At 66.3% G+C, this 219439-nt stretch carries 243 protein-coding genes, 3 tRNA genes and 5 pseudogenes (2 of these 251 running past the window's edge); 137 read left to right on the plus strand and 114 right to left on the minus strand.

Annotated elements, in window-relative coordinates; translation table 11 throughout:
* Both NBT82_RS03830 and NBT82_RS03835 read left to right on the plus strand, forming a co-directional pair.
* Positions 1-193, plus strand: partial view of a CopG family ribbon-helix-helix protein gene (locus NBT82_RS03830; protein WP_251330262.1) — the final stretch only. Its footprint begins 197 nt before the window's first position; 193 of the gene's 390 nt are visible here — the last part of the coding sequence; the start codon falls outside the window, past its left edge; it ends in the stop codon at positions 191-193.
* A gap of 178 nt (positions 194-371) precedes the next feature.
* Positions 372-599, plus strand: a complete 228-nt coding sequence (locus tag NBT82_RS03835) for a YgaP family membrane protein (protein WP_144263519.1) — start codon at positions 372-374, stop codon at positions 597-599.
* A 159-nt stretch (positions 600-758) separates the two neighbouring features.
* On the opposite strand, the gene NBT82_RS03840 is transcribed toward NBT82_RS03835, so the two are convergent.
* Complete coding sequence (locus NBT82_RS03840) at positions 759-1190, minus strand: CopG family ribbon-helix-helix protein (RefSeq protein WP_257628996.1); 432 nt, start codon at positions 1188-1190, stop codon at positions 759-761.
* A 98-nt stretch (positions 1191-1288) separates the two neighbouring features.
* On the opposite strand from NBT82_RS03840, the gene NBT82_RS03845 reads away from it, so the two are divergent.
* The 5 genes from NBT82_RS03845 (at position 1289) to NBT82_RS03870 (ending at position 5327) form a co-directional block, all read left to right on the plus strand.
* Entirely contained in the window at positions 1289-2506 is a 1218-nt protein-coding gene (locus tag NBT82_RS03845) for a GTP-binding protein (RefSeq protein ID WP_251330264.1), read from the plus strand.
* A complete protein-coding gene (locus NBT82_RS03850; RefSeq protein WP_251330265.1) occupies positions 2506-3825 on the plus strand; it encodes a GTP-binding protein in 1320 nt (439 codons plus the stop codon). The genes NBT82_RS03845 and NBT82_RS03850 overlap by 1 nt, the downstream gene beginning before the upstream one ends.
* Positions 3822-4394, plus strand: a complete 573-nt coding sequence (locus tag NBT82_RS03855) for a MogA/MoaB family molybdenum cofactor biosynthesis protein (RefSeq protein ID WP_251330266.1) — start codon at positions 3822-3824, stop codon at positions 4392-4394. Before NBT82_RS03850 ends, NBT82_RS03855 begins: the two co-directional genes overlap by 4 nt.
* Positions 4395-4781 carry an iron-sulfur cluster assembly scaffold protein gene (locus NBT82_RS03860; protein WP_251330267.1) on the plus strand — a complete coding sequence of 129 codons (387 nt, stop codon included), beginning with the start codon at positions 4395-4397 and terminating at the stop codon, positions 4779-4781.
* A 225-nt stretch (positions 4782-5006) separates the two neighbouring features.
* The gene (locus tag NBT82_RS03870) at positions 5007-5327 is read left to right on the plus strand and encodes an ASCH domain-containing protein (protein WP_251330268.1); all 321 of its coding nucleotides are present in this window, start codon (positions 5007-5009) and stop codon (positions 5325-5327) included.
* Between the two features lie 514 nt (positions 5328-5841).
* Here NBT82_RS03870 and NBT82_RS03875 read toward each other — a convergent pair.
* Entirely contained in the window at positions 5842-6072 is a 231-nt protein-coding gene (locus NBT82_RS03875) for a hypothetical protein (protein WP_092695449.1), read from the minus strand.
* A gap of 354 nt (positions 6073-6426) precedes the next feature.
* Here NBT82_RS03875 and NBT82_RS03880 point away from each other — a divergent pair, with 354 nt between their 5' ends.
* From NBT82_RS03880 to NBT82_RS03905, 6 genes are read left to right on the plus strand one after another with little or no spacing between them, the layout of a single operon-like run.
* Entirely contained in the window at positions 6427-8004 is a 1578-nt protein-coding gene (locus tag NBT82_RS03880) for a metal ABC transporter substrate-binding protein (protein WP_251330269.1), read from the plus strand.
* On the plus strand, positions 8001-8222 hold the full coding sequence (locus NBT82_RS03885) for a DUF7511 domain-containing protein (protein WP_251330270.1): 222 nt from the start codon (positions 8001-8003) through the stop codon (positions 8220-8222). The genes NBT82_RS03880 and NBT82_RS03885 overlap by 4 nt, the downstream gene beginning before the upstream one ends.
* Positions 8219-8995 carry a metal ABC transporter ATP-binding protein gene (locus NBT82_RS03890; protein WP_251330271.1) on the plus strand — a complete coding sequence of 259 codons (777 nt, stop codon included), beginning with the start codon at positions 8219-8221 and terminating at the stop codon, positions 8993-8995. The genes NBT82_RS03885 and NBT82_RS03890 overlap by 4 nt, the downstream gene beginning before the upstream one ends.
* Positions 8992-10047, plus strand: a complete 1056-nt coding sequence (locus NBT82_RS03895; protein WP_251330272.1) for a metal ABC transporter permease — start codon at positions 8992-8994, stop codon at positions 10045-10047. Before NBT82_RS03890 ends, NBT82_RS03895 begins: the two co-directional genes overlap by 4 nt.
* On the plus strand, positions 10044-11336 hold the full coding sequence (locus tag NBT82_RS03900; protein WP_251330273.1) for an FAD/NAD(P)-binding protein: 1293 nt from the start codon (positions 10044-10046) through the stop codon (positions 11334-11336). Before NBT82_RS03895 ends, NBT82_RS03900 begins: the two co-directional genes overlap by 4 nt.
* Before the next feature lies 1 nt (position 11337).
* Positions 11338-11721: a DUF7124 domain-containing protein gene (locus tag NBT82_RS03905; protein ID WP_251330274.1), complete on the plus strand. Its 384-nt coding sequence runs from the start codon at positions 11338-11340 to the stop codon at positions 11719-11721.
* A gap of 60 nt (positions 11722-11781) precedes the next feature.
* Here NBT82_RS03905 and tsaA read toward each other — a convergent pair whose 3' ends face one another.
* Positions 11782-12273: a tRNA (N6-threonylcarbamoyladenosine(37)-N6)-methyltransferase TrmO gene (tsaA, locus tag NBT82_RS03910; protein WP_251330275.1), complete on the minus strand. Its 492-nt coding sequence runs from the start codon at positions 12271-12273 to the stop codon at positions 11782-11784.
* A gap of 256 nt (positions 12274-12529) precedes the next feature.
* Between tsaA and NBT82_RS03915 the strand changes: the two genes are divergently transcribed.
* The gene (locus tag NBT82_RS03915; RefSeq protein ID WP_251330276.1) at positions 12530-12760 is read left to right on the plus strand and encodes a hypothetical protein; all 231 of its coding nucleotides are present in this window, start codon (positions 12530-12532) and stop codon (positions 12758-12760) included.
* A 242-nt stretch (positions 12761-13002) separates the two neighbouring features.
* Here the strand turns inward: NBT82_RS03915 and NBT82_RS03920 are convergent, their stop codons facing one another.
* From NBT82_RS03920 to NBT82_RS03950, 7 genes and pseudogenes are all read right to left on the minus strand, one after another.
* Positions 13003-13155 carry a C2H2-type zinc finger protein gene (locus NBT82_RS03920; RefSeq protein WP_251330277.1) on the minus strand — a complete coding sequence of 51 codons (153 nt, stop codon included), beginning with the start codon at positions 13153-13155 and terminating at the stop codon, positions 13003-13005.
* Between the two features lie 141 nt (positions 13156-13296).
* A complete protein-coding gene (locus NBT82_RS03925; protein WP_251330278.1) occupies positions 13297-13563 on the minus strand; it encodes a hypothetical protein in 267 nt (88 codons plus the stop codon).
* Between the two features lie 2 nt (positions 13564-13565).
* A pseudogene (locus NBT82_RS03930) lies at positions 13566-14432 on the minus strand (CobW family GTP-binding protein); the annotation flags it as partial.
* 272 nt (positions 14433-14704) lie between these two features.
* Entirely contained in the window at positions 14705-15700 is a 996-nt protein-coding gene (locus NBT82_RS03935; protein ID WP_251330280.1) for a cytochrome d ubiquinol oxidase subunit II, read from the minus strand.
* Positions 15693-17141 carry a cytochrome ubiquinol oxidase subunit I gene (locus NBT82_RS03940; RefSeq protein ID WP_251330281.1) on the minus strand — a complete coding sequence of 483 codons (1449 nt, stop codon included), beginning with the start codon at positions 17139-17141 and terminating at the stop codon, positions 15693-15695. Before NBT82_RS03940 ends, NBT82_RS03935 begins: the two co-directional genes overlap by 8 nt.
* 68 nt (positions 17142-17209) lie before the next feature.
* Entirely contained in the window at positions 17210-17848 is a 639-nt protein-coding gene (locus NBT82_RS03945) for an IS6 family transposase (protein ID WP_251330282.1), read from the minus strand.
* Positions 17849-18231: 383 nt separating this feature from the next.
* A complete protein-coding gene (locus tag NBT82_RS03950; protein WP_251330283.1) occupies positions 18232-18684 on the minus strand; it encodes a hypothetical protein in 453 nt (150 codons plus the stop codon).
* 167 nt (positions 18685-18851) lie between these two features.
* Between NBT82_RS03950 and NBT82_RS03955 the strand changes: the two are divergent.
* From NBT82_RS03955 to NBT82_RS03960, 3 genes and pseudogenes are all read left to right on the plus strand, one after another.
* Positions 18852-19052: pseudogene (locus NBT82_RS03955) on the plus strand (ArsR/SmtB family transcription factor); the annotation flags it as partial.
* Between the two features lie 153 nt (positions 19053-19205).
* Positions 19206-19493 carry a DUF7521 family protein gene (locus tag NBT82_RS20140; RefSeq protein ID WP_345780711.1) on the plus strand — a complete coding sequence of 96 codons (288 nt, stop codon included), beginning with the start codon at positions 19206-19208 and terminating at the stop codon, positions 19491-19493.
* A 15-nt stretch (positions 19494-19508) separates the two neighbouring features.
* Positions 19509-20714, plus strand: a pseudogene (locus tag NBT82_RS03960) (transposase); the annotation flags it as partial.
* Between the two features lie 299 nt (positions 20715-21013).
* On the opposite strand, the pseudogene NBT82_RS03965 reads toward NBT82_RS03960, so the two are convergent.
* Positions 21014-21308, minus strand: a pseudogene (locus tag NBT82_RS03965) (transposase); the annotation flags it as partial.
* 470 nt (positions 21309-21778) lie between these two features.
* Between NBT82_RS03965 and NBT82_RS03970 the strand changes: the two are divergent.
* Complete coding sequence (locus tag NBT82_RS03970) at positions 21779-22159, plus strand: ArsR/SmtB family transcription factor (RefSeq protein ID WP_251330284.1); 381 nt, start codon at positions 21779-21781, stop codon at positions 22157-22159.
* Positions 22156-23106: a permease gene (locus NBT82_RS03975; RefSeq protein ID WP_251330285.1), complete on the plus strand. Its 951-nt coding sequence runs from the start codon at positions 22156-22158 to the stop codon at positions 23104-23106. The genes NBT82_RS03970 and NBT82_RS03975 overlap by 4 nt, the downstream gene beginning before the upstream one ends.
* A 134-nt stretch (positions 23107-23240) precedes the next feature.
* On the opposite strand, the gene NBT82_RS03980 is transcribed toward NBT82_RS03975, so the two are convergent.
* The 4 genes from NBT82_RS03980 to NBT82_RS03995 are packed head-to-tail and all read right to left on the minus strand — an operon-like array spanning position 23241 to position 25718.
* Positions 23241-23684: an arsenate-mycothiol transferase ArsC gene (locus NBT82_RS03980; RefSeq protein ID WP_251330286.1), complete on the minus strand. Its 444-nt coding sequence runs from the start codon at positions 23682-23684 to the stop codon at positions 23241-23243.
* On the minus strand, positions 23681-24145 hold the full coding sequence (locus NBT82_RS03985) for an arsenate-mycothiol transferase ArsC (RefSeq protein WP_251330287.1): 465 nt from the start codon (positions 24143-24145) through the stop codon (positions 23681-23683). The genes NBT82_RS03980 and NBT82_RS03985 overlap by 4 nt, the downstream gene beginning before the upstream one ends.
* Positions 24146-24160: 15 nt before the next feature.
* Positions 24161-25327, minus strand: coding sequence for an ACR3 family arsenite efflux transporter (gene arsB, locus NBT82_RS03990; RefSeq protein WP_305882161.1), 1167 nt, complete (start codon positions 25325-25327; stop codon positions 24161-24163).
* The gene (locus tag NBT82_RS03995) at positions 25320-25718 is read right to left on the minus strand and encodes an ArsR/SmtB family transcription factor (protein WP_251330288.1); all 399 of its coding nucleotides are present in this window, start codon (positions 25716-25718) and stop codon (positions 25320-25322) included. Before NBT82_RS03995 ends, arsB begins: the two co-directional genes overlap by 8 nt.
* Before the next feature lie 589 nt (positions 25719-26307).
* On the opposite strand from NBT82_RS03995, the gene NBT82_RS04000 reads away from it, so the two are divergent.
* From NBT82_RS04000 to NBT82_RS04020, 5 genes are all read left to right on the plus strand, one after another.
* A complete protein-coding gene (locus NBT82_RS04000; protein ID WP_251330289.1) occupies positions 26308-27402 on the plus strand; it encodes an SPFH domain-containing protein in 1095 nt (364 codons plus the stop codon).
* Positions 27399-27674: a hypothetical protein gene (locus NBT82_RS04005; RefSeq protein WP_251330290.1), complete on the plus strand. Its 276-nt coding sequence runs from the start codon at positions 27399-27401 to the stop codon at positions 27672-27674. The genes NBT82_RS04000 and NBT82_RS04005 overlap by 4 nt, the downstream gene beginning before the upstream one ends.
* A gap of 340 nt (positions 27675-28014) precedes the next feature.
* Positions 28015-29277: a multicopper oxidase domain-containing protein gene (locus NBT82_RS04010; RefSeq protein ID WP_251330291.1), complete on the plus strand. Its 1263-nt coding sequence runs from the start codon at positions 28015-28017 to the stop codon at positions 29275-29277.
* Positions 29278-30510: a ZIP family metal transporter gene (locus NBT82_RS04015; RefSeq protein WP_251330292.1), complete on the plus strand. Its 1233-nt coding sequence runs from the start codon at positions 29278-29280 to the stop codon at positions 30508-30510.
* Positions 30507-30926: a plastocyanin/azurin family copper-binding protein gene (locus NBT82_RS04020; protein WP_251330293.1), complete on the plus strand. Its 420-nt coding sequence runs from the start codon at positions 30507-30509 to the stop codon at positions 30924-30926. Before NBT82_RS04015 ends, NBT82_RS04020 begins: the two co-directional genes overlap by 4 nt.
* Positions 30927-30937: 11 nt before the next feature.
* On the opposite strand, the gene NBT82_RS04025 is transcribed toward NBT82_RS04020, so the two are convergent.
* The 4 genes from NBT82_RS04025 to NBT82_RS04040 all read right to left on the minus strand — a co-directional run bounded on the left by NBT82_RS04025 (position 30938) and on the right by NBT82_RS04040 (position 34476).
* Positions 30938-31462, minus strand: a complete 525-nt coding sequence (locus tag NBT82_RS04025) for a DUF7122 family protein (RefSeq protein ID WP_251330294.1) — start codon at positions 31460-31462, stop codon at positions 30938-30940.
* The gene (locus NBT82_RS04030; protein WP_251330295.1) at positions 31459-32394 is read right to left on the minus strand and encodes an RsmB/NOP family class I SAM-dependent RNA methyltransferase; all 936 of its coding nucleotides are present in this window, start codon (positions 32392-32394) and stop codon (positions 31459-31461) included. The genes NBT82_RS04025 and NBT82_RS04030 overlap by 4 nt, the downstream gene beginning before the upstream one ends.
* Positions 32395-32544: 150 nt before the next feature.
* A complete protein-coding gene (locus tag NBT82_RS04035) occupies positions 32545-33222 on the minus strand; it encodes a 6-hydroxymethylpterin diphosphokinase MptE-like protein (RefSeq protein WP_251330296.1) in 678 nt (225 codons plus the stop codon).
* A 105-nt stretch (positions 33223-33327) separates the two neighbouring features.
* On the minus strand, positions 33328-34476 hold the full coding sequence (locus NBT82_RS04040) for a dihydropteroate synthase (protein WP_251330297.1): 1149 nt from the start codon (positions 34474-34476) through the stop codon (positions 33328-33330).
* Positions 34477-34566: 90 nt separating this feature from the next.
* Between NBT82_RS04040 and NBT82_RS04045 the strand changes: the two genes are divergently transcribed.
* Positions 34567-35154: a DUF8114 family protein gene (locus tag NBT82_RS04045; protein ID WP_251330298.1), complete on the plus strand. Its 588-nt coding sequence runs from the start codon at positions 34567-34569 to the stop codon at positions 35152-35154.
* Entirely contained in the window at positions 35151-35918 is a 768-nt protein-coding gene (locus NBT82_RS04050) for an RNA methyltransferase (RefSeq protein WP_251330299.1), read from the plus strand. The genes NBT82_RS04045 and NBT82_RS04050 overlap by 4 nt, the downstream gene beginning before the upstream one ends.
* An 84-nt stretch (positions 35919-36002) precedes the next feature.
* Here the strand turns inward: NBT82_RS04050 and NBT82_RS04055 are convergent, their stop codons facing one another.
* Positions 36003-36440 (minus strand): MaoC/PaaZ C-terminal domain-containing protein, encoded by a 438-nt coding sequence (locus NBT82_RS04055; protein ID WP_251330300.1) that lies wholly within the window; start codon positions 36438-36440, stop codon positions 36003-36005.
* Positions 36441-36552: 112 nt separating this feature from the next.
* Between NBT82_RS04055 and NBT82_RS04060 the strand changes: the two genes are divergently transcribed.
* From NBT82_RS04060 to NBT82_RS04070, 3 genes are all read left to right on the plus strand, one after another.
* Positions 36553-37437 carry a GAF domain-containing protein gene (locus NBT82_RS04060; RefSeq protein ID WP_251330301.1) on the plus strand — a complete coding sequence of 295 codons (885 nt, stop codon included), beginning with the start codon at positions 36553-36555 and terminating at the stop codon, positions 37435-37437.
* The gene (locus NBT82_RS04065) at positions 37430-38086 is read left to right on the plus strand and encodes a DUF7504 family protein (protein WP_251330302.1); all 657 of its coding nucleotides are present in this window, start codon (positions 37430-37432) and stop codon (positions 38084-38086) included. Before NBT82_RS04060 ends, NBT82_RS04065 begins: the two co-directional genes overlap by 8 nt.
* Positions 38087-38157: 71 nt before the next feature.
* Entirely contained in the window at positions 38158-39423 is a 1266-nt protein-coding gene (locus NBT82_RS04070; protein ID WP_251330303.1) for a PAS domain S-box protein, read from the plus strand.
* A gap of 35 nt (positions 39424-39458) precedes the next feature.
* On the opposite strand, the gene gatE is transcribed toward NBT82_RS04070, so the two are convergent.
* Positions 39459-41327: a Glu-tRNA(Gln) amidotransferase subunit GatE gene (gatE, locus tag NBT82_RS04075; protein ID WP_251330304.1), complete on the minus strand. Its 1869-nt coding sequence runs from the start codon at positions 41325-41327 to the stop codon at positions 39459-39461.
* Between the two features lie 264 nt (positions 41328-41591).
* Here gatE and NBT82_RS04080 point away from each other — a divergent pair, with 264 nt between their 5' ends.
* The 10 genes from NBT82_RS04080 to NBT82_RS04125 all read left to right on the plus strand — a co-directional run bounded on the left by NBT82_RS04080 (position 41592) and on the right by NBT82_RS04125 (position 46965).
* On the plus strand, positions 41592-41774 hold the full coding sequence (locus NBT82_RS04080) for a DUF8099 family protein (RefSeq protein WP_251330305.1): 183 nt from the start codon (positions 41592-41594) through the stop codon (positions 41772-41774).
* A 6-nt stretch (positions 41775-41780) separates the two neighbouring features.
* Positions 41781-42680, plus strand: coding sequence for a DUF5794 domain-containing protein (locus tag NBT82_RS04085; protein ID WP_251330306.1), 900 nt, complete (start codon positions 41781-41783; stop codon positions 42678-42680).
* Between the two features lie 145 nt (positions 42681-42825).
* The gene (locus NBT82_RS04090) at positions 42826-43104 is read left to right on the plus strand and encodes an acylphosphatase (RefSeq protein WP_251330307.1); all 279 of its coding nucleotides are present in this window, start codon (positions 42826-42828) and stop codon (positions 43102-43104) included.
* 43 nt (positions 43105-43147) lie between these two features.
* The gene (locus tag NBT82_RS04095; RefSeq protein ID WP_251330308.1) at positions 43148-43351 is read left to right on the plus strand and encodes a DUF8132 family protein; all 204 of its coding nucleotides are present in this window, start codon (positions 43148-43150) and stop codon (positions 43349-43351) included.
* 56 nt (positions 43352-43407) lie between these two features.
* Entirely contained in the window at positions 43408-43695 is a 288-nt protein-coding gene (locus NBT82_RS04100) for a DUF4242 domain-containing protein (protein WP_251330309.1), read from the plus strand.
* 53 nt (positions 43696-43748) lie between these two features.
* The gene (gene lysW / locus NBT82_RS04105; RefSeq protein WP_157690977.1) at positions 43749-43913 is read left to right on the plus strand and encodes a lysine biosynthesis protein LysW; all 165 of its coding nucleotides are present in this window, start codon (positions 43749-43751) and stop codon (positions 43911-43913) included.
* Between the two features lie 424 nt (positions 43914-44337).
* On the plus strand, positions 44338-44661 hold the full coding sequence (locus NBT82_RS04110; protein ID WP_251330310.1) for a 2Fe-2S iron-sulfur cluster-binding protein: 324 nt from the start codon (positions 44338-44340) through the stop codon (positions 44659-44661).
* An 8-nt stretch (positions 44662-44669) separates the two neighbouring features.
* Positions 44670-45272, plus strand: a complete 603-nt coding sequence (locus NBT82_RS04115) for a rubrerythrin family protein (protein ID WP_251330311.1) — start codon at positions 44670-44672, stop codon at positions 45270-45272.
* Between the two features lie 63 nt (positions 45273-45335).
* A complete protein-coding gene (locus tag NBT82_RS04120; protein ID WP_251330312.1) occupies positions 45336-46409 on the plus strand; it encodes a DUF3179 domain-containing protein in 1074 nt (357 codons plus the stop codon).
* A complete protein-coding gene (locus NBT82_RS04125; protein ID WP_251330313.1) occupies positions 46402-46965 on the plus strand; it encodes a hypothetical protein in 564 nt (187 codons plus the stop codon). Before NBT82_RS04120 ends, NBT82_RS04125 begins: the two co-directional genes overlap by 8 nt.
* Here the strand turns inward: NBT82_RS04125 and NBT82_RS04130 are convergent.
* Positions 46956-47567: a DUF7344 domain-containing protein gene (locus NBT82_RS04130; protein ID WP_251330314.1), complete on the minus strand. Its 612-nt coding sequence runs from the start codon at positions 47565-47567 to the stop codon at positions 46956-46958. The two genes, NBT82_RS04125 and NBT82_RS04130, sit on opposite strands and share 10 nt — an antisense overlap.
* A 139-nt stretch (positions 47568-47706) precedes the next feature.
* On the opposite strand from NBT82_RS04130, the gene NBT82_RS04135 reads away from it, so the two are divergent.
* Positions 47707-48063, plus strand: a complete 357-nt coding sequence (locus NBT82_RS04135; RefSeq protein ID WP_251330315.1) for a DUF555 domain-containing protein — start codon at positions 47707-47709, stop codon at positions 48061-48063.
* Between the two features lie 112 nt (positions 48064-48175).
* On the opposite strand, the gene NBT82_RS04140 is transcribed toward NBT82_RS04135, so the two are convergent.
* Both NBT82_RS04140 and NBT82_RS04145 read right to left on the minus strand, forming a co-directional pair.
* Positions 48176-48340, minus strand: coding sequence for a ribbon-helix-helix protein, CopG family (locus tag NBT82_RS04140; RefSeq protein WP_251330316.1), 165 nt, complete (start codon positions 48338-48340; stop codon positions 48176-48178).
* Positions 48341-48378: 38 nt separating this feature from the next.
* Positions 48379-48765: a hypothetical protein gene (locus tag NBT82_RS04145; protein ID WP_251330317.1), complete on the minus strand. Its 387-nt coding sequence runs from the start codon at positions 48763-48765 to the stop codon at positions 48379-48381.
* A gap of 90 nt (positions 48766-48855) precedes the next feature.
* Between NBT82_RS04145 and NBT82_RS04150 the strand changes: the two genes are divergently transcribed.
* Together NBT82_RS04150 and NBT82_RS04155 are read left to right on the plus strand one after the other, a co-directional pair.
* Positions 48856-49275: a VOC family protein gene (locus tag NBT82_RS04150; RefSeq protein WP_251330318.1), complete on the plus strand. Its 420-nt coding sequence runs from the start codon at positions 48856-48858 to the stop codon at positions 49273-49275.
* 190 nt (positions 49276-49465) lie between these two features.
* A complete protein-coding gene (locus NBT82_RS04155) occupies positions 49466-49744 on the plus strand; it encodes a HalOD1 output domain-containing protein (protein WP_251330319.1) in 279 nt (92 codons plus the stop codon).
* Positions 49745-49773: 29 nt separating this feature from the next.
* Here the strand turns inward: NBT82_RS04155 and NBT82_RS04160 are convergent, their stop codons facing one another.
* The gene (locus tag NBT82_RS04160; protein ID WP_251330320.1) at positions 49774-50124 is read right to left on the minus strand and encodes a nuclear transport factor 2 family protein; all 351 of its coding nucleotides are present in this window, start codon (positions 50122-50124) and stop codon (positions 49774-49776) included.
* Positions 50125-50417: 293 nt separating this feature from the next.
* Here NBT82_RS04160 and NBT82_RS04165 point away from each other — a divergent pair, with 293 nt between their 5' ends.
* Positions 50418-51728 carry a hypothetical protein gene (locus tag NBT82_RS04165; protein ID WP_251330321.1) on the plus strand — a complete coding sequence of 437 codons (1311 nt, stop codon included), beginning with the start codon at positions 50418-50420 and terminating at the stop codon, positions 51726-51728.
* Between the two features lie 69 nt (positions 51729-51797).
* Here NBT82_RS04165 and NBT82_RS04170 read toward each other — a convergent pair whose 3' ends face one another.
* Positions 51798-52235, minus strand: coding sequence for a universal stress protein (locus NBT82_RS04170; RefSeq protein ID WP_251330322.1), 438 nt, complete (start codon positions 52233-52235; stop codon positions 51798-51800).
* Between the two features lie 106 nt (positions 52236-52341).
* Here NBT82_RS04170 and NBT82_RS04175 point away from each other — a divergent pair, with 106 nt between their 5' ends.
* Positions 52342-52497 carry a DUF7563 family protein gene (locus NBT82_RS04175; protein ID WP_187347710.1) on the plus strand — a complete coding sequence of 52 codons (156 nt, stop codon included), beginning with the start codon at positions 52342-52344 and terminating at the stop codon, positions 52495-52497.
* Positions 52498-52529: 32 nt separating this feature from the next.
* Positions 52530-53324, plus strand: coding sequence for a diphthine synthase (gene dph5, locus NBT82_RS04180; RefSeq protein ID WP_251330323.1), 795 nt, complete (start codon positions 52530-52532; stop codon positions 53322-53324).
* Positions 53325-53623: 299 nt separating this feature from the next.
* Here dph5 and artA read toward each other — a convergent pair whose 3' ends face one another.
* The 5 genes from artA to NBT82_RS04205 form a co-directional block, all read right to left on the minus strand.
* The gene (artA, locus tag NBT82_RS04185) at positions 53624-54568 is read right to left on the minus strand and encodes an archaeosortase A (protein WP_251330324.1); all 945 of its coding nucleotides are present in this window, start codon (positions 54566-54568) and stop codon (positions 53624-53626) included.
* A 39-nt stretch (positions 54569-54607) separates the two neighbouring features.
* Complete coding sequence (locus NBT82_RS04190; protein WP_251330325.1) at positions 54608-55690, minus strand: iron transporter; 1083 nt, start codon at positions 55688-55690, stop codon at positions 54608-54610.
* A gap of 55 nt (positions 55691-55745) precedes the next feature.
* Positions 55746-57041 (minus strand): DUF7405 family protein, encoded by a 1296-nt coding sequence (locus NBT82_RS04195; protein WP_251330326.1) that lies wholly within the window; start codon positions 57039-57041, stop codon positions 55746-55748.
* A gap of 58 nt (positions 57042-57099) precedes the next feature.
* Positions 57100-57615: a winged helix-turn-helix transcriptional regulator gene (locus NBT82_RS04200; RefSeq protein WP_251330327.1), complete on the minus strand. Its 516-nt coding sequence runs from the start codon at positions 57613-57615 to the stop codon at positions 57100-57102.
* A gap of 330 nt (positions 57616-57945) precedes the next feature.
* Positions 57946-58030: transfer RNA gene (locus tag NBT82_RS04205), tRNA-Leu, on the minus strand.
* Positions 58031-58196: 166 nt separating this feature from the next.
* Here NBT82_RS04205 and NBT82_RS04210 point away from each other — a divergent pair.
* Both NBT82_RS04210 and NBT82_RS04215 read left to right on the plus strand, forming a co-directional pair.
* Positions 58197-58757: a DUF420 domain-containing protein gene (locus NBT82_RS04210; protein WP_251330328.1), complete on the plus strand. Its 561-nt coding sequence runs from the start codon at positions 58197-58199 to the stop codon at positions 58755-58757.
* 42 nt (positions 58758-58799) lie between these two features.
* A complete protein-coding gene (locus NBT82_RS04215; RefSeq protein ID WP_251330329.1) occupies positions 58800-60302 on the plus strand; it encodes an outer membrane protein assembly factor BamB family protein in 1503 nt (500 codons plus the stop codon).
* Positions 60303-60312: 10 nt separating this feature from the next.
* On the opposite strand, the gene NBT82_RS04220 is transcribed toward NBT82_RS04215, so the two are convergent.
* Positions 60313-60588, minus strand: a complete 276-nt coding sequence (locus NBT82_RS04220; protein WP_251330330.1) for a DUF7521 family protein — start codon at positions 60586-60588, stop codon at positions 60313-60315.
* Complete coding sequence (locus tag NBT82_RS04225; RefSeq protein WP_251330331.1) at positions 60585-60962, minus strand: winged helix-turn-helix domain-containing protein; 378 nt, start codon at positions 60960-60962, stop codon at positions 60585-60587. Before NBT82_RS04225 ends, NBT82_RS04220 begins: the two co-directional genes overlap by 4 nt.
* 136 nt (positions 60963-61098) lie before the next feature.
* Here NBT82_RS04225 and NBT82_RS04230 point away from each other — a divergent pair, with 136 nt between their 5' ends.
* The 3 genes from NBT82_RS04230 (at position 61099) to NBT82_RS04240 (ending at position 63545) form a co-directional block, all read left to right on the plus strand.
* On the plus strand, positions 61099-61503 hold the full coding sequence (locus tag NBT82_RS04230) for a ubiquitin family protein (RefSeq protein ID WP_251330332.1): 405 nt from the start codon (positions 61099-61101) through the stop codon (positions 61501-61503).
* A gap of 176 nt (positions 61504-61679) precedes the next feature.
* Positions 61680-62795, plus strand: coding sequence for a copper-containing nitrite reductase (gene nirK, locus NBT82_RS04235; protein ID WP_251330333.1), 1116 nt, complete (start codon positions 61680-61682; stop codon positions 62793-62795).
* A gap of 102 nt (positions 62796-62897) precedes the next feature.
* Positions 62898-63545, plus strand: a complete 648-nt coding sequence (locus NBT82_RS04240) for a helix-turn-helix domain-containing protein (RefSeq protein ID WP_251330334.1) — start codon at positions 62898-62900, stop codon at positions 63543-63545.
* Here NBT82_RS04240 and NBT82_RS20250 read toward each other — a convergent pair whose 3' ends face one another.
* The 8 genes from NBT82_RS20250 to NBT82_RS04280 all read right to left on the minus strand — a co-directional run bounded on the left by NBT82_RS20250 (position 63546) and on the right by NBT82_RS04280 (position 69882).
* Positions 63546-64343 (minus strand): halocyanin domain-containing protein, encoded by a 798-nt coding sequence (locus NBT82_RS20250; RefSeq protein ID WP_305882164.1) that lies wholly within the window; start codon positions 64341-64343, stop codon positions 63546-63548. It lies immediately after the preceding gene.
* Between the two features lie 89 nt (positions 64344-64432).
* Positions 64433-65911: an amidophosphoribosyltransferase gene (gene purF, locus NBT82_RS04250; protein WP_251330335.1), complete on the minus strand. Its 1479-nt coding sequence runs from the start codon at positions 65909-65911 to the stop codon at positions 64433-64435.
* Positions 65912-66068: 157 nt separating this feature from the next.
* Positions 66069-66242 (minus strand): 50S ribosomal protein L37e, encoded by a 174-nt coding sequence (locus tag NBT82_RS04255; protein WP_251330336.1) that lies wholly within the window; start codon positions 66240-66242, stop codon positions 66069-66071.
* Positions 66239-66472, minus strand: a complete 234-nt coding sequence (locus tag NBT82_RS04260; RefSeq protein WP_251330337.1) for an LSM domain-containing protein — start codon at positions 66470-66472, stop codon at positions 66239-66241. Before NBT82_RS04260 ends, NBT82_RS04255 begins: the two co-directional genes overlap by 4 nt.
* 150 nt (positions 66473-66622) lie before the next feature.
* Entirely contained in the window at positions 66623-67192 is a 570-nt protein-coding gene (locus NBT82_RS04265; protein ID WP_251330338.1) for a thermonuclease family protein, read from the minus strand.
* A gap of 38 nt (positions 67193-67230) precedes the next feature.
* Positions 67231-69129: an arginine--tRNA ligase gene (locus tag NBT82_RS04270; RefSeq protein WP_251330339.1), complete on the minus strand. Its 1899-nt coding sequence runs from the start codon at positions 69127-69129 to the stop codon at positions 67231-67233.
* 106 nt (positions 69130-69235) lie between these two features.
* Complete coding sequence (locus NBT82_RS04275) at positions 69236-69715, minus strand: DUF7553 family protein (RefSeq protein WP_251330340.1); 480 nt, start codon at positions 69713-69715, stop codon at positions 69236-69238.
* A gap of 94 nt (positions 69716-69809) precedes the next feature.
* A tRNA-Arg gene (locus NBT82_RS04280) sits at positions 69810-69882 on the minus strand.
* Between the two features lie 170 nt (positions 69883-70052).
* Here NBT82_RS04280 and NBT82_RS04285 point away from each other — a divergent pair.
* Both NBT82_RS04285 and NBT82_RS04290 read left to right on the plus strand, forming a co-directional pair.
* Positions 70053-71477 (plus strand): erythromycin esterase family protein, encoded by a 1425-nt coding sequence (locus NBT82_RS04285; RefSeq protein WP_251330341.1) that lies wholly within the window; start codon positions 70053-70055, stop codon positions 71475-71477.
* A gap of 97 nt (positions 71478-71574) precedes the next feature.
* Complete coding sequence (locus NBT82_RS04290; protein ID WP_251330342.1) at positions 71575-72849, plus strand: MFS transporter; 1275 nt, start codon at positions 71575-71577, stop codon at positions 72847-72849.
* A gap of 10 nt (positions 72850-72859) precedes the next feature.
* Here the strand turns inward: NBT82_RS04290 and NBT82_RS04295 are convergent, their stop codons facing one another.
* Together NBT82_RS04295 and NBT82_RS04300 are read right to left on the minus strand one after the other, a co-directional pair.
* Positions 72860-73633: an enoyl-CoA hydratase/isomerase family protein gene (locus NBT82_RS04295; RefSeq protein WP_251330343.1), complete on the minus strand. Its 774-nt coding sequence runs from the start codon at positions 73631-73633 to the stop codon at positions 72860-72862.
* A gap of 226 nt (positions 73634-73859) precedes the next feature.
* Positions 73860-74231: a 30S ribosomal protein S8e gene (locus NBT82_RS04300; RefSeq protein ID WP_251330344.1), complete on the minus strand. Its 372-nt coding sequence runs from the start codon at positions 74229-74231 to the stop codon at positions 73860-73862.
* Positions 74232-74323: 92 nt separating this feature from the next.
* On the opposite strand from NBT82_RS04300, the gene NBT82_RS04305 reads away from it, so the two are divergent.
* Positions 74324-74791 (plus strand): DUF2240 family protein, encoded by a 468-nt coding sequence (locus tag NBT82_RS04305; RefSeq protein WP_251330345.1) that lies wholly within the window; start codon positions 74324-74326, stop codon positions 74789-74791.
* 83 nt (positions 74792-74874) lie between these two features.
* On the opposite strand, the gene NBT82_RS04310 is transcribed toward NBT82_RS04305, so the two are convergent.
* A complete protein-coding gene (locus tag NBT82_RS04310; protein WP_251330346.1) occupies positions 74875-75975 on the minus strand; it encodes a guanosine monophosphate reductase in 1101 nt (366 codons plus the stop codon).
* A gap of 179 nt (positions 75976-76154) precedes the next feature.
* Positions 76155-77327 (minus strand): bifunctional phosphopantothenoylcysteine decarboxylase/phosphopantothenate--cysteine ligase CoaBC, encoded by a 1173-nt coding sequence (gene coaBC / locus NBT82_RS04315; RefSeq protein WP_251330347.1) that lies wholly within the window; start codon positions 77325-77327, stop codon positions 76155-76157.
* 151 nt (positions 77328-77478) lie between these two features.
* On the opposite strand from coaBC, the gene NBT82_RS04320 reads away from it, so the two are divergent.
* The 4 genes from NBT82_RS04320 (at position 77479) to NBT82_RS04335 (ending at position 82999) form a co-directional block, all read left to right on the plus strand.
* Positions 77479-77730 (plus strand): hypothetical protein, encoded by a 252-nt coding sequence (locus NBT82_RS04320; RefSeq protein WP_251330348.1) that lies wholly within the window; start codon positions 77479-77481, stop codon positions 77728-77730.
* 102 nt (positions 77731-77832) lie between these two features.
* On the plus strand, positions 77833-78390 hold the full coding sequence (locus NBT82_RS04325; RefSeq protein WP_251330349.1) for an SRPBCC family protein: 558 nt from the start codon (positions 77833-77835) through the stop codon (positions 78388-78390).
* A 49-nt stretch (positions 78391-78439) separates the two neighbouring features.
* The gene (gene trkA, locus NBT82_RS04330; protein ID WP_251330350.1) at positions 78440-79777 is read left to right on the plus strand and encodes a Trk system potassium transporter TrkA; all 1338 of its coding nucleotides are present in this window, start codon (positions 78440-78442) and stop codon (positions 79775-79777) included.
* Between the two features lie 537 nt (positions 79778-80314).
* Positions 80315-82999: an alkaline phosphatase PhoX gene (locus NBT82_RS04335; RefSeq protein WP_345780674.1), complete on the plus strand. Its 2685-nt coding sequence runs from the start codon at positions 80315-80317 to the stop codon at positions 82997-82999.
* On the opposite strand, the gene NBT82_RS20000 is transcribed toward NBT82_RS04335, so the two are convergent.
* Positions 82992-83123: a hypothetical protein gene (locus NBT82_RS20000; RefSeq protein ID WP_256476675.1), complete on the minus strand. Its 132-nt coding sequence runs from the start codon at positions 83121-83123 to the stop codon at positions 82992-82994. The genes NBT82_RS04335 and NBT82_RS20000 overlap by 8 nt on opposite strands.
* A gap of 16 nt (positions 83124-83139) precedes the next feature.
* On the opposite strand from NBT82_RS20000, the gene NBT82_RS04340 reads away from it, so the two are divergent.
* Both NBT82_RS04340 and NBT82_RS04345 read left to right on the plus strand, forming a co-directional pair.
* On the plus strand, positions 83140-83877 hold the full coding sequence (locus tag NBT82_RS04340) for a hypothetical protein (RefSeq protein ID WP_251330351.1): 738 nt from the start codon (positions 83140-83142) through the stop codon (positions 83875-83877).
* 35 nt (positions 83878-83912) lie between these two features.
* Positions 83913-84329 carry a hypothetical protein gene (locus NBT82_RS04345; RefSeq protein ID WP_251330352.1) on the plus strand — a complete coding sequence of 139 codons (417 nt, stop codon included), beginning with the start codon at positions 83913-83915 and terminating at the stop codon, positions 84327-84329.
* 436 nt (positions 84330-84765) lie between these two features.
* Here the strand turns inward: NBT82_RS04345 and gatA are convergent, their stop codons facing one another.
* Positions 84766-86037, minus strand: a complete 1272-nt coding sequence (gene gatA / locus NBT82_RS04350; protein WP_251330353.1) for an Asp-tRNA(Asn)/Glu-tRNA(Gln) amidotransferase subunit GatA — start codon at positions 86035-86037, stop codon at positions 84766-84768.
* Positions 86034-86312: an Asp-tRNA(Asn)/Glu-tRNA(Gln) amidotransferase subunit GatC gene (gene gatC, locus NBT82_RS04355; protein ID WP_251330354.1), complete on the minus strand. Its 279-nt coding sequence runs from the start codon at positions 86310-86312 to the stop codon at positions 86034-86036. The genes gatA and gatC overlap by 4 nt, the downstream gene beginning before the upstream one ends.
* A 135-nt stretch (positions 86313-86447) precedes the next feature.
* Between gatC and trpB the strand changes: the two genes are divergently transcribed.
* The 4 genes from trpB to NBT82_RS04375 all read left to right on the plus strand — a co-directional run bounded on the left by trpB (position 86448) and on the right by NBT82_RS04375 (position 89780).
* Positions 86448-87599, plus strand: a complete 1152-nt coding sequence (gene trpB, locus NBT82_RS04360; protein WP_251330355.1) for a tryptophan synthase subunit beta — start codon at positions 86448-86450, stop codon at positions 87597-87599.
* Positions 87600-87968: 369 nt separating this feature from the next.
* Positions 87969-88394, plus strand: coding sequence for a GlcG/HbpS family heme-binding protein (locus tag NBT82_RS04365; RefSeq protein ID WP_251330356.1), 426 nt, complete (start codon positions 87969-87971; stop codon positions 88392-88394).
* Between the two features lie 9 nt (positions 88395-88403).
* Positions 88404-89561, plus strand: coding sequence for a glutathione-independent formaldehyde dehydrogenase (locus tag NBT82_RS04370; RefSeq protein WP_251331345.1), 1158 nt, complete (start codon positions 88404-88406; stop codon positions 89559-89561).
* A gap of 66 nt (positions 89562-89627) precedes the next feature.
* On the plus strand, positions 89628-89780 hold the full coding sequence (locus NBT82_RS04375; protein WP_251330357.1) for a hypothetical protein: 153 nt from the start codon (positions 89628-89630) through the stop codon (positions 89778-89780).
* Here the strand turns inward: NBT82_RS04375 and NBT82_RS04380 are convergent.
* A complete protein-coding gene (locus tag NBT82_RS04380; protein WP_251330358.1) occupies positions 89777-90874 on the minus strand; it encodes a CobW family GTP-binding protein in 1098 nt (365 codons plus the stop codon). The two genes, NBT82_RS04375 and NBT82_RS04380, sit on opposite strands and share 4 nt — an antisense overlap.
* A 175-nt stretch (positions 90875-91049) precedes the next feature.
* Here NBT82_RS04380 and NBT82_RS04385 point away from each other — a divergent pair, with 175 nt between their 5' ends.
* The gene (locus NBT82_RS04385; RefSeq protein ID WP_251330359.1) at positions 91050-92039 is read left to right on the plus strand and encodes a transcription initiation factor IIB; all 990 of its coding nucleotides are present in this window, start codon (positions 91050-91052) and stop codon (positions 92037-92039) included.
* Between the two features lie 24 nt (positions 92040-92063).
* On the opposite strand, the gene NBT82_RS04390 is transcribed toward NBT82_RS04385, so the two are convergent.
* Positions 92064-92210, minus strand: coding sequence for a hypothetical protein (locus tag NBT82_RS04390; RefSeq protein ID WP_251330360.1), 147 nt, complete (start codon positions 92208-92210; stop codon positions 92064-92066).
* 88 nt (positions 92211-92298) lie between these two features.
* On the opposite strand from NBT82_RS04390, the gene NBT82_RS04395 reads away from it, so the two are divergent.
* The gene (locus NBT82_RS04395) at positions 92299-92772 is read left to right on the plus strand and encodes an NUDIX hydrolase (RefSeq protein ID WP_251330361.1); all 474 of its coding nucleotides are present in this window, start codon (positions 92299-92301) and stop codon (positions 92770-92772) included.
* Here the strand turns inward: NBT82_RS04395 and NBT82_RS04400 are convergent.
* Complete coding sequence (locus NBT82_RS04400) at positions 92769-93851, minus strand: asparagine synthase C-terminal domain-containing protein (protein ID WP_251331346.1); 1083 nt, start codon at positions 93849-93851, stop codon at positions 92769-92771. The genes NBT82_RS04395 and NBT82_RS04400 overlap by 4 nt on opposite strands.
* Positions 93851-94534, minus strand: a complete 684-nt coding sequence (locus NBT82_RS04405) for a PHP domain-containing protein (protein WP_251331347.1) — start codon at positions 94532-94534, stop codon at positions 93851-93853. The genes NBT82_RS04400 and NBT82_RS04405 overlap by 1 nt, the downstream gene beginning before the upstream one ends.
* A 138-nt stretch (positions 94535-94672) precedes the next feature.
* On the opposite strand from NBT82_RS04405, the gene purL reads away from it, so the two are divergent.
* A complete protein-coding gene (gene purL, locus NBT82_RS04410) occupies positions 94673-96814 on the plus strand; it encodes a phosphoribosylformylglycinamidine synthase subunit PurL (RefSeq protein ID WP_251330362.1) in 2142 nt (713 codons plus the stop codon).
* Here purL and NBT82_RS04415 read toward each other — a convergent pair.
* Positions 96811-96969 (minus strand): DUF7550 family protein, encoded by a 159-nt coding sequence (locus NBT82_RS04415; RefSeq protein ID WP_251330363.1) that lies wholly within the window; start codon positions 96967-96969, stop codon positions 96811-96813. The genes purL and NBT82_RS04415 overlap by 4 nt on opposite strands.
* A gap of 139 nt (positions 96970-97108) precedes the next feature.
* Here NBT82_RS04415 and hisF point away from each other — a divergent pair, with 139 nt between their 5' ends.
* On the plus strand, positions 97109-97924 hold the full coding sequence (gene hisF / locus NBT82_RS04420) for an imidazole glycerol phosphate synthase subunit HisF (protein ID WP_251330364.1): 816 nt from the start codon (positions 97109-97111) through the stop codon (positions 97922-97924).
* Here the strand turns inward: hisF and NBT82_RS04425 are convergent.
* From NBT82_RS04425 to NBT82_RS04435, 3 genes are all read right to left on the minus strand, one after another.
* A complete protein-coding gene (locus NBT82_RS04425) occupies positions 97921-98205 on the minus strand; it encodes a DNA-directed RNA polymerase subunit L (protein WP_251330365.1) in 285 nt (94 codons plus the stop codon). The two genes, hisF and NBT82_RS04425, sit on opposite strands and share 4 nt — an antisense overlap.
* A gap of 378 nt (positions 98206-98583) precedes the next feature.
* Entirely contained in the window at positions 98584-99210 is a 627-nt protein-coding gene (locus NBT82_RS04430; RefSeq protein ID WP_251330366.1) for a uracil-DNA glycosylase family protein, read from the minus strand.
* Between the two features lie 30 nt (positions 99211-99240).
* Positions 99241-99714 carry a DUF5793 family protein gene (locus tag NBT82_RS04435; RefSeq protein ID WP_251330367.1) on the minus strand — a complete coding sequence of 158 codons (474 nt, stop codon included), beginning with the start codon at positions 99712-99714 and terminating at the stop codon, positions 99241-99243.
* A gap of 115 nt (positions 99715-99829) precedes the next feature.
* Here NBT82_RS04435 and NBT82_RS04440 point away from each other — a divergent pair, with 115 nt between their 5' ends.
* The 11 genes and pseudogenes from NBT82_RS04440 to psmA all read left to right on the plus strand — a co-directional run bounded on the left by NBT82_RS04440 (position 99830) and on the right by psmA (position 109026).
* Positions 99830-100333: a DUF7549 family protein gene (locus tag NBT82_RS04440; protein WP_251330368.1), complete on the plus strand. Its 504-nt coding sequence runs from the start codon at positions 99830-99832 to the stop codon at positions 100331-100333.
* Between the two features lie 240 nt (positions 100334-100573).
* The gene (gene dapA, locus NBT82_RS04445) at positions 100574-101476 is read left to right on the plus strand and encodes a 4-hydroxy-tetrahydrodipicolinate synthase (RefSeq protein WP_251330369.1); all 903 of its coding nucleotides are present in this window, start codon (positions 100574-100576) and stop codon (positions 101474-101476) included.
* Positions 101473-102231, plus strand: a complete 759-nt coding sequence (gene dapB / locus NBT82_RS04450; RefSeq protein WP_256476676.1) for a 4-hydroxy-tetrahydrodipicolinate reductase — start codon at positions 101473-101475, stop codon at positions 102229-102231. The genes dapA and dapB overlap by 4 nt, the downstream gene beginning before the upstream one ends.
* On the plus strand, positions 102228-103106 hold the full coding sequence (locus tag NBT82_RS04455; protein WP_251330370.1) for a 2,3,4,5-tetrahydropyridine-2,6-dicarboxylate N-succinyltransferase: 879 nt from the start codon (positions 102228-102230) through the stop codon (positions 103104-103106). Before dapB ends, NBT82_RS04455 begins: the two co-directional genes overlap by 4 nt.
* Complete coding sequence (lysA, locus tag NBT82_RS04460) at positions 103103-104365, plus strand: diaminopimelate decarboxylase (RefSeq protein WP_251330371.1); 1263 nt, start codon at positions 103103-103105, stop codon at positions 104363-104365. The genes NBT82_RS04455 and lysA overlap by 4 nt, the downstream gene beginning before the upstream one ends.
* Positions 104362-105246 (plus strand): diaminopimelate epimerase, encoded by an 885-nt coding sequence (gene dapF, locus NBT82_RS04465; RefSeq protein ID WP_251330372.1) that lies wholly within the window; start codon positions 104362-104364, stop codon positions 105244-105246. Before lysA ends, dapF begins: the two co-directional genes overlap by 4 nt.
* On the plus strand, positions 105243-106358 hold the full coding sequence (locus NBT82_RS04470) for a M20 family metallopeptidase (RefSeq protein WP_251330373.1): 1116 nt from the start codon (positions 105243-105245) through the stop codon (positions 106356-106358). Before dapF ends, NBT82_RS04470 begins: the two co-directional genes overlap by 4 nt.
* 39 nt (positions 106359-106397) lie before the next feature.
* Positions 106398-107093: an RNase P subunit p30 family protein gene (locus NBT82_RS04475; RefSeq protein WP_251330374.1), complete on the plus strand. Its 696-nt coding sequence runs from the start codon at positions 106398-106400 to the stop codon at positions 107091-107093.
* Positions 107077-107679, plus strand: coding sequence for a class I SAM-dependent methyltransferase (locus NBT82_RS04480; protein WP_251330375.1), 603 nt, complete (start codon positions 107077-107079; stop codon positions 107677-107679). The genes NBT82_RS04475 and NBT82_RS04480 overlap by 17 nt, the downstream gene beginning before the upstream one ends.
* Positions 107676-108017, plus strand: a pseudogene (locus tag NBT82_RS04485) (Rpp14/Pop5 family protein); the annotation flags it as partial. The gene NBT82_RS04480 and the pseudogene NBT82_RS04485, both read left to right, overlap by 4 nt.
* 229 nt (positions 108018-108246) lie before the next feature.
* Positions 108247-109026 carry an archaeal proteasome endopeptidase complex subunit alpha gene (gene psmA, locus NBT82_RS04490; RefSeq protein ID WP_251330376.1) on the plus strand — a complete coding sequence of 260 codons (780 nt, stop codon included), beginning with the start codon at positions 108247-108249 and terminating at the stop codon, positions 109024-109026.
* A gap of 137 nt (positions 109027-109163) precedes the next feature.
* On the opposite strand, the gene NBT82_RS04495 is transcribed toward psmA, so the two are convergent.
* The 4 genes from NBT82_RS04495 to NBT82_RS04510 form a co-directional block, all read right to left on the minus strand.
* Positions 109164-109520 (minus strand): helix-turn-helix transcriptional regulator, encoded by a 357-nt coding sequence (locus tag NBT82_RS04495; protein ID WP_251330377.1) that lies wholly within the window; start codon positions 109518-109520, stop codon positions 109164-109166.
* Between the two features lie 57 nt (positions 109521-109577).
* Positions 109578-110357 carry an NRDE family protein gene (locus NBT82_RS04500; RefSeq protein WP_251330378.1) on the minus strand — a complete coding sequence of 260 codons (780 nt, stop codon included), beginning with the start codon at positions 110355-110357 and terminating at the stop codon, positions 109578-109580.
* Between the two features lie 33 nt (positions 110358-110390).
* Positions 110391-112829: a dihydropteroate synthase gene (gene folP, locus NBT82_RS04505; RefSeq protein WP_251330379.1), complete on the minus strand. Its 2439-nt coding sequence runs from the start codon at positions 112827-112829 to the stop codon at positions 110391-110393.
* 84 nt (positions 112830-112913) lie between these two features.
* Positions 112914-114713, minus strand: a complete 1800-nt coding sequence (locus tag NBT82_RS04510) for a flippase activity-associated protein Agl23 (RefSeq protein ID WP_251330380.1) — start codon at positions 114711-114713, stop codon at positions 112914-112916.
* Positions 114714-114814: 101 nt separating this feature from the next.
* Between NBT82_RS04510 and ribH the strand changes: the two genes are divergently transcribed.
* The 3 genes from ribH to NBT82_RS04525 are packed head-to-tail and all read left to right on the plus strand — an operon-like array spanning position 114815 to position 118321.
* On the plus strand, positions 114815-115219 hold the full coding sequence (gene ribH, locus NBT82_RS04515) for a 6,7-dimethyl-8-ribityllumazine synthase (RefSeq protein WP_251330381.1): 405 nt from the start codon (positions 114815-114817) through the stop codon (positions 115217-115219).
* Positions 115216-116364, plus strand: coding sequence for a pyridoxal phosphate-dependent aminotransferase (locus NBT82_RS04520; RefSeq protein WP_251330382.1), 1149 nt, complete (start codon positions 115216-115218; stop codon positions 116362-116364). The genes ribH and NBT82_RS04520 overlap by 4 nt, the downstream gene beginning before the upstream one ends.
* A 58-nt stretch (positions 116365-116422) precedes the next feature.
* On the plus strand, positions 116423-118321 hold the full coding sequence (locus NBT82_RS04525) for a DEAD/DEAH box helicase (RefSeq protein WP_251330383.1): 1899 nt from the start codon (positions 116423-116425) through the stop codon (positions 118319-118321).
* Between the two features lie 131 nt (positions 118322-118452).
* On the opposite strand, the gene NBT82_RS04530 is transcribed toward NBT82_RS04525, so the two are convergent.
* A complete protein-coding gene (locus tag NBT82_RS04530; RefSeq protein WP_251330384.1) occupies positions 118453-119361 on the minus strand; it encodes a DUF4349 domain-containing protein in 909 nt (302 codons plus the stop codon).
* Positions 119362-119647: 286 nt separating this feature from the next.
* Here NBT82_RS04530 and NBT82_RS04535 point away from each other — a divergent pair, with 286 nt between their 5' ends.
* From NBT82_RS04535 to NBT82_RS04550, 4 genes are all read left to right on the plus strand, one after another.
* Positions 119648-120391: a DUF7260 family protein gene (locus tag NBT82_RS04535; protein ID WP_251330385.1), complete on the plus strand. Its 744-nt coding sequence runs from the start codon at positions 119648-119650 to the stop codon at positions 120389-120391.
* A 62-nt stretch (positions 120392-120453) separates the two neighbouring features.
* Positions 120454-121554: an aminotransferase class V-fold PLP-dependent enzyme gene (locus NBT82_RS04540; RefSeq protein WP_251330386.1), complete on the plus strand. Its 1101-nt coding sequence runs from the start codon at positions 120454-120456 to the stop codon at positions 121552-121554.
* A gap of 184 nt (positions 121555-121738) precedes the next feature.
* A complete protein-coding gene (locus NBT82_RS04545) occupies positions 121739-122137 on the plus strand; it encodes a PH domain-containing protein (protein WP_425601777.1) in 399 nt (132 codons plus the stop codon).
* Positions 122134-123660: a PH domain-containing protein gene (locus NBT82_RS04550; protein WP_251330388.1), complete on the plus strand. Its 1527-nt coding sequence runs from the start codon at positions 122134-122136 to the stop codon at positions 123658-123660. The genes NBT82_RS04545 and NBT82_RS04550 overlap by 4 nt, the downstream gene beginning before the upstream one ends.
* Positions 123661-123663: 3 nt before the next feature.
* Here NBT82_RS04550 and NBT82_RS04555 read toward each other — a convergent pair whose 3' ends face one another.
* The 5 genes from NBT82_RS04555 to NBT82_RS04575 form a co-directional block, all read right to left on the minus strand.
* On the minus strand, positions 123664-124416 hold the full coding sequence (locus tag NBT82_RS04555) for an ABC transporter permease (RefSeq protein ID WP_251330389.1): 753 nt from the start codon (positions 124414-124416) through the stop codon (positions 123664-123666).
* Positions 124413-125366: an ABC transporter ATP-binding protein gene (locus tag NBT82_RS04560; RefSeq protein WP_251330390.1), complete on the minus strand. Its 954-nt coding sequence runs from the start codon at positions 125364-125366 to the stop codon at positions 124413-124415. The genes NBT82_RS04555 and NBT82_RS04560 overlap by 4 nt, the downstream gene beginning before the upstream one ends.
* 72 nt (positions 125367-125438) lie before the next feature.
* Entirely contained in the window at positions 125439-125672 is a 234-nt protein-coding gene (locus NBT82_RS04565) for an Rdx family protein (RefSeq protein WP_251330391.1), read from the minus strand.
* Positions 125673-125727: 55 nt separating this feature from the next.
* Complete coding sequence (locus NBT82_RS04570) at positions 125728-126879, minus strand: enolase C-terminal domain-like protein (protein ID WP_251330392.1); 1152 nt, start codon at positions 126877-126879, stop codon at positions 125728-125730.
* Positions 126880-126970: 91 nt separating this feature from the next.
* Positions 126971-127126 carry a rubrerythrin-like domain-containing protein gene (locus tag NBT82_RS04575; protein WP_251330393.1) on the minus strand — a complete coding sequence of 52 codons (156 nt, stop codon included), beginning with the start codon at positions 127124-127126 and terminating at the stop codon, positions 126971-126973.
* 207 nt (positions 127127-127333) lie between these two features.
* On the opposite strand from NBT82_RS04575, the gene NBT82_RS04580 reads away from it, so the two are divergent.
* The 5 genes from NBT82_RS04580 to NBT82_RS04600 all read left to right on the plus strand — a co-directional run bounded on the left by NBT82_RS04580 (position 127334) and on the right by NBT82_RS04600 (position 131553).
* Positions 127334-128215, plus strand: coding sequence for a universal stress protein (locus NBT82_RS04580; RefSeq protein WP_251330394.1), 882 nt, complete (start codon positions 127334-127336; stop codon positions 128213-128215).
* 81 nt (positions 128216-128296) lie between these two features.
* Entirely contained in the window at positions 128297-129817 is a 1521-nt protein-coding gene (locus tag NBT82_RS04585) for a globin-coupled sensor protein (protein ID WP_251330395.1), read from the plus strand.
* Between the two features lie 90 nt (positions 129818-129907).
* The gene (locus tag NBT82_RS04590; RefSeq protein ID WP_251330396.1) at positions 129908-130732 is read left to right on the plus strand and encodes a ZIP family metal transporter; all 825 of its coding nucleotides are present in this window, start codon (positions 129908-129910) and stop codon (positions 130730-130732) included.
* A 111-nt stretch (positions 130733-130843) separates the two neighbouring features.
* A complete protein-coding gene (locus NBT82_RS04595) occupies positions 130844-131023 on the plus strand; it encodes a DUF7560 family zinc ribbon protein (protein ID WP_251330397.1) in 180 nt (59 codons plus the stop codon).
* Between the two features lie 83 nt (positions 131024-131106).
* Entirely contained in the window at positions 131107-131553 is a 447-nt protein-coding gene (locus NBT82_RS04600; protein ID WP_251330398.1) for a pyridoxamine 5'-phosphate oxidase family protein, read from the plus strand.
* A 7-nt stretch (positions 131554-131560) separates the two neighbouring features.
* Here the strand turns inward: NBT82_RS04600 and NBT82_RS04605 are convergent, their stop codons facing one another.
* On the minus strand, positions 131561-132211 hold the full coding sequence (locus tag NBT82_RS04605; protein ID WP_251330399.1) for a helix-turn-helix domain-containing protein: 651 nt from the start codon (positions 132209-132211) through the stop codon (positions 131561-131563).
* Positions 132212-132359: 148 nt separating this feature from the next.
* Here NBT82_RS04605 and NBT82_RS04610 point away from each other — a divergent pair, with 148 nt between their 5' ends.
* A complete protein-coding gene (locus NBT82_RS04610) occupies positions 132360-132746 on the plus strand; it encodes a winged helix-turn-helix domain-containing protein (protein WP_251330400.1) in 387 nt (128 codons plus the stop codon).
* A gap of 205 nt (positions 132747-132951) precedes the next feature.
* Here the strand turns inward: NBT82_RS04610 and NBT82_RS04615 are convergent, their stop codons facing one another.
* Positions 132952-133143 carry a hypothetical protein gene (locus tag NBT82_RS04615; RefSeq protein WP_251330401.1) on the minus strand — a complete coding sequence of 64 codons (192 nt, stop codon included), beginning with the start codon at positions 133141-133143 and terminating at the stop codon, positions 132952-132954.
* A 174-nt stretch (positions 133144-133317) separates the two neighbouring features.
* Between NBT82_RS04615 and NBT82_RS04620 the strand changes: the two genes are divergently transcribed.
* From NBT82_RS04620 to NBT82_RS04635, 4 genes are all read left to right on the plus strand, one after another.
* Positions 133318-133971, plus strand: a complete 654-nt coding sequence (locus tag NBT82_RS04620) for a potassium channel family protein (RefSeq protein WP_251330402.1) — start codon at positions 133318-133320, stop codon at positions 133969-133971.
* Between the two features lie 65 nt (positions 133972-134036).
* On the plus strand, positions 134037-134699 hold the full coding sequence (locus NBT82_RS04625; RefSeq protein ID WP_251330403.1) for a phosphoribosyltransferase: 663 nt from the start codon (positions 134037-134039) through the stop codon (positions 134697-134699).
* A gap of 76 nt (positions 134700-134775) precedes the next feature.
* On the plus strand, positions 134776-135225 hold the full coding sequence (locus NBT82_RS04630) for an Hsp20/alpha crystallin family protein (RefSeq protein ID WP_251330404.1): 450 nt from the start codon (positions 134776-134778) through the stop codon (positions 135223-135225).
* Between the two features lie 9 nt (positions 135226-135234).
* Positions 135235-136284: a GNAT family N-acetyltransferase gene (locus NBT82_RS04635; RefSeq protein WP_251330405.1), complete on the plus strand. Its 1050-nt coding sequence runs from the start codon at positions 135235-135237 to the stop codon at positions 136282-136284.
* Positions 136285-136304: 20 nt separating this feature from the next.
* Here the strand turns inward: NBT82_RS04635 and NBT82_RS04640 are convergent, their stop codons facing one another.
* The 3 genes from NBT82_RS04640 to NBT82_RS04650 all read right to left on the minus strand — a co-directional run bounded on the left by NBT82_RS04640 (position 136305) and on the right by NBT82_RS04650 (position 138851).
* Positions 136305-136646 carry a hypothetical protein gene (locus tag NBT82_RS04640; RefSeq protein WP_251330406.1) on the minus strand — a complete coding sequence of 114 codons (342 nt, stop codon included), beginning with the start codon at positions 136644-136646 and terminating at the stop codon, positions 136305-136307.
* Positions 136647-136737: 91 nt separating this feature from the next.
* On the minus strand, positions 136738-137862 hold the full coding sequence (locus NBT82_RS04645) for a M20 family metallopeptidase (protein ID WP_251330407.1): 1125 nt from the start codon (positions 137860-137862) through the stop codon (positions 136738-136740).
* A gap of 44 nt (positions 137863-137906) precedes the next feature.
* Positions 137907-138851: a ribokinase gene (locus NBT82_RS04650; RefSeq protein WP_251330408.1), complete on the minus strand. Its 945-nt coding sequence runs from the start codon at positions 138849-138851 to the stop codon at positions 137907-137909.
* 213 nt (positions 138852-139064) lie between these two features.
* Here NBT82_RS04650 and NBT82_RS04655 point away from each other — a divergent pair, with 213 nt between their 5' ends.
* From NBT82_RS04655 to NBT82_RS04670, 4 genes are all read left to right on the plus strand, one after another.
* Positions 139065-139439 carry a universal stress protein gene (locus NBT82_RS04655; protein ID WP_251330409.1) on the plus strand — a complete coding sequence of 125 codons (375 nt, stop codon included), beginning with the start codon at positions 139065-139067 and terminating at the stop codon, positions 139437-139439.
* Positions 139440-139525: 86 nt separating this feature from the next.
* A complete protein-coding gene (locus tag NBT82_RS04660) occupies positions 139526-139849 on the plus strand; it encodes a DUF7471 family protein (RefSeq protein ID WP_251330410.1) in 324 nt (107 codons plus the stop codon).
* A gap of 58 nt (positions 139850-139907) precedes the next feature.
* Positions 139908-140471, plus strand: a complete 564-nt coding sequence (locus tag NBT82_RS04665) for a nitrous oxide reductase accessory protein NosL (RefSeq protein WP_251330411.1) — start codon at positions 139908-139910, stop codon at positions 140469-140471.
* A 65-nt stretch (positions 140472-140536) separates the two neighbouring features.
* The gene (locus NBT82_RS04670) at positions 140537-141064 is read left to right on the plus strand and encodes a winged helix-turn-helix transcriptional regulator (protein WP_251330412.1); all 528 of its coding nucleotides are present in this window, start codon (positions 140537-140539) and stop codon (positions 141062-141064) included.
* Positions 141065-141150: 86 nt separating this feature from the next.
* On the opposite strand, the gene NBT82_RS04675 is transcribed toward NBT82_RS04670, so the two are convergent.
* The 4 genes from NBT82_RS04675 to NBT82_RS04690 form a co-directional block, all read right to left on the minus strand.
* Positions 141151-141969: an ABC transporter permease subunit gene (locus NBT82_RS04675; protein WP_251330413.1), complete on the minus strand. Its 819-nt coding sequence runs from the start codon at positions 141967-141969 to the stop codon at positions 141151-141153.
* Positions 141966-142694, minus strand: coding sequence for an ABC transporter ATP-binding protein (locus NBT82_RS04680; protein WP_251330414.1), 729 nt, complete (start codon positions 142692-142694; stop codon positions 141966-141968). Before NBT82_RS04680 ends, NBT82_RS04675 begins: the two co-directional genes overlap by 4 nt.
* Positions 142691-144610, minus strand: coding sequence for a NosD domain-containing protein (locus NBT82_RS04685; protein ID WP_251330415.1), 1920 nt, complete (start codon positions 144608-144610; stop codon positions 142691-142693). The genes NBT82_RS04680 and NBT82_RS04685 overlap by 4 nt, the downstream gene beginning before the upstream one ends.
* 143 nt (positions 144611-144753) lie before the next feature.
* A complete protein-coding gene (locus NBT82_RS04690) occupies positions 144754-145149 on the minus strand; it encodes a high-potential iron-sulfur protein (protein ID WP_251330416.1) in 396 nt (131 codons plus the stop codon).
* A 110-nt stretch (positions 145150-145259) separates the two neighbouring features.
* On the opposite strand from NBT82_RS04690, the gene NBT82_RS04695 reads away from it, so the two are divergent.
* Positions 145260-145332 (plus strand) — tRNA-Arg (locus NBT82_RS04695).
* A 378-nt stretch (positions 145333-145710) separates the two neighbouring features.
* On the opposite strand, the gene NBT82_RS04700 is transcribed toward NBT82_RS04695, so the two are convergent.
* Positions 145711-147051 (minus strand): M48 family metalloprotease, encoded by a 1341-nt coding sequence (locus tag NBT82_RS04700; protein WP_251330417.1) that lies wholly within the window; start codon positions 147049-147051, stop codon positions 145711-145713.
* A gap of 463 nt (positions 147052-147514) precedes the next feature.
* Positions 147515-147865: a hypothetical protein gene (locus NBT82_RS04705; RefSeq protein WP_251330418.1), complete on the minus strand. Its 351-nt coding sequence runs from the start codon at positions 147863-147865 to the stop codon at positions 147515-147517.
* A gap of 202 nt (positions 147866-148067) precedes the next feature.
* Here NBT82_RS04705 and NBT82_RS04710 point away from each other — a divergent pair, with 202 nt between their 5' ends.
* On the plus strand, positions 148068-148304 hold the full coding sequence (locus NBT82_RS04710) for a PadR family transcriptional regulator (RefSeq protein WP_251330419.1): 237 nt from the start codon (positions 148068-148070) through the stop codon (positions 148302-148304).
* 284 nt (positions 148305-148588) lie between these two features.
* On the opposite strand, the gene NBT82_RS04715 is transcribed toward NBT82_RS04710, so the two are convergent.
* Both NBT82_RS04715 and NBT82_RS04720 read right to left on the minus strand, forming a co-directional pair.
* Positions 148589-150562, minus strand: coding sequence for a hypothetical protein (locus NBT82_RS04715; protein ID WP_251330420.1), 1974 nt, complete (start codon positions 150560-150562; stop codon positions 148589-148591).
* Between the two features lie 75 nt (positions 150563-150637).
* On the minus strand, positions 150638-150784 hold the full coding sequence (locus tag NBT82_RS04720; protein WP_251330421.1) for a hypothetical protein: 147 nt from the start codon (positions 150782-150784) through the stop codon (positions 150638-150640).
* Positions 150785-150994: 210 nt separating this feature from the next.
* Here NBT82_RS04720 and NBT82_RS04725 point away from each other — a divergent pair, with 210 nt between their 5' ends.
* The 5 genes from NBT82_RS04725 (at position 150995) to NBT82_RS04745 (ending at position 158259) form a co-directional block, all read left to right on the plus strand.
* Positions 150995-153493 carry a DUF499 domain-containing protein gene (locus NBT82_RS04725; RefSeq protein WP_251330422.1) on the plus strand — a complete coding sequence of 833 codons (2499 nt, stop codon included), beginning with the start codon at positions 150995-150997 and terminating at the stop codon, positions 153491-153493.
* A complete protein-coding gene (locus NBT82_RS04730; RefSeq protein ID WP_251330423.1) occupies positions 153477-154376 on the plus strand; it encodes a PglZ domain-containing protein in 900 nt (299 codons plus the stop codon). Before NBT82_RS04725 ends, NBT82_RS04730 begins: the two co-directional genes overlap by 17 nt.
* Entirely contained in the window at positions 154373-157039 is a 2667-nt protein-coding gene (locus tag NBT82_RS04735) for a DUF1156 domain-containing protein (protein WP_251330424.1), read from the plus strand. Before NBT82_RS04730 ends, NBT82_RS04735 begins: the two co-directional genes overlap by 4 nt.
* A gap of 49 nt (positions 157040-157088) precedes the next feature.
* Entirely contained in the window at positions 157089-157487 is a 399-nt protein-coding gene (locus NBT82_RS04740) for a DUF8076 family protein (protein WP_251330425.1), read from the plus strand.
* A gap of 262 nt (positions 157488-157749) precedes the next feature.
* Complete coding sequence (locus NBT82_RS04745) at positions 157750-158259, plus strand: PDDEXK-like family protein (protein ID WP_251330426.1); 510 nt, start codon at positions 157750-157752, stop codon at positions 158257-158259.
* A gap of 199 nt (positions 158260-158458) precedes the next feature.
* Here NBT82_RS04745 and NBT82_RS04750 read toward each other — a convergent pair whose 3' ends face one another.
* From NBT82_RS04750 to pglX, 3 genes are all read right to left on the minus strand, one after another.
* Entirely contained in the window at positions 158459-159211 is a 753-nt protein-coding gene (locus NBT82_RS04750) for a hypothetical protein (RefSeq protein WP_251330427.1), read from the minus strand.
* 125 nt (positions 159212-159336) lie between these two features.
* Positions 159337-160347, minus strand: coding sequence for a tyrosine-type recombinase/integrase (locus tag NBT82_RS04755; protein ID WP_251330428.1), 1011 nt, complete (start codon positions 160345-160347; stop codon positions 159337-159339).
* A 259-nt stretch (positions 160348-160606) separates the two neighbouring features.
* Entirely contained in the window at positions 160607-164803 is a 4197-nt protein-coding gene (gene pglX, locus NBT82_RS04760) for a BREX-5 system adenine-specific DNA-methyltransferase PglX (protein WP_251330429.1), read from the minus strand.
* A 354-nt stretch (positions 164804-165157) separates the two neighbouring features.
* Between pglX and NBT82_RS04765 the strand changes: the two genes are divergently transcribed.
* The 3 genes from NBT82_RS04765 to NBT82_RS04775 all read left to right on the plus strand — a co-directional run bounded on the left by NBT82_RS04765 (position 165158) and on the right by NBT82_RS04775 (position 166546).
* A complete protein-coding gene (locus NBT82_RS04765) occupies positions 165158-165415 on the plus strand; it encodes a DUF5789 family protein (RefSeq protein WP_251330430.1) in 258 nt (85 codons plus the stop codon).
* A 135-nt stretch (positions 165416-165550) separates the two neighbouring features.
* Positions 165551-165868: a transcription factor S gene (locus tag NBT82_RS04770; protein ID WP_251330431.1), complete on the plus strand. Its 318-nt coding sequence runs from the start codon at positions 165551-165553 to the stop codon at positions 165866-165868.
* Between the two features lie 87 nt (positions 165869-165955).
* Positions 165956-166546 carry a DUF6517 family protein gene (locus NBT82_RS04775; protein ID WP_251330432.1) on the plus strand — a complete coding sequence of 197 codons (591 nt, stop codon included), beginning with the start codon at positions 165956-165958 and terminating at the stop codon, positions 166544-166546.
* Here NBT82_RS04775 and NBT82_RS04780 read toward each other — a convergent pair.
* The 8 genes from NBT82_RS04780 to NBT82_RS04815 form a co-directional block, all read right to left on the minus strand.
* The gene (locus NBT82_RS04780; protein ID WP_251330433.1) at positions 166543-166869 is read right to left on the minus strand and encodes an aminopeptidase; all 327 of its coding nucleotides are present in this window, start codon (positions 166867-166869) and stop codon (positions 166543-166545) included. The two genes, NBT82_RS04775 and NBT82_RS04780, sit on opposite strands and share 4 nt — an antisense overlap.
* On the minus strand, positions 166866-167087 hold the full coding sequence (locus NBT82_RS04785) for a hypothetical protein (RefSeq protein WP_251330434.1): 222 nt from the start codon (positions 167085-167087) through the stop codon (positions 166866-166868). The genes NBT82_RS04780 and NBT82_RS04785 overlap by 4 nt, the downstream gene beginning before the upstream one ends.
* Positions 167088-167156: 69 nt before the next feature.
* Positions 167157-167885: a methyltransferase domain-containing protein gene (locus NBT82_RS04790; RefSeq protein WP_251330435.1), complete on the minus strand. Its 729-nt coding sequence runs from the start codon at positions 167883-167885 to the stop codon at positions 167157-167159.
* Positions 167882-168280, minus strand: coding sequence for a nascent polypeptide-associated complex protein (locus NBT82_RS04795; protein ID WP_251330436.1), 399 nt, complete (start codon positions 168278-168280; stop codon positions 167882-167884). Before NBT82_RS04795 ends, NBT82_RS04790 begins: the two co-directional genes overlap by 4 nt.
* 52 nt (positions 168281-168332) lie before the next feature.
* Positions 168333-168854, minus strand: a complete 522-nt coding sequence (locus NBT82_RS04800; protein ID WP_251330437.1) for a TspO/MBR family protein — start codon at positions 168852-168854, stop codon at positions 168333-168335.
* A gap of 43 nt (positions 168855-168897) precedes the next feature.
* Positions 168898-169668, minus strand: coding sequence for a creatininase family protein (locus tag NBT82_RS04805; protein ID WP_251330438.1), 771 nt, complete (start codon positions 169666-169668; stop codon positions 168898-168900).
* A gap of 48 nt (positions 169669-169716) precedes the next feature.
* Positions 169717-172098, minus strand: a complete 2382-nt coding sequence (locus NBT82_RS04810) for a methyl-accepting chemotaxis protein (RefSeq protein ID WP_251330439.1) — start codon at positions 172096-172098, stop codon at positions 169717-169719.
* 169 nt (positions 172099-172267) lie between these two features.
* Complete coding sequence (locus NBT82_RS04815) at positions 172268-172594, minus strand: SHOCT domain-containing protein (protein WP_251330440.1); 327 nt, start codon at positions 172592-172594, stop codon at positions 172268-172270.
* A 199-nt stretch (positions 172595-172793) separates the two neighbouring features.
* Here NBT82_RS04815 and NBT82_RS04820 point away from each other — a divergent pair, with 199 nt between their 5' ends.
* On the plus strand, positions 172794-174470 hold the full coding sequence (locus NBT82_RS04820) for an acyl-CoA mutase large subunit family protein (RefSeq protein ID WP_251330441.1): 1677 nt from the start codon (positions 172794-172796) through the stop codon (positions 174468-174470).
* On the opposite strand, the gene NBT82_RS04825 is transcribed toward NBT82_RS04820, so the two are convergent.
* A complete protein-coding gene (locus NBT82_RS04825; protein WP_251330442.1) occupies positions 174467-174619 on the minus strand; it encodes a hypothetical protein in 153 nt (50 codons plus the stop codon). The two genes, NBT82_RS04820 and NBT82_RS04825, sit on opposite strands and share 4 nt — an antisense overlap.
* A gap of 114 nt (positions 174620-174733) precedes the next feature.
* Here NBT82_RS04825 and NBT82_RS04830 point away from each other — a divergent pair, with 114 nt between their 5' ends.
* The 5 genes from NBT82_RS04830 to NBT82_RS04850 all read left to right on the plus strand — a co-directional run bounded on the left by NBT82_RS04830 (position 174734) and on the right by NBT82_RS04850 (position 179327).
* Positions 174734-175561: a universal stress protein gene (locus NBT82_RS04830; protein WP_251331349.1), complete on the plus strand. Its 828-nt coding sequence runs from the start codon at positions 174734-174736 to the stop codon at positions 175559-175561.
* A 155-nt stretch (positions 175562-175716) separates the two neighbouring features.
* Positions 175717-176022, plus strand: coding sequence for a hypothetical protein (locus NBT82_RS04835; RefSeq protein ID WP_251330443.1), 306 nt, complete (start codon positions 175717-175719; stop codon positions 176020-176022).
* A gap of 43 nt (positions 176023-176065) precedes the next feature.
* On the plus strand, positions 176066-176455 hold the full coding sequence (gene mce, locus NBT82_RS04840) for a methylmalonyl-CoA epimerase (protein WP_251330444.1): 390 nt from the start codon (positions 176066-176068) through the stop codon (positions 176453-176455).
* Positions 176452-177945 carry an o-succinylbenzoate--CoA ligase gene (menE, locus tag NBT82_RS04845; RefSeq protein ID WP_251330445.1) on the plus strand — a complete coding sequence of 498 codons (1494 nt, stop codon included), beginning with the start codon at positions 176452-176454 and terminating at the stop codon, positions 177943-177945. Before mce ends, menE begins: the two co-directional genes overlap by 4 nt.
* 272 nt (positions 177946-178217) lie before the next feature.
* Complete coding sequence (locus NBT82_RS04850; protein WP_251330446.1) at positions 178218-179327, plus strand: bactofilin family protein; 1110 nt, start codon at positions 178218-178220, stop codon at positions 179325-179327.
* A 76-nt stretch (positions 179328-179403) separates the two neighbouring features.
* Here NBT82_RS04850 and NBT82_RS04855 read toward each other — a convergent pair whose 3' ends face one another.
* Together NBT82_RS04855 and NBT82_RS04860 are read right to left on the minus strand one after the other, a co-directional pair.
* Positions 179404-179622, minus strand: coding sequence for a hypothetical protein (locus tag NBT82_RS04855; RefSeq protein WP_251330447.1), 219 nt, complete (start codon positions 179620-179622; stop codon positions 179404-179406).
* A gap of 13 nt (positions 179623-179635) precedes the next feature.
* On the minus strand, positions 179636-179920 hold the full coding sequence (locus tag NBT82_RS04860; RefSeq protein ID WP_251330448.1) for a hypothetical protein: 285 nt from the start codon (positions 179918-179920) through the stop codon (positions 179636-179638).
* A gap of 161 nt (positions 179921-180081) precedes the next feature.
* Between NBT82_RS04860 and NBT82_RS04865 the strand changes: the two genes are divergently transcribed.
* A complete protein-coding gene (locus NBT82_RS04865; protein WP_251330449.1) occupies positions 180082-180750 on the plus strand; it encodes a helix-turn-helix domain-containing protein in 669 nt (222 codons plus the stop codon).
* A gap of 25 nt (positions 180751-180775) precedes the next feature.
* Here NBT82_RS04865 and NBT82_RS04870 read toward each other — a convergent pair whose 3' ends face one another.
* Complete coding sequence (locus NBT82_RS04870; protein ID WP_251330450.1) at positions 180776-181102, minus strand: DUF2795 domain-containing protein; 327 nt, start codon at positions 181100-181102, stop codon at positions 180776-180778.
* Between the two features lie 117 nt (positions 181103-181219).
* Between NBT82_RS04870 and NBT82_RS04875 the strand changes: the two genes are divergently transcribed.
* Entirely contained in the window at positions 181220-181429 is a 210-nt protein-coding gene (locus NBT82_RS04875) for a ribbon-helix-helix domain-containing protein (RefSeq protein ID WP_251330451.1), read from the plus strand.
* Between the two features lie 178 nt (positions 181430-181607).
* Here NBT82_RS04875 and NBT82_RS04880 read toward each other — a convergent pair whose 3' ends face one another.
* The gene (locus NBT82_RS04880; RefSeq protein ID WP_486617150.1) at positions 181608-182045 is read right to left on the minus strand and encodes a JAB/MPN domain protein-containing protein; all 438 of its coding nucleotides are present in this window, start codon (positions 182043-182045) and stop codon (positions 181608-181610) included.
* The gene (locus NBT82_RS04885; protein WP_251330452.1) at positions 182042-182713 is read right to left on the minus strand and encodes a hypothetical protein; all 672 of its coding nucleotides are present in this window, start codon (positions 182711-182713) and stop codon (positions 182042-182044) included. The genes NBT82_RS04880 and NBT82_RS04885 overlap by 4 nt, the downstream gene beginning before the upstream one ends.
* 91 nt (positions 182714-182804) lie before the next feature.
* Between NBT82_RS04885 and NBT82_RS04890 the strand changes: the two genes are divergently transcribed.
* Entirely contained in the window at positions 182805-183518 is a 714-nt protein-coding gene (locus tag NBT82_RS04890; protein ID WP_251330453.1) for a VOC family protein, read from the plus strand.
* Between the two features lie 54 nt (positions 183519-183572).
* Here NBT82_RS04890 and NBT82_RS04895 read toward each other — a convergent pair whose 3' ends face one another.
* Both NBT82_RS04895 and NBT82_RS04900 read right to left on the minus strand, forming a co-directional pair.
* Positions 183573-183878: a DUF5779 family protein gene (locus NBT82_RS04895; protein WP_251330454.1), complete on the minus strand. Its 306-nt coding sequence runs from the start codon at positions 183876-183878 to the stop codon at positions 183573-183575.
* 48 nt (positions 183879-183926) lie between these two features.
* Positions 183927-184301 (minus strand): cupin domain-containing protein, encoded by a 375-nt coding sequence (locus tag NBT82_RS04900; protein WP_251330455.1) that lies wholly within the window; start codon positions 184299-184301, stop codon positions 183927-183929.
* Positions 184302-184489: 188 nt separating this feature from the next.
* On the opposite strand from NBT82_RS04900, the gene NBT82_RS04905 reads away from it, so the two are divergent.
* The 9 genes from NBT82_RS04905 (at position 184490) to NBT82_RS04945 (ending at position 192943) form a co-directional block, all read left to right on the plus strand.
* Positions 184490-185737, plus strand: a complete 1248-nt coding sequence (locus NBT82_RS04905) for a LeuA family protein (RefSeq protein ID WP_425601762.1) — start codon at positions 184490-184492, stop codon at positions 185735-185737.
* 337 nt (positions 185738-186074) lie between these two features.
* A complete protein-coding gene (gene ilvB, locus NBT82_RS04910) occupies positions 186075-187844 on the plus strand; it encodes a biosynthetic-type acetolactate synthase large subunit (RefSeq protein ID WP_251330457.1) in 1770 nt (589 codons plus the stop codon).
* The gene (gene ilvN / locus NBT82_RS04915; protein ID WP_251330458.1) at positions 187841-188431 is read left to right on the plus strand and encodes an acetolactate synthase small subunit; all 591 of its coding nucleotides are present in this window, start codon (positions 187841-187843) and stop codon (positions 188429-188431) included. Before ilvB ends, ilvN begins: the two co-directional genes overlap by 4 nt.
* Positions 188432-188433: 2 nt before the next feature.
* Complete coding sequence (gene ilvC / locus NBT82_RS04920) at positions 188434-189477, plus strand: ketol-acid reductoisomerase (protein ID WP_251330459.1); 1044 nt, start codon at positions 188434-188436, stop codon at positions 189475-189477.
* Entirely contained in the window at positions 189470-189730 is a 261-nt protein-coding gene (locus NBT82_RS04925) for a DUF7989 family protein (protein WP_251330460.1), read from the plus strand. Before ilvC ends, NBT82_RS04925 begins: the two co-directional genes overlap by 8 nt.
* On the plus strand, positions 189723-191141 hold the full coding sequence (gene leuC, locus NBT82_RS04930; protein ID WP_251330461.1) for a 3-isopropylmalate dehydratase large subunit: 1419 nt from the start codon (positions 189723-189725) through the stop codon (positions 191139-191141). The genes NBT82_RS04925 and leuC overlap by 8 nt, the downstream gene beginning before the upstream one ends.
* Before the next feature lie 53 nt (positions 191142-191194).
* Entirely contained in the window at positions 191195-191785 is a 591-nt protein-coding gene (locus tag NBT82_RS04935) for a 3-isopropylmalate dehydratase small subunit (protein WP_251331351.1), read from the plus strand.
* A complete protein-coding gene (locus NBT82_RS04940; RefSeq protein WP_251330462.1) occupies positions 191782-192768 on the plus strand; it encodes an isocitrate/isopropylmalate family dehydrogenase in 987 nt (328 codons plus the stop codon). Before NBT82_RS04935 ends, NBT82_RS04940 begins: the two co-directional genes overlap by 4 nt.
* A 25-nt stretch (positions 192769-192793) precedes the next feature.
* A complete protein-coding gene (locus NBT82_RS04945) occupies positions 192794-192943 on the plus strand; it encodes a DUF7557 family protein (RefSeq protein WP_251330463.1) in 150 nt (49 codons plus the stop codon).
* On the opposite strand, the gene NBT82_RS04950 is transcribed toward NBT82_RS04945, so the two are convergent.
* The gene (locus NBT82_RS04950) at positions 192940-193374 is read right to left on the minus strand and encodes a DUF5799 family protein (protein ID WP_251330464.1); all 435 of its coding nucleotides are present in this window, start codon (positions 193372-193374) and stop codon (positions 192940-192942) included. The genes NBT82_RS04945 and NBT82_RS04950 overlap by 4 nt on opposite strands.
* 250 nt (positions 193375-193624) lie before the next feature.
* On the opposite strand from NBT82_RS04950, the gene NBT82_RS04955 reads away from it, so the two are divergent.
* Positions 193625-193792, plus strand: coding sequence for a hypothetical protein (locus tag NBT82_RS04955; protein WP_251330465.1), 168 nt, complete (start codon positions 193625-193627; stop codon positions 193790-193792).
* 48 nt (positions 193793-193840) lie between these two features.
* Positions 193841-194578, plus strand: a complete 738-nt coding sequence (psmB, locus tag NBT82_RS04960) for an archaeal proteasome endopeptidase complex subunit beta (RefSeq protein ID WP_251330466.1) — start codon at positions 193841-193843, stop codon at positions 194576-194578.
* 42 nt (positions 194579-194620) lie between these two features.
* Here psmB and NBT82_RS04965 read toward each other — a convergent pair whose 3' ends face one another.
* Complete coding sequence (locus tag NBT82_RS04965; RefSeq protein WP_251330467.1) at positions 194621-196183, minus strand: glutamate-cysteine ligase family protein; 1563 nt, start codon at positions 196181-196183, stop codon at positions 194621-194623.
* Between the two features lie 92 nt (positions 196184-196275).
* Here NBT82_RS04965 and ligA point away from each other — a divergent pair, with 92 nt between their 5' ends.
* Complete coding sequence (gene ligA / locus NBT82_RS04970) at positions 196276-197937, plus strand: ATP-dependent DNA ligase LigA (RefSeq protein ID WP_251330468.1); 1662 nt, start codon at positions 196276-196278, stop codon at positions 197935-197937.
* 39 nt (positions 197938-197976) lie between these two features.
* Entirely contained in the window at positions 197977-198741 is a 765-nt protein-coding gene (locus NBT82_RS04975) for an MBL fold metallo-hydrolase (RefSeq protein ID WP_251330469.1), read from the plus strand.
* On the opposite strand, the gene NBT82_RS04980 is transcribed toward NBT82_RS04975, so the two are convergent.
* From NBT82_RS04980 to NBT82_RS04990, 3 genes are read right to left on the minus strand one after another with little or no spacing between them, the layout of a single operon-like run.
* Positions 198738-199223 carry a hypothetical protein gene (locus tag NBT82_RS04980; protein ID WP_251330470.1) on the minus strand — a complete coding sequence of 162 codons (486 nt, stop codon included), beginning with the start codon at positions 199221-199223 and terminating at the stop codon, positions 198738-198740. The two genes, NBT82_RS04975 and NBT82_RS04980, sit on opposite strands and share 4 nt — an antisense overlap.
* A 40-nt stretch (positions 199224-199263) precedes the next feature.
* Entirely contained in the window at positions 199264-200352 is a 1089-nt protein-coding gene (locus NBT82_RS04985; protein WP_251330471.1) for a DNA topoisomerase IV subunit A, read from the minus strand.
* Position 200353: 1 nt separating this feature from the next.
* A complete protein-coding gene (locus NBT82_RS04990) occupies positions 200354-202756 on the minus strand; it encodes a DNA topoisomerase VI subunit B (RefSeq protein WP_251330472.1) in 2403 nt (800 codons plus the stop codon).
* 256 nt (positions 202757-203012) lie between these two features.
* Between NBT82_RS04990 and gyrB the strand changes: the two genes are divergently transcribed.
* Positions 203013-204929, plus strand: coding sequence for a DNA topoisomerase (ATP-hydrolyzing) subunit B (gene gyrB, locus NBT82_RS04995; protein WP_251330473.1), 1917 nt, complete (start codon positions 203013-203015; stop codon positions 204927-204929).
* Positions 204926-207373 (plus strand): DNA gyrase subunit A, encoded by a 2448-nt coding sequence (gene gyrA, locus NBT82_RS05000; protein ID WP_251330474.1) that lies wholly within the window; start codon positions 204926-204928, stop codon positions 207371-207373. The genes gyrB and gyrA overlap by 4 nt, the downstream gene beginning before the upstream one ends.
* Here gyrA and NBT82_RS05005 read toward each other — a convergent pair.
* The gene (locus NBT82_RS05005) at positions 207370-207651 is read right to left on the minus strand and encodes a hypothetical protein (RefSeq protein WP_251330475.1); all 282 of its coding nucleotides are present in this window, start codon (positions 207649-207651) and stop codon (positions 207370-207372) included. The two genes, gyrA and NBT82_RS05005, sit on opposite strands and share 4 nt — an antisense overlap.
* Before the next feature lie 121 nt (positions 207652-207772).
* Positions 207773-208720 carry an NAD-dependent epimerase/dehydratase family protein gene (locus NBT82_RS05010; protein WP_251330476.1) on the minus strand — a complete coding sequence of 316 codons (948 nt, stop codon included), beginning with the start codon at positions 208718-208720 and terminating at the stop codon, positions 207773-207775.
* A 120-nt stretch (positions 208721-208840) separates the two neighbouring features.
* Here NBT82_RS05010 and NBT82_RS05015 point away from each other — a divergent pair, with 120 nt between their 5' ends.
* Positions 208841-209374 (plus strand): Rrf2 family transcriptional regulator, encoded by a 534-nt coding sequence (locus tag NBT82_RS05015; protein WP_251330477.1) that lies wholly within the window; start codon positions 208841-208843, stop codon positions 209372-209374.
* 92 nt (positions 209375-209466) lie between these two features.
* On the opposite strand, the gene NBT82_RS05020 is transcribed toward NBT82_RS05015, so the two are convergent.
* The 4 genes from NBT82_RS05020 to cdd all read right to left on the minus strand — a co-directional run bounded on the left by NBT82_RS05020 (position 209467) and on the right by cdd (position 212299).
* Positions 209467-210645 (minus strand): NAD(P)/FAD-dependent oxidoreductase, encoded by a 1179-nt coding sequence (locus NBT82_RS05020; protein WP_251330478.1) that lies wholly within the window; start codon positions 210643-210645, stop codon positions 209467-209469.
* 90 nt (positions 210646-210735) lie between these two features.
* Positions 210736-211539: a nucleoside phosphorylase gene (locus tag NBT82_RS05025; protein ID WP_251330479.1), complete on the minus strand. Its 804-nt coding sequence runs from the start codon at positions 211537-211539 to the stop codon at positions 210736-210738.
* Between the two features lie 92 nt (positions 211540-211631).
* A complete protein-coding gene (locus NBT82_RS20005) occupies positions 211632-211763 on the minus strand; it encodes a hypothetical protein (protein ID WP_256476677.1) in 132 nt (43 codons plus the stop codon).
* 122 nt (positions 211764-211885) lie between these two features.
* Positions 211886-212299, minus strand: coding sequence for a cytidine deaminase (cdd, locus tag NBT82_RS05030; protein ID WP_251330480.1), 414 nt, complete (start codon positions 212297-212299; stop codon positions 211886-211888).
* Positions 212300-212494: 195 nt separating this feature from the next.
* On the opposite strand from cdd, the gene NBT82_RS05035 reads away from it, so the two are divergent.
* Complete coding sequence (locus NBT82_RS05035; RefSeq protein ID WP_251330481.1) at positions 212495-212710, plus strand: DUF8142 family protein; 216 nt, start codon at positions 212495-212497, stop codon at positions 212708-212710.
* Here NBT82_RS05035 and NBT82_RS05040 read toward each other — a convergent pair.
* Positions 212707-213291 carry a GNAT family N-acetyltransferase gene (locus NBT82_RS05040; RefSeq protein ID WP_251330482.1) on the minus strand — a complete coding sequence of 195 codons (585 nt, stop codon included), beginning with the start codon at positions 213289-213291 and terminating at the stop codon, positions 212707-212709. The two genes, NBT82_RS05035 and NBT82_RS05040, sit on opposite strands and share 4 nt — an antisense overlap.
* Before the next feature lie 382 nt (positions 213292-213673).
* On the opposite strand from NBT82_RS05040, the gene NBT82_RS05045 reads away from it, so the two are divergent.
* Positions 213674-214297 (plus strand): metal-dependent hydrolase, encoded by a 624-nt coding sequence (locus tag NBT82_RS05045; protein ID WP_251330483.1) that lies wholly within the window; start codon positions 213674-213676, stop codon positions 214295-214297.
* A gap of 9 nt (positions 214298-214306) precedes the next feature.
* Positions 214307-214987, plus strand: coding sequence for a DUF2238 domain-containing protein (locus NBT82_RS05050; RefSeq protein ID WP_251330484.1), 681 nt, complete (start codon positions 214307-214309; stop codon positions 214985-214987).
* A 3-nt stretch (positions 214988-214990) separates the two neighbouring features.
* Here NBT82_RS05050 and NBT82_RS05055 read toward each other — a convergent pair whose 3' ends face one another.
* From NBT82_RS05055 to NBT82_RS05070, 4 genes are all read right to left on the minus strand, one after another.
* Positions 214991-215704, minus strand: a complete 714-nt coding sequence (locus NBT82_RS05055; RefSeq protein WP_251330485.1) for a long-chain fatty acid--CoA ligase — start codon at positions 215702-215704, stop codon at positions 214991-214993.
* Positions 215705-216865 carry a molecular chaperone DnaJ gene (gene dnaJ / locus NBT82_RS05060; protein WP_251330486.1) on the minus strand — a complete coding sequence of 387 codons (1161 nt, stop codon included), beginning with the start codon at positions 216863-216865 and terminating at the stop codon, positions 215705-215707.
* 51 nt (positions 216866-216916) lie between these two features.
* On the minus strand, positions 216917-218821 hold the full coding sequence (dnaK, locus tag NBT82_RS05065) for a molecular chaperone DnaK (protein WP_251330487.1): 1905 nt from the start codon (positions 218819-218821) through the stop codon (positions 216917-216919).
* 160 nt (positions 218822-218981) lie between these two features.
* Positions 218982-219439, minus strand: the 3' portion of a protein-coding gene (locus NBT82_RS05070) for a nucleotide exchange factor GrpE (RefSeq protein ID WP_345780675.1). Its footprint extends 145 nt past the window's final position; 458 of the gene's 603 nt are visible here — the last part of the coding sequence; its start codon lies beyond the right edge, outside the window; its stop codon occupies positions 218982-218984.

Raw genomic sequence — 219439 nt, forward strand, 5'->3', positions numbered from 1 at the left:
CGAAGAGATTCACGACGTACAACATCAGTTTCAGGACGTCATCACGACCACGAATCATATCCATGAAGGAGAGTGGTGTCTCGAGACGCTCTTCTGCAGCGGACCGGCACCGCGTGTCCGGGACCTCACGTATCGCTTGCGCGATTTCGATGCGGTGAGTCGGGTCAAACTGATGCTCCTCGCTGAGCACTGAACTGTGCTCACGGCTGACCCTGTTGAGATCCTGGATTGAGGACATTTTACAACGAGGGTGCTGAGTGCATAGCGCGTATCGGTCACGTAGGCCGGCGGTGGTTACGCACCCGAACGGATCTTGCGAGTATGACACACAACCGAGGTATTATTAATATACAGTAGCGCGACTGCACAGTATGGATATCAATGTCGGAGCCACTGATAAATCAGTGCGGACAACAGTCGGTGCAGTCGCCGGAGTGCTTTCCCTGGCGGTCCTCGCCGGGCAGCTCGCCGCGCCAGCTCTTGCCTCACCGGTGCTCGGTGTCGTCGCGCTCATCATGCTTGGAACGGCCGCGACTCGCTCCTGTCCAGTCTACTCCGTCCTGGGCATGAGTACGTGCCCGCGAAACGCTGGGCCGTAGGGCGTCGAATCGAGAACGCTGTTGTCCTTCCGACCACGTAGCGAGGGAAACGACGAACCCGACTGGCCTAAGCAGAGATAGCGTCAACGGGACGTGCTGCATACATACTCCGTATTCAGCAGACGGGTTCTTTCAATTTCTGAGAATTTCAACACCGAATCACGACTCGATGCGCTGTTCAATGGAATCTTCGCCGAGTGAGGTGAGCGAGTAATCTACTGCCCGGACATCCGGCACTGCCCGGACGGTGTTGACGAAGTCGGATAGGGCCTCCGTGGTCCCCTCCAGGACGTACAACTCCATACAGTACTGGTCCTGGACGTGTGCATGAGTAGTCGCGGAGACGATAGCATCGTACTCGTGGCGTACTCCCGTGAGACGCTGCTGGACGGCAGGTTGACAGTACTCGAAGACCACTGATACTGTACACATATGCTTCTGTCCGTCGATAGTTCGCCCCTGAAACTCTTCGAGTAGCGTCCGTGTGCCTTCGCGGACGACCTCGCTTCGGCCACTGTACCCGTGTTCGTCGGCGAACTCGTCGATGCGTTCCAGTAACGCCTCGGGCATCGAAATGCTAACGACGCTCATATACTAAATTTCTATTCTAAGATATTAGTATATATTATTACTGTCGGTACTATATCGTAATAATTAGTATTTTAGTATAGTAGATTCATAATTCGCGTATGCCGTTCAACAACGACCCGATCCCGGTGACAATTCTCAGCGGAAGCCTCGGTGCCGGCAAGACGACGACGCTCAACCACATTCTCAGTAGCGAGCAGGAACTGAACGCTGCCATCTTAGTCAACGATATGGGCGAAGTGAACGTCGACGCCGACCTCGTCGAACGCGAGTCGGATCTCACCCAGAACGACGACGAGATCATCGAGATGTCGAACGGGTGTATCTGCTGTCGGCTCCGTGGCGACATGCTCAACGAAGTGGGACGATTGGCCGAAAAGCGAGACTTCGAATACCTCCTCGTGGAATCGTCTGGAATCAGCGAACCGATTCCCGTCGCCCAGACGTTCGCCCGCGGATTCGAGGACGCGGAGTTCGACCCTACGGGCGTCTACGAACTCGACACGATGGTCAGTGTCGTCGACGCACACAGCTTCTGGCAGGGTTTCGACTCCGGGCAGGTACTCACTGACGATGAAATGGAGCCGCAGGGCAATCGTGTCCCCGAGGAAGCCCTCATGGACCAGATCGAGTTCTGTGACGTCCTCCTGTTGAACAAGTGTGACCTCGTCCCGAACGACGAACTCGAGGAGATGGAGGCCGTCCTGAAGACGCTCCAGCCGCGAGCGAAGATCATCCGGACCGAACACGGCGCCGTCGATCCCGAGGAGATCCTGAACACGGGTCGATTCGACTTCGAGGCGGCAAGCCAGTCCGCCGGGTGGAAGCATGAATTGCAGGAAGGACACCACCACGAGTCAGCCGCCGATGAACACGGCGTCACCTCGTTCGTCTTCGACGCCGACCGACCGTTCCATCCCGAGCGGATCGCTCGTCTCTTTGCCGATCTTCCCGACGGTATCGTTCGCGCGAAGGGCTTTTTCTGGTCCGCCGGTCGCGAAGACATCGCGATGGGGCTCGACAAAGCAGGCCAGTCGGTCCGGGCCGGTCCGAAAGGGACGTGGATCGCCACGCTCCCAAAGGCCCAACAGGAGCGCTACTTCGCCGCCCGCCCCGGCATCAAAGAGGACTGGGACGACCAGTGGGGCGACCGCGGATCAGAACTCGTGTTCATCGGCCGCGAATTCGATCAGGAGACACTACTCGAGCGACTGGAAGACTGTGTCCTCTCAGACGCAGAAATGGAGGAGGACTGGAACGAGTATCCGGATCCGTTCACCGCCGACGAACAGCGCGAACTCGCACTGGCTGACGACTGATGGCCGTCGACGAGCAACCCCCGGTCACGATCCTCAGTGGCGGACTCGGCGCCGGAAAGACGACCCTGCTCAATCACCTCCTCACGGTTGGCGGCGAGGAGTACGATATCGCCGTTCTCGTCAACGACGTCGGCGAGGTGAACGTCGACGCCGACCTCATCGAGAATGGCTCCGAACTCTCGATCGAAGACGGCGGTGTCACGGAGCTGTCGAACGGCTGTATCTGCTGTGGGCTGCAGAACGAACTCGATCAGGAACTGAGACGTCTCGCGTTCGACGAGGAGTTCGACTATCTGGTCATCGAAGCCTCGGGTATCAGCGATCCAGTCCCCATCGCCCAGCGGTTCGTCTCGCCCGCACGTGCGTCGGCACTGTACGATCTCGATACGACCGTCACGGTGGTCGACGCCGCACAGTTCCATCAGGCGTTCGTCGATGGCCGCCCACTCAAGTCGACAGACGACGCCCGACCGCTGTCGGACCTCCTCGCCGAGCAAGTCGAGTTCTGCGACGTACTCATCCTCAACAAGTGCGATCTCGTTTCCGAGACAGAGCACGAAGCGGTCGAACGCGTCGTCCGAACACTCCATCCCGGAGTAGAGGTCGTCCGAACGACCGAAAGCACCGTCGACCCGGAACGAGTTCTCGGAACGGGTCGATTCGATCGAGACGAGGCAAGTAACTCCGCCCGGTGGAAACAGGCACTCTCGCCCGATCACGGCGACAGCACAGACGTCGATTCGGACGAGCACCACGAGAGCCAGACGGAGGCGGACGACCACAGTCACGAACATGGCGACGACCACGACCACAGCCACGACGAAGCGCACGACCATCGTCACCCACCAGAGGAGTTCGGTGTCGACTCGTTCGTCTACGAGCGCCACCGACCGTTCCATCCCGAACGCTTCAGCGAGTGGCTCCGTTCGTTCCCCGAGTCCGTCGTCAGAGCCAAGGGCCACCTGTGGGTCGCTGGCCGCGAGCGCTACGCCCTCGACCTGAGCCAAGCGGGAACACAGACCCACGTCGAGGTCAACGGGCGGTGGGCGGTCACACTCCCCGAGTTCCGGTGTGAGTCCTATCGCGAATCGCGGTCGGACCTCTACTGGGACGATCAGTGGGGTGACCGCGAAGTGAAACTCGTCTTCATCGGGGCAGGGATGGACGAATCCAACATCGTGGATACGCTCGACGACTGCCTCGTTTCGGAGACAGGGATGGACGAGAACTGGGAAGCGTTCGAGAATCCGTTCCCGGGGACGATGGAGTGGTCGCAGTCCCCGATGGAACAACGCCTCGTGGTAGGTGACCGATCGTGATCCAGAATGACCGCGAACTTCCTCCAGTAGCGGACCGACGGACGACGGATGCCGACGGCCACGACTGTATCGACCCGCTGGGCGTGGCCATCGTAACCGTGTCCTCGTCCCGCGGAGACGGCGTCGAAACGACGCCACCCGATCCCAGTGGTGACGCCATTGCGAGTATCCTCGTCGAAGCGGGTCACGTCATCACGTCACGCCGGATGGTTCCGGACGACTACGTCGGAATCAAGACCACAGTGAGCGAGTGCCTGGATCGGCCGGACGTCGACCTCGTCGTCACGACGGGCGGAACGGGCGTCACCGTCGACGACGTCACTCCGGACGCGGTGAGCGAGCTCTTCGACCGCGAACTGCCGGGCTTCGGCGAGGCGTTCAGATGGCTCTCGTGGGAGGAGGTACGGACGCGTATCGTCTCCACCCGTGCGACAGCGGGCATCGCCCGCGACGTTCCGGTGTTCGTGCTACCGGGAAGTGAGAACGCCGTCGAGCTCGCCACGGCGGAAATTATCGCCGAGGAAGGTCCGCATCTCGCTGGACTCGCAACCAGGCACGAGGTGGAGTAGATGCAGGGTTCCGAAGTGTATCAGGAGGTAATCCTGGATCACTACCGCAATCCTCGAAGGTGGGGCCGCCTCTCGCCGGTTACCTTCTCGCACACTGGCGAGAACACTTCGTGTGGCGACGAACTCACGTTCGACCTCAGACTCGCCGAGGACGGTGAAACGATCGAAGAGGTCGCGTTTACTGGAGAGGGCTGTGCGATCAGCATTGCCAGCGCGAGCCTGCTTGCGGAGGAACTCCCGGGAATGACGCTCTCGAAAGTTCGTGACCTCGACCGTGATGATGCCCTCGACCTTCTGGGAATCGAGCTGACGCCGATGCGCGTCCCGTGTGCTGTGCTCGCGGAGAAAGTGGTTCAGGACGGCGTTGAAAGCTATGAGGATGGCTAATCAACCCGTGCAACAGCGGGTATCGCCCGCGACGTACCAGTGTTCGTGCTACCGGGAAGTGTGGACACAGTCGATTTCGCCACGGTGGAAATCATCGCCGAGGAAGGTCCGCATCTCGCTGGACTCGCAACTCGACACGCGAACGAGAACGACGACAGTGAACAGCACTGATGACCACCGAACGACAAGAAGTCAGCATCCGATGAAACTGGAGAGACGAACCCGATGACCTTGATCGAAGCGAACGAACTGCTTCCGGCTGCACGGATTCGACGAGCGGCCGTCGCCGGAGACGTTACCCAACTGCATCGTGGCGACAAACACGCCTCCGAAGGTGACCGCTTCGAGATCGATGATGTCGTCTTCGAAGTGACCACCGTACGAGAGGAGCGACTGGGTGACCTGACAGACGAGGACGCCCGAGCCGAAGGGTCACCGGATCTCGACGCATACAAAAAGCGGATCGAGCGGACCCACGACGTGACGTGGGACGACGACGATACTGCCGTGCTCCACCGATTCGAGAGAGTGGATCAAGACAGGTGATCAGGATTATCTGCCGGCTGACGAGCTCCGCCCCCGCGCTGACGACGTAAATCGGGTTACTCAGGCGGTAACGCCGAGGGTTTCTAGTTCTTCGGTGGTGTATTCCGCGCGGAGTTCTTCCGTCGAGTGGTCTTCGAGAACCTCCGCTCGCTCTTCGTCACTCATGTCGGTCAACTCGCTGAAGCAGTGGCACATTGCAACCGTATCTGGGTGCCACAGCTACTAAATGCCTGTTAGCACGCTTCTCGGGCTTATGTAATACGGAATCTGAGGTAGCAAGGATTAGCAATTCCGGGGACCACGTTAGTTATTTTCAGGGTGTCATAGAACGGTTGGCACACCCATCTTCTGACCTCCCGAATCGCTCAATGCAGAGGATGGAGCCAGCGCGCTCAGGTCGGTTCCTCATCTGCCAGTCGTCAATAGACCGGCGCACCACATCTGGATGGGTAGTGTGCCGATTATCTTGGCTTTATACTGAATCTGCCGGACTGTAACTCACCGGCCGCCGAACTCAGTCTTCCAGTCCGAGATCTGCGAACGAGTGTGTGTGGTGCCAGAAGGCCACCACTTCATCGACATCGAACGTGAGGACACCATCGGTCAATTCGATCGTGATGACACCATCTTCAATCTCCGTATCATGGAGATGCATCTCCAGTGGTTCGTCGAATTCTGAGACTGCGAGCATCAGTTCTCCCTTTGCTTCGAGTTCCGATTGTAGCTCTGCTGTTTCTACTACCATTACATCCACAAATATGAGTTGTGAGAAAATAAAGATATATTATCGTTTTCAAAAGTCTATTTTCGCCGCAACGTTTTATTATCTGGAGTTTCGAGAGTATTCGCCCACTAGTATCTATTGTCTCGGCCGGATCAGGCGATCTTGGCTTTGATGTGCGACGTACTGCATTCGCAGGCCCACTGAGCAGTCTATTCAACTAGTTCTACAGTGAAAAACAAGCCCTTGTGAATAGTTCTATGACACCCTCTATCCCGACAAAAGTTAGTAAGGTCCCATCTCACTTAGGGAGATATTATTAACTCTATCGTATAATATCATAGCTTTTATTACTTAGTCTACTAGTGTTAACAACAGATGCCTCAATACACCCGACGACGACTCGTCGCAACTGGAATCGGATTCACCACCATCGGCTCCCTCGCTGGCTGTCTCTCGAACGACGCCAGCTCCAATGATTCAGGTGGAGCCGGGCCGGAAGCCCAGTCTTCGTTCTTCGTATTCGGGGACTTGGCCAGCCAGGTTGCAGGCGACACTGCGACCGCAGAGACGCTCGTCCCGATCGGTCAACACGGCCACGGGTGGGAACCAGGCTCCAAAATACAGGGAACGATCCTCGAATCGGATCTCTTCCTCTACGGGATGGAGGGGTTCCAGCCGTGGGCTGACGACCTCGTGACGAGTCTCCGTGACGACGACGCCGACGTCGACATCGTCGCTGCCGGTGCTGGTATCGACCTCATCGAAGGCGGACACGACCACGGTCACGAAGAGGACCACGAGGGGGAACACGAGGAAGGCCACGACGGCGAAGGAGAACACGGCCACGACGAACACGAAGAGGGAGACCACGAGGAGCACCACGGCGAATCGGCCCCGTGGGAGTGGGCTGGTCTCTACCACCTCGAAGCTGGCACCGACACGTACACGTTCCACGAGGGCCCCGATCCGAAGATGCAGCTCGCCGTTATCGCAACCGAAGAGGGCGGCGACCACGGCATTCACCACGTCGAGGAGACCGCAACCACCCTCTACGACGACCACGACACGCACACGCCAGTAGAAGACGGCGGGACACTCACGCCGTCCAGCGAGGCGCTCTATCACCTCCAGTTCGCGGACTCCGGCGAGACGACGTTCACCCTCGACACCGAAACGGAGGGTCACTACGTCCTCTTCGCCCAGCACGCTCCCGCGGAGTTCGACGCGACGCTCACCGACGGCAGTGGGTCGGCCATCGACCCCGAAGTGACCGAGACTGCCGGCGGACACGGACACGATGGCGAAGGCGAGCACGAAGGTGAACACGACCACGAGAGTGGGGAGGAACACGAAGACGAACACGAGGAAGAAAGCGATCACGAAGGCGAGGAGGGACACAACCACGACCACGCCGGCGGAACGGACCCGCACTTCTGGCTAGACCCGGAGCGAGCGAAGCAGGCGGTCGACAACATCCGGAGCGGGTTCGTCGATGTCGACAGCGACAATGCCAGTGCCTACGCCGAGAACGCCGAGTCGTACCGTAATCGTCTGGACGAACTTGACGAGTCGTTCCAGTCCGCGCTTGAGGGCGCCTCGAAAGACGTCGTGTTCGTCGCTGGTCACAACGCCTTCCAGTATCTCGGCCAGCGCTACGGCTTCGAAGTACAGACACTGACGGGACTGTCACCGGACGACCAGCCGACGCCGAAGGACATCGAGCGGGCCCAGGAGATCATTGCCGAGCACGACCTCCAGTACGTCTGTGCGGATCCGCTCGAATCCCAGACCGCGGCGAACCAGCTCGTCGAAGAAACCGACGCCACCGAAGTCCTGCCGCTGACGCCGATTCCCGGACAGACCCAGGAGTGGGCCGACGAGGACTGGGGCTACGTCGAGATCATGGAAAACATCAATCTCGAGACGCTGAAGCAGGCCCTCGACGCAGCATGAGCGACACCGCGTCTGGCGACACGGAACCGGCGTGGGACGGGAACGCCGAGCCCGGTCCGTCCGATACACCTCGCTCGGGATTGATGGCACTGGTCGTCGGTCCGGCCGAACGACCAGCGTGTACGATCTATCCGCCGGACGTGGCCGTTCCGTATCGGACGACGACCTGGATTACGGCGTACGGGAACTCGTTCGTCGACCTCGACGACTGCCGATGACGACAGCAACGACGGAGAGGGAACGGTCGGGGGACCCTCTCATCAGCGTCGACGACGTCACGTTCGGCTACGGAGAGGTCCCGGTTCTCGAGTCGGTATCGATCGACGTCGAACCTGGATCCTTCCTCGGACTGGTCGGGCCGAACGGCAGCGGCAAGAGCACGCTGCTCGACCTGATGCTCGGACTTCGTCGGCCCGACAGTGGAACGGTTTCGCTGTTCGGCGAACCCGCCCACGAGTTCGACGCCGGGGAGCGAATCGGATACGTCGCACAGGACGCGACGAAGGCAGCGCGCGATATGCCGATCACGGTTCGAGAGGTTGTCGAAATGGGGCGGTACCCGCGGCGGCTCGTCGGCCGATTCTCGACAGCGGACCGGCGAGCGGTCGAGGAGGCACTGGAACAGGTCGGAATCACAGATCTCGCGTCTCGGCGGGTCGGCCGACTGTCCGGTGGCCAACGCCAACGGGTCTTCATCGCCCGTGCGCTCGCCTCGGAGGCCGACCTGCTCGCACTCGACGAACCGACGGTCGGCGTCGATGCCGAATCCAGAGAGGAGTTCTACAGCCTTATCCACGAATTGAACGCGACTGGACTGACCGTCATCCTGATCGAACATGACATCGGCGTCGTCACCACGCACGCGACGGACATCGCCTGTCTCAACCGCCAGTTGTACTTCGACGGTAACCCGGAGGAGTTCGTCGAGACTGATGCACTCTCGCAGGCATACGGAAAGGACCAGCACGTCCTCCAGCACGACCACAGATGATGCACACACTACACCGCCTCGGAGAGAGTATCCCATTCGAGGATGCGATCGCATCCCTCCGCACAGTCAACATCTTCGCCCCCATCGAGTGGTTCCTCGACCACATCTTCGGTGCCGGAATGGACGTGTTGGCCGACCTGCTCGGCACGCCGATGCTCGGGTATCCCTACATGCAGCGGGCCTACCTCGCTGCGGTGTGCATCGCCCTCATCGGCCCGGTCGTCGGAACGTTTCTCGTCCATCGAGAGATGGCGATGATCAGCGACACCCTCGCACACACTGCCTTCGCCGGCGTCGCCGTCGGATTGTTCCTCAATTCGGCCCTCTCGCTCACGCTGTCCCCGCTGTTCACCGCGTTCGTGGTCGCAGTCGTCACGGCGCTACTCGTGGAGTTACTCGTCGAACACGCCGGGGCGTACAGCGACACCTCGCTGGCGATCGTCCTGACGGGCGGGTTCGCCGTCGGCAGTATTCTCATCACTGCAACCGACGGTGGCATTGCGGTCGGCATCGACGCCTACCTCTTCGGCAGTCTGGCGACCGTCTCGACGGAGAACGTCGGGATCCTCGTGTTGATGAGCGTCCTCGTCGGCAGCCTCGTCACGCTGACGTATCGGCCACTCCTGTACGTCACGTTCGACGCGACGGCCGCCCGCGCGGCGCGACTGAACGTCCGCCTGTACAAACGCCTCATGGTCGTGCTCACGGCGCTGGTCGTCGTCAGCGCGATGCAGATCATGGGCGTCATTCTGGTCGCTGCGATGCTTGTCGTTCCGGTCGCTGCCGCGGCGCAGGTCGCCGGGAGTTTCAAGCAGTCCATCTTGTTGGCGGTCCTCGCTGCTGAGTTCGCGGCGATAGCCGGTGTAACACTATCGTACGTCTATGGAATTGCGGCCGGTGGCTCGATTGTCGTCGCGGCGATTGCTGTGTACGCCGTCGCCCTCGGCTTCCAGGGGTTGGCGCATCGTCTCCCAACCGTTCGACGGCACCGAAGCCAACGGCCCGGACAGACCCGAGACGGACTCGAAGCCGACGGAGGCGAGCGAGAGTGACCGTCGACGGACTGGACACCGATACCACGTTGAGCGGGCCACAGTCCTACGAGTACGTGATCATCGGTGGCGGTATTCACGGAACCTGCCTGGCGAACTATCTCCTCGCCGAGGGAGCGTACAGACACCAGGACCTCCGTCTCGTCGACCCTCGCGACCAGTTACTCGCGTCGTTCGAGACGAAGGCTCGTCAGTGCGGGATGCGAACGCTCCGGTCGACGTTCGTCCACCACATCGGCACGGAGCCGTTCTCGCTTGAATCGTTCGCGGAGGGGGCAGGTCGGGAGGCCGAACTCGTCTCGACGGAGAACTATCCGAATCGACCGACGCTGGAACTCTTTCTCGACCACGCTCGAGACGTCATTGACCGGCGTGGTATCGACGAGTGTCACCTGCAGTCGAGGGTGACGGGAGTTACCAGGACTGGGGCAGGTGACCGACTCGAGGTACAGACGGATGCTGGGTCACTCGAAGCTCGCCACGTCGTGTTAGCCATCGGACTCGGTGGCTCGCGAACGCTCCCCACGTGGGGGACGTCACTCCCCGATGACGCCCCGCTCGTTCACGTCTGGGACGACGAGTTCGACCCGACGACAGCAGCGGAATTTTCGGGTCCGACGTACGTCGTTGGGGGCGGTATCACCGCTGGGCAACTTGCCTGCTGCCTCTCGGAACACACGGACGTGACACTCTGTTCGCGTCACGACCTCGATATCGAACTGACCGAAGCCGACCCGTACTGGATCAACTGGCGACACATCGAACAGGAGATCCACACACTCCCGTCGGGGTCGAAGGCCCGCCTTGACCGGATTCGGGCCGCCCGCAACGACGCGACGATCCCACCGTACGTCGAGCGTCGACTGGACGAGGCGCGTGACTGTGACGACCTCGAAATCCGACGCGGCGAGATCGCGTCCGCAGACGCGACAGACGAGGGATTACTGGTGCGGTTCGACGACGGTACGACCGCAACGAATGCGCAGGTCGTCCTCGCGACCGGACTCGATCCGGTCCCAGAGCACCCACTAGTCGGATCCGTCGCCGAGTCGTTGTCACTCGAACGCGGGGCCGGCGGCTTTCCCGTCCTCGACGACCGGACGCTCGCGTGGCGAGGGACCGATGGCAGCCGTTCTGCGGTGTACGTTTCGGGAGCGCTCGCAGAACCCAGCGTCGGTCCCTTCGCCCGGAACATCGTCGGCGCTCGTCGAGTCGCAGAACGGCTCCTCGCGTCACGACACAGGGCCGGTTCAGAAAGAGCACCGTCGGCTCCCAGAGGGAGGTCTTGAGATGCCGTCGGACGACGTAACGCTCGCCTTCTCGTTGCAGGCACTCGAAGAACTAACCCGACCGACACGAGTGTTCGACGACGCCCCGACGTGGGCGAGTCATGTCGGAATCGTCTCCTCGGAATCGTCCTTCGTCGAACGATGGCGAGTCCGTGAGGCGGGATACCCGCAGGACTTCTTGTCGGATCCGCGTTCGATCGGAGAGGCACTCTCGAGTCTTCGAAATCACTTCGAGACGGAAAGGCACGTGTTCGTCGGGACGGACGAGACCGGTGGGGTCGCAGAGACGGTGCCTGACTGGATCTTCCAATCGGTGACCGATGCTGCAACGGCTGCGGACTGGCGGCTTGGGACTACGTCCTCAACTGGCGACGACTGGCCTTAGCGAGTCACGTCTGGGACCGAATGTCCGGTCCAAGTTATCCACGAGTAGCGGCCGGCCGCCTCAGAGAAATCGCTTGTCGGCCTGTTCTGACCGGATCGTCGATTCCGACGCATCGAGCCAGCCCGTCTCCACCTCGGACGGGATATCGAACTCGGGAACGAACGGTTTGATATCAAGCAGCGGCGTCCCGTCGACGACATCGATACCGCTCACGGTCAGTTCCCGTTCTGTGACGGACTCGATTGCCACAACAGAGAGGCCGATCGAATTCGGACGTTGTGGCGCCCGTGTCGAGAAGACTCCTCGTCGTTCGTCATCGAGAAACGGTTCGACCCGTAGGGGAGCGTCGTCGCCAGATGCGTGAAAATGGTACAATAGGATACAGTGCGAGAACTCGGCAAGATCAGCTAATCCATCCGCATACGACACCTCAATCTCGACAGTTCCCGTGACTGAATCTGCTCCGACCGGTTGAACTGGCATTCCTTCTGGTGATTCGAACGGCGTCCGTATCACCCCAATCGATTCGTAGCTGAACGTGTCCTTGGGCACGTTCGTGGCTTCGTCTTGTAGAGAAAATAGCTTTATTGAACCCATTCGCTGGCAATAATTTTCAAAGTCTGGCATATACATAGCGCGCGTTCAGCGCGTCAGCCACGTGGGAGCAGGAGGTGTCCAATCCAGTCAATTTACCGAGTCTGTCCGTCGAGGTTCGGGCGCATCCCACGGGCTAAAATGTTTTGATGAAAATTAGTTTTCAAGAAAAAAGGAATATTTTTCTTCTATACAACTCTAATTTGCTAACGCAATGGTAGTAGAAACAGCGGACCTACGATCGGAACTCGAAGCGAAGGGAGAATTGATGCTCGCAGTCTCAGAATTCGACGAACCACTGGAGATGCACCTCCATGATACGGAGATTGAGGACGGTGTCATAACAATCCAATTGACTGATGGTGTCCTCACGTTCGATGTCGATGAAGTAGTGGCTGTCTGGCATCATACGCATTCGCTCGCAGATTTCGGACTGGAAGACTGATATCAACGGGCGGTGGGTCGTAGGTCGCCGGATCTCGGCACAGAGTCAAAGCGATCGGCATCTTACGAACGCATATTTATTTGCTCGTTTGATGACGAATAGCGGAAAAACCGAACTGGGTGTGCTGGCCACGTCCCCTGTCTCTCACACGCCAATTACACCGGTCACTGACGGTTTCAACGGATCTCGAAAAATTAATTTCGTGAGTAATACGGGTGTTTTCTCCGTGTCACCGTGACCAGTCAGTGATTCTCGTGGATGTGGTCGCGCAGCGCGTCGGTCTCCTCGAACTGCTCGTCGCACTCGGCACACGTGTTGTGGTGAAGCGCGACGTGCTGGGTCACGCCGGCAGCGCTCTGGAACTGTGCATCGCAGCTGGAGCAGGTGTACGACATTACATTAACAACTGAGGCGCTTATTCACTAAAATCGTTATTAAAAATAGTGGCAGAGCGATTGATACGGACTAGTAAATCGACTCTCCAGCTAACTAAGATTGACCGGCTGGGACGTCGAAAAAGTCCGCCCCAAATAGAGCTAAATCAACTCTCCTGCCTGTTCACGGAGGGGCTGTGCGAGACTTCTGTCGTCGACCAGTTTCTTGAGTTCGTTCGTCGCTCGGCACTGACCGAGAGCGTTCAGTGCCTGGCGACGATACCCCCCGTCAAGACCACTCGTGACGACGATCAGACGAAGTTGCGTGGTTGCCCCAGCCTCCGCGAGTCCGTTGATGGCGTCTTCCCGAGCGTGCCGCGGTGCGTTCTTGTCGACGACCGTCTGGAAGAGTGAACGTGGTGAAGACATCGTCAGTCGGCGAGGCCGACCTCTTCGGCACCGTTCTCGCCCGCTTCGGTGTCGTCGCTCTCCGCCGCTCCATCCTCGGATTCGAAGGTCGGGAAACGGTCCTCGAAGGCGTCCCAGTCGGCGGCCATCTCCTCGTCGGTCAGTATAGCTGCATCGAGATCCGTTCGGAGCGCGTCGTGGTCCATGTCGGTACCGATAAGAACGAGTCGGGTTCCTCTGTCACCCCACTCCTCGTCCCACATCTCCTCAAGCTGGGGATTTGCCTTGAAGTAGACCTCGCACTCTTCAGTCGGAAGGGCTGCAATCCATCCGCCTGCAGGTGCGATTCGGATAGAGTGGCCAGCAGCATCGATCCCGAGTGCCATATCCTCACGCCCCGCGAGCCAGAAGTGGCCCTTCGACCGGACCACATTCGTCGGAAATTCGTCCAGCAACTCGGCGAATCGTTCGGGCTGGAACGGCCGCCTCGATTCAAAAACGAACGAGGTGACGCCGTGCTCCTCCTCGGCAGACTCGTGCGGTTCCTGCAGTTCCTGCATCCACCCGGCGGACTGACTCGCTGCTTCGAAATCGAACCGACCAGTATCGACGATTGCCTCCGGATCGACGGCGCCGTGTTCGGTTCGGATGATCTCCGCGCGCGGTTGCAGCACCTTAATAATCTCTTCGATCTCGTCGAGCGTCTCCTCGCCGACGAGGTCACACTTGTTCAACAGGAGGACGTCACAGAACTCGATCTGATCGACCAAGAGACTTCCAAGGTCCTTCTCGGTGTCGCCGTCCATCAGCGATTCCTTCGAATCGAACGTCGTCCAGAACTGGTGGGCATCGACCACAGTGACGGTCGTGTCGAGTTCGTAGTAGTCCATCCAGAAGTTGAGACTGGCGTTCTCAATGCATATGGAACTACCTTCCTTCGATGCCCCAGATAGAGTGTCTGCTCGACAAACTGCGACACAATGCGGTCCTCGGCAGTCCGAAGCCGATACGCTCTGTCGCGTTCCAGTTGCCGGCACTGGTGATGTGTGACACCGAGAGTGATACACTATCGCAAGGATGTGATTCCATCATATCGTATACATCCCCGATCGGAGAGTCACCAGTACTGAGCGGAGGATGGAACGACGAGAGGTCGGTGGGGTTACCCCCCGTAGCTCTCACCCTCGATTGGGCCGCTAAACACGCCGTAGAGGAACTTGAAGTACCACAGCACCAGCAGCAACACCGGGAACCCGAGGACGGTCACGAGGTTCAGCGCCAGCGGCGACACGACCGCTTCCCTAACCAGCAGCCCGGTCGGCGGATAGATCGTCGGGTACAGCAGGATTGCGACCAAAATCGTCAAAAGTGTTGGGAGCGCCAGCGCGCTCGCCAGCCAGGCCCGGTACTGACCGCGTCTGGCCAGTACGCTCCCGCTCAGCCCGACGGCGACCGAGAGAGCGACGACTGCAGCGACGGGCAGCGAGAGCACCGCGTTGGCAGCGCCGCCCGCATCGGTCAAGACGACGGTTCCCAGCAGCACGACCACACCGGCAAAGTACGCCAGTGTCGCACCGATGCCGTACGCTCGCAGTTCCGATGCCAGACCGGGCTCGGTCTTGGCTGCAAGGAACGCCGCCCCCGTGACTATCGAGACGGCGACCAGGCCGACGCCAGTCAACGCCACTGGTAGCGTCGCCCCGCCGAACAGCCAGCGACCCGCGAGCATCCCCAACAGGAGCGGCGCGAACACGCTGCCCCCGACGAAGGCGTAGTCCGCGGAGCGCTTCCAGCGCTCGTCGTCGCGCTGCTCGCGGAGTTCCGGACCGAGGCCGCGGAACACCAACGCGACGACGAACCCGAGCGCGAGCAGATAGTTGTCCGCCAGCAGGCGCGAGTACACGCGCGGGAACGCCGCTAGCAGCATCGTCCCGAAGGCGACGACCCACACCTCGTTCGCGTCCCAGACCGGTCCGAACGCCGCTAGGAACGTCTCCCGCTCGCGTTCGTCCGTCCGGGTCGCGTAAAGCATCCCGATACCGAAGTCGAACCCGTCGAGGACGACGTACATCCCCAACGCGAACAGCACGGCGCCGAACCAGATCTCCGGTAGCGATTCGACGAGGTACGCGTCGACGGGCAACAGCGGGTCAGTCATCGCTACTCACCCACGGAATCGGGCCGTGCCAGCGACCGCCACTCGACTCTCGGACGCCGAGTGACTGGAGTTCCTCCCGGATCAACCACTTCAGGATGTACAGCGCAGTCAGCATCAGCCCGACGTAGAGCACGACGAACCCGACCAGGGTCAGTGTCGCCTCGCCCCCGGTGAGCATCGATGACACCGCCTCGCTCGTCTTGAGCTCGTCCTGAATGACCCACGGCTGCCGGCCGATCTCGGTGACGTACCAGCCGGTGAGCAACGCAGCGTAGCCGAACGGCGATGCAGCGATCATCGCCTTCAGGTAGCGTGTGCTGTCGGACAGCCGCCCGCGGTACATGAGGTAACCGCCCCACAGTGCCAACCCGATGAACAGAAATCCGAGCCCGACCATGAAACGGAACGACCAGAACACGAGTGCTACCGGGGGGTTCTCCTCGTACTCGTTCAGTCCGATGACCTCGGCGTCGAAGTCCCCGCCACTGGCGAGAAACGACCCAACTGCGGGGAGGCTCACAGTGACGAGGTTCTCGGCTCGCGGGTCGGTAAGTGCCTCAGGTGACTTCGGAAACGCGAGCAGGTGTAGGTCGGCCTGCCCCGTCTCGTAGTGAGCCTCCATCGCGGCAAACTTCTGAGGCTGGGTGTCCTCAACGTGGCGGCCGTAGGCATCGCCGTGGACCGCTTGGAACGGTGCGGAGATGATCAGGAGTACGACAGCCAGCTTGAGTGCGGTGTTCCAGGCTTCAGTGTCGGGCTTTTTCCAGACGATGTACGCCGAGACGCCCGCGACCAGCAGTGCGACCGCGATCACCGACGCGTTCATCATATGGACGTACATCCAGGGCATTCGTGGGGTGAGGAACGCAGCGAACGGATCGGTTAGTTTGGCGACTTCCATCCCGTTGCGAGTGACCATCTCGTAGCCCTGGGGGGTCTGCATCCAAGCGTTGACGATCAGGATCCAGAACCCCGACAGCCAGGCGCCAAAGCCGACGAGCACCGACGAGATGACGTATGTTCGGTCCTCAACACGGTCGCGGCCGTACAGCAACACGCCGAGGAAGACGGCCTCTAAGAAGAACGCCATCTTCGCTTCGAAGGCCAGCGGGCCGCCGATCAATTCACCGGCTACCTCGGCGAACTGTGGGAAGTTCGTACCGAACTGAAAGCTCATCGGAATCCCGATGACTGTACCCATCACGAAGCCGGCGGCGAAAACCTTCACCCAGAACGAGCGCAATCGCGCATACCGCTGCTCGTTCGTCCGCACGTCTTTCCAGGTAAAATAGATAATAAACGGTGCGAGCCCGATCGAAAGGGACGCGAAGATGATGTGAACGGAGATTGTCCATCCGAACTGCATCCGGCTCGCAAGTTCCGGAGAGAGTAACGTCGCCCATACTGGGTCGACGGCACTCAGTAGTGTGATTGGACCCATTCACCCTACGCTACGACACAATAGCTTATGAGCAGCCCCACGGTTCCCACGTTGGAGCATTGGTCGCGTTAACTTTGGCATCGATTCCACCAGACAGCGAGGGCTTGGAGCCACGATTCTGCTGTCGTCGGCTCCACGTGGCTGAACGTATTTGAAAACGAAGAGGTTCGTCGTTTTACCTCATGAAAGAGACGTTCGACGGCATTCCGATTGCCATGGAGCTCATATCTGCAATCGAGGCCGTGGCGATCGAGGGCAGTTTTGAGCCACTGAGCATCGTCGACGAGAAACACGGCGGATTCGACATCGTGTTTCTCACGCAATTCACTCAGGAAGATTTCGGTTAGACCGGTCGTATACGTGCTAAAGAGCCGAATATGAAGGAATGTGTTCGTTTCAGGATCGATGGCGGCGTACAGCCAGTACTGCTGATCGTCGATTCGAATCACGGTTTCGTCGAGCGCAACGTGATTCGGGCTCGCACCGCCGTCGGGCTGTAAATCGGCCTTGTGCACCCAGTTGTGGACAGCCGTTCGAGAGCGTTCGACACCCAACCTCTCAAGAATCGAGATGGTATTCGAAAGTGATAGTCCAGCCACGTGCATCTGAATACCGAGCCGCATCGCGAACGCGGGTGTCCGCTGACGCTCCACAAAATCTAATTCGATCCAGTTGCTACCACTGCTGAGGCGGCTGATTTCGGGCATGATCACTCAGAAATCAGCACGCCTCACTCTTTACGCTTAACTTGACACGACCATCTATGTCGAAGAAGATAATAAGTGGACAGCGGGCGAAACGATTTCGTTTCGAATTGCTGTCGGAGGGTGTGACTTCAGAAAGCCTGAGAACTCTGAGTTAGACGTTCTAGTAATACATACACCATCGAATAAAATATTGATTGAAGAACACTTTTCTGTTTGATTAACCGAGTTTCTGTATAGGTTCTTTATACTGAGCGACCCGGAGGGAGCGAAGAATGGGTATGTGAACCCTTCTATGACACCCTATGTATGTTTGCTATAGTAGCGATTGAAACTGGTTGCTCAACCGATCGGATGCCGTACTGCGATCCGCTGTGTAATGATGTTCAATCGCTACTATAGTGAGTTTGATTTCCCTGTTCTTCCATGCTACAGGCGTCACATGAACTCCCTGAACGGCTGTAGAGAAGTCCTGCAAAGAACACGACACTTACGATACCGAAGAGGGGTCGTAACGGGTCGAAATACGTCATCAGTGCGGAGCTGCTGAACAAGGCGAGCAGAAACGCATTACAGATTGGACAGCCGAATGCCAGAAATCCCACCACTGTTCCTGCAGTAGCTGTCTTCTCGTCATTGCGCTGGTTGTTGGTTCGTTGGAAGGTGTAGACTCCCAAGAAGGCCGCAGTAGTGGTGAGAAAGAGATAATCCAGCGGCGTTCGTGGTACCTGCCGAATGTAGAGAGAATTCGGAATCAAGCCCGTGACAATCCCAAAGAGCACGAACGCACCGGCACTGATGGTTACTGCTTTCAGGTAACGTCTTGATGACGATCGCATTCCTCTCCCTGTTTCGATCTCCGGTCAATAAAGCAGACCGGCTCTTTGCTCGTTCGTAGAAAAGCTGATTCGGTTTCGTGGGAGCTCCGCGTTGTTGTTCATGGCAACGACACGTTTGGTGTGACCAAATCGTCGCTTCTTTGCAGACGAACTCGTAATATGGGCATATGACGACGGGGGAAAATAGCCAGTCTGCAGCCCTCTTGGAGTTTTTCGCAGACGACTACTCTCGGGAAATCTTGCTCGCTGCTGATGAAACCCCCAAGACGGCGAAAGAGCTCAGTCAGCGATGTGATGCGTCGTTGGCGACAATCTACCGTCGTATCTCCACCCTACAGGAACACGGTCTCGTCAGGGTCCATTCGACGATCGGTTCTGGTGGCGAACACAAACAACGGTTCGAGACGACAATCGAAACGCTCCACGTCGCCATTTCCGACGGTGAGCTCGAACTGTCCGTCGAAACACGGGACGAACTCGCCGACAACTTCACCAGACTCTGGAAGAATTTCCGCGAGAATATGATTAGCATCCCGATTATAGTAATAAAGCTGATCGCGCTCTCGCTGAGTCTCTCTGTTGCGTATCTTGCGTTCTATGCGTATCGCCGGAGTGAAAGCAGTCCGATGTTCTATGTTTCGATCGGGTTCGTCTTTATCGGAATTGGCGCGGTTTGTGAAGGACTCATTCTCAATACGTTCAACACCTCGCTATTTTCAGCCGCGCTCGTTCAAGCGGTACTCGTCTCTGTTGGGATGTTGCTGATTCTGCGATCTATTATGCTTGATCCAGAACAACAGAACATCTAGCAGAACGCCTACAGTATCATCAAAGCCCGGGACGCGGATGTCGCAGTCCCGCGGAACCCAGAACGCCATCTTCCATCTCACGGTGACGAAGAGGACGAATCGGACCCAGACGATCAAGCTGTCCTCAACGAAGCAGCAACAATTACGGAGCACGTCAGTCGCGTTGTCTTCCCGGCATTCTCACTGGATCGAGGTGAGGGCTGTGAGATTCACGAGAACGCTTACTGGGACTTACAGACGTATCTCGGACTTCGTGAGCGCCTCGCGGCCAACGAGGGCGCTCGGAGCTTCACCTACGAGTCGACTCGTGAGCGGACACCGTTAGGTCACTCCCATCGAGAACACATTCGTGACCTCTCAATCGCGAAGATCCGCGAGATGTACCGACAGGCCGTCAACAGGCTCCTGGGCGAAGTCGCGGAGACTGAGGAGTTCTTCCGAGCCGGAATCATCGCCATCGATATCACCGAAGCAGACCCTTTCACTGGTGATAGAACGGGCCACGAAGACGAAATCATCGGCACGAAGGAGAAAACTGACGAGTACGCCTACCAGTGGGCCACCGTCCAGTTAGTAGGGAATGCCGTGCCGATTGTGCTAGACGCACGGCCAGTTCGGAAGGGAGAGTCCCGCTTAGAAATCGTTGAGGACCTCTTGAATTCAGCCGAGGAGCTGGTTCACGTCGATAACGTACTGATGGACCGGGAGTTCGACAGCCAGCACGTCTTAGAGATGCTCAGCCAGCGTGGCCTGTCGTACGTCGTTCCCAAGCGGATGCAGACCAGCGAGAAAGCGCAGGCCAACCGGTTGCTCCAACGAGATCGGGATCGATACGAGACCGACCGGAAGCTCCACCTCGGGAAGAACGAATGGCACGAGACGACGCTGATCTACCGCCGGAAAGAGAACACTGAGCACGAGGATCACCGGCAGTACTCGGTGTTTATGACGAATCGCAGTAGTGGGTTCCTTACCGAGTACGGCTATCGCTGGGAGATCGAAAGTGGCTACAAATCGATCAAGCGGTTCATGGCCGCAACGACGTCGAAAGACTTCGGTCTCCGGTTCTTTTACTTCGCGTTCGCGTGTCTGCTGTACTCGATCTGGCGAGCGGTGGACCTGCTTGTGCAGGTCGAATTGACTGGTGAATACGAACACTCGCCAATTGTGACGGCCGACAACACGCTGACGCTGTTGAAGAAGGAAACCGGAATCGGATAGTGACGGGACTCTCCCCGTGGTAGCGCGGCGTCTGAGTGGCAACGCTACCGGAAGTCGCCGAAATTCGCGTATACGGTTGTCAGTTCAACAAGCATGGCCGTTTGGAGAGCAATCTGAGTTAGTTTCGGTTCACTGAATCGGCCGATACTACGCATCACAGCCCCGCTAAACCCGCTGTGGTCTCAACTTCCACGGCACCCGTGGAAGAGACTACGCGAGTGGGGCTGTAATGCGTGGGTCCAGCTGAATCGACGAGTGGACACTGCCCACTGGGAGGCGTATCCGTCGGTCTGCTCTTACGTCTCGATGCTTTCGGCGTCGTGGCCCGTTCTATCACCGGTGGGCGAATCTACTTCGGTGATATCGATGGCGATGATTCCGGCTCGGACGAACTCTCTATCTCCGTGACTTCGCTCAGGAGTCTGATGGCCCGTCGGTACATCTCGTGAATCTCTGATACCGAGGGATCGCGAATATACTCGCGGTGGGCGTGACCCAACGGCGTCCGGTTTCGAGTCGATTCGTAGGTGAAGCTACGAGCACCCTGATTAGTGGCTAGGTTCTCACGGATCCCCTCTGCAAGCCCCAGTAGGCCACTCCGAGACCGTGCGAACGTCCGATTCTATTCCTCCTGTTGATGTCCGATCGTAGAACGGCGTTGAAGCGAACGCTGGCCACTCGATATGCGAGTGTCGGGCGATCCGTCGAAAGACGGTTCGGCGCGATCTATGGCTTGAAAACACGTCTGTAACCGAGTGATCAGGACGGCACAAACGATTCGACATTTACCAATACGAATGTGCCGGGATGGAACGGGACTACAAGACCACCAGAAGACCCCTATGGCACTTTCCCGCAGAATCTACGGCTGAAATGCTATGGCGAGAACAGCAGCGATCCCCCACGATCAAAGGCTTTTAGTGACAAACCGAGTATTATCGATTTGTATGACGAGCTCGCTACTCGGGAAGATCACGGATACGCTGTTCGGAACTCAGTCGGATCCAGACGGCGACTGCTGTGGCGTCGAGATCGAAGAAGTCGACGACGGGGAATAACGAAACATGGCTGATTCGGTTCCAGAATCAACACGACAGACCCTTGATCGCCTCTACGATGATCCGGAAGACCGTCTCACGTCGCTGTTCGAACTGACACCCGACGACACGGAGATCGAAGCGACGCAAGCGGTCTTCAAAGCCCTCTCGAACGAGCACCGGATCCGAATCCTCGAAGCGCTCAGAGACGGGGAACTGTGTGCCTGTGAAATCCAGGTCGTTCTCGATGCACCCCAGTCGACCGTCGCGAGCCACCTCCGTGAACTCAAAGACGCCGGACTCGTCAACACGCGTCGACAGGGAAAGTGGACGTATTACCGCATCGGTGATACGGCAGTCCTCCAGTTGCTCGATATCGCGACCGCACTTGCGGAGGAGACAGCGTGATTCCGTCGGGTATCGAGACGGCGTTGCTCGATTCCTGGAACTACTTCCTCCATCTGGTGACGATTCTCGCTCCGCTGTTCATCGGGGCCTCGTTCCTCGTTGGGCTCGTCGAGGAGTATCTGCCGCCCGAGAAGGTCGAGGCGATGCTCCGGAAGCGAAATCGCGGGAGCGGGAACGTCGCAGCGGCGGGGCTGGGTGCCGTGACGCCGTTTTGCTCGTGTTCGACCGTTCCAGTCCTTGCCGGGTTGCTCGGTGCTGGTGCCCCGCTCGGACTGTCGTTTTCGTTCCTGCTGGCGTCTCCCATCGTCAACGAGATCGCGGCGTTCCTGTTGTTGGGACTGTTCGGTGTGGAAATCACGGCGATCTATCTCGTCTCCGCACTGGTCGCCGCGATCGTCGGCGGGGTCGTTATCGACACGTTCGATCTCGGTCACTTGGTCAAGGACGTGCGGATCACGACGAACGATCGAACAGTCGCGACGGACGGGGGAATCGCATCGTGTTCGTGCTCAAGTAGTGTCCAGACGACGAAGAGCCACCGCGAACACGTTGAAACCGCTGCCGGGGGTGCGTGGTCGTTCTTCAAGGATACGTTCCCGTATCTACTGCTCGGGATGACGCTCGGTGCGCTGATTCACGGAGCAGTTCCTGCTTCGTGGCTCCAGCAAGTCGCCGGAAACCCGCTGGCGGTCCCGTTGGCCGCACTCGCAGGCGCACCGCTGTACGTCAGTATGGCAGGAATGCTCGGCATCGCTGCCCCACTCGTCGACCAAGGCGTTCCGATTGGGACCGTCATCGCGTTCGTCGTCGGTGGTGCAGGAGTCAGTATTCCGAACCTGATTCTTCTCAACAAACTCTTCGAGCGGAAACTCCTCGTTGTCTATGCCGTGACTGTCGTCACGATCGGGACGGTCCTCGGTTACGGGGTGAACTTCCTCTTCGTCTGATCGAATGACGCGACGGTCGAATTTTCCAACGACTTCAGCAGATAGAACCGTTTGGGGCTTCGTAACGCAACCGACAAAGGAGAGTGTGTGTGTGTCGATGCGAAATCCTCCAACCCGCGCGACGGCCCACGTACTCAGATCTGGGGTTCAACTCCGTCGAAGAGGTCGGTCACGCGTCGTTCGATCTCGTCGCGGATGCGACCGACCTCAGCAGCCGACTTCCCGTCCGGGTCGTCAAGGTTCCAGTCGCGGTTCTCGCCCGCCCATCCCGCGGGACAGACGCCGTCGGTCGAACAGCCCATCGTGATGACGTAATCGCTTTCCTGTGTCTCCTCGAACGTGATCTCCCGTGGGGTCCGCCCCGAGAGATCGATTCCCACTGCGTGCATCGCCCGGACGACCTGGTCGTGGACGTGGTCGGCAGGTCGCGTTCCGCCAGTGATGAGTTCGATTGCGTCCTTAAGTCCTCGCTGTTCGACTTCTCGCTGTGCGAACGCGTAGGCCATCTGCGAGCGGCCTGCGTTCTGCACGCAGACGAAGGCGATTCTCAACGGATCGGATTCTGTGTTCTCAGTCATATGTTGTGTAGTGTGCGACGCTCCGCCCGTGTCGGCAGATCGTCGAAGAGTTCGATCACCTGCTGTTCGATTTCGGTACTGATCGCCCAGACCGACTCCCGATCGGAGCCTACTGGGTCGACGAGCCCCCAGTCTCGAACGACGACCCCGGGTGGAATGCCCTCAATCGACAGTTCACAGCCCATCAATACGACAAACTCGCACGCCTCAAGCGCATCACGGGTGATCTTCGTCGGTGACCGGTCGGATAAGTCGTAGCCTTTCTCAGCCATCACCTCTATGACGCTCGGATGGATCGCGTCAGCGGGATCGGTCCCACCAGAAACGACCTCGATGTCACTTCGATTCTGAACCTGAACTTGGGTTTCGGCGAGCGCGGCGGCGATCTGACTCCGGCCTGCGTTTTCGACGCAGACGAACCCGAGGCGAATCGGATCGGGGATGTCTGTGTGTGGTGCCATCGGTGTGTCCTCTCGTCAGTCGTCTTCGGCGGGCGGTGTGGAAGAAGACGTGCCGAGCTGTCCGGTCGTGGCACCACTCCAGTCGAACTTGTGCTGGAAGTACAGGGCGAGGTTGACCAGCGCCAACAGGACAGGCACCTCGATGAGCGGGCCGACGACGGTCGTGAACGCGACACCGGAGCCGACACCGAACACCGCGACGGCGACCGCGATCGCGAGCTCGAAGTTGTTCGAGGCGGCGGTGAACCCGATGGCCGTCGTGGTCGAGTAGTCCGCGCCGATGCCCTTGCCCATCCCGAAGCTCACGAGGAACATCACCACGAAGTAGATCGTCAGCGGGACGGCGATCAGGAGCACGTCACCGGGCGAGGCGACGATGTTCTCGCCTTGCGTGGCGAACATCACGATAACCGTAAAGAGGAGCGCGACGAGTGTGAGTGGGTCGATCTTCGGGACCAAGGTCTCGTCGTACCACTCCTGGCCTTTGGTACGTGTGCCGACGTACCGCGTCAGGAATCCGCCGACGAAGGGGATGCCGAGGAAGATAACGATCGCCTGGAACACCTGGATCGGCGTCACGTTGAACGCCTCGATGCCCGCGACGAGCGTCTCCGTCCCGAGCAGTGGCGGGAGGAACAGCCCGAAGAACCAGACGTAGACACCATACGTGATGATCTGGAAGAGGCTGTTGAACGCCACCAGCCCGGTAACGTACTCGGTCGAGCCCTCTGCGAGTTCGTTCCAAACGAGCACCATCGCGATGCAGCGGGCCATCCCGATGAACACGAGCCCGAGGAAGAACTCCGGGCGAGCAGGCAGGCCGGGAACCAGTCCGCTGAAGAAGATCACGGCGAGTCCGAACATGAGCGTCGGGCCGATCAGCCAGTTCTGGACGAGGCTCAACCCGAGGACGCGCCAGTTGCTGAACACTGCGCGAAGTTGCGAGTAATCGGCCTTCGCCAGCGGCGGATACATCATAGCGATGAGCCCGATTTCGACGAGGTGGAAGTCCTGTATCGGCTGGGTTACCGACGGGGCGACGAATCCGAGTCCCACGCCGACGGCCATCGCACCGAGGATCCAGACGGTGAGGTACTTATCGAGGAAGTCCATCGACCGCGGGTCGCCACAGCTCTCACAGTCGCAGTTCGAGCCGTGGTCGTGGGCCTCGACGTTACTCATCGCTCACACTCCCCTCGAGGACGGTGACGAGCGCGACAGCCCGGTTAGTAGCACGGTACTTCTTCCACCGGCCATCCTTGCGGCCCTCGACTAGTCCTGCCTCGACGAGTTTCGAGAGCGCGTGGCTGAGCCCGCTCTCGGTCACGTCGACGACCGCATTCAGTTCACAGACACAGAGTTCTTCTTGTGCGGCAACGAGCACACGGACCAGGGTGTATCGTGTCTCGTTGGAGAGTGCAGAGAGCACATCGAGTTCAGTGTTCACCTGTGGTGTCCCGAGTGCTGCTTCGAGGGTGCTGAGTTCGTCGAGGCGGCGCTCGACATCCTCGTTGCGACACTCCCCGAGTTCGTCATCGAGATAGCGTCGAAGTCGTTCTGTAGTTTGCCCCATCGATATTGAATTGAGTAGATCTTCAATTAATAGTTGCGGTATGGCAAGATATCACTCACACACGTAGGCCAATATGCGAAAAACGACAGTCGAAAATATGCGGAACGAATTCCAGTTGAACAGTATTTAAATCTGAATATGGGGGAGAACTCAGTGACCGAATCACAGCGAAGTCGTGCCAGTGAGAGGCCGCAAGTAGCGTAACGGAACGGAATTCCTCGGTGGCTACGGCAACAAACGGGAGACGCAGACTCCCTCTTTATCCAGGGACAACCATGAGCTGAATCGAATAACGGGAGATATCTACCAACGAATTCATCCCGATCAGTCTCCCGCTACACCAATCGAGTCGATCGGAGCCGTATGCATTGAGACAGCCAGTCTCACCAACTGCATCACCCGTGCGTGAGACTGCTCGTACGGACACTGACCCGTCGACCGTCCCGGATTCGTTGCGTGTCCGCTCGTCGTGCGTGATGGGTCCTGACGCGACCGACCGCGCTCCCCCGCGGATGACTCGAATAATCACAACTCCGAGGAGTGTGAAAATCTCGTCCCTTGATGCAGTCACGGAGCGCATCTGCAACACATGTACGACTCGGTCCCGCTGCAGGTTTCCGCCCTCGGGTTCACGATAGTCGGCCTGTTCGTCTTGGTGTTGGCGATAGTGACCGTCTCGCAGATGGTTCGGTTCGTCGACGCCTACGACAAGCAGGCGCTCACCGTGTTCGGCGAGTATCGGGGGTTGCTCGAACCGGGCATCAACTTCGTTCCGCCGTTCGTGTCACGCACGTACACGTTCGACATGCGCACACAGACGATGGACGTGCCCCGACAGGAGGCGATCACGCGGGACAACTCCCCCGTGACGGCGGACGCCGTCGTCTATCTCCGTGTGATGGATGCGAAGAAGGCGTTTTTGGAGGTCGACGACTACAAGACGGCGGTTTCGAACCTCGCCCAGACCACGCTCCGGGCGGTCATCGGCGACATGGAACTCGACGACACGCTGAACAAGCGCCAGGAGATCAACGCGCGCATCCGCAAGGAACTGGACGAACCCACCGACGATTGGGGGATTCGCGTCGAGTCGGTCGAAGTCCGAGAGGTCAATCCCAGCCCCGAGGTGCAGAACGCGATGGAACAGCAGACCGGTGCAGAGCGGAGACGTCGGGCGACGATCCTCGAGGCACAGGGCGACCGCCGGAGTGCCGTCGAGAAAGCCGAGGGTGACAAGCAGTCGAACATCATCAGAGCACAGGGCGAAAAGCAAAGCCAGATCCTCGAGGCACAGGGCGACGCGATCTCGACGGTCTTGCGCGCGAAATCCGCGGAGTCGATGGGTGAGCGTGCGATCATCGACAAGGGGATGGAGACGCTCGAAGCGATCGGTCAGGGGGAGTCGACGACGTTCGTCCTCCCGCAGGAACTCACCTCGCTGGTGGGTCGCTACGGCAAGCACCTCACCGGGAGCGACGTATCGGGCGACGAACAGCAGCTAGAGAGTCTCCAGTTCGACGCCGAGACGCGCGAACTCGTCGGACTCGACGACATCAAGGAGATACTCGGCGAAATCGACCGAGCGTCGGAGATGGATATCGAAGAGTTAGAACAACAGGCCAAGGCAGTCAAGGACGGGGCTCCGAGCGCCGAGAGCGCCGCCTCCACCGGTGATGGAGCATGACTGCCGAACGAAACCCTCCGAGGGGATGGGAGTTGGAAACGGAGCGGACGACGTACGACGAACTCATGGGCCGGGACTACACCACGGTGCTCTATCGACAGGAAGACACCAGAAACGCGGTGTACATCCACGAGGTGATCAACGGAGACAACGTCTGGGCGTACGCCGTCCACCGGTCGGGACGGGACGGTAACCTCGGTACCGCCGCCGACCTAGAGGCGGCAAAACGGATCGCGTTCGCGTTCATGAACGACCCCGTCGCCAGCGCCTGACGGCCGCCACACCGTCGACGGCGCTGGATCACACGCACCGGGATCCCGATCGGACGACCACCGCCGCGGGATGGCCCCGAGAACCCGGTATTCGGTTCGTTTCGCGGTCGGGTGTCCACGGCCCCGCGTAGCGGGCGGACGACCCGTCCGCTCGGCGGCAACACCGGCCGTAGTCTCGGAGAGGCGCCGGATCGGTTGGTCCGGTGCCACGAACGGGGCCCTGTGGAACGAGGGCAAATATTTTAATTAGCCGCATCTAATTCATAAGAATGTGTAATACTAATTCACGTTCGGTAACCGCGTACGACGGTTGGTCGGCCGGGGCCGTGAGGTGGCGTCGATGCCGTCGCTGACCTACCCGGACGCCGCAGCGCTCACGAAGCGCCTGGAGGCCCGACTGGTCGAGGGCCTCCGCTCGGAACTCACGGCTACGCGGCGGTCGGTCCTCGGCGGCCTCGGCTTGGCGGGCGGGGCGACCCTCGCGGGCGTGGGCCGGGCGGACGACGGCGGTCACGCCGGCGGTCAGGACGGCTCGCACGGCAACTTCGGCGCCGTGGGCGAGTACCGCGACCTGGAGTTCGACCCACACGAGTACCTGCGGCGGTTCAACACGGGCCGCGGCGAGAGCGAGAACGTCCCACAGGACGTCTACGAGGAGGACGGTCGGACCGTCCGCGAGTTCACCCTCACCGCCGTCGACACGACGGTCACCATCGCGCCGGGCGTCGAGTTCTCGGCGTGGGCCTACAACGGGCAGGTGCCCGGGCCGACGCTCCGGGCCGTCGAGGGCGACCTGATTCGCGTTCACTTCGAGAACCTGGGCCGACACGCCCACACCATCCACCCCCACCTCCGCAACCTCGATCCGTCGATGGACGGGGTGCCGACGAACGGTCCCGGCGTCCTCGACACCGGCGAGTCCTACACCTACGAGTGGATCGCACAGCCGGCCGGCTGTCACTTCTATCACTGCCACTCGCTCCCGCTGAAAGAGCACATCCACCGGGGCCTGTACGGCGCCATCGTCGTCGATCCCGATCCGGAGCGGGTGTCCGAGCGGCCCGCGGAGTACTGTGACGCGCATCCCTCGCAGATCACCCCGGCGCTCAGTGCGGACCTCGTCGCCGAAGCGGAGACCCGCAACCACGCTCACGACGCCAACGACGCCGTCGACGAACTGGTGATGGTGATGAACGGCTTCGACACGAACTTCGACGGCGACAACGAGGTGTACGCCGTCAACACCCGCGCGTTCGCCTACGGCGTCGGCGACACCGACGGCGAGGGCCACTGGGAGCCCGGCGAGACGAAACACCCGATCCAGGTGGACCGGACGCGCCGCCAGCGGGTGTACCTGATCAACGCCATCGAGTTCGACCCCATCAACTCCTTTCACACCCACTCGCAGTTCTTCGACTACTACGATCACGGGACGGGACTGCGCCCCACCCACGCGACGGTGGATACGGTCATGCAGTGTCAGGCCCAGCGCGGGATCATCGAACTCGACTACGCGTCACACGATCCGGGACTGTACATGTTCCACGCTCACCAGTCCGAGTTCGCCGAACTCGGCTGGATGAGCTTCTTCGAGGTGATCTGAATGACCGACTCGACCGACGGTGGGACGGCCGCCCCACGGATCGACCGACCGCTGGGACTGCCACGCTGGGCCGCGGCCGTCCTCCCACTGCTCCTGCTAGCGCTGCTCGCCGGCGGCTTCTTCGCCGCGACGCCGTTCGCGTCGCTCGACGCCGGCGGCGAACCTCTCCCCGACGTGACGGTGAGCCACACCACCCTGCCCGACGACGAGACGGTGATCCTTCACGTCACGAACAACGGCCCGGACGCGGTGACCATCTCGCAGGTGCTCGTCGACGACGCCTACTGGCACTTCGAGGTGCGCGGCGCTGGCGGGGACGCCACGCTCGCGCCACGGGAGCGCGCCCGTGTCGTCGTCCCCTACCACTGGACTCCGGGGTGGGATCTCGGGTTCGCCCTCGTGCTCTCGGACGGAGCCACGGTCCACCACACGCTCGTCGCCCCGAGCGAGTCGCCCGGATTGACCGCGGACCTCCTGCTCACGATGGCCGCCATCGGTCTGTTCGTCGGCGTCGTTCCCGTCGCCCTCGGAATGCTCTGGTTCCCCTTCCTCCGGACGATGAGCGACCGGTGGCTGCACGCCGTCCTCGCGTTCTCCGCGGGCATCCTCGTCTTCCTCGCGATCGACGCCGGGATCGAGGCCGTCGAACTCGCCGAACGGGTTCCCGGGGCCTTCGAGGGACAGGCCCTCGTCGCGCTGGGCGTCCTCGGGGCGTTCCTGGCGGTGCAGTCCGTGAGTGCGTGGCGCGAGGCCCGGGCGGAAGACGGCGACGCCCGTGCGGCGAGCGGTCTCCGGGTCGCCTATCTCGTCGCGCTCGGCATCGGCCTCCACAACCTCGCGGAGGGGCTCGCCATCGGCAGTTCGTTCGCGCTCGGGCGCGTCTCGCTCGGCGCCTTCCTCGTGGTGGGCTTCATGCTCCACAACGTGACCGAGGGACCCGCGGTCGTTGCCCCGGTGGCCCGCGGCGAGCGCCCGCTGATTCGACATTTCGCCGGGATGGGCGTCCTCGCGGGCGCGCCGGTGATCCTCGGGGGATGGCTCGGCAGCCTCGCGTACTCGCCGACGCTCGGCGCCCTCTTTCTCGCCGTCGGCGTCGGCGCCATCCTCCAGGTCGTCGGAGAGCTTCGGGCCATGATCGGTCGAGGCGGGGCGTCCTCGACGGCGCTCAACCTCCTCACGTTCCTCGTCGGACTGGTCGTGATGTACGCCACCGACCTCTTCGTCGCCCTATGAACCGTCGCACCCTCCTTCGACTCGGCGGCGCCGCACTGCTCGGGAGTCTCGCCGGCTGTTCGGCCGGGAGACGGAACGGCCCCCAGGGCGTGTCGATGACCGACGGCTTCGCGTACGATCCAGCACGGATCACCGTCCCCGCCGGATCGACGGTCCGGTGGGTGAACGACGACGACGTACGGCATTCCGTGACGGCCTATGCCAGGGGCGTCCCGGCGGACGCCTCCTACTTCGCAAGCGGCGGGTTCGAGAGCGAACGCGCCGCGCGCGACGACATCGGGGGCGGGCTGATCGCGGCCGGTGACGCCTACGAACACACCTTCGGGACGCCGGGCACCTACGACTACTTCTGTGTCCCTCACGAGGGGTCCGGGATGACCGGCCGCGTCGCCGTCCGGGCCGACCGACGCGGCTGACCCGTCCGCCCTCACTCCCGCGCCGGCAGCGACGCCCGCCGGCCCTTGGGGATCACGGACCGCAACTCGTCGTGGACGTAGAGGCCGACGCCGATCGGTTCGCGCTCGCCAGCGATCTCGTGGGCGACGATCAGGTAGCCCCAGTCGCCGTCCCACGCCGGGTCGAGGTCCTCACCGGCGAGAAAGCGTGCGGCCTCGTCGGGCCCGAGTCCGATCACGTTTCGCGTCGCCGCGCCGCCGAACCGCTGGACGGCGTTCGTTGTCGGTTTCCAGTGTTCCTGTCGGGTCCGCAGGAACGTCATGCCGACGCCCTCGACGTCGACGGGCGTCGGCAGGTCCGCGCCGAAGATCCAGATCTTCCCGGCGCCTTTCTCCCAGAAGGTGTCCCCGTCGAACGTTTCGGCCGACAGGCCGAAGCGGTCGACCCACCACTCGATCACTTCGGCTCGGGTCGCCCGGCCGGGCACCTCGCGTTCGGCGGCCGTCGCGGGCAGGCGGTCGAACACCTGGCCGTCGTTCGCGGGGTCGTCGCTCACGCGCCCACCTCCAGTTTCGCACAGAAAAAGCCGCCCGTGTCGTTGTGGTGTGGGTAGATGCGGAGCGCCTTCTCGACGCTCGGATCGTACGCCTCACCATCCCACTCGGTGACGCCGGACACGCCGTCGAGGGGGGCGTCGACGTCGACGAGGCGACAGTCCTCCGCGTCGAGGACGTGATCCAGCACTGCCTCGTTCTCCTCCGGCGCGAACGTACAGGTGGAGTAGACGACAGTCCCGCCGGGACGGGTGGCCTGGACCGCCCGCCGGAGGATCCCCTTCTGGACGCCCGCGACGCTGTGGACGTGATCCAGCGACCAGGTGTCGAAGGCGTCGGGGTTCTTGCGGATGGTGCCCTCGCAGGAACAGGGCGCGTCGACGAGGACGCGGTCGAAGGCGTCGACGCCGTCGTCGGCGTCCCGGCCGCCACCCCCCAGCGGCTTCAGCGAGAAGTTGCGCGCGTCCCGGTTGGTGACCACGAGGTTCGTCACGCCGAGGCGCTCGGCGTTGTGGCGGAGCGCCGAGAGCCGACCGAGGTTGTTGTCGTTGCCGACCAGCAGCCCCGAGTCGTCCATCAGCGCCGCCAGTTGCGTCGTCTTGCTCCCGGGGGCGGCGCAGGCGTCCCACACCCGGTCGTCGGGGTCGGGGTCGAGGATCACCGCCGGCAGGTTCGACACCTCCTCCTGGCCGTGGATCCAGCCGTGGGCGTGGGGCCAGTTCCGACCGGGCGAGTCCGCGGGCAGGCGGAGCACGCCGGGATGCCAGTCGGTCTGCTCGTGGGCGACGCCCGCGGCGTCGAGGGCCGTCCGCACCCGGTCGACGGTCGCCTTGATCGTGTTGACGCGGACGACCGACGGGAGCGGCCGGTCACAGGCCGCCCGGAACGCCTCGACGTCGTCGACGAGCGATTCGTACCGCTCCAGCGGAGTCATCGGCCGACCTTCGCGGGGGTGGGGTTAGTGGGTTTCGACCCGCTCTCGGCGCGGGGCCGGCTGCCGACTCCCTCAGACGGCGGCGCTGGCGGCTCCCGGTGAGGCTGTCGGTGACCGGGCACGACGGACGCGACACGACCCCCTGACCGTTCAGAACGGTTTCACGTCGTCGCGCCGTCCGTCGAGTACGTCGAACCGCTCGTCACGCCGGCGTTCGAGCCAGGCGAGTAGCCGCTCGGCCCAGGCGAGTTTCTTCCGCTTCGTCGCGTCGACGGTCCGGTCGTCGAAGTCCCACCCCGGGAACGACAGTGTCGCGGCGCCGACGGCGTCGGCGAGGAAGGCGGCCCGATCACCGTCGGTGAAGCCACCGTAGTTCACGACCGGTCCCCGCGGCTCGGCCTGCGTCGTCGGGAGGACGTACTCGCCGTCGAACCGCGGGACCCACTCCTCGACCGCGGGGACGTTGTCGCCGTGGGCGTGGACGGCAACGGGGACGCCCTCGCGGGTCAGATCCCGGGCCGTGGCCGGCGTCTTGTCGAGGTCGGTGACCATCAGGTCGACGGCGACGCCGGCCTCGCGGAGCGTCTTCGCGGCGGTGGAGGCGGCGACGACGCGGTCCGCCGCCGCCGCGACGTCGAACTCCTCGGTCAGGGAGGGACCGGCGCCGGCGACGGCGACGGTGGCGCCGGCGATGGGGTCGAGTCGCGACTCGTCGAAGGTGTCGACGAGGGCCGCGAGCGCGTCGCGTGCCCGTTCGTCGGCGGCGCGGCTGTAGCCGAAGTCGTCGAGGATCCGGTCGTAGACGGGACTCCAGGTGCGGTAGTTCATCGCGCAATAAGGACACAGTAGCCGGCACGACACCAAGTACCCCTACCCGAGTGTCGCCCCGGCTTCCACGGCCCCATTTTCGAAGCGTCTGGCATAAGCTTTCTCTTAGTCGTCAATCTCGTCGACCGCCGCGAGCGCCCGGTCTAGGGCGTCGGAACGGCCCGTCGCGGCCTCGACGACGGTCGACAGATCGGCGGGCGTCCCCGCGAGCAAGCGCCGGTCGTCGTCCGCCGCGCCGGCGACGGTCGCGGGCGTGCCGCGCGTGGCGGCCGCCAGGGCGTCTCGCTCGCTCGGGGAGAGCCCGCCGAGTTCGAAGACGCGGATCGTCCCCCGACGGTCGGCGGCGTCGTCGCCCCCGAGGCGGTCGAGGTGTCGGCCCATCTCGCGGACGGTCGTCACGTCGAGTTGTTCGACGGTCACCTCGGCGTCGGTCGCCCGCAGTCGGTCCCGGGCGAAGGCGTCGCCGACGAGGGCGGCGTCCCGCGTCTCGGCGACGTCGTGAGTGCGGATCACGTGGGCGCCGCGTTCGACGGCCATCGCGGTGGCGGCGAGGCTCACGGGCAGGGCCGCCTCGGTGGAGCGCCCGGCCAGATCACGGAGGAAGTTCTTGCGGTTGATTGAGACGAGGATCGGCCGGTCGAGGCCGCGAAACTCCCGGAGTCGGCGAAAGGTCTCGCGGTCGTCGTCGAGGGTCTTCGCCTCGCTCCAACCGCCGAACGCGGGGTCGACGATGGTCTTGTCGGTGAGTCCCTCCCGCTGTAGTGCCTCGTAGATATCGTCGACCGACTCGACGGCGCCGGGACGGGTGAGGTCGGGCGGACTGGCCATCTTTGCGACCGCCACGTCGCGCTCGGCACAGACCCGTGGCATCTCGGGGTCGGCGAACCCGCAGATGTCGTTTACCATGTCGAAGCCGGCGTCGAGGGCCGCCTCGGCCACCTCGTGATAGCGCGTCTCGATCGAGAAGACGGCGTCGCCGGAGACGCTCTCCATCGCCGCGACGGCGGTGTCGAGACGGTCGAGTTCCTCCTCCGCGGAGAGCACCTCGAAGCGCTTGTTCGCGGATTCGAGGCCCACGTCGACGATGTCGGCACCCTCGCCGATGAGTTCCTCGTCGACGTAGGCGGCGGCCTCTCCGGGGTCGTCGAAGACGCTCGGCTCGTACGGAGACTCCTGGCTCACGTTCAACACGCCCATGAGCCGTGGCGGGTAGTCGTCGCCGATGCCGAGGCCCGCGGCGTCCACGTTTCGCATGGGGACCCCTCGGGACCCGATCACCATATGCGGACCGGTGGACCGCCCAAGACACGCTCTTTTTGTTCACCCGAGCACTACCACCGGATAATGGCTAAGGTCAGTATCGGGCTTCGCGGCTGGCGCTTCGAGGAATCCGACGTGTTCACCGACGACGGGGAGTTCAAACCTCTCGACGAGATTCCGCCGGACCCGCGGGATCGGCTCGTTCGACTCACCCGGCTGGTCGACAAACCCTGTGACGCCTGCTATCTGGTTCACGGCGAGGCGGACGTCGATCGGTGTACGCCCGCGGCGATCGTCTACGGCGAACCCGGCGGGGAGATCCTGTTGTGTGAGTCCCACGAGGCGGATTTCCTCTACTGGTATCGCGAGGCGGGCGGGGCAGCCCACCGCGGCGAGGAGACCTTCGCCGACGAGTTCCACGAGTGGTTCGACGCCGGCGGACGTGCACCGGAGGAGTACGGCGGCCTCGACCACGTCGAGACCGACCGGTCGGAACTCCCCTCGCCGCCCGACCCCCAGGAGATCCACCGCCGCCTCAACGAGGACTTCGAGGGCCGGCGGATCGATCTGCGCGACGTCGACGACGCGGACGATACGGACGGCGACGGCGCGGCCGACGCGGACCTCGACCTCGACGAGGTCGACCTCGGCACCGACTATCCGTCCCGATGAGCGGGCAGCGACCGGTCGTCGTCGTCGTCGACGCGGAGACGCCGGGCAACGTCGGCACCATCGCCCGAGCGATGAAGAATTTCGGGCTGACGGAACTGAAGTTGGTGAATCCGCCACCCCTCGATCCCGACGGGGAGGCCTACGGCTTCGCCGGCCACGCCCGGGAGGACGTGCTCCCGAACGCCGAGGAGGTGACCTTCGACGAGGTGGTGGCCGACTACCACACCGTCGGCTGTACGGCGATCACCGGCGAGGACAGCCGCCGCCACGTGCGCTTCCCGTTCAAGACGCCGCGGGAGTTGGCCGAGAGCCTGTCGACCGTCGACGCGCCGACCGCGCTGGTGTTCGGCCGGGAGGGTCGCGGCCTCGACAACGAGGAACTCGGCCGACTGGACGAGGTGTGTTCGATCCCGGCGAGCGCGGACTACCCCGTCCTCAACCTCGGCCAGGCCGCGACGATCCTGCTCTACGAACTCCGCGACCAGACCGTCGAGGAGACACAACTGCCGGACGTGGAGCGCGAACGGGCCGACGAGGCCGACGTCGAACGCTTCCACGACTTCGTGGCGGAGTTTCTGGACGCCAGCGGATACCGGGAGGTCAAACGCGACAAGACCCGGCGACTGGTGCGCCGGCTGATCGGCCGTGCCCACCCGACGGATCGGGAGATCCACACCCTGCTCGGAGTGTTGCGGCGAGCGACTGGACAGTTGGACCACCGACGCGAACTGCTGGCGGAGTACGACGAACCCGACCGGTGGTGATACTGCCAACAGTACGCCTCGAACCAGTTACGATCGGCCGCCCGAACCGACGTGGCGACCCCGCCCGGACGGCGACTCCCGCCGTCACTCCCGTGCGACCAGTACGAGCGCCTCGATGGCGAGGACCGTCTTCTCGCCGGCAGTCGTCTCGACCCCCCAGCGCACCACGCCGTAGTCGTCGGTGCCGTCCGACTCGTCGACGCCGTGGATGGTCGAGTGGATCGTCAGTTCGTCGCCGGGAACGACCGGCTTCGGCCAGCGGAGGCGGTCCAGTCCCTTCGCGCCGAGCGTCGCCGTCTCCGAGAGGAAGCCGTCGACGAACAGCCGCATCGACATTGAGGCGGTGTGCCACCCGCTCGCGATCAGGTCGCCGTAGATGGAGTCGGCCGCGCGGTCGGGGTCGGTGTGGAACCACTGTGGATCGTACCGCTCGGCGAACGACACGATCTCGTCCTCGGTGACCGCGTAGGTTCCGTACGACTCGTCGTCCCACCGCTCGACCTCGTCGAGAAAGACCGTCATCGGACCGGTCGACGGCGGCCGGGATCAAGTACGTTCTCCCTCGGGGCCGTCTCCCGACCTGTCGACGACTCGATGTCGGGAACTTATGATGGGTGCCGGCCAGATGTAGGCCATGAGGGTTCTCTGTGTCGATCCAGCCTCGGACGAGGGGCACGCCACGCAGTCAGCACTCAGTCGTGTCGGTATCGACGCGACGGTCTGTGGCTCCCTGCACGAGGCTCGCGAGACACTCGACGAGTCGGTCGTGGGCGTGGTCACCGAGTACGACCTCCCCGACGGGACCGGACTCGAACTCGTCGACGAGGTCCGGACGGTCGTCCCGGACGCGACCTGCGTGCTCTTTACCGACGCGGGGTTCGACGAACTGGAGACGGCCGCCCTCGGGACGACGGTCGCCGAGTACGTCGACAAGGGCCTACCGGACGCTCGCGAGGAACTCGTCGACCTGCTGTCGTTCGGCATCGACAACCGGAGCCAGACCGCCTATCCCCTCCCGCGGGACGAGGTGGCCCGCCTCGACGCCGTCGAGGAGTACGTCGACGACCCGAGCGCCCTCGACACGTCGCTCGACCGTCTCACGACCGTCGCCGCGGCGCTTTTCGACGTCGACTCGGCTACGGTCGGCTTCCTCGAAGCTCACGAGGAGCGGTTCGTCGCCTGCCACGGCACCGACGTCGACAGCCTGGCGCGTGAGGATACGATCTGTACGTACACGGTCCTCGACGACGGGGTGACCGTCGTCCCCGACACCCGAGAGGACCCGCGGTTCGAGACGAACGACGAACTCGTCGCGGCCGACATTCGTTTCTACGCCGGGGCGCCGATCCGGACCGACGAGGGGGACGCCATCGGCGTGTTCTGTCTGTTCGACGCCGAACCGCGCGCCTTCGGCGACGAGGACCGAACCCTGTTGTCGACGCTCGCCGACGACGTGATGGATCGACTCGATCTTCGGAGACGACTCCGGGAGGCGACGGCGGGTGATCGCGATGAGTAATCGAACCTACTCCTTCGAGAGTCTCCCGCTCGATCCCGTCACGGGCGGGACGAGCGTTCTCGTCGCCGGGCCGTCACACATCGGCACCAAGGAACTCGCCTATCGGATGCTCGCCGGCGGCGACGAGGAAGGCGTCATCATCCTGACGACGAACGCGACGGCGGCCGACATCGCGATCGAGTGTGAGACGGTCGGCATCGAGGCGACGCCGGATCGAATGGGTATCGTCGACTGTCTGGATAGCGACGACAGCGGCGTTCCGGCCCGCGTGTTGACCGTCTCGAGCGCGCAGGATCTGACGGGGATCGGGATGCGGTACTCCAAACTCTATCGGGAGTTCCACCGCGAGGGTGTCGAGGCAGTCCGGACCGGCCTGTTCTCGATCTCGACCGTCCTCTCGCTGACGGAACTACGAACCGTCTCCCGGTTCGTCCACACCCTCGTCGGGCGAGTGAGCAAGGTCGAGGGACTCGGCGTCTTCCTCGTCGATCCGGCGATGCACGACGAGCGCGAACTCCGCACTCTCTCGCAGTTCTGTGACGGTCGGATCGACGTGCGTGAGGGTCCGGAACTCCGCTCACAGGGCTTTCTCGGCGGGGACTCGGGGTGGATCCCCTTCGATCCGCTCCCGACGGACACCCGCGAGTGACTCGCCGCACGCGTCCGGAGGAACGGAACGCGTACGAAAGTGATTAGTTTCGTCAGTATGAGGTCCCCCCGATGCCGGACTCGGACAGCGGCGACATCCGGGTGCTGTACGTCGACGACGCGGAGACGGTCGATCCGACGGCGAGACGTCTCGAACGCGAGGACGGACGGTTCGCCGTCGAGACGGCGACCGACCTTTCCGACGGACTCGCCCGTCTCGACGGCGGCGTCGACTGTGTGGTCTCGGAGTACGAGATGCCGGGTGGAACCGGGATCGGATTCCTGCGGGCGGTTCGCGAGCGTTTCCCGGAGGTGCCCTTGCTCCTGTATACGGACACGGGAAGCGAAGCGGTCGCCAGCGAGGCGATCTCGGCGGGCGTCACCGACTACCTCCGGAAGGGGACCCACGCCGACGACCACGCGACCCTGGCGAACCGCGTCCGGGACGCGACCGACTGCCACGAGCGCGAACGCCGGTTCGAAGCCGCCTTCGAGAACACGTACACCTTCAGCGGCCTCCTCGACCCGGACGGGACGGTGGTGGAGGTCAACGAGACGGCCCTCGATTTTGCCGGGGTCGACCGGGAGTCGGTCGTCGGGACGCCGCTCTGGGAGGCACCGTGGTTCCAGTCGAGAGTCGCGGCTCGGCAGACGGCACGCGAGGCGGTGTCCCGGGCCCGTACCGGCGAACTCTACCGGGACGAGGTCCGCGTGCAAGGGGCGGACCGCGAGGCCGTGGTCGACTTCTCGGTTCGGTCGGTCACCGACGAACGGGGGACGGTGACCGCGCTGGTGCCCGAGGGACGGGATATCACCGAGCGCAAGCGGTGGGAACGTGACCTCCGGCGGAGCGAACGCCGACTCGACGACGTCTTCGAGGATCCGGAGATGCTCGTGGGCGTGCTCTCCCCGGACGGTCGGCTGCGCGACGCCAACCGGACGGCGATGCAGTTCGTCGACGCGGACCTCGAGGACCTGGTCGGCGAACCCTTCTGGGCGACGCCCTGGTGGACCGACGAGAACCGGACGCGTGTCCGGCAGTGGGTCGAGCGCGCCGCCGAGGGCGAGTACGTCGAGTACGAGGCCGACCACGCCACGGCGGACGGCAGTATGCGGACCGTGAGCGGGACCGTCCGGCCGGTCACCGACGACTCGGGAACCGTCGTCTCGCTCATCGCGTCGGCGAGGGACATCACCGAACGCCGCGAGCACGAACGGGAACTCCAGCGGCGGAACGAGCGACTCGACGAGTTCACGAGCGTCGTCTCCCACGACCTCCGGAACCCGCTGAACGTGGCGACCGTTCACGCCGCTTTCCGTTTCGAATCCTATGTGTGATCGAACGGCTGTATTGGAATCGAAACCGATGCGACTCAGGTTCGCTCGCCGATCTCCTCGCGGAGCGCGTCGCTGACGACTTCGCCGTCGGCCTTGCCGCGGAGGGCGCCCATGCACTCGCCCATGAGCGCGGAGAACGCGCCCATCCCCTCGCGTTCGACCTGTTCGGCGTTGCGGTCGACGGCCTCGGCGACGGCATCGCGCACCTCGCGCTCGGAGACACCGGAGAGGCCGGCCTCCTCGACGGCCGCCTCGGGGTCGAGGGACGGATCCTCGGCGAGCGTCGTCAGGACCTCCTCGACGCCCTCCTTCGCCAGGTCGCCGTCCTCGACCAGGCGGAGGACGCCGAGTAGGTGATCGTCGCTGAGTCGGTCGATCGACACGTCGTCGCGACGGAGTTCGGTCAGCGTCCCTTCGAGCACTCCGGCGGCGAACGTGGCGTCGACGCCCGCGTCGACCGCCGCCTCGAACAGGGGCATCCGTCGTCCGTAGGCCACCTGTTCGGCCAGCCCGGCGTCGAGGCCCAGATCCGTCCGGTACCGCTCGACTTTCTCCGTCAGCAGTTCCGGCCGTTCCACGTCGCTCGGGTCGAGTTCGACTGGCGGCACGTCCGTCTCGGGATACATCCGCGCCGCGCCGGGGAGGGGACGGAGATAGCGTGTCGTCCCCTCCTGGGTGGCGTCGCGTGTCTCCTCGGGGACGCCCTCGATGCCCGTCCGGGCGCGGTCGGCGACGGCCTCGATGGCCAGTTCGGCCGTCTCGGGGGCGTCGGCGACGATGGCGACGGCGTCCTCGGGGCCGGCGTCCACGGCGTCGCGAAGCGCAGCCACCTCGCGCTCGGTGACGCCGTATGCCGGAAGTTCGTCCGTGTGGAAGATGCCGCCGGCGCCGTGGCGCTTGGCGTGATCGGAGAGTTCGGTTCCGAAGCGACGGTCGGGCTGGATCTCGCGGCCGACGAGGGCGTCGAACCCGTAGAGCGGGACGGCCTGGACCGCTCCGCCGGCCTCCAGGGCCCCCCGGATCACGCCGCTGTCGGTGTCGGCGAACACGTCGGTCACGTCGCGAGGGTCGCCGACGGCGGCGTCGCGGTCGGCGAGTTCCTCGGCGATCCCGAGGAGTTCGACCTGTCGCTGCACTTCGAGCTTGACGATCTCGTCGATCTGGTCGAGCGCTTGGACGCCCTTGATCTCGACGCGGGCGCCCTCGGCGATGGAGACGTTGACGTCCTGTCGGATGGTGCCGAGGCCGCGCTTGACCGCGCCGGTCGACCGGAGGAGCATGCCGATGCGCTCGGCCGCCTCGCGGGCCTGTGCCGGCGTTCCGATGTCCGGACGAGTGCCGATCTCGACCAGCGGGATGCCGAGTCGGTCGAGGCTGTAGCGGACGCCGTCGTCCGTCTCCTCGACGCGGCCGGCGCTCTCCTCTTCGAGCAGGAGGTCCTCGACGCCGACGGGGCCCTCGCTCGTCTCGATCCGCCCGTCCTGCCCGACGAGCGCGCTACGCTGGAACCCGGAGGTGTTCGACCCGTCGACGACGATCTTTCGCATCACGTGGGCCTGGTCGACGGCGGTCATATCGAGGAGGTCCGCGATCTGGAGGGCCACGTCCAGGGCCTCGTCGTCGATTCGGCCCGGCGGTTCGTCGTCCTCCTCGACGAGACAGGTGGTGTCGAAGGCCAGATACTCGAACTCGCGGTCGACGCGACTCTCCTCGACTGCGGCCTCGTCAAGTTCGCCGAGTTCGCTCTTCGTCGGGTGGAGATACCGGGAGAACGCCCGACTCGCCTCCTCGGGGTCCCGACGCTCGGTCGGGCACGCACAGAACAGTTTCGTCGCGGTGTCGAGTTGCTGGTGGATCTCCAGCCCCGCGACCAGCCCGAGCGTCTCGTAATCGTACTCGCTCATCGTCGGTATCTCGATCCGGCGAGCCTAAAAGCGTTCAGTCTCCCCCGCGTCGACTGACCCCCCGTCTTCGAAACACGACGGTCTCATCGGATATGCGGCCGACATCCACACAGGGTGGCGACGTGCGGTCCTCCTCGTCGTGCTGACGGTGCCGTCGTCGACGAGTCGGCGTTGGTCACGCCCGTCTCCGGACGTGTGCCGGTCGGTTGCCGTGGGGTCCCGTCCCACGAAACGCTTAATAACACCGTCGCCCACTTTTCGTTCATGGCCTCGAAGCGTTCCATCGCCACGCGCACTGCCGCTCGGACGAGTTCCAGCGAGGACTCCGGCATCTCCTTTACAGCGCGGGCAAACTTCAAACGCTTCGGGACCGACGGAAACGTCACCGGCCACGTGGATCGGTCGAGGGCGTTACACCACCGGTCGGCCGATGGCCACGGCCGCTAGCGTGGCATGAGCGTCTCCCAACATCCGGTCGCACTCCGCCTCGAGCGACAGGTCGGCAGTGCGACCAAGCTTCTGGCCACGGTGATGATGCTCCCGCTGATCGACGGGATCTTCCCCGCGCTGATCCTGGCGGGCGCGCTCACCTACCCCTTCGGCATCCTCGAGACGGGGCTGCTGATCTTCGGCGGGTCGGCCACCGTGGCCGTCGTCCTCGCCGAGATGGACGGCTCGCCCCGCGAGCGGATGCGCGCAATCGCGCTGCTGGGGGCCGTCCTCCTCCCCGCGGCGGCCGTCGAGGCGGCTCTGGCGCCGACCGTTCAGAGCCTCCTCGATATGGCCGTCTTCCAGCGCTTCGCCGGCCTGGTCATCCTGACCGTCGCGGCCAAGACGGCGAGCGCCCGGGTCGGCGAGTACCTCCCCCGTCCGGCGGTCATCATCGGTCTGGGACTGATCGCCAGCCTCCAGCCCGCAGGCGCGGCCGTCACCTTCGTGGCCGACCCCGGCCTCGTCGCCCGGGGCGTCGCCGCCGCTGGCGTCGGCGTCGGCTTCGCCATGCTGGTCGCGGCCCTCGGACCCGTCCTGCAGGAGTCGGTCGACCTCGACCTGTTCCGCTTCGGGAGCGCCGTCGCCCTCGGGATGCTCGCACTCTCGGTGCTGGGCCTGATGCCGACCGAGGCACCCGTGGCCCTCGGCGTCCTCTGTGTGACTGCCGTGTTCTCGTTCGACCCCGACGGTTCCCCCCTCGACGACGAGGCGGACACCGACCCGGACGCGGACGTGGATGCGGCCGACGACGAGGCGGACGCCGACTCGGACGCGGCCGACGCGCCGACCGCGCCGGCCGACGACGAGGGCCGGTCCTCGCCGTTCCCAGTCGAAGAGGAGTCCCGCGCGCCGTGGCTGTGAGCCCGGTGCGGTCGCCCTCCGCCGTCGGCACGGGGAGGCCGGGCGAGCCCCGGTGATGTCCTCGTGGCGGTCGGTTCCCGGAGGACCGGAGTGACGTCGTCGTCGACGCTCCGGATTTTTATCGGTGGATCACCAACTGGCTCCCATGAGCGAGCGAGTGCGGGCCCGCGTCTTCGTCTCCGGGCGGGTCCAGGGGGTCTACTACCGGGCGAACACCCGGGACGCGGCGCGGGCAAGGGACGTGGACGGCTGGGTGCGCAACCTGCCGGACGGTCGTGTCGAAGCCGTCTTCGAGGGCACCGAGGACGCCGTCGAGTCGATGGTCGAGTGGTGTCGGACGGGAAGTCCGGCCGCCGACGTCCGCGACGTCGACGTGACCACCGAGCAACCGGAGGGCGAGTCGGGGTTCGTCGTCCGCCGATGAACCGGTACCCTCGTCCCCCCGGCGTCAGATCGGAGCGAGTACGGTGACGTCGGTCGTTGGACGCGCCGCCGCCGTCGTCGGCGTCGTGGGCCTCGTCGTGGCGCTCGGCACGGGCTATCTCGTCGTTCGCGGCCCCTTCCTCGGCGGCGCGACGCTCTCGCCGCGACCCCTACTCGCGACGCTCGGCGCGTTCGTCGTCGGCGTTACTGTCGCAGCGTGGGGGATGACGCGCTACGCCCGCCTGTAGCGTGCGCCCCGCCTCGGGGGTAGTTTTATGATGGCCCCGAACCCCCATCGTCGTACATGAAGGACTATCTCATCCTCCGTGATCTCGACGACCCGATCGGCCGTGACGACCTCGACGCCGCCGCGGAGAAGTCGGGCGAAACGCTCGAAGAACTACGGTCGGAGGGGGTCGACATCCGGTGGGTCGAGTCGGAGGTGCTGACGAACGACGACGGAGACGTGACGGGAACGTTCTGTCACTATCAGGCCGAAAGCGAGGACGCGGTGCGGGAACACGCCGACCGTGCGGGCCTCCCGGCGACACGAATCGACCGCCAGGGCGAACCCCTCGGGGGCGAGGACTAGCGGCGTCGAAAGGCATCCTTCAAGTCCCCCCGCGACCTACCAACGGTCGAACTATGCCCGAGTGCGTCGAATGCGGGGCCGACGTGACCCTGCACGAGGATCTGGAAGTCGGAGAGATCGTCGACTGTGGAACCTGCGGTGCCGAACTCGAAGTCGTCGGCCTCGATCCCGTCGAACTGGACGCCGCCCCGGAACTCGAAGAGGACTGGGGCGAGTAACGACCGTCGGTCTCCGTCCGCGTTCCGCGTCGCAACCGAGACGTAGCCTCTCCTCTCCGTCGAGGGCGGATCCCGTCGGCATCGGTGGTCACGTCGGGTCCCGTCTGCCGCCCACCCGCCACGGCGGACGGTCCGGCGTCTGTCGACGTAGTGTCGATAAAAGACCACCCGCAGGATCCGGGGACCGAAAGTACCCCTACCAACTGTCCCCGTCTTCCTGCGTCTCGTTAGGTAGCGGGGACCGAACCGATATATATCTTGTGTCAGACGAGAGTCGGACACGACCGTTCAGCGGCATGAGAGTCCGCCACACGGCCGAACTGTCGTCGCGGTCGTGTACCAGTCGCTCGGCTCCGTTGCCGGGACTCCCCGGGCCCGACGGCGTGGGAGAAGAGTTTTGCCGCGGTCCGGCGTACGGCGGCCCATGACCGAGTACACCGTCGAGTTCGTCGGTACGGGCGAGACGATTCAGGTGTCGGAGAAACGGACCATCCTGCAGGCGTGCCTCGACGCCGGCATCGCACAGGAATATTCCTGTCGCGTCGGCATGTGCCTGGCCTGCTCCGCGGAGATAATCGAGGGGGAGGTGACCCAGCCGGCGGCCCGGGCACTGACCGACGCGGAGGCGGAGACGTACGCGCTGACCTGTATGGCACGCCCGCAGAGCGACCTGGTGCTCGATCGCGGGCAGTACCCACCGAGCATCGATGACGCCGCGACCGACGCGGCGGCCGCCGCCGACGACTGACGCCACCCATGGACGCCGACGCCCTCCGCGCCCGGGTCGAAGCCGACGCCGCCGCGGATCTCGACTTGCTCGGCTCGCGGGAGTTGCTGGTTGCACTCTCGGGTGGCGACCCACGGCCCGCGGCGCTCATCGCCGCCGCCGCCCAAAGCGAACGCGCCGCCCGCCGGACGTTCCGCGAGTGGGCCGAGACGGCCGCCGACACCGCCCTCCGGGAGACGTACGCGGCCGTCGCGGACCAGGAGGACGACCACTTCCGTCGGGTACGGTCCCTCGACGACGCGCCCGCGGCGTCCGCTCCCGACGGAGCGGGACCGATGCACGCCTACCTCCGCGGTCGCGACGACCCCATCCACCGGGTCGCGGGCGGGATGGTCGGGCGGACGCTCGTCAGTCTCCGGACCCACGGCGCCCTGATCGATTTCTTCGAGGGACGTGACGCCGCGGCCGAGGGACTGTTCCGGGAGCTACGGGCCGAGACCGCCGACTGCCTCGACGACGGACTCGAGGTGCTCGACGCACGCACTGACGACGACTGGGATGCCGCCGTGGCGGTCGCGGAGTACACCGTCCGTCTGGCGGCCGACGACCTCCGGGACGCCCCCCGGTCGTAGCTCCTGTGTGACCCCCGTGCACTGCCGTGGTACGCTTTTCGGCGCCCGGATCCTTCTCGTGGTATGAGTCACCACGTCACACGACGGAGGACGATGGCGCTCGCCGCCGGCACGGCCCTGGCGGGCTGTCTCGGTGAGACGTCGGATGCGCCCCCGGCCGCATCCGCCACCGAGACGTCCGTCCGCGGTCCGCCGCCGGCCGATCGAGGCCTTCCACTCGCCTACGACCGCGACCGACTCCGAGAGGCCGTCGTCTCCGGTGGGGTTGCCGTGGACGGCATCCCCTCGATCGACGACCCCTCGTTCGTCGACGCGTCGGCTGCCGCGCTTCCGGCCGATGGGGACGTCGTCTTCGGCGTCGTCCGCGGCGGGACGCCGACGGCGTACCCCCGGCAGATCCTCGTCCACCACGAGATCGTCAACGATCGACTGGACGGCGTCCCAGTGAGCGTCACCTACTGCCCGCTCACCGGGACGACGATGGGTTTCGAACGCGGCGCCACCACTTTCGGCGTCTCCGGAGACCTAGTCAACAGCAACCTCGTCATGTACGACCGTGGGACCGACAGCCGGTGGCCACAGATGCTCGCGACCGCCATCGCGGGGCCGCTCTCGGGGCAGTCGCTCCGTGAGTTCGACCTGCACTGGACCACCTGGGGGCGGTGGCGCGCCCGCTACCCCGACACCCGCGTGTTGTCCCGTGACACCGGGTACGTCCGGAACTACGGCGTCGACCCGTACGGCTCGTACGGGCCGAAACGGGGCTACTACGCACAGGAGTACACCGTGTTCCAACCGCTCACGGACGACGGTCGTCTCCCGACCAAGGCAGTGGTCGTCGGCGTCCGAACCCCACAGGGTGCCGCGGCGGTCTCCCGGTCGCGGCTCCGGCGGCGTGGAGTCGCCGACCTTTCGATCGCCGACGACCGCGTCCTGATCGTCGCGGACGACGCCCTCGACGCGGCGTATGGCTACCGGGTACCCGGCGAGACGGCGGTGACGGCCGACTCCGACGGGGTACTCGTCGACGGGACTCGCCACGCCCCGGCCGCGCTCCCGTTCGAGCGGCGGCCGGCGGTCGAAGCGATGTGGTTCGCGTGGTCGGGCTTCTATCCCGGGACGGCGCTCCATGCGTGATCGCGTATGCGGGACCCCGCGCGGCGTCGCCGCTGCCCTCCGCCGGTCCGACGGCCGAGCGGCGTTCCTCCTCGCGGTGGTCGGCTACCCACCGCTGTATCTCGCGTCGATCGGCCACCTCGTCCTCGGCGCTCGGGGGTACTCGATCCGCGTGGTATCGGCGCCGCTCGCGCGGGCCCTGCAGTCGACTCGGTCCTTCTCGTTCGAGCCGATCGCACGGATCACGGTCGATCCCGTGGCGCTGCTAGTGTCGCCGCTCGACGTCGGTATCGCTCTCCTTCTGGCCATCCTCGTCGGCTGCAACCTCGCCGTCGGCGTCGTCGCGTGGCGTGCGCCGGCGGTGTGTGGCGTCGGCGTCGGGAAGTCGGCCGGCGTCCTCGCCGGTCTGCCGGCGTTGCTGACCGGGGCGACCTGCTGTGGCCCTGCCGTCCTCTTCGTCGTCGGCGTCGGCACCACCGGCACACTCGTTTCGGCGGTGCAGTACGCGACGCCGGTGGCGGGACTCCTCCTCGTGGGAAGTCTCCTCGTCGTCGCCGGACGCCGCACTCAGGACTGACGCGACACCTCGGGCGGCTCGACGGTTCCGGTGTCGTCGGTGGCGGTCGACCGGTAGCTGTGGACGGCCGCCGAGACGCCGAACACGACGACGACGACGGCCATCCAGACGAGCGGTGGGAGTGCACCGAACGGTGGAACCCCGAGCCAGACGGCGACGGCGACGACGGCGGACACCGCCGAGAGGGCGAGATAATACCGGTCCCACGAGAGCCGTTCGTCGCCGATCTCCTCGAGGTAGATGTCCAGTTCCTCGATAGCCTCGGTGAGTTCGACGTGGCCGCTGTCGTCGTCGAAACGAACGAGTCCCGTCCGCACAAGTTTCGGCAGGTGGGACTGCTGGAGGGCGGTGTAGACGCGCTTGCGCTCCGCCGCCGTCACCTCGCTGATCGAGCAGTCGTTCTCCCAGGCGGCGACCTGGTCGGCCAGCGAGCCGATAGTCACCGTGTCTTCCTGCAGGAGCGCGTACAGCGCGTACCGGCGGCGGCGGTTCGACAGCACGTCGAACACCTCCTGTTCCGTCGGCGTCTCCCCTCCGTGTGTGACCGCCGTCGCCACGTCCTCGGATGTCTCCGGTCTGACTGCCCCCCCCTGTTCACTCATCCGTGGTCCGGTTGGTGGATGGTGGCTACCTCTGTATTAAAGTTCGTACTGCGATCTCAGGTTCGATAACACGGGGAGGGCCGAACTCGCACTGGGCGCAAACCACAAGACACGAGGTACTCCACGGCGTGTCGAACGTATGAGCAACTATCTCGTCGCGATGGAGGCTGCCTGGCTGGTCAGGGACGTCGAAGACGTCGACGACGCCATCGGCGTCGCGGTCAGTGAAGCGGGAAAACGCCTGAACGAACAGGACAAGGAGTACGTCGAGGTCGAAGTGGGTGTCACGCCCTGTCCCGCCTGTGGGGAGCCGTTCGACTCGGCGTTCATCGCCGCCGACACCGCGCTGGTCGGCCTCCTCCTCGAAATCGAGGTGTTCAATGCCGACGGCGAGAACCACGCCACTCGCATCGCGAAAAGCGAAGTCGGGGGCGCCCTCCGCGACGTACCGCTGTCGGTGATCGAAGTCATGAAAACCGAAGACGACGAGGACTGACTCCGGAGTTCGGACGAAGCCGCCCTCGACCGCTCGACACACGCGTGGCTCGGCATCGGCGCGCCCGAAGAGCGGCGCCGACGTCCCCCGACTTACGGTCCGTCCACGGTCCTCACTCGTCGCGTGTCTTCAGCCACTCGTCGAGGAGGGTCCGGATCGCCGCCGGCCGGTTGTCCCGGTGGTCGCTGAAGGCGATCTCGTCCACGGCATCGAGTGTCTCCTCCTCCAGTTCGACGGTGACCGTCTCCATCTCCGCGAGTCCGTCTCCCTCGGTCATGTGCTAATCGCCACGCGGCAAGCCCACAAATAGCTCCGTCAGACGGCCGTCCGGCGTCCGTGTGACTTTCCGCCCGGGGCGGCGTTCAACGGTAGAAGTCGGACTTCTCTGTCCGGTGTGGAGAGGCCTCGGCGACGCGCCGGACCTTCGAGGGTTCCCGACGCCGCGTGCCGCCCGACGGTTTCGTAGCGAAACTCCGTGTCCGGGGCGAGGCTCGTCACCGCCTCGTGGAGTCGGCCGACGAGGGTCCCGCGGTCGTACGGTTCGCCGGCATCGAGCCAGTCTCGCTCCCGTGCGTAGCCGTCGTTCCCCGACGGAATGACGCTCACCACCACCCGCTCGTCGAGGACGCCTCCGAACGCCACGGCACGGACCATCGCCGCCTCGGCGAGATCCGATCCGTCGAACGGCACGACGAACGACATGGGCTGTACGGGCCAGGGGGTGTGAGTGATTCGGGTCGCTGACTCCCCCGGACCGAAGCCGCTTTGTCGCCGGCTGCCCGCTCCGATGACGTGACCCGACCCGTTGCCCACCACTTCGGCGTGACCGTGGCCGACCTCGATCGGGCGGTCGAGTTCTACCGTGACACCCTCGGTCTCGGCCCCTGCGAGCGATTCAGTGTCTCCGGCGAAGCCTTCGCCGACGTCGTCGGCGTCGACGGCGCCACCGGCCGTTTCGCCCACTTCGACGCCGACGGCGCCCGGATCGAACTCGTCGAGTACGATCCCGAGGGGGCGGCGACCACCGGAGACGCGATCAACCAGCCGGGCGTGAAACACCTCGGCCTCACCGTCGAGGACCTCGACGCCTTCTACGCCGACCTCGATCCCACCGTTCCCACCACGAGTCCACCCCGGACGACCGAGACCGGGACGCGGATCTGCTTCGTTCAGGATCCGGAGGGAAACCTCATCGAGATTCTGGAGGCGTGAGACGGAACCCAAAAGACGTATTCCGTGGTACGGGCTACCCTCGTTTTGAAGAGTCGACTCAGTCACACAGCATGCCCAACTCCAGTCGCAGTCCGTCACGTCGGATCGCCGCTCTTCCCGCACCGCCCGTACCGCTCGACACCGATCGGAACGATCACCCCTCGTCAACGGGGGTGACCTCGGGCGCCGCATGACCGAGAGCGATCCCTCGGGCACCCGCTGGGACGAGGATCACGGCGCTTACGTGAGCCGGTTCGACGAGGCGCGCCGGTCGCCGAGCGTCGCCGTCGCCGAGGCGCTGGCGGCGACGGTCGACGTGGCCGACCGACCACTGTTCGATTACGTCGACCCCGACGCCTTGGACGCCCTCGTCGTCGGGTCGCCCGCCTCGACCGCCGTCACGTTCGACGTCGAGGGTGCGGCCGTCACCGTCCGTGGCGACGGCCGGATCCTCGTCCGGCCGCCGTGACCGGATCGACGACGCGTCGCCACGCTCGTCTACGCCTTCGGTTCGATCCGTCCCGCGAACGTCTGTCGGTGGATCGTTCCGTCCCGAACGACGAACGTGTCGGTACAGAACTCGTAGTCGTTGTCCGGGGTCTCCCCGTTCCAGACGATGTAGGCGTACTCCCCCTCGACGGTCTTCTGATCGAGTTCGATCCGCGAGCCCTCCTGGGCGAACTCCTCGAACAGGCCCGCGAAGAGGTCCTCGATCTCGTCGAGGCCCCGGAACGTCCCCATGTTCGTGATGATCACGGAGTCGTCGGTGTAGTCGTCGAGCGTCGCGTCGAGATCCTGTGTCGTGAACGCGTCCAGGTGATGGTCAAGCACGTCTTCGGTCGTCGTCATGAGTGTGTCACCGATCGTCCGTTTCGGGCACACTGTGATGAACGTTACCCGCACAGACGCCGGTGGCGCTCGGCCGCGTCGGGTCCGGTCGAACTCACCCGAAATAGAGGATGGCGAACCCGAGCGCCGCCGCGAGGAGCAGAAAGACCATCAGATAGTCGAATATCCCTTCGGGTGTCGTCGGCGATGGGACGTTCATACACCCCGCTACGACACCCCGGTTCAAGACGCTAACGCTCGGTCGCGGCGTCGGCCACCAGAGCTAATTGCTCACCGCGCGTTCCACCCACCGAATGTCCCTTACGCGACGGAGGGTCCTCGCGGCGGTTGCCCTCACACAGTCGAGTCTCCTCGGTGGCTGCTTCGGCGACGACGGCGAGTCGACACCCGACGGCGGCGGGACCGGTGACGGTGGAGCGGCGGCGACGGCCACGGACACGGCGACGCCGGCGCCGACCACCGCCGAGCCGACGGCGACGGCCACGGCGACGCCCGTCGCTCACGCCGACCTCGCGGCCGCGACGACGAACGTCCTCTCGGAGTTCGAGTGGTTTCGCACCGAGTACGACGCGGCGATTCGGGGCCTCGTGACGCGCGCCAACCGCGTCCTGGGGGTCGTCGACGACCTCGAATCCGCCGAGCAGTTGACGGAGAGCGACGTGACTGCGCTGCGGTCGGCGACCACGAACGTGGCCGACTACGTGACGTCGACCCTGACCGATCACTTCGCGGTCGTCGACGCCCTCCGGATCGGCGACAACGTCTACGTCCGCGACTTCGAGCGCGGCGTCGTCCGCGGCGACGAGGGACTACAGACCGCCGCGCTCTCCCGCACGCGGGGATTCTATCGGTCGGTCGTCTCCCGCTCGTATCTCGAGAATGCGTTCTCGCGCCGCCCGGTCTACGGGCCGCTGTACGACATGCTGATTCCCGGCGGATCGGCGGATCGGATCGTCGCGCTCGCGAGCGCCGAGGACGACTTCGTCACCTGGGCCCACCCCGACCGCACCGAGTCGACGGCCACCGACGGCATCGACCGACACACCCACGAGTTTCCTAGCGGCCACCGGACGTACACGCACGCCCACAGCCACGGCACAACCCACCCGCTCAACGACCACACGAACGAACCGCAGTACAACGAGCTGTACGCCCACGGCGACGACGGAGTGGCCCTCCTCGAGGACACCACGTCCTATCGGGAGCGCCTCGACGACTACGAACCGGTCCTCACCGACCTCTTCGGACCGGTCCGGTCCGCCGACCGCGAGTACGGCGTCACTCTCATGATCGGGACCGTCGACGCGGGGTTCACCGCGGAACCGGTCTACCTCGAACGGTTCGCCGATCCCGAGACGGCACGGGCGGCCGTCGCTCCCTCGGACGACGATCCGGTGACCGCCTCGAAGACCGCCGTCTTCGCCGACCGCCGGTGGGATCGCGTGTTCTACGAGCGGGACGGCACCACCGTCTACGCCTACCGGTTCCGCGCCGGCTCGGCGGTCGTCACCGCACTCCCCTCGGACATCCCGTGGGAGCGACGTCCGCAGTGGTCCTCGGGCCTGGAGCCGACCTGGCTGGCCTCGCCCCCGGGGGACGGATAGCCGCCGCAACCGCCTCGTATCGCGCAACGACCACCGGTCACGACGCCCGGGAGTCCGACGGCGGGGTGGTCAGTCGTCCGCGCCGATGTCGACGACGAGCACCGGCACCGTCGCGTTCTCGACGACGCGGTCGGTGACGCTACCCAAGTGAGCGAGGCGATCCCGTCCCGTCCGGCCGTGGGTGCCCATCACGACGGCGTCGACGTCCGTCTCCTCGGCGTAGCCCAGAATGGCCTTGTAGGGGATGCCCTCGCGGATCTCGGTCACGGCGTCGAGGTCGGCGTCCGCCGCGCGCTCGGCGACGGCGGCGACGGCGTTCTCGCCGCGGTCGGTCAGCCGGTCGATCAGGGCCTCGCGGTCCTCGTCGGCCGCGAGTTCGAACCGCCGGTCGACGACGTAGAGGGCGTGGACCGTCGCGTCGTGGTTCCGTGCCATCTCGAGGGCGTGGTCGAGCGTCCGGTCGACGCCGTCGCTCCCGTCCGTGGGGACGAGTATCGCGTCGTACATGACGGCTCGTTCGACCCCGGAGCACTTGAATGGGGGCGCCGGCACCGTTTCTGCGACTGTGAGTGGCCGTAACGTACATGATGGTCCCCGCCACTCATGCGAACGTATGCCGAGCTGTCAGAACTGTGGTTCCTTCGTCACCGACGACTACGTCCGGGTGTTCGCCCCGTCCGGCATGACCGAACCGCGCGTCTGTCCGAACTGTGAGGATCTGGTCCGCGACGGCGCGGACGTACGACAGGCACGAGCGAGACGTACCTAACCGTTTAACCCTCCCGGCGTCCCACGGCCCGTATGCTCACCTTCGTCGGCCTCGGCCTCTACGACGAGCGGTCGATAACGGTCGAGGGACGCGACGCCCTCCGTGCGGCCGACCGTGCGTTTGCCGAGTTCTACACCAGTCGCCTCGTCGGCACCAGCGTCGAGGCCCTCGAAGCCCACCACGGTGTCGACATCGAGGTGCGCGACCGGGCGGGTGTCGAGCAGGAGCCGGGTCCCATCCTCGACGCCGCCGAGGCGGGCGACGCCGTCTTCCTGACCGCCGGCGACGCCATGATCTCGACGACCCACGTCGACCTCCGACTGCGCGCCGTCGACCGGGGAATCGACACGCGGGTCGTCCACGGCGTCACGGCTCAATCGGCCGCCAGCGGGCTCACTGGCCTTCAGAACTACCGCTTCGGCAAGGCCGTCACTCTCCCCTTTCCCCGGGCTCACGGCGGGGGAGACGTGCCGGCGTCGGTCGTCGACTCCGTCGCGGCCAACCGGGAGCGGGGCCTCCACACCCTCGTCTATCTCGACATCAAGGTCGACGACGGCCGAGGGCCCGACGCGGGCGAGCGGTTCATGACCGCCGACGTGGCCGCCGGACTGCTGGCGACGGAGTGGCCCGACCGTCTCGGCGTCGTCGTAGCACGGGCGGGGAGTCCCGACCCCGTCGTCGCCGCGGATCGCCTCGAAAGGCTCGCCGGCCGCGACTTCGGCGCCCCCCTTCACCTGCTGGTGTTGCCGGACGACGTCCACCACCTCGAGGCGGACGCGCTCCGGACGCTCGCGGGCGCGCCGGACGACTCGCTCCCCGACGAATAGTCGACGCATGGCACACCATGCCTTTTTGAGGACCGTGGGGCTAAGCCCCCGCCGAGGAGAGAAATTTCAATATATTGTCGAATCTACTCCGGAACGTAGGTTTCGTCCAAAAATTTAACCGACCCTCTCACCATCTACCGGTGGGAGGCGGACGGGGTCGGCAGGCTCTGTGGTCGGGTGATGCCCGCCAGTGCGACATGCCAACTCGCGATCAGGAACAACACACCCTGCCCACGAAAGCATTGTGGCCGTCTCCCGCCGTTTCGACGGGTCGGGCGTCGACGAACCGTGACGTCGGCTCAGTCCGCACCCGGACCCAGTTCGCCGGAGTCCGGTAGATCCAGTGCTTCCCGGAGGTCGTACTCCTCCCGGGTGACGACATAGAGGACGTCCTCGACGACCGTCAGCAGTTCGGGGAGTTCACGCACGACGAGGTAGGTGACGCCGACGAGAGCGACCACCGCGAGCACCTGGCTGATGACGCGATCCGAGAGGTAAAACGAGACCTTGTAGGGGTCGGTCCCGCCGAACAGGAAGAGCACTTCTTCGACGAACCACTGCATGTACTGTTTGCCGAACATCAGGCCGATGAAGGTCGTTCGGGCGATGTTGAGGACGTAGATGATCGGCACCGCGATCGCGAGCGCACGGAGTTTCCGTGCCAGCGGCGCGTCGACGGCGGCGATCAGGCCGACGAAGATGGCGATGCTTCCCAGTCCCGTACAGGCGAGAATGATCGAGAACAGGATGACGTGCCCACCGTCGGTGACGAACTTGAACGTGTTGAGATATCCCTGATCGCCCTCGACGAGGGTCGGATCGTAGCCGAGCAGTTGCATCGCCCACTCGGTCTGTGCCGTGGTGTGCGAGATGAGGACGTGACGGGGCGAGGGGAGCGCGAGACCGCCCATCGTGAGCGCCGGAATCGTCTCGAAGGGGAGATAGGCCACGCCCATGACGGCGATGGCCTTCGAGAGGACGAACAGCGAGTCCCGGCCGTCGTAGAGGAGCCACCCGACGTACAGCGACGCGGGGACCGCGATCAGGGAGAGTACGCCCTCGACGAAACTCTTCTGTTCGAACGCGAAGTGGGGGACGAGCGCGGCCCAGAAGGCCGCGAAGACTGCCCACGCGGCGACCGTCACGGCTCGAGCGCTCGCCCGCTCCCGGCCCCGGAGGACGGCACCGGCCAGAAAGAGGCCGATGACGACCCACGCCAGGACGTCGGTGAACGGGCCTGCCATGGCTGGGACAACGACGTCGACAGATAAATCCCTTGTCGTTCAGGGAACGCGCACGGTCACGTCCGGCATGTCGCCCATGAGGCCACCGAAGGCCGTCTCGTACCCCTCGTGGCGCGCCGTCTGAGGCTGGACGGTGACCGACAGGGTGAGGTCGTCGCCGGACGCCACGCCGTCGACGACCGCGCCGTAGTGATAGCCGAGTTCCGGATCGAGCGTCCGCTCGAACGCACCCTCGTAGATGGTTCGACCGTCGCGTTCGAGACGGCCGGACAGCCCCATCGCCGGGATCACCATCCGGTTGTAGCGGGTTCGCGCCGAGACGACGAGATAGGTCCCGTCGGCGCTCCCGTCGATTCCCTCCGGCAAGGCGTCGAGTGCGGTCACGACCAGGCGGGCGTCGTTGCTCGTCCCCGACCCGAGGACTCGGCCGGGTAGCTCCGATTCGAGCGGCGCGAACGAGGCGGGGAGTCCGTCCATCCGCATCGGCTCGACCGCCCCCGGCGTGGCGACCTTCTCCTCCAAGGTGCGAAACTCGATCCCCTCTTTGGCCGACTGGCTGTACTCGAACGGGATCGTCACGGTCGCCGGGTCGGTAAAGCGCCCCGCGAACGCCCCCGTCCGCCGGGTGGCCATCGCTCCGATGCTCAACCGGACCTCGTAGGTTCCGTCGCCCTCAAGTCCGAAGTTCGCCCCGTAATGGAAGCCCATGGGCTGGGAGAGCATGGGGTAGATGGCCTCTTGGGACACCAGCGAGCCGTCGCGATAGATCTCCGCGGACAGGCCGGTGTCGGGCAGTATTGTCCTCGTCTTGGGGTCCCAGATGCTCGCCATAAGGTGGACGGCGTCGTCGCTCTCGATGTCGGTGAGCGAGACGCTCTCACCGGTGACGTTCCAGAATCGGTGTGGGTAGCTGTACATGAGTCCCGCCGCGTAGTCGCCGCTCGTCGCCCTGCCTGCCATCGACATACCTTCGACGTGGCTCGGGTAGTAGACGCCGTCGGGGCGGTCCTCGGGGACCGGCGGCACCCCGACGGCCCGCGTCTCGACCAGGCTGGAACAGCCCGCGAGCGCCAGCGCTCCCGACAGGGCGACTCCCGTCCGGAGCAGTTCGCGGCGCTTCATACGCCCCCTGGGGACTCGTCGGGAAAACCGGTTCTGGTCCGGTCGTCGAACGCCGTCACGATCCGGTGGGGCTGGGCGTCGGCAACGCCCGATGGTGGCGCGGCGGGACGAGGAAGTAGCCCCGTCGGCGGACGAAGATGTATTCGAGGATGCCGTTGTTGACCCGCTGGCGGACCGCCGGCGTCAGTTCGGTCAGGTCCGTCCCGTTCATCGCCCGTCGCACCTCCTCGAACGCCGCGACGTGCCGCTGGAGCGACGGGAAATGCAGGCTCGCGACCGGTTGGTCCGAGCCGATGTCGTCGGTCGACTCGAAGTGTCGGCGGAGGAGACGGACGTTTCCCGCCGCGTCGCGGTTTGCCCCCGCCGCCTTCTGGGCGTGACCCACCCGGCCGTACTCGTCGGCATCGGCGGCGACGTCGTCGACGAACCGATCGATCCCGCTCGACGAACCCAGGTTGCTTCCGATCCCCTCGACGAGATTCTCCTCGGCGTGGCCCGGGCTGAACATCTCCATCACGCGTTCCTCGTATGACTGCTCCTCGTACCAGTCGTCGAGGCGCTGTCGGAGGTTGGCGATCACCTTCGTCGTCCCGCCGGCGAAGGGTCCCGAGTCGATGGCGACGTAGTCCTCGGTCGCCTGGTTTCCGCGGAAGCCCGCCTCGAACCCCATGAACAGTGGCGACGCCTCGGGGACGGGCTGCGAGTCCGGAATCCCCGCCGCGTCCTGGTGGTTCGCGGGCAGGCCGGCGCCGACGAATCCGGTCCGCCGGGAGACCACCGTGGCTACGTCGGTCAGCGGGGGCACCTCCTCCCCGTTGGCCGTCGTCCGCTCGCCCCGAAGGGCGCGGTCGGCCGCCAGCACGGCGTCGGCACGGTCGCTCGTGAGGTGGAGCACCGCGTCCTGCAGGTCGAAGGTCGGCGACTCGAACGGCGACAGCGCCCGCGGTTCGGGGAGGGACACGCCCTCCGGAAGCGACTCGTCGAACCGGTCGAAGTAAGCCGGCGAGTAGGCAATGGAGTGGAGCAGTCCCTCGTGGCTCCACGCGTAGGCCCGGTCGAGTGCGTCGAGCGCGTCGGCGAGGGCCCGCCGGTCGGCGTCGGTGGGTCGACCGTCTACCCGGAAATCGAGATAGAGGAGGATCTGGTGGGCCGGGAGCTGCGTGTTGCCGTGCTCGTCGTGGCGGACGTACGCCCGCCAAGCGTGCTGGCGCGGCGGCTTGGCCGCGGGGTCGCCGGTCGGCACGGGGTCGTCGTCGACGCGGTCGAGACAGGCGCTCAGCGCGCTCGCGCCGCCGAGTGCGACGGCCGTCTTCAGGACGGCACGCCGCGAGCGGTTTCCTTCGGGGGACATCCGTCGTCGGCCCCTTCGGTCCTCGGGGGCAAGCGGATTGTGGTTCGGCTCTCGAACGCTACGTCTCCGGGACCACCCCGTCGACCGGTCGGGTGAACCGGTCGACGAGTCGCTCCGGGAGGGAAGAGTCGACCACCCGGAGCGCCCGAGCGGTCGCCGCCGGTCGCGACGGGGCGAGGGTCACGCGACCACGGTCGTCGCGTCGTTTCTCGACGAGGTCCTGTTCGAGCAAGTGCTCCAGGTGCCACTCCAGCGTGCTGCGGGCGATTCCGAGTTGCTCGGCGACCGTTTCCGGTGGACTCGGTCCCCCGTCGATCAGGGAGAGCACCACGTCCCGTGCCGTCTCGCGGCGCAGGACGGCGATGGCGCCGCGCTCCGCGGCGTCGTACTCCGGCGTGTAGTAGTGTGTGCGGCCGTACAGCGATTCCGCGATCACGTCGTTCGACTCCTGGAGTTTCTTGAGGTGGTACTGTGCCTGCCCGGTCGCCAGGTCAAGGTCGCGGGCGAGTTCGCTGAAGTGGACCCCCGGATTGGCGGCGACGTGGCGTCGGATGCGGTCACGTGGCTGCGTCACGAGGTCGACACCCCTCGGCGACGGAGCGGGCGTCGTCGACAGCCACCACAAGCCCCACCAGCACTACGTCGAAGCCGTGGTGGTTCGCCGGCGAGAGGGCTCCGGACACGCTCGCACCCACTACGGCCGACCGGCGCGACGGCGTGCAGTGGGAGCGCCGTTTCCATACGGCCCGTTCGGGTCGTGCGTACCTGAACGCTTCGGCGCCGTCGCTCGCGACCGTGCGTCGGGAGAAGTTGTGCGTGGGTGATGTCCCGGATGGGAATCACCTGCATCGCCACGTCGGCGTGGGCCTCCGTGGGCGGCGGGTCGAGCGACCCACCTGTGCGATGCGTGGGACCGGATTCGAACCGGCGGACCCCTATGGGACAGCGCCCTCAACGCTGCGCCGTTGGCCTGGCTTGGCTACCCACGCTCGCATGAGTTCTGCGCTTCGTCGGTACGCATACCACCGTTGTCGGGGGTATTTGAAATGGCTTTCCTTTTCCCCGCCGCCGATCCGCTTCGTCCCCGTCGTGGTCGGCCGCCGTACTCGGCCGGAACCCGCCGTCGTTTTGTGGATCGCCGGCCCAGTATCGGCCATGGCGCTTCGAGCACGGAACCGCGTGCCGGAACTGACCGCACTCCTCACTCTCGCGTCGCTCGCTCTCGTGTTCGGCGCGGTCCTCGGCGCGATCCCGCGGGGTGCGATCCCGCGCGCCCCCGAGACGGTCGTCGCCCTCATCCCCCACGCCAACGCGGTCGTCAGCACGGTCGCCGTGCTGACGATCCTCGCTGGCGTCGTCTTCGCCCGTCGGCGCGAGTTCGCGAAACACCGGGCCACGATGCTGCTCTCGGCCGGCCTCTTTGCGCTCTTTCTCGTCCTCTATCTCTACAAGGTGGCCCTCGACGGGCCGACGGAGTTTCCCGGCCCCGAGGCCGTCTACACGTGGCTGTACCTCCCCTTGCTGGCCGTCCACATCCTCCTCGCCATCGTCTGCATCCCGCTCCTGTACTACGTCCTCCTCCTCGCGACGACCCGCCCCGTCTCGGCGCTCGCCGACACCGCCCACGCCCGCGTCGGGCGGGTGGCTGCGACCCTCTGGCTCGTCTCGTTCGTCCTCGGAAACGCCGTCTACGCCCTCCTGTACGTGGTCTACTGAGCGGCGTGGCAACTAAGACGGCGGTGGCGCAATCGGCCGACGATGCCACCCGAGGACAGCGACCCCGACCCCGACCCCGACCCGAGTCGGGCGCCCGCACTCGTCGAGCGACTCGCCGCCCCGGAGCCCTCGGTCCGGCGCGACGCGATCGAGCGCCTCGCGTCGCTGGCCGAGACGCATCCGGCCCGCGTCGCCCGGGGGGCGTCGGCGATCCGCGACCGCCTCGACGACCCCGACCCTGCCGTCCGCGCGATTGCGTGTCGACTCGTCGGCACGCTCGGCCTCGTCGACGCCGAGTCACGGCTTCGGGAGCGGCGCCTCGACGACGACCCGGCGGTGAGCGAGGCCGCACGCGACGCACTCGACCGCCTCGACGGCGCCGAACCGGTCGTTCCCGCCGACGGAACGGAACCGATCACTCCCGAGGACGGGGGCCGGAGCGCGCGCGACGATCCGGCGGCGACGCGGACGGCCGGGACCGCCTCACCTGCCGCCGACGCGTGGCCGGCGGTCCGGTTCGACGCGTCCAACACCGGACACGCCCCGTCCGGAACGGGACCGACCGCGAGCGTCGCCGGTCGGTGGCTCGTCTCGCTGTCGGATCGGAACCCGAAGGGACACACACCCCCGACGGTGGCCGACGGGCGCGTCTACGTCGGCGACGACGGGGAACTCGTCGCCCTCTCGGCGGCCGACGGCTCCGTTCGGTGGACCACCGACGCCGGTGGCCACGACGACCCGGCGCCGCCAGTCACCGACGGGACCGTCTACGTCCCGGACGCCGAGAGCCTGCGGGCACTGGACGCCGCCGACGGCGACGAACGGTGGGTCGGTCGGACGCCCGGCGACGTGCGTGGGCCGCCGGCGGTGGCGGACGGCGTCGTCTACGCCGGCACCGACGAGGGGACCGTCGTCGCCCTCTCGGCGGCCGACGGGACCGAGTACTGGCGCGCCGATGCCGGCACCGCGGTGTACGGGCCGCCGGCGGTGACCGAGCGGCGCGTCCTGGTCGTGGCCGAGCAGGGGACGGTCGTGGCGCTGGACACCGCCGACGGGAGCGAACGGTGGCGGTTCGAGACCGACCACCGGTCGTCGTTCTCGCCGACGGTCCACGACGGAACTGTCTACGCGTCGAGTATGGGCGCCGTCCACGCGCTCTCGGCGACCGACGGGCGCGAGTCGTGGACGGTCACCACGGAGCGGGGCGTGACCGGCGAGCCGGCGGTGGCCGACGGCCGCGTCTACGTCGGGATGCGGGAACGGCTGTGTGCGCTGGATGCCACCGACGGGAGCGAGCGCTGGGTCTTCGGTATCGAACACCTCGCGCACGCAGCGCCCGCTGTCGTCGGCGGGACCGTCTACGTCGGCGCCGCCGGCGCGATGCACCCGACGTTCGGAAGCGTCCACGCGCTCGACGCTGCCGACGGGACGGAGCGGTGGCGGTTCGAGAGCGAGGAGACGGGGTTCGGCGCTCCGGCGGTGGCCGGCGGGTGTGTCTACGTGATCGGCGGCGACGGCCTCTACGCGCTGGCCGCTTCCGGGTGATCCGAACGGCTCACTCGGCGTACAGCGAGTAGACGATGACCGCGAACCCGACGAGCGTGAGGCTGCTCTCGATGACGACCGACTGGGAGAGCGAGAGCGCGGTGAACTGATGGCCGACGCCCGCCAGGAGAGCCCCGGTGGTGATCAGCCCGAAGCCGATACCGAGCGCACGGAGCGCCGGCGTCCCGGTTCGTCGGTAGGCCTTGAGCGAGAGGAACGTGATGAGACTGCCGAGCAGGAGCGTGCCGGTCTTGACCGCGATGAGTACGATGCCGAGGTGACTCATGTCTCCTTTCGCACCTCTCCCCACAGCGACGCCAGTCGTTCGTCGGCGGTACGGGACGGGCGGTCGATGGTCACATCGAGGGTCCGGTCCTCTGTCAGTCCGATGGCGACGGCGTCGAAGTCGACTTCGTAGCGGGTTGCGTGGTGGCCGTCGGGCCTGATCTCCGTCCCCTCGGCGAGCAACGACGCCTCCGTCAGAAGGTCGAGCTTTCTGTAAGTCGTAGACATGGGAATATCACACTCCTCGGACACCTCGGTTGCCGTCATCGGCTCGTCGAGGTGCTCGATGATGGTCCGGCAGTCGGCGTCGTCGAGCGCGTCCAGCACCGACTGCAGGTCGAGCGGATCGTCGCCCGACAACGGGTCGCGCACCATGTCCACTCCTCGCCGGGGAGGTCACTTAGGCCCGCCGCTTCGGCCACCAGCCCGACGGGTTCCGTGCCGTTCGTCTCCGAGAACGAACATGTTCGGGCATATCTTTTCACCGGATACTCGCGTACTAGAAGTCACTATGAGCGCGACCACTGACGCCGAGGGCGGGGCGGAACCGACGGGAACGACGGTGGCACTCCACGCGACGGGCCACGTCCGCGACGCGATGACGAAACCCCACCAAAAGTTCACGTTCGAGGGGGACACTCTCCGCGATCTGCTGGAGACGCTGTTCGACGAGCAACCGGATCTCGCGGAGATGCTGATCGCCGAGACGGAGGCCGAAGCGACGACCGAGGGGTGGGCGAAACCCCCGGAGAACCTCCCGGGAACGTGGCACAAGAATCCCGAGGGCGAACAGACGAAACCCTACGCCCGGGTGCTGGTCAACGGGAAGTTCAACGAAGTCCTCGATGGCTTCGACACGAAAATCGAGGATCAGGACCGCGTGAGTCTGGTCTATCCGTTCATCTTCTGCTGTTGAGTCCGCCGCGGGGTTCTCGTCGGCTCGACACGGGGACAGATCGGTCCGCCCGCGCTTCCCGGCTGCGGCCCTTTTATGTGCGACCCGAACCGGTTCGCCCCGTCGCCCACCCGACAGGAATCGACTCGCCGGTTGATAGGTCTCCCCCGCAAGGATCCAGGTAGAGGTGACACCCAATGTTCGAAACTACTCGGCGGCGGGCGCTACAGGCGCTCGGTATCGGCGGTGCAGCCACGGTGGCAGGGTGCAGCGCGGAGGCACCGACGGCTGCTGAGACGGAAACACAGCGCCAACAGGTCGAGGGGACGCCGACGACGACGACGGATCAGGTGGCGGCCGATCCGACCGACATCCCCGGCCCGATCGATCGGGACCAGCCGGAAACCCACGAAATAACGCTGGCGATGGAGGAGGTGACCGCCGAGATCGAGCCCGGCGTCACCTTCGATTACATGACTTTCGACGGCCAGGTACCCGGCCCGATGATCCGCGTCCGACAGGGTGATACGGTCGACCTGACCGTCGAGAACCCGTCCGAGAACGCGCTTCCACACAACGTCGACCTCCACGCCGTCTACGGGACTGGGGGTGGCTCGGTGGCGACGACCGCCGCACCGGGACAGGAAAACGCCATGAGGTTCAAGGCGACTTACCCCGGCGCGTTCATCTACCACTGTGCCGTGCCGAACCTCGATATGCACATCAGCGCCGGCATGTTCGGCATGATCCTCGTCGAGCCGGCGGGTGGCCTGCCCGAGGTGGATCGGGAACTCTACTTCGGCCAGCACGAGGTCTACACCGATGGCGAGGTCGGCCAGCAGGGCAAACATAGCTTCGACATCGAGTCGATGAAAAACGAGAATCCGACGTACGTCCTGCTGAACGGCGAGAAGTACGCGTGGGCGGCCGCAAACCGCGGCCCGATCGAAGTCAACCAGGGCGAGCGCGTCCGGGTGTTCATGGTCGACGGCGGCCCCAACTACTCCAGTAACTTCCACCCCATCGGGAACGTCTGGAAGCGGGCCTACCGGGACGGCGGCGTCCCCGAAAACGGGGATTTCGAGGCCTACGCCGACAAGAACATCCAGACGATGAAGGTGCCGCCGGGAAGTTGTATGATCGGCGAGATGGACACGCCGGTCCCCGAGCGGATCAAACTCGTCGACCACGCCCTCAGCCGGGTCGCGCGCCGCGGCATGCTGGCCGAAGTCGACGTCCTTGGCGACGAGCGCGAGGAGCTATACGATCCCGACGCCCACGGAACCAGCCAGGAAGGCCCCCAGTACGCCTGATCGGTTCCTCCGCCCGCGGACGGCTGGATAGTCTTCCCGTGCACGCCACTCCCTTCTCGCAGTCCTGAGCCACTTATGTACGCGGCGGACTACGGTGGAGATATGCCAACGGCTCGACTCGCGGTGACCCTCCCCGCGGATACCTGGATCGCCGACCTCTCCTTGCGATATCCCGACGCGACCTTCCGGGTGCTCGCGGCGCTTCCCGACGACGAGACGGGCGTCGGCCTGGTCGAGATCACGGCACCGGACCTCGAGACCGTCCTCTCGCGACTCGACGAGACGCCGGACGTCCGGGTGTTCGAGGTGCTCCACCGAGGTGACGACCGAGCGCTGGTCCAGTTCGAGACGGACGAACCGCTCTTGCTCCTCTCGATCCGCAACTCGCGGGCGCCGTTCGAACCCCCCGTCACCATCGTCGACGGCGTCGCTGACCTTGAAATCACGGCCTCCCGGGATCGACTGTCGTCGCTTGCCGACCAGTTCCGCACTTTCGGACTCGAGTTCGACGTCCGGTCGGTCCGCACCTCGGTGGACCCCGAATCGGTCGTGAGCGACCGACAGCACGAACTGATCGAGACGGCGATCGATCTGGGATATTACGATACGCCCAGGACGTGTACGCTGACGGCGATCGCGGACCATCTCGACATCGCGAAGTCGACGGCCAGCGAACGCCTTCACCGGGCCGAGAGCGCGATCATCCGGGCGTTCGTCGCCGACGCGGGCGTCGTCGACGAACGGTCCTGATCAGTCCTCGTGGCTCGGCTCGCCGTGTTCGACGCTCGGTTCGCCGGACGGGGAACGGCTCCCGTCTCCGCCACGCAACAGCAACAGGACCCCGAAGACGATGGGTGAGAGGAAGGCGGCGACGAGGGCCCCGCCGACCGTCAGGGACATTAGGGTTCCGCCCTGATCGAGGCCGAGGCCACCGGAGTCGCCCTCACCGGACCCACCGCCGCCGGTACCACCGTCGCCTCCGGACCCACCGGCGCCGTCACCGGTACCGCCGTCACCGGACCCACCGCCACCGCCGGATCCACCGGGGCTCCCGCTGATGACTTCGGCCCCCTCGGGGACGGCGTCGCCGACGACGACGACCGCTTTCATGCCCAGTGCCTTGTGTGGTTGGCAGAAGTACTCGACGACGCCCTCGGATTCGAAGGTGTGTTCGAAGGTGAAGCCGGCCTCCTGTGTCAACTCGCTGGAGAAACTCGCACCGCTCTCGGCGACGACGTTGTGCATGCCGCCCTCGCCCGTCCACTCCCAGACGACGGTCGTTCCGGGGTCGACCTGGACGGCGGCCGGCCCGAAGCCGTACGCGGCGTTGTTCGCCTCGACACCGACGTCGACGGCCACCTCGCTCGATCCCGTCATGTCGACGACGCCGTCGTAGTTGCTCACGTCGCTCATCCACCCGCCGAACGGCCCGGACTGAGCCGCCGCGGTTCCGGTCGCTCCCGCACCGACCAGCCCGGCTCCGACGGCTCCGGCGCCCGCCCGCAACAGCCGTCGCCGTCCCAGCCGAGCGTCGCGTTCCTCGCTCATGGTCGGCTGAACCTACACACGACCCATTGAAAAATATTGCCGGTTCGGCGTCCGAATTCGGGGTTTTCGGTCAGTTCGGTGATCGGAACTCAGTCGTCGGCCGGCGCGGACTCGCTCCCGACGGCGGGTCGGGACACGTCGCGGTCGGTCCGTTCACCCTCGATGTCGTAGGGGTACTCGCCGGTCACGCAGCCGAGACAGAGATCAGTCTTCGTCCGGCCGAGGACGTCCGCGATGGCGTCGATGGAGAGATACGAGAGGCTGTCGGCGCCGATGGTCTCCCGGATGTCCTCGACGCTCCGGTCGGCGGCGATGAGTTCGTCCCGGCTGGCCATGTCGATGCCCATGTAACAGGGAGCGACGATGGGCGGGGCGCCGATCCGGACGTGGACCTCCTCGGCGCCGGCGTCGCGGATCAGATCGACCAGTTGAGTCGACGTGGTGCCCCGGACGATGCTGTCGTCGATGATCGTGACGGTTTTTCCCTCGACCGTGCTCCGAATCGGGTTGAGCTTCAGCCTGACCGCGCGTTCGCGTTCGTCTTGGGTCGGCATGATGAACGTGCGGCCGACATAGCGGTTCTTCATGAGTCCCTCGGCGAACTCGACGTCGGCGCCGTCGTCGTTCGCGGCCTCGGCGTAGCCGGAGGCAAAGGAGCGTCCGGAGTCGGGCACGGGCATCACCACGTCCGTCTCGATGCCACTCTCGGCCCAGAGTTGACGCCCGAGGTTCCGGCGCGCGTCGTAGACGAGTTCGTCGTCGATGATCGAGTCCGGGCGAGCGAAGTAGACGTGTTCGAAAAAGCAGTGGGCCGTGGCGTCGCGGTCGACGAGCTGATAGGAGTCGAAGCCGGACCCGTCGGGTTCGAGGACGATCAACTCGCCCGGCGCCACGTCGCGGACGAGTTCGCCGTCGAGCGTGTCGATGGCCGCCGATTCGGAGGCGAGGACGTAGCCATCGTCGAGTTTCCCGATGCAGAGCGGCCGGTTTCCCTCGGGGTCGCGCACCCCGAGGACGGCCTCGTCGTGCATGATCGTCAGCGCGTAGGAGCCGTGGATCCGGCCCATGGTTCGTTTCACCGCCCGTACGAGATCCTCCTCCAGCAGGTTTCGCGCGAGGTCGTGGGCGATCACCTCCGTATCGCCGTTGGAGGTGAAGGCGTGGCCGAGCGACTCCAGTTCCGAGCGGATCTCCGCGGCGTTGACGAGGTTGCCGTTGTGTGCGAGGCCGAGCGACCCGGATTTGAACGAGACCGAGAACGGCTGGGCACAGCACGCGTTGACGCCCCCGGAGGTGGGATAGCGGACGTGCCCGATCCCCGCTGCCCCGTTCAGCTGGCCGAGGTCGTCGGCGTCGAACACGTCCCCAACCAGTCCCATCTCCACGTGGCTGTGCTGCTGGAACCCATCGTGGGTTACGATGCCGGCCGACTCCTGTCCCCGGTGCTGGAGCGCGTACAACGAATAGTAGAGGGGACGAGCGGCGTCGCGATCGGCTAGCGACACGCCGACGACGCCACACTTCTCGGTCATCCCGTTCGGGGTACGGTGATCCCGCCCGTGTGCCATGGGGGTCTCTACTGTGTCGCGGGGTAAAAAGCCACGCTATTGCACCCGGTCGACACCGATTCGTCGGAGCCGTAACCCGCCGTTAGTCGGCGTCTGACGGCCACTGGCGGAGAGTACAGCCGAGAGGACGGTAGAAAGAATCCGGTCGGAGTCGGAGTTACTCGCCGGCCTTGTTCTGCCACTCGTAGTCGCGGCGCTTGGCGGACTTGCCGAAGCCACACGACGAGCAGACCTTCTTCCGGACGTGGTAGGATTTCTCACCGCAGCGTCGACATTTGACGTGGGTCGTCTTGTTCTTCTTGCCCTGACTCGGCGTTCCTGCTCCGGTCATGTACTTATCGTCACGACGTTATCGCCGCGTATAATGGTTGTGTTGTCGACCTGCTCGACGTCCAGATCGCCGAGGGCGTCCTCGGCGATTTCGTCGCCAGGTTCCAGCACGACGTTCATATGCTGGTCGTAGCCGCCAAGGACTCCGTGGAACGCACGGCCGTCCTTGAGATACACCGTCACGTCCTCGTCAAGCGAGGCCTCCAGCACGTCGAGGGGTCGTCCGCCCATGCCAACAAAGGCTGGGAGTCGGAATAATAAACGTACCGAAGGTCACCCTGCCGGCGACATCCCGACGCCCGAAGACGCTGAACACGTAGCGTAAACGGGAATCACACGCTCAATCGCTCTCACTCCACGCTTCCGAACGTCGGCGTGCTTTCAGGCCGCACACGACCAGACGCCCCGCCGCTCCTCGCGGGCCGACCGTTCGAGTGCGGCGTACCGGTCCCGTTCCCCGAACGCCGAGTCGTAGAGTCTGGCGTGGCCGCGTTCCAGCAGTGCGGCGTTGAACGACTCCCCGTCGACCAGCACGTAGGCGAGCAGCCGGTCGTATCCGCCGCGTCGTCCCGCGGCCGGGTCGAAGCGGAGGGTCACCCGCCGGTCCGCGAGGCGGCCGGCCGCGAAGGCACTCGCGGCCTCGCCGCCCCGTCGGAGGCAAGCCCGCCCCGCCTCGGTGTCGGGGACGCCCTCGAACTCCGCGGGATCGGTCTCGACGTGGACTTCCGGGGTGTCGACGCCGAGGAGCCGAACGGTGTCGGTCCGCCCGTCCGGGAACCGAACGTCGACCGTGTCGCCGTCGACCACGTCGACCACGCGGACGGTCGTACCGCTCGCGGGCGTCGCCGTCGCCGCCCCCGCCTCGGGCGTCGGCTCCGGCGTCAGGCCGACACAGCCGGCACTCACGAGAAGGAGCGCGGCGGCGACGGCGACGAGTGAGCGTCTGTACACGGTTCGGGGTCGGCGTCGGGAGGCAAAAACGCCGCGGCCTACATCTCGGCGAGCGTGTCGATGCCGAGCAGTCCGAGTCCGTTCTCGAACACCTGCGCGGTGGCGTCGGTCAGGACGAGGCGTTCCTCGGCCGCCGACTCCGCGTCGAGCACCCGGTTCTTGTGATAGAACGAGTTGAAGACGTGCGCCAGATCGAGCAGATAGCGAGCGAGCGGCGCGGCGTCGTATCGCTCCTCGCACCGTTCGAGGACGAGTGGGTAGCGCCCGAGGTGATAGAGCAGGTTGTAGTCGGTGTCGTTGAACGCCGCGGGATCGATTCCGTCGACGGCGGGGACCGCCGGCGCCGAATCGAGGATGCTGTACGCACGAGTGGTGGCGTACTGGACGTAGGGGCCGGTGTCGCCCTCCAGGGACACCGCTTCGTCGATGTCGAAGGTGACGTCCTTGCCGCGATTCGAGGCGACCATCCCGTATTTCACCGTCGCGAGCGCGATCTTGCGGGCGATGGCGTCCACCTCGTCGCCCTCGACGTTGCGACCCTTCTCCGCGACGATGTCGCGGGCGCGCTCTCGGGCCGCATCGAGCACCTCGCGAACCGTGACGATCTGGCCGCCCCGCGTCGACATGCTCCCCTCGGGCAGGCTGATCATCCCGTAGTCGATATGTTCGAGGTGGATATCGGAGTAGCCCATCTTCCGGGCGGCCACGAACAACTGCTGGAAGTAGCGGTTCTGCTCGCTGGCGACCACGTACACGGACTGGTCGGCGTCGAACTCGCTGACGCGGTACTCGATGGTCGCCAGGTCCCGGGTACCGTAGACCGTCGAGCCATCCGACTTGACGATGTAGAAGGCGTCGAAGGCGGCATCCTCGACGCTGCCGGCCTCGTCGAGCGCCTCGCGGGCGCGGTCGAGCGACGGGTCGACCCCGTCGGAGTCGGGGGCACCGCCGTCGTCGTAGTCGTCCGGATAGATGGGGATGAACGCCGACCCGTCCGGGCCCCGCATCGCCACGTCGTCTTCGAGAGCCCGGTCGACGACCCGGTCGTTCCACCCCTCGCGGGCGTAGAAGCTCTCGCCGAGCCAGCAGTCGAACTCGACGCCCAGTTCCGCGTAGATGGCCTCGAAGCGCTCGATGCTCGACTCCCGGAACTGCTCCCAGCGCTCGACGGCCGCCTCGTCGCCGCGTTCGAGGCGGGCGAACCACTCCTTGCCGTCGTCGACGTGGTACGCTCGCTCCTCGGCGACGGCCGTCTCGAACCCGTCGGTCAGCGCGCCGAACTCCGCGACGTCCTCCAACAGCCCGTCGCGCCGTTCGAACTGCTGGTACAGTTCGAGCAGGTGGGCGATCGGGTCCGCCTCGAATGCCTCGGCGTCGCCGAACTCGACGTACTCGTGGAGGAGATTACCGAACTGGGTCCCCCAGTCCCCGAGGTGGTTGTCGCGGGTCACGTCGTGCCCCCGCTCCTCGAGGACGTTCATGAGCGCGTCGCTCAGGATGGTGTTTCGCAGGTGCCCCACGTGGAGGGGTTTGGCGATGTTCGGGGAGGAGACGTCGGCGACGATCCGGTCTGGGTCCTCCCGCTCCCGGGCGCCGTACGCGGAGCCCTCGGCGTCGATGGTCGAGAGGGTGCGGCGGGCCATCCGCTCCACGTCGAGGTGGTAGTTGATGTGGCCGTTCACGACGGTGACGGAGGCCACGCCGCTCGGCAGTCCGCGCTCGCGGTGGCTCGCCGCGAGTTCGTCGGCGACGGCCATCGGGTTCTTGCCGGCGTCGGCAGCGATGGCGAACGAGATCGCAGACGAAAACTCCCCCTTCTCCTCGTCGTCGAACGCCTCCAGTTCGACGGCCGAAGGGTCGACGTCGTGGCCGTAGCCCGCATCGGCGACTGCGGCGCGTATACCCTCGAAAAGCTCGCGCTTGATGGCTCCAAGCATTCTTCGGAAATCCTCGCCCCTACTCCCGGATAAATCTCACTACATCGTGGGCGTCGGCCCGTCAACCGCCGCCGTACGCCCGCGAGACGACCGACGCCGGCGTCGCTCACTCGTCCCGTTCGACGGCGTAGTCGGCCAGCAACTCGCGTGCCCGTTCGAGATGCCGGGCCCGCCCTTCGTGGCTCGCGTCGGCGATGACCCGCAGTTTGTGTCGCACTCGACAGAGGGAGCCGGGGTCCAAGCCTTCTCCGCTCCGTGTACGATCCCAGAGCGCGGCGGCGAGTCGGTCCAGTCGCTGTTCCTCACCGGTGTCCGGTGGCTCCTCGATGGCGTCGAGCAGCCGCCTGTTCACCTCCCGGAGCGTGCGCATGGGCTCCCTTGGGACCGAACTCCGAAATACCTTCAGCAGCGCACGGCCGAGCACCGTCTCGACCACGTGCGTCGCGACGCCGACCGTATCGATACCTCGCTGTCGTTCGGTCTCGGGAGTTCGCGAGAAACGCCCCGGCGGCGTCCCCACGCGAACGTGGGGGCTGGTCGGGACCGAACGAAGTGAGCGTCCCGGCGGCGATTTGAACTCGCTCACTTCGCTTCGCTCGTTCGCTGCTCAAATCGCTACGTCGTCCGTTTCTGCCGACCGGGACGCCTCGCTGTCGCTCGGCGTCGTAGGTCGGCAGAAACGTCCCGGCGGCGATTTGAACGCCGGTCCCTGGCTCCGGAAGCCAAGAGGATAGTCCACTACCCTACCGGGACACGTCGGGCCAATCTTGCCCGGAATCACGTATATACCTATTGATCGTGCGCCGGCCGCCCCGAGTCGAGGATCGGCGGACGGCACTCACCGGTCCGGACGTTCGGTCGACGGTCTCAGTCGGTGAAGATCCAGTGGTACATATTTACGGATTGCGTCGACCGGTCACGACATGGGTCCCCGAAACTCCCTCTCCCGCCGACGAGTCGTTGCGCTGACCGGTGCGCTCGCAACCGGGTCGCTCGCCGGCTGTGCGGGCGGCGAGACGGCCGATCCCTCCTCCGCGACGCCGACGGACGAGTCACGAACCACCACCGCGGGGACGCCGGCACGGACCGCCACGGAGACGGCACACGGTACCGGGCTCGTCGACGCCATCGAACGCGAAGCGGTGTCGTTCGATCCGGCCCCGGCCTCCGATGGGTTGGACGCCGTCGCCGCACGCCTCTCGGAGTCACCCCTCGTCGGCATCGGCGAGAACTCCCACGGTGTCGCCGAGTTCAAAACTCTCGTCGAACAAATCGTCCGCCGGCTCGTCGCCGACCACGGCTATCGACTGGTCGCCATCGAGGGGACGCTCGGCGATTTCGCCGCCGTCAACGACTACATCACCGGTGGCGGCGTCGACCTCGATTCGGCGATGGCCGGACTCGACTTCTACTTCTGGCGGACGGCGGCGATCCGCGGACTGTTCGAGTGGCTGCGGGAGTTCAACGCCGGGCGTCCGCCCGCGGACCGAGCCGTCGTCCGGGGGTACGACGCCCAGTTTTTCGACGTGAACGCGACGGCCGTTCGCTCCTATCTGGATCGGGTCGATCCGGCGTATCTGGCGGCGATCGACGACGACTTGCGGCCGCTCACGGAGCCGCTCTACGAGCGACACGACGTCGAGTTCGTCACCGAGTCACGGACGTCGCTGTTCGGCGCGCTCCGCGACCGGCTCCGGGAACGCCGGGACGCGTACGTCGCCGCGAGTTCGGTCTCGGAGTGGCGGCTGATCCGTCGTCACCTCTGGACGCTCGAACGGGGGCTGCGATTCCAGGCGCACCTGAGCGCCGAGGCGTACACGCGGGGCAAACGCATCCGCGACGAGGCGATGGCGAAAAACGTCGCTTGGCTCCGCGACTGGACCGGCGCGGAGCGGGCCGTCGTCTTGGGAAGCTCGAACCACACCATGCGCAACGACGGGCTGGGCGACGACGAGGCCGCCCGGATGGGTCACCACCTGACTCGAACGTTCGGCGACGACTACTACTCTCTCGGCTGTCTGTTCGGAACCGGGCGCTTCACCGCGCCGACCGATTCCGACCGGTCCGCGTTCGCGACACACGACCTCGACGGGCCGGTTCCGGGCACCCTCGCCGCGACGCTGGTCGACGCGGCTCGCTCGCCGCTCTTCCTCGATTTCGAGTCGGCCCGCGACCGGCCACCCGTCGACGCCTTGCTCGACGACACCGACAGGGTGCAGTTCTCGGTCCCCCGGGCCGCGAAACGGGGTGCGCTCCCGCTGTCGATGGCCGCCGACGCAGTGTACGACGGCGTCGTCTTCGTCCGGACCGCCTCGCCGGCGTCGTTCTCGGCGGCGGACGGATCGTGACCGTTCCGTCCCGGACCGCGGGGCGGAACGCACGGTCGTCGACGGACGCGGCGGGAACGAAATCGTGATGCGCGTGGAGCCGAAACCGGCAGACGCGATGAGCGTGCTGGATCTGGACCGCCGCGTGTTCGCGCTGGGCCTGGCGCGGATGGCCGATGCCATCGGGAACTCCTTTCTGATCGTCGTCCTGCCGCTGTATCTGGCGAGCGGACGAATCCCCATCGAGGCGTTGGTCGGGACGGAACTGTCGATTCTCGGCGCCTCGCTGACGGTCACGGAGTACCTCCTCGTCGGCCTCGTCCTCTCGCTCTTTGGCTTCCTGAACAGTTTCGCCCAGCCGTTCACGGGGCGGCTCTCCGATCGGACGGGGCGCCGCCGCGCGTTCATTCTCTTTGGCCTCCTGCTTCTTGGCGCCGCGAGCGGGGCGTACGCCCTCGTTTCGTCGTACTGGCTCGTGGTCGCCCTGCGGATCCTCCAGGGGATCGGTGCCGCCTTCACTATCCCCAGTACCGTGGCGCTCGTGAACGAACTCGCCACCGCGACCGACCGCGGCAGCAACTTCGGCGTGTTCAACACCTTCCGCCTGATCGGCTTCGGCTTCGGACCCATCGTCGCCGGAATCGTCGTCGAGGCCCGCGGCTTCGACGCCGCCTTCGCCGTCGCCGTCGCGGGCGCGACGGTCAGCTTTCTGACCGTCTGGGCGTTCGTCTCGGATCCCGACCGACCCGCCGCGGAGGCGAGCGACGACCTCTCCGTGACCGTTCGCGGCGACGGTCGCCTCCTCGATCCGGTGTTCGCGCTCGGCCTCGGCACCGTCGCCATGGGAATCTGCATCGCCATGTTCGCCACGCTGGAGGGTCGGATCAACGAACGCCTGAGCCAGGGCACCCTCTGGTTCGGGGTGCAGTTCGGCGCCGTCACCCTCGCCAACGTGGCCTTCCAGATCCCAGTCGGGCGGGCCGCCGACCGCTACGGACGCCGACCGTTCCTGCTCGTCGGGTTCGGCCTGCTCGTGCCGGCGACGGTCGCCCAGGGATACGTCCTCACGCCCGCGCTGATGGTGGTGAACCGCTTTCTCCTGGGCGTCGCGGTGGCGCTCGTGTTCGCTCCCTCGCTGGCCGTCGCCGGTGATCTCGCCCGAGAGGGGGAGTCGGGTACCACGCTCTCGGTGCTGACGATGGCGTTCGGCCTCGGTGTCGCCGTCGGTCCCCTCGCCTCGGGCTATCTGGAGCGGTTCGGGTTTGCCGTCCCCTTCCTCGCGGCCGGGGCGCTGGCGACGCTCGCGTTGGTGCTCGTCGGGACGCAAGTGACGGAGACCGGGGAGCCCGAACGGCGCGTCGAGTGGCCGTGGTCGCGGTCGTCGGGCGACTGACGGCGCGGGCCTACTCGAACTCGGGGTCGCGCTTCTCGACGAACGCGTCCATCCCCTCGCGCTGGTCGTGGGTCCCGAACAGGCCACTCCAGGCCCGCCGCTCCACGGTGAGTCCCCCCTCGCCCCCCGTCTCGTGGTAGGCGTTCAGCGCCTCCTTCGCGGCGTAGAGGGCGTGACGGGGTTTGGCGGCGAGTTCCGACGCCATCTCGTCGACGTGGTCGTAGAGGTCGTCGTGGGCGACCACGTCTCCGACGAGCCCCCGTTCGTAGGCGTCCTGTGCGTCGAGGCGGTCGCCGAAGAAGATCAGCCGGCGTGCCGTCTCGTCGGGCACGAGTCGCTGGAGAAGCTGTGTGCCACCCCATCCGGGGATGATGCCGAGGTCGATTTCGGTCTGGCCGACGGCGGCGCGCTCGCTCGCCACACGCAGATCACAGGCGAGGGCGAACTCGCAGCCGCCGCCGAAGGCGTAGCCGTTGATGGCGGCGATGGTGACGCCGGGAAACTCGATCAGGTCGCGGACGACCGCCTGGCCGCGTTCGGCGTAGGCGAGCGCCTCGGGCGTCGAGAACTCCTTCATGTAGTCGATGTCGGCGCCGGCGATGAACGCGTCCTCGCCCGCACCCGTGAGTACCAACACGCGGGCCGCCTCGTCCTCGGCCTCGGCGATGGCGTCCCCAATCTCGTCGAGCGTCTCGCTGTTCATCGCGTTCAACGCGTCGGGGCGGTCGACCGTGAGACGAGCGATGCCGTCCGTGACGTCGAGCGTAACGGTGTTCCAGGACACGCCTCTCCGGAGGACTGCCAAGACGTTAATCGTTCGGGGTCCGCTCACGGGTGTGGTGATGCGGGTTAGCGAGGCACCGCCGCCGTGGCCGGTCCGAGAGCGGGGGCCGCCTCGATCGGTCGGCTACGCGCTCCCGAGTTGGGCGGTCGAGATGGCCTCACGCATCGGCAGGCGTCCCGGCACGTACCGTATTGAACCGCAAACCGAGCGTCCGACGATCGACGAGTTACGACAGCAGAACGGCGTTGACCTGTCCGGTCTGTCCGGGTCGCGAGGTGACGCGGGCGCGCCCCGCGCTCGTCTCGATGATCGCGCCCTTCGTGATGATGTTTCGGCGAGCGTAGTTCGTGTTCGACGGGTTCTCGGTCACGTTCTCAATCTCGGCCTCGACAGTCTCGCCGCCGTCGGCGACGTGCGCGACGTTCGTGGCGAGCGCGCGGGTCTTGGTCCCGGTGCCGCGCGCGTCGATGGTCTGGAAGCGGGGCTCGCCGACCGTCGTCTCGGCTGGCTGGCGGCCGAGCTGGTATCGCTTCTTGTTTCGGAACGGCCGGAGGCGGCCGCCCGTCCGCTTGCGTGTCGAGCGTCCCTGGTCTTTCATACCGCTATCCAGTTCCAGCAGCTACTTGAATCGCTCGGAACGCGGAGCCGGAACGGATAGGGTTTAGTGATCCGCGATACCCTCTGTGGGTCATGAGCCTCGAAGCCGCGGTGGCGGCACCGTTCCGCGACCGGGGCCGATCCCGTCTCGGGGAAGGAGAGTTCGTGGTCGCGCTCTCGCTGGACCGTGACTGGTTCACACCCGATCAGGCCAAGCGACTCGTCGATGTCGCGGCCGGCCGAGGCCTCGTCTCCCGCGAGGAGGACGACTTGGTCGCGGAGTTCGACCCCGCGTCGGTCACCATCCCCGACGGCTTCGTCCCCGACGAGTCGATCCTCCGCGAACAGTCCGCGTTCGAGCGCGTGCTCGCGGCCCTCGTCGACGCCGGCATCGAGAAACAGGAGGCCGTCGCGGCCATCAACGAGCGACAGCGCGAACTCGGCGTCACCATCGAGGCCGCGGCCGTCCTCTATGCCCGCCGCCGGGGGGTCGACGTCGACGACGCTGCCGACCGAGCCCTCGCCGATCTCCGGGCGGGTGCGGGGACGGACGATCCGTGACTCAGACAGACTGCTGTACGTCGGTTCCGGCGGTCACCGAACACGGAGCAGCGACCGCCGGCAAACCGCTACGGTAAGCCGTATCAGTCGTCGCTGTCGGCGACTTCGAGGTCGGGGCCGCCGCTCGCCTCGCTCTCTACGCTGACGCCCTCCCAGTCGTGATCCACGTGGTACCCCTCCCGTTCTCTCGCGCTTCGGGCGACGCGAACGAACTCGGCGTTGTCCCGTGCCCGTGGGATGGTGTGTCCACCGCAGTAGGAGAGACCCGAACGGATCCCGGCACAGAAGTCGGCCGCGACGTCCGCCACGGGCCCCTTGTACGGGGTCAGTGCCTCGACCCCTTCGTCGGCGTCGACGTCGGCTCCCTTGTCGTCGCGCTCCTCCGCGGCGGCGGTGGTCGCCATTCCCCGCGACCGCTTGTACCGCGTACCGTCGACCTCGACGATCGCACCCGGCGCCTCGTCGGTCCCGGCAAAGAGACTGCCGAGCATCACGGTGTCGGCTCCGGCCATCAGTGCCTTCACCGCGTCGCCGGAGGTGCGGATCCCGCCGTCCGCACAGATCCGGACGTCCAGATCCGCCGCCACCCGGGCACAGTCGTCGACCGCGGTCAACTGGGGGACGCCGGCGCCGGCGACCTTTCGCGTCGTGCAGTGTGATCCCGGGCCGATCCCGACTTTCACGCAGTCGGCGCCCGCCGCCGCCAGATCCTCGACCCCCGCCGGCGTCGCGACGTTGCCGGCGACGAGGTCGGTCCCCGGGAACGCGCCGGCGATATCCTCGACGGCGGTGAGCGCGCGTTCGAGGTGACCGTGGGCGACGTCGACGACGAGGGCGTCGACGCCAGCCTCGACCAGCGCGGCGCTCCGGGCGACGTAGTCCTCGTCGATGCCGACCGCGGCGCCGACCTGCTCGCCCGCGGCCACCACTCGCTCGACCTGTCTGGCCTGTTCGTCCGGCGAGAGAAACCGGTGCAACACGCCGAACCCCCCCGCGCGACCGAGACCGATCGCCATCTCCGCTTCGGTCACCGTATCCATCGCCGCGGAGACGAGCGGCGTCTCTAGGTCGACGGTCGGCGTGAACGTCGTCGTGAGATCGACGTCGTCACGGCTGTCGACCGGCGACCGCTTCGGCACGAGGAGCACGTCACCATAGCTCAGGCCGGTTCGAAGGTCATCCATACCCCTCCTGAGAAAGTGATCCGAACTGTTAAACCCCGCGACTCGCCGGGCTGACCGGAGCGGGAGACGGCCGATCAGGCCCCAGTACGGGCCGTGTGATCCGCCGTCGACCCCAACCCCGAGTGTCGGTTCGCGGCCCTCCGGCCGGGAAGCCGTCGGGGTCCCCGTGCCGGCACCGGTCAGTCGAGGGCCGCGGCGAGATTCGCGGCGATTTCGGCACCGAGCCCGGCCTTCGATCCCGCGTATCGGTCGACGGCGTCCGGACGAACGACGAGCGCGTTCGTCTCCGCCCCGCCCATCACCGAGGCGTCGTTGGCGACGACGAACGCGAGGTCGACTCGGTCGCGTAGCGCGGTCGCCCGCTCGACCATGGCGTCCTCGTCCCCGCTCGTCTCAACTTTGAAGCCGACCATCGTGAGGTCGGGATGCTCGGCCCGGACCGAGTCCAGGAGCTTCGGTGTCGGCTCCAGATCGAGGGTGATCGCCTCGCCGGAGCGGATCTTCTCGTCCGCCGACCCGACGGTGAAATCGGAGATAGCGGCGGCGGAGACGAGGGCGTCCGCCCGGGTCGTTCCCGACTCGCCGCCGACCGCCGCACGGACGGCGTCGAGCATCTCGGCGGCGCTCTCGACGGCGCACACGTCGGCGTAGTGGACGTCGGGGCCGTCGTGGACGAGGGTCACCGACGCGCCCCGAACGTGACAGGCGCGGGCGACCGCGCGGCCGGTTCGTCCGGAGGCGCGATTCGAGAGCGTCCGGACGGGGTCGATCGACTCCGTGGTCGCCCCGCTCGTGACGACGACGTGCCGACCTTCGAGCGTGTGTGGTGTCGTCGCGCGCGCCGCGGCGGTGACGATGGCGTCCTCGCTCGCGATCTTGGCCTTGCCCTCCTCGATGCGCGGGTCGACGAAGTCGACGCCCCACGATTCGACGCGCTCGATGGCGTCCAGTACGCCGGGGTGGTCGTACATGGGTTCGTGCATCGCGGGCGCGACGACGACCGGCACGTCCGCGCCGAGTGCCGTCGTCGCACAGGTCGTCACGGGCGTGTCGTCGACGGCCGCGGCCACCTTGCCGACGGTGTTCGCGGTGGCCGGAGCGATCAACAGCACGTCGGCCCACCCCTCCCGACCGCAGAGGTCGACGTGTTCGACCGCGCCCGTGAGTTCCGTGACCGGCGTGGCGTCGGTGGCGAACTGAAGTGCCCAAGGATGGAGGATACCGCGGGCAGCGTCGGTCATCACGGGTCTGACGCGCGCGCCGTGTCGCCGGAGTTCGTGGGCGAGTTCCACCGTCGTCACCGCCGCGATGCTCCCCGTGACGCCGAGTGCGACGTGAGTCCCCTCGAGCATTCGTTCTACCTTTCGTGGCGAGGGTCTTAAGCGTCGGTCGTCGGGCGTCGACCGCCCGCAGTCGGCCGGCGACGGGCCGGCGGTAATCGTAGGTGAACGGCGCCCTTTCCCCACCGAAACGGGTTTTTCACCGGCCGATGTACGGTGGTCCGTGACCCGCGAATCGGAACTCATGCTCTCCGTCCTGCTCGGCGTCCCCGCGGCAGTCGTCGGTCTCTTCCTCCTCACGATCGGTCCGGTCGGCTGGTTCGTCGCTGCCTTCCTGGGCATCGCCGTCATCGGTGCGTCTGCCGTGTTCGGCGACTCGGGGGGCGGTGGCGACCCGGATCGGACGAACTGCCCGCACTGTGGGTCGCGGACGGCCGCGGGCGAGGCCTGCGAGTACTGTGGTGATCCTCTCTAGGTGGACCGGAGCCTCCGGCGGTAGCCGGCGTCGACGGTGACGGAAGGGAGCGTCCTCGGGTGGCGCGAAAACCCTTACCACGACGCAGGCCGAGGGTCCCACGTGGACCGTATCCACGTCAGCACCGTCGTCCACCTGTCGGCCGATGAGGTGTACGACTTCCTCGTCGACTTCCCGCGGTACGCCCGGTACTCGGAGTACCTGACGGACGTACACGCCGACGGAGACGGCTCGCCGGGGACCCGGTATCGGCTTCGGTTCGCGTGGTGGAAACTCTCCTACACCGCCCACACCGAGGTGACCGAGGCCGACCCGCCGGCACGGCTCGGCTGGCGAGTAATCCGTGATCTCGACGCCCGGGGCCGGTGGCGGGTCGACCGTCTCGATACCGTGCCCGCGAGTCTGCCGGACGAGGAGGGACCGGCCTGCCGCGTCCATCTCGAAGTCGAGTTCGACGCCGACTCCGTGGCCGGGGGAATCATCGACCTCCCGCGGTTCGTCTCCTTCGACTGGGTGGTCGAGAAGGTAAAACCGATCCTGGTCGAGGAGGCCGAGCGCGTGGTCGAACGGATCGTCGCCGACGTCGAGGGGCGCCAGCGGGAGGTGGAACTCGTCGTACACGAGGAACCGAGCGACGGGGGACGAGAAGCGAAATCGTGAAACCGCGTGCGCGTCGATAGCGCCGTATGCACTCCGGGAGCGATCGACCGTGCGTATAATCGTCGTCGGTGCCGGCCAGGTCGGATCGAGCATCGCCGCCGACCTCGCCGGCGCGCACGACATCGTCGTCGTGGACCGGGACGGCGACCGAGTCGAGGAGTTGACCTACTCGCTCGACGTGTTGCCCGTCGAGGGGGACGGAACGTCGCTGTCGACGTTGGAGGAGGCGGGCATCGACGAGGCCGACATGGTCATCGCCAGCACCGACGACGACGAAACCAACATCGTCATCTGCGGGACGGCCCGCGCGGTGAGCGACGCCTTCACCGTCGCCCGCGTGAAGAACACGGAGTACCTGCGGACGTGGGAGCGGTCCGAACGGGCGTTCGGCATCGACTTCATCGTGTGTACGAACCTGCTCGCCGCGGAGGCTATCGTCCGCGTGGTCGGGATTCCAGCCGCCCGCGACGTGGACTCCTTTGCGGACGGCCGCGTCCAGATGGCCGAGTTCGAAGTACCGCCGGGGAGTTCCGTCACCGATCACACGGTCGCGGAAGCCGACCGGTTCGACGACCTCACCTTCGCCGCCTTCCTCCGCGACGGCGAGGTGGAAATCGCCCGCGGCGACTCCGTGTTTCGGGAACACGACCGGGTGGTGGTGATCGGCAACCCCGAGGCGGTACAGGAGTTCGCGACGATCATGGCGCCCCAGGAACGTCCCGGGACAGCCGAGGAGGTGGTCGTCGTCGGGGGCAGCGAGATCGGCTACCACGTGGCCCGTCTGCTCGGAGAACAAGGGTTCAAGCCTCGACTGATCGAACGGGACCCCGAACGCGCCCGCCGCCTCGCCGAAGAACTCCCCGACGCGGTGGTACTGGAGAGCGATGCAACCGACGCCGACTTCCTGGAGCGCGAACACGTCGGCGACGCCGACTTGCTGGTCGCGGCGCTCGACTCCGACGAAAAGAACCTGCTGGTGTCGCTGTTGGCGCGCCGACTGGGCGTCGACCGGACCGTCGCGATCATCGATACGTCGGAGTACGTCGACCTGTTCGAGACCGTCGGCGTCGACGTGGGTGTCAATCCCCGCGAGGTGGTCGCCGAGGAGATCACGCGGTTCACCCGCGACGGCGGTGCCGAGAACGTCGCGATCATCGAGAGCGACCGCGCCGAGGTGCTCGAAGTCGAGGTCGACGATGAGAGCGTCCTCGCGGACAGGCCGATCCACGAGTCGGTGGGCGAGTTGCCCGACGGGGTCGTCATCGGCGCCATCACCCGTGAGACGGACCTGATCACCCCGCGCGGGGAGACGGTGATCCGCCCCGGCGACCACGTCGTCGCCTTCCTCGATGCCTGTGTCGCCGACGACGTGACTCCGATGCTGTGAGCGCGGCGCTGTCAGTAGCTTGAACCTCCCTCGCTGGTTAGAACCCGACGAATCTCGATGGGCTCCCGTGTCGAGTACCGGGCGAGTCTGACCCTCGTCGGGAGCGTTCTCGCGTATCTGGCCGTGCCGGTGACGGTCGCAACTGCGCCGGCGGGTCCATCGGGCCGTTTCTCGATGGCGGTGACCGCGGGGTCGGCAGGGGGGCCGAACGACTGGAGGTCCTGCCGGTGTGGGTCCCGCCGCCGCCGGAGTGCTGGCGACAGAGCGGCGGCGCCCAAACATCACCGTTGAAAATCGGACGCGCAATTTTTTATGTCGGCTCGCGGTAGCGGCAGGTGCGACGACCGGTTGCAACGGCGGCTCCCACCGCCGGCGACGAGTTCGCCGCACCGCGCGAACGCGTACGTACACGACATCCGAACCGCTCCCTATGTGTGTTGTGGTTTACATATTCACACCTGCGGCTCCACTATTTATTTCTATCAACATATCCGTAATACAAACGGGTTTTACCGAGCCGATCGACGACTCAATCGCATGGTCGATTTGACTCGACGAACCCTGATGGCGACGTCTACAGCCGCCGCTCTCGGTGCCAGCGTGGTGGGCTCCGGTGTGGCGAGTGCGGACGTCGAGGAATCGGACACGCCCGGCGCGCCGAGTGTCAAGGGCGAACTCAAGCGGTTCTCGACGACGGCGTTCGGGGCCGAAGTGACCGGGCCGTTCGTCTTCGAGGACGGCTCGCTCCTGTACAGTCTCCAGCATCCCAACGGGACGAATCCGGGGAAGTTCGGCCGCGCGGCGGTCGGCTACTTCGGCGGCTTCACCTTCGAGTTCGACGGCAACAACGACGACTTCCCGGAAGTCGGTATCCCCGACACGGAAGAGAAACAGCGGCAGGTGCGATCCGAAGCCGGCGATTACGAGATTCTGATCCAGGGTCGCGAGCCGATCCAGGGTGGCTCCGAGCGTCTCGGCGTCCCGCAGACGCCGGATGGGGATGGTCTCACGGAGTTCGCGGGATCGTCCGGCGGCTACGGTGGAAATCCGGACTGCAACCAGTTCGTCTCGACGGACGAGGACGGGACCGAGGGCTTCCTGTTCACCAACTGGGAGAACTACCCCGGCTGCATCTCGCGGGTTCCGATCAGCCAGGACGAGAACGGCGAGTGGAGCGCCGACGTCGACTCCGACATGACGCTCAACCTGCCGAACACGGAGGCCTTTCGCGACATCGGGGGCACATGGGTCAACTGTTACGGTGACCTCAGCCCGTGGGAGACGATGATCTCCGCCGAGGAGAACTACAGTCATCCGCGTGTCTCCTATACGTACACGGTAAGCGACATCGTGGAGTCGGGTACCGGCGTCGGCAAGATCGGCGGCTGTCAGTTCTGGAACCGGCCGAACCCGACGGGGATCGGCCCCGCGATCGAGGAGTACGCCGCGAACGGCGATATCGAGGAGGCCTTCACCGCGCAGGGCTACTGGTCCCAGGGCGGCATCGAGAAGGGGGCCTACTACCTCGGTGCGGAACCGGTCGACCAGACCGACGACGGCGGCAACGACCTGACGCCGATCGGCGACGGCTACCCGAATCCGTACCGCTACGGCTACTTCGTGGACATTCGGGATCCGGCCGCTGACGAGCCGAGCCCGATCAAGTACTGGGTGATGGGTCGGGCCGCCTGGGAGGCGCCCGACATCCAGGGCGACCGCAAGACGGTCTACGGCTGCTCGGACGGCGACAGCAAGGGCATCTACAAGTTCGTCGCCGACGAGCCGATCGACAGCTACGCGAATACGGACGACATCGCGGGGACGCTCTACGCCCCGAAGATCACGAACGACGCCGCCAGCGTCGCCGACTCCGGGACCCGGAACTCGCCGGCCCAGACGCCGCTCGAGATCGAGTGGATCGAGATGGGTCACGCCACGAACGGCGAGGTCGCGTCCTGGATCGCCGACTACGACGACGTCACGCAGATCGACTACATCACGGCCCACACCGACTACACCGAGGACGACCTCGGCACGAACGTCGCGTACAGCGACGCCGTCAAGGAGGCCGACCTCACCGTCCTCAAGAGCGCCAGCGGCAACCAGAACTACATCACGAACGAGGAAATCGTCCGCTGGGGCGAGCAGTACGAGGCCAACGGTCCCGACGGCGTCGACGAGGAGCTCCGCCGCGTCCCTTTCCTGGAAACCCGCGCGGCCGCGAAGGAACTCGGTGCCTCCATCGAGTTCAACAAGGCCGAGGGCGTCGACAGCGTCGACGACTCCCAGCCCGGCGACTTCGTCTACTTCGGTATCTCCGCGTTCGAGGACCAGCTCGCCGACGACGAGGGTGACATCCAGATGGACCGCGTCAGCGGTGGGATCGTCTACCGCGCCGAACTCGACCCGAACTACGACGTCTCGCGGCTCGAACCGGTCATCGTCGGTCCCGACTTCACCGACGGACCGCAGGACGCCGACGACGCGCTCCGCAACATCGACAACGTCTACACGATGCGCGACGGTCGTGTCCTGTGCTGTGAGGACGGCTTCGGCGGCCCGGCACGCTCCTACCCCAACGACGGCCTCTACGTCTTCCAGCCGAACGTCCTGGTGGACGTGCAGTCGATTGCCGTCGGCTACGGGAAGACCGGCGAGGCGGTCCTCGAAGCGTCGTCCCTTCCCGCCGGCTTCTCCGGTGTGGAAGTCACCGTCTCCGTCTCGAACCCCGACGTCGCCAGCATCACCGGCGTCGAGTTCCCCGATGCGCTCGGCCTCACCGAGAGCTCGATCAGCAAGGACGGGTCCACCGTGACCATCCGGGTCGCGGACACGGATCGGAACGTCGAGGCCGGCGGCCGCGACGTTCCGCTCGCCACCCTCACGGTGCGTGGCGACAGCACCGGGACGACCGACCTGGGGGTCGAGATCGGCCAGATGGACGACGAGGAGGGTAACGCCATCGGCGCCGAGGCCCGTTCGGGCGTCCTGGTCACCGGCCCGCCGACGGTCACGGGCGGGGCGGCGCCCACCGACCCCGACGGCGACGGCCTCTACGAGGACCTCAACGGTAACGGCCGCCTCGACTACGAGGACATCGAGATCCTGTTCAGCAACTTCGACGCCGACAGCGTCACCATGAACGCCTCGGCGTACGACTTCAACGAGAACGGTCAACTCGACTTCGACGACGTCGTCGACCTCTACGAGGAGGTCAACTGATCGTGCCGGCCGTCGTCGGTTCCGCGCCGAGCGCTCCCGGCACGGCGGTGGCGTCGGGCGACGGCCACCCGAGAACGAGGTGTCTCGCCGCCCGGTCCGCCGACCGGCCCCGATAGACCCTCATTCCCTATTCCCAGACAATGATTCGACTGAGACCTTCGATTCCGACACCTGTCGACTCCCGCCGTCGCGGCGCGGCCGTCGTGGTCGCGCTGGCGGCGCTCGCCCTCCTCGGGGCGGCGGCAGGTGCAGCCACGGCACAGAGCGATCGACCGACCGTCGTCGTGACCGACGGCTCGACGACCGCGGACGGGACCACGACCGTCGGCGTCGTCCTCACGAGCGCCCCGGACGGCCTGGCGGGCTACTACCTCGAACTCACCGTCCAGAACCCCGAGGTCGTGAGCATTCGGTCCGCTAGCTACCCCGCCCGGTTCGGGCTGACGAGCGACCCCGAAATCGGGGCGGACGGAACGACACTCACGCTCGAGGCCGCGGACGTGGAGGGCGCGGTCGAACCCGGTGCCACCGACGTGACCTTGGCGACGGTGACCGTCGCCGGCGCGTCGCCGGGCGAGGTCGAACTCACCCTCGATCCCCGGCAGTTCGACGCGGACGACGGGAGCGCCGTCGATCCGGCCACTCAGTCCGGAACCGTGACGGTCGGAGGTGGCGGCGCCACCCCGTCGACCGCCGCAGCCGGATCGACCGGCACGGACGTCGGTGGCGGCGACGGTACCGCCGGGGACGCCGACGGCGACCGTCGCGGGACCGACCCGCCCGCACGATCGACCTCGGGGGCAGGCCCCCTCTCGCCGGCGCTGGTGTTCGTCGCGATGGGGACTGTCGCGATCATCGGCCTCCGGCGACGGAGGTAGCTGTACCGGCGTTCGACCACCCTCTCGACGACCACATGCCACGACCGAATCCCACATCCGACGGCACTGAGACGATCCACCGCGAGTACGTCCTCGACGTTCGTATCGTCGAACGCACGACCCTCGACGGGACCAGATACCGGTTCCAGGCCCCACACCACGACGGCGAGACGTTCGACGACCCCGAGACGGCCGAACTGTACGCCGACGTCTACTTCGACGTCAACGGGTTCGACGAGGAGGACGTCGGCGACCGGGGCGTTCCGCCGGCGATCATCCAGGCCGGGCGGGACACCCTCACCGCGTACTTCCTCACGCAGACGTACGGCGACCTCAACTGGGTCGCGTCGTACTACGGGATCAAACCGGAGCGGGCCGAACGGTACGTCAACCGCGTCGAGAAGCGGGCGAAAGGGATCCGCGCAGGGGTTACGGAGCGCGGTTCGGCCTGACGCGACCGACACCCCATCCGTCATCACTGTCGATAGTTGCACCGCCGTCTCCTGGTCTGGAGTATCGAGAATGATAATTCAGGCCGTAACGTTATGTGATGTGAGGGCCGGTATTTCGGTGGGCACTCCGATCCGATGCCGGCCGACGTTTCGTCGGCCGGCGATCGAGACGACGCGGCTCCGGGGGGAACGCGTCGCCCGTCGGATCGGGTAGCCCTATCGCGTGTGACCCTCTCAGTACCGCTACCGAACGACGGCCCCGTTTCGTCGAGTGTCGACCGGACGGGCGGACCGGGAGCTTCTCCAGCCGTCAGACCCACGTGTTGAGGGTGCCTCGACGAGCGACGACGTCGGTCCGGTGACGCCAGTCGAACGCCGCGTTGCCTCGATGATCGCGGGCGCCCGGCGTCGGGAGACAGGGGTTTGCCGTCCGCGATCAGCCCTCGACAGCGCTTGCCGCCCGGATGATCGCTCGCTCGCCGAACGCCGGGCCGATCAACTGGAGACCGACGGGGAGGCCGTCGGCCCGTCCCGCGGGCACGGAGATGGCGGGCAGGTTGGCGAGGTTCACGGGGACGGTGTTGGCGTCCGCCAGGTACATCCGGAGCGGATCGTCCAGGTTCTCGCCGAGTTCGAACGGGAGGACGGGCATCGTCGGCGATGCCAGCACGTCGGCCTCGGCGAGCGCCTCGTCGAAGTCCCGCTTCAGCCATGCGCGAGCGTCCTGGGCCTTCGCGTAGTACTTGTCGTGGTAGCCGGCCGAGAGGGCGTAGGTGCCGAGCAGCACCCGCCGTTTCACCTCGTCGCCGAACCCCTCCTCGCGAACCCGCGCGAAGGACTCGTTCCAGTTGCCCTCGACGTCCGCTCCGGGACCGTAGCGCACGCCGTCGAACCGCGCGAGGTTCGACGACGCCTCGGATATGGCGATGACGTAGTACGCCTGCACCGCGGTTTCGACCGACGGCAGGGCCACCTCGTGAGTTTCGGCACCCTGCGCTTCGAGGTCGGCGAGGGCGTCCTCGAACGTCTCGACGACGCGCTCGTCGGCGCCCTCGATCAGTTCCGTCGGGACGCCGATCGAGAGGCCGTCGACGTCGCCGTCGGCGGCGCTGGCGTAGTTCGCGTCGGCACCCGCCTCCCGCGTCGTCGCGTCGCGCTCGTCGGGGCCGGCGATCACTTCGAGCACCTCGGCGGCCTCCTCGACGGTCGGCGCCAGCGGTCCGATCTGTTCCAGCGAGTTGGCGTAGGCGACGAGGCCGTATCGAGAGACCAATCCGTAGGTTGGCTTGATGCCGACGACGCCACAGAACGCCGCGGGACAGCGCACCGATCCGCCAGTGTCGCTGCCGAGAGCGGCGTCGGCCTCGCCGGCGGCGACGGCCGCGGCGCTGCCCCCGGACGACCCGCCGGGGACGCGGGACTCGTCGACCGGGTTCGTCGTCGGGCCGAAGGCCGACGTCTCGGTGGTCGTCCCCATCCCGAACTCGTCCATGTTGGTCTTGCCGACGAGCGTCGCGCCCGCCCCCTTGAGCCGTTCGACCACCGTCGCGTCGTAGGGCGGGACGTAGTCGGCGAGCATCTCGGAGCCACAGGTGGTCCGGACGCCCTCGGTCGAGATGTTGTCCTTGACGGCGACGGTCCGATCCGCCAGCGGCCCGTCCGCGGCGCCGTCGATCGTCGTCTCGGTGATGAACGCGTCGCCGCTCATGAGACGTTCGGCCCCTTGAAGTAGCCGTCCTCCGACTCGGGGGCGTTCTGCAGCGCCTCCGTCTGGGTGAGTCCCTCGTGCACCTCGTCGTCCCGCATGACGTTCACCAGTTCCGCCTCGGCGTCCACTTCCGGGACGTCGTCGAGGGCGTCGAAGTAGGAGAGAACCTCGGAGAACTGCACGGCGAACCGATCCACCTCGTCCTCTTTCAGGTCGATCCGGGCCAGGTCCGCGACGTGGCGGACTTCGTCGGGATCGACGGGCGTCTCACTCATGTGTGAGGGGACTTTCGGGCCGGCACTAAGGGTTTCGGTCCACCAACGCCCCGCTCCGCGGTCGGTCTGCGACCGGTCCCGCGGGCCGGCGATGGCCAGTAGCGTTTATGTACCCTGGGCGAGCATCCGACCGCTATGGTCGACGGTACCTTCGACGGCTACGGTGGCCGTCACGTTCCCGACGCGCTCGAGGAACCTCTCGAACATCTCGCGGCCGCCTACGACGAGGTGGCACCCACGGAGTCGTTCCAGTCTGACCTCCGGGACCGCCTGGAGACGTTCGCCGGACGCCCCACGCCCCTCTATCACGCCCGCAATCTCAGCGAGCGCTACGGCGCCGACATCTACCTCAAGCGGGAGGACCTGCTCCACGGCGGCGCCCACAAGATCAACAACACGCTCGGGCAGGCGCTCCTCGCGAAGCGGGCGGGCAAGGAGCGCCTCATCGCCGAGACCGGCGCGGGACAACACGGCACGGCGACGGCGATGGCGGGCGCCCTCCTCGATCTCGACACCGAGATCTACATGGGGAAAAAGGACGTCGAGCGCCAGAAGATGAACGTCTTCCGGATGCGGCTGATGGGCGCGACGGTCAACGAGGTGACCCGCGGTGGGGCCGGCCTCGCCGATGCCGTCGACGTCGCACTGGAGGACATGGCCGCGAACATCGAGGACACGCACTACCTCGTCGGCAGCGTCGTCGGCCCCGATCCGTTTCCCCGGATGGTCCGGGAGTTCCAGTCCGTCATCGGCGAGGAGGCGCGCCAGCAGATGCTCGACCGGACCGGCTCTCTCCCCGACGCGGCCGTCGCCTGCGTCGGCGGCGGGTCGAACGCCATCGGCCTGTTCCACCCGCTTCGCGACGACGACGTCGCCTTCTACGGCGCCGAGGGCGGCGGCGAGGGCGAGGGCTCCGGCCGCCACGCCGCTCCCCTCGCCGAGGGCGAAGACGAGGTCATCCACGGCATGAAAACGCGCGTGATCGGCGACGACACCGAGGTTCACTCCGTGTCGGCGGGGCTGGACTACCCCGGTGTCGGCCCCGAACACGCCATGTTCCGCGCGATGGGCCGGGCCGAGTACACCGCCGTCACCGACGACGAGGCACTCGGTGCCTTCCGGGAACTCGCCGAGACGGAGGGGATCATTCCCGCTCTCGAATCGAGTCACGGCGTGGCGCTGGCGATCCGACTCGCCGAGGAGAGCGACCACGACAGCATCCTCGTGAACCTCTCGGGCCGCGGCGACAAGGACATGGAGACGGCGGCGGAACACTTCGATCTGTAGACGACCGAGGCGTAGCGACCGCACCGTTCCGGACCCCCACATCCAGTCCCGACTTCGGGGCACGTTCTCGATGGCGTCGTCCGCGGTATCTCGCCAGCCGGCCGTTCGAATAAACTCCACCACAGTTTTTAGGCTGGCCAAAATCAGAGGCGTTGCGGGGTCACAGACTGGTCTCGTGATCGGACAATTTGTAATTGGTTTCATTTACTATACTCCATCTACCGATTTGGTCGAGGAAATCGTGTTAGACGAATCGAACCCCGTTTGAACGAGAGAATTGCGCATTTTGGAGACTCTTGAACGTGATATTTGGTTTCGAGAAAATAAAGGCAAGTGTTTATATCTGTCCCGTCCGGATACCTATCCGGAATGGTTCAATCCATCACCCTTGACACGGCGAAAGAATTGATCGACGCGGCCGAACGGAAGGCCGAGGAAATCGACAACCCGATGGTCATCACCGTCGCGAACAGCGAGGGGAACCTCGTCGCGCAGCATCGGATGGACGACGCATGGCTCGCGTCCGTCTCCATCTCGCGGAACAAGGCCTATACATCGGCTGCGCTAGACATGCCTACGCACGAACTCGCCGAACCCTCCGAACCCGGCAACTCCCTGTACGGGCTCCAGACGACTGACGAGGGACGGATCGTCATTTTCGGTGGCGGCTACCCGCTGCTGGACGAGTCGGGGGACGTGGTCGGCGCGTTCGGCGTGTCCGGCGGCGCCGTCGAGCAGGACATGGAAGTCGCGCAAGCCGGCGTGAGCCGCTGGGAAGAAATCCGAGGTGGATGATCAATGTCAATGAACGCGGTGGTCTACAAGGGACCACACGAAGTGGCGATCGAAGAGGTCGACGAACCGCAGATCGAACACCCCAACGACGTCGTCATCGACATCACGACGACGTGCATCTGTGGCTCAGACCTCCACATGTACGAGGGGCGGACGGCCGCGGAGCCGGGCATCGTCTTCGGGCACGAGAACATGGGTATCGTCGAGGAAGTCGGCGAGGCGGTGTCGAGTCTCGAGGTCGGCGACCGCGTCGTCGCCCCGTTCAACGTCGCCTGTGGACACTGTGAGAACTGCGAGAACGGTTACACCGGCTTCTGTACGAACGTCAACCCCGGCTTCGCCGGCGGCGCGTACGGCTACGTCGCGATGGGACCGTACAAGGGGGGACAGGCGGAGAAACTCCGCATCCCATACGCGGATTTCAACGCGCTGAAACTGCCCGAGGGCGACGAACACGAGGACGCGTTCGCGCTCCTCGCGGACATCTTCCCCACGGGGTGGCACGGGACCGAACTCGCCAACCTCGAACCCGGCGACTCGGTGGCGGTCTACGGCGCGGGACCGGTCGGCCTGATGGCGGCCTACAGCGCGAAAATCAAGGGCGCGGCCGAAATCTACGTCGTCGACCGCGTGCCGAGCCGACTCGATCTCGCCGAGGAACACTGCGACGCGACGCCGATCAACTTCGAGGAGGGCGACCCGGTCGAGCAGATCAAGGACGTGCACGGCGGCGGCGTCGACAAGGGCGTCGACGCGGTCGGCTACCAGGCCGTCGACCCGGACAAGGAGGGTGACTCCGCGTACGATCCGGCCCGCGAGAACCCCGCCGTCGTCATCAACAACCTGATTCGGACGGTCAAGCCGACGGGCGAACTCGGGATTCCGGGGCTCTACGTGCCGGAAGACCCGGGCGCACCCGACGACATGGCCGCGCAGGGTCGACTCGGCATCGACTTCGGTCTCCTGTTCGAGAAGGGACAGGCGCTCGGCACCGGCCAGTGTAACGTCAAGGAGTACAACCGCGAACTCCGTGACCTGATCATCGAGGGCCGGGCCGATCCCAGTTGGGTCGTCTCGCACCGCGTCGACCTCGAGGAGGCACCCGAGATGTACGAGGCCTTCGACAACCGCGAAGAGGGCGTGACGAAAGTGCTGTTGGAGCCGTAAACCGGGCTCCCGTCGATCCGATTTTTCGACGACAGAGCTAACAGGACGCCGTGAGTATCCGAAATCATGTGCCAGTACTGTAGTTACCGCTACCACGACGGCTGGACGCAGTTGCTGTCGTACGACGAAACCTACCAGTCGACGGTCGGTGAGACTTCGGAGTCGACCTACGGCTTCCACGAGTCCTGGGACGACCTCCGCGACGACGTGGGTATCTAGGCCTCGCGGGGGAACGGGTCGGTCTCGGCCCCGCCTGGTTCGACGGACTCGTTGGCCAGGCAGTCGTCGAGGGCGGCCGTGATCGCGTCGGCGTCGAGGTGACGGCCGATGATCACGAGCCGCGTCGCCGGATCGTCCCCACCCCACTCGCCGATCGGTCCGGCCTGAACGGCGGGACCGGCCTGGCTCACGCCGAGGACGGTTTCGGGACGGCTCGCGACCCATGCGAACCCCTTCAGCCGGACCACGTCGCCCTCCCACTCGTCGAGCCAGGTGTCGAGGCGGTCGGCGTCGAACGGCCGCTCCCGGCGGTAGACGAACGACTCCACGCCGTGGGCGGCGGCCGCGGGTCGGTGGTCGTGGTCGTGGTCGTGACCGTCGCCCTCTGCCTCGGCGAGTGCTCGCTTCCAACCCTGCCGTCGCCGGGCTTCCTCGAAGTCGAACAGGCCGGTCCCGAGAACCGCGTCTGGGTCGACCTCGGAGTAGGTCGTCCGGCGAAGCTCCGCTCGGGGCTGAAGCTCCCTGATCGCCGCCTCGACCGCGTCGAGTTCCTCGTCCGGAACCATGTCACACTTGTTCAACAGGAGCACGTCACAGAACTCGACCTGGTCGACGAGCACCTCGGTCAGTGGACGTTCGGGATCGGGTGCCGCGTCCGGGAGCGACTCGGCCGGGTCGAACGCCTTCCAGAACCCGTAGGCGTCGACCACGGAAACGGTGGTGTCGAGGCGGACGTCCTTGGGCGGGTCGGTCCCGTCGGTGCCCTCGGTCAGCGTCCGGGCGATGGGGATGGGTTCGCTGATACCGGAGGCTTCGATCACGAGATAGTCGAAGGTCCGTTCCTCGGCCAGTCGGGCCACCTCCGTCACGAGGTCATCTCCGAGACGACAGCAGATACAGCCGTTCGAGAGGTCGATCACGCCGTCGTCGGTCTCCCCAGACAGCAGTTCGGCGTCGACGTTCAGTTCACCCATGTCGTTGACGAGGACGGCGATGCGGCGGTCCCCCGGATCGCTCAGGAGGCGGTTGACCAGCGTCGTTTTCCCGGCGCCGAGCGGGCCGCTGATGACCGTCGTGGGAATCGGAGGTGTCATGTGGGTCCGATTCACGGGACCGATCGTAATCAACCCCTCGTAGTCCTGCCGACAGGTTACGGACGTCGGTCGGCGGTCGGCGGCTACCGAACTCCGCACGACCGATGCCGACACATTTAAATATTCGGCTCTGATTACATTCTGTATAGAGCCGTTTTGCTCACGATAACAACCAATGACCGATAGCGTACGCGGTTACACGACCGAACGCTCGCGCGCGCGTGCGAGCGAGGACGAGGCCGAGAGTACCGACGGGGACAGCGAGCAGTTGCGCTGTCCGGAGTGTGGGGGCCAGCTCGCCACGGACACGGAACACGGCGAGACGGTGTGTGCGGACTGTGGCCTCGTGGTCGAGGAAGACGAGATCGACCACGGCCCCGAGTGGCGCGCCTTCGACTCCAAGGAGAAAGACCAGAAATCGCGGGTCGGCGCGCCGACGACCCAGATGATGCACGACAAGGGGCTGTCGACCAACATCGGCTGGCAGGACAAGGACGCCTACGGGAAGACCCTCTCCTCGCGCCAGCGCGAGAAGATGCAGCGCCTGCGCACCTGGAACGAGCGATTCCGGACCAGGGATTCGAAGGAGCGCAACCTGAAGCAGGCGCTGGGCGAGATCGATCGGATGGCCTCCGCACTCGGCCTGCCCGAGAACGTCCGCGAGACGGCGTCGGTGATCTACCGCCGCGCCCTCGCCGACGACCTCCTGCCCGGGCGCTCGATCGAGGGAGTCGCGACCAGCGCGCTGTACGCGGCCGCCCGCCAGGCCGGCACTCCGCGGTCGCTGGACGAAATCGCCACCGTCTCCCGCGTCGACAAGGACGAGATCGCCCGCACGTACCGCTATGTCGTCCGCGAACTGGGACTCGAGATCCAGCCCGCGGACCCCGAGCAGTACGTTCCCCGCTTCGCCTCCGAACTCGACCTCTCCGACGAGTCGGAACGCCGTGCCCGCGACCTGCTGAAGACCGCGAAGGATCAGGGCGTCCACAGCGGCAAGAGTCCGGTCGGCCTCGCGGCCGCCGCCATCTACGCCGCCGCCCTCCTCACCAACGAGAAGGTGACCCAGAGCGAAGTGAGCGAGGTGGCCAACATCAGTGAGGTCACCATCCGCAATCGCTACCACGAACTCCTCGAAGCCGAAGAACAGATTCAGGTCCCGTAGCGGTCCGTCTCCGCGGCGTGTGCGTCACCGGTATTCGACCGTCAGGGACGCGTCCGCGGGCAGTACGATCGTGTTTTCAGTCCCGGAGAGATCGATCTCGATCGTGCCGATCGTCGATTCGACGGGGACGGTCCGATTCAGGCGGTCGTCTCTGATGGTGACGTGACTCATGGAGGGCGCTCGGTCCCACACTCGCGGATCGTCCGTGAAAAAGTTACACGGTCGGAAGGCCGATACGTCCGCCGACCCTGCGCCACCCATGGAGACGACCCGACATTTCACGGCGTCGATCTATCTCGTCGCCGACGGGGCGGTCGCGCTCCACGAGCATCCGCGTCTCGGCCTGCGACTGCCACCCGGCGGCCACGTCGACCGCGGGGAACTCCCCCACGAGGCGGCACTCCGGGAAGCACGGGAGGAAACGGGACTGGATCCGCGGCTCCTCACGGACCACGCCGAGGTGTCCTCGCCGACGGCCCGGGCGGTCCCCCGGCCCCGCCACCTGATGCTGGCGGACGTGAACGTCTGCGACGGCGAGGTGGGCCACCAGCACGTGGATCACGTCTACTACGCGACGGTCGAATCGCGGGCGATCGATCCCGAACCGGGCGAACCCGGGCCGGCGGCGTGGACGTGGTACGACCGGCCGGCGCTCCGCGAGGCGGCCGTCGACCCCGACGTGCGCGAACTGGGCCGGGAGGCAATCGGGGTGGCCGCCGCGGCCGACGGCTAATCGATCAGCGACTCGACGTACCGATCCACGTGCCGGTCCATCCGGCGCTTGAACCCGGCCTGCCGAGCGAGGCGATCGAGTTCGCGCGACACCAGGCTCCCGTACTGGAGGGCCTTCTTATCGGCGGTGACGACGTCGTCGGGGAGCCAGCCTGCGGCCGCCCGCCGGAGTGCGATCTTTCGCTCGTCGGGTGTCGCGAGGAGGTGGCCAGGAAGGGGGAGCGCCGCCGTGACGACCCGGTCGGCCACCAGCGGCGTCACGGGCTCGACCCCTGCGGCCCGGAGCGTGAGTGCGTCGCGCGCCAACTGGTCGGGCAGCGATCGGATCGTCTCCCTGGTCGCCCCCCGAACGGTCGTGGCCGCGACCCGGTCGTCGGCGGCCGGATCGACCACCTTCGCGTACCCGCCGAACAGTTCGTCGGCCCCCTGGCCGACCGCGAGGCGGTCGACGCCGTCGGCGGCGACGCGCTCGGCGACGAGATACAGCGGCAGGGCGATGGCGACGTCCATCGCGTTCGTGCGGCCGGTGGCCGCGACCACGCGGGGGACCGCCCGCTCCATATCGGCGTGTGTGAGTTCGACGACCCGAAGCTCCCGATCCATCGCGGCGGCCGCCTCCCGTGCCGCGGCCACGTCGTGAGCTTCGGGGAAGCCGGCGACGTAACAGGGTGCGTCCGGGACGCCGGCGGCGACCAGCGCGGAGTCGACACCGCCGGAGAAGGCGACGGCGAGGCTGCCGTCGTCCACGCCGGTCACGGCGCCGTGGACGGCGCGTTCGACTGCCTCGACGGCCTCCGTGTCGTCCGCGACGGGGGGGTCGGGGAGCGACCAGCGCCGACGGTCGACGAGTTCGCCGTCGACCCGTTCGCGGACGTGGCCGGGGGGCACGGGCGTCGGCGCTGTGGCGCTCACGTCCGCGGGCGAGAACCCCCAGTCCGCCGGCGTTCCGAACAGCGGTTGCCGCCCGAGGACGTCGCGGACGAGACGACCGTCGAGGCGTCCGGCGAAGCCGGCGGTGCCGGGAAACGGCTCGCCGGATTCGAGGGCACGGCGGACCGTCTCGGGGTCGGCTCCCCGGATCATAGCAGGTCGCCGAGGGCGCGCATCATCCGGCGTTTCGCCCCGCCAGCGGCCTGTCGAAAGCTGATGTGCCAGGGGGTGCGCCGACCCACGACGCTCGTTCGGCCGGCGGCGATGGCGTCGAGGATGGCGCGTGCGGAGTGGTCGTCCGCGTCGACTTCGGTGATCGCCTGTCCGACCATCTCGGCGATGTGGGCGTCGCTCCCGGCGGTCATCGGGAGGTCGTGCGTGGCGGCGAAGCGTTCGGCCTTCCGGTTGGCCCGCCCGGTCAGCAGCCGGGAGTTGTACACCTCGATGGCGTCCGCACTCGCGAGGGTCGCCTCGGAGATGTGCGCGGCGACGCCGTGGCGGGAGGACTGGAACGGGTGGGGAACGACGGCGATGCCGCCCCCATCGTGGATGCGGTCGAGGGTCGCCTCGAAGGAGAGACCGGCGGGAATCGCCTCACGAATCCCGAAGGCGAGGACGTGGCCGGCGGTGGTCGTGATCTCCATGCCGGGGATGCCGATCAGGCCGTAGTCGGGGGCCTTCTCGACGGCGTCGAGGCTCGCGTCGATCTCGTCGTGATCGGTGACTGCCAGGGCGTCGAGGCCGACCGACTGCGCCTGTTCGAGCAGGTGGTCGACCGGATCACGGCCGTCGTGCGAGAGCGACGAGTGTGTGTGCAACTCGACCGATAACACGTCCGATAGTGTGATGCGGTCGGTAAAAAACACGCCGATCCCCGCCGTGGCACCCCCCCGAGCGTGCGGCGTCGGCGTGGCGCCCCGGATGACGCACATGGAAAGACATTACCTCCGGAGCGCGAAAGACCGAAGTGAATGAGCCTGTCCGATCCGGATCACGACCTCGTCGCCGCCGAACTCGGGCGGGACCCCACGCCCGCCGAGACGGCGCTCTTCGAGAACCTCTGGAGCGAGCACTGCGCGTACCGGTCGTCCCGGCCGTTGCTGTCCGCGTTCGACAGCGAGGCCGACCAGGTGGTCGTCGGTCCCGGCGACGACGCCGCGGTCGTTGCCCTCCCCACCTACGCCGACGACGGCGAGGAGACGTACGTCGCCGTGGGCATCGAGAGTCACAACCACCCTTCATACGTCGACCCCTACGACGGCGCCGCGACGGGGGTCGGCGGCATCGTCCGAGACATCCTCTCGATGGGGGCCTACCCCATCGCCCTGACGGATTCCCTCTATTTCGGCGGCTTCGACCGCGAACACTCCCGATACCTCTTCGAGGGCGTCGTCGAGGGCATCGCCGACTACGGCAACGCCATCGGCGTTCCCACCGTGGGGGGGAGCGTCGAGTTCCACGACGGCTACGAGGGCAACCCACTGGTCAACGTCGCCTGCGTCGGGCTAGTGACCGAGGACCGCCTCGTCACCGCCGAGGCGAAGACGCCGGGGAACAAACTCGTCCTCGTGGGCAACGCCACCGGCCGCGACGGTCTGGGCGGCGCCTCCTTCGCCAGCGAGGACCTCGGCGAGGACGCCGAGACGGAGGACCGACCGGCGGTGCAGGTGGGCGACCCCTACACGGAGAAACTCCTGATCGAGGCCAACGAGGCGCTGATCGACGAGGACCTGATCCTGGCGGCCCGCGACCTCGGCGCCGCGGGGCTGGGCGGTGCCTCCAGCGAACTCGTCGCCAAGGGCGGCCTGGGCGCGCGGATCGAACTCGACCGCGTCCACCAGCGCGAACCGAACATGTCGGCCCTGGAGATCCTGCTCGCCGAGTCACAGGAGCGGATGTGTTACGAGGTGCGACCCGAGGACGTCGAGCGGGTCGCCGAGATCGCCGCCCGCTACGACCTCGGCTGTTCGGTGATCGGCGAGGTGACCGAGGGCAACTACGTCTGCACGTTCGAGGGGAGCGAGTCGGGAGGTCGCGAGACGGTTGTCGACGTGCCCGCCGAGTTCCTCGCCGACGGCGCGCCGATGAACGACCTGCCGATGGCGGACCCCCCGCGGCCGGAGCGGGATCTGCCCGACGCCGACTTAGAGGGGGCCTTCGACGCGGTCCTCGCCAGCCCCAACACCGCGAGCAAGGAGTGGGTGTACCGACAGTACGATCACGAGGTCGGGACGCGGACGGCCCGTCGACCGGGCGATGACGCCGCGATCATGGCGGTCCGCGAAGCGGGGACGGGACTGGCGCTCTCGGCGGGCGCGAGTCCGGCGTGGACGAGCGCCGACCCCTACGACGGCGCCCGCGCGGTGGCCCTGGAGAACGCGACCAACCTCGCGGCCAAGGGGGCGACACCCCACGCCGCGGTCGACTGTCTCAACGGCGGCAACCCGGAGAAGCCGGACGTCTACGGCGGCTTCGGCGCCATCGTCGACGGTCTCGCCGACATGTGCAGTGCCCTCTCGGTGCCGGTGGTCGGCGGCAACGTCTCGCTGTACAACGACTCGGTGGCCGGACCGATCCCGCCGACGCCGACGCTGGCGATGCTCGGCGTCCGTGAGGGGTACGACGCGCCGCCCATGGGCCTCTCCGGCGAGGGAACGCTCCTCGAAGTCGGCGCGGCCGGCGGCGGCCTCGGCGGGTCCGCGTATCTCTCACAGGCCGGCGGGAGCGACCGGTTCCCGGATCTGCCCGCCGAGCCGGCGGCGGTCGTCGACGCCGTCGCGGCGGTCGCCGCCCTCGATTCGACTCTCGCCACCCACGACGTGAGCCACGGCGGCCTGGCGGTGACCCTCGCGGAGATGGTGACGGCCGACGCGGGCGCAAGCGTCACCGTCGACGACGCCGAAGCGCTGTTCGACGAGACGCCGGGACGGATCGTCGTTGAGACGACCGACGTCGAGGCGGTGAGGGACGCGGCGGGCGACCTGCCGGTGCGTGATCTGGGGGCGACGACGCCCGATCAGCGGCTGAAGATAGCCGTCGGTGACGGGCAACTGGAGCGAACGGCCGAGACCATCGCCACCCGCCGCGACGTGATCGAACGGGAACTCGATTAAATCAACAGCGGCAGGCCGAACGTCACCGCGACCCCGACCAGGAGGACGACGAATCCGACGCCGACCTGACCGGTGGAGAAGTCCTGCATGGGCGAGGTGACACGGCCCTCGTCGTCGCTGTGTGGGTGGTGGTCGTGGTCCGAGTGGTCGTCCATGCGCGGAGGTGGGACGCGGCGATACAAAAAGACACCTGAACGGGGCGACCCGCGACCCCAGGCCCGCCGAGGGCCGACTCACCGACGGCCACGGACACCGGGTTCCTTTTGACCGCCCCCATCGTAGCCGCGGATACGGATGGCCGTAACCAAGCGCATCATTCCCTGTATCGACGTGGATCTCGACGAAGACGGCGACCCGGCGGTGTACACCGGTGTCAACTTCGAGGACCTGAAGCATACGGGCGACCCGGTCGAGATGGCCCGGGAGTACAACGAGGCGGGCGCCGACGAGTTCGTCTTCCTCGACATCACGGCCAGCGCGGACGGTCGTGAGACCATGCTCCACGTCGTCGAGCAGGTGGCCGACGAGGTGTTCATCCCCCTGACGGTCGGCGGCGGCATCCGGACTCGCGAGGACATCAAGGAGACGCTGCGGGCCGGCGCGGACAAGGTGTCGATCAACACCGCGGCCATCGAGAATCCGGAACTGGTGGACGCCGGCGCGGCCGCCTTCGGCAGTCAGTGTATCGTCATCAGCGTCGACGCCCGCCGGCGCTACGACGAGCAGGGGGAGCACTACGAGCGAATCGACGGCGAGTCCTGCTGGTTCGAGTGTACGATCAAGGGCGGCCGCGAGGGCACCGGCGTCGACGTCGTGGAGTGGGCCCGCGAGGTCGAATCGCGTGGGGCGGGCGAACTGTTCGTCAACTCCATCGACGCCGACGGCACCAAGGACGGCTACGACGTCCCGCTCACCCGCGCGGTCTGCGAGAACGTCTCGACGCCAGTCATCGCCTCCTCGGGCTGTGGCGGCCCCGAGGACGCTTACGAAGTGTTCACCGAGGCCGGCGCCGACGCCGCGCTCGCGGCCTCGATCTTTCACTTCGACGAGTACACCATCCGCGACGTCAAAGAGTACCTCGACGACCGGGACGTTCCGGTCCGGCTCTAGGCCGCCGCGTCGAACGCGGTGACGAAGTCGTCGGCGAGGTCTTGGACGCGCCGGGAGGCGTCGCCGACGGCGTCGAGCGGGCCGGTCGTGTCGTCGGTCTTGACCGAGAGGATCGGTTCGGTCTGCCCGCCGGACTGCTCCGGGTTCATGTCGTAGGTCGCGGCCGTGACACCCGGCGTCTCCAGCAACGCCCCCTTGAGGACGTTCATGAACGTGTGATCCTCCCCCGCGATCTCCATGCGAAGTTCCTCGTCGGTCTTCTCGATGACCCGCAGTTCCATACCCACCGCTACCGGCGGTTCGCGTTTCAAGGTTTCGTATAGCGGCGAATAATTGCTCTCCGCACGAACGGGCGACGCCGGATGGCGTCCCCCGCACGGAGAACGTACGGGACCACACAAGGTGGTCGTCCGACTGACCAAGCCACTGCGAGGAGCACCTGACTCGCAATGTGCTATGCGATACGTGACGCGTCGGGCCTGAGGCCGTTCGCGTCGGGTGCTAGATTTACGCTTGTGCTGAAAAGCTTGTTGGCTAGCCCAATATCTAGCTACGAATTGTGGTTGGGGTGGTTGTATGTGGCTTTTTATCCGAATAAGAAGTCGGATACGGATATGCGTCGGTCGAGAGACCGTGTCGGGTGGACGTTCGACCACGGGTCACCGGACGAGATACGGATCGTTGCCGGCGACGAAGCGGCCGAGGTCGGTCTCGCGACGGTAGTCGGTCGAGCGCAGACGGTCGATGGCGTCGACCAGACGCCGGGCGTCGTCGGACTCCCACGTCGCGGGCTCCCGGATCGGCATCACGAGCCAGCCACTCCCGAGGAGTTCGCTCGCGTGAAGCGCCGCGAGGTCGGGGTCGTCGGCGTCGTGGGCGGTACACGTCTCGAGGACGTGACGCGTCGCCCGTTCGCCGACCGGCAGGAGGACGTGCGCCGCGATGGCGCGAAGTTCGGCGTCGAAGAACGGTTCCATCGCGGCGTAGTCGTCCGCAGTCGGCTCTCCCTCCGGTACGCAGGTGTGGAGATAGGAGAGAAACGTGTTCTCGGCGGTCGGTTCGTCGCCGATCGAGCGGAGGAGGCCGGCGTCGCGAAGCGCCCGCTGGAGGCGGCGACCGGCGGGGGTGCCGGTGAAGGGGACGCCCGTCTCGGCGCCGCCGTGGACCCCTGGGTGGTCGCCGACGACGTGGAAGTGAGCGTTGGCGTCGCCGTAGCCCGGGACGAACCGTTCGCACGGCGGGTCCAGGCCGAACGGGTTACTGATGCGGTCGGTGACGTTTCGCACGACTACGGCTACGTGCCCAGGAACCTAAATCTACAGTTCGACGCCCGACGGGATGAGGCTCTTCGATCGCAGAAGGCTCCCGTTGGCGTCGTAGACGAGGAAGGTACTCTTTGAGTAGGTCGCTACCGGTTCGCCGTCGATCTGGAGGACGACGCTGTAGCGCCCGCCGTCGTCGCCGGTAGTCTGTCCGTACTCACGGGCGGCGCGGACGAACCGCAACACGTCGTCGGCGTCCTCGTTGAGTTCGAGGAGGAAGTCGCCGGTGATTCGGTCGGTGACGCCCACGACTCCTGTCGCATCGGGCGAATCGAGTGAGTCCTGCAACCGGAAGGTGACGTCCGTCTCGCCCGCTTCCAGGATGTCTCCCTCGGCGTCGGTCAACCGGTCTGTCAACGTCTCCTCGGGGCCGTGGAAGTCGATAACGACCCGGGGTTCGGCCGGCGTCTCCCCGGTCTCCACCCAGTCGATATTGTGTGCTTCCAACTCGAAGTGGTCGCGCCTCATTCCGTAACTCCGTTTTTGGGTTCAGGGGGTATGAACGTAACGCCCCGTGACTTCCCCGGATTCGGCCGAGGATCACGGCGAGAGGTTTATCCCGTGGCTCCGCGTCCAGACCGGTATGTGGGTTCGGTCGGAGTATTCGGGCGAACTCGCCGTCCTGACGACGTGGCTCTCGGTTCTCATCCCGTGGAACGTAACGTACGTCTCGGGAGTCGCCGGCGGTGCCCTCCTGTTCGTCCGCTTCCCGCTCTTCCAGATCCGGTACAGTTTCGGGGTTCCGATCGCCGCGGGCATCACGGTCACCGACCCGCTCTCGGCGACCGCCTTCCAGCGCGGGCAGGCGCTCGAACCCGTCTACCAACTGTGGACGGTAGGGGCCGCCGTCTTCGCGGCGGCGCTCGTCGTCTCCGCCGTCTACTACCGTCGGGAGGCGTGGGCCGAATCCTGGCCCGTCGATCCCGTTCGCCTCCTCGGGACGCTTCTTCTCGGCACGGGCGTCGTCCTCGCGGCGGCGACGTATCTCCTCCTGTCCCGGGGATTCCCGGGCGTTCCGATCCCGCTCGGCGTCGTCTTTCTCCTCCTGTTCGGGGGCGTCCTCCTGACGGTGGATCGCACGGCCTGACCGCCAGCGGGCACAAACTATAAATCGGCCGGCCTCCCGTATTCGAACGTGACGCCGCCACCCGTCGCCCCCGTGTCCACGCCGGACGACCGGTCGGCAGCGACGGGTGGACTCGCGGCTCTTCTGAAAAAACGCGACCGGTAGCACCGCTCGCGGCGGGCGTGGCACCCCGTCCCGGGCGACCGACGGCGGTCGACCCGTTCCGACACGACTAACAGCGCAGACGACACCCATCCCACAATGACACTATCCGAGTTCCGCGGGGTCTACCCCGCCATGACCACGCCGTTCCACGAGGACGGCAGCATCGACTTCGAAACCCTCCGCGAGGACGCCCACCGACTCGCCGACGCCGGCGTCGACGGCCTCGTTCCCGTCGGCTCGACGGGCGAGAGTGCGACGCTCAGCCACGACGAACACGTCGAGGTGGTCGAGGCCGTCGTCGACGCCGTCGGCGACGACGTGCCCGTGATCGCCGGTTCCGGGTCGAACAACACCGCCGAGGCGCTCTCGCTCTCCCGGCGCTCCGCCGACGCCGGCGCCGACGGCCTCCTCCTCATCTCGCCGTACTACAACAAGCCCGAACCCGCGGGGATGTACGACCACTACCGGAGGGTCGCCGACGAGGTGGATGTCCCACAGATCGTCTACAACGTCCCCGGGCGGACGGGACGGAACATCGACGTCGACACGACGGTCGACCTCGCTTCCCACCCCAACATCCGTGGCTACAAGGCCGCCAGCGGCGACCTGAATCAGGTTTCGGAGATCATCGAGCGCACCCGCGACGAGGACTTCGCGGTGCTCTCGGGCGACGACGGCCTGATCCTCCCCACGCTCTCGGTGGGTGGGACGGGCACCATCAGCGTCGTCGCCAACGTCGAACCGGCGCGGACGGTCGACCTCGTGCATTCGGCCCTCGACGGCGACTTCGAACGCGCACGGGAGATCCACCACGAACTCGGGCCGCTGATGCGCGCCCTGTTCTGGGAGACGAACCCCATCCCCGTCAACGAGGCGATGGCCATCCGTGGCTACGGGCCCGGGACGGTTCGGTCGCCGCTCACCCGTCTCTCCGAGGAACGTCGGTCGGATCTCGAAGCCGTCCTCGCCGACCTCGATCCGGTGGAGGCCGAGCCGTGATCGAGGTGGCCGTCACCGGCGCCGGCGGCCACATGGGACGGGAGGTCCTCGCCGCGGCGAACGAGCGCGCGGGTATGGACGTCACCCTCGCGGTCAACCGCACGGCGGTCGGCACCGTCGAGGGCGTCGACGTCGAGGACGAGGCCGACCTGCCCCGACTGCTCGCGGAGCGCGACCCCGACGTCCTGGTCGATTTCACCGTCCCCGACCCCAGCACGCGCTACGTCGAGGCCTGTGCCGAGGCGGGCGTCCCCGCAGTCGTGGGGACGACGGGGTTCGACGACGACCAACTGGCGGCGTTGTCCGACGCCGCCGACGCGGTGCCGGTCCTCAGGGCCGCGAACTTCGCCCGCGGCGTGGCGGCGCTCCGGCGGGCGATCCGCGAGGCCGTCGCAGCCGTCCCCGACTACGACGCCGAACTCACCGAAACCCATCACAACCGCAAGCGCGACGCGCCTTCGGGCACGGCGCTGACGATCCTGGACGATATCGACCGGACACGGGACGAGGCCGCCGACCGCGTCCACGGCCGTGAGGGCGAACAGCCCCGTGAGGAGGGGGAGATCGGCGTCCACGCACGCCGCGCCGGCGACGTGACCGGCGAACACGAACTACTACTTGCGGGGAACCACGAGGTGCTGACGCTCACGCATCGTGCCGAGTCCCGCGGCGTCTTCGCCGAGGGGGCGCTCGATGCGGCCGACTGGCTCGTCGGCCGCCCGGCCGGCGCGTACGACTTCGAGGACGTACTATGACACTGCAATCCGACGTAACCGACCTGTGGCAGCGCTACGACGACGACGCGGTCGACGCCGAGACGGCCACCGCCGAGGATTACGACACGCTCGATGCCTTCCTCGACGGGTTGGAGGCGGGCGAGATCCGCGCCGCCGAGAAGCGGGGCAGCGCCGAGGGAACCTCGGCTGGCTCCCGGCCGTCGGCCGGGAACGGCCAGTGGGAGGCCAACGAGTGGGTCAAGCGCGGTATCCTGCTCAACTTCGGCCTGCGGCCCACCGAGGCGCGCTCTCACGGCGGCGTCGACTACCACGACGTGTTGCCCCTGCGGGAGACGGACGACCTGGGTGACCGGGGGACCCGCAACACACCCGACGGCACGACGATCCGCCGGGGCGCCTATCTCGGGAGCGACTGCATCATGATGAGTCCCTCGTTCGTCAACGTCGGCGCACACGTCGGCGACGGCACCCTCGTCGACTCCTGTGACACCGTCGGCTCGTGTGCCCAGATCGGCGAAGACGTCAAACTCGGCGCGAACACGCTCATCGGCGGCGTCCTCGAACCCGTCGAGGACGCTCCTGTGGTCGTCGAGGACGGCGTCTCGCTCGGTGCCGGCTGTCGCGTCACGAGCGGTTTCGTCGTCGGCGAGAACACGGTCGTCGGCGAGAACACGCTGCTCTCGCCGCGCATCCCCGTCTACGACCTCGTCGAGGAGGACGTGATCTACGGCCGCCTGCCACCGGAGCGCCGCGCGTTCACCCGGATGGTCGAGTCCTCCATCGGCGACCACGACCTCTTCGCCGGCGGCGCGTACAAGCCCGCCGTCGTCGCCATGGACATCGAAGCCGAGACCCGCGACGCCACGAAGCGAGAGGAGGCGCTCCGGGAATGAGCGGGGAGGCGGCCGACGCCGGCGAGGGCGACCCCGCCGTGCGGCGACTCGCCGACTGGTCGGCCGCCGACCTGCGGGACCTGGCCGCGGAGTACGGCACGCCGCTGTACGTCACCGACCTCGACCGGGTGCGGGAGAACGCGAGGCGTCTGCGGGCGGCCTTCCCCGCCGCCGACGTGAAGTACGCCGTGAAGGCTCACACCGGACGGGCCGTCCTCGAAACCGTCCGCGAGGCCGGCCTCGGCGCCGAGTGTGCGTCGGCGGGCGAGGTGGTCCGCACCCTCGACGCCGGCTACGAGGCGGTCCAGTACACGGCGGTCAACCCGCCCGCCGAGGACCTCGACGTCGTCGTCTCGCGGTGGGACGCGGGCGCGGACCTGACCGTCGTCGCCGGGGCACGTGATACGCTCGATCGGCTCCGAGAGCGGGGGTTCGACGGCCGACTGGCGATTCGGGTGAACCCCGGCGTCGGCGCCGGCCACCACGAGAAGGTGACCACGGGCGGCCACGCCAAGTTCGGCGTCCCCTACGACCGCGCGGCCGACACCGTTGCCGACGCCCGGGCGGACTTCGACGTGGTCGGGATCCACGCCCACGCCGGCAGCGGCATCAGCGGCGACGACCTCGCCGAGCATCGCGAACTCGTCGCCCGGATGGGCGATCTGGACCGAGAGGTCGGCGATCTGGAGTTCGTCGACGTCGGCGGCGGCTTCGGCGTACCCTACCGCGAGGACGAACCCCCGCTGGATCTGCCCGCGGTCGCCACGGCGACCCGCGAGGCACTCGGCGACGTGGACGCGACCCTGGCCGTCGAACCCGGACGCTACGTCGTGGCCGACGCGGGCGTCCTCCTGACCCGCGTCAACACGGTGAAGCCGGTCGACGACGCGGGCGCGGCGGGTGCGGTGCCCGTCGTCGCCGGCGTCGACGCCGGCATGACCACCCTGCTCCGGCCGGCGATGTACGACGCCTACCACGCGATTCGGAATCTGACCGACGAGCGCCCCGAGCGACCGGTCACCGTCGCCGGCCCGGTCTGTGAGACGGCCGATCTGTTCTGCGAGGAGCGGCCACTGCCGACGCCGCGCCGGGACGACCTGCTGGCCATCGGTTCGGCCGGCGCCTACGGCTACGAGATGGCGAGCACGTACAACTCCCGGCCGCGGCCGGCGGAGGTCGTCTTGGCGGACGGCGACCCCCGGATCGCCCGCGAACGCGAGACCCTCGCCGCCCTCACCGATCTGGAGGTGGACGGATGACGACAGTCACCGCCGAGAAGTACCACGGTACCGAGAACGACTTCCTCGTCCTGCCGGCGGACGCCCCCGTCCCCGACCGGGCGGCGTTCGCGGCGACCCACTGCGATCGGGAGTCCGGCGTCGGCGGCGAACGAACCGGCGCCGACGGCGTGCTCTTTCTCGACCTCGATCCCACCGCGTCGCCGGTCCGGGTGACGATGACGCTCGTCCAACCGGACGGTTCCGTCGCCGAGATGTGTGGCAACGGCGCGCGCGTCACCGCCGTGTGGGCGGCCCGCGAGACGGGCGCCCGCGAGGTGGTCATCGAGACGCCGGCGGGCGATCGACACGCCGTCGTTCAGTCCGAGGGCGTCACCGTCGAGATGGGGCGGCCCTCCTTCGACCCGGCCGACGTGCCGCTGGCGCGGGACGCCGGCGGGCCGCTGATCGACACCCCCGTGGAGGGCCTGACCGTCACCGCGGTGAACACCGGCGTGCCCCACGCCGTCGCCTTCGTCGACGACGTGGACGCCGTCGACCTCACCACCGTCGCCCCGCCGGTCCGGCACGCGGCGGTCTTCCCTGAGGGGGCGAACGTGACCCTCGCCGCGCGGATCGACCTCGACGACGACGCGACCGAGGGCGCCCCGGGCGCTCCCGCGGCCTTCCGCCAGCGGACCTACGAGCGCGGCGTCGAGGGGGAGACACTCGCCTGTGGGACGGGCGCCGTGGCCGTCGTCGCCGCAGCCAGGCGGACCGGCCGCCTCGATACCGAGGGACCGGTCCGCGTCTCGCCGCCCGGCGGCGACCTGGTGATCGTCGTGCCCGACGACGGCCCGGCGACGCTGACCGGCCCGGTCGAACGCGAGTTCGCGGTCGACTTGGAGGTGCCCGGAAGGTGAGCGCCGTCGGGTTCGATCCGGTCGCGTTCCTCGACGCGGCCGTCCGCATCGAGTCCCACGAGGACGTGACGGCGATGCGCGAGTTCCTCGTGGACACCCTTGCCGACCACGACGCCGACCCGCTGGTCGACGACGCGGGCAACACGCTCGCCACGAAGGGGTCGGGAGCCCCCCACGTCGTCCTGAACACGCACATCGACACGGTGTCGCCACACGTCCCCTACGACCGGGACGGCGAGTGCATCTACGGCCGCGGATCCTGTGACGCGAAGGGGCCGCTCGCGGCTATCCTCGCGGCCTTTCTCGGGACAGACCCCGGATCGGGGCGACTGACCCTCGCGGTGACGCCCGACGAGGAGGTGTACTCCACGGGCGCGGCGGCGCTCGATCTCTCGGTGCTCCCGGGGGTCGACGCCCCGGCCGGCGACGCCTACGTCGTCGGCGAGCCGACCGGACTGGACGTGTGTACCGCCGCCAAGGGCCGCTTCGAGGGGACTGTCCGACTGTCGGGGGCGAACGCCCACGCCGCCGAACCGGCGACGGGAACGAACGCAGTCGCCGCCGCAGAGGGGGCGCTCGCGGCGATCCGAGACTTCGACGCCGACAGGGATCCCCACCCGTCGCTCGGCCCGGCGACGCTCACGCCGACGGTGATCGAGGGCGGCGACGCGACGAATCAGGTGCCCGCGGACTGTGCGATCACCGTCGACCGGCGGAGCGTCCCGCCGGAGTCCGCCGAGGGGTTCCGAGAGTCCCTCGAAACGGCCGTCGACGACGCCACTACCGACGCCGTGGACGCCACGTTCGACCTGACCGAGCGGCCGACGCCCTTCCTCGAGGCTTTCGCCACCGACACCGACGAATCGGTCGTCCGGCGCCTCGCAGACGCGGCCGCCCGCGTCACCGACGGCGCCGGCGGCACCGTCCGCCCGTTCACCGCCGCCACCGAGGCCTCCTACTTCTCGCCCGCCCCGACCGTCGTGTTCGGTCCGGGCGTCCTCGCCGACGGGTCGGGCCCCGTCGCCCACGCTGACCGGGAGTACGTCCGGATCGACGCGGTGGAGCGGGCGGCGACGGCGCTGACCGACGCGCTCGCGACGCTGGTCGACTGAAGCGCAACCCCCAAGCGCCCGGGGAGTCTCGGGACGACCATGTACGAGGCGGTTCAGGTGGCTCCCGACGGCGAGTCCGACGCCGGTCGCGTCGTCCAGACGGCGGCACGGATGGGGTACGACGGCGTCGTGATCCGGGCGCGGGATGGGACTCCCGACTACGACGCACTCCGTGACGCCACGGCTATCGACGTCGTCGACGGCGTCGAGGTGGTCGCGGCGGACCCCGAACGGGCGAGCGGGGCGGTCGGGGGCCGCCGCCCGGACCACACGCTACTCTGTGTCCGGGGCGGCACCGACCGACTCAACCGCTTCGCGGTCGAGAACGAACGCGTCGACGTCCTGACGCGGCCGATGGCCGACGAGGGCGACGTGAACCACGTCCTCTGTAACCGGGCGGCCGAGAACGGCGTCCGGATCGAATTCGACCTCGGTCCGGTCCTCCGGTCGACGGGCGGCCCGCGGGTGCAGGCGCTTCGGGACCTGCGGAAACTCCGCGAACTCGTCGCGGATGCGGGGGCCCCCTTCGTCGTCAGTGCGAACCCGTCCTCCCGCCTCCAGTTGCGCGCGCCGCGGGAACTCGTCGCCCTCGGCGAGGTGGTCGGGTTCGACCCCGACACCGTCCGTACGGGCCTCCGGGAGTGGGGCGAACTCGCGGCGCGCAACCGCCACCGGCGGTCCGAGTCGTTCATAGAGCCGGGGGTCGAACGGGGACCGTATGAAGAAGACGCTTGAGGAACACGCCGAACGCTTCTCCGAACTGGCGCCGGAGTACGACGACGAGACATCGCCCGAGTACCGCGCCTGCGTGGACCTCGTCGTCTCGTACGCCGATCCCGGGTCCGAGGAGGTGGTGCTTGATCTGGGGACCGGCACCGGCGCGCTCGCGCTGCCCCTCGCCGACGACGCCGACCGGGTGGTCGGCCGCGACATCAGCGCGGGGATGCTCGACGAGGCCCGCCGGAAAGCCACCGAGCGCGACCGCTCGAACGTCGCGTTCGGCGAGGGTCGATTCCGCGATCCAAACTACGACGGCCCCGTCGACATCGTCGTCTCCAACTTCGCCATGCACCACCTGAACGACGCGGAGAAACGCGAGGCAATCGACGCCATCGCCGCGCTGGATCCCCGCCGTTTCGTCCTCGGCGACGTGATGCTCTTCGAGGAGGTCCACCCCGAATCGGGCGTCTACGACCCCGAGGTGGACGACCCGGCGCAGGCTGGCATCCTCGCGGACGCGCTGACCGACGCAGGATTTGTCCTGACGGCCGTGGATCGGGTGTCGGCGGCGGTCGGCGTGATCGCCGCCGAGCGCCGATGAAGCACCTGCCCAAACACCTCAGCCCGCGGTGGCGGTATCTCGCGGTGGCTCTGGAGGCCCGTCCCGACGTGTCGCTCTCGCGGGGCGACTTCCAGCGGGCGGTGTGGTACGCCGCCGGCAACCTGCTCGGCGACCCCGGGAGCGCGGACGCCGACCTGCGGGTGTTGCGCTTCTCGTTCGCGGACGGGGAGGGCCACGCGGTCGTCCGTGCCCGTCGCGGCGAGGTCGATCCGGCACGGGCGGCGCTCGCCTGCGTCAGCGAGGTTGGCGGCGACCCCGTCGGTGTCCACGTCCGCGGCGTCTCGGGGACGCTCCGGGCCTGTGCGGAGAAGTATCTCTAGGTACGTCCGGCGGACGCCGGTCGCGGACCCCCTCGTGGCGACCGCGACCGTCCGACTACCCGAGTAAGAAAGGTATTTAGGACGCCGGACCGGAGTGGCGACCCGAGAGACGCGTCGTGTTCGAGAACGGCCGTCGGCGGGGCGTCGTCCACGAAGTGGACGGGACCGGGCCGGCGTCGCTCGGGGACGACCGAACTCGATTTCGAGTCAGAGTCAACGTGATACAATGCAGGGACAAGCCCAACAGCAGGCCTACGACCGCGGGATAACGATCTTCTCGCCCGATGGCCGCCTCTATCAGGTCGAATACGCCCGAGAGGCCGTCAAGCGAGGGACAGCGAGTATCGGCATCCGAACCGAGGACGGCGTGGTACTGGCGGCGGATAAACGCTCCCGGTCGCCACTGATGGAGCCGACGAGCGTCGAGAAGATCCACAAGGCGGACGACCACGCGGGCATCGCGTCGGCCGGCCACGTGGCCGACGCCCGCCAACTCATCGACTTCGCCCGCCGGCAGGCCCAGATCAACCGCCTGCGATACAGTGAACCGATCGGTATCGAGGCGCTCACGAAGGAAGTTACCGACCACATCCAGCAGTACACGCAGGTCGGGGGTGCCCGCCCGTTCGGCGTCGCGCTTCTCATCGGTGGGATCGAGGACGGCGAACCCCGCCTCTACGAGACCGACCCCTCGGGAACGCCCTACGAGTGGAAGGCGGTCTCCATCGGCGCGAACCGCGGTGATCTCCAGGAGTACCTCGAGGAGAACTACGAGGACGGCCTCGACCTCGACGGCGGTATCGCGCTCGCGCTTCGGGCGCTGGCGACCACCAACGACGACAGTCTCGAACCGGCCGGCGTCGACGTGGCGACAGTCAGCCTCGACACCGAGGCGTTCCACGAACTCGACAACGACGAGATCGAGACTCACCTCGCCGACCTCGACCTCCTCCCGGACGACGAGGACGAGGACGATGACGCGGATGTGGACGCCGACGAGGAGTAGTCGCCGCCGCGACCGACCGCTCTCTTTCCTTTCTCGTCTCGTGCAGGAACGCCCTCATACGGAGTATTGTAACTGTTTACCGGTGGTTCGCCGAGACGGTCCGGCGAACCACCGGTAATGGCTTACAATAAACCGTATCAGTACTCCTCGTACGCCAGATTCATCAGCCACTGCGAGAAGGCGTCGCTCCGTGGATCGACCTCCTCCTCGCCGATGAACGGCGAGAGCATGTCCCCGGCCATCAGCAGCGAGAAGTCGAGGTCACGTGCCGTCGGCATCAGGAAATACGTGTTGTGTCCTTGGTAGACGGTCTCTTCGCGCCGGATGAGCGTCTGTTCGACCAGGGATTCGGCGATGCGACTGCCCTTCCGCGAGGAGATGTCGAGTTCCTTCCACAGTTCGCTCTGGTGGATCCCGCGTGTTTCGCGGATGAGTTCGAGTGCGGCGCGCTCGTCGGTCGAGAGGTCGGCGTCCGGGCCCTCGGCAGCGCTCATCGACACACCTCCGGGTCGACGGTTCGATGCATACACCCACAAACCGTTGCGGCGGGTTTAAATTTGACTTTCGCCCGGACCGACCGGACGGTACGGTGTCTCGCAGGGTGCCCCCCCGGCGAACCGATACGTCCACCCGTCGTCGTCGAGGTGGAGCAGCGATGACGATCGGGTGCCGTACCCGTCTTCGTGGATACAGACGCCGAAGTCGTGGTCGCCGAGGACCCCCGCCGCCCGATCCAGCCACCGGTCGGCCGTCTCGCCCGGTTCCGGAGTCAGCGCCGTCCGCACTTCGCGGGCGTTAGCGGCCTGTTCGGCCGCCCGCTCGGCGCGGTCGGGGTTCCCGTCGGGCGTGTGGAAGGCGTCGATCATCGCCCCGCCACCCCCCAGTGCCGCGCCGCTGTTGACGACGACGTGGACGCCGGGGTCGAGGTGGTGGGTCCGGAGTCGTCCGTCCCACTCGAACAGGTAGGCGGCCGTCCGGTCCGCGACGACGAGGTTGAACCCGTCGTAGCCGTGCGTATCGACGGAGTGCTCGACGAGACGTGCGGCCGACCGGGCGTCGGATTCTCGGAGCGCGTCGGTGACCAGCAGTCCGCGCGACCGTTCGGCAACCGGGTCCGCCAGCCATCGGTTCGTGATGCCGACGAACAGGCCGGCGTCGTTGTGACCGATCCACGTCCCGCCGGCTTCGGCGTCGCGCGGCGCGATGACCGTCGGATCGGCTCCGGTTCGTGTCGGCGGCTCCGACGCCCGGTCACGGCGCTCGTCACGGTTGGCAGCGACGAGAACCGGCGCGTCGGGAAACACCTGCCAGGCGAAGGTGAGCGTACACACGGACGGGCGTAGACGTCCCGGCGACTTAAGGGGTCATTCCCGCCACCCGTCGGGTGTCGCTGCGGCGTCGTCGGTCGCGACCGCGGTGCGGACGGCGGCCACGTTCTCCGCCACGTCGTGGACCCGAACGATGTCGACACCGCGGTCGACGGCCAGCGCCGTCGTCGCGACGGTCGCCGGAAGCCGCTCGCCGGCCTCCTGGCCGACGTGGGCGAACATTGACTTGTGTGAGTGTCCCAGGAGGACCGGACAGCCGAGCGCCCGGAACTCTTCGAGGCGGTCGAGGAGTTCGAAGTTCTCGACGGCCGATTTCCCGAAGCCCAGGCCGGGATCGACGATCACTTTCTCGCGATCGAGACCGGCGCGTTCGGCCAGCGCCACGCGCTCCGCGAGTTCGTCGATCACGTCCGACACCACGTCGTCGTACGGGACGTCCCTGTCGGGGACGACCGGCGCGTCGATGCTGTGCATCACGACGACCGGCACGTCGTATTCGGCGGCCACGAAGCGCATCTCGGGGTCGGCCAGCCCCGTCACGTCGTTGAGAACGTCCGCGCCGGCGTCCAGGGCCGCCCGGGCCACCGCGGCCTTTCGGGTGTCGATCGACACCATGGCGTCGAGGTCGTGGAGCGCCTCGATCACCGGACGCACGCGCTCGATCTCCTCCGTGACGGGGACCGGATCGGCGCCCGGGCGCGTACTCTCGCCGCCGACGTCGATCACGTCCGCGCCCGCTGCGACCATCGCCTCGGCGCGCTCGACGGCCGCGCTCGGGTCGAAGTACTCGCCGCCGTCGTGGAAACTGTCGGGGGTCACGTTGAGGATACCCATGACCGACGGCCGTTCCTCCCAGGGATACCCGTGAGTGGGGACGCTGTCGCCGAGTCGGTCGGCGAGTCGGTCGGCGACCCCAGACAGTTCCCCGTCGAGGTCGGCGGCGAGCGCGCGGAGTTCGGCGTCCGTCCCGGCGATCACCGCCTCCCGGAGTTCGCGCCCCGTGCGGTACTCGGACGTGACGGCGGTCGCGCCGGCCCGGCCGGCGACCCGTTCGACCGTCCGTGCCTCCCGGCGATCGAGGCGGATCGTCACGACGCGATGGACGCCCTCGCCGATCACGTCGGCCCCCACGTCGGCGCCGGAGCGGTCGAACACGGCGGCCGCGTCGTCCACGGTGTCGATCCGACGCGAGACTGCGAGCCGCGACCAGGTGCGGCGAGCCTCGGCGACGGCGAACAGCGAGCCGACGACGAGAACGCAGTCGTCGGGAGCGGCGGCGGCCCGGGCGCGGTCGAGACCGGCCGCGACCGTCGGTACCGCCGCCACGTCGGTCACGCCGGCCGACTCGAAGGCCGCGGCGAGCACCGCCGGATCGGCCGCGCGCTCGTGTTCCGGGGCACAGGCCTGCACCGACGCGACAGCCGGGAGTTCCGCGACCATCTTTCGGTGATCCTTGTCGTGCATCGCGCCGAAGACGAGGTGGAGGGCCGCGTAGTCGTACTCGTCGAGGGTCTCCGCCACCGCGCGACACGCCCCGGGGTTGTGTGCGCCGTCGAGGACGACCAGCGGATCGCGGTCCACGACCTCGAACCGGCCGGGCCAGTGAGCACCCCGGAGGCCGTTCGCGATGGCGGCGGCGTCGACACGGTCGCCGCCGGCCTGCCTCGCGAGGACGGCAGCGACGCCGGCATTACGCGCCTGATACGCGCCTGGCATCGGCACGCGAGTGTCGACGTCCCAGTCCGCGCCCGAGATCGCGACGCCGGCCTCGGTGTGATTGACGAGGCCGTCGTAGGCGACCGTCACGTCGGGTGTCTCCTCGGCGAACCCGACGGTCAGTGCGTCGGGGGCGTGCCGCCGGACGGCCGTCCGTGCCTCGCCGGTCGCCCCCGTCACCAGCGGCGCGTCCGCGGGGGCGACGGTGACTTTCTCGGCCGCAATATCGTCGAGGGTGTCGCCCAGGATGTCGGTGTGTTCCAGGCTCACCGCCGTCACCGCGGCGGCAACCGGGTCGACGACGCTCGTCGCGTCGAGCCGGCCACCCATCCCCACCTCCAGCACCGCCACGTCGACCGCCGAACGGCCGAAATACCAGAGGCTCATCGCCGTGAGCGCCTCGAAGGACGTGATCGGGTCGCCCTCGACCGCCCGATCGACGAGGAACGGGCGCACCCGCTCGACGAAGTCGACGACCGCGGACTCGGGGATCCGTCGGCCGTCGACGCGGATCCGTTCGCGTACGTCGTCGAAATGCGGCGACGTGTACAGCCCAACCCGGTAGCCCGCTTCCCGGAGGATCGACTCCGTCATGCGGGCCGTACTCCCCTTGCCGTTCGAGCCCGCGACCTGCACGAACTCGACGGTCTCGTGTGGGTCGTCGAGGTGGGCCAGCAGGGCACGGATCGACTCCGTCCCCGGGTCGAGCGCGAACCGGCGGAGGTCGGAGAGAAAGTCCGCCGCGGCGTGATAATCCATATCTCACGATTCGGTGGGGCGAGGGTTTTAGTCCCACGGTCGTGGGTGACAGCCCCCCGAACAGGGGGGTCGATCGACGGACGACTACTCGACGTAGCCCCGATCGCGGGCTCGGTCGAGCGCGTCGTCCTCGACGAACACGACGATCTCGTCGTTCCAGAGCCGGAAGTCGTGGCGGTGGCTCGTGTATCCCGTGAGCTGTCGGCCCACGCGGTCGGCGTCCCAGCTAGCGGCGACGACGACCGGCGGCGGGTCCGGGCCGAGCGTTTCCGCGTCGGGCGAGGTGCTGTTGACGGTCGCGCCGTAGCGTTCGAGATACCAGGGCAGGGGCAGGCGGGTGTGCCAGGCCGGGCCGCCGGGGCGTGGCTGTCGGAGCGAGCTCTCGTTTTGCACGTAGAACCGGACGTTGCTCGGGTTGCCCGGCGGGTGCGTGCCGACGAACAGCACGTCGGTGCCGTCGGTGACGCGAGCGACGCCGTGGACGAGCGCCAGCGTCTCCTTGAGTTCGTTTTCGGGCTGTGCCCACTGGATGATCTCGCCGGCCTCGTCGTCGTCGGCGCTGTTCGCGTACGTCGCGTTCGCGCCGACGGCGCCGACAGCGGCCCCACAGAGCAGCAGTGCCGCGAGGACGGTCGGCGCCGTCCAGGCGGCGAGGCGGTCGGAACCGGCGCCGGCGTCGTCGCGGGTCCGGGCGACCGCCCGCCGGGCCCGCCGGCCGAGGGTCGCAACGCCGACCGCCGCGGGCACCGCGAGCGGGATCACCGCGTGGACGGCCGCCCACGGCGCCCGGATGTCCGTCGCGATGGGGTAGCCGACGACGCTGACCACGCCCCAGTAGGTCGCGGCGGCGACGAGGGTCCGCGAGCCGGTGCCCCCGGTGTCGGCCACGTCGTACCCGTCGGCGACGAACCCGATCGCCGCGAACAGCAGGACGAAGGGGGCGCCGTACAGCAGCGTTTCGAGGTAGTCGTACAGGAAGGGGAGGTAGTCGTGACTCTGGTGTGTGCCGCCGACCCAGAGGTCGTAGAAGGCCTCCCACGAGCCGACGGTCGCCGCCTCGACGACACCCGGGAGACGTCCCGGGGTGGCGAGGGCGTGCCAGAGCTCGGGGCGGGGGGCATAAAAGAAGACGACGACGGCGATGAACGCGAGGAGAGCACCGGCCGTGTGCGCAAGCGCGAGCCCGACCCCCCGGCGGACGGACCCACCCCACGCCGCGAGCCGGTAGGCGAGGGCCGTTCGCCACTCCGTGCGGACGAGATGTGGAATGGACCCTCCCGAGCGGGCCGTCCGGAACAGCCGGTGATCGACCAGCAGGGCGCCGGCGCCGAGAAAGCACAGCAGGTAGACGACGGCGTTTTCCTTGGTGGTGAACGCGAGGCCCAGGCTGGCTGCGGCGGGGTAGAGCAGGCGGGCGTCGCCCCGGTCGAGCGCCCGGACGAACAGGGCGAGAGCGACGAAGGCAAAGGCGCCCACGAGGACGTCGTTTCGCATGAACCGCGAGTAGTAGACCAGCAGCGGGTTGATCGCGAAGACGACGGCGAGGGCGGCCACCTCGGTCTCCCGCAGGTGGTCACGGAGGAGCCACGCCGACAGCGGGAGGAGTCCCCCGACGAGCGCGACGATCAGGCGGGCGCTGAAGTCCGTCGCGCCGAGGACGGGGACGGAGAACACCCAATCGTTGACGACGAAGAGAAAGGGGCCGTGGACGATGGGGCGGTAGGCGAACTCCCCGGTCTCGTGATAGCGGAGGATCCAGTAGCCGACGCGACCCTCGTCCCAGTGGAAGATCCGGGTACCGAGGGTGACGAGCCTGACGGCGAGGGCGAAGGCGGTGATCGCGAGCACCGCCCGGAGGGTACGACGGCGGCCGTCGGAACGCATCGCTAACCCCTGTCGTCTCGGCGGTAACAACCCTTTTGGTTTCGCAGGGGGCCGGCCCGCGGAGGGCAAGGACTTTGCTACCCCGCACCGACGCCGCTCACATGGTTCGACTGGGGCTTGTGGTGGCACAGTACAACGCGTCGGTCACCGAACCGATGGCGGAGTCGGCGCGGACGGCGGCCGAGGCGGCCGACGCCGAAATCGGCGCAGAGCTGTCGGTTCCGGGGGCGTACGACGCGCCGCTGGCGGCCGATCGGCTCGCCCGCCGCGATGACGTGGATGCGGTGGCCGTTCTCGGCGCCATCGTGACGGGCGACACGGATCACGACCAGGTGATCGGCGACGCGACGGCACAGGCGCTCACCCGGGTGAGTCTGGACCGGGACACACCGGTCACCTTCGGCGTCTCCGGGCCGGGAATGAGCGGCGCCGAAGCCCGGGAGCGCGTCGAGAAGGGAGCGGAAGCGGTAAACGCGGCGGTCGAAATGGTACACACGCTACCATGACATTCGACTTCGCATCGCGTGTCGAGCGCGTCGAGCCGAGCGCTACGCTCGCGATCAGCAACCTCGCGAACGAACTCGAAGCCGACGGGATCGACGTCGTCGACCTCTCGGTGGGCGAACCCGACTTCGACACGCCGGACAACATCAAGCGGGCCGCCAAGGCGTCGCTCGACGTCGGCGACACGGGCTATACCTCCTCGAACGGCATTCCGGAACTCCGGGAGGCGATCGCGGAGAAACTCCGCGCGGACGGCATCGACTGCGAGGCGGGGAACGTGATCGTCACCCCCGGCGGCAAGCAGGCGCTCTACGAGATCTTCCACACCCTGATCGACGCGGGCGACGAGGTGGTCCTCCTCGATCCGGCGTGGGTCTCCTACGAGGCACAGGCGAAGATGGCCGGCGCCGACCTCTCGCGGGTCGATCTCTCGCCGTACGATTTCCAACTCGAACCCGCCATCGACGACCTCGCGGCGACCGTCTCCGACGAGACGGAACTGCTGGTGGTCAACTCCCCGTCGAACCCCACCGGCGCCGTCTACTCCGACGCCGCCCTCGAAGGCGTCCGCGATCTGGCGATCGAGCACGACATCACGGTCATCTCGGACGAGATGTACGACGAGATCACGTACGGCGTCGAGCAGACCAGCCTCGGCAGTCTCGACGACATGGGCGACCGCACCATCACCGTCAACGGCTTCTCGAAGGCCTACGCGATGACGGGGTGGCGGCTCGGTTACTTCCGTGCGCCGGAGTCGTTTATCTCGCAGGCTGGCAAGATTCAATCGCACTCGGTGTCGTGTGCCGTCAACTTCGTCCAGCACGCGGGGATCGAGGCGCTACGGAACACCGACGAGGCGGTCGCCGAGATGCGCGCGGCCTTCCGCGAACGCCGCGACATGCTCGCGGACCTCTTTGCCGACCACGGCGTCGACGTACCCGTCGGCGACGGCGCGTTCTACATGATGCTCCCCGTCGATCAGGACGACCAGGCTTGGTGTGAGGGCGCCATCGAGGACGCCCACGTCGCGACGGTGCCGGGCAGTGCCTTCGGCACGCCCGGCTACGCCCGCCTCTCCTACGCCGCGAGCACGGAGCGACTGCGGGAGGGCGTCGAGCGACTGGCCGAGGGCGGCTACCTATAGATCGCCCCGCGGCGACCGGGCCGTGGGTTTAGGTGGGGTGCCGACCCACGACTACCCGATGCGCGTTCGGGACCTGCCCCTGTCGACGGCGGTGATCGAGCACTTCGAGTCGCGGGGGATCGACGAACTCTACCCGCCACAGGTTGCGGCGGTCGACGCCGGCGTCACCGAGGGGACGCGACTCGTCGCCGCAGTCCCGACAGCGAGCGGCAAGACCTTCGTGGCTTCGCTGGCGATGCTGACCGCCGACGGGCCGGGCCTCTATATCGTCCCGCTCCGGGCGCTCGCCCGCGAGAAGTACGAGACGTTCTCGGAGTTGCCGGGCGTGAGCGTCGGAATCTCGACCGGCGACTTCGACGAGACTACCGACGAGTTGGGGAACCACGACGTCGTCGTCGCCACGAGCGAGAAGGTGGATTCGGCCATCCGGAACGGCGCGGACTGGATCGCCGACCTCGCCTGCGTCGTCGTCGACGAGGTCCACCTCGTGGGCAGCGAGGGGCGGGGGCCGACGCTGGAGGTGACGCTCGCGACCCTCCAGCGGCGGGCGCCCGGCGTGCAGGTGGTCGCACTCTCCGCGACGGTCGCCAACCCCGACGAGATTGCGGACTGGTTGGACGCCGCCCTCGTCCAGTCGACGTGGCGGCCGGTCGACCTCCGCACCGGCGTCTACGCCGAGGGCGTGGCGACCTTCGACGACGACACGACCCTCGACGTGGCGGTGGCCGGCGATCCGGCCGACGCGACCGAGGCGACCGACGCCCTCGTTTCGGGGGCCGTCGACGGCGGCGGACAGGCTCTCGCGTTCGTCCGGTCGCGGCGCGAGGCCGAGTCGCTCGCGGAACGTCTCGCCGAGTCGGGGCTGGGCGCGTCGCCCGACGTAGCGAGCGAGGTCCGCGACCTCGACGGCACCGAGACGGGGCGCCGTCTCGCCGACTGTCTCGACGACGGGGTCGCCTTCCACCACGCGGGGCTCCGAAGCAGCCACCGGATCGCCGTCGAACGCGCCTTCCGCGACCGCCGGCTTCGAGCTATCTGTGCGACGCCGACGCTCGCGGCCGGCGTGAACGTCCCCGCACGCCGGGTCGTGATCCGGGATCAGCAGCGGTACACCGGCTCGGGGATGGAGTGGCTGCCGACGCTGGAGGTCCACCAGATGTGTGGCCGGGCGGGCCGCCCCCACCTCGATCCCTACGGGGAGGCGATACTGGTGGGAGACGAATCCAGCCGCGAGGAACTGTGGGAGCGGTACGTCACGGCGGCGCCCGAACGCGTCGAGTCACGGCTCGCCGACCCGAACGCGCTCCGGACGCACGTCCTCTCGATCGTCGCCTCGGCGTTTGCCGCCTCGCGGGCGGGAATCCTCGACGTACTCGACGCGACGTTCTACGCCCACGGCACGCCGACGGCGGAACTGGGCGGCGTCGTCGACACGGCGGTCGCGGATCTCGTCGAGATGGGGATGATCGTCGACGGGGCGGAGCTGTCGGCGACCGAACTCGGCGAGCGCGTCTCGAAACAGTACGTCACCCCGGAGACGGGCGCCCGGGTCGTCGAGGGGGTGCGGACGGCGGCGGGGATGGAGACGGTGACGGCGCTGACGGCGCTGGAGATCGTCTGTGATACGCCGGACATGCAGGACACGTATCTCGGCAACCGCGAGCGGGCGAAGATGTACCGGTTCGCACGGACCCACGCCGACGAGTTCACGACGGGCATGACCGAGACGGCCGATTTCGAGGGCTGGCTCACGGCCGTGAAGACGGCCCGCATCCTCCACGAGTGGACCGAGGGAGCGAGCGCCGAGGAACTGGTCGAGCGGTTCCGCATCGGGCCGGGCGACTTGGAGTCGCGGATCGAGCGGGCGGCGTGGCTGCTGGGTGCGGCCGACGCCATCGCGGACGCCCTAGACGTCGACGCCAGTCTCCCGTTCCGTGATCTGCGGGCGCGGCTCTAGACGTACTGCGTGACGGGGTCGGTCTCCGTGCCGCGTGCCGATACCCCGCTCATCGGAGCCGAGATCAGCGTCATCCGACGTTGAGCCGCCGGCCGCGAGGAGGGCGAAATGATCGGGGAGGGTTGGGTTGTTTACAGGATCCGGTGGCGGTACCGGTAGAGCAGCGCTCCGACGACCACGAAAGGCGTAAGGAAAGCAAGGAGGTACGGGGCGGCGTAGGCGCCCGCGACAACCAACGCCCGGAGGACGACCCCGACGCCCTCGACTGACTCGAGGAAGGCGGCCACGATGGGCGTGTCGTACCACTGGTCGGGTGCCGGGCGGTCGGGGCGAGGTTCGGCCATCTCGACGGTGATGGTCGAGTACGCGACCCGTCGCTGCAGGTTCTGTAACTGCGCCTCCGTTCGCTCGATTTCGGTCTGGACCTCGGAGAGTCGCCGCTCGACCGCGAGGACGTCCTCGGTGTCGTTTGCCTGCTGGTAGAGCGTCCGCAGTCGGTCGCGTTCGGCCCGGAGGTTCTCCAGTCGCGCCTGCAGGTCGACCACCTGATCGGTCACGTCCTGGGTTTCGGTCCGGGATTCGAGCACCCGTCCCTCACGCTCGACGGCGGTCATCGTCGCCGAGAAGTTATCCGCGGGCACCCGGAGCACGACCCGGCCGGACGTCCAGGCGGCGTCGTCGCGGTCGTTGACCTGCTTCGCCGAGTCGCTGACGTAGCCGCCGTGGCTCTCGACGAGTGCCGTCAGATTCGACCGGGACGCCTCGAAGTCGTCCACGCGCAGGCGGACGTGACCCGTCCGGATGATCGATCGGCTCGTCGCCGCAGTGGCCTCTTCCTCGCCACCGCTCGCGCCGCCGTTGCCGGCGTCGCCTCCGTCGGCGGCACGTTCTTGGGCGTCGGCTCCTTGCGTCTCCGCGAACGTGGCGCTGTCACCGCCACCCCCTGCACCGACCTCCGCGCCGCCGGCCGCGCCGTTGCAGCCGGCGAGCAGTACCAGGGCCACGAACAGGACGGTGACGATCCGGGTTCGTCGTACCATGCGCGCTCCTTGTCCGTCCCGACGCAAAACCCCTGCCAAGACACAAACGGCCGTTTGACATTCGGCGCCGTGGGTATTGTTGTCACAACGGCGATCCGAGCAGGATAGATATTATATACGATATTTTTATCTTGACACAACAACGTGACGACGACATGAACGGCGAGGACCCACGTGGCGGTTCCCAACGTCGGAGGCGCCCGCTCGCAGCCGCGGGCGTTCCGAGAGGACGGCGGCGTGTGGCCAGGACGGCGGTGGGGGACGGACGAACGATCGGTGGGCGGGAATGACGGCTCGTATCGAGGAGGCACGCACGGCCGTCGCCGAGGAGCGGTCGTGTGTAGCTGCCGAACTCGACGCTTTCGAAGCGTTCGACCGGCGCGTGGCCGGCATCCAGACGGTTGCCGCCTCGACGGCTCCGCCACAGTTGACCGACCCGGGCGGCTCCGATCGGTCGCTCGAACGCGTCCGGGAGGCGTACGTGGAGACGGTGATGAGCGTCCCCCACTACGAGGCGGCGTACGGCGACACGGTCGCCGAGAGTCTCGCAGTCGAGTTCGGCGATGACCTCGCGGGAGCCCTCGTCGGTGGGACGGCGCTGACTCCCGAGTTTCGCGACGCCGTCAGGGCCGCAGCCGACGCCGCACGCCGGGAACGGGCGGAGTTTCTCGACGTTCTGGGCCGCGAGGACGACTCGCTGGCCCGGACGGCGTCGGACCTGTCGGCGCTCCATGCCGACCTCGACGCCCTCGACGACCGGCCGCTGCCGGATCGCTCGTTCGACGACCTCCACGCGCTGTGGGGGACGCTCCGGGACCTCGAGACGCGGATCGACGGGATCGCCATGCGCCGACAGGAGACGATCCACGGCCACCGGGGGACGCTCCCGGGCATTCCCGCCGATCTGACCGAGTACCTCTATGCTGACCTCCCGGAGACGTACCCGGTGCTCGCCGCCGCCGCGGACGCCGGGCGGGCGGTCGACTGTGCCCGACGGCGTGTGGAACGGCGGCTCGCCTCGACGGCCTGATCGCCGCCGTCGGTCGACGCCGACGGGAAACGTTGAGGTGGCGGCCGCCCCCAAGAGACGGTATGCGACCCGAAGAGCTGCGGGCGGAGATCCCCGCCCTCGATCGCGGAATCTACTTCAACACCGGCGCGTCCGGGCCGGCCCCCCGACGTGTCGTCTCGGCTGCAAGTGATTTCCTCGAACACCACGAGTACGTCGCCCCCGTCGAGGAAGGCGCGTACCCCGCGGCCTTCGAGACGTTCGAAGAGACCCGGGAGACCGTCGCCGGTTTCCTCGGCGCCGAGCCGTCCGAAATCGCCCTCACCGAGAGCACCGCCGACGGAATCGCCCGCGTCGCCGCCGCCCTCGACTGGGAGGCGGGCGACGTCGTCGTCCGCACCGACCTCGAACACTCCGCGGGCGTCGTTCCTTGGTGGAACCTCCGCGAGCAGGGCGTCGAAGTGCGGGTCCTCGACACCGAGGCCGGGCGTGTCGACCTCGACGCGCTGGACGCCGCCGTCGCCGACGCCCGCCTGCTCTGTCTGAACTCGATCACCTGGAACTACGGGACGCAGTTGCCGATCCCGGAGATCGTCGAGATTGCCCACGACCACGACACGCTGGTGCTGGTCGACGCCGTCCAGTCGCCGGGTCAGGTGCCCGTCGACGTCGGCGAGTGGGGCGCCGACTTCGTCGCCGCCGCCGGTCACAAGTGGCTCCTCGGTCCGTGGGGAGCCGGGTTTCTCTACGTCGATCGGTCGGTAGCCGACCGTCTCACGCCGGGCGTCGCCGGCTACCGGAGCGTCGTGGACACCGGGGCCACGGATCTGGAACTGAAAGCCGGGGCGCCCCGACTGGAGGTCGGCACCACGTCGCCGGCGCCGTACCGCGGCCTGATGAAAGCGATCGAGACGATGGAGGCCATCGGCTACGACACGATCACCGGCCGCATCGAGCGGCTGACCGATCGCCTGAAGGCAGGGCTCGACGATCGCCTGCTCGGTCCCCGCGAGTACGAATCCGGACTCGTCACCTTCGACGCCGACGATCCCGAGGGGCTGGTCGAACGTCTCGGCGAGCGGGACGTCCACGTTCGATCGCTGCCCTACCCCGACGCGGTGCGCGCGTCGGTCCACGTGTTCAACACCGCTGCGGACGTGGACGCGCTGCTGGACGCGCTGTGAGCGACCCCCACGCCACGCGGTCCCCACAGCGCCGGGACGGCCCGTCGGGTCGACCACGACCATATTTACCGCGCCGACCGGAACGGGGTGGCATGAGCCGTCGTCAGGAGGGGGAGCCCCGGTGAACCGGCTCCACCCGCGGGTTCGTGTCGTCTGGGCCGCCCAGGCCGCTATCGTGGCCGGAATCCTGGCCGTCATCTCGAAGACCGTCGACCTGCTGGCCGTCGACCTGCCGGTGTGGGTTCCGCCCGCGGTCTTCGTTTCCGTCCTCACCGTCGGCGTTGGCCTCGCAGTCGCGCGGTATCGCGTCTGGCGCTACGAGGTGCGGGACGACGCCCTCTATCTCGAACGCGGCGTGTTCACGCGCGTCCGGACGGTCGTTCCCTTCGTCCGTCTCCAACACGTCGACTCCTCGCGCGGCCCCGTCGAGCGACTCGTCGGCCTTGCCAGTACCGTCGTCTACACAGCCGGGTCGCGCGGCGCCGACGTGACGGTTCCGGGACTGACACCCGAGGGTGCCGACGACCTGCGTGAACGGCTGAAGCGCCTCGCCATCCGTGCCGAGGGCGAAGACGCCGTATGAAACTCTCGCTACTCTCGGTCCCGTACCGCGTGGTGGAGCGCGGCGGGAGCGTCGTCTTCACTGCCGCCATCCTGTTTTCCGGAGCGTCGGCCGCCTTCGGCCCCGTCGGCACCCTCGTCGGCGCCGGGCTGGTCGGTCTCGCGTTGCTCCTCGTGATCGGCTACGAAGTCGCCTACTACCGGCGGTTCGAGTACGACCTGGACGGCGATACTTTCGACATCCGTTCGGGCGTGATCTCCCGTCGGAACCGGGAGATCCCGCTCCGGCGCATCCAGAACGTCGACATCAGCCGGAACGTCGTCCAGCGGGCCTTGGGCGTCGCCGCCGTCGACTTCGAGACGGCCGGCGGGAGCGAGACGGAGGCCTCGCTCCGGTTCGTCGAGTTCGCGGAAGCAAAGCGGCTCCAGGCCGAGATCGGTCGCCTGAAACGCGGCGGCGAGGCCGAGGACGGCGACGCCGACGCCCCCGAGGCGGCGGAACTGTTCGCGCTCTCTCCCCGGGAACTCGCCTTGGTCGGGGCGCTCTCTTTCGACGCTCGCATCCCTGGACTGCTCTTCGTCCTCCTCTCGGGGAGCGTGCCCGCCGTCTCGTCGCTGCTTCCCGTCGGAACGAGCCGGTTCCTGCTCGCCGCCGGCGTCGTCGCCCTCGGGGTCGGGGTGGTCCTCGTAGCGTGGCTCGCCGGCGCTGCCGCGGCCGTCCTCAACTACTACGACTTCCGACTGACCCGGGTCGAGGACGAACTGCAGTACGAACGCGGACTCCTGCGTCGGTACGACGGCTCGATCCCGCTGGACAAGGTCCAGACCCTCACGGTCGCCGACGATCCCCTGAAGCGGTTCTTCGGCTACGCGTCGCTCCGGATCGAGACGGCGGGCTACGCCCCGGGGTCCGGCTCCGGCGAGGGGGGTTCGGAGGCGGCCGTGCCCCTCGCCGCCCGCGACCGGGTGTTCGACCTCGCGAACCGGATCGAGTCGTTCGGGTCGCCGGCGTTCGAGCGCCCGCCGAAGCGGGTCCGGAGCCGGTACGCGTTCCGCTATCTGCTCGCCGTCGGCGTGTTCGTGGGGCTCCTCTATGCGGTGACGGTCGTCACGCCCCGCTCGCTGCCGTGGTATGGCCCACTCCCCCTGGCGCTTTTCGCCCCGGTCGCCGCCCACCTCAAGTGGAAACACCGCGGGTACTGGCTCGGCGAGACCCACGTCGTCACCCGGAACGGCGTCCTCAGACGGCGCATCAAGGTCGTGCCGTACTACCGAGTGCAGACGGTGATCGACACGCGAACCGTCTTCCAGCGCCGGTGGGGGGTGGCGACCGTCACCGCAGACACCGCGGGGTCGCTCTCGCTCGTCGGCCACGACGCCGCCGCGGTGGACGTCGACGCGGCGACGGCCGACGACCTCCGGACGGCCCTCGATACCCGCCTTCGGGAGTCGCTCGCGACACGCCGCGGGTGGCTCGACGACGGGTCGACGGCGAGTCCCGACACCGGCGACGACGTCGGTACGGACGCACCGTCCGGGACGTAACGATCACTCCGTGCGGGGGACGGCGACGGCGCCGGCGACGAAGAAGGCGGCCGCCAACACGGCGAGGACGGCGAGTGCGCCCGTCGGATCGCCGCCGTCGGCCGCGGTCCGCACCCCACGGGAGAAGTACGTCAGCGGCGAGAACGCCGTCACAGGCCGGAACCACGCCGGCAGCATCGTCGGCGGGACGAGCGTCTCCGAGAGTGCCCAGACGGGCAGCGCCACGGCGTTGCTGGCGGCGATGACGCCGTCCTGTGAGTCGGCGATCCGGCCGAGGATCGCTCCCAGCCCACAGAAGAGCGCGACGCCGACGACCACCAGCGGTACGAGTGCCAGGAGCACCGGCCCGACGACCACCTCGGCGCCCGTCACGATGACGACCAAGACCAGCAGGAGCAAGCCGGCGAGTCCGATGATGGCGACGTTGACGAGGGTGTGTGCCAGGAGCCACTCCCAGCGCCGAAGCGGCGTCGTCGCCAACTTCTCGAACCGGTTGCCGTCCCGGTGACGGGCGATGGTACTGCCGACCCGCGACAGCGGCGTGAACACGACGACGACGGCCAGGTAGCCGGGGAGGTAGTACGACGGCTCCCGGGCGAACAGGCCGCCGCCGGTCGGCCGCGTTCCCACCAGGGCGCCGAAGATCAGGATGAGGAGGACGGGGAAAAAGAACGTGAAGAAGACGGCCGTCTTCCGACGGACGAACGACCGGAGGGCGCCGACGAACGTGGACCGAATCCGCCGACGCCGGCTCATCGCTCGCCCTCCGTCTCGGTCGGCGTGGCGGGTCCGGTCGCGTCCGCCGGGGCGATCGATTCGCCGGTGAGACGGAGGTAGACGTCCTCGAGCCCGGGTTCAGCCCAGGTGAACGAGTCGACGTCTACGCCCTCGGCTTCGAGCGTCGCGACGACGTCGCCGACGTCGGCGAGTGCGACGTCACGGACCACCAGTCGCCCGTCGCGTTCGGCCACCTCGGCGCCGAGGGCAGTCGAGAGCGCGTCCCGGTCGACGGGCCGGGTGGCGTCGACGAGCAGGTGACTGTCGCCACCGTGCTCCGCGATCAACGCGGCCGGCGTCCCGACAGCGACGAGGCGTCCGGTGCGGAGCAGGCCGACCCGATCCGCGAGGCGTTCGACCTCCGCCATGGAATGACTGGTGAGCAACACGGTCGTACCCCCGGCCGCCAGGTCGTCGATCAGGGTCCACAGCGACCGCCGACCGGCGGGGTCGATGCCGGTCGTCGGCTCGTCGAGAAAGAGCACGTCGGGGTCGTTCACGAGCGCCGTGCCGACGCAGGCGCGGCGCTGTTGGCCCCCCGAGAGGTTCTGGTACCAGGTGTCGGCATCGTCGGAGAGCCCCACGTCGCAGAGGACGGCCTCGACGGACCGGGCGTCGTCGTAGAGACCGGCGTAGTAGGCGATCAGTTCGCGGGCGGTGAGCCGGTCCGCGGGGCGAAACGACTGGGGGAGCAGGCCCACGCGTGCGGCGTCGACGTTGCCGGGGGCGACCCCCAGTACGCGGACGGTCCCCTCACAGCGCGTCGTCCCGGTGAGCGCCCGGACGAGCGTCGTCTTGCCGGCGCCGTTCGGCCCGACCAGGCCGAACACCTCGCCGGTGGGAATCGACAGCGAGACGCCGTCCAGCGCGACGGCGTCGCCGTACTGCTTGCGCACGTCGTCGGCGACGAGTACCTCTGCCTCGGCCATACCTGAGGCTCGCGAGGGTGGCGAGGTAAGGATTCCCCTTCGGTGCTGTCCAGTGGCGTCCGAGCCGACAGTTCACACCCGGCTTCGGACCATCGCGGCCAACTCGTCCACGTCGTAATCGCCGTCCTCGTCCTTGTCGTAGATGGTGTCGCCGTCGACGTGCACCCGGAAGACGCCTTTCTCGCCGGTCACGAGCGCCACGGAGTCGAGGTCCTCGCCCAGCGCCGTGAGCAGGGCGTGCTGGATGCTTTCGGCACGGTCGAGGAAGCCACACGGAACACAGTACTCGATGGCCACGTCAGTCATGGTCGACCGTTAGGGAAGCGGCGGCATAAATCCCGCCCCGTCCGACTCGGGACGATCAGCCGTCGATCCGGGTGTGTCCCGTGCGGCGGCGCTCGACGAACGCCCAGTCGATGTCGACGCCGAGTCCCGGGTCGTCGGGGACGGGCATCCGGCCGTCGCCGTCGATCGCCTCGGGTTCGCCCTCGAACCCCTGATTCAGGATCCAGTTGCTCTCGGGGTTGAGAAGGCCGTGTTCGAAGTAGTTGGAGTTGCGCAACGCGCTCATCAGGTGGGCGTGTGCCGGGCCGCCGAGCAGGAGTTCCACGTCGACGCCGAAGGACTCGGCGGTCTCCGCGATTTTGAGCGCCCCCGTGATGCCGCCGTCGAGGTGGGCGCTCGCCCGGACGAGATCCGTCGCCTCCGTGGCGAGGCTGCCGGCGGTGCCGTACGGCCCCGTGCGGACGTGTTCGAGGCCGAGCATCGGCGTGTCGAGTTCGGCGACGAGTTTCCTGACCGCCCGCTCGCTCACGCCGCCGTCGTGGAACGGATCCTCGTACCAGAAGAACCCGAGGTCGTCGAGCGCCCGCCCGACCGCTAGAGCGTCGGCGTAGGTCCGATAGAGGCTGGAGGCGTCGAGCATGAGATCCAGTCGGTCGCCGACACGCTCGGCGAGTGCCTCGCAGATGGCGACGTCGAGGTCGGGATCGACGGCGGGGTGGCCGTGGAACTTGAACCCGCCGTAACCACGGTCGAGACAGGTCTCGGCGAAGTCTGCGACGGCCTCGGGGCCGTCGAGTCCGCCGTTGTCGTCGACGAACATCGTCGAGGCGTACGTCGGAAGCGAGTCGCGGCCGCCGCCGAGCAGCGTCGAGACGCTCTCGCCGTAGTGCCGGCCGGCGAGATCCCAGAGCGCGACGTCGATGGGGCCGACCCCGAAGCGATCGGTGTGTCTGAGCGCCCGCCAGCAGTCCTGCCAGATCTCTCGCCGTGCCAGCGGATCACGGCCAAGGACGTGTTCCTCGGCCACCATCCGTATCTGTGCGATCATGGGCGGTGTGAACGAGAATCCGCGGTACCGTCCCTCCGTGCCGTCGGCGGTCCGGATCGTGAGGACGAACCCGGGCGGTTCGAGCGTCGAGTCGGGGTCGTACACCCAGTTGCCGTCGACGGTCCCCGTCCGTGGCACCTCGTAGTCGAACTCGTGGATCTCGATCTCGCTGATGCGCATCGGGGGAGTGTCGACCGCGTCGAGCAAAGATCTTGGGACGACGACACATACTGAATCGACGACGGACGGAGTCCCACGAATCGGCGGAGAGTTACTCCGGCCGCGGCCGACTGAGGTTCCGCAACGTACCCTCACACTCCGGACAGCAGGTCGGGGACTCCGCGCTACAGAGCCGTGCACCACACTCCAGACACTCGTACAGTTGTTCGTCCAGATCACAGGGGGCAGGATCCGACGGCGTTGGCATACGTCCGCACACACGTCCATGATTCATGTTAACTCTTATCTGTGTCGTCGAGAACTGAACGTACGTCGAACGACGGCCCCAGACACGCTCGCGGTCGGACCCTGCGATCGGTTCGTCGTCGCTGGGGGCAGGACGGGAACGTTCCATCGGGTGGATCGAGCGCAGTCGCCGCCCCGTTTTTTGTCCCTGGCCCGCGTCGACTGTCGCATGTTCGACAGGATCCTCTTTCCGACCGACGGCAGCGACGGGGCGACCGCCGCCTTCGGGCATGTCCTCGACCTCGCGGCCGCCCACGACGCCACGGTGTACGTCCTCAACGTCGCGGATACGGCGCGTGACAGCGTCACGCAGGTTCGAGGACGGGTGATCGACGCCCTCGAACGCGAGGGTGCCCGCACCGTCAAAGAGACGGCCGAACGGGCGAGCGATCGGGGCGTCGCGACCGTCACCGAGGTGTTGCAGGGCGAGCCATACAGCACCATCGTCGACTACGCGGCCACAAACGACGTCGACCTCGCCGTCATGCCGACCCACGGCCGGCGTGGACTCGAACGGTTCCTTCTCGGGAGTACGACCGAGCGGGTGGTCCGTCGGTCCGAGGTTCCCGTTCTCACGATCCGACCGGACGAGGACGTGACAGCCCGTCATCCCTACCGGAACGTGCTGGTGCCGACCGACGGGAGCGACCCGTCGGCGGCGGCGCTCGATCTGGCGGTCGACGTGGTCGGCGACGGCGGACCGGGGCTCCACCTCCTCTCCGTGGTCGACGTGGCCAGCCTCGGGATCGAGGTCAGAACCGACATCGCGGTCGACGCACTGGAGGAGAGGGCAAACGAGATCCTGGAGACGGCCGAAGGCACCGCGGCGGCGGGGGGCGTCGCTCCGGCCGCGACGACGGTGGAGTACGGCACCTCGATCGCCCGCGTCGTCCGGTCGTACGTCGCGGATCATGACGTCGACCTCGTGATCGTCGGGACACACGGACGAACGGGCTTCGACCGGTACGTCCTGGGGAGCGTCACGGAAAAGCTCGTGCGGACGGCCCCCGTTCCGGTCCTGACGGTTCGGGGATCGTCGGCGGTACCCTGAGCGACGACGCCGAGGCGGACGATTATCACGCACGGGAATCGGCGGATAGCTTTATCGCCCCGACTCGCCGACGGTGGGGGCATGCAGGACTTCGAATCGGCGTTCGGTCAAGGGGGTCTGAACGATCAGGTCTCGGCCGACGCCCTCATGGACGAGTGCGGGCTGGACGAGAGCGAAATCGCGTGGCGGAAGGACTTCGTCGGCTTCGACGAGGCCGATGCGCGCCGCCTCGAAGGGCTCGACGAACTGTTTCGTGAACGGGCCGACCAGATCGCCGACGACTTCTACGACAATCTGACCGGGTACGACGAGACGCGGGCGGTGATCGACCGCTCGGAGAAGGGTATCGAACAACTGAAGCGGACACAGTCCGCGTATCTCGTCTCGCTCGCCGACGGGGAGTACGGCGCCGACTACTTCCGGAACCGTGCCCGGATCGGGAAGCTCCACGACCTGCTGGACATGCCGATAAAGCAGTATATCGGTCAGTACGGCGTCTACTACGACCTCCTCGTTCCCCTGCTGATGGAGCGGACGGCGGACCGCCTCCTCGGCCACCTCGACGAGGCAGCCGGCGTCGACGACGCGGCCGTCGAGGATCTCGTCCGGTCGGAACTCGACGAGGGTCTGGCGGAGATCCTCTCGGTCCTCCGCATCATCAACCTCGACATGCAGGTGGTCGCGGACACCTACATCCACTCGTACAACCGGCGACTCGAAGCGACGATCGACGAGCGCGAAAAGTTGATGGACGGGGTCGAACGCGACCTCGCGGAGCCGGTGGCCACCCTTCGGGAGTCCGCGGAGGACGTGGCCGAGAGTGCGGGGTCGATCAGCGACCTCGCGGACGAACAGGCCGACACCATGGGAGAGGTCGCCGGCGAGGTGTCGAACATGAGCGCGACCGTCGAGGAGATAGCCTCCACGGCCGACGAGGTGGCGGCCACCAGCGACCGTGCCGAGGAACTGGCTGCCGAAGGTCGAGAGGCGGCGACCGAGTCGATCGCGGTGATGCAGCAGGTGAGCGAATCGGCCCGGGAGGTGACGGCGGACGTCGACGACCTGGAAGAGCGGATCGACGAGATCGACGAGGTCGTCGAGGTGATCAACGACATCTCGGACCAGACGAACCTGCTAGCACTCAACGCCTCGATCGAGGCAGCCCGCGCGGGCGAGGCCGGCGACGGCTTCGCCGTCGTCGCCGACGAGGTGAAAGGCCTCGCCGAGGAGTCACAGCGACACGCTGGCGAGATCGAGGCGATGGTCGCCGATATCAAATCCGAGACCGCGGCGGCGGTCGAAAGCCTGGAAGCGACGGCCGAAGAGGTCGAACGGGGCGTCGAAGGGGTTGAGGACGCGATGACCAAACTCGAGCGGATCGTCGACGTCATCGCCGACGCCTCGCAGGGGATTCGCGAGGTGTCGACGGCGACCGACGATCAGGCGGCCTCGACCGAGGAGGTCGCCGGTATGATCGACCGACTGGTGGATCGTGCCGATCGGGTGGCCGAGGAGGTAGAGCGCGTCGCCGCGGCCAACGAACGGCAGACAGAGCGAATCCGCGAGGTCGACGAGGCCGTCACTCGTCTGGGGACGAACTGACCGGCAGGTTCCCACGACTCGCGGGCGCACGTTCAATAACCTCGGGTGAGATGCCCGGCCCGTGCTCGGACGCCCGGAGGCGGTCACGTGATGCTCGACCTGTTCACACGACTGTTCGGCACCGATCCACTGATCCACGGGGTCGTGGGCGGCGTCGTCATCGCGACGTTCAACCTGCTGGGGGCGTCGCTGGTGTTCGTCTGGCGGGATCCCTCCGAACGGGCGCTCGACGGGGCGCTCGGGTTCGCCGCGGGCGTGATGCTCGCCGCGAGTTTTACGAGCCTCATCATCCCGGGCATCGAGACGTATTCCGGCGGCGACCCGCTCCCGGTGTTGCTCGGTCTCGCGCTGGGTGCGCTCTTTCTCGACCGGTCGGACGCGCTGGTGCCCCACGCTCACTATCTCGTCACCGGCCGCCAACGGGACGACGCGGCCGGCGGGAACCGGAGCCTGCCGATCGACGACGAACGATTCGCGGGTGTCGTCCTGTTCGTCCTCGCGATCACGCTCCACAACATGCCGGAGGGGCTCGCCGTCGGCGTCGGCTTCGGGAGCGGCGACCTCGCCACGGCCGTGCCGCTGATGCTCGCCATCGGCATCCAGAACGTGCCGGAGGGTCTCGCCGTCTCGATCGCGGCCATCAACGCGGGACTGGATCGGCGGGCCTACGCCGTCTTCGCCGGGATCCGCTCGGGTGTCGTCGAGATCCCCCTGGCGATCCTCGGCGCGTACGCCGTCGGTGCGGTGTCGTCGCTCCTGCCGTACGCGATGGGCTTTGCCGCGGGCGCGATGCTGTTCGTCATCAGCGACGAGATCGTCCCGGAGACCCACACGGGGGGACACGAACGCGTCGCGACCCTCGGGACGCTCGCCGGGGTGATCGTGATGCTCTATCTCGACATCTCGCTCGGCTGAGCGGCGGGCGACGGCGCGACGACCGCCCCGGCAACGCACCGGAGCAGTCGAATTCTCATGCGTCTGGAAAGAGGGGGGCTCATATATCGGCGGCCTTCCTATCCATCAACGATGAACGGGGGTACGGACCTGACGTTCCACTGCCCGACGTGTGACGAATCCATGGACGTGAACGCGCCGATGCGGGAGGCGCTCCTAGAACACGGGTGTGTGGTCTGTGGAACCACCGTCCCTCGGAGTGCGTTCTCCTCCGCTTCTTCTCCCGGCGCCGACGGTGACGGCGAAGCCTGACCCGCGTCGGTCGACCCCGGTCGCGGCGGCCGAGTTGCATAATTATAAACGGTCGCCTCCCTTTCTCCCGACAGACGACACTAATGACCGTGGAGCAACAGACCGCGATGACGGGGGCCGAAACCGACGCCCTCCTCGGACGTCACGAGACCGGCGTCCTCTCGCTCGCCCGCGAGGACGAACCCTACGCGGTGCCGATTTCGTACGGGTACGACGCGGGCGAACGCCAGTTCTGTATGCGACTGGTGTCCGCGCCGGGGAGCGGGAAACGTCGGTTTCTCGGCGACTCCCCGAAGGTTCGATTCGTCGTGTACGAGGAGCGCGAGACGACGTATCGGAGCGTCATCGCGGACGGGCGACTCGAACACCTCCCGAAGTCGGCACTCACGCCCGACCACGTCGAACGCTTCGGCGCGGCGAAGCGGCCGCTGTTCGAGATGTGGGGCGAACCGAAGGCGGAGCTGAACGTCGAACTCTACGAACTCTCGCCGGACGAACTGAGCGGCCGACGGATCGACATCGACCCCTGATCACGTTTCACTGTTCGAGGACGGCGTCCAGCAGTTTCGACTGTGCGGCACTCAAGTGTTCGCTGAACGTCGAGCGCGAGATGTCGAGGGCGTCCGCAACCTCGCCTGCGTTCGCACCCTTCGGGTGATCGAAGTAGCCCATCTCGTGGGCACGTTCGAGCACCTCGCGCTGTCGGGCGGTCAGTCGCCCCCGATCGACGAACACCAAGTCGTGGTCGGACGGATCCCCGTGGGATCGGAGGAGTCGACGGACGTCCACCTCGGGATACGCCTCGCGGAGCGTCGTGATGACTCCCCGAAGTTCGCTCATGTCGGCGGCATGAAAGACCAGATGCAGCATCCCGTCGCGCGTATGGACGTCGACGACCGGGCAGTCAAACGCCTCGACGCGCTCGCAGGGGCATCCCTGTCCGCGGGGGCGGCTGAACCGATACGTGGTCTTCGACCCATAGGTGAACACGGGCTCTACGTCGCCGCCGGGTGGCGCCTCGACGGCCGTGTCTTCGAGCATGAACTCCTCGGTTACCCGGCCCGTGGCCTCCGGATCGATCCCCCTGGTGACGGAGGAGGTGGGCGCACCGGCGTCCGCGGCGGCGCTCGCGACGGGACAACTGCCGTCGGCGTCGACCCGCAGTTCCGCCCGAATGCCTGTCGCCATCATCCGCGGCTTTGCGGGCCAGGTTCCTAAGCTTGGCCATCCGTCCCCGCCCGTTCCGGGCGGGGACGCCGACCGGAGGGAGCGTTTCGCTTATAAACCACCCACGATATCGTGGGTGTAGACTGGTTGTCCCCCAGCGAGTACGTGTATGCGACCGACGATGGCTATCGCCACCAGCCCGCCCGAAAAGACGATCGAAGAATCGACCGTCCGTGATTCCGAGGAGGTCCAAGCGGTACTCGACGCCCTGCACGATCCCGACTGTCGTGCGGTCCTCGACGCGACGGGTGAGGAGTCGCTGTCGGCCAGCGAACTCTCCGACGTCTGTGAACTACCGCTGTCGACGACGTATCGGAAGCTCGATACGCTCACGGGGGTTGGCCTCCTCGACGAGCGAACCCGCCTCTGTCCCGACGGCAAGCACGCGAGCGAGTACGTCCGTTCGGTGGAACACGTCGACGTCGACGTCGTCGACGGCGGCTTCGAACTCACCGTGACGCATCGGGTGCGGTCCGGAACGACGACGCCCCTCTAACTCCCGGTCGTCACCGTCCGGCCCGATCGCACAGGATTCTTACAGCGTCATCCGTGGTCGTTCGCACGCCCCACAGGAATGATACCACGAGCCACACTGCGGGAGGCGTACGCCGATACGGTGAGGGACGCTACTACGTGAAGCGGTTACGGAAGGAGTACCCGGCGAGCGAACGGCCGGTGTTCGACGTCTCGGTCGGGCCGCCTCACCCCGAGTCGCGGTGTCGACGCACCGCCCACAGCACGAGGAGCAGTCCCTCGATGCGGGCGGCGGTGTACACCCAGCGGCGTGGCGTGGCGTCGCCTTCGGTCGCTAGGTTCAGCCAGACGTCGACGAGTCGGCGGGGACGGAACGCCTCGGCGAGGCCGAGCGCCAGTGCGGCGATACGGAGGAGCATATCCGAACCACGCGCCCGACACTACTAATTGTTATTGGTGATATTATATGACTGGCCGGCGTGGCTCGGGGCTGTTCCAACACCCTGGGAACGACGGTGCGGTTGAAATGCGTTCCCGATCGACCGTTACACGGGAGGACGAATCGGTGGCGAACGCGGGCGACATCTGGACCCATGACACACACCAAACGCATCGTCGTCGCGGGTGGCGGACGCGTCGGGCTACGGACGGCCAGGGAACTCGCCGACCGGGGACACGAGATCGTGTTGATCGAGAAGGAGGCCGACCGCACCGACGAGGTAGCCGCCGAACACGTCGCGATGGTCCTGCAGGGCGACGCCACCGCCCCGTCGATCCTCGAACAGGCCGAACTTGAGCGTGCGGACGCCGTCGCGGCTCTGACCGACGAGCCCGGAACCAACCTGGCCGTCTGTCTGGAGGCCAAACGCATCGCCCCGGACGTCCGGACGCTGGCGCGGACCGATACGGGGACCGAGGACGAGTACGACGAGATCGCGGACGCGACAATCCTCCCCCACGAGTTGAGTGCCGCCACCGCGGCCGACATCCTCTCGAGTGACGAGGTACGTACCCTCGCGAGCGACCATCACGACCTCGGGGTCTTGGAGATCGAGGTGGCGGCGGATGCCCCGATCGTCGGCCACACTCTCGACGAGATCAGCCTCCCCAGAGGGAGTCTGGTCGTCTCGGACCGCGACCGGACGCGCGTCGCCCGGCCGGACACGGAACTCGAAGCGGGGGAGCGCTACGTCGTCGCCGTGGAGTCGGCCGTGGCCGACGAGGTACTGTCGCTGTTCCGTGGCTAACCGATCGTCCCGCCGTTCGGGAACCGGGACGGGACATTTCACGTCGGAGTACTAACGGATCGGTCATGAGCATCGACGCCGACGGCGGTCGGTTCGCGGATCGTATCGACGCGGGCCGACGACTGGCGAGCGAACTCCGCGACCGCGGGAACGAGGCCGATATCGTCCTCGCGATCCCGCGGGGTGGCGTTCCGGTCGGGCGGCCAGTCGCCGACGCCCTCGACGTCCCGCTCGACGTCGTCGTCGCCTCGAAGATCGGCGCGCCCGACAACCCGGAGTACGCCATCGGCGCCGTCGCGAGCGACGGAAGCGCGTGGTTCGACGAAGGATCTATCGACCGACTGGGTGTGAGTGACGTCTACGTCGACCGGGGGCGGAACCGCGAGGCTGCGGCAGCCCGGGAGAAAGCCTCGCGCTACCGGAACGACGGTCCGGTGCCGAACCTGTCCGGACGGTCTGTCGTCGTGGTCGACGACGGCGCCGCGACGGGCGCGACCGCAATCGCCGCGCTCCGACTCGTGGCCGCAGCGGGCGCCGAGCGGATCGTCCTTGCCCTCCCAGTGGCGCCGCCGGACACGATCGACCGCCTCGAAGACCACGCCGACGTCGACACCGTGGTCGCTCTCGAAACGCCGACGCAGTTCCGGGCGGTTGGCGCGTTCTACGACCGGTTCGATCAGGTCAGCGATGAGGAAGCGATGGCGCTCCTGAGTGACCCCGACGATTGACCCGTCCACACGTCCTCAACTATCAGGAACGACCGTGTCGAGTTATTAGTCAGGACGCCATCAGGTACGCGCACGGATGACCCGACGAAACCCGTTCGACGAACTCGAAGAGTTGTTCGACCGAATGCAGGAGAACGTCGAGAACGCGGCACGAATGTGGGATCCAGAGGAGTTCGAGGGGGGGCTGCCACGGCCGGGATCGGCGGGCATGAGCGTCGACCTCGAAGACACGGGTGACGAACTCGTGTTGACGGGCGATCTGCCCGGGTTCGAGACCGAGGACATCGACGTACGGATGGTGGACCGGACGCTGCAGATCTCCGCCGAACGAGACGAGGAGGCCGAGTCGGACGCGGGCGAGTACGTCCGTCGCGAGCGCCGGCACGCGTCGGTCTCCCGGTCGATCAGCCTCCCCGAGGCGGTCGACGAGTCGGACATCACGGCCAGGTACAACAACGGCGTGTTGACGGTCAGGATGCCGAAACGGGAGCCGGACGATCGGGGGACGCGAATCGACGTGAACTGACGCGGGTCGATGGACGAGGAGCGGCCGTTCACGCCCGATCTTCCGCCGGGATACGCCATCGATCGCGCGCGGCCCGACGATGCTCCCGGTATCGCGGCGGTGTACGAGGCGGCGTATCCGTCGGATACCGACTATCCCTTGGTCGAGGAGTCGGCGGTCCACGAGGCCCTTCTCGGCGACTCCAACGTGGCGACGTTCGTCGTCGCGACGGGAGGGACGGTCGTCGGTACGGCCGCCATCGAGTACGACTCGCTCGACGACGGGAACGCACAGATCTGTAAGCTGGCCGTCCACCCCGACCACCAGGGAAGGGGTCTGGGACGCGAACTCCTCAAACACCGGCTGAACGTCCTCCACGCGGACCGATCGTTCTCGGGAGTAGTGTACTCGGCGGCGGTGACCTCTCACCCTGCCTCGCAACACAACCTGCTGGCACGTGGGTTCGAACCGTTCTCGATACACAAGGGGCTCCAAGAGGGGTACTTCGGCCCGACGAGCGAGAGCGAGGTCATCACCCTCTACACGCCCAGCATCGACTACGACGAACGCGACGTGTACGTTCCGGAACGGTACCGTCACATCGTCGAACGGACGCTCGCGAGTGCGTCGCTAGACCTTCTTGGACGTCGGATCCGGACGGTCAACACAGTCACCTACCCGACGGCCGATCAGGTGGAGATGGCGCTCTCTCGGGCGCGGGGCTTTCTCTGGGAGGTGACCGCGGACGGCCACGAGTCGTGGGCACGGACCGAGGCGGAGATCAGAGCGGCCATGCGCGAGGAGGACGTCCACCTGATGGTGCCCGTCGACGCCAACGCCCGTCACCTCCTTGCGCTGTACGAACCGTTGGAGGCCGACGGCTTCTCGCCCGCGGGATTCATCCCCGACTGGCTGACCCGTGACGGGGAGGACCGCGACGCGTTCGTCTTCCAGCATCCGCCGTCGGACGAACCGGCGGCGGTGTGTGTCGTCGACGACGTGAAGGCCCTGATCGACGTGCTCGGGTGGGAGTACCGCGTCGTCGAGGACGCCGACCGGTACTGGACGCTCGAACTGTGACCGACGGTCGTCCCCGGGAGTCAATCGACCGTCCAGTCGTTGTATCGGTAGTACCCGAACACCATGACGAGGAGGACTGCGAGGGAGACGCCCGCTTCGAGGATGTTCCGACCCGTCTCGAGGCCGTCGATGACGTTGTGAAACCAGAAGACGTTGGCCCACGCCGACCGATGAAGCGCCTGCCAGGCCGTCTCCGGCCCCACGATATCGAGTTCACGGAGTAGCCAGTAGCCGTCGGGGATCATGGCCCAGAACCCGCTCAGAAACAGCAGGAGGAACTCCCGACGGACCGGCAAGTCGAGGACCGTCAGCGCCAGGAGGGCCATGAACACGCCGACGGTAAAGTGGACGATGGCTTGCACGGGGACCTGCGTAGGGTTGGGCGCCTCCGCACTTTACTGTTGGTCTCCGATCACGTCTCGCCGCCGTGGTGCGGACGTCGCGAACGCCGACTCACGAGGGGCACGGGTCGGCGGCGAAGGCGGCGAGGGTTCGACAGTAGTCGGGGAGGCTGTCGACGACGAGATACTCGTACCCCTCGTGGGACCCGTAGGCCTCCGGTCCGAACGCTACCCCGGGCACCCCGTGGGTCGCGAAGTGTCGCAGGTCGCTCGTGTGGGGCTTGCGGACCAGGTCCACCGAGCAGCCGAGTTCCCACTCGGCGTGTCGTTGCAGGCCGCGAACGTACGGGTCGTCGGGGTCGGTGTCGACGGGGGCCCCGTGGCCGACGCTCTCGACTGAGAGGTCGGGTATCTCCTGTAGCGCGGTCAACGCCCGGTCGCGGGCGCCCGCGTCGGGATAGCGGACGTCGAGACGGAGCCGTGCGTTGTCGGCGACCTGGTTGACCGCCGTACCGCCCTCGATGTGGCCGTAGTTGACGGTCGTCGGCCAGTCGTCGGCCGACGCGTCGAAGACCGCCTCGATGGCGGGATAGGTCCCTAGCAGCGTCTCGATGGCGCTCTCGCCTTGCTCCGGCGTCGCGGCGTGGGCCGGTTCGCCCGTTGCCAGCAGGTCGATCCGGATCACTCCCTTCTGCCGGTGGACGATATTCATGTAGCCGTCGAGGTTGTTCGGTTCGCCCGTGATACAGAAGGCAGGATCGTATCCCACCTCCTCGAGGAGGTAGCGCGCGCCGTCGTAGCCGCCGCGTTCCTCGTCGGACACGACCATCAGCGCGAGCGACGGTGGGTCGTCGGCCCGCGACAGGTCACGAACGACGTGCATCATCGCCGCCAGTCCACCCTTCATGTCCGCGGTGCCCCGTCCCGAGAGTTCGCCGTCGGTGACGTACCGCGGGGTGAACAGGCGGTCGGCCCCCGGTACGACGTCGAGGTGACCGTGAAAGACGAGTTCGGGCGACAGCGACCCGTCGAGCGAGACGACGAGCGAAGGGGTGTCGCCGTGACTGTATCGCTCGACTGACACGGCGGCGTCCGCGAAGAAGTCGGCGACGTAGGACAGACAGTCGTCGATGGCCTCCGGCCGGTCCTCTGTGGTGCGATACTCCACGAGGTCGACCGTCGTCCCCACCACCCGCTCGCGGAGCGACGTTCGGGATTCCTCGCCGTACGCTGCCATCGTCGGGGGTTCGCGTCTCGACCATTTGAATCTGTCTCGGCGGATCAGTTCGCTCCCCGTGTCGAGCGGATGTCGTCGAGCGTCGGGACGCCGTTTCGGGCGCCGGCCTCACGGGTGGCGAGCGACCCCGCGACGGTGGCGTCGGCGACGGCCTTGCGGAGGGACACGCCGGCCACGAGTCGTGCCGCCAACACGCCGTTCAACACGTCGCCGGCGCCCGTCGTGTCGACCGGATCGACGGTCGGTGGCTCGACGGTGAACAGCCGTTTGCCCGCCCGTTCGACGACGACGGGGGCGCCGCCACGTTTGCGGACGACGACGCCGTCGAACCCGTCGAGGGAGTCCTCGAGCGCCGCGTACTCGTGTTCGTTCGGCGTACAGTAATCGACCGCCTCGCAGGCGAGCAGTGGGTCGACCCCCTCGGGGGGCGCCGGATCGAGGACGACCGTCGGCCGTCTCGGGTCACCCGCCAGGTCGGCGAGTAGCGACTCGACCGGGGCGACCGGAACCTCGTTTTGCAGAAGGAGGCAGTCGGCGTCGCGGACGGCGTCGTACTGGTTCCGGACGTACGGGCGGCCGACGGTCGCGTTGGCCCCCGGAACGACGACGATTCGGTTGTCACCGGAATCGTCGACGAACACGTAGGCCGTCCCGGTCGGCGCGTCCGCCGTCCCGATTCGGTCCACGTCGACGCCGGCGTCGGCGAGGGCGGCGAGGACGCCGAATCGCCCGTGATCCCGACCGACCTTGCCGAGCATCGCCGTCGACGCCCCGACGCGGACGGCGGCGACGGCCTGGTTTGCCCCCTTGCCCCCGTGTCGACGCTCGTCGGCGTCGACGGTGAAGTCGTCGGGGAGGCGATCGATCCGAATGGTCCGTCCCCGCTCCGGGAACCATGCGAACCGCTCCGCGAACGCCGCGAGATCGGCATCCGTCGCCGAGACGACGCGGTCGACGTTGATGCTCCCGAGACTCACCACGCGACTCATAGCGTACCTGATTACTAACGCGACGGATGCATCTATACGTTAGGGACCGTCGTTCGGGCGACGTTATTCCGCAATTGACAGTTCGGAAGGCGTACGAATTTCGTCGTGACGGCGACACGTGGCGACGGCATCGACGTCTCACCGAAATTCTTTCTTTCGACCTGATAACTATCACCAACATTTATTTAAATCACGACAGGACGGAGTAGTGCCATGTCAATCCTGGCTGCAGTCGACGACGCGGACGAATCCCGTGTAGTACAGCGTGGATACGAACTCGCTCGGGCGTTCGACGAGGAACTGGTCGTTCTCAACGTCCAGCCGGAGACCGAAGAGCACTCGACGGCCGAGGATATCGCCACGAATGCGATCCGACTGGCGCTCGACGACCCCGAGAACGTGACCGCCGTCGGGGCGCTCGGCGAACCGGCTCCGCGCATCCTCCACGAATCAGAGGAGCGCGACACCAGCTACATCGTCCTCGGGCCGCGGAAGCAGACGCCGATCGGCAAGGCGCTGATGGGTAGCGTCTCCCAACTCGTTTTGCTGAACTCGGAGTGTACCGTTGTCTTCGTCGCCGAAGAGTAACGACCCGGTTGGACGCTCGACTCTTTTCGCTCGCCGACCGACGTCCACAACCTATTGGTCCGTGGAGGGCGTCGCTCCGACCCGGAATGAGTCTCCCGACGGGAAACTGGCTGGGAACGGGTGAGGCGCTGGCACTGCTCGTCGTCCTCGGACTCACGACCCTCGGCACTCTGTCGCTGTTCGCTATCGCCATCGCCGCAGCGCGGCGCCGGCGATCGCGACCGTACGTCCTGCTTACGGTCGCCATCGGCCTCTTGGTCGCGCGGTCTATCGTCGGCATCGGGACGGTTCTCGGCCGGGTCCCAATGGTCGTCCACCACCTGATCGAACACACCACCGACTTCGCCATCGCCGTGTTGATCCTCTCGGCCGCGTATCTCGTCACGGGACGCGCCACGACGACCCGCTGACGGCCGCTTTCGACGAACACACCATCGTACCTTTGGTGATCAGGGGTGTAAGTAGGATATGACTCGAGACACCGCCGTCGACACGACGCGCCGACGCGTTCTGATCGGGACGGCCGCCGTCGTCGCCCTCGCGGGGTGTTCGGGGTCGACCGACCGGCCCGAGCCGATTTCGCTGTCCGGCGACGTCAGTTGCGATCAGTGCGGCATGGTCATCGATCAGCACCCCGGCCCGTCCGGCCAGACCTACTACCAGGAGCACAGCGTCGAGGGCCACGATCCACCGGCCCGGTTCTGTAGCACCGTCTGTACGTACAGACACCGATACTCGAAGGAGCCGCAGGGATGGCAGCCGCAGGTGACCTACCTCACCGACTACTCGACGGTGGACTACAGGGTCAGCGAGTCGGATGGGACCCGTGTCATCTCGGCACACCTGGCGGCCGAGGCGTTCGCGCCGACGGAGGACTTGGAGGTCGTCGCCGGGACGGACGTCGAGGGGGCGATGGGGCCGGCACTGGTGCCGTTCGGCGACAGCGACGACGCCGAGGCCTTCGCCTCGGAGTACGGTGGCGACGTCATCGCGGCGGCGAACATCTCGCAGGAACTCGTCGCGAGGGGATAGCGACGGTTCCCACTGCGTGGGAATCGACGGGGGGCGATTGTCCTTCCGTCGCAATACTCCCGCGTATGACCAGCGTTCGTCGGCAAGTTCGTGACCACGTCCAGTCCAACCCTGGCGTTCACTTCAACGAACTCGTCCGGAACCTCGACATCGCGACCGGTCAGGCCCAGTATCACCTGCGACGGCTCGGTCGGCGCGACGAGGTGATCGCCGAACGGATACGCGGGCGTACCCACTACTTCGATCCGGAGTACGACCCCTGGGAGCGTCGGGTCCTCTCGCTGTACCGTCGCGAAACCGCCCGCGAACTCATCGGTCACCTAGTCGAAGACGGACGGCTTCCGGCGTCGACGCTCGCCGACCGACTCGACCTCGCGCGTAGTACCGTCTCCTGGCACGTCGACACGCTCGAAGACGCGGATATCGTCGAGCGAACTTACGGCGACCGCGGCCAAGTCGAGGTGGCGCTCACGCGTCCGGAGGAGACGGTGGCGTTTCTGCAGGCGGTCACGCCGTCGCTCTCCGACCGCCTCGTCGATCGGTTCATGCGGTTCGTCGACACTGGCCTCCACGGTGTCGAGGCCGAGGAGTAACCCCACGGGGACGCCGGCTTCGCGAACGCGTCTGGCACTTACGTCCGTAGCGACGTCGCTGCCGTCGATGACGCCTCGGCGCCGCCTCAGCGTCGCCGCCACCGGATGGCGAGCGTCGCGGCGAGAAGTGACGCCAGTCCCCAGACGACGAGGCTGGTCACGGCGGCGGACGTCGAGACGAACGCGGAGCGCCCGGTGAAGGCCACGTAAAGAACCGTCTCGAACACCAGCCCGCGGTAGGCACTAGACGGAGAGAGTGCGAGCAGGGAGCCGAGGCCAATGCCGGTGTCGCCAGCCATCGCCCCGAAGACGGTGACGTCGGCGCCGACCACCACGACCAGCAGGCCGACGAGGGCAAGCAGGATGGCACGCCGGCGCGACCCGGCCGCCGCGGAGAGCGCAACGGCGATGGCGAGCGCAACGAGGGCGAACGCGGCCGTAAGCGCTAGAAAGCGAACGAAGAGGAGCGGCGAGTCGACGCCGCGGTGCGTGGCAAACACCGTCGTCGCGGGCGCGGCCGTCGTGGCGACGTGGAGGCCGAGGACGGCGAGCGGCGCCACCACGACGCCGAGCAACGCGACGGCGCGGCCGGCGTAGACGCCGCCGACGTACGCCGACGCGGGGAGCGGGTAGGTAGCGAACACGTCCAGACGGCCGCGTTCGGCGTCGTCGGCGACGGCCCGGTAGCCGACGGCGAACGCGACGGCCGGTACCAGTACCTCGACGACTAGCAACACGTCCACGACGGTCGGCACGTAGCCGGCGGAGGGGCCGTTCCCCGCGCGAGCGACACCGAAGACGACGAACGTCACCACCGCCGCGAGCAGCGCGTAGGTCCAACTTCGGGAGGCAGCGCGGACCTCCCTGGCGAACACCGCCCAGAAGGCGCCGAGTGGTCCCGTCATTCCGACGCCCCCCGCGTTCGAACCGCGACGATATCCTGATCGCCGCCCACCAGCGACGTAAACGTCTCGTGAAGCGGTCCGCCGGTCCGCTCGCGGAGTTCCGTCGGCGTGCCCTCCGCGACGACTTCGCCCCGGTCGAGGACGACGATCCGATCCGCCGTCCGCTCGACTGCGGGGAGGTCGTGTGACGTCACGACGACGGCGTGGCCCTCCTCGGCGAGGCCGTCGACGATGTCGTAGACTAGCTCACTCATCCCTGGATCGAGGCCACTCGCGGGTTCGTCGAGGGCGAGCACCGGGGGAGCGCCGGCGAGCGCCTGGGCGATACCGAGGAGTCGCGTCATCCCCCCGGATAGCGCCTCGACGCGTCGGTCGGCGACCCCGCCGAGACCCACCCGGTCGAGCAGGTCCGCCGGATCGTCGTCGACGAGACGGGCGTAGAACGCCGCCGTCTCCAGCGTCGTGAATCCCGGTCGGAAGGTGGGTTCTTGGGGTAGGTATCCGAGGAAACGGACGGCGTCCGATTCCTCGTAGTCGACCGTACCCGCCGTCGGCGACAGGAGGCCAGCGAGCACCCGGAGGAGCGTCGTCTTTCCCGACCCGTTCGGCCCGATCAGCGCGACGACCTCGCCCGGCGGAATCGATATCGATACCCCGGAAAGCGCGGTCACGTCTCCGAACGTCCGAGTGACGTCGGTCGCGCGAAGCGACGACTCGTCCGTCACACACCGGCCCCCGTCGTCGTCTCGTTTCGCGCGCTGGCAAGCAGTTCCGGGTTCGCCGGGCGGGCCAGCGGCGCCGTGTCGACGATGCTCGCCTTCCGGAAGCCGGGGGTCGTGCCCCGAAGCGCTCGGAGCCCTTGAACGGTAGGTGCCGAACTCAACGCCACCGCGGCGTCGGTCCGGTGGAGTCTGCGATCCAGTGGATCGGTCGGAGAGTACGCCCGGTCGAGCGTTGCTCCGCCGTCGAAACTGCTGTCGTAAGCGCCCTCCCAGTAGTTGCCGCGGCCGTCGTGAGTGAAGATGCGCAGCGGTCCCGGGCCGGCCGTCGCGTGACGGTCGTTGGCGACGAAGTCGTTGGCGACGACCCGGTTCGAAGGCACCACCGTCGAGGCGGCGAACCCGACCTGGTTTCCGTAGAGAACGTTGCCCTCGAACGTCGTCTGGGTGGCGTAGGCCACCATTCCACGGTCGGTGTCGACAGCGACGTTGTCCGCGACGTAACTATGCGAGCCGCCGACGAAGATGCCGCCGTTGGCGTGGCGAACGTCGTTGCCGACGATGGCGTTACGGGACGGGCGCGTCATCACGACGACGCCGCTCGCCTCCTGTCCGCGAGCCACGTTGTCGGCGACCAGCGTCTCGGAGGTGTACATCAGATGCACGCCGAAGCGTTGCTCGAGGAAGGTGTTGTTCCGGATGACGGTACCGGGTGCACGGTGGAGGTACACCCCGTCGCGGCCGCCCGTTATCCGGGAATCCTGGACCACGACGGCTTCGTTCATCGCGATGACGCCCATGAAGCCGTCGAGCCACTCCGCGGAGCCGTTCACCGCGACATCATCGACGACGGCCCCCGGAACGCGACGGAGCAACACGCCGTTCGACGGCGTATCGATCGTCACGTTGCGGACGTACAGCCGCGAGACGTTGGTGGCGGCGACGGCCGCGTCGCCACCGCCGTATCCGCGCTGGATCTGTGCGTCCCAGTCGGAACTTCCCTCGACGCTCCCGTTCGTCGCCCGGGTCGCGTTGCCGACCCCACCGATGGCGAAGCCGGTCACCGCCACGTCGTCGGCTCGAACGTGGATCACGGTGCCGGTACCGCCACCGGACAGGCGAGCGCCCGGACCGCGAAGGGTGAGCGACCGGTTCACGACGACGTGTTCCTCGTATCGTCCTCCGGGGACGAGGACGGTGGTGTTCGGGGGCGCCGCCTCGACGGCGGCCTGAATCGTCGGCGCGTCCCGACCCACCACGACCGACACCTCACGGTCGAGCAGTGACTGCGCCGTGTCGACCCGGCGGTCGGCGGACGTCCGCCGGTCGTCGACTCGCGATTTCACCCCCGTGGCGCCGGTCACCGCTGGCGGGTCCCGGCGCAACGTCTCCCAGTCGACGACGCGCCCGCCACAGCCGTCGGCGAAGGCGGCCGCGTCCGAGGGCGTCGAGAAGGGAACGACGACCGGGTCGCCGGCGACTTGCGCGTCGCTCCCGACGACGAAGTGCGCCTCAGTTACCGACACCCAGTCCGGATTCGTGGTCGTGACGAGCGTTCCGTCTTCCACACAGCGTGCCGACCGACCGGCGTAGTCCGAGGTGTACACCGCGAGGGGATAGCCGAACTGCTGTTCGCGGCCGGGGTCCTCGAGGGCCGAGATGGCCTGCCCGACGCCCGTGTAGCCGACCACGTAGTGATACTGCGAGTAAAACACCTCGACGCGGGGAATCGAGGCTCCCGTGTGTTCGGCCATCTGTTCGGTCTCGGCGGCCAGACCGAGTTTCACCGTGTCCTCGTACGCCACCGGATCCGGGCGCGCGGATCCGAGATCGACGGCGAAGGCACCGATCGAGGCGGCGAGCAAGAGTACCGAACAGGTCACTGCCGCGGCCTGCCACGTCCGCGCATCCCCCGATTTCATCGGAATATTCTAACCGAGGGTCGCTTATACGATCTCTGGTGTACTCCTCTATAGTAGCGTTTGGAACTGCTTGCACACCTGATCGCACGCAGTCTGGCGATCAGGTGTGCGATGACTTACAACGGCTACTATAGTCGTCGCTGTCAGCCCTGGTACTCCGCGTAACTGACACAGTACGCATCGGGGGCGATGTTGCCGGCGACGATCGCACAGGCGCCCATCCCGTCGCCGTTCTTGTCCTCGATGTAGAACTGACAGTTCGAACACTGTTGGCCGTCCTGGGGCTGTTCCTGGTAGTTCACCGCGGATTTCGTGGAGAGCGAGTCCGGGTTACGTTGGGTCCCGCCGAGACTGGTCGCAGTCCGGTATTCGGACGGCACCGTATCGTCGCCGCCCGAGGTTTCCGTCGCCGTCTGCGTCTGCGTCGCCGTCTCCTCACTGCCGCCGCCACCGGAACAGCCGGCCAGCCCAACAGTGAGTCCGCTTCCAACCAGTGCGAGGAGTCGTCGTCGGTCGGAGTCTGTGTTCCGATTACCCATAGGTATCCGTTGTCGCCCCAGACACGAATAAACACGGGTGCAAGCGTGAAAAATGATCCTGCTGGCACGGGATGCCGACCTTTTTGTCACCGTCCCGTCTACGGCCGCCAGGGCGTGTGGCCTAGCGGATAGGGCGAGAGGTTCCTAACCTCTCGATCGCGGGTTCGAATCCCGCCACGCCCGTTCTCCTCAACAGCGATTAGGATTGACCGGACAGCGTCGGGATATTCCGTCTTCCTTTATTTACTCCCGCGTCACCAAGCAGCGAGAGTTGAACCCGCATCGAGTCGGGGGTCGGCTCCGTCTGGCGTTCGTATTGAATCATACGTGCCAGATTCAAATGCTTTGTCACCTCAGCGGCCTCCGATGCGTGAGCAGAGGACGAGATTACCTACAGAGTGCCCTGTGGATCTCGGAAAACGGGTGTGAGTGGTCCTCTACGAATCTTCGGAGGTGGGCAAGAGGGTTCGGAAGTATGCATCAGATTTGCTCGAAAGGTTCTCAAAGACGGTGCTACACGCCCTTGATTCTCTACCGAATCTCGACAGTGGTAACCCTACCTCAGTCAGCCAGTGAGAAGTCTCGATCTACCTCTCGGATCAGTTTGCACAGATCATCCCCATCGACGAGCTTGACGTTCGAGTCGACTGCGACTTCCGATGCGTTCGAGGTGAATCGTCCGGTCGTCACGACGATCACTGCGTCCACATCATCCTCTTGAGCATACAGACCGGCATACTGCTGAACCTCGCTACTGCTCACGGGATTGTCCGAACTGTACCGTTTGGCCTGAATGATCTGTTTCTGTGGGAAAGGTGAATCCTGCTCGGCGATCACGTCGATACCTCGATCCACCGATGCAGTAGTCACCGACGTTCGCCATCCAATCTCGTTCCATAGCTCGGCGACGAGGTGTTCGAACTCGTACTCGTCCATCGACTGGAGCGTGGCGAGTAGCTGATCGTCGGAGAGTTCACTCAGTGTAGTGGCCGATGCGTTCGTGCCGGAAGCGTCAACGGCTTCTTGACTCGATACTCTGCCAGTCTCTGAGATCTCCTCAGTCTCCGATTCCAGCCGTTCGATCCGAGAGATACGCTTATCCAGCGAAGGATGGGTTGCGAGTAAGCTACTCGCTATCCCACCCGAGAAGTCGACGAAGCTGATCGCGCTCCGACTTGCACTCATGTCTACATCATCGACACGTCGTTTCTCCGAGCGTAGCTTCTCCAGCGCACTTCGCATCCCGTCGTAGCGCCCCGTGGCTCGAACGGCATCCTCGTCGGCGACGTACTCGCGGTAACGGGACACCATTCCGACGAAGACGAGGAGGAAAAAGTGAACGCAGACGCTTACGGCTGCCCCCACAAGACGCATGAGCCAAGGACGGTCGGAGTCAAGCGAGGCGAGTAGGAAGAGGATGAAAAGGCCAGATGAGACGATAGTGACGATGGAAGTCCCGAGGCCCATCAGTATAGAATCCCGATTGCGAAGATGGGCAAACTCGTGTGCGACGATTGGCTCCAACTCGTCGAGCGACATCCGCTGAACGAGACCCCTGTGGAGGAACACCTTCCCGCTCCCTCGCCGACCCAGTGCGAAGGCATTCAAGCGGTCGCTCTCGATCAGGTACATCTTGGGCTTCGGGATGTCTAACTCGTCGGCGATCCGATCCGCTCGGTCGTGTAACTCAGGATGATCTTCGGGCGTGATCTCTCGGCTCTCCTCGGTCCATAGAGGAAATTGAACCGTTATGAGGTACTGGAGCACTACGAGCAGGGGAAGTCCCACGACAGCGACCCATATGCCACCGATTGCGAACAGGAGCAGTCCGATGAGCGCGTACACACCCATCAAGACGGTACTGGCGATGCCCATCCGAATCGTCAAACTGAGATCTCTCATCGGCGATCCCCTCGTGGGACGCAAATATTAGTCACGTTACTTGTTAGTTTTCGCTGACCCACACAGAAGCCACTTCGGACGAGAATCAAATCCGCCGTCTGTACCTTCAGACGGACTCACTTCCGTTCGAGCGTTCAGACGGAGCGTGGATGGACTCCAGTGCTCAGGCAAGGCTTCGTCTGAACCTTCAGCGAGTCTTCCTCGTATCTCGATGATCTGCCCGTACAATTTGTTCTTCGAGCCTCCGGAAGAGGCGAGGAAACCTCATAGATCGCACGGTCATGACCGCCTTCACAGCTAAAGAGACAGATCCGCTCTCAGGTCACGCAAAGCCCTGTAGACGACCCTGACAGGTATTGGAATCTCGTAGGGATGTGTTCCCAGTTGGTCGCTCGAACCTTTCTCAGCCGTCCCTGTGGCGGTGTCGACGATCCCAGCGTCGACTGTGGTCGTCGTTCCCCGCTCAGAAGTCGTCGAGGGTGTAGCTCCCTGTCTCATCGTCCCCGTCCCGATTACTACTCGTATTCCCACGGAGACCCTCGTTCGAATCCGGGATCATTTCGCTGCCCTCGTCCTCGTCGTCGATCAGTTCCTCGACGGTCTCTTCGTCGAATTTTTCGAGGGCGGACTTCTTGTCCCAGACTTCGACGTGTGCGATGATGTGCGACTCCTCCGTGGAGTGCCCCTCCCGCTCGGCATCGTTGAATGCTTCGCGGTATTCGGGGTTGCTCACCATCGTATCCCAGTTGGGATCGACGTTCCGATCCTCGGGGTCGATTCGGTGTTCGTCGGTAATTTCCATGAGATCGACCATTACGTGTTCCTACTCCTTGCCGTTCCATTCGCTGAACCTTCAGACAGCACCTATACCAGATCACGGCCATCGTCTTTCGGTGGTGTCAGGTTCTTCGGCTCTCACCCATCTATTACTAATATGAGTTACTTGTTTGTTTCTACTGACCCCTCAGAAGATGCTGTTCTACAACTTTCCACCCCATCGGTCAGAGATTTCTGTGATGGGATTGGTGCCGGAGACGAAGGTTCGAATCTTGGAGGCGCTGGACGAGGAGCAAGCGCATGGATATCTCCTCGCGGAGCGCCTCGATCTCTCTCACGGGTACATCTACACTCACCTGAAGGAACTCCGCGAAGAAGGCATGATCGAGGTCGTCGACGACTCCGAGGAGAAGAAGATCTACGGACTGACGGAGAATGGCGAATACCTGTTGAAGGCGCTCACCGATCGAGACTGAGGTACTACTTCCCGTTCGACTACCCACCCCCGATGAATGGCTGAAAATTGCTCCCGCTCTCTGCGCGAGTGTCTCTTGAGAGTGCTGAACGAGAGTTTCGGGTTTCGGTAGATAGTCGCATAAGCTTGTCTGAGGGTTCAGACGAAAAAAGAGACTGCTACTCCGAGTATGGACAACCCGTGAAGGCGTAGGGTGACACGACATGAAGCGGGCTTGATGTGATTTTTGTGTCTGAACCTTCAGCGAGTTCCCGCTCTGACGGGAGAAAGAGGTTATCTGAACCTTCAGTCGCGCTCCAGCCACATCTGCATCTTTGCCTGTTGCATCCACCTCGACTTGCGAAGTTCGAACTCCTCTCTACGTTCTTCCTCTGTCGCGCCCTGTTCTTTCGAAACTCGCGCATATTGTGTATTAGTATGCGGGAGTTTCGAAAAACGAGGACCGGAGCGATTCTTCGGAAGTACGACTTGACCAAACGGATTGACGTTCCCAATACCGTCGTCGACGTAGATCTTCGCGCCTCCCCGACCGTCACCAGATGCAGGACGAGTCGAAACATCACCATTATGGCGGCGATCATCCAACACATTCCGAACGTATTGAGGAGAGATATCAAGAGGAGCCGACTGAACGATTTCACTGGTTCTGGCACTACTTAGCTCTCTCAGAGTATTGAGAATCACTTTTTTCTTCTCGCATCCTACGTTGACATCGACATCTTCTGGGCCGGCGTTGAGGGGGAGCCAATCAGGTACAGCAGCAGTATCCACGTACACAGTGGCACCCTGCCCGTTCCGAGCGAACCGGAACAGAGCTTGAAGGACTTGGTGCTCTCGGACGTGTTTGAAGATCTTGTCTCCGGTGTATCCGTATGACTTGTCCATACCCCTCCCATTCGATTCAGCGGTGTATCCCGCCAAGGCGCACCATTTCTTGATGATCTCGTCGCCGGGGTGAGGACTACCGAGAATGACCCCTGCGTCCACATTTTCGAGTCTGTCCGATCCCAGCAGATTCCCGTAGTATGCGGATTTACTCAGACTACCGATAGCATTTTCTAGCTTCTCAATACCGCTCTTGGACGAAATAACACCTATCGAGTTGTGACGTTCAGAGACTTCCGTTACTAGTGCAGCGTCCCTCTCGGGAGCAACATATGTCCCTGAACTATACACTCTCGCCTTGGACGAGGTTTGGATGATTCGGAGGTTCTGTATCTCTGAAATATAGCGTAACCGTTCACGATCACTGAGCACTTGCTGAACCCCCAGCGAGCGAGATCGATCACCGAAGAGACCGAGTTCAAGTTCCCACATAAGTTTCGTCGGAGTTCCATCAAGAGCGACGAAATGTTCAGAGAGAGGTGGCGGATTATGGATATAGATCGTATCGTCCTTTCTACTTCTAAGTCCGATTTTCTGAGGGCCTAGCTCGGCTATTTCCCAGCCATTACTGAGGTTTCTCGATTTCAGAAGAGTTAGAACACATAACCCACCCATCGTATGGGTTTGACTCCTATTGCTATTGAACGGTGCCTGATCGTCTACGAGATCGACTTGTTGAAGCATTTTAAAGGCTTTAGACAGATTGTCCCCATCTCTGCCGTCGATAAGGTCACCGTAGTCATCAAACGGGATGCGAGAAGTATCCTGAAGAAATGCCGTTACTGTTTCCGACGGGTTTTGAATTTCGACAAAATAGTCTCCGCCGGGGAATTCATCAAAAATAGGAACGCGATTTTCAAGGTATTCGTCAGCATAGGCATGGAGTGGATGTCCAACTAGGATGTCGTACTGGGAGGGACTGAAGTTGGCTTCTTGTTCGTATGGACAAGGCTCGCTCGTTGAACACGGAAGAGGAATCCGACTGTGGATATGACTGGCAGATACGCCAGCATTTAGAAGTTCCCGGACTCTTCGCTGTTTCCTCTCACCGTGCTCGCCCTGAACCGTCGGACACTGCTCGTAAACCGATGGAAGGATCTTGACGCTAAGTCCACGCCTCTGTCCAAGCTGTTTGATCGTCTGGTACTGCTCTGCTCGTCCTCGCTGGGTCAAAATAGTCACATTTTGATCGGTGTAGTCTACAGCTTTGACGAGTCCGCGAGTCTTCCCTGTGGCAGGGAGAGCATCAACTAAAGTTGGGGTATCGCTATTGAGTGCATCCTCGATTGTGGAAACAACGCGATTCCGGACATCTTCAAGAGTGTTGATCGAACTATTCGCCGAATCTTTGGGTGTTGGATTCGTAGTTGCCATTGCAGTTTGCCAGTCTGAGGGTTCAGGCGACTGCGCCTCGTCGGGGACTGGTGATCCCCGACTTTTGTTGTCTGACTAATCGTTATTATTGGAATCTAACTCGGCGGCGGCCTGCCGCAGAAATTCATTCCACGACAGATTGAGCCGTTTCTTGATCTTCCGAGCCTCGTTGCGTGCGTCTCGATGGGCGCGGATTGTCGTGTATCCGTCTGGATTACCCATGCGCCACTTTAGATTATGAATCAATTTGAATGTTCGTGTACATTTCCGCGACCCATGGCGCTTGAAATCCGCTCCAGAGGGCCTCTTTAGCCCGTCTGAACCTTCAGACAGACCTATCAATTTTGCAGAATAGAAGAGAATCCCTCGCTCGAAGCCATCCCCACCTATTATTCACCCTCGCTCTTATCCACTGACCAAGCAGACACTCCCATGCAAATCTCTGAACTTCTCACTCCCCGCGACGAAGTCCTCGAAGGACGATTCCAAGGTGTCCTCCAAGCCCACAAGGTCACTGGCGATGACGAGCGACTTGAGAACGATCCGAACCGCTTGCTCACCGCTACGTACCCCTCGAACGCCCTCCGCAACGTCTTCGATCGAGTCGCCGACAAGCTCGCCGGTCGGGACAGTCAGGGCGGAATCATGCTCACGGGGCCGTATGGCTCCGGTAAGTCCCACGGGCTACTCGTGCTCTACCATATGTTCAACCACCCGACTGTCGCCCAGTCGTGGGCCGACGAGTGGGACATCCCGATCGACCTCCCGACAGACTCCGACGCCGCCATCGTCTCGACGAGTGAGACCGATGCGGATCTGATCTGGGAGCCGATCTATCGTAGTGCGGGGCGAGAGGACGTATTGGAGGAGATCGATCGGTATCCCACGACCGATCACGTCGAGAAGTTGGCCGAGAACGGAACCTACGGCGTGTTCTTCGACGAGATCGAGGCGTGGTGGGAATCGTTCTCCGAGGAGGCCGACCGAGATCTGCTCGAACGCAACCGCTTCTTCCTCCAGAACCTCCTCGAAGTCGCCAACGATCCCAACGAGAACCTCTTCGCCTTCATAACGCTCCTCGACAGGAGTGATCGGCTGAAGGAGATTCTCGACCGGACGAACCCACACGCCGAAGACCTGAACGCCACGGGCGACCGCGAACGGATCATCATCCACCGGCTGTTCGAGGGGACGCCGGACGACATCGACGAGAGCACGGTTCGATCGGTCGTGGAGCAGTACGTCGACAGCTACGAGTATCCCATCGAGATCGACGAGCCGAAACGCTACGAGAATCGGATGGTCGAGACCTATCCCTTCCACCCGGAGTTGCTCGACCTGCTCGACAGCATCTACGAGGCGGCACGCGAACGCCAGAACGTCCGTGGCGTGATGAACGTCCTCGCCGACACCGTCCGTCAGGTACACGACGAGACGGATCTCGTCGTCACCTCGGATGTCAACCCGCGGGCGTTCCGGGGGATCAACCGAACGCTGTTCGATCGCTTCACCTCGGACAAAGAGGAGCTTGGAGAGACCGAGCACGGAGTCGACCTACTTCAGGTGATCCTCCTCTATACGCTCGACGACCGCTCCCAGATGGCTTCGACGACGCAGTGTCTGCTCGGGACGTTCAAGCCCGACGAGACGACCGTCGACCGCCTCCACATGACGCTGGAGGGACTCTACGGCACGGCTCACTACCTCGACAAGCAGGACGGGAGCTACTTCATCACCGAAGACCCGAAGCTGACCGCACTGATCACCCGCGAGCAGGAGCGCATCCTCGAAGAGAATCGTGACCGAGCGGTCGAAAAGCTCGTCGACGTTGTCCGAGACGAGGTGTTCGATGGCAGTGTCTACGTCTACGGCTACGACGACGTACCGGACGAGAGCAAGCAGACGTTCGTGGTGACGCTGGAGAACATCTCCAACGGGACACTCACCTCCGAACTGAGCGATTTCTTCGAGGAACGACGATATCAGAACACCGTCCAGTTCATCACGCCGAAACAGAGCGTCCTCGAAGACGACGACATCGTCAGTAAGGCGGCACGGGTGTTCGGAGCGGAGAATCTTCGCGGCAAAGTCGAAGACGAACAGGGTGAGCTTGAGCCGCTGATCCGCGACGAGTACCGACAGCTACGGAAAGAACTGGAGAGTCGCTACGGGAAGTGGGTCAAGTGGAGTAGTACCCCGGACGGTGATCTCCGACTCCGTCGAATCACGGTCGATCCCGACATCGAAGCGGTCAAGGAACGGATCGGGAAGGACACGACCTATGTCGGGGAGGAAATCGTCGCCCGCGTCAAGGAGAACGAGGGTGGTATTCGCGTCGGATCACTTCTCAACGATTTCCTTCAATTCCGTCGCCTTCCTGTCCTTCTCGACGAAGGGGTGTTCTACTCCGCCGTGAGCGAACTCCAGCGGAAGGGCGATATCGTGCTCGAAGGCAATCGAGCCAACTTCTACGTCGGCGATCTCGGTCAGTATCCCACGGAAATCGAGGACGAGATGACCATCCGACATCCCGACAATCTCCCAGAGTCGGTGTTCCGCGAGGAGACCGACGATGACGAAGACGAAACAGGTGACGACGACTCTGGAGGGGGCATTACCGACTGGGGAGGGGATGATGAGACGGACGACAAAACCGAGGATGATTCGAACGGAGACGACGAGACCGAGCCTACCGAGACGGAGCATTCGACCGAAACCGTCGAAGTCTCCCTCGAAGGGAACTCGGCACGGGTGCTCAAGAGCACCGCCGAATCGAGAATCAACGAGACGACGGACACCGCCACACACGTCCGACTGTCCTACGATGTCGGTGCTCTCTCGAAGTCCGAACTTATCGGTTTCATCGAGGGGCTTCCGAACGGTGAGAAGATCGAGGCCAAGGTGGTGATCGAGCGTGACGCTGACGAGTGAGCGGCTGGAGTCGCTGGTCGAGGCGGACGATCCCGTGGATGTCATCTGGGAGGCGTTGTGGGATATCTGGTGGCCGCCGTCTGAAGGTCCAGCCGATCACTACGACCACGACCGAGAGTGGGCATCGGTCGAACTGGAGCGGACGCTCGTCGACATCTACTGGGAGTTCTACAGCGAGGTGCTCCCGTGGCGATGTGTGAACGATGCGTCGATCGAGGTGCCTGACGACGGAGCCTTCCTCGTCATGGACGCGATGAGCGTCCGCGAGGCATCCCTGTTCGCCGCCGCGCTGGAGTCGGACGGGTACGACGTGGACGTGAGCTATTCGTATGCGACGGTGCCCTCGGAAACGACGCCGTACAAGAAGCGCGTCGGATACGCCGATCTGGATCGGGAGTTCCCCTCAGCGACGGTTCGAGACCTACATCCCTCGCTCGCGGGTGACGAACGTCTCGTCTGGAGTCGGTACCCCGACGCCCTGCTGGAGAACATTCAGGAGGGGAAGACCGAGTTGTCGTCCGTCGAGGACGCCTACGACGACTCCCTCCGCGTGTTCCGATCGATCCTCGACCAACTCGACGCGGATCGGATCGTCGTCGGGGCGGATCACGGCTACGTGCGAGAGGAGTCGGGCTACTCCTTTGCGATCAGCGAGCACGAGAAGAACAGGCTTCGAGATACCTTCGGCGGTCAGCGATTCGTCGGCGTCGACGAGGCGGATGCGGACGATCTCGTCGAGGATCGGCTGGCGGTCGAGGCGGACGGATACTATATGCCGGTCGGTCGGTACACGTGGCCGGTTCGCGGGAAATACAGCGTCTACCAACACGGTGGTCTGAGTCTCATGGAATGTCTTACCCCTCGTCTGGAGGTTCAGCGATGACGGATCGACGCCCGATCGAGATATCGTTCCCCATCGATCAGGTGAACGAAATCGCGGAGAAGGAAGCCCACGCCAAGCGGTACTACCGTCCCGTCTACACCATGCACAAGTGGTGGGCGCGACGGCTCGGCTCGGTCTTCCGGACGATGCTACTCTACTCCCTCGCCGACGGGGAGATGTCCGTCCGTGGCGAGCGCCAGTCGACGTTCCAAGAGGAGAACGGGCTTCCGGAGATCGACTGGGACAACCCTGACGCGCTCTGGGAATACTACCTCGAAGATGTCGACTTCGACGGCAAGACCGTGCTCGACCCGTTCATGGGCGGTGGGACGAGTATCGTCGAGTCGCTTCGTCTGGGCTGTAACGCCATCGGGAGCGAATTGAATCCCGTCGCGTGGTTCGTCGTCAAGAAGGAAGTGGAGCCGGTCGACTTGGACGACCTCGACGCCGCATTCGAGAAACTGGAAGCGAGCGTCGGCGAGGAGATTCAGGACTACTACCGAACTGAGTGTCCCCACTGTGACGAGCACGCCGACGCGATGTACTACTTCTGGGTCGACGAACTTCCGTGTCGGAACTGCGGGGAGGATGTGGCGCTGTTCAAAGACTATCGGCTCTCGAACGCTCGATCGTCGAAGGACGATCACTACAACGTTGTCTGCCCGGACTGCTGGCACGTCTTCGAGACCGACGACTATCGTACAGATACCACCTGCCCTGAATGCTCACGAGAGTACACCCCGAAGGACGCCGGGAATGCCTCTCGTGGGAGTTACACTTGTCCCCACTGCGACGAGCATCCGGAGATGTCGATCATCGAGAGTGCGGAGCGGTTCGGCAAGGCGGAAAAGTCGCTCTTCGCGGTCGAATACTACTGCCCTGAGACCGACGAAAAAGGGTACAAATCTGCGACCGAGTTCGACCGAGAACTGTTCGCTGAGGCGGAGGCAGAACTCAACGAGAAGCGAGACGAACTCCCGATACCGACTACGGAGCGGTATCGAGGAAGTTCTGATCGGGCGCGAAACCACGGCTACGAGCGATACGATCAGATGTTCAACGCTCGTCAATTGCTCGGCCTCTCAAAACTCCTGAATGAAATTGATGATATCGAGAATCAAAATCTCAAGGAGCTTCTGCTCTTAGCGTTTTCAAGCTCTCTGGCGTACAATAATATGTTCTGCGAGTACGATAAGCCATATAACAAGCTCACAGGGATCTACAAGCGACATACAATCACGGCTCGCCATACCCCTGTTGAAAATAACGTCTGGGGAACAGAGTATGGTCGGGGTGCATTCTCTGGTGAGTTCGATAAAATGCGAGCGGGCAAAGAGTTCTGCCAGAATCCCTACGAGAAGTACGTCGAAGACGGTGAGACGAAACAGCGCGACGGCATCGGGAAGATCGAGGGGTTCGTAACTGACGACCCCGACCGGATCGGCGACCCTGTCGAGGGACAGGAGGATGCGACCTACAACGTCCATCTCCGCTGTGGGACTTCGGAGTACCTCCCCGTCGAAGACAATAGCGTTGACGCCGTCATCACCGACCCACCGTACTTTGACAACGTGATGTACTCCGAGACGGCGGACTTCTACTACGTCTGGCTCAAGCAGGTGCTCGAAGACGAGTACGACCACTTCACCTCCGAACTCACTCCGAAGGCCAGCGAGGTGGTGAGCGACCCCGCAGGCGAGGACAGCGTCGACACCTACCGCGACGAGGATCACTTCGTCACGGGGCTGACGAACGTCTTCGATCAGGCGAATCAGAAGCTCAAGGACGACGGTATCATGGCCTTCACCTTCCACCACAAAGATCCGGAAGGGTGGAGCACGGTGCTGAAGTCCGTGCTCGAAGCGGGCTTCTACATCACCGCGCTGTACCCCATCCGTGGAGAGATGCGAGGGTCGACACACATCCACGATAAGGCCAACATCGAATACGACATGATCGTGGTGTGTCGGGATCGCGTGGAAGACCCCGAGACGGTCAGTTGGCGCTCGCTGGAGGACGAGATCTACTTCCGCGCCGAAGAAGAAATCAACCGCCTCGAAGAGAGCGGGTCGCGGCTCACGCAGGGGGATATCTTCGCCGTGACGATGGGCAAGTGTCTCGAAGTGTACTCCCGCCACTTCCCGAACGTCACCCACGAGGGAAGCGAGATGTCGGTCGACGACGCAGTGGGAACGATCCGCGACATCGTCGACGAGCAGTTGATGGAAGAGCGTATCCAGACCCTCAGCGACGAGATGGACGCCCTCAGCGCCGTCTACCTGACCTACGTGCTCGGACGGGGCGATACCGTCTCCTACAACTCGCTCAACAAGGACCTGCGAACGCGAGGTGTGGATGTCGCCGAACTCGTCACGGAGCGCCTACTCCAGCAGAAGGGGGATCAGTTGGCCGTGCTCTCCCCCGAGAAGCGAGCCGAGGCCATCGAGGGGAAGCGCGATCCGCTGGCAATCGATCGGGCGCACTACCTCCGATATCTTTACGAAGTCGACCGACTCGCTCAGGAGTTCGGGAAGTGGAGCGATACCGAGTCGATCGCCGCGCTTCGACGGCTCGCCGATATCGAGAACGACGACGAGTACGCGGACATCGCGGACTACGTCGAGGAGCGAACCGACGAACAGCTCGACCTCGGCGACTTCTGAGCGCCATAGGTTTATGAATCAAACCGACACAGTATCAGCCAACTGATCGATGACGCTGGAAATCGGCTACCACGTTATGTCGCAGGACGCGGCTGCGAAGCACGGCGTCTACGACGACGAACTGAGCATCGTCGAGTTCCTCCGGCACGTCGACCAGCAGGAAGAACTCCCGCTCGACGTGACCGTCACTGGACTCGACGACTACCTCGCCGCTGCGGACGATCCCGAGGACGCCGCCGAGCACGTCCACGAACTTCTCCGAGACCGGGTCAACTTCATCATGAACCAGAGTCCCGTGATTCAGTTCGTGGTCGACGACGTGGAGACGTGGAACGGTGGAGTGCTCTCGGCTGAGGGTACAGACATCCGGCTCATAACGATCTTCGGAGGAAGTATCGATCAAGAGGGTGCCGGGTGGTACGCCGGAGAGTTCAACGTTCAGACGTAGTCGCAGAGAGTCAGTGTGTGGAAGGTTGCTCTGCGCCTATTTCATCACCTTCCGCTTCGAGAGGATGGAAACCCCTTGGTGAGTGATGCAGGTTCGTGAGACCGGCGTCAGTGCCTTCTCCGCGATGCCAGCGGCCGAGATCTGACTGTGACCTTGGTCACGATCATAAGTCAGACCAGCCTGTTTGATGTTTTCACTTCGGTTGCCTTCACGATTCACCGGGGGTCAAAACACTAACCCTACTGGGTATTCATCTGGCTGTATGACGGTTTACGCGGAGGCAGCCCAACGCCTTCGAACGCTGGTTACTTTTCTTGAGGCAGAAGGAATCCCAATCCCGAGAACCGAGTTGACCGGCAACCTTGGGGAGTGGTTGGTCATGGATAGGCTCATAGAACGAGGGTATGAGCCAACCCTCTACTCTGCCCAGCATGACTACGACATAGAGTTGGCTGATGGAACGCGGGTGGAGGTGAAATCGGGGCAGTACGACGTGGAGGATTCACTGTGGCGATTCGACAATATCTACCCCGACCGCTTTGATATCCTCGTCGCAGTCAAATTTAAGGACGAGTTTGAGCAGGAAGTCTTCTACTTGTTTGATGCAGATGAGACGGCGAACCTGCCACCAAGGACGATGACGAATCCGGATGATGAGAGACGGTTAATACGACTTCGTGAGGACCCAACCCGGCACCGCAGGTCTGATATGCAGACACTTAATGAGCGAATCACCCGACATCGGGATGCTTGGGAGAAAATTCATAGCTAATTCCCGTTCTATCCGACTATCGCACTGAGACGACAGGCGTGCAATACTCGCTGAAGGTTCAGACGGACAAAGGCACCCGGTTGGTTCTCGAAAAATATGGTCGCGTTCTACGGAGGAGGTATCCGGGTCGCGGAGGCAGGACGTTTCGGGTTTCGGTTCTGTCGGTCGAATTGCCGGACTCGATTGCCTGTCTGAACCTTCAGCCGTCTCGGTACGGCTCTACCCAGCCCGGAACATCAAGCATAGCAGAGAAATTCTCGTCTTCGACCGCTAAGATGGATAGCCCATCCTCCTCTTCGGGGGGATGCTCAATTCGGATTCTGATGCCGTCATCGGATGTAGCCGTCACGACAGCTAATTCCGGATCTCGATCATCCGTCTGAACCTCCAGCAGTTGTCCCTCGTCTAGATCGTCAGGCTCTGGTGGACGCTTCCACCCTGCGAGCCAATCATCGTATCCGTCTCCACCGTCGGGCGGTGAACCGGGGCGCTTCTTGCGACGACTGATCGTCCCCGTGTCCATGTTTTGCCACCCTTCGTTTCCCTCGGGGCCGACGTAGTAGACCCAACTCTCGTCTGATTCGGATTCCTCTTCCAGCGGGAAGTCGCTCAAGACGTACTCGGTCTGCTCATCCTCTGCCGTGGAGTCGTCTTCTGCATCACGAGCTTCGATCGTGCTCTCCTGCTGCCACCCGAGTTCTTCGTCGTAGACCCAGCCGTCGACTTGGAAATCCCACCCCAACTTCCAGATAGCGTAGGCCAACCCATCCACACCCAGTTCACTAGCTTCTTCGTAGGCTTCGGCCTGATCGGGATTGGAGTACAGCGAGTCGTGCATCGCGTACTTCATCCCCGAATCGACGACCAATCCCGTTGCGTCCATCCAACGCTCGAACTGTGCCAGCCGCCGTTCCTGATCGTCCACGGAGTCAGTGGAATCGTCCTCGGTCATGGTTTGCTCTGTAGTGTTTGATAGGCCGTGCTCAGGGCGGTTTGCGAGACGTGACCTGAGACACGGGGGGCAATCATCTAAGTCTACTCCAGATCTCGCAGAAGGCCGATTACGGGCTTTCCAGACTACATTCCGTCGAGATATTCCCGTCGCTGTTCGACCTTCACCTCCTCGCTCCGTCTGTCGTAGTGCTCGTCCAGTACCTCCTGACTGACGTTCATGCGGTCACTGACGACCTTCTCAGGCACGTCCTCGGTCAGGAAGTGCGTGATCGCCCCGCGACGGACGGCGTGCGAAGAGACGGATGACGGGCACTTGCTCGCGTGCCCGTGCTTCCCCGCTTCGCATTCGTCGGGATCGCGGTCGTGGGGACAGCCGCTCCCGTACTGACAGGGTCGCGTCCAGCGGTACACGATGTCCCGCACCGTCGAGATATGGGGACGACCCTGCTTGGTCGCCAGTAGCGGCTCTCGACCCTCGTCGTCGACAACGTCTGGACGTTCATACGCGAGCCAGTCCTCGACGACGGTGCAGGTCTCGGTAGTCAGCGCGATGTATCGCTCGCCGTCCTCTTTGTTCTTCAGCGGCGTCTCGTCCCTGTGCTGAACCTTCAGACGCTCCTCGTCGGGGTCGTAGTCGTCGACATCGAGCGCCCGAACACCGCCCGCTCTGACACCCGTGCGCCAGAGGAGACGGAGGAGGACGTGCTCCAGCGAGGCGTACTCGAAGCGGCGTAGGTGGCCGAGGATCTCGTCTGCTCGCTCGCTTTCGAGCATCACGTCGCGCTGGTTGTCGCTCCCCGAGAGCGTCGGGGACAGTACCTTCTCGTGGAGTTGAGGCAGGACGGCGTCGATGGATTCGCAGAAACGGACGAACACCCGCACCGTGTCCATCTGGGTCTTCAGGCTCGCCTTGGTCAGGTCACCGTCTTCCTGTCGCCAGAGCTTGTAGCGGTGCAGGTCACGTCCGGACAGGTCATTGAGGTTGTCGACGCCTTCCTGCTCACACCAGCGGAGGAGGTGCTTGAGGCGGTACTCGTGGGACTGGAGCGTCGATGAGGTGACTTCGGGACGACGCTCTTGCAGGTACATCTGTACGGCTTCGTCGGGTTCGATGGGTTCGAGTTCGTCGGACATGGTCTGATCCCGTCGAACGCCAGAGATTCCGAACCTCTCGACCGCGCCACCGCGAGCGAAGCGAGCGGTGGTTAGTCGGGCCGTCAGGCCCGACGCAAGGTTCGAATCCCGCCACGCCCGTCTCGTTCGCTTCGCTCACCCGACGCGCGTGGCTCAATCCCACTCGCTCATACGTTCGCTCGCGGGACTCCCGCCACGCCCGATTTCCGTCCGAACGGAGGACCGCTGTCTGCAGGTCGGCGCTGGGCTGCCGGCGAGACTACAGAACGTCGTCGTCGACGACCTCGGGGACGATTTCGGCCTCCACGAGCGGCGTGATGTTGATTTCGACGCCGTGCTTGCGGTTGGGTTGATACCCCTCGGTCGTGATCTCAGAGAGTGCGCGATCGACCCAGTCGGAAGAAATGTCGTTCGCGATCTCGTCGCAGGCGTCCCCGATCTCGGTCGCGAGCGCCTCGTACTCGTCGAGACCACTCGCCAGTTTGGCACAGAGCCGTTGCCGCGCCGAGACGCCGCCCTCGCCGATCTGCGCCTGACCGGCGTCCTCGAACTGGTCGTAGTAGTACGTCGTAAAGAGGATGCCGTTGCTCGCGTAGTGTGTCGAGCCGACGAGGTCGTCGTAATATTCGAAGAGGTCGTACAGGTGTGCCTCGACCGGTTCGTCCCCGGCTGCGGCGTAGGCCTCGAAGGCGGTTTCGAGGGCATCGAGGGCGTCGAGCCACTCCTCGCGGTTTTCCTTGACCGTCTCGTAAAACGAGGGGCTGAACAGATCGCCCATGTCGACGTCCGGAAGGGCAGCCAGTTCTGCCAGCGTCTCCAGCCGCGATGCCGTCCGCTCTCGGAACTCGGCGACCCGCTCGGCGGCCGCACGCGCGACTTGCCGGTTCTCCGCGGGCCAGTCGCGTGGCTCGGACTGTGCCAGGTCGGCGAGTCGATCCTCGAAGACGGCGATCTGTTCGAGGCCGCTCTCACAGCGGGTGTACGCCTCGGCGGCTTCGGACCGCTCGGTCGCCGAGAGCGCCCCGTCGCTACGCCGCCGGTTAGCCGCGCCTCGCCGCTCCCGGAGCAGGGCCTTTCGCGGTTCGAGGTAGTGGTTCCGGAGGCGGTCGAGGACGCCCGCGTCCAACTGGTGGTAGTCGACGAGGCAGCCGAAGCCCTCGCCCTCGGAGTCGGATACGAGGCGTTCGGTCGTCAACCGCCACAGAATCGGGGTCCGGTCGAACGTCGAGACGTGGTGGTCGAAGAGGTCGTCTTCGAGCCACGTTCGGAGGTTCGGATAGGCCTCTTGGGCCGCCGACTCGCTCCCCAGAATTCGGTCGACCTCCGCGAGGCGGTCGGTGGCCCGATCACCGAAGAGGCGGTCGAAGGCCGCCTCGATGTGCGCGAGGAGGCCGCCCTCGCTGCCGACGTCGGAAAAGGGCACGATGCCGTCATCCTGCTCGGCGACGACACGAATCGCGAGATGGAGCAGGAGATCCTTGACCATCTCCGGGAAGTCGTCGGTCGGTTCGGTGATGGATTCGGGGTCGTATTCTTCGTGTTCGCGGGGATCCTCGATGGTCCGGAGGGCGATCTCCTGGAACACCGTCTCGCGCCGATCGTCGGCGATGCCGAAACAGTCGAACACCGCCTCGTCGATGGCGTCCGCACACGCTTGGAGGTTCGCCTCGATGCGTTCGAGATGTCGTGCGGCGGCGACACCGAGTTCGTCCAGCGAAGCGTCTACCGAGACGGTCTCTGGGGGGTCGTCGAGTTCGAGTTCGTCCCGGAGTTCGCGGTGGGGATGCTCGTGCTGTGGGAGCGGGTCGCCGACGCCGAGAACGTCGAGAAGGATCGGACCGTCGTAATGTGGCGAGACGAAGTCGTACTGGCGCTTGGAGACGAGGTGGCCGACGGCCTCGCGGGAGAGGGCTGCAAGATCGTCGTGTTCCGCCAGCGCACTCAGCCACGGAACATTCGAAACGAGGCCAACCTCCCAGTTTCGTTCCGTGGTCTGGGCGAGCATTAAATACGTGAACAACTGGCTGTTCGCGTACGCCAGGCCGTTCCAGATCCGTCGGGTCGGGAGGAGCGCGGAACCCATGTGGCCGAAGACGGAACTGGGATGGAGATACCCGAATCGACGACCGCTCTCCTTGATGAGCGTATAGGTGAGTGCCTCGTTGAAATAATACTGTGTGTTCTGTGGCCTCGATCCCCAATATCTCTTTATTTCTGTCCCACTGTCTCCCCAGAGCACGGTTTTCTTCACTCGGGGGAGTATCCACGCGTCCGCACCTCCCTTCGCGAACGGCGGCCAGCCCTCGGACTGTGCCTCCCAGAAATCACGGACGAACCGCGAGTCGTCTGCAGTCGCCAAGCCCTGTTTGATGACGCCGTACGTGTCCCGACCGGTGGTACTCGAGTTGTCGGCATCGAGGACCGAATCCGCTTCGTATAGGGACCGGAGTTCCGTTGGAACCCAGTAGGAAAGGGGGCTGCCCGGAACCTTCTGGAACTCGGAGAGGGTACACGTGTATCGTCGTTGTACGTCCCCCCGTTGGCTTTCGAGAAAGGCAGCGCGCAGGAAGACACGTTCTTTCCGATCCGTTTCGACATCCTCCAGTCGGATAAACGTCCCCTCGGAGTTCTCGGTGGACTCCGATCTGACGACCATCCCCGCCGTGCGAACCGTCGCGTCGTCCAGAACGCCGATGCCGTACTCCGCGAGAAAGTCGAACGACCCACGGCCCCCGATGAAGTCCTCCCGGAACTGCTGGAGGGACGTCTTGAACATGAACGACCGTGGAACCAGCAGCCCCGTTCGTCCGTCCCGTTTGACGAGGCGGTCACAGGCTTCGAAGAAGTTGATGTAATATTCGGTCGTGTAGTCGTAGTGATCGGTGATATACTCCTGTACGTCGTTCGGCATCCGTCCCCCGGAACCGTACGGCGGATTCATCAACGCCACGTCGTAGTCCTGTGTCAACACTACCAGCAAATTCAGGAAACTTCGAAGGTTCTGCTCGCCGAACGAGTCCGACGTGCGGTCCGCGACGGCCGCCCGCAACTCCTTCAGGAAGGCGTGAAGCGTTTGGGGCGCGTCGTCGTCCCATGCCATGACGTCGGCCTGGCCCGTCTCGAACTCGTCTTCGAGTGCCCCCTGCACGTCGAGGAGGCTGCCGAGCGCATCGGTGGTCTGGAACTCCTCGATGACGCCGTCGAGGGCCGCCCGAACGTCGGTGCCCTCGCCCGTGATGTCGTCGAGGACTCCGGCCGCCGCTTCGACTTCGGCCACGCGGGCGTCGGCACACACGACACCGAGGGTCGGCATCTCGAAGTCCTCACTCTCCGCTTCGGCGCGGGTTCGGCCCTTCAGATAGAGGTTGAACGCCGAGAGCTGACACGACCGGAGGTCGATGTCGACGCCGTAGAGGTTGTGTTCGAGGATCTTCGCGGGAATCTCACCCCGGTCGAGGTCGGTTTCGGCCCACCAGATGCGTTCGAGGATGTCGAAGGCATAGAGCAAGAAGTGACCGCTTCCACAGGCGGGGTCGACGACGCGAAGGTCCGAGGGGTGATCGAATTCGGGGGCCTCCCGACCGCCCTCCTCGGGAATGAGATACGTACAGAGTTCGGGGACGGTCGGCGCGTCCTCGGGCGTGGCGAGGCGCTCCTTGCGCTCTTCGGGTGAGCGAGCCTCCGGGTCGGGGACCGCCGACTCCCGACCGACCGACTCGAGATAGAGTTTGCCGAGGCTGTTGTCGGCGAGCATCCGCACGACCCAGTGGGGGGTATAAAACTGGTTCGCCGGTCCCACGTCCTCGGGTTCGAGCGTGTTCTTGGCGTCGAGGGCTTCGACGACCGGTCGATTGTAGTATTCGTACACCCATCCGAGGACGTCGTCGGCCCGCCAGACCTCGTCGGGCACCTCGTCCAACAGCCCACAGAGTTCTTCGAAGGTGTCGCCGTCGGGGTCGAGCAGACTATAGGACGACGAGCGGTCGAAGAGGATCTCGATCTCCGCGGCGAGGTCGTCACAGGCGTCGTGGTAGGCCGTCAAGATCGCTTCGTCCTCCAGCAAAAACTGCTCGTGGACGAGCGTCTCGGCGGCCGGAGTCAGGCCGTCGCCCTTGAAGACGGTGACTTCCTCGTCGAGGAAATTCCGCACCTCCATGCACCGCAGCGCGGCCAGGCGATTGACGATGGTGTAGCCCACGCCCGTGACGTACTGGTCGACGGCTTCGGTCCACGACTCGCCGTCGACGGCTTCGAGTTCGATCGCTTCGACGAGTTTCCGCGGTTCGTCGTCGAGCGCATCGTGGTTTTCGGGGGCATCGTCGAGACCCCGCCGTGTGAGTTGGTACTCGACGTTGGCCTCGACGCGATCACGCATCTCGGCGACGATCTCCTCGAGGTGTTCGCGTTCGGCCTCGTCCAACTGTGCCGTCCGCTCGTGTGAGACGTGATCCGTCATAGGGAGAGTTGAATACGCCATCAACAGCGGCGGGTAGTTTCAAACTTGTCTCCCTCGGACTCGATTGCCCCCGACGACTCGGAGGACGAGAAACCGAGGTCCTCCGGTTCGAACGACGGCACCGACGAGCGACCCTTCGTATTCGGGGCGATACTTTGGCACGGGGGGCGTCGAGGCGGAGATCGGATCGACGCGCTCGCAGGAACAGCCGTACGGCTCCATCGGGGTCGTCGGACGGGAGCGATCCACCCGAACGCCCACCGTGTACCCGCCGGCTCGCTTCGCTCGCGGGGCTCCCGCCACGTCCGCGTCACACGAGCCACCTCTAAGTGTCGAGGGAGCCAAGGGGAGGGTATGGGCGAACGTATCAAACTGAGTCGGGCCGAGTCCGCGTTCGAGCGCCTCGATTACCCGGTTACTCGGGACGATGCCGCAGCCGAGTTCGCTGACGTAACGTTGCTGTTCGCAGACGGGGAGTCGAACCTCGGCGAACTCGTCTCGGAACTCGGGAGCGACGCCTTCCACGGCCCGGACGAACTGTTCGCGGAACTCCAGAGCGCCCTCCCGATCGAGGCGGTGGGGGAACCGGGACAGTCCGACGGCGACGCCTGATACGGATTATTGTAACTGTTTATCGGTGGTTCGCCGGACCGTCTCGGCGAACCACCGGTAGTGACTTACGATAAACCGTATGACCCCGGCGTATCCGTGGGTTAAAGACCGTCGAGCGTCAGGCTTCGAGCCACCATGGAGTTCTGCGACGAATGCGGATCGATGATGCAGACCGAGGACGACACGTGGGTCTGTACGCAGTGTGGCTTCGAGAAACAGCGCGACGTGGAGACCGAAGCCGAGATGGTCACGACCCAGGCCCAAGAGGAGTCGGAGATCATCGAATCCGGCGGCGGTTCGAGTGGGCTCCCCACGACGAGCGCCGACTGTCCCGAGTGTGACAACGACACGGCGTACTGGTACATGCAGCAGATCCGCGCGGCCGACGAGTCCGAGACGCGCTTTTTCGTCTGTACCGAATGCGAACACAAGTGGCGCGAAGACGACCACTGACGTCTCTCCTTCCCGATCCGTTCACCGGCGTCCCCGCGGGCACACCGGACCAAGGTATTTCACCGCCGGCCCCCAGACACTCTTACGATGGTCGCGCCGCCGTCGGTCCCGACCGACCGCTTGACCGACTGGCAGCGGGCGAGCGACGCCACGGAGACGCCGTTTTCGGCCGCCGGACTCACGGTCACCGCGCGTATCCTCCTGTTCGAGGACGACCGGCTCCGCGAGGAGGTCCGCGACCGGTCGGGTCTCGACCGAAGTTGGCGGTTCTTCCTCGCCGCCCGCCTGGAACTCGCCCCGGCGCCGCCGGTGACGGGCGCGCTCCGCAGACTGGTCGCCGCCCGTGCAAGCCGCGGGTTCGCCGACCGCCTCGGCGACCGAGGATTCAGCGCCGTCGAGCGAATCGACCGCCGGTCGCTCCGTGTCGGCGACGCCGACGCCCGTCTGTTCCGGTACGACGCCCGGTGTCGGGTCGACGGCGTGACGCTTGCGGTCGACGGCTGGCTTGCGGTGTGGGCGCCCGACCGGGCGTTCAGACTGGCCGGCGGCGCCTACCCCAGGTCGATCGTCGACACGGCACCGTCCGTCGACGAGCGCGTTTCCGAGTCACTGACCGACAGCATCGACCCCGAAGGGTTCCGCGAGGAACTGTTCGTGCTGATCCGCGCGACGGGTTAATCGAAGAGGGAGAGCACCACACCGCCGGGGCTGATCCGTGCGGGGTCGACGCCGAGGACACGCGAGAGGTGTCCGGGGTCGTGTCCCGGCCCCGCTCGGGCGACGCTGTGGCCCCGAACCCTGACGTCGAGGGTCACGTCCGCCCGAGACAACCCATCGAAGACGGGGACTCGAGAGGCGCCGCTGGCGAGTGCCCGCACCGCCCGGAGCGAAGGTGCCCGGACGACCACGAGGTCACCGTACCCGCGGATCGACACCGTCGTCTCGCCGACGTCGAGGGTCAGATCCGCGTACACGTCGAGCGGCCGCTCCGCGTCGGTCACTCGCGGTCGGTCTCGCGGGTCCGGACGCGCACGGTACCGTCGAGCCGCCACTGAGCGTGGTCCGCGTCCGGGCCCATCCGGTCCGGGACACGCACTTCCAGGTCGTCGAACTCGTAGGTGATCTCGGCGCCACGGCCGGTGAGTCGCTCGTAGAGCCCCACCGCCAGCTCGGGCCAGGTTCGCACGTCGTCTATCTCGGCGCCGCGCTCCCGACTCATGGACGTCGGTTCGGCGGCCACGTACTTATACGGTCGGCCACGCTCCCGTCGACTGGGTCCGGATCGCGCTCACAGCAGGCGCGCGACGGTGAGGTAACCGGTGTGACCCACGCCACGGGTGTCGGGCCGCGATCCTCGGTCGTCGAACTGCATCCGGCGCTGGATCGTCTCGTGGGTCGTCACGTCGGTCAGCCCGACCGCCTCGGCGGCGTCGACGGCGTCGCGCGTCCCCTCGACGAACGGCGAGTAGACGACGACGAAGCCGCCGCTGACGAGAAGATCCGGCACCCGGCGAACGACCGTGGGTGCGTCGGCCGTATCGAGGGTGAGGAGATCGAACGCCGCCTCGTCGGCGAGGTCGCCGAGTTCCGTGGTCACGTCGCCGGTCCGCACGTCGACGCGGTCCTCGACGCCGGCGAGGCGCATGTTTTCGCGCGCCACCTCGGCGAATTCGGCGTCCTGCTCGTAGGTCCGCACCGACGCGCCGACTCGGCCGAGGTACGCCGCCAGGACGCCCGTTCCGGTCCCCGCATCGAGGACGCGGTCGTCGGCCGCGGCGCCCGTCATGCCGATCACGAGTCCGACGTCCCGAGGCATCATCGGCGCACCCGTCCGCTCGAAGTGGTCGAACAAGTCGGGGCCGCGGGGCTCCCGGACGACGAACTCCTCGCCGAGGTGTGTCTCCAACCGCTGGCCGGGTTCGACGTCCTCGGGGACGGTCAGGACGCCGAGGTCGGTCTGGAGTTCCTCGCCGGGCGCCCGGAGGTACTCCCGGTCGCCGCGGACCAGGAGGATCACTCCAGTCGGGCGATGGCCGCCGCCAGGTCGCCGTCGGCGGCTTCGAGGGCGTCACGGGCCTCGCTTTTGCCGACGCCGGCACGGGTCGCCACGAGTTCCACGTCGTCCTCGGGGATTTCGCTCTCGTCGGTCGGCGCCCCGTCGTCGGTCTCCTCGCCACCGGCCTCGACGGCGCCGGCCGCGCCGCTCGGGTCGCGACTCTCCGGTTCGCCGACGACCTGATACGTCTCCTGGCCCTGTGCGTCCATGCGCGTCACCTGCGCGTCAGGGAAGACGAGTTCCTCGTCGGCCGTCCGAATGACGACCTCTTCGGCATCGAGTTCCGTCACGTCGATGCCCATCTGTTTCATCATCTGTTTCATCTTTCGCGGGTTCATACCGCCGCCACCGAACATACCTCGTGAGAGAGGGTGTGGCGGCAAAAGCATGGCGAAGGGGCGTCGGCCCTCAGTTCAACGCCCAGAAGCGATAGTTCAGATAGGCGGCGAAACTCACCCACGCGAGATACGGGAGGAGGAGGAGCGCCGCGCGTCGATCCACTCGATCGAAGGTCCCGATGGTGACGACGATGGACGCCCAGAGGAGGGCGATGACGGCGAGGCCGAGCGTGACGGACTGGAGGCCGAAGAACGCGGCCGACCAGCCGACGTTGCAGACGAAGTGGACGGCGAACACCGCGATGGCGATCCGTGCACGGCGACCGGTCGGCGGTGGATCGTCGACTCGGCACCAGACCAGCCACACGGCGACGCCCATGAGCGCGAACAGCGCCGTCCACACCGGCCCGAACACCCAGTTCGGCGGGGCGAACGCCGGCCGAGCGAGCGTCCCGTACCACGCCGAGAGTCCGCGAAGGGTGAAGACGGCGCCCGAGGCGCCGGCGAGTTCGACCACGAGGACGGCGAGGACTAGTGCGCCGAGTGGGTGGTCATCGGGGAGTCGCCGAACCGTGGACCGGAGCGAGACCATTCGCGTTGGTACGATCGGGCGACGGAAAGCCGTATCGCCGCCCTTAGACGTGCGGTTTCGGCATGAGGTCTTCGAACGCCTGCGCGTCGATCCAGTCACAGAGCTGACAGAGCTGGTCGGTCGCCGCCTCGAACATCTCGGCACCCTTCTCGGCGGTGGCGTCGGTCTGGTCGCCGAGAACGCCGTTGCCGGTGTTGTCGGCGGCGTCGTAGAAGGTCCGGGCGCCGTGTTTGATCGTCTCCGCGGCCTCGACGTCGGGGACGCCGCCGTCGCGGGCGTCCGCCAGCCGATCCTCGCGGACCAACTCGGGGCGGAGATGCTGGATCATCGCCGTCTCCTTCGGCCCGCCGTGGGGGCCGTTCTGCTCGAACAGGTCGTCGACCAGATCCGGAATGCTGTCGTTCCACATCCACTCGACCGCGTACAGTTCCTCGTCGTCGCGGAGTCGACGCCCCACCTCGCGCAGGTGGTCGACGTTGCCGCCGTGAGCGTTGACGTAGATCACGCGATCGATGCCGTGGTAGGCGAGGTTTCGGGTGAACGACTCGACGTAGTCCCGAAACTGGGGGGCATCGACCCACATCGTCCCGTTGAACTGGCGGTGGTGAGGACTGACGCCGACGTTGATCGTGGGCGTACAGAGGTAACCGGTGCGCTCGGCGGCTTCGCGGGCGTACGCCTCCGCGATCAGGTGATCGGTCGCCAGCGGGAGGTGTGGGCCGTGCTGTTCGGTCGAGCCCAACGGGACGAGCGCCAGCGACTCGTCCGTGAAGTAGTCACCCAGTGCCGGCCAAGTCTCGTCTGCGATGTACATTCGTCCGCGGTTCGGAGCCCAACCCCCTTCAATCGTGTCACTCGACGGCTATCGATCGGGGCCGCCGTCGGCGGCGGTCGGACGGTCGTCCGTCACCCCGGCCGGTTCCCCGGCGCTGGTGGTCGTCTCGACGTCGAACTCGCTCAGCAGGTCGCGGAGTGACTCGGCCTGCTCCGAGAGCGACCGCGCGCTCTCGGAGACGTCCGCGAGCGTCGACGTCTGCTCCTCGGCGGCGGCGGAGACGTTCGCCGCCTCGGCGCTCGACCGGTCGGCCAGTTCGGCCACCTCGTCGAGCATCGAGACGACGTCCTCGGTCGACTCGGCCTGATCGTTCGTCGCCGCGCTGATCTCGCGGACGCCGGTGTTGAGTTCGTCGACCTGTCGGGCGACGTCGTCGAGCGACGTGAGCGCGTCGTCGATGGTTTCGCTCCCGTCGACGACGCGCTCCCGCATCCGGTCCATATCGTCGACGGTGCCGTCGGCGGTGTCCTGTACGTCGGCGATACGGCGGTCGATCCGCTCGGTGGCGTCGGATGCCTCTCCGGCGAGGACCTTGATCTCGTCGGCGACGACGGCGAAGCCGTCGCCGTCACCGTCGGCGTGGGCGGCTTCGATCGAGGCGTTGAGCGCCAGCATGTTCGTCTGTTCGGCGATATCGGCGATCATGTCCACGATGTCGCCGATCTCGGCGACCTCTTCCGCGAGAGCCGTCACCTCCGTCGCCGTCTCCTGTGCCCGGGTTTCGATCCGTTCGAGTTCGTCGACGGCGTCCATGGCCGCGTCGCTGCCAGCCTCGCTGGTTTCGGCCGCCCGTTCGGCGGTCGCCGCCACCTCGTCGGCCGACGACGCGACCTCCTCGATGGCTCCCGAGAGGCTCTGCATCTCGCCCGAGACGGTCGTCAACCGCTCGTCCTGCCGTTCGGCACCGGCCGAGATCTCTTGGATGGATTCGCTCACGTCCGCGCTCGCGCTCTCGACTTCCTCGGCGCTCGTGGTCACCTGCTGGCTGGCCACGGCCACCTCGTCGGCGAACTCGCGAATCCGTCCCAGCGTCGTCTCGATCTCCGTCATCATGTCGTTAAACGAGTCGGCGATACCGTTCATGACCTCGCTCCGACCGTCGGCGTCCATCCGCTGGGTCAGGTCGCCGGCCGCGGCGCGGGACATCGTCTTGCCGAACGAGTCCGCCTGCTCCTCCAGGGCGGTGTTCAAATCCTCGACATCGCGGCGTGCCCGTTCGGCCTCCTTCTGTGCACGTTCGACGTCCTCGCTCATCCGAGCGATCGTCTCGCCGAACGTCCCCGGCACGTCCTCGTCGAGGACCTCGGCGTCGAACCGCTGGTCTGCGACGGCGTCGGCCTGGGCCGCGACCGTCGAGAGGTACGCCTTCATGTCGACGAACGCGTCGACCAGTTGGCCAATTTCGTCGTCGCGATCCGTCGACTCGATCTCGGTGTCGAGGTCACCGCGGGTGATCGCCTCGGCGTCGCGGGTCAGGCGATCCAGCGCGTTCACGGTGTTTCGGCCGAGCGTCGCCCCGATCAGTAGGAAGCCGGCGAGCGAGATACCGACGAGGACGGTGAAATCGCGGGTGACGACGCCAGCGAGCGCGTACATTTCCGAGCGCGGTGCGTGCGTGACGACGACCCAGTTGGCACCCTCGACCGGGACCGGCGCGTAACCGACGACCATGTTCGTGTCGTCCATATCCATCGTACCGGTCTTACCTTCCCGAGCCATCTGGACGTGACCCATGCCGTGACCGTACTCTTGCAGCACTACCTCGTCGTCCTCCGCCAGTGAGACGGCGCCCTCGCCGTCGACGACTTGCGTGAAGCCGCTCTCCGTCGGCGTCCGGAACTCGGCGGCTCGCTCGTTGGCGTCGACGGTCACCATGATCGCCTTTTCGGTCCCCGCGACCCGACTGACGAACGCGATGAGCGTGACGTTGCCCTGTCGATAGGCTCTGGAGACGGCAACCGACGTGGAGTCACGGTGGTAGGAATCCTCGAGGGAGCCACGCGCCCACTGCATGTCCCCGACGCTAGCTCCGATCCGGTCGTTGTCGGTGCTCTCGACGATGGTGTTCGAGTTGAGGTTGACGTAGTGGATCGACTGGGTCGACTCGGGCATTCGGTCGAGTTCCGAGTCGAGCGTGGCGCCGATCTGGCGGCGGTCGTCCGTTTCGATCTCTCGGAACTCGGACAGCAACCGCGTGTTCTCGCTGTTGCGGTCGACCCACTCTCCGACCGCGTTGGCTTCGAGTTCGGCGATGGTCCGGAGTTCCGCCTGCTGTTCGTGGCGGAGTTCGGCCGCGACTTGCCCCTGGAAGAAGACCCCCACGCCGGCGACGACGACCAGCACGACCGCGACAATCGCCGCGAATCGTTTCAGGTAACTGTCGGTGACGACTGACGGAACCCACGTCATCGATCCATCACCTCCGTCGATCGGATCGGCCCTGAGCACCCCGGGGCCACCGCCGATTCGGTACGTTCGCGCATATCATCTGGGGCACATTCGACCGTAAAAAACCGATGGGACAAATTATCAGCAGAGAAAATCGGAGGCGACGAGGCGGCCGGCCCGTGCTCGGACGTTAGTCACTGTCGAGGAGTCGGTCCCGTCGACGGCCGAACTCCTCGTCGTCGACGTCACCGGCGGCGTATCGCTCGCGGAGTGTAGCCATCGCTCCGTCGTCGTCGCGACCCTCCTCACGGGTCCATGCGTACGCCACCGCGACCACGAGCGCGGCGAGCAGGAACGCGAGGACCAGGAGCGTGAGCCAACCGCCGAACCCGCCGACGGTTCCCGTGCTCGCACCGCCCATCGGTCCGCCACCCCAGTGTGGACCGTTGTGGGGACCGTGTGGCCCGGGCTGTACCTGTGCGAGTGCGTCCATTAGCGGGCGTGTCGGGATCTGCATCGGCCTTGCCACCATCCGATAGTCGGAACCCCACTGACCTAACCGTCTCGACGATTCCCAACCGCCGGGAGCGTCGCCGCTGCGTACCGAGGGTACCGTCTCCGGTCCGTGTGCCGGGATACTCGACACGTCGCGGTGACGAGCCCCTCGATCGACGGACAGCCAACAGTATAAGTTCGCGGCCCGCGTCGCATCGGCCATGTTCGACCCCGACGACCTCGAACAGATCCGCGAGGGCAAAGCCGAGTGGGAGGCCGACGCCTACGGGCCGACCGTGGATCGGTTCGGGGAGCGAACGGACGCGTTCACCACCGACACCGGGGGCCAGGAGGTCGATCCCCTCTACACCCCCGCCGACGTCGCCGATCTGGACTACGGCGACGACCTCGGATACCCCGGCCGGGAGCCCTACACCCGCGGCGTCTACTCGACGATGTACCGCGGTCGGCTGTGGACCATGCGCCAGTACGCGGGGATGGGGACCGCCGCCGAGACGAACGAGCGGTTCAACTACCTGCTCGACGAGGGCCAGACCGGGCTGTCGATGGCCTTCGACCTGCCGACACAGATGGGCTACGACTCAGACGCCGCGATGGCCGCCGGCGAGGTGGGGAAGTCGGGCGTCGCCATCGACACGCTGCGGGACATGGAGACGGTGTTCGACGGCATCCCCCTCGACGAGGTGTCGACGAGCATGACGATCAACGCGCCGGCGGCGATCCTGCTGGCGATGTACGTCGCCATCGGCGACCAGCAAGGGGTGGCTCGGTCCGAACTCCGCGGCACCATCCAGAATGACATCATGAAAGAGTACATCGCGCGCAACCTCTACATCTATCCGCCCGAACCCTCGATGCGCCTAATCACCGACATCTTCGAGTTCTGTGCCGAGGAGACGCCGAAGTTCAACACGATCTCCATCTCGGGGTATCACATCCGCGAGGCCGGGTCGACGGCGGCCCAAGAGATCGCTTTTACCCTCGGCAACGGCATCGAGTACGTCGAGGCGGCCCTGGACGCCGGTCAGGACGTCGACGAGTTCGCGCCCCAACTCTCCTTTTTCTTCAACGCGCACAACAACATCTTCGAGGAGGTGGCGAAGTTCCGTGCCGCCCGTCGGATGTGGGCGGAGATCATGGAAGAGCGGTTCGGCGCCGAGAACCCGAAATCCAAGCAGTTGAAGTTCCACACCCAGACCGGTGGGTCGACCCTGACCGCCCAGCAGATCGACAACAACGTCGTCCGAGTGGCGTACCAGGCGCTCGCCGCGGTGCTCGGCGGCACCCAGAGCCTGCACACCAACGGGAAAGACGAGGCGCTGTCGCTCCCGACCGAGAAGAGCGTCCGGACGGCGCTCCGGACCCAGCAGATCCTCGCCCACGAGTCGGGCGCCGCGGACACCATCGATCCGCTCGCGGGAAGCTACTACGTCGAGTCCCTGACCGACGACCTCGAAGCGGCGGCGTTCGACCTGTTGGACGAGATCGACGAACGCGGCGGCATGCTCGAAGCCGTGAAGTCCCAGTGGGTCCAAGGCCGGATCCAGGACGTGGCCTTCGACCGCCAACAGGAGATCGAGGAGGGGGAGCGGATCATCGTCGGCGTCAACGAGCACCGGGTCGACGAGGACCCCGAGGTCGACCTCGAAGAGGTGACCGAGGAGGACGAACGCCGACAGATCGATGGGCTGGAGTCGGTGCGGGCCGACCGCGACGACGAGGCAGTCGAGGCGACGCTCGCGACGCTCCGCGAGACGGCTCGCGGCGACGACAACCTGCTCCCGCCCATCGTCGACGCGGTGAAGGCCTACGCGACGGTCGGCGAGATCGCGAACGTCCTCCGCGAGGAGTTCGGGGAGTACCAGCCCGGCCGTTAGGGCGTGACGACCCGACCTTCCACCCAATCGACGTACTCGTCGATCACCGCGCTCTTTCGGTGATCGACCATCAGGTGGATCCGGAGTTCGGTGCGGTCGTCGACCGCTCTGGCACACAGCGGGCATCCCCTCCGCCGCTCTTCTATCATGGTCTTTCATTATGGCTGACTCGCCGTCTCTTATAGATTGCGGTGGCGTCGGAACGGTGAGAGCGACGGTGCGGGTTTATGCCTGAATAGTTAAAATTCCAACACGTGAATCCGATGTACGACACGATACTCGTGCCGACCGACGGGAGCGACGTGACGGACGTCGCAGCCACGCAGGCGGTCGTCCTCGCCGAGCGATTCGGCGCGGACGTCCACACGCTGTACGTCCGCGAGGAGGAGGACGACGTGGCGGGCGAGAACGCAACGACGGCCGTCGCGGAGCGGGTGCGTGCCGCCGGCCTCGACGCGACGACGGCCGTTCTCGACGCCGAGGAGGCGGTCCACCGTGCCATCCTCGGATACGCCGCCGACCACGACGCCGACTGCATCGCGATGGGCACCCACGGCCGAACCGGCCTCGGGCAGCATCTCCTCGGGAGTGTCGCGGAGCGGACGCTCCGCAAGTCACCCGTCCCGGTGGTGACCGTCCGCGAGGAGACGGTCGTCGACGACTTCGACGCCGTCCTCGTGCCGACCGACGGGAGCGACTGCGCGGAGACGGCGGCGGCCCACGCGGTCGAACTCGCCGCGGCGACGGGCGCGACACTCCACGTGGTCCACGTCGTCGACCGCGGCGTCCTCCCGTCCGACGGGTCGGGTACGTTGTTGGAGGCCCTCGAACGGGTCGGCCAGCGTGCGCTGGAGTCGGTCATCGACCGCGCCGACGCCGCGGGCGTCTCGAGCGTTCAGGCGTCGATCCTGAGCGGGTCGCCCTACCGCGCTATCGTCGCCTACGCCGAGGACGAGGGGATCGATCTGATCGCGATGGGGACCCACGGTCGGACCGGTTTCGACCGCTACCTCCTCGGGAGCGTCACCGAACGGGTCGTCCGCCTCAGCGACCGGCCGGTACTCTCCATCGGCGACCACGAGCGGATCTGACCGTTTCCGGCGGGTGGGAAACTCCTCCGCGACACACTCGCGTGGAACGCCGAGGTGGAGTGCCTCGACCGTCGGCCCGCACGCGCACTCTGCCCGGTCGTCCCGGAGCGTCACAGGTGAACAACGTTTTGTTACCTCCGGCCGTTCTTCGGGTGATGAGCGAGAGCGAACCGCCGGCTGACGAACTCGACCGGGACACGATCACGGGCAACGGGATCGCCAACTGGCTGAACGCGAACGGTCCCGAGTGGGTCCTGTGGATCGAACCGCTGGACGGGGATCCGGAGTACCTCGGCTTCGTCGACGGACGGTTCAAAGTCGCGAAGGACGACGAGATCATCCCCGTCGCGCTCCACTACATCTCGGACCTCGCGGACCGCGCTCGACGGGTCGAGCACCGCTCCTTGGCGGAGTCGCCGTTCACGGTCGACGACGAGGACGACGACGGCGAGGACGGCTGACCGGCCACGCAGGGTATTTGTCCGCGCGCCCGGGAGTAGACGTATGCGCTTCGATCACGTCGGCGTCGCCACCCGTGACGTCGACCGGTTGACCGGGTTGTTCGAGCCCCTCCTCGACGCCCCGGTCGCACACCGGGAGACGTTCGACGGTCTCGACGTCACCTTCCTCGATCTGGGCAACGGCTATCTGGAACTGCTCGAACCGCTCGACGGTGAGGGACCGATCGCGCGGTCGCTCGACCGCGACGGGCCCGGGATCCACCACGTCGCGTTCGCGACGACCGACGTGGCGGCCGCCCTGGCGACTGCCCGAGATCACGGGATCGACCTCGTGGACGAGCAGCCCCGACCCGGTGCCTGGGGACACGACGTGGCCTTCCTCCATCCCGCGTCGACCGGCGGCGTCCTCGTGGAGTTCGTCGAGCACGGATGAAAGATCCACTAACCTACCGGGCCGACCTGGCGTCGGAGACGACGGCGTTGATCGATGCCGACGCCGACGAGCGGTGGACGGTCAGCGACCTCGATGCGGCCGTCGAGCGGACTGCGGGTCGACTCGCGGCACTCGGCGTGTGCCCCGGGGACCGACTCGGTGTCGTCGTCCCGCCGCGCCCGGCGGCGGTCCGGGTGATCCACGCGGCGTTGCGACTCGGAGCCACGGTCGTCCCGCTCGGCACCCGCCTCTCGGCCGCCGAACTCGCCGACAGGCTGGATCGAGCGCGGGTAACGGCGCTCGTCTGTGACGCCTCGACGGCGGAACGGGCGGTCGAGGCGGCGACGTCGGCCGCCGAGGCGACGTCGCTGCCCGTCGCCTCGGTGGACGGCGCCGGAACGGGTGACGTGACCGCCCTCGGCGCGCGGACGCCCGACGCGGTCGTCGCACACGACTGGCACCTCGATTCGACAGGACTCCTCTCCTTTACCTCCGGCACGACCGGCACTCCGAAGGGGGTCCGGCTGACCCTCCGGAACCTCCTCGCGAGCGCCGTCGCCTCCGCGTTCCGACTCGGCCTGGATCGCGCGGAAACCTGGCACGTTGCCCTCCCCCTGCATCACGTCGGCGGTTTCACCCCGATATTCAGGATGCCGCTGTACGGCATGCGGGTCGTCCTCCGGCAGTCGTTCGACGCCCCGGCGGTCGCCGCCGACTTCGACCGGTACGACGTGACGGCTACGTCGCTGGTGCCGACCACGCTCGACCGCCTGCTCGATGCGACGGACGGATCGCTCGGGTCGTCCCTGCGGACGGTGTTGCTCGGCGGCGCACCGGCGAGCGAGTCGACCCTCGACCGCTGCTGGGAGCGAGACGTCCCCGTGTTCCCCACCTACGGAATGACGGAGACCGCCTCCCAGATCGCGACGGCGACCCCGGCGGAGGCACGGGCCCATCCCGGAACCGTCGGCCGACCGCTGTTCTGGACAGAGGTGTCCGTCCGCGGCGACGAGGGCGACGAGCGACCTCCCGGCGAGGTCGGCGAACTCGTCGTCGACGGGCCGACGGTGACGCCCGGCTACCTCGACGACCGCGACGACGACGGGTTCGGTCTCCACGGTCTCCGGACCGGCGACGTGGGCTACCGCGACGCCGACGGGCGACTCTGGGTGATCGGCCGTACCGACGACACCATCGTGACCGGGGGCGAGAACGTCGTCCCGGCGGAGGTGGTCGAGCGACTCCGGGACCACCCCGACGTCGCCGATGCGGCGGTCGTGGGCCTACCCGACGAGGAGTGGGGCGAACGCGTCGCGGCGCTGGTCGTCCCTCGTGACGGGGCGACCCTCTCGGCCGACGCGCTCGACGATCACTGTCGGGAGCGGCTGGCGGGGTACAAGGTGCCACGGACGATCCGCCTCGCGGCGTCGATCCCGCGCACCGACTCGGGGACGGTCGACCGAACGGCAGTCCGCGACCGGTTTGGTTAGCCGGTCGCGCAGTTCTCCGTGGGCAAGACGTGGGTCGTCAGGCCGGCGGCCGTGGCGGTTGGCGAGGTAGCCACCGTGCGCGGGTCCGGCCGCGGTGGCGACGTCGTTGGCGCGGTGCCCGACGCCGACCACGGAGAGCGGAATGCCCACCTGCAGGCGGATGTGGAGGTTCGCGAGGGGGGACCAGCCCGAAGCCGAAGACGTTGCCGGGGCGACCGCCCGCGACCGATCACCGGCGTGTTTTATCAATATCGCTGACGGTATTGGCGGATATGCTCCCCCGAACTTCCCCCGTCGGTCGCCGACACCTCGTTCGTTGTCTCGTCGTCTTGCTGGTGCTCTCCGCGCCGGTCGGCATCGCCGCGGCGGAGTCGGTGCGGGGTGCCGCCGGTACGGTGGTCGTCGGCGCGGACGAGACGGTCGGCGACGTGGAGGCAGTGGCGGGCACCATCGTGATCCGGGGGACGGTCACGGGCGACGTGGCCGGCACCGCCGGCACGATTCACGTCACCGAGTCCGGTCGGGTCGGCGGGAGCGTCGAAGCCGCGGCGGGCACTGTCCGCATCGACGGCACCGTCGACGGCAGTGTGAACGTCGGTGCCGGGTCCCTCGACGTGACCGAGACGGCACGGATCGGCGGTGACCTCGATGCGGGGGCGGGATACGCCTCCATCGACGGACGGATCGGCGGCGACGTGAGCGTCGGTGCCGAGACGGTCGTACTCGGGCCGAACGCCCGCGTCGCGGGGGACTTCGAGTACGATGCCGAGACGCTGACCCGCGATCCGGGGGCGACCGTGGGGGGAGCGGTCGTCGAGAACGGGACTCGCGGATCGGCGTCCGGGGGCAGCGGCGTCCTCGGCTCGGTGGTCGGCGCAGTCTACGAGTTGCTGGCGAACCTGTTGCTCGGCGTGATCCTGCTGCTTGCCTTTCCGGACTTCTCCGCCGGCGTGGCGTCGCGAGTCGGAGCGGCCCCCCTTCGCACCGGCGGAGCCGGCCTGCTGACCTTGGTCGGCGTCCCCCTCGTTTTACTTCTCGTCGCGGTCACGTTGGTTGGTCTCCCACTTGCCGTCGTCGGTGCAGTGGCTTTCGCCGGACTCGTGTGGGCCGGCCTGGTCTACGGACAGTACGCTGTCGGCGTGCGTATGCTCTCGGCGGTCGGTCGGGAACACCGGTGGCTTGCCCTCGTCGTCGGCGTGGGCGGGGTCGCCGTCCTCGGCGCGGTGCCGGTCCTCGGAGGCTTGCTCGAACTGGGTGTGCTCCTGCTCGGACTGGGTGCCCTCGCCGTGGGGATCCGACAAGCCTATCGGCGACACCGGGGCGGGCGGACGGAGCGCCAGGCCGCGCCCGACGAGGGGTTCGAGGACGCCCCGACGACGTAGGGGTGGGTCCCCGCTCGGTCGTCCTCGGGGAGGACGCCCAGCATGTCGACACCGGGGAGTCGACCGACTTGTAGAGTCAGAGGCCGATTCCAGCGCCCGCGACCAGCAGAACCATCGTGATGACGCTCTGGATCATCGTCCCGGCGGTGGGCTCGTTGCCGTGGAGGGGAGCGTAGGGCCAGTCGTTGGTGTAAGTGTGCTCCGTTCCGGGGCGTTCGGTGTGTGAGGCCCAGGCGGTCCGGAGGGCGAAATCGGCGAACGCACGGGCCTCCCCGGCGGACTCGATGGTGCCCACCGGAAGCCAGTGTTCACGACTCCCCCAGTGGCACCGTTCGGCGTAGTCCGCACGGACCTACCGGTGGGCGTAGGCCTCGGCCGCGGAGTACTCCACCGGCGCGGTTGTGTCGGGCGAGGCGGTTCTCGACGAGGCGGTCGACGGCGGCCCGTTCGGCCCGGATCAGTGCGTCGGAGCCGCTCCCGTACCGAGGCTCAGCGCGGTACTCTTGGATGTATCCAACCTGCCGGTTGGGGGCGCCGGCCGTCTCGTCGCTGCCGAAGTGCGCGCTGGTGCCCAGGATCGATCCGCGGTTCACGGGCGCGTCGGATTGGGAGACGTCTACGTCTCGACCCGGTACCGGGTTCTGCGTTGGTTCGAATACGTTCGTGTCCGACCTCGGATCTCGGGGAGCTCCCGGTGTAATATGCGAACATGTTCGTGCAAACTCCCGTTGGGTCGGCGTGCGTCCCCACGTACATGCCATACGCCAAGCTCACCATCGGCCTGCCGTCGGCCGTCTGGATCGGCGAACTGTCGCGGGCGTTCCCCGGGACGACGTTCCGTGTGCTCTCGGCCGTACCGTCGGGGGATGCGGGCTTCGGCCTCCTCGAAATCGAGAGCGAGGAGATGCCCGCCGTCCTCGACGGACTGGAGGACCGACCCGGCGTCGGCTCGCTGGAACTGATGCAACGCTCCGGCGATACGGCCATCGTCCAGTTCGAGACGACCGAGCCACTTCTCCTGCTGTCGATTCAGCAGTCGGGCGCGCCGATAGAACTCCCTCTGACCATCCGGGACGGGCAGGCCATCATCGAACTCACCGCCTCGCGCGACCGCCTCTCGGAGTTCGGTCGCCAACTGGAGACGTTCGGCATGTCCTACACCCTCAACCGGGTGTACGACGCCTCGGACCCACCGGACCTGCTCACCCCCCAGCAGCGGACTTTGCTGGTGACGGCCGTCGAGATGGGATACTACGACACGCCGCGCGAGAGCACCCTGACCGACGTCGCCGAGGAGGTGGACTTGGCGAAGTCGACGGCGAGCGTCACGCTCCATCGGGCCGAAGAGCGGGTCGTCAAGGAGTTCGTCGCCGAGCGGCTGGACGTGACGTTCGACGAGTCGCCGCGCGCGACGGCGGAGTGAGGTCGCCGCGACGCGACGTCGACGATCAGAACGGAAGGAGCGCCCGCAGTCGCCCGAACAGGCCCCCACCCGTCGAGACGCGGTACTCCTCGAACACGGGGTGGAGGAGATCGAGCAGTTCCGACTCGGACTCGAATCGTCGTTCCGGAAGCGACTCCATGGCCTCGGATAAGGCAACCGAGTTCCCCGATCCGTCGTAGGGAATGTCGGGGTCGCCAAGCGCCCGGACGATTTCGTCACGACTCGCGGGATACTCCACCTCCGCGTGGTCGAGGTGGCCGACCAGGGCGGCGATCCCGAACTCGACCGCATCCGGTGACGACGTGTCCTGCTGTGGCGGCCTGGCTGCCATTACCCGGCCTTGTCAGCGAACGATTAAAAAAGACGGCCATTCCGTGCGGCCGTGTCGCCGGCGGCGACCGTCGCTTCGTCACGGTGGGTATATGTCGCCGGGCCGCCTGGCACCGCTATGACCGAGTATACGACGGTCTCGATTCCGAAGGAACTCGGCGACCGTGTCGAGGAGACCATCGAGGGAACCAGTTTCTCCAGCACGAGCGATCTGGTTCGCTTCCTGCTCCGGAGCATCGTCATCCAGCACCAGCGTAGCGGCGAACTGACCGAAGCGGAGTTCGAGGAGATCGCCGACCAACTGGCCGACCTCGGATATCTCGACTGACTCTCGACGCCTCTGGGCGGCCCCGACACGGTCCACGTTGTCGAGCAGTTCGGCCGTCGTCAGCGGCCCGACACCACCCGCTCCCCGACGCTCTCGGCGGCGGCCGTCGAGTCGGCCGAGGGGTGCCTCGCGGGGTTCGGCGGCGTCGTCGCCGCCGAGGCGTTTCGTGGGGTCACGATCACTCGGGGACCGACTCGGCGGGCGGTTCGGCGTCGACGACTCTGAGGGAGAGGCGCCGGCTCCGACGATCGAAGGCGAGTAGTTCCTCCCACGGCGGCACCGCGAGCAAGACGACGCCCGCGAGGTCGTCGCGGCGGGTCAGTTCCGCCGGTCCCTGTGGATGGGTGAGAAAGCGTGCGCGTCCCCGACCGGCGGGCGTGCCGAGGTCGACGCCGAACACGTCGCTGACGGCCCGTCCCGCCGCGGGGAGGTAGACGTGGCTGAGGACGGGCGTGGCCGGATCGACGCCGATATCCGTCTCGAAGTTGCCGGCCGGCGTCGCGTCGAGGACGACGTTCACCCGAGACGGCTCGGCGTCGACGGCGCGTTCGAGGAGCATCTCGACGAGGCCACGAGTCGCATAGACCGGGCCGCCGTCGTGGTCGTCGGACGTCACCCAAGCACCATCTCGCGGACCATATTCGCGTACGCGGCGGGCAGACGGCGGCGGGCACCGTCGAGGGCGTCCCGGAGCGCGGCGGTCGCGTCCTCGAAGACGCCCTCGCCGTGTCCCACCAGCACCCGGTCGGGTTCGAGATCGGCGAGCGCCCGCCGTGGCGGGATCGGCCGGAGCATCGGGTGGACGCCGAGACGCTCCGACTTGGCTCGGAAAAAGGAGGCGGTGCCGACGGCCTCGGGGACGAGAAGCGTCTCGTCGGTGTAGAGTGCGACCTCCTGCCACGGCGGTAGGGAGGCGTCACGAACTCGCCGGACGCGATAGCCCGAGTCCCCGAGTTCCCCACCGAAGCGTTCGACCGGCGCGTCGAACGCCACGCCATCCATCCACTCGGGGACGTAGACGGGGACGTCGTGTCGGGTCGCGACCGCCGCCGCATCGCGCTCGTGGCGGTCGAGACAGACCGCGACCCCGGCCACCTCACCCAAGTCCGCGAGGAGGTCGTCCAGTCCCGGTGCGTCGACCGGATCGATCACCCACACGTCCCCGTCGACGGCGAAGGCGTGACTCGCCCGTTGCATCCGCTCGTCGGGATGGGCGATCCAGCCGACGCCCCCCTCCCAGCGGTCGATCTCGCGCAGGTCAGCGTGACCGCCCTTCAGTGGCATACCCCCAGTGGGGGCGGAACGCGCATAAACCCTCGACTGGCGGCATCGACGACGGGCGGGAGTTAACCCCCTGGCAGTCCTACGGCGTCCCGTGCTCGATCGGGTGACTCACTTGACCCTGGAGGTGGCGGATCTCGACGCCGCGCGGGCGTTCTACGCCGAACGGTTCGGGCTGACCGCCGCCGAGACGTCGGCTCGGGAGGTCCTCTTTCCGGTCGGCGAGACGGAGCTACGACTACGGCGACCGGACGGCGTCCCGCGGGGTGGCCTCCACACGCACTTCGCGTTCACCGTGGCCCCCGGCACCGGGCCGGGCTGGCGGGCGCGGTTGGCCGACCTCGACCCCGAGACGGCCACCTTCGGCGAGTCGGCGTCGCTGTACGTCGACGATCCCGACGGCAACTGCGTGGAGATCTGGGGACTCGACCCCGACGCCGGGCGCGATCCGGGGACCGATCCGGGCTCGCCGACGGGGATCTTCGAGGTGGTGCTCGAAGTGGCCGACCTCGACGACGCCGTCGAGCGATTCGTTGCCCTGGGGTTCGAACCGGTGGACCGGGGAACCTCGCGCCGGCGTAGCCGGCTGTGCGGCCCCGTGGACGTCGAACTCTGGGAGCCACAGCTGGGGATCGCCGACGCCCGGGGCGGGGTTCACGTCGACCTGGGCTTCGAGACGGTCGTCCCCGAGGCGGCCGCGGAGGCGGTCGCGGCGTGGACGACGGTCCGCGTCGACCTCGACGACGGGGTCCGGATCCGTGACGCCGACGGCCACTGGCTCACGTTCCGGCGCTATAGTAGCGATTGAAACTGGTTGCTCAACCGATCGGACGCCGTACTGCGATCGGCTGTGTAATGACTTTCAATCGCTACTATCGGACAGGCGGTCGGTGTCGATGCCGACGCCGGGCGGCGTCACGACGAGGAAGCCACGAAAGCGCATCAGCGTGCCGCCGGCGTCCCTGACCTCTCGGGCGAAGCCGGCGGCGAGTCGGTTCAGGTCGCCCTCGACACTCAACACGAGGATCTTGCCGTCCTCGACGGCTTCGATCCACTCGACGGGCTCGGTGCTCCCATCGAGGACACCGAGGACGACCTCGGATCCACCGTCGCCGCCGCCCTCGAGTTGCTCCTCCGCGTTGCGGAGGTCGAGGTCGAACTCGCTCATGGCCCTACGGTCGCGGGGGCGAGAGAAAAGCGTTCGGGCGCGGCGTCGTCACGCGGGGTCGAACTCGCCGCGGCGGAGGCCCCGACGGACGAGTTCGTGTTCGGCATCCGTGGGCGGCGGCGCGGTCACGACGAGCGCCTCCAGTCGCGATCCGTCGTCGGCCCTGATTCCGCGCTCGGTGTCGGCCGGGACGACGATCACGTCCCCGGGCTCGACCCGGTGGTCGGTGTCGCCATCGCGGACGCGTCCCGTGCCCGCTCTGATCGAGACGACGAGATCGCTTCCCGGGGCGTGGACCGGAATGAACTGTCCGGGTTCGAAGTAGGCACAGATCACCTTCGCCCGGTCGCTCCGGAAGGCGCCGACGGCGGTGAATCGGTCGTCGTCGTAGTCGCGTTCCGCGTCGAAGTCGATGCGTGGCATCGGTCGGACTCGGCGCGCCGTCGGCGAAGGGGTTGTCCCGAACGTGTGCGCCCGGTCGCCGTTACCGGCCACGGCCCCGACGGTTCGGGGGCCCTCGCCGCCGCTCGGGACGCGTGAGCCGACCGACGGGGCGGCGTGTGTCCGTCTTCGTCGGTCGATAGCGCGACACACAAGGACAAGTTTTTATAGTGGGCGCTTCCTCTGGTAGAGTACAATGTCTAACGACATGGAGGATTCGTCGGATGCCCCGGCGGATCGAGTTCTTCCAGGGCACGTTGGCCCGCACCGGTGAAATCGACGGTGTACGAATTTTCGACACGACGCTACGAGACGGTGAGCAGTCGCCACGCACGTCGTTCAGTTACGACGAGAAGCGAGACATCGCCGAAGTACTCGACGAGATGGGCACACACGTCATTGAGGCGGGGTTCCCGGTCAACTCGGACGCGGAGTTCGAGGCCGTCCAGGACATCTCGAACGCCACCGACACGACGGTGTGTGGTCTCGCCCGTGTCGTCGACAAGGACGTCGAAGCGGCGCTTGAGTCGGGTGTGGAACTGGTCCACGTCTTCGTGAGCACGAGCGACGTGCAACTGCAGGACTCCATGCACGCCTCGCGCGAGGAGGCGGTCGAGCGCGCGGTCGCCTGCGTCGAACGCGTAAAGGAGGCGGGCGTGGAGTGTATGTTCTCGCCGATGGACGCCACCCGGACCGACGACGACTTCCTCGTCGAGATGGTCGAGGCGGTCAGCGAGGCTGGCACCGATTGGATCAACATTCCGGACACGTGTGGGGTGGCGACGCCGACGCGCTTCATGGATCTGGTGCGGATGGTCCGTGAGAACACCGACGCGCAGGTCGACGTGCACGCCCACGACGACTTCGGACTGGCGACGGCGAACGCCATCGCCGGCTTCGAGGCCGGCGCCGCACAGGCACAGGTGTCGGTCAACGGGATCGGAGAGCGTGCCGGCAACGCAGCCTTCGAGGAGGTCGTGATGGCCTCCGAGGCGCTGTACGACGTCGACACCGGGATCGACACCACCCGGATCACGGAGCTGTCCCGGATGGTCGAGGACTACAGCGACATCCCCAACCCACCGAACAAGCCCGTCGTGGGACGCAACGCCTTCTCCCACGAGAGCGGCATCCACGCCGCGGGCGTCATCGAGAACTCGGACACGTTCGAGCCGGGCGTGATGACCCCTGAGATGGTGGGTGCCACCCGGGAGTTCGTGCTGGGCAAGCATACTGGGACCCACTCGGTGCGCAAGCGCCTCGAGGAGATCGGTTACGAGCCGACCGACTCGGAGGTTCGGGCCGTCACCCGGCTGGTCAAAGACTACGGTGCCGACAAAGAGCGCGTCACGATGGCGGACCTGCGGCGGTTCGCTCGCGACGAGAACGTGACCCGCGAGGAGGAGGTCCGCGCCTGATGGGCGGGTCCCCGTTCGCTCCACCCCGGGAGCGGCGGGTCGCTCCCTCGCCGGCCGACTGCGACGGAAACAGTTATACGCTCGGAGCGGGACCCAAGGGGTACGATGCGAGGGTTCGACGTCGACCGCAGCCAGGCCGCGAGCGCTGCTCCCGACGGGGACAGCCAGCGCGCAGTCGGCGGTTCGCTCGGATCCATTGTAGGGGCTGTATAGCCCCTCACTTCCCCTTCCTCTCCGACGACCGTACCGTACGCAGGGAGTCACACGGCCACTCGACTATGACCGACACACACCGACAGCAGCCGAGGTATCGCAACCGACCGACTGAGACAGGATCATGAGCGAACGAACGACCAAACAGCGGGAGACCGACGCCGATGAGTCGACCGAGGCCGACGCGAGCGACGCGTCGCCGACGACAGTCACGTCCGGCGCCACGTCCACCGTGCGCGCCCTGGAGAACGCCGGCATCGAGGTGATGTTCGGCGTACAGGGCGGTGCGATCATGCCGGTGTACGACGCCCTCTGGGGGTCGGACATCGATCACGTGATGATGGCCCACGAACAGGGCGCCGCACACGCCGCCGACGCCTACAACGTGGTGTCGGGGCAGCCTGGCGTCTGTCTGGCCACGTCGGGGCCCGGTGCGACCAACCTCGTGACCGGCATCGCCGACGCGAACATGGACTCCGACGCGGTCGTGGCGCTGACCGGCCAGGTGCCCCAGACGATGGTCGGCAGTGACGCCTTCCAGGAGACGGACACGACAGGCATCACCGCGCCGATCACGAAGAACAACTACTTCGCGAGCGACGCCGACACCGTCGGTGACACCGTCGGCGAGGCGGTGGCGCTCGCGGGCAGTGGGCGGCCGGGCCCGACGTTGGTCGACCTCCCGAAGGACGTGACCAACGACGAGACGGATCGAGAGCCCGGGATGCCCCAGACGCCGGAGACGTACACCCCACAGGACGAGGCGGACGAGGCGGCCGTCGACCGGGCGGCCGCGGCCATCGAGACGGCCGAACGGCCCTTGCTCCTGTTCGGTGGCGGCGTCGTGAAGGCGGAGGCCAGCGAGGCGGCGCGGTCGTTCGCGACCGGGTACGAGATTCCGGTCGTGACGACCATGCCCGGCATCGGTACCATGCCCGAGGATCACGACCTCTGTCTCTCGTGGGCGGGGATGCACGGCACCGGCTACGCCAACATGGCGATCAACCACACGGACCTGCTGATCGCCGTCGGCACCCGGTTCGACGACCGCCTCACCGGCGGCATCGAGACGTTCGCCCCCGAAGCAGATGTCGTACACGTCGACATCGACCCGGCGGAGATCAGCAAGAACATCCACGCGGACTATCCGCTGATCGGCGACGCGGGGCGCGTCCTCGAACAACTCGACGACGCGATATCGACGGCCCCGAACGCCGAGGCGTGGCGCGAACAGTGCCGGACCTGGAAGGTGGAGTACCCGATGGACTACGCGGCGCCGGACGACGAGCCGCTGAAGCCGCAGTTCGTCGTCGAGGCGCTGGACGAGGCCACGAGCGACGAGGCCATCGTCACCTCGGGCGTCGGTCAGCACCAGATGTGGGCGTCCCAGTACTGGACGTTCCGCGAGCCGCGCAAGTGGATCTCCTCGCACGGGCTGGGGACGATGGGCTACGGCCTGCCCGCGGCCATCGGCGCCCGGCTGGCAGCCGACCCCGACGAGGAGGTCGTCTGTATCGACGGCGACGGCTCCTTCCTGATGACGGTACAGGAGCTCTCGGTCGCGGTGCGCGAGGACCTCGACATCACCGTCGCCATCCTGAACAACGAGTACATCGGGATGGTGCGCCAGTGGCAGGACGCCTTCTTCGAGGGGCGTCACATGGCCGCCGGCTACAGCTGGATTCCGGAGTTCGACAAGCTCGCGGAGGCGTTCGGCGCCCGCGGCTGGCGCGTCGACGATTACGACGAGGTGGCCGACGCCGTCGAGGAGGCACTCGCCTACGACGGTCCGTCGGTGATCGACTTCCACATCGATCCCGCGGAGAACGTCTACCCGATGGTGCCAAGCGGCGGCGCAAACGACAAGTTCGCCCTCTCGGAGGAGCAACTATGAGCGGTGGACTGGACGGACCGGCCCCCGAGGAGCGACCGACGCCGGACGGTCGACGCAACTCCCAAGGGATCCGGATCGACCCCGAGGCCGAAGCGGAACCCGAGGCCAGGCGGGTCGTGCTCTCGGCGCTCGTGAAACACGAACCCGGGGTGCTGGCGAGCGTCTCCGGACTCTTCCGGCGACGACAGTTCAATATCGAAAGCCTGACAGTGGGGCCGACCACCGATCAGGACCGGGCCCGGATCACCCTCGAGATCGAGGAGCCCGACCCGGGCATCGAACAGGCGAAAAAACAACTGCAGAAGCTCGTCCCGGTCATCGCCGTCACGGAACTCGAACCCGACGCCATCCGGCGCGAACTGGCCTTGATCAAGGTCGACGGGAGCGCCCCGGATCAGGTCGGCGCGGTCGCGGAGATGTACGACGGCAAGACCGTCGACGTCTCCCAGGAGTCGGTGACGGTCGAGATCACGGGCAGCGAGCAGAAGATCGACGCCGCCATCGAGACGTTCGGGCGGTTCGGCATCCACGAGATCGTCCGGACCGGCACCGCGGCGCTCGAACGCGGCACACGCAGGACGACATAACCATGAGCGAAACCGAATTCACCGTCCCAGTGTACTACGACGACGACGCGAACCGCGACGCAATCGACGGCAAGACCGTGGCCGTTCTCGGCTACGGCAGTCAGGGGCACGCCCACGCCCAGAACCTCTCGGACAGCGGGGTCGACGTGGTCGTCGGCCTCCGGAAGTCCTCGGACTCGTGGGCACAGGCAGAGAACGACGGCCTGCGCGTGGCGACGCCGGACGACGCCGCCGCCGAGGCGGACATCGTCTCCATGCTCGTCCCCGACACCGTCCAGCCGGCGGTGTTCGAGGCCATCAGCGACGGGATGGAGACCGGCGACACCCTCCAGTTCGCCCACGGCTTCAACATCCACTACAATCAGATCCAGCCGCCCGAGGGCGTCGACGTGACGATGATCGCCCCCAAGACGCCGGGTCACCTCCTGCGACGGAACTACGTCGAGAACACGGGGACTCCGGCGCTGCTCGCCCTCTACCAGAACACGACGGGCGAGGCGAAAGAGGAGGCGCTGGCGTACGCCCAGGCCATCGGCTGCACCCGCGCCGGCGTCGTCGAGACGACGTTCCAAGAGGAAGTCGAGACCGACCTGTTCGGCGAACAGGCCATCCTCTGTGGCGGCGTCACCTCGCTGATCAAGAAGGGCTACGAGACGCTGGTCGACGCGGGCTACAGCCCCGAGATGGCGTACTTCGAGTGTCTCAACGAACTGAAACTGATCGTCGACCTGATGTACGAGGGCGGCATGTCGGGGATGTGGAACTCGGTCTCCGACACTGCCGAGTACGGCGGCCTCGCCGTCGGCCCCGAGATCGTCGGCGAGGGTGTCCGCGAGAACATGGACGAAGCGCTGGAACAGGTCCAGAACGGCGAGTTCGCTCGCGAGTGGATCGCCGAGAACCAGGCGGGGCGCCCGTCCTACACCCAGCTGCACCGTGCCGACCGGAACCACGAGATCGAGGACGTCGGCGCTCGCCTGCGCGCGCTGTTCTCCTGGGCGGACGAGGAGTCCGCCGAGGAGGCAGAGGCCCCGGCCGATGACTGACCGCATGGACGAGGCTGACACGACGCCGGACGCGGGCGACGCCCCCGCGGAGACACATCGCCGTGGACCGGCCGACGACCGCCCGGCGGTCGCCGACGGGGGCGATGAGGGTGCCTCCGACGAAACGTCCGCGTCCGCGGACCGCATGCGGGACGTATCGCACGCGCCGCCACACGGCGACGGCACGAACGACGTCTGGTCGCGCGGCGACGCGGCCGGCGATCGGAACGAACCGACCCGGACCGATGAGTGAGGGCACACTCTACGACAAGGTGTGGGACCGACACAAGGTAGCGGACCTGCCCAACGGGCAGGACCAACTGTTCATCGGCCTGCATCTCATCCACGAGGTGACGAGTCCACAACCGTTCTCGGAACTGCGCGAGCGGGGAATCGAGGTGCCGTACCCGGAGCGCAACGTCGCGACGGTCGACCACATCGTCCCGACGCGGCCCGAGGGCCGTGAGCGACCGCTGGCCGACGAGTCCGCCGAGGGCATGCTCACGGCGCTGGAGCGCAACACGTCGGAGACGGGGATCCAGTTCTACGGCCTCGACTCCGAGAAACAGGGGATCACCCACGTCGTCGCACCCGAACTGGGCCTGACCCAGCCGGGGATGACCGTGGTCTGTGGCGACTCCCACACCGCCACCCACGGCGCCTTCGGTGCCATCGCCTTCGGCATCGGGACGAGCCAGGTTCGGGACGTCCTTGCCTCGCAGTGTATCGCCGCCGACAAGGCCGAGGTTCGACGGATCGAGGTCGACGGGACGCTCGGTCCGGGCGTCCACTCGAAGGACCTGATCCTGAAGATCATCGCCGAACTCGGCGTCGATGGTGGCGTCGGCTACGTCTACGAGTACGGCGGCGAGGCGGTGCGTGACCTCTCGATGGAGGAACGGCTCGCGGTCTGTAACATGTCCATCGAGGGTGGCGCCCGCGCGGGCTACATCAACCCCGACGAGACCACCTACGAGTTCCTGCGTGGCCGCGAGTTCGCCCCCGAGGGGGGCGCCTTCGAGGAGCGCAAGGCGTACTGGGAGTCGGTCGCGAGCGACGCTGACGCCGAGTACGACGACGTGGTCCACCTGGACGCCGACGGGTTGGAGCCGATGGTCACTTGGGGGACGAACCCCGGACAGGCCGTCGGGGTCTCCGATCCGGTGCCGGCGCCCGCGGACCTGCCCGAGGGCGAACGCGAGGCCGCCCGGACCGCCCAGGACCACACGGGCGTCACACCGGGCGAGCCGATGGCCGGCTACGACATCGACGTCGCGTTCCTCGGCACGTGTACGAACGGCCGCGCGAGCGACTTCCGCGAGGCCGCCGCCGTACTGGAGGGCCGCGAGGTCCACGACGAGGTGCGCGCGCTCGCGGTGCCCGGGTCACAGACGGTGAAGTCGACGCTGGAAGCGGAGGGCGTCGACGACGTCTTCCGCGCGGCAGGCTTCGACTGGCGCGAGGCCGGCTGTTCGATGTGTCTGGCGATGAACGACGACTCCCTCGAGGGCGACGAGCGGTGTGCTTCCTCGTCGAACCGCAACTACGTGGGTCGACAGGGGAGCAAAGACGGCCGGACCGTACTGATGAGTCCGGCGATGGTCGCCGCCGCCGCCGTCAAGGGTGAGGTCACGGACGTACGCGACATGGAGGTGGGCGCATGAGCGACGACGAGGGATCGACGAGCCCCCGGGACGACGGCGTCGGCGTCGATGAGATGAAAGTGCGCCGCGTGGCGGGCACCGGCGTTCCCCTCCGTGGGGACGATATCGACACCGACCAGATCATCCCGGCCCGCTTCCTGAAGACGACGACCTGGGAGGGCCTCGACGAGTACGCGTTCTACGACGCGCGGCGCGACGACGAGGGCGAACTCAACGACCACCCCTTCAACGAGTACCGGGGGGCGAACCTGCTCGTCGTCAACGACAACTTCGGCTGTGGATCCTCCCGGGAGCACGCCCCGCGGGCGCTCGCCCGTTGGGGGGTCGAGGCCATCGTCGGCGAGTCGTTCGCGGAGATCTTCGCCGACAACTGCAAGTCGCTCGGCATCCCGGCGGCGACGACGGACGCGGAGACGGTCACGGAGTTACAGGACTTCATCGAGGAGAACCCCAAGGCGGGCATCGAACTCGACGTCGTCGACGAGACGGTTACCTACGACGGCACGACCGTCGACGTCGACATCCCCGAGGCGATGCGCGGGGCGCTGGTGCAGGGGATCTGGGATACGGTCGCCCTGCTCCGGTCGAACATGGATGCCGTCGACACGACGGCGGCCGACCTGCCGTACGTCGACTCCCGATGACCGAGACCATCGCCGTGATCCCGGGGGACGGGATCGGTCAGGAGGTCGTCCCCGCGGCCCTGCGGGTGCTCGACGCGGTGGCGGACTTCGAGTACGTCCACGTCGAGGCGGGCGACGCGGTCGCCGCGGAGCGGGGGACGCCCCTGCCCGAGGAGACGCGCGCCGCCGTCACGGACGCCGACGCGACGCTGTTCGGCGCGACCGGCGAGACCTCGGCGGACGTGATCCTTCCGCTCCGGGAGGCGGTCGACTCCTTCGTCAACGTGCGCCCGGCGCGGACCTATCCGGGCGTCGACGCCGTCCAACCGGCGACGGATCTGGTGATCCTGCGGGAGAACACCGAGGGCGTGTACGCGGGCATCGAGAATCGCCTCTCCGAGGACGTCTCGACGCTGACACGGCTGGTGACACGGACCGCGTCCCGACGGCTCGCCCAGTTCGCCTGTGACTACGTCACGGGCAGCGACGCCGACGGCATCACCGTCGCTCACAAGAACAACGTGATGCGCGTCACCGACGGGGTGTTCGTCGACACCGTCCGGGAGGTGGCGGCCGACCGCGGCGTCGACGTCGACGACGAGTACATGGACGCGATGGCGACCCACCTCGCGATGGACCCGGAAGAGTACGACGTGATCGTCTGTCCGAACCTGGCGGGCGATATGCTCTCGGATCTGGCTGCGGGGCTGGTCGGCGGCCTCGGCCTGCTCCCGAGCGCGAACGTCGGCTCGGAGCGGGGCATCTTCGAACCGGTCCACGGCTGTGCGCCGGACATCGCGGGCGAGGGAATCGCCAACCCCACGGCGACCATCCTCTCGGCCGCGATGCTCCTCGAGTTCCTCGACCGCGACGGGGCGGCGGCCGACGTACGGGCCGCCGTCGAAGCGACGCTCGCGGACGGCCCGCGAACGCCGGACCTCGGCGGGACGGCTACCACGGAGACGGTCGCTGCGGCGGTCGTCGACCGGCTTCCCGAAGATTAAGAGGCTGCGAACCCTTTCTCGACGTATGCCACAGATCCACCTCGACGACGAGACCGTCGCCCGACTCGACAGCCTCCGGCAGGAAGACGAGGAGTACGACGAAATCGTCACCGAACTCATCAACATCTACGAGGCCGAAGAACTCACGCTGTTTCACAGCGGTGACGAGGTTTAGTTCTCGTCGCGGTAGGCGTCGCGCACGTCCGCCCACTTGTCCTGTTTTTCGAGGCGGCGCTGTAACTGTGTAGCGTACTCGTCGACGAGTCGCTCGGCGGCGTCGAGTCGCTGCTGTTCGTCGTCGTCGCCGAACCCCAGGGCGCCGCGGACGGCGTCGAGGACACCGCTGCCGCCGTTTTTTTCCGGGCCGCCGCCGGGTCCCATCCCTTGCTGTACCTTCTCCAGTTCGGGCATCATCTGTGGCAGGTTCTCGGTGTCGGGGACGATCCGTGCCCGCTCCGGGTCCTCCGGATGTTCGATCTCGAACTCGACTGCGGTCATGATCAACCCCCACTCCTGGTTCGTGAACTCCGAGGCCTGGACGCGCCCGTTGAACTCCTGGTCGACGGCCATCCGGTCCCTGACGATCCTGTCGGTCCAGTTCGACATACTGTGGGGTACGATGAGACGACGTATCAGGGTTTCCCACGCCGTCGCGCGTACGAGGCCCGGATTATCCGCATAACTTACGCGTGGGACGGGGATACCGCATCCCCCGGATACCCCGATTTCCGGGGACCGAGGACGCGACGACCGTCTCGGGACGGCACGAGCAAAACCGACGGACGGGAGCGGGATGGTCGGTGCTCCCGAGCAAGAAAGCTTATATACACCGACTCCGCCAGGGACGGCTACACAGATGCTCGACACACTGTATCGCGCTGGCGTGTTCGCCGTCTACCAGGCAATACTCGTTGCCGGCCTCCTGTTGATGCCGCTGGCCCTGCTGGCCGGACGGCTGGGGGTCTCAGTCCCTCTCGGTGACCTGGTGGCGGTGGCAGGACGTGCCTACGAAGACGCCGGGTGAGCGTCGGGAAGGGTTGCATTTATCAGCGCGCCCCCGCAAGGGCAGGTGATGCGTACCCCGACGAATCAGGATTTCTCACGGACACAGGAGCGTCTCGACGGTGGCGACCGGCCGGTGTTTGGCCCGGAGATCGGCGAGTTCACGAACACCGACGAGCGCCTCGCCGCGGCCGACGACGAGGACAAGGAGATGAAAACCGGCACGACGACCGTCGGCCTCTCGACGGAACACGGCGTCGTGATGGCGACCGACATGCGCGCGAGCGCGGGTCGGATGGTCTCCAGCAAGGACGTCCAGAAGGTCGAACAGATCCACCCCAACGCGGCGCTCACCATCGCGGGATCGGTGTCGGCTGCCCAGTCGCTTATCCGCTCGCTTCGCTCCGAGACGAGCCTCTACGAGACCCGGCGCGGGAAGGACATGAGCATGGAAGCGCTGTCGACGCTCACGAGTAACTTCCTGCGTTCGGGTGCGTTCTTCATCGTCTCGCCCCTCCTCGGCGGCGTCGACGAGGACGGCACACACGTCTACAGCCTCGATCCGCTCGGCGGGATGATGGAGGAGGACTACGCTGTTTCCGGGTCCGGCAGCCAGTACGCCCTCGGTGTCCTCGAACAGGAGTACGACGAGGGGCTCTCGGTCGAGGAGGCGAAGTCCGTCGCCGCTCACGCCATCCAGAGCGCGGTGGAGCGCGACCTGGCCTCCGGCAACGGCATCAACGTCGCCGTCGTCACCGACGAGGGCGTCGAGATCACGAAACACAAGGACTTCGAGTCGCTGCTGTAAGCGGCCGTCAGTCTAGGCCGCGTCTCCCGTCCGTCCGGTGGTTCAGGATTCCGATTCCGTTTCGTCCAGCCAGTCGACGAAGGACCCATCGAGCAGCGTCTCCGTCTGGTTCGTCACGTAGGACCGCTGCATCGCGGGGATGGCCGTCTCCAGTGACTCACCATCGTCGACGCGGGCACGCACCCGGTCCCGTTTCCAGCGCGCGGGTGTGATACCCCGCTCGACCCGTTCCCGTAGGGGTGCGACGTAGGACTCGGCGGTTTCGGTCGAACAGCCCGCTGACCGAAGCCCCTCGACCGCGTGAGAGAGGAGGTCGTCGTAAACGACGGCGGGGTCGGTCGTCTCCTGGCCGTCGTTGGTGATCCAGCGTTGCTCGCTCGCGGCCCCGTAGCGCGCTGCACGGTAGAAGTTCTCCTCGGCGACCGCCCAGTCTTGAGCGATGACCGGGTGTTCGTGCCGCGGGAGGCTCTCCATCAGGCCGGCGAAGGTCGCCAGGAAGGCGATGGAGTCACTGACGGTCGGCTGGGCGGCGATGGGACGGAACTCGATGCGGGCGTTGGCCGAGGACCGATCGGCGCCGTCGAACACCGGCCGCACCCACCGCCAGAACGTCCCGTGTTTTCGGCGGAGCGTCGCGAACTTGTCGTCGAACCGATCGCCACCCTCGACGGGCATTGGGACGACCGTGGGGTCGTTGGCGACGCGGTCGACGGCCTCCTCGACGGTGTCCAGATCCCGGGGAAAGCGCACCTTCTCCGCGTCGTCGGTGTTGAGGACGGCCTCGAAGACGTGGACACGGTTCTCCGCCCGGGCGTCCGCGACGACCGTGGCCGGATCGACACCCTCGTCGTAGAGGTCCGGTGGGAAAAACGGAGAGTTGGCTCCGAGGGCCAACAGCGGTCCGGCGACCCGCAGGGCGTAGTTGTGGTAGGTCGGCAGGTCGGAGGCGTGGGGCACCTGATAGTGGGGCTGGATCGACGTGATGAGGCTCTCGGGCATCACGGTGTCGGCTTCGAGGGTGACGTGTGGCGCGTCGATCGCAAACGGCGTCGGCGCGTTCGGCCCGTTGGCCATGGCGTGATACCGCACGGCGTCGGTCATGTTCGTCGCGATGCGTACCCCTCCATCGGAGATACTGTCGGTCAGATATCGCCCCGCCGTCTCGCCCGACGGCGGGATGGTCCAGATACCGTCGCTGACGAGGCGCATCCCCTCGATCCGTGTCGTCTGCAGCGCCGAGGAGAGATGCGAGCGGACACCTGCCGCCTGTGCCCTGAGTCCCTCGGTGTTCAGCGGCTGGGGACTGGTCGTCAACTCGGCGTTGTGCAGGCCGAGTTCCTTCTCGAAGCGGATTAGTTCGAGCAGTCGGCGCGGGACGCGGACGAGTTCCGACCCCGCGTCGTCGTTGTCGCCGTCCCGTCGCCACCGGCCGTCGGCGACGGCGTAGAACTCGTACTCCAGCCCGACGATGGAGCGGTGGTTGTCGAACGTCCCGTCTTTGAGTTCGGCCTTGACCACCTCCGCGTCCGCCTGTGCCTGCGCGCGAAACTCCGAGACGTCCACGTCGAGTACGTCCCGCACTCGCGCCGCCAGGTCACCGTTCATACCCTCCCCTGCACGACACATCTCCTTGAATCCCGTGACTCCAAGGGGCGAACCCGTCGGGCTTAACCACCCCGGGGACGGATCCCGAACCGATGGACTTCGCCGACTTCGCGGACCGCGTCGACGACATCGAGACCGAACCGGCGGACCTCGAGGTCACGTCGCTGGTCGCGGCGCTGCTCGACGAGGCAGGGACGGATCTCCCCGTCGTCGTCCGACTCCTGCTCGGCCGGATCGTCCCCGCTTGGGACTCGACGACCCTCGACGTGGGACCGAGCCGCTGTCACGAGGCGCTTGCCCGCGCTGCCGGGCCGAACGTCACTGCCGACGACGTGGCCGAGGCGCTGGCCGAGGCGGGAGAGATCGGTGCCGTCGCCGAATCGCTCGATACGGGTGGCCAGCGTGGCCTCGCCGCGTTCGGCGAAACGGATCCCGACCCGCTCACCGTCGTCGAGGTGCACGACCGCCTCCGCTCGCTGGCCGCGGCCCACGGCTCGGGGAGCCAGGACCGCAAGGTCGACGCGCTGTTCGGGTTGTTCAACCGTGCCGACCCGGTCCCAGCCCGGTATCTGGCACGGCTCGTTCTCTCCGAGATGCGGATCGGCGTCGGCGAGGGGACCGTCAGGGACGCCATCGCCGAGGCGTTCGACGTCCCCGTCGACGCCGTCGAGCGGGCGCTCCAGGTGACGAACGACTACGGGGCGGTGGCGGTCCGCGCCCGCGACGAGGGGCGACCGGGCCTCGACGCGGTCGACCTCTCGGTCGGCCGACCGGTGCGTGCCATGCTCGCACAGGCGGGGACGGCCGCCGACGCCGTCGAGGCTTGGGACGCCGTCGCCGTCGAGACCAAATACGACGGCGCGCGGGTGCAGGTCCACCACGACCCCGGCGGCGAGACGGCCGTCTACTCCCGGAACATGGCCGACGTGACCGACGCTCTCCCCGAAATCGTCGAGTTCGTCGCGGACGCGGTGGACGTGCCAGCCATCATCGACGGCGAGGCCCTCGCCGTCGACGTGTCGGGCGATCCGCTCCCCTTCCAGGAGGTACTCCGCCGGTTTCGGCGCAAACACGACGTGGCGCGGATGCGCGAGGAGGTGGCCGTCGAACTGCGCGCGTTCGACTGCCTGCACGTCGACGGGACGGACCTACTCGACGCGCCCCTCCACGAGCGGCGCGAGCGCCTGGAGGAGACGCTTCCGAGCGCCGTCTCGCCGCTCTCGGTCACCGACGATCCCGACGAGATCGCTGACCGCGAGGCCGACGCACTCGACGCCGGCCACGAGGGCGTCATGCTCAAGAACCCGGACGCGACGTACACGCCGGGCAAGCGGGGGCGGAACTGGCTGAAGCGAAAGCCCGACGTGGAGACGCTGGATCTGGTGGTCACGGGTGCGGAGTGGGGTGAGGGCCGCCGGGCGAACCACCTCGGAACCTTCCTGCTGTCGGCGCGCGACGACCGGGCGGGCGGCGACGACTTCGCGACCATCGGCAAGGTCGCGACGGGCATCTCGGACGAACGGCTGGCCGACCTGAGCGAGCGTCTGGAGCCGCTGATCCGCCGGCAGGACGGGACGGAGGTGAGTCTCACTCCGTCGGTCGTCTTCGAGGTGGGATACGAGGAGATCCAGGCGTCGCCCACGTACGGCTCGGGGTACGCGCTCCGGTTCCCGCGGTTCGTCGCCGTCCGTGAGGACAAGGGGCCCGAGGACGCCGACGCGCTGAGCCGGATCGAGCGGTTGGTGGCGGACTGACGACCCCTCGTTTTTGACCCGTCCGGGCGTAGAACGCCCATGACCATCAGGCACCGCGACCTCCGCGTGCGCTGGCTCGGCTATGCGACCGCCCGCGTCGCCGACGGCGAGACGACCGTCTACACCGACCCCGGTCGGTACGGCGTGTTGACCGGCGACTGGGAACCGCCCACGGGGCTCGACACGCGCCACCCCGCCGGCCCCGCCTACGACGCCCGCGACGGCGACCTGATCCTCGTCACCCACGACCACCACTACGATCCGGACGGGATCCGGCGCGTGGCGGCGTCGGACGCCACGCTCGTCGTCTACGAGGGCGTCGACGCCAAGCGTGCCGGGCGGCCGCCGTCACCCGAGACGCTCGCCGCCGAGGAGGGGTACGATCTGCGTCGGATCGCCGAGGACGAGGCCATCGAGGCCGCCGGCGTTCCGGTCCGGAGCGTCCCGGCGTACAACGACCCCGACGGTCCGCGGGCGAACCCGGACGGATCGGTCACTCACCCCGAGGGGTTCGGCGTCGGCTACCGGTTCGTCGTCGACGGTGTATCGATCCTCTGGCCCGGCGACACCGACGCCCTGCCGGTCCACGACACGCTCGACGTGACCTTGTTCCTCGCGAACATCTCGGGATCGGTCTGTATGGACCGCCGCGAGGCGGCCGCGCTGGCCGAGCGCCTCGGTCCGGAACTGGTCCTCCCGATCCACTACGACACGCAGGCGTTCCTCGGAGCCGACTCGGGGGCCTTTGCCGCCGACGTCGCCGGGCGTGGTGTGCCAGTCGTCCTTGACGAGGGGTGGGACTAGGCGGTCGCTTCGGGCCAGTTGCCGATCCGCCGAAAGGAGACGCCTCCGTCGTCCAGCAGGTCGACCAGCGTGGCGTTACCCCGCGCCACGTCGACGTACTCGCCGCCGAGATGGGCGTCGGGGTGTTCGGCGGGTTCCGGTTCGACGTGGGCGGTGAGTTCTATCCCCTCGGGGTGGTCGTACCCCCGCACGTGGGTCTGCCACCACTCCATCCCGGCGGGGTGGTCGCCGACGTACCGGACCCGCCGCACGTTCAGGATCTCGTTGTGGTAGTGATACGATATTTCCCATCCCGGCTCGAAGAAGCGTTCGCCGAGGAACGCCTCCGCTTCGGGTTCGTCCATCTCCACGACGACGGCCGGGTTCTCGGGTTTGGGCTTCGAGAAAAACGTCTTCCGGACCCACCAGAACGACCGTCTGAGTGCCCGGATCGGCGTCTCGGGCAGGTGACGGAGGCGGCCGCAGTCGGTGTCGAACGCCATATGCCCGGTACGACATGGATCGGGATAACTGTGAACGAACCTATAGGAGTCCCATCTCGGAGAGACGCGTCGGGAGGTACTCGTCGGTGACGAAATCCAGTCCCCGCGAGGCCAGCGCCTGCTGTTCGGCCTTCTTCCCGATATCTAGCTGAAGCTCGATCTGTTCTGTCCAGTAGTCGGTGGTGAAGCGGGGGTCCTCCAGTTCCGACTCCAGTGCGTTCACGTCCGAATCCGCGAGCGGGTCGGTCGGCAGGTCGTACTCGACGATGTCCTCGGGCTGAATGCCGACGAACTCCGCCTCGGGCGTCGCGAGATACTCCGAGAGGTGGGCGCTCTTGATCGAGCCGTAGGCGACGGACCCGTAGATGCGATACGACCAGGGGTCGCCGTCGGTGAAGACCACGACGGGCAATTCGAGTTCGTCGTGGAGCCGTTTGGTGATCCGGCGGGTCGCCCGCGCCGGCTGTCCCTTCAGGTGGACGATCAGGGCGTCGTGGTCGGTGTCGAATCCGTTCTCGACGAGGCGGTCACGCATGCCGCCGGTCTCGACACAGAGGATGAACTCGACGTCGTGGTCCAGGAAGTCGATGGTGTCGGGGTTGTTGGGGATCTGGTAGCCACCCTCGCCGACGTCCTGCTGGCAGTGGATCTCGCGTTCGCCCCGACGGGTCTGCTCGCGCAACTCCAGTGGCCCCATCAGCGTCGCTCCCGACTCCTCCGGGCGCATGTGGAAGTCCTCGCGAGTCACCTCCGAGACGATTTCGAGGTCCTCGATCAGCTGGTTGGACTCGTCCTGATCCGAGAAGGCGGCCTCGTCGGCGTCCCACGACTCGGAGAGGTAGTAGAGTTCACGCAGCGTCGAGGAGCGCCCCTCCGCCAGTTGTCGGGCGAGGAAGTCGATGGTGTAGGTGGCCTTGAGGAGTTTGCGGGCCCCCCGGACCGAGTTGGCCGACCGCGTCGACGTGCGGTCGCCGTAGACCCACACGCCGCTGTCCTCGTCGTACTCGATGTTGCTCTTCGTTCGGGTGGGGAGGGTCATCTCGGGCACCTCTCCCCGGTCGAACTGATCGTAGAACTCCGCCGCGAGGTCGATCAACTGTCGTCGTGCGCGTTCGTCCTGCGAGCTCATTTCAGGCGTTCACCGTGAGTTTCTCGTCTTCGACACCCTCGACGTCTACGTCGAAGGTCGCCTCCTCGCCCACCGCGTAGGTGAGTTCGGCCGTTTCGCCCGCCGACACCGACGGGGACCACTGCACGAACCACTCGCCGTCGACGTCGACCACCGACGCACCGTCGCTCACCGCGGTCGGCTCTGTCGAGACGATGTCCGTCAGTTCGGGCGTCTCCTTTCGCTCCGAGTGGTTTCGCACCGCGAGCGTCACCGTTCCCTCCTCGACGGTCCGCTCGACGATGAGGTTGTTCATGATCCGTCCCAAGGCCCCGTCGATGTTCGGACGCTCGCGGCCGGTCACCTCGGAGAGTTTGTCGGCCATCTCCGGCAGAATGCGTCCCAGCACCTCCTGCTTGCGCCGCCGTTTCTCCAGCGACCGCCGGCGATTGAGATAGGACTTCAGGTCCCGGGCCGCTTCGCGAATGGCGAGTTCGATCTCGTCTTCGATCTCGGGGACGTTGGCCACCGCGTCCTTCGACTCGCTGGTGAAGGGGACGTTCGTCGAGGCGACGTGGATCATCAGGACGGCGGGTCCGGAGGGCAGTCCCCGACCGCCGGGTTGATCTAGGCCGTAGTTGCGCCAGCCGATCTCCTTTACGACGTCCGTGATGGCACACGCCCCGCGCTGGTAGACGAGGGGCACGCGATTGGCGAAACGCATCACGTCCGCCGAGCCGCCGTCCTCCAGATCGCCGCCGTAGGCGATGCCAGCCTCCACGATGAAGGGATCGCCACCGTGGACCTCGGCGTCGCGACTCGCCGCCGCGAAGAAGTCGGCGTCGAACTCCTTGCGCAGGCCGGCCTCCACGAGGTCGGCTGTGATCGGCGAGAGACAGTCCGTCGGCGGTGCGAGGATGTCCGTCTTCCGCATCGCGTCGAGCAGTTCCGAGGCGGTGTCGCGGTCGCCGGCCACCGTCTTCACGTTCGGCAGGTCGTCCGGAACCGTTCGCATGACCGCCCAGCACGCCTCGACGACGTTCCCGCGGGCGGTGTCGCCGAGGGTGACGTCCTCGGCCTCCTCGACCCGGTTTGCCGAACGATCGACGTACGCGACGAGGTCGTCCCGCGTCGCCCGGTGGCGGGGGTCGTCGGCCTCGGCGAACTTGTCGGCGAGACGCTCGGCCAGTCCCCGGATCGTCGCGTCGTCCTTCCGGGTGCTGGTCGCGTCGTCGACGCGGTCGTACAGCGAGGCAGTCAGCAGATCCGACCGCGTGAGTTCGGCCCACGCCGCGTCGACGGCGTTCCCCCGGACCGTGTCGCCGAACGTCTCGTCGAACTCCGCCTCCGCCGTGTCGGCGTGGGTGTCGACGATTTCGACGAGTTCGTGGTGAGCGATCCGCTCGCGGTCGCCGGCCGTCTCCGCGACCCGCTCGGCGAACCGGTCGGTCGCCTCGGCGCTCTTGTTGGCGACAGCGTCGACGACGGCGTCCTCGACGTCCGCCGCGTCGTGCGGGCTCGGCGTCGTCCACGCCATCTCGCGGCCGAAGTGCCGGTCGCGGAAGCGATCACACACCTTGGTCGAGGTTTTCCCGCCGACGCGGGTGAACTCTCCCTGAAGGAACCCGGAGAGTGAGTACGACTCCGTGGCCTCGAGCATCTTCAGGAGCGTGCCGAGTTCGACGCCGTGGGGGTGGGGACGGATCTCCTCGGTCTCGGCGGGCAACCGATCGGTACCCCGCTCGAACTTCAGGGGCTCGTCTAGGCCGGGTTCGCGGAGTTCGACCCGGGCGTGTGGGTTGACGACCGCCGTGTGTTTGACGTAGTCGTGAAGTTGGGTGCGCGCCCGCATGTTCGCTTCCATCTCCAGTTCGATCCGCGTGCCGTGCGGGCGATCCCAAGAAGTGGTCTCCTCGGCTCTGATCTCCGGTTCGTTGTCGTCCGTATCGATGACGAGTTCGAAGTACTCCGCCTCCGCGCTCCCCTGCGTTCGGCTGGTGATCTTCGCGGGCTTGCCCGAGGTGAGCTGTGAGTAAAGGACCGCTGCGGAGATGCCGATCCCCTGCTGACCGCGAGTCTGCTCTCGGCTGTGAAACCGGGAGCCATAGAGCAACTTCCCGAAGACCCGGGGGAGCTGTTCTTTGGTGATTCCCGGTCCGTTGTCCTCGACGACGAGCCGGTAGTAGTCGCCCACCTCGGTGATTTCGACGTAGATGTCGGGTGCGATGCCCGCCTCCTCCGTGGCGTCGAGGGCGTTGTCGACAGCCTCCTTGACCGCCGTCACCAGCCCCCTGGCCCCGGAGTCGAACCCGAGCATGTGCTTGTTCTTTTCGAAGAACTCGGCGATGGAGATGGCCCGCTGGTTCTCGGCCAGCTCCTCGGCGATCCCCCCGTCCTCGCCGAGCGTCGACTGGAACGATGTCATCCGTGGGGTTCGTACCGGGACGACGTTTAAAAGGCCACCGCCAGCGCGGTGAAAGTGAACCGGTGGGCGTGCGCCCGAGCGTTCTCGCTCGGCCCGAGGCCCCGAACGTCGCGGTCGAGGGCCGGCATCGGCGGCAAACGACGAACTCCACTTGTCGATATCCCACCGCAAGTTCGGTTTGGAGGAATCGTAATTGTGGACGCGCGCACGCGTGCGAGCGTTTAAGAGGTGGGGTCGTTTAGGGTGTGTAGGTTCTATGGCTGACGAACAAGAGTACGGAGCCGGGCAGATACAGGTCTTGGAGGGACTCCAGGCCGTCCGGAAGCGCCCGGCGATGTACGTCGGATCGACGGACGACCGTGGCCTTCATCATCTCGTCTACGAAGTCGTCGACAACGCCATCGACGAAGCGCTGGCGGGCTACTGCGACGCCATCCAGGTAACCGTCCACGACGACGGGTCGGTGAGTGTCTCGGACAACGGGCGCGGCATCCCCGTCGACACACACGAGCAGTACGATCGACCGGCCGTGGAGGTCATCATGACCGTCCTCCACGCCGGCGGCAAGTTCGACAACAAGTCCTACCAGGTCTCGGGTGGGCTCCACGGTGTCGGCGTCAGCGTGGTCAACGCCCTCTCGTCGGAACTGGAGGTAGAGATCAAACGCGACGGCGCCCTCTGGCGGCACCGCTTCGAGCGCGGCGAGCCGGTCGCGGACGCGTTCGAACGCGTCCGCGACCTCGAACCGGACGAGGGGACGGGGACGACCGTCCGCTTCTGGCCGGATACCGACATCTTCGAGGGTATCGACTTCTCCTTCGACACCCTGTCGACGCGGCTTCGCGAACTCGCCTTCCTCAACTCCGGTGTCGAGATCGGACTCGACGACGACCGCGACGGCGAGTCGGTCGCCTTCCGTTACGAGGGTGGCATTCGGGAGTTCGTGGAGTATCTCAACGAGACCAAGACCGCCCTCCACGACGACGTGATCTACTTCGACGACGAGACACGGGATATCTCCGTCGAAGTGGCGATGCAGGCGACCGACGAGTTGCAGGGATCGATCCACGCCTTCGCCAACAACATCAACACCCGCGAGGGCGGCACCCACCTGACGGGGTTCAAAACCGCGCTCACGCGCGTCGTCAACGACTACGCCACGAGCGAGGGGTTGCTCGGCGATCTCGACGGCACTCTCAAGGGAGAGGACGTCCGCGAGGGGTTGACCGCCGTCATCTCGGTCAAACATCCCGATCCGCAGTTCGAGGGACAGACCAAGACCAAACTCGGCAACAGCGAGGTCCGGGGCATCGTCGAGAGTGCCGTCCACCAGCAGATCGGGACGTACTTCGAGGAACACCCGACAACCGCGCAGGCGATCGTCGGCAAGGCCGTCGAGGCGGCGAAAGCCCGGAAGGCGGCCAAGAAGGCCGAGGAACTCACCCGTCGCAAGAGCGCCCTGGAGTCGACGGCGCTCCCCGGCAAACTCGCCGACTGCCAGTCGAAGGATCCGGCCGAGTCCGAACTGTTCGTCGTCGAGGGCGACAGCGCGGGCGGGAGCGCCAAGCAGGGCCGAGATCGGAAGTTCCAGGCCATCCTCCCGCTGAAGGGGAAGATCCTCAACGTCGAGCGACACCGCCTCGACCGTATCCTGGAGAACGACGAAATTCGGGCCCTGATCACCGCCATCGGGACGGGCATCGGCGAGGAGTTCGACATCGAGGACGCTCGCTACCACCGCATCATCCTCATGACCGACGCCGACGTGGACGGCGCACACATCCGAACCCTGCTGTTGACGCTGCTGTACCGACACATGAAGCCGCTGCTGGAACGGGGGTACGTCTACGCCGCCCAACCGCCGCTCTACCGCGTCCGCTATCGCGGCGAGACTTACGACGCGATGAACGAGGCCGAACGCGACCGGATCGTCGAGGAACGGTGCAACGGCAACCCGGATCAAGTACAGCGGTTCAAGGGACTGGGTGAAATGAACCCCGATCAGCTCTGGGACACGACGATGAACCCCGAAAACCGGATTCTGAAGCGTATCACGTTGGAGGACGCGGCGGCCGCCGACCGCATGTTCTCGATCCTGATGGGTGACGCGGTCGAGCCGCGCAAACAGTTCATCAAAGAGCACGCGACCGACGCGGAGTGGGTGGACATATGAGTTCGGACGCTCCGGACGTCCCGGCCGCACGGGTCGACACCGCCCGCATCGAACAGGAGATGGAGCAGTCTTACATCGACTACGCGATGTCCGTCATCGCGGGGCGGGCGCTCCCCGACGCTCGCGACGGCCTCAAGCCCGTCCACCGGCGCATCCTCTATGCCATGCACGAGGCCGGGGTCACCGCCCGTGCTTCCCACCGCAAGTCCTCCTCCGTGGTCGGCGACACGATGGGGGATTTCCATCCGCACGGCGACTCCGCCATCTACGACGCGCTGGCCCGGATGGCCCAGGGGTTCTCGATGCGGGCCCCGCTCGTCGACGGCCAGGGAAACTTCGGCTCCATCGACGGCGACCCGCCGGCAGCCATGCGATACACCGAGGCACGCATGTCGCCCATCGCCGAGGAACTGCTCGCGGACCTCGGGAAGGACACCGTCGATTTCTCCCCCAACTACGACGGCCGCAAGCAGGAACCCGACGTGTTGCCGGCGGCGTTCCCCAATCTACTGGTCAACGGCTCTTCAGGCATCGCCGTCGGGATGTCGACGAACGTTCCGCCGCACAACCTCGGCGAGGTGATCGACGCGACGATCCACCTCATCCGGAACCCCGACTGCACCGTCGAGGACCTGATGGACCACGTCGTGGCCCCCGACTTCCCGACGGGTGCGAACATCGTCGGCCGCAACGCCATATATAAGGCCTACAAGACTGGTCGCGGTCGCCTCCGTGTCCGCGCCGAACTGGAGGCCGACGAGGACCGCATCGTCGTCACGGAACTCCCCTACCAGTCGAACAAGGCGCGCCTGATCGAGCGCATCGCCGACGACGTGAACGAGGGGAAACTGGACGGCATCCGCGATCTGCGCGACGAGTCGGATCGCGACGGCATCCGTATCGTCATCGAACTCAAGCGGGGGGCCAACCCGGACGTGGTTCGAAACCAGTTGCTCGAATCCCATCTCGAAACCACGTTCGGCGTCATCAACCTCGCGCTGGTCGACGGCCAGCCCAGGGTGCTCGATCTCAAGGAGACGCTGTCGGTCTACCTCGATCACCGACGTGAGGTCGTCCGCCGTCGTAGCGAGTACGACCTCGCAGAGGCCGAGGACCGCGCGCACATCCTCGAGGGCCGGTTGACGGCACTGGAGAACGCCGACGAAGTGGTCGAACTCATCCAGGACGCCGAGGACCGCGACGGCGCGAAGGCGGCGCTGAAAGCCGCCTTCGACTTCACCGACGACCAGGTCGACCACATCGTCGCGATGCAACTCGGCAGCCTCACCTCGATGGAGACGGCGGAGATCGAGACGGAGTACGAGGAGGTGCAGGCCCGCATCGAGCGCCTGGAGGAGATCCTGCGCGACGAGGACGAACTCCTCGGTGTCATCGAGGAGGAACTCCGGGAGATCAAAGCCGAGTACGCCGACGAGCGCCGGACCCGGATCATCGAGGACGAGGGCGAGGTGACCGACGAGGACCTCATCCCGCAGGAGGACACCCTCGTCGTCGTCAGCGAGGACGACTACATCAAGCGCATGTCGCTGTCGGCGTTCGAACCCCAGCATCGGGGCGGGAAGGGGATCATCGGAGCCGATCTGAAGGAAGACGACCGGATCTCCTCGGTCTTTCTCGCGAACACCCACGACTACTTGCTCTGTTTCACCAATCGGGGGCAGGTGTACAAGCTCAAGGCCTACCAGATACCCGAGATGAGCCGGACGGCTCGAGGCAAGTCGGCGGTGAACCTGCTCGATCTCGACGACGGCGAGGAGATCGAGGCCGTCGTCGACTGCGAGAACCTGGAGGAAGGGGCGGGGCGCTATCTCACCATGGCGACGAAAGCGGGGCGGGTGAAACGCACCGCCGTCGAGGAGTTCGGCAACATCCTCTCGACGGGCATCCGGGCCATCCGCCTCGCCGAGGGTGACGCCCTCGTCGACGTGGAGTTGACCGCCGGTGACGACGACCTGATCGTCGCCACCGCCGGCGGGATGAGCATCCGCTTCGACGAGGACGAGGTTCGGCCGATGGGCCGGGACGCCCGCGGCGTCGGCGGCATCAAGTTGGACGGCGAGGACCACGTCGTCGGACTCGCGGCGGTCGACCCGACCGACCACGACTGGGTGCTCTCGGTCACGGACAACGGCTACGGCAAGCGAAGCCCGGTCGACGCCTACCGTCAGCAGTCCCGCTACGGAAAGGGACTGATCGACATCAAGACCGACGAGCGCAACGGCCCGACCTGTGCCATCGACGCCGTCGGTGCCGGCGACCAACTCGTCGTGATGAGCGAGTCGGGCCAGATCATCCGCACGCCCGTCGAGGACGTCTCGACGGTCGGACGCAACACGATGGGCGTCATCGTGATGGATCTCGACGCCGGCGACTCCGTCGCGTCGGTGGCGGTGATCCCGGCCGAACGGACCGACGACGACTAGCGGATCCGTCTGTCGAGTGCGCTCGCGGCGAGTTCGCCCGCCGTGTTGTGGTCGTCGAGGATCGGATTGACTTCGACGAGTTCGAGCGACCGCACCGCTGCCCTCGTCGTCACCCGTTCGGTGACTCGGGTGGACACCGACCTGATGTCCGAGAGGAAATTCGCGTCGTCGCGGCCGGCATCGCGTGTCTCTGTTCGCGGTACGAAGGGGTCGCCGGCGTCGCGAACGTCGAAGTCGGCGTTCCGGAGCGTGGCTGGGAGGGTAGTAGAGCGGATCACCGGCGGGCCATGTCGCCGCTGCGGCGACTCGTTCCGTCGGCGGTGGACACTCCGAGGACGCGGATCGGCTCGTGATCCCGGCCGTATCCGCCGCCGGCACACAGCGTCGCGTGGCGGTCGGTCAGCCCGTGTAGGGCGCACAGACGCGGGCGACGCCCTCCTCGAAGTCGATTTCGGGTTCCCAGCCGGTTGCCTCCCGGAGCTTGGTGGCGTCGGCCATGGTGTCGTGGACGTACACCTCTAGGGGGTTCTCGACGTACTCGGGGTTGACGTCCGTCCCGAGTTCGTCGTTGATCATCTCGACCATCGTGTTGAAGGTGTAGCTCTCGCCGGTGCCGACGTTGTAGATGCCCTGCAACTCGTGGTCGGCGGCGAGTTCGATGGCCCGGACCACGTCGTCGACGTGGGTGAAATCCCGGGTCTGGGAGCCATCGCCGAACAGCACCGGCGCCTCGCCGTTGGCGATGGCGTCGGCGAACTGTGCGATCGTGTTGGCGTACTCGCCTTTGTGTTCCTCGGCGCCGCCGTAGCCCTGGTACACCGAGAAAAAGCGCAGGCCGGCGAGGGTCATGTCGTAGTGGTGGCCGAAGTACTCGCCGTAGCGCTCCCGCGCGAGTTTCGACGCCTCGTAGCAGGTGCGGGCCTCGACCGGCATGTCCTCGGGCGAGGGTTCGGTCCGGGAGCCGTAAATCGAGGAGGTGGTCGCGTAGACCACGGTGTCACAGCCGTCCTCGCGGGCCTGTTCGACCGTGTTGACGAACCCCTCGACGTTGACGCGGGTGGCCTCGCGTTTGTTCTCCTCGACCATCGTATACGAGGAGTACGCCGCGAGGTGGAAGACGACGTCGACGTCGGTGGGCAGGTCGTCGTCGAGGACGCTCCCGTCGACGAACTCGACGCCGCCCTCGCCGGTCGAGTCGCCGTTCTCGTCGACACCGTCGAGGTTCTCCGGCGTCCCGAGATGGCAGTCGTCGAGGGCGATGACCTCGTTGTCGGTCGCGAGGCGATTGGCCAGGTTCGATCCGATGAATCCCGCACCGCCCGTGACGAGGACTCGCTTTCCGTTCATACCGGGGGAAATCCCGACAGATCCAAAGCCGTATCGCTTTCATCGCGACGGGGAGCCCGGAGCGGGGCCGGTTTTTCCACATCCCTCGAATTTAATAACGCGAGTCACCAACTCGGAGGCATGTCATCAATCGAACTGACGTCGAGCCAGAGGACGATCCTCACGGCCCTGATCAACCTCCATCGCGAAACCGAGGACGCGGTCAAAGGCGAGGACATCGCCGAGGAAGTCGACCGAAACCCCGGCACCATTCGCAACCAGATGCAGAGCCTGAAGGCCCTCCAACTCGTCGAGGGTGTACCGGGACCGAAGGGCGGGTACAAGCCGACGGCCAACGCCTACGAGGCCCTCGACGTGGACCAGATGGACGAACCCGCGGCCGTCCCGCTGCTCCACAACGGTGAGCCCGTCGACACCGCGAACGTGGGCGAGATCGACCTCTCGTCGGTTCACCACCCCGACCTCTGTCGCGCGGAGATTCACGTCCAGGGTTCCGTCCGTGAGTTCCACGAGGGTGACGAGGTTCGTGTCGGCCCCACCCCGCTCTCGAAACTCGTCATCGACGGGACGGTGGACGGCAAGGACGACACCGAAAACATCCTGATCCTACGCATCGACGACATGCGAGCACCCGCGGAACAGCCGGAACACTAGCCCGGTCGCGGCCGTCCGAGGCGGCCACTCGCCTTCCGAACCGGTCGAATACGTACGTTCGGGAACGGCCACGAGGAGCCGATCCGCCCTGCCTACATGTCCGACCAGGCGTCGATGGCCCGGCCGACGGAGGAGACGTCGGCGATCCAGCGCGCGGCGACCGCCTTCTTCAGCAGTTCGGCGCCGATGCCGCCGAAGGTGTTGACCGGGAGGAGATCGACGCCGTGGGCGACCGCCTCGTCGCCAACGGAGACGAGCGTCCCCTTGTCGTCGTGAGTCCACGTCCGGAGCGACTGCCCCTTGGCGGCGCGAACGAGGTTCTCGCCGGCGACCTCGGCGGCCTGCCAGGCGGCCTGTGCCGTCGGTGGGGCGAACTCCTCGGGGCCCTGCTCGACGAGGGCCGTATCACCGATGGCGAATACCCGCTCGTCGCTCGTCTGGAAGTCGCGATCGGCGTATACCCGGTTGCTCCGGTCGTCCTTGTCGATCTCGGCGTCGGCGATCTCGTCCTGGCCGGTGATGCCGCCGGTCCAGAGGAACACGTCGTAGTCGAGTTCGGTCGGATCCGCTTCCTCGCCGCCGCCCACGTAAATCGTCTCTTCGTCGACTTTCGAGACGAACTCGCCGCACATGATGTCGATGCCGGCGGCTTCGAGGCGCTTGCGGAGAGCCCCCTGGAGTTCGGGATCGTTGCCCGGGAACACCTCGTCGAGCCCTTCGACGAGGGTCACGTCGATCGGCGCGCGGTGTTCGTCCCGGTAGGCGGCGATCTCGCCTGCCGACTGGATACCGGAGAGACCGGCCCCGCCGACGACCACCTGTGCGGGGTCGGAGCGGGTGGCGTCGGCGGCCGCGTCGGCCACGTCGCGATGGACTTCCCGGGCGTCGTCGAGGCTCTTGAGCGTGCGGGAGTGTTCTTTCAGTCCCTCGATGCCGTAGAACGCCGTGCGACTCCCGAGGGCGACGAGCAGATAGTCGTAGGGAACCGGTTCGTCGTCTTGCAGGTGAATCTCCCGTTCGTCGACGTCGATACCCGTGACGTGCCCCTGCCGGAAGGTCGTCTCCGGAGATTTGATCTCGTCGACGGGAATGGAGATCTTGGAGGCGACGCTCGTATCGCGGATCACGCGGTGGGCCTCGTGGAGAACGAGATGATAGTCGTGCTCGGAGATCCAGGTCAGTTCGGCGCTACCGTCCGCTACTTCTTCGAAGCGAGTGACGGCACCGGCACCGGCGTACCCGGACCCGAGAACGACGACCTGAGAGGTCATACTCGCCAGTCGGAATCCATCCGTTATAGGGGTGTTGAAACCGCCGCGGGGGAGTGCGAACCGCCCCTTGATCTGATAGATAGCGTACAGTTACAGCGAGAGGCCGGCGTGCCACGCGCCGGCGTCGGCCTCCTCGCGGCGGCCGTCCATCTCGTGGAGGAGCGCGGCGGCCAGGCTGCCGACCGCCGCGGCCCGACCCTCCCCTTCGGTGCGGAACTCGCCGGTCGTCCGGTTGGCGAAGACGGTGCACACCGCGCCCGCTCGAAGCCCGTAGAGGTTCGCGAGCGTCAACACGGCGCTTGCCTCCATCTCGATGTTCTTGACGTTCGCGGTCCGAAGGTCGTCGAGCAACGTCTCGCTCCCGGCCGCCTCGAAGCCCTCGAATCCCGGGCGGGCCTGCCCCGCGTAGAAACTGTCCGTACTGAGGGTGACGCCGCAGTGGTAGTCGTAGCCGAGGCGTTCGGCGGCCGCGATCAGCGCCGAGACGACCGCGTGATCGGCGACGGCGGGGTACTCCTCACGGACGTACTCCTCGCTCGTCCCTTCGCCACGGACGGCACCCGTCGTGATGACCAGATCACCGACGCCAATCTCCGGGTGGATGGCTCCACAGGACCCCACCCGGAGGAACGTCTCCGCGCCGACGCGAGCGAGTTCCTCGACGGCGATGGAGGCGGACGGACTGCCGATCCCCGTCGAGGTAACCGAGAGCGGCGCGCCCTCGTACGTTCCCGTCGCAGTGCGGTACTCACGGTGGCTCGCGACCCGTTCGGCCTCGTCCCAGTGGTCGGTGACGACGTCGACGCGGTCCGGGTCGCCAGGCAACAACACCGTCTCCGCCACGTCGCCAGGAGCGACGTCGAGGTGGTACTGCTGGCCGCTATCGTCTGTCATAGGTGGCCGTACGAAAACGGACGTGAAATAGCTGCGGTGGGCTACTCGTCGTTCGGGACCCTGCGACTGCGGCCGCGGGACGCGACCGGGGACTACTGGTATTCCGGGGTGACCCAGCTACAGGTCGAACACGCGTGGATGCCCTGCACGTTCAGCACGTCGTTCTCGCAGGACGGACAGGTCGACAGTTCGGACGGGTCGGCCGGGCGACTGAGTCGTGCCATCTTGATAGTACGATGTCACTCCCAACATAAAAGGCTGCTGTGAGTATGTATTGCACAGACGTAATATTGTCTAAGGAAGTTGTGTCTGAATCAGATTTGATGTACGTTCGTTTCGCACAGATTCATTCTCCACTACGTTTGGCTGCTTCGAGCGTCTCCGGACCGATGGTCGACGGGAGCAGTTCGCCGAGGGTGTACTCGCTCGTCGTCCCGTCGCCCTCGTCACAGACCACCCGCAGGTCGTCGTCACAGAACTCCGCGAGGGTCTGGCGACACATCCCGCAGGGCGTGACCCCGTCGCGTGCGCCCGAGGTCACGGCGAGACGGTCGAACGTGCGGTGGCCGTCCGTGACGGCCGACGCGAGGGCTACCTCTTCGGCGTGGAGGCTGTTGCTGTAGTTGGCGTTTTCGATGTTACTGCCGGTGAAGACGGTGCCGTCGGTGGTTCGGATCGCGGCACCCACTCGATACTCCGAGTACGGGACGTACGCCGTATCGAGGGCGTCACGGGCGCGTTCGACGAGGGTGTCGGTCACGCTCGGCCCGTACACGCCGAGGGCGCATATGGGTTGGCACGACCGGGTCGGTACCGCGTCCGTTCCGTCGTCTGCGACGCCGGAGATCGCTCCGCTGTCGCCGGTTTCGGCGATGGGAACCTCCCATCCGAACGACCCGTCGGCCGACGGCTCGCACCCGGGGAACTTTTACTCGCGGAGCGCCGATCGGAACCTATGGCACTCCCGCAGGGTGAGGCGTCGACACCGAACCGACGGCGCGCGTTGCTCGCGGTGACGCCGTTCTTGTTGCTCGGGCTCGCCGACGTGCTCCTCCTCCTGTTCTGGGGGATCGAGCCGCTGTGGGCGTTCGCCATCCTTCCACCGATCCTCTTCTGTACGGTACTGGCGTGGCTGGCGTTCAGCACCGACTTCCTCGACGAGCGCACCTAGCGACCGGTGTCGTACTTGTAGGTCGCACTCTCCGGGTCGATGCCGAAATCCTCGGCGTCGGCCTCCGGGGACTCCTCCCCTTCCGCGCCGGGGGTCGCGTTCTTGAACGCCTCCCGAAGCCGGCCTGGCATCACGAACTCGTCGACGTCCAGGGCCGTCGCGACGGCGTCGGGCTGAACTGCCTCCCGCTTTGCCGTCACCCGCTCGGCCATCCGCTCCGGAAGCGTACTCGATTCGACGGGGTCGAAGCCGAACCGCGCCAGATAGTTGGGCTGGTCGGTCACCGAGTAGACAGTCTCGAACCCCTCGGCGGCCGCCGTCTCGACGAGGCGCTCGACGACGTGGGCGCCGACGCCCTGCCCGCGCCACGCGGGCAGGACGCCGACGCCGGTGAGTTCACAGTAGTCGCCGGCGTCGGTCTTGTGGATGCGAACCCGGCCGAACCCCGCCCGCTCGTTCGTCTCTTCGTCCACCGCGATGACGTAATCCCGGGACCGGAAGGCGGCGTCGTCGAGGGCCATCTCCTCGATGTGGTCGAGCAACCAGGCCTCGTCTCGGTTCTTGGCATCCCGGACGTACATGCTGCGACGTAGTGAGCCGGGGGGTAAAAGGATTTGCCGGCAGCAGGGCCCAGAAGGGCTGGAACGTCTTCCCCGCTCGTGGCCCACCCGCGCCACGACGATGGCGAAGATCGTGGCACCGTACGCGATCAGCGTTGGAATCAACGCAAACGGGAACGGACTCGGGAATCCACTTCTCCGACGGCACCGTTCGACCGGAAGACGACACCGCTACGGCGCTCATAAACGTTCACATGACGCATGAGTATCCCTACCGAGCGGAGTTCATCCGACGAGATGCGCCCTCGTCGTGGAGATCACTGGGGACCGTCGGCCGCGGAACGGTGCCATCCGACGTGACGACCGACATACTCAAACGTCCGGTCGCCGTGGTTCCGGCGGGATGATGTTGCCGACACACGCCATCGCCGGGATGCTGTTGGCTCTGCCGGCGGCACTCGCCATGCCCGAGTTCGGGAGTGTCGCACTCGGAGCGGGCTTTCTCGGCGGCGTCCTGCCCGATCTGGACATGTACGTCGGCCACCGCGAGACGCTGCACTATCCGGTCTACTACGCGGCCGTCGGCGTGGCGAGTCTACCCGTAACGCTGCTGATTCCGTCGGCGACGACTGTCGGCCTCACGGCACTCTTGCTCGCTGCGGCGGCCCACAGCGTCGCCGATGTCTTCGGCGGCGGGTTGGAACTCCGGCCATGGGAGGCTACGTCGCGACGTGCCGTCTACGACCACTACCATGGCCGCTGGATCGCACCACGACGGGGCGTCGGATACGACGGATCGCCGACCGACCTCCTGTTGACTGTTCTGCTCGCCGCACCCTTGCTCGCCGTCGTCGGTCCGCCGTACCGGTGGCTCGTCGCCGGCGCACTCGTCGTGGCGATCGTCTACGCATCCGTCCGTCGTACCCTCCCGACGGTCGCGGAACACCTCGTATCGTCGCTTCCAGCGTGGACGACGCCCTACCTCCCGGCCCGGTATCGGGCCCGTCACGCCCCGGCCGACGAGTAGTCGGCACCGATGGAACCGATGATCGACACGCTCGGATTCGGGACGCTGGTGTTCCAGGCCGCCATCGGCGGGATCCTTCTCGAAGCCCTTCGCCGGCGAGACGTGACCGTCGCCGTCAACGCCGCCGTCGCGTTCGGTCTCGCCGTCCTGCCCACGGCCGCTCTCCCGTGGGTTGCCGACGTCGGGTCTCCCCTCGCGCTGTGGATCGCCGTGGCCGGCTTGCTCCACTGTCTGGGCATGTTCGGACTCTACGAGTCCGTGTGGTGGTGGGACCATCTGACACACACGGTCTCGGCCGGTCTGGTCGCCGCACTGATCTACGCCGCCCTCCTCGTGAGCGCCCCCGACGGGACCGTCACGGGACGACCCCCGCCCACCCTCCCGAGTGCGACGATCCTGCTGACCGTCGCTGTCGGCGTAGCCTGGGAACTGATCGAACTGATCGCCCGCGAGATCGGAGAGCAGTACGGCGTCGAACCGGTACTCGTTCACTACGGCCGGCGGGACACGGCGCTCGATCTGGGATTCGACGCCGTCGGCGCGCTCGTGACCGTCGCCATCGATCTCCGCCTCTTCGTGCCAGTCGTCGAACGGCTTCCCGTCCCGACCGGCGTGGCGCTCCTCTGGAGCGTGAGCGTCGCCATCGCCGGCTCGATACTCGTGTTCGTCGGTCTCCGGATGGCGAGGTGAGGCCTACACCGCGTCGAGTCCGATCCGCCGGTCTTCCGGCACGCCGGCGTCACCCACGGCGACCTCGGCCACGCCCTCGGCACCGTCGTCCGGGTCGGGGAGTACGACCGTCCCGCCGGCCAGCAACGGTGCGATCACGCCAGCGATCACCGCACGCGGGTCGGCGAGCGACGCCCGGAGCGCGACGGCCCTCCCGTCGTTTAGCTCCGCCGTGTCGACCACGCCGCTCGCCCGCTCCAACAGGTCGCGGTGTGACCACGTCGACCCGCCGTCGAAGACGACCGGCTCGCCGGGCGACCGCTCACCGGGGGGCATCGACGGGTTCTCGCTCCAGACGACGCCCTCCCAGTGGGTCGTCGTCGTCGCCGCCGGTGCGCCACCGTACACCAGCACCTTCCGATCGCCGTCGTCGAGGTCACGTTCCCGGTCGACGTGCCCCATCACGACCCGCGCGTCGGCATTCGCGTCGAACGTGACCCGGGCCCCCAGTAGCGCCGCGCCGAACAGCGTTCCGAGGATCTGGGGTTCCGGGTCGGGGTCGAGGGCGACGGTCGACCCCTCGTGGACCCCGAGGTGACTGAGCGCGTGGCCGGCCTTCCAGGCGGTCGTACAGAAGTCGCGATAGCTGATCTCGCGGTCGCGGGCGACGATCCGGAGGGCGATTCGCTCGCTCCGCCGGTCGCGGCCGACGAGATCGCCGAGGACGGAGACGGTCATTCAGAAACTACTCTTGATCCGCTCGAAGAAGCCCTCGTTCACGTCGACTTCCTCGCCGCCGGCCTCGGCGAACTGCTTGAGTGCCTCGCGTTGCTCCTCGTTCAAGTCGTCGGGCGTCACGACCTGTACTTGGACGTAGAGATCACCACGCCCCCGACGCCGGAGGCGGGGCATGCCCTTCCCTTTCAGGCGGAACGTCTCGCCGCTTTGGGTCCCCGACGGGACGTCCATCTCGACGGTACCGTCGAGCGTCGGCACCTCGACGGTGTCGCCGAAGGTCGCCTGTGGGAAGGAGATGGGATGCTGGTACTGCAGGTCGTCGCCGTCGCGGTCGAAGTCGGGATGGTCGGCGACCGACACCTCGATCAGGAGGTCGCCGTTCGGTCCGCGGTTTTGCCCGGGCGCACCCTCGCCCTCCATCCGGAGGGTCTGCCCGTCGCGGATGCCCGCCGGAATGTCGACCGAGAGCGTCGACTCCTCGCGGACCTGTCCCTCGCCGCCACAGGTCGAACACGTCTCGCTGTAGAGAGTGCCCTCGCCCGAACACCGCCGGCAGGTGCCGGTCTGTTGCATCCGGCCGAACGGCGTCTGTTGGACCTGGGTCACCTGTCCGCGGCCGTCGCAGTTCGGACATGTCTCCGCGTCGGCGTCGGGCGGGTGCCCCTCACCGTCGCAGTCCGAACACCGTTCCGGTCGGGTGACCGTGAACTCGCGCTCGACGCCCTCGAAGGCCTCTTCGAGGTCGAGTCGAAGCGAGGTGCGGAGGTCCTGTCCCTGTCGGGGACGGTCGCCGCCGCCACCGCCACCGCGACCGCCGCCGAAGAACTGCTCGAAGATGTCCTCGAAGCCGCCGGCGCCACCGCCACCACCGCCGAAGGGGTTCCCACGGGCGCCGCCGGCGCCACCACCGCCGCCGTCGAAGCCGCCCCGCTTCTCGGCCTGTTCGAAGCGTTCGTGACCCATCCGGTCGTACGCCTGGCGCTTCTCCTCGTCGGTGAGGATCTCCTTTGCCTTCTGTACCTTCTTGAACTTCTCCTCGGCGTCCGGGTCGTCGCTGACGTCGGGATGGTACTCGGATGCCTTCGTCCGGTACGCCCGTTTGATCTCGTCTTCGGAGGCATCCCGGGACACGCCGAGTACGTCGTAGAAATCCTCTGTCATCAGTTGTCACCTCGTATCGGTCCCACCTATTTCAAAAACGCGGCTCGGAGCCTACGTGTCGTCCTCGTCGTCGTCTTTCTCCTCGAAGTCGGCGTCGACGTACTCGTCGCCGTCGGCGGCACCGGCGCCCGCGTCGGGACCGGGACCGCCCATGCCGCCCATGCCACCGGCGCCCGCACCCGCACCGCCGGCGCCGGCCTGGGCTTGCTGGGCCTGCTCTTGGTACATCTGCTTGCCGATCTCTTGGAGTTCCTCGGAGAGCGCTTCGGTCGCGTCTTTCAGGTCTTCCGTCTCCGCGTCCTCGTCGTCGAGGGTCTCCTCGACGTCGGCGATAGCCGCTTCGACCGACTCGCGGGTCTCGTCGTCGACGTTCTCCTCGTTCTCTTCGAGGAGCGTCTCGGCGCGCTGAATCGCGCTCTCGGCGTCGTTGCGGGCCTCGATCCGCTCGCGGCGCTCTTGGTCCTCCTCGGCGTGTTCCTCGGCTTCCTCCTGCATCCGTTCGATCTCCTCGTCCGAGAGGCCGGCACCGCCCTCGATGGTGATCGACTCGGCGTTGCCGGAGCCCTTGTCCTCGGCCTCGACGTTGACGATGCCGTTCTCGTCGATGTTGAACGAGACCTCGATCTGGGGGGTGCCCGCGGGCGCCGGCGGGATGCCGGTCAACTGGAACTCGCCGAGCAGTTCGTTCTCCTCGGCAATCTCGCGTTCACCCTGGAAGACGCGGACCTGCACCATCGTCTGGTTGTCCGCCGCGGTGGTGAAGATCTTCGACTCCTCGGTCGGGATGGTGGTGTTCTTCTCGATCAGGCGCTCGAACAGGCCACCCTTGACCTCGATTCCCAGCGACAGCGGCGTCACGTCCAGCAGGACGATGTCGTCGACCTCGCCGCCGAGAACGCCGCCCTGGATCGCCGCACCCAGCGCGACGGCCTCGTCGGGGTTGACGTTCTTTTTCGGCTCTTGGCCCACCAGTTCCTCCACTTTCTCCTGGACCTGTGGCATCCGGGTCGACCCGCCGACGAGGATCACCTCGTCGATGTCGCTTTTCGAGTAGCCGGCGTCAGAGAGGGCCTGCTCGGTCGGGTCGACCGTCCGCTCCAGCAGGTCGCCCGTCAGCGACTCGAACTTCGCGCGCGTGATCGACGTTTCGAGGTGGATCGGGCCGTCGTCCGTCGCCGTGATGAACGGCAGGTTGACGTCCGCCTCCTTGCGCGAGGAGAGTTCCACCTTGGCCTCCTCGGCGGCGTCTTTCAGCCGCTGGAGCGCCTGTCGGTCCTCGCGGAGGTCGATCCCGTGGTCGCTTTCGAACTCCTCGGCGAGGTGGTCGATGATCGCCTGGTCCCAGTCGTCGCCGCCGAGGTCGTTGTCACCGTTGGTCGCGACGACCTCGTAGACGCCGCCGCCCAGATCGAGTACCGACACGTCGAACGTCCCGCCCCCGAGGTCGAACACGAGGACGGTCTGATCCGACTCGTCGTCGAGACCGTAGGCCATCGAGGCCGCCGTCGGCTCGTTGACGATGCGCTCGACCTCGAAGCCGGCGATCTCGCCGGCGTCCTTGGTCGCCTGTCGCTGCCGGTCGTTGAAGTACGCCGGCACCGTGATGACCGCCTTCTCGACCTCGTCACCGAGGTACTCCTCGGCGTCCCGCTTGATCTTCTGGAGGATCATCGCCGAGATCTGCTCGGGTGTGTACTCCTCGTCGTCGATCTCGACAGAATAGTCCTCCTCGCCCATGTGGCGCTTGATCGACTGGATCGTACGCTCGGGGTTCTGGACGGCCTGGTTTTTCGCCGGCTTCCCGACGAGGCGTTCGTCGTCGGTGAAAGCGACGACGGAGGGTGTCGTCCGGTCACCCTCGCCGTTTACGATGATCTCCGGCTCGCCTCCCTCCATGACCGCGAACGCGCTGTTCGTGGTCCCGAGGTCGATGCCCAGAATTTTGTTGCTCGCCATCTTGTCCGTGATTACCGGTTTAGTTCGGTTAAAGGTTACTAGACGGGCCGAGTCGCCGTTCCCATCCGGGTCGCTCCCGTCGTTCGATTTCGGAACCGCTCGTCACTCGGCACCGACACCATTTATGTAGAACTGCAATCAGCGGCCCCGGGGCCGCGCCTCAGGCCGGTCCCTCGCTGACCGTCACCTGTGCCTCCTGGATGACCGACCCCGCCATCTCGTACCCGGGACGGTAGACGTCGACGATGGACCCTTCGGGTTCGTCGCTCTCGACGCGCATCATCACCTCGTGACGGGTCGGGTCGACATCGTCGCCCGCCTCCGGTTCGATAGCCGACACGTTCTCCGATTCGAGGACGCGATCCAGCGACGCGAGCGTGGACTCGACGCCGTCCCGGATGTCGACGTCGTCGTCCTGTTCGAGCGCACGGACCAGGTCGTCCCGGACCGGCACCAGACGGGCCACGAAGTCCTCCGTGGCGCGCTCTTTGAGTTCTTCTTTCTGTTGCTCGGTGCGTTTCTTGTAGTTCTGGAAGTCGGCCTGCTTGCGTTTCAGCCGGGACTCCAAGTCGTCGGCACGGGCCTGCTCCTCGTCGAGTTCCGCCTCGAGTTCCTCGA

The organism is Haloplanus sp. HW8-1 (assembly GCF_023703795.1).
Taxonomy (GTDB): Archaea; Halobacteriota; Halobacteria; order Halobacteriales; family Haloferacaceae; genus Haloplanus; species Haloplanus pelagicus.

Excerpts from the sequence above, each read along its gene's own strand:
- NBT82_RS04005 (WP_251330290.1), top strand. The coding sequence starts at position 27,399 with ATGACTGCCGAACGAAACCCTCCGAGGGGATGGGAGTTGGAAACGGAG.
- NBT82_RS03945 (WP_251330282.1), bottom strand. The coding sequence starts at position 17,848 with ATGCCCGAAATCAGCCGCCTCAGCAGTGGTAGCAACTGGATCGAATTA.
- NBT82_RS04140 (WP_251330316.1), bottom strand. The coding sequence starts at position 48,340 with ATGACCGAGGGAGACGGACTCGCGGAGATGGAGACGGTCACCGTCGAA.
- NBT82_RS04805 (WP_251330438.1), bottom strand. The coding sequence starts at position 169,668 with ATGTACATCGCAGACGAGACTTGGCCGGCACTGGGTGACTACTTCACG.
- ilvN (WP_251330458.1), top strand. The coding sequence starts at position 187,841 with ATGAGCGGTGGACTGGACGGACCGGCCCCCGAGGAGCGACCGACGCCG.
- NBT82_RS04865 (WP_251330449.1), top strand. The coding sequence starts at position 180,082 with ATGCCATACGCCAAGCTCACCATCGGCCTGCCGTCGGCCGTCTGGATC.
- NBT82_RS04375 (WP_251330357.1), top strand. The coding sequence starts at position 89,628 with ATGTGCCAGTACTGTAGTTACCGCTACCACGACGGCTGGACGCAGTTG.
- NBT82_RS04550 (WP_251330388.1), top strand. The coding sequence starts at position 122,134 with ATGAAACTCTCGCTACTCTCGGTCCCGTACCGCGTGGTGGAGCGCGGC.
- NBT82_RS04440 (WP_251330368.1), top strand. The coding sequence starts at position 99,830 with ATGTGGGTTCGGTCGGAGTATTCGGGCGAACTCGCCGTCCTGACGACG.
- dapA (WP_251330369.1), top strand. The coding sequence starts at position 100,574 with ATGACACTATCCGAGTTCCGCGGGGTCTACCCCGCCATGACCACGCCG.
- NBT82_RS04290 (WP_251330342.1), top strand. The coding sequence starts at position 71,575 with ATGAGCGTGCTGGATCTGGACCGCCGCGTGTTCGCGCTGGGCCTGGCG.
- NBT82_RS04655 (WP_251330409.1), top strand. The coding sequence starts at position 139,065 with ATGTCAATCCTGGCTGCAGTCGACGACGCGGACGAATCCCGTGTAGTA.
- NBT82_RS04380 (WP_251330358.1), bottom strand. The coding sequence starts at position 90,874 with ATGACACCTCCGATTCCCACGACGGTCATCAGCGGCCCGCTCGGCGCC.
- NBT82_RS04300 (WP_251330344.1), bottom strand. The coding sequence starts at position 74,231 with ATGAAAGACCAGGGACGCTCGACACGCAAGCGGACGGGCGGCCGCCTC.
- NBT82_RS04220 (WP_251330330.1), bottom strand. The coding sequence starts at position 60,588 with ATGAGTCACCTCGGCATCGTACTCATCGCGGTCAAGACCGGCACGCTC.
- NBT82_RS03995 (WP_251330288.1), bottom strand. The coding sequence starts at position 25,718 with ATGGGGCAAACTACAGAACGACTTCGACGCTATCTCGATGACGAACTC.
- ilvB (WP_251330457.1), top strand. The coding sequence starts at position 186,075 with ATGAGCGAACGAACGACCAAACAGCGGGAGACCGACGCCGATGAGTCG.
- NBT82_RS04725 (WP_251330422.1), top strand. The coding sequence starts at position 150,995 with ATGCAAATCTCTGAACTTCTCACTCCCCGCGACGAAGTCCTCGAAGGA.
- NBT82_RS04985 (WP_251330471.1), bottom strand. The coding sequence starts at position 200,352 with ATGAGCTCGCAGGACGAACGCGCACGACGACAGTTGATCGACCTCGCG.
- NBT82_RS04755 (WP_251330428.1), bottom strand. The coding sequence starts at position 160,347 with ATGTCCGACGAACTCGAACCCATCGAACCCGACGAAGCCGTACAGATG.
- NBT82_RS04825 (WP_251330442.1), bottom strand. The coding sequence starts at position 174,619 with ATGATAGAAGAGCGGCGGAGGGGATGCCCGCTGTGTGCCAGAGCGGTC.
- NBT82_RS04110 (WP_251330310.1), top strand. The coding sequence starts at position 44,338 with ATGACCGAGTACACCGTCGAGTTCGTCGGTACGGGCGAGACGATTCAG.
- NBT82_RS05050 (WP_251330484.1), top strand. The coding sequence starts at position 214,307 with ATGGAACCGATGATCGACACGCTCGGATTCGGGACGCTGGTGTTCCAG.
- NBT82_RS04665 (WP_251330411.1), top strand. The coding sequence starts at position 139,908 with ATGACTCGAGACACCGCCGTCGACACGACGCGCCGACGCGTTCTGATC.
- NBT82_RS04615 (WP_251330401.1), bottom strand. The coding sequence starts at position 133,143 with ATGCTCCTCCGTATCGCCGCACTGGCGCTCGGCCTCGCCGAGGCGTTC.
- NBT82_RS04935 (WP_251331351.1), top strand. The coding sequence starts at position 191,195 with ATGAAAGTGCGCCGCGTGGCGGGCACCGGCGTTCCCCTCCGTGGGGAC.
- NBT82_RS05045 (WP_251330483.1), top strand. The coding sequence starts at position 213,674 with ATGATGTTGCCGACACACGCCATCGCCGGGATGCTGTTGGCTCTGCCG.
- arsB (WP_305882161.1), bottom strand. The coding sequence starts at position 25,327 with ATGAGTAACGTCGAGGCCCACGACCACGGCTCGAACTGCGACTGTGAG.
- NBT82_RS03885 (WP_251330270.1), top strand. The coding sequence starts at position 8,001 with ATGAGCGACACCGCGTCTGGCGACACGGAACCGGCGTGGGACGGGAAC.
- NBT82_RS04785 (WP_251330434.1), bottom strand. The coding sequence starts at position 167,087 with ATGAGTCGGGAGCGCGGCGCCGAGATAGACGACGTGCGAACCTGGCCC.
- NBT82_RS04395 (WP_251330361.1), top strand. The coding sequence starts at position 92,299 with ATGGAGACGACCCGACATTTCACGGCGTCGATCTATCTCGTCGCCGAC.
- NBT82_RS04900 (WP_251330455.1), bottom strand. The coding sequence starts at position 184,301 with ATGCCACGCATCGACTTCGACGCGGAACGCGACTACGACGACGACCGA.
- NBT82_RS20140 (WP_345780711.1), top strand. The coding sequence starts at position 19,206 with ATGATTAGCATCCCGATTATAGTAATAAAGCTGATCGCGCTCTCGCTG.
- NBT82_RS04525 (WP_251330383.1), top strand. The coding sequence starts at position 116,423 with ATGCGCGTTCGGGACCTGCCCCTGTCGACGGCGGTGATCGAGCACTTC.
- NBT82_RS20250 (WP_305882164.1), bottom strand. The coding sequence starts at position 64,343 with ATGAGCGAGGAACGCGACGCTCGGCTGGGACGGCGACGGCTGTTGCGG.
- NBT82_RS04740 (WP_251330425.1), top strand. The coding sequence starts at position 157,089 with ATGACGCTGGAAATCGGCTACCACGTTATGTCGCAGGACGCGGCTGCG.
- NBT82_RS04975 (WP_251330469.1), top strand. The coding sequence starts at position 197,977 with ATGACCATCAGGCACCGCGACCTCCGCGTGCGCTGGCTCGGCTATGCG.
- NBT82_RS04535 (WP_251330385.1), top strand. The coding sequence starts at position 119,648 with ATGACGGCTCGTATCGAGGAGGCACGCACGGCCGTCGCCGAGGAGCGG.
- NBT82_RS04555 (WP_251330389.1), bottom strand. The coding sequence starts at position 124,416 with ATGAGCCGGCGTCGGCGGATTCGGTCCACGTTCGTCGGCGCCCTCCGG.
- NBT82_RS04820 (WP_251330441.1), top strand. The coding sequence starts at position 172,794 with ATGTTCGACCCCGACGACCTCGAACAGATCCGCGAGGGCAAAGCCGAG.
- NBT82_RS04570 (WP_251330392.1), bottom strand. The coding sequence starts at position 126,879 with ATGCGCATCAGCGAGATCGAGATCCACGAGTTCGACTACGAGGTGCCA.
- NBT82_RS04795 (WP_251330436.1), bottom strand. The coding sequence starts at position 168,280 with ATGTTCGGTGGCGGCGGTATGAACCCGCGAAAGATGAAACAGATGATG.
- NBT82_RS04700 (WP_251330417.1), bottom strand. The coding sequence starts at position 147,051 with ATGAGAGATCTCAGTTTGACGATTCGGATGGGCATCGCCAGTACCGTC.
- NBT82_RS04455 (WP_251330370.1), top strand. The coding sequence starts at position 102,228 with ATGACACTGCAATCCGACGTAACCGACCTGTGGCAGCGCTACGACGAC.
- leuC (WP_251330461.1), top strand. The coding sequence starts at position 189,723 with ATGAGTGAGGGCACACTCTACGACAAGGTGTGGGACCGACACAAGGTA.
- NBT82_RS20005 (WP_256476677.1), bottom strand. The coding sequence starts at position 211,763 with ATGGCACGACTCAGTCGCCCGGCCGACCCGTCCGAACTGTCGACCTGT.
- NBT82_RS04675 (WP_251330413.1), bottom strand. The coding sequence starts at position 141,969 with ATGACGGGACCACTCGGCGCCTTCTGGGCGGTGTTCGCCAGGGAGGTC.
- NBT82_RS04030 (WP_251330295.1), bottom strand. The coding sequence starts at position 32,394 with ATGACTCCGCTGGAGCGGTACGAATCGCTCGTCGACGACGTCGAGGCG.
- NBT82_RS04135 (WP_251330315.1), top strand. The coding sequence starts at position 47,707 with ATGAGCAACTATCTCGTCGCGATGGAGGCTGCCTGGCTGGTCAGGGAC.
- NBT82_RS03860 (WP_251330267.1), top strand. The coding sequence starts at position 4,395 with ATGCAGGGTTCCGAAGTGTATCAGGAGGTAATCCTGGATCACTACCGC.
- NBT82_RS04745 (WP_251330426.1), top strand. The coding sequence starts at position 157,750 with ATGACGGTTTACGCGGAGGCAGCCCAACGCCTTCGAACGCTGGTTACT.
- NBT82_RS04100 (WP_251330309.1), top strand. The coding sequence starts at position 43,408 with ATGAAGGACTATCTCATCCTCCGTGATCTCGACGACCCGATCGGCCGT.
- NBT82_RS04260 (WP_251330337.1), bottom strand. The coding sequence starts at position 66,472 with ATGGGCGGACGACCCCTCGACGTGCTGGAGGCCTCGCTTGACGAGGAC.
- NBT82_RS03850 (WP_251330265.1), top strand. The coding sequence starts at position 2,506 with ATGGCCGTCGACGAGCAACCCCCGGTCACGATCCTCAGTGGCGGACTC.
- purF (WP_251330335.1), bottom strand. The coding sequence starts at position 65,911 with ATGGCACACGGGCGGGATCACCGTACCCCGAACGGGATGACCGAGAAG.
- NBT82_RS20000 (WP_256476675.1), bottom strand. The coding sequence starts at position 83,123 with ATGAGGGTCTATCGGGGCCGGTCGGCGGACCGGGCGGCGAGACACCTC.
- NBT82_RS04040 (WP_251330297.1), bottom strand. The coding sequence starts at position 34,476 with ATGCGAAACGTGGACGCCGCGGGCCTCGGCATCGGCGACGACTACCCG.
- NBT82_RS04285 (WP_251330341.1), top strand. The coding sequence starts at position 70,053 with ATGGGTCCCCGAAACTCCCTCTCCCGCCGACGAGTCGTTGCGCTGACC.
- NBT82_RS04230 (WP_251330332.1), top strand. The coding sequence starts at position 61,099 with ATGAGCGCGACCACTGACGCCGAGGGCGGGGCGGAACCGACGGGAACG.
- NBT82_RS04305 (WP_251330345.1), top strand. The coding sequence starts at position 74,324 with ATGAGCCTCGAAGCCGCGGTGGCGGCACCGTTCCGCGACCGGGGCCGA.
- NBT82_RS05035 (WP_251330481.1), top strand. The coding sequence starts at position 212,495 with ATGGCACTCCCGCAGGGTGAGGCGTCGACACCGAACCGACGGCGCGCG.
- NBT82_RS03980 (WP_251330286.1), bottom strand. The coding sequence starts at position 23,684 with ATGACTGAGAACACAGAATCCGATCCGTTGAGAATCGCCTTCGTCTGC.
- NBT82_RS04625 (WP_251330403.1), top strand. The coding sequence starts at position 134,037 with ATGAGCATCGACGCCGACGGCGGTCGGTTCGCGGATCGTATCGACGCG.
- NBT82_RS04645 (WP_251330407.1), bottom strand. The coding sequence starts at position 137,862 with ATGGCAGCGTACGGCGAGGAATCCCGAACGTCGCTCCGCGAGCGGGTG.
- NBT82_RS04225 (WP_251330331.1), bottom strand. The coding sequence starts at position 60,962 with ATGGTGCGCGACCCGTTGTCGGGCGACGATCCGCTCGACCTGCAGTCG.
- NBT82_RS04810 (WP_251330439.1), bottom strand. The coding sequence starts at position 172,098 with ATGACGTGGGTTCCGTCAGTCGTCACCGACAGTTACCTGAAACGATTC.
- menE (WP_251330445.1), top strand. The coding sequence starts at position 176,452 with ATGAAAGATCCACTAACCTACCGGGCCGACCTGGCGTCGGAGACGACG.
- NBT82_RS05020 (WP_251330478.1), bottom strand. The coding sequence starts at position 210,645 with ATGACCTCTCAGGTCGTCGTTCTCGGGTCCGGGTACGCCGGTGCCGGT.
- NBT82_RS04125 (WP_251330313.1), top strand. The coding sequence starts at position 46,402 with ATGCGTGATCGCGTATGCGGGACCCCGCGCGGCGTCGCCGCTGCCCTC.
- NBT82_RS04495 (WP_251330377.1), bottom strand. The coding sequence starts at position 109,520 with ATGAGCGCTGCCGAGGGCCCGGACGCCGACCTCTCGACCGACGAGCGC.
- NBT82_RS04345 (WP_251330352.1), top strand. The coding sequence starts at position 83,913 with ATGCCACGACCGAATCCCACATCCGACGGCACTGAGACGATCCACCGC.
- NBT82_RS04130 (WP_251330314.1), bottom strand. The coding sequence starts at position 47,567 with ATGAGTGAACAGGGGGGGGCAGTCAGACCGGAGACATCCGAGGACGTG.
- NBT82_RS04955 (WP_251330465.1), top strand. The coding sequence starts at position 193,625 with ATGCTCGACACACTGTATCGCGCTGGCGTGTTCGCCGTCTACCAGGCA.
- dnaJ (WP_251330486.1), bottom strand. The coding sequence starts at position 216,865 with ATGACAGAGGATTTCTACGACGTACTCGGCGTGTCCCGGGATGCCTCC.
- NBT82_RS04365 (WP_251330356.1), top strand. The coding sequence starts at position 87,969 with ATGGTTCAATCCATCACCCTTGACACGGCGAAAGAATTGATCGACGCG.
- lysW (WP_157690977.1), top strand. The coding sequence starts at position 43,749 with ATGCCCGAGTGCGTCGAATGCGGGGCCGACGTGACCCTGCACGAGGAT.
- NBT82_RS04070 (WP_251330303.1), top strand. The coding sequence starts at position 38,158 with ATGCCGGACTCGGACAGCGGCGACATCCGGGTGCTGTACGTCGACGAC.
- NBT82_RS04895 (WP_251330454.1), bottom strand. The coding sequence starts at position 183,878 with ATGAGCGAGTTCGACCTCGACCTCCGCAACGCGGAGGAGCAACTCGAG.
- NBT82_RS04835 (WP_251330443.1), top strand. The coding sequence starts at position 175,717 with ATGAGCGAGAGCGAACCGCCGGCTGACGAACTCGACCGGGACACGATC.
- NBT82_RS04715 (WP_251330420.1), bottom strand. The coding sequence starts at position 150,562 with ATGGCAACTACGAATCCAACACCCAAAGATTCGGCGAATAGTTCGATC.
- NBT82_RS04340 (WP_251330351.1), top strand. The coding sequence starts at position 83,140 with ATGATTCGACTGAGACCTTCGATTCCGACACCTGTCGACTCCCGCCGT.
- lysA (WP_251330371.1), top strand. The coding sequence starts at position 103,103 with ATGAGCGGGGAGGCGGCCGACGCCGGCGAGGGCGACCCCGCCGTGCGG.
- NBT82_RS04115 (WP_251330311.1), top strand. The coding sequence starts at position 44,670 with ATGGACGCCGACGCCCTCCGCGCCCGGGTCGAAGCCGACGCCGCCGCG.
- NBT82_RS04560 (WP_251330390.1), bottom strand. The coding sequence starts at position 125,366 with ATGGCCGAGGCAGAGGTACTCGTCGCCGACGACGTGCGCAAGCAGTAC.
- NBT82_RS04870 (WP_251330450.1), bottom strand. The coding sequence starts at position 181,102 with ATGGCAGCCAGGCCGCCACAGCAGGACACGTCGTCACCGGATGCGGTC.
- NBT82_RS03915 (WP_251330276.1), top strand. The coding sequence starts at position 12,530 with ATGGTAGTAGAAACAGCGGACCTACGATCGGAACTCGAAGCGAAGGGA.
- NBT82_RS04015 (WP_251330292.1), top strand. The coding sequence starts at position 29,278 with ATGACCGACTCGACCGACGGTGGGACGGCCGCCCCACGGATCGACCGA.
- NBT82_RS04770 (WP_251330431.1), top strand. The coding sequence starts at position 165,551 with ATGGAGTTCTGCGACGAATGCGGATCGATGATGCAGACCGAGGACGAC.
- pglX (WP_251330429.1), bottom strand. The coding sequence starts at position 164,803 with ATGACGGATCACGTCTCACACGAGCGGACGGCACAGTTGGACGAGGCC.
- artA (WP_251330324.1), bottom strand. The coding sequence starts at position 54,568 with ATGGCAGGCCCGTTCACCGACGTCCTGGCGTGGGTCGTCATCGGCCTC.
- NBT82_RS04000 (WP_251330289.1), top strand. The coding sequence starts at position 26,308 with ATGTACGACTCGGTCCCGCTGCAGGTTTCCGCCCTCGGGTTCACGATA.
- NBT82_RS04170 (WP_251330322.1), bottom strand. The coding sequence starts at position 52,235 with ATGTACGACGCGATACTCGTCCCCACGGACGGGAGCGACGGCGTCGAC.
- NBT82_RS04065 (WP_251330302.1), top strand. The coding sequence starts at position 37,430 with ATGAGTAATCGAACCTACTCCTTCGAGAGTCTCCCGCTCGATCCCGTC.
- NBT82_RS03835 (WP_144263519.1), top strand. The coding sequence starts at position 372 with ATGGATATCAATGTCGGAGCCACTGATAAATCAGTGCGGACAACAGTC.
- psmB (WP_251330466.1), top strand. The coding sequence starts at position 193,841 with ATGCGTACCCCGACGAATCAGGATTTCTCACGGACACAGGAGCGTCTC.
- NBT82_RS04980 (WP_251330470.1), bottom strand. The coding sequence starts at position 199,223 with ATGGCGTTCGACACCGACTGCGGCCGCCTCCGTCACCTGCCCGAGACG.
- gyrA (WP_251330474.1), top strand. The coding sequence starts at position 204,926 with ATGAGTTCGGACGCTCCGGACGTCCCGGCCGCACGGGTCGACACCGCC.
- gatA (WP_251330353.1), bottom strand. The coding sequence starts at position 86,037 with ATGAGCGGCGACGCGTTCATCACCGAGACGACGATCGACGGCGCCGCG.
- NBT82_RS04480 (WP_251330375.1), top strand. The coding sequence starts at position 107,077 with ATGAAGAAGACGCTTGAGGAACACGCCGAACGCTTCTCCGAACTGGCG.
- NBT82_RS04010 (WP_251330291.1), top strand. The coding sequence starts at position 28,015 with ATGCCGTCGCTGACCTACCCGGACGCCGCAGCGCTCACGAAGCGCCTG.
- NBT82_RS04670 (WP_251330412.1), top strand. The coding sequence starts at position 140,537 with ATGACCAGCGTTCGTCGGCAAGTTCGTGACCACGTCCAGTCCAACCCT.
- NBT82_RS03870 (WP_251330268.1), top strand. The coding sequence starts at position 5,007 with ATGACCTTGATCGAAGCGAACGAACTGCTTCCGGCTGCACGGATTCGA.
- NBT82_RS04850 (WP_251330446.1), top strand. The coding sequence starts at position 178,218 with ATGCTCCCCCGAACTTCCCCCGTCGGTCGCCGACACCTCGTTCGTTGT.
- NBT82_RS03840 (WP_257628996.1), bottom strand. The coding sequence starts at position 1,190 with ATGAGCGTCGTTAGCATTTCGATGCCCGAGGCGTTACTGGAACGCATC.
- NBT82_RS04585 (WP_251330395.1), top strand. The coding sequence starts at position 128,297 with ATGCAGGACTTCGAATCGGCGTTCGGTCAAGGGGGTCTGAACGATCAG.
- NBT82_RS04060 (WP_251330301.1), top strand. The coding sequence starts at position 36,553 with ATGAGGGTTCTCTGTGTCGATCCAGCCTCGGACGAGGGGCACGCCACG.
- dapF (WP_251330372.1), top strand. The coding sequence starts at position 104,362 with ATGACGACAGTCACCGCCGAGAAGTACCACGGTACCGAGAACGACTTC.
- NBT82_RS04020 (WP_251330293.1), top strand. The coding sequence starts at position 30,507 with ATGAACCGTCGCACCCTCCTTCGACTCGGCGGCGCCGCACTGCTCGGG.
- NBT82_RS04990 (WP_251330472.1), bottom strand. The coding sequence starts at position 202,756 with ATGACATCGTTCCAGTCGACGCTCGGCGAGGACGGGGGGATCGCCGAG.
- NBT82_RS04565 (WP_251330391.1), bottom strand. The coding sequence starts at position 125,672 with ATGACTGACGTGGCCATCGAGTACTGTGTTCCGTGTGGCTTCCTCGAC.
- NBT82_RS03950 (WP_251330283.1), bottom strand. The coding sequence starts at position 18,684 with ATGCGATCGTCATCAAGACGTTACCTGAAAGCAGTAACCATCAGTGCC.
- NBT82_RS04815 (WP_251330440.1), bottom strand. The coding sequence starts at position 172,594 with ATGCAGATCCCGACACGCCCGCTAATGGACGCACTCGCACAGGTACAG.
- NBT82_RS03875 (WP_092695449.1), bottom strand. The coding sequence starts at position 6,072 with ATGGTAGTAGAAACAGCAGAGCTACAATCGGAACTCGAAGCAAAGGGA.
- NBT82_RS04310 (WP_251330346.1), bottom strand. The coding sequence starts at position 75,975 with ATGGATGACCTTCGAACCGGCCTGAGCTATGGTGACGTGCTCCTCGTG.
- NBT82_RS04370 (WP_251331345.1), top strand. The coding sequence starts at position 88,404 with ATGAACGCGGTGGTCTACAAGGGACCACACGAAGTGGCGATCGAAGAG.
- NBT82_RS04735 (WP_251330424.1), top strand. The coding sequence starts at position 154,373 with ATGACGGATCGACGCCCGATCGAGATATCGTTCCCCATCGATCAGGTG.
- NBT82_RS04580 (WP_251330394.1), top strand. The coding sequence starts at position 127,334 with ATGTTCGACAGGATCCTCTTTCCGACCGACGGCAGCGACGGGGCGACC.
- NBT82_RS03985 (WP_251330287.1), bottom strand. The coding sequence starts at position 24,145 with ATGGCACCACACACAGACATCCCCGATCCGATTCGCCTCGGGTTCGTC.
- NBT82_RS04210 (WP_251330328.1), top strand. The coding sequence starts at position 58,197 with ATGGCGCTTCGAGCACGGAACCGCGTGCCGGAACTGACCGCACTCCTC.
- NBT82_RS04690 (WP_251330416.1), bottom strand. The coding sequence starts at position 145,149 with ATGGGTAATCGGAACACAGACTCCGACCGACGACGACTCCTCGCACTG.
- NBT82_RS04045 (WP_251330298.1), top strand. The coding sequence starts at position 34,567 with ATGGCTAAGGTCAGTATCGGGCTTCGCGGCTGGCGCTTCGAGGAATCC.
- NBT82_RS04830 (WP_251331349.1), top strand. The coding sequence starts at position 174,734 with ATGTACGACACGATACTCGTGCCGACCGACGGGAGCGACGTGACGGAC.
- NBT82_RS04215 (WP_251330329.1), top strand. The coding sequence starts at position 58,800 with ATGCCACCCGAGGACAGCGACCCCGACCCCGACCCCGACCCGAGTCGG.
- coaBC (WP_251330347.1), bottom strand. The coding sequence starts at position 77,327 with ATGCTCGAGGGGACTCACGTCGCACTCGGCGTCACGGGGAGCATCGCG.
- ilvC (WP_251330459.1), top strand. The coding sequence starts at position 188,434 with ATGAGCGAAACCGAATTCACCGTCCCAGTGTACTACGACGACGACGCG.
- NBT82_RS04520 (WP_251330382.1), top strand. The coding sequence starts at position 115,216 with ATGACATTCGACTTCGCATCGCGTGTCGAGCGCGTCGAGCCGAGCGCT.
- gatC (WP_251330354.1), bottom strand. The coding sequence starts at position 86,312 with ATGAGTGAGACGCCCGTCGATCCCGACGAAGTCCGCCACGTCGCGGAC.
- gyrB (WP_251330473.1), top strand. The coding sequence starts at position 203,013 with ATGGCTGACGAACAAGAGTACGGAGCCGGGCAGATACAGGTCTTGGAG.
- NBT82_RS04750 (WP_251330427.1), bottom strand. The coding sequence starts at position 159,211 with ATGACCGAGGACGATTCCACTGACTCCGTGGACGATCAGGAACGGCGG.
- NBT82_RS04620 (WP_251330402.1), top strand. The coding sequence starts at position 133,318 with ATGACACACACCAAACGCATCGTCGTCGCGGGTGGCGGACGCGTCGGG.
- gatE (WP_251330304.1), bottom strand. The coding sequence starts at position 41,327 with ATGAGCGAGTACGATTACGAGACGCTCGGGCTGGTCGCGGGGCTGGAG.
- NBT82_RS04590 (WP_251330396.1), top strand. The coding sequence starts at position 129,908 with ATGCTCGACCTGTTCACACGACTGTTCGGCACCGATCCACTGATCCAC.
- dph5 (WP_251330323.1), top strand. The coding sequence starts at position 52,530 with ATGCTCACCTTCGTCGGCCTCGGCCTCTACGACGAGCGGTCGATAACG.
- NBT82_RS04475 (WP_251330374.1), top strand. The coding sequence starts at position 106,398 with ATGTACGAGGCGGTTCAGGTGGCTCCCGACGGCGAGTCCGACGCCGGT.
- NBT82_RS05055 (WP_251330485.1), bottom strand. The coding sequence starts at position 215,704 with ATGACCGTCTCCGTCCTCGGCGATCTCGTCGGCCGCGACCGGCGGAGC.
- NBT82_RS04165 (WP_251330321.1), top strand. The coding sequence starts at position 50,418 with ATGTCCCTTACGCGACGGAGGGTCCTCGCGGCGGTTGCCCTCACACAG.
- NBT82_RS04195 (WP_251330326.1), bottom strand. The coding sequence starts at position 57,041 with ATGTCCCCCGAAGGAAACCGCTCGCGGCGTGCCGTCCTGAAGACGGCC.
- NBT82_RS03890 (WP_251330271.1), top strand. The coding sequence starts at position 8,219 with ATGACGACAGCAACGACGGAGAGGGAACGGTCGGGGGACCCTCTCATC.
- NBT82_RS04635 (WP_251330405.1), top strand. The coding sequence starts at position 135,235 with ATGGACGAGGAGCGGCCGTTCACGCCCGATCTTCCGCCGGGATACGCC.
- NBT82_RS04055 (WP_251330300.1), bottom strand. The coding sequence starts at position 36,440 with ATGACGGTCTTTCTCGACGAGGTCGAGCGGTGGGACGACGAGTCGTAC.
- NBT82_RS04190 (WP_251330325.1), bottom strand. The coding sequence starts at position 55,690 with ATGAAGCGCCGCGAACTGCTCCGGACGGGAGTCGCCCTGTCGGGAGCG.
- NBT82_RS03895 (WP_251330272.1), top strand. The coding sequence starts at position 8,992 with ATGATGCACACACTACACCGCCTCGGAGAGAGTATCCCATTCGAGGAT.
- NBT82_RS04600 (WP_251330398.1), top strand. The coding sequence starts at position 131,107 with ATGACCGTGGAGCAACAGACCGCGATGACGGGGGCCGAAACCGACGCC.
- purL (WP_251330362.1), top strand. The coding sequence starts at position 94,673 with ATGAGCCTGTCCGATCCGGATCACGACCTCGTCGCCGCCGAACTCGGG.
- NBT82_RS04390 (WP_251330360.1), bottom strand. The coding sequence starts at position 92,210 with ATGAGTCACGTCACCATCAGAGACGACCGCCTGAATCGGACCGTCCCC.
- NBT82_RS04875 (WP_251330451.1), top strand. The coding sequence starts at position 181,220 with ATGACCGAGTATACGACGGTCTCGATTCCGAAGGAACTCGGCGACCGT.
- NBT82_RS04610 (WP_251330400.1), top strand. The coding sequence starts at position 132,360 with ATGCGACCGACGATGGCTATCGCCACCAGCCCGCCCGAAAAGACGATC.
- NBT82_RS04595 (WP_251330397.1), top strand. The coding sequence starts at position 130,844 with ATGAACGGGGGTACGGACCTGACGTTCCACTGCCCGACGTGTGACGAA.
- NBT82_RS04540 (WP_251330386.1), top strand. The coding sequence starts at position 120,454 with ATGCGACCCGAAGAGCTGCGGGCGGAGATCCCCGCCCTCGATCGCGGA.
- NBT82_RS04090 (WP_251330307.1), top strand. The coding sequence starts at position 42,826 with ATGAGCGAGCGAGTGCGGGCCCGCGTCTTCGTCTCCGGGCGGGTCCAG.
- NBT82_RS04435 (WP_251330367.1), bottom strand. The coding sequence starts at position 99,714 with ATGAGGCGCGACCACTTCGAGTTGGAAGCACACAATATCGACTGGGTG.
- ribH (WP_251330381.1), top strand. The coding sequence starts at position 114,815 with ATGGTTCGACTGGGGCTTGTGGTGGCACAGTACAACGCGTCGGTCACC.
- NBT82_RS04240 (WP_251330334.1), top strand. The coding sequence starts at position 62,898 with ATGCCAACGGCTCGACTCGCGGTGACCCTCCCCGCGGATACCTGGATC.
- NBT82_RS04660 (WP_251330410.1), top strand. The coding sequence starts at position 139,526 with ATGAGTCTCCCGACGGGAAACTGGCTGGGAACGGGTGAGGCGCTGGCA.
- NBT82_RS04685 (WP_251330415.1), bottom strand. The coding sequence starts at position 144,610 with ATGAAATCGGGGGATGCGCGGACGTGGCAGGCCGCGGCAGTGACCTGT.
- NBT82_RS04155 (WP_251330319.1), top strand. The coding sequence starts at position 49,466 with ATGACCGAGAGCGATCCCTCGGGCACCCGCTGGGACGAGGATCACGGC.
- NBT82_RS04510 (WP_251330380.1), bottom strand. The coding sequence starts at position 114,713 with ATGCGTTCCGACGGCCGCCGTCGTACCCTCCGGGCGGTGCTCGCGATC.
- NBT82_RS03970 (WP_251330284.1), top strand. The coding sequence starts at position 21,779 with ATGGCTGATTCGGTTCCAGAATCAACACGACAGACCCTTGATCGCCTC.
- NBT82_RS04775 (WP_251330432.1), top strand. The coding sequence starts at position 165,956 with ATGGTCGCGCCGCCGTCGGTCCCGACCGACCGCTTGACCGACTGGCAG.
- ligA (WP_251330468.1), top strand. The coding sequence starts at position 196,276 with ATGGACTTCGCCGACTTCGCGGACCGCGTCGACGACATCGAGACCGAA.
- mce (WP_251330444.1), top strand. The coding sequence starts at position 176,066 with ATGCGCTTCGATCACGTCGGCGTCGCCACCCGTGACGTCGACCGGTTG.
- NBT82_RS05010 (WP_251330476.1), bottom strand. The coding sequence starts at position 208,720 with ATGAACGGAAAGCGAGTCCTCGTCACGGGCGGTGCGGGATTCATCGGA.
- NBT82_RS04765 (WP_251330430.1), top strand. The coding sequence starts at position 165,158 with ATGGGCGAACGTATCAAACTGAGTCGGGCCGAGTCCGCGTTCGAGCGC.
- psmA (WP_251330376.1), top strand. The coding sequence starts at position 108,247 with ATGCAGGGACAAGCCCAACAGCAGGCCTACGACCGCGGGATAACGATC.
- NBT82_RS03935 (WP_251330280.1), bottom strand. The coding sequence starts at position 15,700 with ATGACTGACCCGCTGTTGCCCGTCGACGCGTACCTCGTCGAATCGCTA.
- NBT82_RS03920 (WP_251330277.1), bottom strand. The coding sequence starts at position 13,155 with ATGTCGTACACCTGCTCCAGCTGCGATGCACAGTTCCAGAGCGCTGCC.
- NBT82_RS03880 (WP_251330269.1), top strand. The coding sequence starts at position 6,427 with ATGCCTCAATACACCCGACGACGACTCGTCGCAACTGGAATCGGATTC.
- NBT82_RS04085 (WP_251330306.1), top strand. The coding sequence starts at position 41,781 with ATGAGCGTCTCCCAACATCCGGTCGCACTCCGCCTCGAGCGACAGGTC.
- NBT82_RS04145 (WP_251330317.1), bottom strand. The coding sequence starts at position 48,765 with ATGTCGTTCGTCGTGCCGTTCGACGGATCGGATCTCGCCGAGGCGGCG.
- NBT82_RS04705 (WP_251330418.1), bottom strand. The coding sequence starts at position 147,865 with ATGGTCGATCTCATGGAAATTACCGACGAACACCGAATCGACCCCGAG.
- hisF (WP_251330364.1), top strand. The coding sequence starts at position 97,109 with ATGGCCGTAACCAAGCGCATCATTCCCTGTATCGACGTGGATCTCGAC.
- NBT82_RS04530 (WP_251330384.1), bottom strand. The coding sequence starts at position 119,361 with ATGGTACGACGAACCCGGATCGTCACCGTCCTGTTCGTGGCCCTGGTA.
- NBT82_RS04050 (WP_251330299.1), top strand. The coding sequence starts at position 35,151 with ATGAGCGGGCAGCGACCGGTCGTCGTCGTCGTCGACGCGGAGACGCCG.
- NBT82_RS04080 (WP_251330305.1), top strand. The coding sequence starts at position 41,592 with ATGGCCTCGAAGCGTTCCATCGCCACGCGCACTGCCGCTCGGACGAGT.
- NBT82_RS04575 (WP_251330393.1), bottom strand. The coding sequence starts at position 127,126 with ATGCCAACGCCGTCGGATCCTGCCCCCTGTGATCTGGACGAACAACTG.
- NBT82_RS04605 (WP_251330399.1), bottom strand. The coding sequence starts at position 132,211 with ATGGCGACAGGCATTCGGGCGGAACTGCGGGTCGACGCCGACGGCAGT.
- trpB (WP_251330355.1), top strand. The coding sequence starts at position 86,448 with ATGGTCGACGGTACCTTCGACGGCTACGGTGGCCGTCACGTTCCCGAC.
- NBT82_RS04710 (WP_251330419.1), top strand. The coding sequence starts at position 148,068 with ATGGGATTGGTGCCGGAGACGAAGGTTCGAATCTTGGAGGCGCTGGAC.
- NBT82_RS03845 (WP_251330264.1), top strand. The coding sequence starts at position 1,289 with ATGCCGTTCAACAACGACCCGATCCCGGTGACAATTCTCAGCGGAAGC.
- NBT82_RS05040 (WP_251330482.1), bottom strand. The coding sequence starts at position 213,291 with ATGTACGTCCGGGATGCCAAGAACCGAGACGAGGCCTGGTTGCTCGAC.
- NBT82_RS04940 (WP_251330462.1), top strand. The coding sequence starts at position 191,782 with ATGACCGAGACCATCGCCGTGATCCCGGGGGACGGGATCGGTCAGGAG.
- NBT82_RS04720 (WP_251330421.1), bottom strand. The coding sequence starts at position 150,784 with ATGGGTAATCCAGACGGATACACGACAATCCGCGCCCATCGAGACGCA.
- NBT82_RS05015 (WP_251330477.1), top strand. The coding sequence starts at position 208,841 with ATGTCATCAATCGAACTGACGTCGAGCCAGAGGACGATCCTCACGGCC.
- folP (WP_251330379.1), bottom strand. The coding sequence starts at position 112,829 with ATGGATTATCACGCCGCGGCGGACTTTCTCTCCGACCTCCGCCGGTTC.
- NBT82_RS04630 (WP_251330404.1), top strand. The coding sequence starts at position 134,776 with ATGACCCGACGAAACCCGTTCGACGAACTCGAAGAGTTGTTCGACCGA.
- NBT82_RS04650 (WP_251330408.1), bottom strand. The coding sequence starts at position 138,851 with ATGAGTCGCGTGGTGAGTCTCGGGAGCATCAACGTCGACCGCGTCGTC.
- NBT82_RS04925 (WP_251330460.1), top strand. The coding sequence starts at position 189,470 with ATGACTGACCGCATGGACGAGGCTGACACGACGCCGGACGCGGGCGAC.
- NBT82_RS04035 (WP_251330296.1), bottom strand. The coding sequence starts at position 33,222 with ATGAACTACCGCACCTGGAGTCCCGTCTACGACCGGATCCTCGACGAC.
- NBT82_RS03940 (WP_251330281.1), bottom strand. The coding sequence starts at position 17,141 with ATGGGTCCAATCACACTACTGAGTGCCGTCGACCCAGTATGGGCGACG.
- dnaK (WP_251330487.1), bottom strand. The coding sequence starts at position 218,821 with ATGGCGAGCAACAAAATTCTGGGCATCGACCTCGGGACCACGAACAGC.
- NBT82_RS04175 (WP_187347710.1), top strand. The coding sequence starts at position 52,342 with ATGCCGAGCTGTCAGAACTGTGGTTCCTTCGTCACCGACGACTACGTC.
- NBT82_RS04415 (WP_251330363.1), bottom strand. The coding sequence starts at position 96,969 with ATGGACGACCACTCGGACCACGACCACCACCCACACAGCGACGACGAG.
- NBT82_RS04385 (WP_251330359.1), top strand. The coding sequence starts at position 91,050 with ATGACCGATAGCGTACGCGGTTACACGACCGAACGCTCGCGCGCGCGT.
- NBT82_RS04800 (WP_251330437.1), bottom strand. The coding sequence starts at position 168,854 with ATGGTCTCGCTCCGGTCCACGGTTCGGCGACTCCCCGATGACCACCCA.
- NBT82_RS04425 (WP_251330365.1), bottom strand. The coding sequence starts at position 98,205 with ATGGAACTGCGGGTCATCGAGAAGACCGACGAGGAACTTCGCATGGAG.
- NBT82_RS04120 (WP_251330312.1), top strand. The coding sequence starts at position 45,336 with ATGAGTCACCACGTCACACGACGGAGGACGATGGCGCTCGCCGCCGGC.
- NBT82_RS04270 (WP_251330339.1), bottom strand. The coding sequence starts at position 69,129 with ATGCTTGGAGCCATCAAGCGCGAGCTTTTCGAGGGTATACGCGCCGCA.
- NBT82_RS04160 (WP_251330320.1), bottom strand. The coding sequence starts at position 50,124 with ATGACGACGACCGAAGACGTGCTTGACCATCACCTGGACGCGTTCACG.
- NBT82_RS05025 (WP_251330479.1), bottom strand. The coding sequence starts at position 211,539 with ATGACAGACGATAGCGGCCAGCAGTACCACCTCGACGTCGCTCCTGGC.
- NBT82_RS04945 (WP_251330463.1), top strand. The coding sequence starts at position 192,794 with ATGCCACAGATCCACCTCGACGACGAGACCGTCGCCCGACTCGACAGC.
- NBT82_RS04335 (WP_345780674.1), top strand. The coding sequence starts at position 80,315 with ATGGTCGATTTGACTCGACGAACCCTGATGGCGACGTCTACAGCCGCC.
- NBT82_RS04885 (WP_251330452.1), bottom strand. The coding sequence starts at position 182,713 with ATGCCACTGAAGGGCGGTCACGCTGACCTGCGCGAGATCGACCGCTGG.
- NBT82_RS04965 (WP_251330467.1), bottom strand. The coding sequence starts at position 196,183 with ATGAACGGTGACCTGGCGGCGCGAGTGCGGGACGTACTCGACGTGGAC.
- nirK (WP_251330333.1), top strand. The coding sequence starts at position 61,680 with ATGTTCGAAACTACTCGGCGGCGGGCGCTACAGGCGCTCGGTATCGGC.
- NBT82_RS04255 (WP_251330336.1), bottom strand. The coding sequence starts at position 66,242 with ATGACCGGAGCAGGAACGCCGAGTCAGGGCAAGAAGAACAAGACGACC.
- NBT82_RS03925 (WP_251330278.1), bottom strand. The coding sequence starts at position 13,563 with ATGTCTTCACCACGTTCACTCTTCCAGACGGTCGTCGACAAGAACGCA.
- NBT82_RS04950 (WP_251330464.1), bottom strand. The coding sequence starts at position 193,374 with ATGTCGAACTGGACCGACAGGATCGTCAGGGACCGGATGGCCGTCGAC.
- NBT82_RS03905 (WP_251330274.1), top strand. The coding sequence starts at position 11,338 with ATGCCGTCGGACGACGTAACGCTCGCCTTCTCGTTGCAGGCACTCGAA.